This window comes from Streptomyces sp. NPDC002935, from assembly GCF_040611295.1.
GTDB lineage: Bacteria > Actinomycetota > Actinomycetes > Streptomycetales > Streptomycetaceae > Streptomyces.
The window spans coordinates 1-229,512 of record NZ_JBEXNW010000013.1; the positions used below are offsets into that span (position 1 = coordinate 1).

Sequence of the window (229,512 nt, forward strand, 5' to 3'; positions counted from 1 at the left end):
TTTCACACGGGTCACGCTGCTGCGCAACTATCGCAGCGGAGCTCAAGAACCCTGGACTGAGTGCGGTCTCCTACCGTCAAAGAGACAGGCTCTAGTCCCGTACGGCCCGCGTCCCGTGCTGCATGTGCTCCTGGACGTGGTCGTGCGGCCGGCGTGAGGACACCGGTGTCGCCTCCAGGCGGGCGGTGATGACCAGGGTGCCCTCCTCGATCTGGTAGTCGAGCGGGAGGCCCAGGCCTCGCATGGCGGTCACCATGCCGGTGTTGGATGCCTGGGTGACGGCGTACACGCTCTCGCAGCCGGCCTCGACGGCCATCGTCACCAGGCGGCCGATCAGTTCGGCGCCGATACCGCGCCGCTGCCAGTCGTCCTCGACGAGCAGCGCGACCTCCGTCTCGTCGCCGTCCCAGAGGAGATGGCCGAGCCCGACGATCCTGCCGGATGCCGTCTGTACCGCGAGGGTGCGCCCGAAACTGGGGCTGAGCAGGTGGTTGAGGTAGCGGTCCGCGTCCCCGACAGGGCCGTGGTACCGCATGCTGAGCGTGCGCGGCGAGCACCGCTCGTGCATCGCCTTGGCCGCCTCGAGGTCGGAGACGTCGGCGCGCCGTACGGTGATCGCGTTGCCCTCGGGCAGCGTAAGCAGGTCCTGCCCGCGCGGAATACGCGGCCCGAGCCGAGCGTCCAGCTCGACGAGCGCCCGCGCCCGCGCGAACTCGGTCGGCGTGAACGGCAGATACGGCCGCTCCACCGTGATCACTCCGCCCTCCGGCGCCCGCAGTCGCATCACCGTGTCCTCGAGTGCCCCCTCCACGGGAGCGCCCTCCGCCGCCCGCCCGGAGACGGGGGACTTGGCAGGCAGCGAGCGGATCGTGCACCGTCCGAGCAACTGCCGCAGTGCGAGCGGCAGTTCGGAGGCGTCGAGGGCTGTACGGGTGGCCAGGCCGAGCACCCGGGTCGGCGCGTCCACCAGATCGTGAGCGTCGGCACGCTCGATCCAGGTCCCGGTGCCTCCGGCCTGCGCCACGTTGCGGGTGATCTCGGAGGTGGCCAGCCCGGCGGGGGCGCGCAGCAGGAACTCGTCGACCGTCCCGTCCGCCAGTGGGTGGGTCTGGAGGCTCAGGATGTCGACCTGGTGCCGCGCGAGCGCCGTGCACAGCGCGGCCAGCGAACCCGGAGCGTCCTTGACCGTCGTACGCATCCGCCACAGCACGGTCGTCTCCGAGACGGCCACCGGTGTGGCGGTGCCCGCCTCCTCCCCGGGCGGCCCGGCCGCTCGCTCGTCCCCGGGCGGCCGGGCGCCGGTATCGCTCGTCGGGGGAGCGTGACCGTGGCGCCGTGCCCACCATGTGTGGAATCCGGCCGTGGCGACCAGGATCACCGCGGAAATGCCCAGCAGCGCGGGACCGTCCGGCCCGTGCCCGACCAGGTTGGCCACACCGTCCGCGACCGCAACGGCCGTGAACAGTGCGGCGAGTTCGACGACGTCCCGCCGCCAGTGGTGCACGGGGCGTCCGTGCTTCGCACGCGTCACATCAGACATGTCTGGAGTCATACAGTCACTGTGAAGGAATGGTGTTGCGTGATCACGAACGGCTTGTGACTGATCGGTTAAGTGTCGTTCTGCCCCTTTTACCGTTCTTTTTACGGGTCTTTTGCCTCGAACGCACGAGCGGGCTACCCACCTGGTCAGGGCCGTGCGGCCCCGGTCGCCGTGCGTCACGGGCGTGGCGGCCCTACGTCAGGCGGCGGCCTCCTGCGTCAGCGCCAGCCGTAGCCGGCGGGCCTGCACCACCACCTTGGACGAGCCGCGCCGCCCGGCGGTCCCGGCGAGATGCGCGAGATCACCGCGTGCCCCGGACCGCTCGGCGCAGTCGGCGGCGACGGTCAGCAGCTCGCCGAGCCCCCGTACAGGGCCGCCGCTCGCCCCCTCCGCCGCGAGGTCGGCCAACAGGGCCGGCAGCAGGTCGCGCAGCACCGACCAGACGGTGGCGTACGCGCCCGTGGCCGCCGCCGTGCGTATCGACTCGGCCAGCCGGGACGGCTTCACCGCGCCCCGGCGTACCAACTCACCGACGTCCGCGCCGAGTCGCCCCGCGTCGAGCTGTCCCCGGGCGGCAAGGACCAGCAGAGCGTCCACCGCGGCGAGCCGGTCCTCGGGATGCCGGGCTCCGAGCCCGTACGCCACACACAGGTGCAGCGCTTCGCCCGCCGTACCGTCGCCCTCGGCGAGGAGCGGCAGAATTGCGGCCTCCTCGCGACTGTCGTCCACCGCGACCGTGCTGATGTCGCGCAGCAGACGCGCCGCCACCAGCTCCCGCCGTCCCGGTACGACGGCCGGCCAGTGGTGCCGGTCCGTGACGTCCCAGTGCCAGCAGTGAGAGCGGTCCTTGAACACGGTCAAGGGGCGTCCCAGGTACCGGAACTCCGGAGGGAACAGGCCCTGTATCTCTTCGAGTTCACCGAGTTCCAGCAGGATACGGACGCCGGCGGTCCGTCGGCGGCTCACGGGCAGCAGAGGTCCTTCGGCGGCGAGCCACTGGGCCAGCCGGTACCCCTCGGGACTGCCGAGAGCGCGGGCCCGCGCCGCGGCCGCCGTCGCCGCCGTCCGGTCGTCGCGCCGCACCCGCAACAGCGCCTGGGCGAAGTCGGCGGCTCCCGGCCGGGCGTCGAGCCGCCGGTACTCGGTGAGGCGCGCCACCAGCTCGTCCGGCTCCAACAGCCCGGTGTCCCAGCTGGGAGTGGCCAGCAGGAGCGGCATCGGATCGGCGCGGAGCCGGTAGGCCACTTCCCACAAGCGTGCGTCGAAAGCCCGTGACAGAGCGCTGTGCCGACAGTTCCCGTTCGTCGTGCCCTGCTGGACCGCCGCATGGAGTGTGTCCATGCCGACCTGCTCGAACAAGGCGGCGAGGACGCCTTCGAGACCGTGCGGCGACTCGCGGAAGTACGTCCCCGCCGTCGAGTACCGCGGATCGGCGTCCTTCCACCAGCATCGCGCGACGACGGGGCCGAGGGCCTCCAGCAGAGCGTCCCGGTCGCGGTGGGCGTGGCGGACAAGGCCGTCCAGGGTGCGCTCGAACGCGGCGACGCCACCACCGGAGGCCAGCAGCGCGCTGACCTCCTCGGCCAGTTCCGCCACCGAATCGGGCGCCGCCGCCAGCCGTACGCGCTCCGGAACGGGTGGCAGCACCTCTTCATGAACGGCCGGTTCGGAGCCGAGGTCCTCGAAGCCGAGGACTCGCCGCGCCCGGAGCCGCAGCCCCGGGCTCAAGTCGACGGCCAGCTCGCCGAGTCGATCCCGGCCGTCACCCGAGTCGGGCAGTGCGGTGAAATGCCGCTCCACCAGCTTCAGGGCACGCTCCTGCACCTCCGTGTCCTCGTGCCCGAAGGCCTGCGCCACCGCGGGCAGCAGTACATCCGCCGTGGACGGATCGCGCCTGAGAACCTTCCCCAGCAGGATGAGCTGAGCCCGTACCAGCTTCTTCTCCGGACGGAAGAGCACGCCCGAGGACATCTCGGCCAGTTGCCGGGACGTCAACTCGCCGTCCAGCGCGAGAGAGGCGAGCACCGACTGCGCGTGCCAGGCCACGGCGGGCATGGCTTCGCAGGCGAGCGCCGTCCAGTCGGCCGAGCGCTCACGTTCCTCCTCACGTGTCGGGCCGAGGCACGACAGCAGGCGCAGGAACACCCGCTGGTCGGCGGGGGCGCCGCCGCGCAGCAGCCGGGCCACGCAGGCGTCCACCAGGACCTTGCGGTCGAGAGTGCCCTCCTCGGCCAGTTCGGCGAGGGCGTTGTACCAGCTGCCCGGTCCATCGCCGAACAGCCAGGCGATCTGCCCCGTGACGTCCAGCGACTCGAAGAGGGCGGCGATCATCCGGGGCAGGTCCGGCTCCCGGCGCAGTTTCTGCGCCACGGTTCCTCCGCTGTGCCAGGAAGCGCCGATGTGCTCGACCCAGCCCCGCACATAGGTGTCGGTCGTCGGTGTCTCGCAGCCGGACAAGTTCACCAGCCCCGACAGCAGGGCGAACGGGATCCGGGATGTCGCCGGCCGGTCGGCGAGCCGGTGCGTCAGGTCGGCGAGCCAGTCGGTCTCGCGGTCGCCCAGCACATGGAGGAGGACACCGGGGGAGGCCTGGGACCAGCGCATGTCGGCCCCGCCGATCCAGGTCGCAGCCCCGGCGGCACCCGTGTGACAGGCGGCCCCCGCCGCGTGCAGCGCCGGATAGGCCACCCGGGATCCCGCGTCCCAGGGCGCTGTCCGCAACTCCTTGCGGAGTTCCTTCAACGCGGGCAGACAGGACCGGCGTTCGGCATCGGTCATCCCGTCCAGGAGACCGGCGGCCTCGACCGTCTGCCCCGCCCGTACCGCCTTCAGCAGCGCTTCACCACTCATCGCACATCGCCCCCCTCGACCGGAACTTCCAACAACTCTTCGCGTCGCCCATCGGCCTGAGCCGGACCGTCCCCGTGCTCGGCCCGCTCCCCGCGCCGCACCATCCGCACCGCGAGGGCGTGCTTGCAGGGCCCGCGTCCGCCCCGGTACTTCGCCCACCACAGGCAGGAGCAGCTCAGCGTTCCCGCGTCGTCGCGGACCCGGTGCACATGCCCGTCGTCGGCGGTCACCGTGCCGATGGCACCGGCCAGGGCGACCGCCCCCGCGGTGACCAGGGCCCGGGCCGATCGCAGGCGCGGATTGTGCCGCTCCACCCGCCCGGCGTCATAAGGCAGTTCGCGGTGGAAGTACGCCGCCTCCGCGGTGTCGTACCCCACGCGCCCCGAGGTGCCCAGCATGACCAGGGCGGCCCTCACCCGCTCGGCCGGCAGACCGGAGGCGGCGGCCAGGTCACCCACGTCGATACGCGGCTCCCAGGCCAGGAGCACCGCGATCAGCTCCGCGTCCTCGGTGGCCTCGTCGGTGGCGAGGGCGTCCAGGACCCCGCCCTCCCCGGAGAAGCCGCGGGAGGCGTCCGGCGACAGAGTGAGCGTGAGCCGCATGCCGGGCAGGACGACTTCCCAGGCGCCGGCCGCGACGGCGTCGCCGGTGACCGGTGGCCCGTACACCCGCAGGGCCGTCGCATGGCGCAGCACTCGCTGGAGCGCGATCAGCCGCTCGGGGCCGGGCAGACACACCGCCCCCGGAACCGGGCGGGTCGTCGGACGCAGTCCCCGGCCCGACGCCACCACCCACCGGGCACCGCCCGACATCCCGCGCGCGGTGCCACGCGGCAGCGAGCGCAGGAACCGCACCGCCTCCGCCGCGGGCAGCTCGGCCCGCAGATCGAAACCGGCCGCGGTCACCTGGGCCTCGGCGAACCCCCGCAGCCAGCGGTCGGGCAGCGGCACCTTCTTCTCCACCACGGGCCCGCCCAGCGTGGTCACGGCCATCTCGTCGGGGCCGACCCGAAGGTGCAGCGGATCGTCCGTACCGATGCGCGAAAGAGCTTCACGCAGCGGGTTGTTGACGTCGACATTCGTCGTCCCGTGCCCGATCTCGCCGCCGTCGAGACCCACCGTCAGGACGTCCAGACGCGCGTACACCCCGCCGCAGCCGGAGAAGGACTCGAAGCGGAGCCGGTCGCCGTTGCCCGTGACCACCGGATCCAGGGAGGCGCGCAGCTGCGGCTGGTAGTAGCGCGCCGCCGCGACATCGGCCACCGCGAGCAGGCCGGCGGCCGCCACCTGAGGTGACGTCAGAAAGCCCGCGAAGAACCGCGGATGGTCCTCGATCCCCGTGGGTGTCGTACCCCTTGAGGTCTCAAGGCCCAGGCGCCGTCCGCCCGGTGCGGACTCCAGCGCGGAGGGTCGGGTGTAGGCCACGGCCTGCAAAGATCGCGTCATGGAAAAACCGTAGAGGCAGCCACTGACAATCGGCTCTGACCTGCGGTGACTTGCTCGTCGGCCGACTACGGCGACGGACCCGCGAAGCCGCGCACCGGAGGTGACCCGGTGCGCGGCGGGCGGTTCGAGCGTACGGATGCCGGAGGCACCGCACAGCGGACCGGGTACCGCCCCTCCGGTCCTCTGATCTTCCGGTCCTCCGCGCCTCCGGTCTTCCGGTCCCCTGTGCCGTCGCCGTCGCCGCCGGCGCTCCCGCTACTGCCCCACACGCCCCGGCTTGAGCACCTGCGCGAAGAGCACGGAGCCGTCCTGTTCGCGCAGCCGCACCGTCAGCTCGCCGCTGTCACCGTCGATGTCGACCTCGCCGAAGAACTGATAGCCACCGGCGGGCGAGACGTTCGAGGCGACGGGCGCCTTCACGAACACCCGCTCCGGACCGAACGTGTTGTCCAGCGCGCTCGCCGGGAAGGCACCGGCGTTGAGCGGACCGGAGACGAACTCCCAGAACGGCTCGAAGTCGGTGAAGGCGGCCCGCGACGGCTGGTAGTGCTGCGCCGAGGTGTGGTGCACGTCGGCGGTGAGCCACACGGTGCCCGTGATCCGCCGGTGCTTGATGAACCGCAGCAGCTCGGCCATCTGGAGCTCACGTCCGAGCGGCACGCCCGGGTCGCCCTGCGCCACGGCCTCGATGTTCGGTTTTCCCTCGGTCGTGTCCGGCACGACGAGGCCGAGCGGCATGTCCGCGGCGATCACCTTCCACACGGCACGCGAGCGCGACAGCTCGCGCTTCAGCCACTCGAGCTGTTCGGCGCCGAGGATGCCCTGCGGATCAGTGGTCTGGTTGTCCGGCGAATTGGCGTTGCGGTAGGTGCGCATGTCGAGGACGAACACATCCAGCAGCGGACCGTGGCGTACGACCCGGTGCACGCGGCCGTCCCCGTTGCCGGGCCGCAGGGTCGAGATGGGGAAGTACTCGCCGAACGCGCGCCGGGCCCGGGCCGCCAGCACGTCGACGCTCTTCTCGGTGTAGCGCGTGTCCGTGGTCGCGACCACCTCGCCCGGGTACCAGTTGTTCCGCACCTCGTGGTCGTCCCACTGGATGATGGACGGCACCTGGGCGTTGAACCGTTTGAGGTTCTCGTCGAGCAGGTTGTAGCGGAAGTTGCCCCGGAACTCCGCGAGCGACTCGGCGACCTTGGACTTCTCCTCGGTCGTGATGTTCCGCCACGTGCTGCCGTCGGGGAGCGCGGCGGTCGCGGCGATCGGACCGTCCGCGTAGATGTTGTCACCGCTGCACAGGAAGAAATCCGGGTCGAGCCGCGCCATCGCGTCGTAGATGCGGTAGCCGCCGATGTCCGGGTTGATGCCCCAGCCCTGCCCCGCCAGATCGCCCGACCACAGGAAGCGCACGCCGCGGCGCCGCCCGTGCGGAGTCGTACGGAACGTCCCGCCCACGGGCTCGCCGGTGCGCCTCGGGTCGTCGGGATCGGCGAGCAGGACGCGGTAGTGGATCTGCTCGCCGGAGGGCAGTCCACGCAGCCGGGTCGTTCCCGTGAAGTCCGTGTCCGTGCCCAGCAGCGGACCGTGCCATCTGCGCGGGTTGCGGAACGACTCGGTCGCCGAGGTCTCGACGATCATCCGGGCCGGGCGGTCGGACCGGACCCACACCAGACCGGAGTCGGCGGTCACGTCGCCGGCCTGGACGCCCCAGCCCGCCTTCGGCCGGCCGGACAGGGCGAACGCCGGTGCCGAGCCGAGCGCGGTGGGCAGAGCCAGTGCCGCCGACGCGGCCAGGGAGCCGCGCAGCACGCTGCGGCGGCCGGGGAAGGAGCTGGGCGGACGGTGCGACATGGATGCGCCTCCGGGGACGGATTCGGGCCAGTGTGCAGTGCCACAACTACTGGTGCGCCGCAGCGCACACGGAAACCGTAGGTGAACAACTGACCCTGAGGGGTGGGGAATAGCCGCTCGGATGCCCGGCCGGACGGGCAAACTCGGACCCGCCCGGTGCGGGCGCTGACGGCACCTCAGGAGTGCCGCATCCAGGTGCGGGTGCCACACGCCATGCCTGGACGCGGGTGTCTCGGGGGGCCACGCCCGGACGCGGGCGCACAGGCGGTGCCACGCAGGTATGGGCGTTTCAGGGTGCCCAGAACCGGTCATCGCGGCCCTCGGAGCCCTCGGAGCCCTCGGAGCGTACGGCGTCCGCCATCAGCTGTACGCCGTCGCGTATCCGTGCGGGCGGCAGATGCGCGTATCCCAGGACCAGCCGTACGCCGTCCGTGTCCGTCTCTCCGTAGTGGGCCGAGAGACGGACGACCACTCCGGCCGCCGTGGCCCGCGCCAGGAAGCGGTCCTGGGGCCCGTACCGCTCGGGCAGGACGGCGACGACGTGCAGGCCCGCCGCGATCCCGGACACCTCCGCGCCGGGAAAGTGCTCCTCCAGGGCTGTCACCAGGACGTCACGCCGTTCCCGGTAGGCGCGCTGGCAGCGGCGCAGTTGGCGGTCGTAGTCGCCCCGCTCCACGAAACGCGCCAGGAGCGCCTGGTCGAGGACGGGGTTGCCGAGGTCCATGGTGCGTTTGCGCTCGACGACCTCCTCGACGTGGGACGCGGGGACGAGCAGCCAGCCGAGCCGCAACCCCGGGGCGAGCGATTTGCTGACCGAGCCCGTGTACGCGACATGCTCGGGATCGAGCCCCTGGAGGGCGCCCACCGGGGCGCGGTCGTAGCGGAAATCGCCGTCGTAGTCGTCCTCGATCACCAGCCCGTCCACGGATCGGGCCCAACCGAGGAGTTCGGTGCGACGCCGCGCCGAGTACGCGATCCCCGTGGGGAACTGGTGGGCGGGCGTCGTCACCACGGCACGTACGCCGGAGGCCTGGAGCGGAGCCAGGGCGAGGCCTTCGCCGTCCAGGGGCAGCGGTACGGTGCCGATGCCGGCCGAGGCGAACAGCGAGCCGTGTTCCGGACTGCCCGGATTCTCGACACCCACGCCGGACACCCCGCGCGCGTGGAGGACGAATCCGAGCAGCGTCATCGCCTGCGCGACCCCGGAGACCACGATGACGCGTTCCGGGTCCGCGACCACGCCCCGGCGGCGGACGAGCAGTTCGGCGAGGGCGGTGCGCAGCCTCGGCAGACCACGGGGATCCGGGTAGCCCAGTGCCTGGTGGGGCAGTTCGGCCAGTACTCCGCGGTGCGCGGCGGCCCACGCGGCGCGCGGAAAGAGCGACAGGTCGGGGGTTCCCGCGACGAAGTCGGCGCGCACCCCGGCCGGCCGTGGGGCGCGGTCACGCGCGCGTGGACCCACCGCGCGGACCGCGCCGCCGACCCAGGTACCGGCACCGCGGTCACTGCGCAGATAGCCCTCCGCTGTCAACTGCTCGTACGCCTCCGTGACCAGCCCCCGCGAGACGCCGAGATCACCGGCCAGCTCACGGCTGGACGGCAGTCGGGTGCCGGGAGCGAGCCGCCCGGAACGGACCGCCTCGCGCAGCGCCGCCTGCAGGGTGCGGCCACGCGCGCGCGGCGGAGCCGTCGCGGCCGGCAGGAGCAGCTCCCAGGCGGCCGACCAGGGTGTCGGGCCGGGTGGAGCGGGCTGCGGCGGCCCGCCGCGATTGGTCCCCGATGACGTCATGGAAGTGGACCTTAAACCGGGCCACGTCCCTTCATAACGTCACGGTCATGAACGCCACCACCACCCGGGGCGCACTGCTCGCCGCCCTCGCCTGTGTCCTCGTCGGAGGTTCCTTCACCGCCAACAGCGTCCTTGGCCACTACCCCTACGCGGGCGGCCAGTTCCTGCGCTACGGCCTCGCCTGCCTCCTGCTGCTGCCCCTGGTCGGCCGGGGCGGCGCCGCTCCACTGCGACGGCTCCCGGCGCGCCACTGGGGGCGCCTCGCGCTGCTCTCGGCCGTCGGCATGGTCGGCTTCAACCTGGCGGTGCTCGCCGCCGAGCGCACGGCCGAACCCGCGGTCCCGGGCGTCTTCGTGGGCTGCGCCCCGGTCGTCGTGGCGGTGCTCGTCCCACTTCAGGAGGGCCGTCGTCCCCAACGCCTCGTCCTGTACGGTGCGTTGCTCGTCGCCCTGGGCGCGTTCGCCGTTCAGGGATGGGGGCGCACGGACGGGGCGGGGATCGCGTACTCCGTGGGCGCGATGGCCGGGGAAGTGGGCTTCGCCGTGCTGGCCGTACCCGTACTGCGGCCCCTCGGGCCACGGCTGCTGTCGGCCACCGTGTGCGGGATCGCCGCCGTCGAGTCGGCGGTGGCCGGGGTGATCACCGACCGCGGAGCATGGCTGCGCGTACCCGATGCCACCGAGGCGACGGCGCTCCTGTGGCAGGCGGCGGTCGTCACCGTCGTCGGCTTCGTCTGTTGGTACATGGGCGTGCAGCGCATCGGCGCGGAGCGCGCCACGCTCTTCTCCGGCCTCATCCCCGTAGCCGCCGCCTGCACCGCGCCTCTCGTGGGCACGGGCGCCTACGGAGTCGCGCAGGCCGCGGGAAGTGCCCTCGTCGGTGCTGGAGTCGCCCTCGGATCAGGCGCGTTGGGCCACGTCGTCCGACGCGGCTCACGGACAGCCTCCGCGAGCGGCGGGCGCGGAAACTCACCGGCTGTCGGCGACGAAGGCGGCCGGCGCCGCCCCAGCACGGTGGCTGACGACACCGGGCGGCCCTGAGCGGACGCCGTCCCCGACGAAATCGAGCGGCGCGGAGCTAACGCCGTCACTGAGGACACCGGGCGGCCCGGAGCGAGCGCCGTCACCGAGGACGGCGGGCGGCCCCGGGCGAGCGCCGGCTTCGCGGAACGGGCGTGCCGCCGCTCACCTGCTCCCGTCGAGGATGACGCGGGCGACGAGCGCCGGGTCGTCGTTCATCGGGACGTGGCCGCAGCCCGGCAGCCGCACCAGTCGCGCCCGCGGAATGATCTGCTTGGCCCGGACGCCCTGTCGGCGCACCAGCAGCCGGTCACGGGTGCCCCAGGCCACGGTGACGGGAAGCGTCGGGATGTCGTCGGTGAACTGGACGTTCGTGCCCGCCCGGAGGGTCTCGGCGAATCCCTCGGCACGAGCCAGCGCGAGTGTCTCGGCGACGACGGCGTCCGGTGAACGGCGGCCGGGCCGGGCGTAGATGGTGCTGGTCAGCACGGTCCGCCCGGCCGCCGAGCGCGAGAGCCGGTCGATGACGGGGAGCGGCATGCGCCGGGCCGCCGCTCGCATGGCGATCAGCACACCGAAGGCGTAGCGCCGCTCCACCGGTGACCAGAAGCCCGCGGGGGAGAGCGCCGTGACGGACCGTACGAGCTTCTCGCGGCCCAGTTCCAGGGCCAGCAGCCCGCCCAGCGAGTTGCCGGCGACATGCGGCCGCTCGATCTCCAGCGCCTCGCACAGCGCGCCGAGCACGGGCACGACCGTCGACAGGTCGTGGGTGAGCCCCTCGGGCAGCGCCGGGGATTCGCCGAAGCCGGGAAGGTCGACGGCTATGACGTCGCGCTCGGCCGCGAGGATGGGGATGACCGGGTCCCAGGCCTGCCGGTGGTGGCCGATCCCGTGCAGCAGGAGCAGCGGTTCACCGGTGCCCACGCGCGCGTAGGACAGCGTGACCGTCCTCGGGCCGCGCGGGGAGGGGAGGCTGACGGAGACCGTGTCGGACATGGGGCTGCTCCTTGTCTGGGACGCCGTGACGAACCATCTTGTAGACAGCTTGTCAGCAACTGCTACCGACGGGTAGCCCCGGATTGTCACGAACCGTACGCCACGGATCGGTCGGCCGACGGGCGGATGCCCGCACCTCGCGCTCGTCTCCGACCCTCGCCTGCCGAACCCCGCGTCAACGCGCCCTGCGGACCTCCACGTTGAACTCCGGGTGCCCGATGCCCTGGAAGAGGCTCAGCCACAGCGGCAGGTACATCTCGACGGCCCGCGCCGTCCGGATGCCCCCGAGGTCGACCACGCGGTGCACGGGCCAGCCGAACTCGCCCAGCAGCCCGGTCACCTGCTCCTTGGCGCTCTCGTCGTCACCGGAGACGAAGATCTGGTGCTCGCCCGGCACCCTGGCGGGGTCGACCATCAGGTGGCAGTTGACGGTGTTGAGGCTCTTCACCACGCGTGCCTGCGGGAACGCGCGCTGGATCTGCTCTCCCACACTGTCCGACTCGACGGGAGAGAGACGCATTTCGCCCTCCTCGAACGCCATGGGGTTGGAGACGTCGAGCAGCACCTTGCCGTCCAGATGGTCCTCTCCTGCCGACCGCAGCACGTCGAGAGCGACCCGCCCGCCCACCGCGTTCACGACCACCTCGCCGAACGCCGCGGCATCCGCGAACGTGCCGTGGGACGCCCCCGGACCCGCCCCGTCGGCCCACTCGACGGCCGCGGCGTTGTCCTTCGTGCGCGACCCCAGACACACCTCGTGACCCAGTTCGACCAACTTGCCGGCAAGCGCGCGCCCGACGTCGCCCGTGCCCAGAACCGCGTACCGCATCGTCGTACCTCCAGTGTCGAGACCGCAGGCCACCGGCGGCCCGCGGTCATTGTGCTCCGGGGGCGGCGATTTCGCCTGGACACGAAGAGATGTGTCGGGTGGGATGGTGGGGTGGCAACCGACACCGCGACCGATGTCTTCGAAGACCATCGCCCCGTACTGATGGGCGTGGCGTACCGCATGCTCGGACGGGTGGCCGACGCGGAGGACGTCGTCCAGGAAGCGTGGCTGCGCTGGTCCGCCGACGACCGGTCGGACGTGCGTGAACCGCGCGGCTATCTGGTCCGCGTCACCACCCGGCTCGCCATCGACCGGCTGCGCCAGGTCCAGTCGCGCCGTGAGGCGTACGTCGGACCCTGGCTCCCGGAGCCGTACGTCACCGACTTCGGCGACACCGTCCCGGACAGTTCTGAACGGGCCGTCCTCGCCGACTCCGTCTCCCTCGCCGTCCTCGTCGTCCTTGAGTCCCTGTCACCCCTGGAACGCGCGGTGTTCGTCCTGAGAGAGGCGTTCGGCTATCCGTACGCCGACATCGCCACCGTCCTCGACCGGGGCGAACCGGCGGTGCGCCAGCTCGCCGGGCGGGCGCGCAAGCACGTCGAGGAACGGCGACCGCGCTACGAGGTCGACCCCGGCGAACGCCGTGACCTCACCGAGCGGTTCCTGGCCGCGGCGGCCGAGGGCGATCTGGCGGGACTCATGTCCATGCTGGCGCCGGACGCGCGGCTGATCGGCGACAGCGGGGGCCTGGCCCGGGCGCCGCTGCGGGTCCTCGACTCCGCCGACAAGGTCGGACGTTTCGTCATCGGCGCCGCCAGGAAGGGTGCTGCCGGCGTGTCGTTCCGCTTCCTAGAGGTCAACGGCGGTGTCGCGGTGCTCGTGCTGTCCGAGGGCAAGCCGGACAGCGTCATCCAGATGGACGTCGCGGACGGCCGTATCCAGTGCGTCTACATCGTGCGCAACCCGGAGAAGCTGGTGTCCCTTTCCTCCGAGTAGTCCCTCCTGAACGCCTCCGTCGCAGCCACCGCAGGACAGCGAAAGCCCCCGCCCTCTGGACGGGGGCTTTCGGCGTTGTGTCACGAACATCGCCCAGCGAGAACACCCCGTGAACGCTCGGCCGCGGGGCGCCTGTGCAATCCGTAAGGGATCGAGGATTGGTCTTGACCAAGGGTGGGGGCGGCCCTATGGTCGCAGGGATAGTGCAGGAACCTTTAATAAACAAGGGCGCTAAAACGCCGCCGGGCCACGGCGATTGCGGAGGACAGGGTGGGGACCACGCAGTTGGAAACGGTGCCGGAACCTAAGTACTGGCATCTCAAGACCGTGCTCACCGAGGCACTGGACTCCGAGTTCACCGTGGGCGAGATCCTGCCCAACGAACGTGACCTGGCGGCCCGCTTCGGCGTCGCCCGGGCCACCCTGCGCCAGGCGCTCGAACAACTCGAACTGGAAGGCCGCCTGCAGCGCCGTCGCGGGGTGGGCACCACCGTCGCCCCGCCGCGCGTGGGTGTGGCCGTCGGAACCGAGCAGCAGGTGTGGCCGGGGGCGGTCGGCGACGCCTGGCACGCCGCGGACTGCACCGTGACGGCGCCGCCCGCGTCCGTGGCCGGCATCCTGGAGACCGCCGCCGGCGAACAGGTCCACACCGTGCGCCGTTCGCGGGTGACGCACGGTCAGCCCGTCGCCGCGGAGCTCCTCTACGTCCCGGCGTCCTCGGTGCCCGACCTGTCGGCGATCGACGCGCCCTCGGGTGCCGCACGCGCGCGTGCCGTACTGCGGGAGCTTCAGCGCCTGGAGCTGGAGGGCCAGGACCGCGCCGTCGAGCTCGGCTCCGCCCGCGCGGACGACGCCAAGGAGCTCGACCGCCTTCCCGGAGCGCCCGTTCTCGTCGTCACGACCCGCTTCTTCACCGAGGGGCGGACCGCCGCTGTCTCCGTGGCCACCTACCGCGCGGACACCTGCCGGCTCACGTTCGGCGACTCCGGCGGCGTGGAGATCCACCACGACCCGGAGCGCCGCGCGTCCTGAACCGCCGTCCCACCCGGACCGCCGCACTCTGCGCGCCGCGGTCTCGGAGCACACGCGTAGCGCCCCGGAACACTCCGGGGCGCGCTGCGTTTCCGCCGTCGCCGTCGCCGTCGCCGTCGCCGTCGCCGTCGCCGTCGCCGTCGCCGTCGCCGTCGCCGCTTCAGCGGCGTGCCGTCACGGTTCCCTCCACCGCGAACAACTGCTCCTCCACATGGTCGAGGGCCAGGCGCAGCGCACCGGTCGCCACGGCCGCCTCACCCAGCAGGGAGAGGGCCACCTTGGGCGGGCGCAGGCAGTAGCGCGCCAACTCCCGCCGCAGCGGCTCCAGTACACCGTCCAGACCGGCCGCCCAGCCGCCGATGACGACCAGTTCCGGGTCGAGGGCGAGAACCAGGGCCGCCACGTCGTGGACCAGCCGCTGGATGAAGCGGTCGACCGCAGCGCGCGCCCGCTGGTCGCCGCCCTTGGCCAGCGCGAACACCTTGGCGACCGCCTGCTCGTCGAGCGGGTGCAACGGCTCGTCCGTGGTCGACAGCAGTGTCTCGGGAGTGACGTCGCGGCCCAGCAGGTGCAGCGCGCCGATCTCACCGGCCGCCCCGCCGTACCCCCGGTGCAGCCGCCCGCCGATCAGCGAGCCGGCGCCCGGACTCAGCCCCGCCAGCACGAACACGACGTCGTCGGTCTCGGTCGCCGCACCCTTCCAGTGCTCGGCGACCGCCGCCGCGTTGGCGTCGTTCTCCACGAGCACCGGGCACTTGAAGGAACGGCTCAGCCGCTCGCCCAGTGCCAGGCCCGTCCACTCCGGCAGCGCCGTGCCCAGACGGACGGTGCCGTCCGCCTCCACGATGCCGGGGCTGCCCACGCCCACCGCCCGTAGGGAGCTACGGGCGACACCGGCTCTGCGGAGCAGTTCGGCGACCGCCACCCGCAGCCGTTCCAGGCGCTCGTCGGCGGACGCCGTCTCGTCCACGTCCTTGGCCATCGCGCCCATCACGCGCCCGTCGAGGTCCGCGAGGAGCGCCGCGACACGGTGCGGGCCGATCTCCAGGCCCAGCAGATGCCCCGCCTCGGCCCGGAACCGGAACCTGCGCGCCGGACGCCCCTGGCGCCGCGTGGCGCCCTCCTCGGCCGCCTTCTCGACGACGAGCCCGTTCTCGATCAGCCCCTCGACGACACCCTCGACCGTCGGCCGTGACAATCCGGTCACCCGGGTGATCTCGGTGAGGGTCGCGCAGTCCGTGGCACGCAAGGCGTGCAGCACCACCGCGGAATTGATCCGTCGCAGCAGAGAGGGATCCCCGCCGGTCAACCGCCCCAACGTCCGTCCTCCCAGCTTGTACGCGTGTTGGCCGGATCGTACTCGTCGCGGGGGACCCCGGCGAGGGCCGGGGACCCTTTCCCACCCACGGGTCCTGTCAGCCCGGCGCCACGAACCCCGACTCGTAGGCCGCGATGACCGCCTGTGTACGGTCCCGGGCCCCCAGCTTCGCCAGTACGGCGCTGACATGCGACTTGACCGTCTCGGTTCCGACGACCAGCCGCGCGGCGATCTCGGCGTTGGACATCCCCCGGGCCATCAGCCGCAGCACGTCCGCCTCGCGCTCGGTCAGCGCGGCCCGGTCCATGGCCGCCCGCGCCGCCGGATTCCCGCCGCTCTCCCCGTACTCGGCCGCCAACTGCCGCACGGAGGCGGGGAACAGCAGCGACTCGCCCTCGGCGACCAGCCGTACCGCGTGCACGATCTCGGCCGGCCGGGCCCGCTTCAGAAGGAAGCCGTCGGCACCGGCGCGCAGCGCCTCATAGACGTATTCGTCGTTCTCGAACGTCGTCACCACGAGGATCTTCGGCGGATCGGTGACGGTCCGCAGCACCGCGCGGGTCGCCTCGATGCCGTCCATCAACGGCATCCGCACATCCATGGCGACGACGTCGGGCCGCAACTGCCGGACCAGCGGGATCACCGCGGCACCGTCGGCCGCCTCACCGACGACCTCGATGTCGGGCGGCGCCTCCAGAACGGCGCGCAACCCCGCGCGTACGAGAGGTTCGTCGTCGACCAGGAGAACGGTGACCGGCATCGGGCCAGCGTAGATCAACCCAAGGGCAGCTCTGCATGCACCTGCCAGTCACCCTCGTCCGGGCCCGTCCGGGCGCGGCCGCCGAGCAGCGCGGCCCGCTCCCGTATACCGCGCAGACCGCTGCCCCGTCCGGGCCCCGTCACGCCGTCGGGCAGCGGATTGCGGACCTCCAGGGCGAGCGTGCCGTCCCCGACGTCGATCCGGACCCGTACCGGGACGCTCCCGGCGTGCCGCAGCACGTTGGTGAGCGACTCCTGGAGGATGCGGTAGCCCTCCCTCGACACCGGACCGGGCACGGACTCCACCGGGCCCGCCACCTCGGCGTCCACCTTGGCTCCCGACGCGCGCGCCGACTCCAGCAGCCGGTCGGCGTCGGTCAGCGTCGGGCGGCTGCTCAAGGGACGCTCCGCCTCGCGCAGCACACCCAGCACCCGCTCCAGGTCCTCCAGGGCGGCCCGTCCGGTCTCCTCGATCGCGACCAGGGCGCGGCCGGTGAACGCCGGATCGCCGGCCGCCCGCGCGGCGCCGGCCTGCACCACCGCGACCGTGAGCGCGTGGCCTATGGAGTCGTGGAGCTCACGGGCGATGCGGTTGCGCTCCAGGAGCTGATCGGTGCGCTCCTCCAGGGCGGCGAGCCGCTCGGTGGGGGAGGGACCGAGGAGCCGCCGCGCCAGCGCCGTGACCAGCTCGCCGAGGCCGACCACCGCGCCGTAGAGGGCGAGCAGGGGCAGCGGGATGAGCAGCGCGCAGCTCCAGTGCGGGTCCAGGAGCATCACCACGGGATCGTCGGTCGGCCGATAGCCGGTGGCCGCCCTGCCGAGATCGATGGCGAACACGGGCATCCAGACAGTGAGACCGCAGGCCACCCATCCCAACAGGATGCGGGCCTCCAGCCACAGCACGGTCCGCCACCGGTCCCGCCAGGCGACCGACGGAGCAACCGAGAACGCCCGGTCCTCACCACCGCGCTCATCCGGCGCCAGCATGAACCGCGCCTGCACACCCTCGCCCCGCCGCACGGCCGGGATCAGCCCCAGCGGAATCACCAGCGCCGCGGGCACCCAGGGCATCGACATGTCGATGAACAGCCACACGCTGGTGAACAGCATCGGCACCCACAGGTGCAGCAAACGCGTGTACGTCGTCCCCCACAACAGTGGGCGCAGAAAGCGGGCCATTGCGTCATCGTGCCAGCCGCCACTGACAACGGACCTCCCCCGGGCGGGGGAGAGGATCTCCACCGGCAGGGGAGGCGAGGACCGGTCGGCGACAGCCAGGCTGGGCCCATGACCAGCATCGACGTCCAAGACCTGACCAAGGAGTACGGCAGCAAGCGCGCCGTGGACCACCTGACCTTCAGCGTTCTTCCGGGCCGTGTCACCGGATTCCTCGGCCCCAACGGCGCCGGGAAGTCCACCACCATGCGGCTCGTGCTGGGCCTGGACCGGCCCACGTCCGGCACCGCCACCGTCGGGGGCCGCTCCTACGCCGGCCTCGGCGAGCCGCTCCGTCAGGTGGGCGCCCTCCTCGACGCCGGGGCCGTGCACGGGTCACGGACCGCCCGGGATCATCTGCGGGCGCTCGCGGCCACCAACCGCATCCCCGAACGCCGGGTGGACGAGGTGCTGGAGGAGGCGGGGCTCGCCTCGGTGGCCCGGCGCCGGGTGAAGACGTACTCCCTGGGCATGCGTCAGCGTCTGGGCATCGCGGCCGCGCTCCTCGGTGACCCGCCCGTGGTGCTCCTCGACGAACCGTCGAACGGGCTCGACCCGGAAGGGATCATCTGGATCCGGGAACTGCTGCGCCGGCTGGCCCGGGAAGGGCGCACCGTCCTCGTCTCCAGCCACCTCATGAACGAGACCGCGTCCTTCGCCGACCAACTCGTCGTCCTCGGCCGAGGACGGCTCCTCGCCGACATGCCCATGCGGGAGTTCATCCACGCACGCGTGCAGCCCCGCGTCCGGGTGCGCAGCACGGACGGCCGCGCCCTGGGGAGCCTCCTCGCGCAGCACGGCATCGAGGCCGTCGAGGGTGAGGAAGGCCGGTGGACCGCCCTCGACGCACAGGTGGAGGACATCGGGCACCTCGCGGCGGCCGCCGGTCTTCCGATCCTCGAACTCGCGGCGGAGGAAGACACGTTGGAGCAGGCCTACCTGGATCTGACAGCCACCGAGACCGAGTTCACCTCCACACCGACGCAGCCCCAGGAGGCCTGACCATGCCCTTCGCACCCGCACTCCGCGCGGAGTGGATCAAGATCCGGACACTGCGCTCGCTCGTCTGGGGCCTGTTCGCCGTCCTCGCGGCCACGGTGGCGTTCTCGGCACTCGCCGGACTCGACGACTCCGGTGACGGGGACTTCGACCCGCTCTTCTCGACCTTCTTCGGTGTCAGTTTCGGCCAGATCGCGGCCATCACCTTCGGAGCGCAGGCGATATCGGCCGAGTATCAGGGCGGCGCCCTGCGTGTCTCGCTGGCGGCGGTTCCCGACCGGGGCCGCTGGTTCCTGGCGAAGACGGTGGCGATCGGTGGACCGGCCCTGGTCATCGGTCTGGTCACGGGGGTGGCCAGTCTCGTCGTGGGGACGTCCGTGCTCGGTTCCCGAGCGAACGGGCTGACCTGGGAGGAAGAACTCCGAGGAGTGGTCGGCTGCGCGGTCTACCTGACCCTGATGGCCCTGTTCGCGGCGGGTCTGGCAGCCGTCCTGCGCAGCGGGGTCGCCACGCTGAGCATCCTGATCCCCTTCCTGCTGATCGTGTCCTTCGTCGTCGGGGGAGCATCGGGGAGCGTGGCGGACTTCCTGCCGGACAAGGCGGGACAGACGGTTCTGCACGAGACGTGGGACGGCCCCCTGGGCCCCTGGAGCGGGCTCGCGGTGACCGCGCTGTGGACCGCCGCGGCACTGGGCGCGGGCGCGTGGTGCGTCCGGCGCCGGGACGCGTGACCTCACCGGTCTCCTGACCCCTCACCAATTGTCAGTGGTGGCCGCTTTACTGGACGTCATGACCATCGCGCAGCATCTCGCCACGATCGACCGGCTGTGCTCCGAGGACTTTCCTCCGGAGCACGGCGCGTCGTTCGGCGGGTCGTACGGAGGTCCCGGGGGACCTGGTTTCCATGTCGTCGAGTTAGAGCGGAGCTCGGGTTCCTCAGGAGGGCGGCACAGCGAGCGGGAGGAGGCCGAGCAGTTCGAGGCACACCGGGAGGCCCTCGCGCAGCGGCTCACCGACCGGTGGGGGGAACCGGCCTGGATGAGTCTCGACGGCGTGTTCCTGCGCGCCCAGCAGGGCGACGAGCGAATACCGGAGCCCTGGGCCTCTCTCGGTTCGCACATGAGGAACGCGCAGGTGTGGCAGCCGGGCGGCGGCCGCTGGGTCGCTCTCGGTGTCTCCCGACTGGGCGAGGGCCAGGAGTTCAGACTGCTGGCGGTCGTCACGGAGATCGACCCGCCGTGACTCACGGAGCCTGCGCGGCCGTCCGCAGGCGGCCGTACTCCTCGGCCATCGTCGCCGCGGTCCAATGCGCGTTGAGGCCGCTGGGGTTGGGCAGCACCCACACCCGGCTCGACCCGATCGCCCGCTCCTGAGGGCCGATGCGCGCCTTGCGGTCGTCGAAGGCAGCCCGGTAGGCAGTCACCCCCACCACGGCAAGCCACCTCGGGCGCAGCCGCTCCACCTTCTCGCCGAGCAGCCGCCCGCCCTCGCGGTACTCTTCGGCACTCAACTCGTCGGCGCGGGCTGTCGCCCGTGCCACCACGTTCGTGATGCCGAGTCCGTACGAGAGCAACTCGTCCTGCTCGGACGGCTTCATGAGCCACGGAGTGAACCCGGAGAGATGCAGCACCGGCCAGAACCGGTTGCCGGGCCGGGCGAAGTGATGGCCGGTGGCCGCCGTCATCAGGCCCGGGTTGATGCCGCAGAAAAGCACCGAGAGGCCGTCCGCGACGACATCCGGCACGAGCCGGTCGCGGGCGGCCTCCAGGTCCGCTTGGGTGAGCCGGGTCAGAGGATCGCCCCGGGCGTGTAGCCGGCGGCCTCCGGGTGCTGCTTCACGATCTCCTCGACCCGCCCGACGACGATGGCCACCTGGTCGGCCGCGGCGCCCGTGAAGGACAGCTTGTCGGCCATCAGCTCGTCGAGCTGCGCGCGGTCCAGCGGGATGCGCTCGTCGGCGGCGAGCTTGTCGAGCAGCTCGTTGCGCTCGGCGCCCTGCTCGCGCATCGCGAGGGCGGAGGCGACCGCGTTCTCCTTGATCGCCTCGTGGGCGACCTCACGGCCGACACCCGCGCGCACCGCGCCCATCAGGACCTTGGTCGTCGCGAGGAACGGCAGGTAGCGGTCCAGCTCGCGGGCGACGACGGCCGGGAAGGCGCCGAACTCGTCGAGGACGGTCAGGAAGGTCTCCAGCAGACCGTCCAGCGCGAAGAAGGCGTCCGGCAGCGCGACGCGCCGCACGACCGAGCACGACACGTCGCCCTCGTTCCACTGGTCGCCGGCCAGCTCGCCCGTCATCGAGGCGTAGCCGCGCAGGATGACCATCAGGCCGTTGACGCGCTCGCAGGAGCGGGTGTTCATCTTGTGCGGCATCGCGGAGGAGCCGACCTGGCCGGGCTTGAAGCCCTCGGTGACCAGCTCGTGCCCGGCCATCAGCCGGATCGTCTTGGCCGTCGAGGACGGCGCGGCCGCCAGCTGCACCAGCGCGGTCACGACGTCGTAGTCCAGGGAGCGCGGGTAGACCTGGCCGACGGAGGTGAAGGCCTGCGAGAAGCCGAGGTGCCCGGCGATCCGCTGCTCCAGGTCCGCGAGCTTGGCCGCGTCCCCGCCGAGCAGGTCGAGCATGTCCTGTGCCGTGCCGACCGGGCCCTTGATGCCGCGCAGCGGGTAGCGGCCGAGCAGCTCCTCGAGACGGCCGTAGGCGACGAGCAGCTCGTCGGCGGAGGTCGCGAAGCGCTTGCCCAGGGTGGTGGCCTGTGCGGCCACGTTGTGGGAGCGGCCGGCCATGACCAGCTCGGCGTATTCGCCGGCGAGCTTGGCGAGACGGGCGAGGACCGCCACCGTACGGTCGCGCATGAGTTCCAGTGAGAGCCGGATCTGCAGCTGCTCGACGTTCTCGGTGAGGTCGCGGGACGTCATGCCCTTGTGCACGTGCTCGTGCCCGGCGAGGTCGTTGAACTCCTCGATCCGCGCCTTCACGTCGTGCCGGGTGACCTTCTCGCGCTCGGCGATGGAGGCGAGGTCGACCTGATCGAGGACGCGCTCGTAATCGGCGATGGCGGCGTCCGGCACCTCGATCCCGAGGTCCTTCTGGGCCCGCAGTACGGCGAGCCAGAGCTGACGCTCCAGTTTCACCTTCTGCTCGGGGGACCAGAGCGTGGCGAGCTCGGCGGAGGCGTAGCGTCCGGCGAGGACGTTGGGGATACGGGGCTTTGCAGGCGCGGCAGTCACGTGTACGGAGCATACCGGCTGTCCAGCGCGGGTCCGGTTACGTCCGCCGCGTCCAGGATGCGCAGGTCGGGCGGAGCGGCACCCCCCGGCGGACCGGGGTGTGCGTGAGAGGTGCGGGGACGGGACCGAGGTGCCGTGTGGAGCGGGCACCACAGAACACGTCGTCGCTCCTGCCGTCCACCGGTGGTCCCGGCGGAGTGACGCTCAACTTCCTTCGAGGGCGAGGGAGTTGTTCATCGTCTTGGTGAAACGCCGTACATCGTCCTGGTGAATCGATTTCGCAGGGTTGGTGTCGCAGGGTTGGTGTCGGGGGGTGGATGTCGCCGGGGCGGTACTCAGGATCCCGACCGCGGGGGGCGGCTTCCGTAGCCCGCCTGCGCGTGGGGATCGGGATGGGACTGCTCGCTGCCGACCACGGCGCGCAGACCCCCGTACGTCTTTGAGGTGAACCGGTCGTGGGCGAGGGTGAGCTCCGCCGTGATCAGTTGGTTGCGCTCATCGTTGACTTCCTCGATCTCCTGCATGAGCAGGGAGTTCTTGGCGCGCAGTGCCGTGTTCGCGTTCCGCGCCTCGTCGAGGGCTCTGGCATGGCTGCCGAGTCGGATGGCTGTGATGGTGGCCCTGCGGGCCATGGCTTTCTCGCGCTGGGACAGCTCCAGCTCGCGCTTGTGCATGTCCAGCTCGAGACGTCTTCGGTGCTCCGCCAGGACGCTGAGATCATGCCGTGTGCGGGTGTCGACCTGGTTGATCGTGTGCCGGAGCAGGGCTGCGAGCACCCCGGCTACTCCCACGGTCAACAGGCCGACCCCGACTGCCGCAGACTCCCATGTATGGTGCCAGACCCCCTCGCCCACGAATGTCCAGCCGGCTGTGCAGCTGGCGGTGGACGCGAATGCCAGTCTGTACGCCACGTCTCTTTACCCCCTTGCAGTGGCCCCCCGGTTTTCGTCGGCATCGAGGTCCTTCTGGAGCTCGATCGCTTGGACGATGTTCCCGCTGAGCATTGTGCGGATTCTGAGATCAGTGATTCCCCATGCGTCCATGGCCTCCTCCGGGGTGAGTGTTACTGAGGCTACCCTCCGCATCGCAGGCTGAGGCCCGTGTTCCGGGGGAAGCATTCCGCTGTTGACCAACATCTCTCGCTGGTCGAGGCCAAGTACTGACGCCCATGTCGTCAGCTGCGAGGGGAGGGGGAGGGTCTTTCCTTCGAGCGTTCTGCTGATTGTCGTCAGGCTCACTCCGATCGAGATGGCCAGCTGAGCCCGGCCACCGGCTCGTGGGCGGACGTCGTACCCGGCCGCTGTCGCGGCATTCGTGAGGTACTCGCCAACCCTCCTTGCGAGAGCTTGTCGCTCACCGCGGGACTCGTGGGGGGACTCTTCCATGCTCCGCATGCCCGGAGAGTAGCGCGCATGTATGCAACTTGCACGCGAGTTGCATGCGTGCATCTTCGCAGGTCAATGGGCGTTTGGGCGTCGTGGCAGGCCAAGGGGGACGGCTCGCACTCCAGTTCCCAACAAAAACTCTCGTCGTCATACCGGCGAAGCAACTTGCGTACGTGTACGCAAGTTGCATATGTTGCATGACTGTGAGTTAGTCGCACGTATGCAAGTCCCTTTGAGGGGACCTCATTTGCACCGCCTCGGCATCAGCTCGACCACGCTCCGGAGCTGCGAGGCATCTGCGGGGGACGCCTCGAAACCTTCGGACACGACGACCCGGTCATCCGGCGCCCGAGGCCGGCCATGCCGGAGCGGACCGTCGCAGCACCTGCCCACCACAGTTCATCCACTCATGAACGGAGTAGGCCTTGATCGCCGAGGCTAACGCCGCAGCATCGCGGTTCGACACTAGAGAACCGGCCCTTATCGCCCGCGCGCTCGCGGGCGACCGGGACGCGTTCGGGGAGCTCTACGCTCTGCACCACCCCGCGGTGCTGGCCTACGTACAGCGCCGTGTACGCAATCGGCAGGTCGCCGAGGACATCACCGGCGAGACCTTTCTCAACGCCTGGATGAAACGCGACACTTTTACCTATCGCGGCGTCGGCTTCGTCGGGTGGCTGATCACCATCGCCCGGAACAAGGTCATCGACCATTGCAAGAGCGCGCAGCGCCGTGAGTTCGTCGTCGAGGACATGCTCGGCTTCGACGAGGACCTCACCGTCAGTACGGAGGACACCGTACTGATCGGTCTGGACGAGGAGTTGTTGCGTCAGGCGCTGGAACAGCTGCGGCCGCCACAACGCGAAGTCCTCACGCGTCGCTTCCTGATGGAGTTCTCGGTGCTGGAGACGGCACGTCACATGGAGCGGACCGAAGGCGCCGTGAAGACCCTGCAGTTCAGGGCTCTGGCCAAGCTGCGCACCGAGTATCTGGGGGTGGCGGCATGACCACGATGCCCGGGATCCGTACGGCCGTCGAAGCGGACCTCGCCGAGCAACTCGGCACGTTCGCGAGGGAGTTCGTCGCCGAACTGGAGGCGCAGGGGCGGCTGGTGGAGGTGGGCGGTGCCGGCGTCCTCGAACGGCTGCGGACGCAGGTCGAGACCTGGCAGAACTGCCCGGAGGCCTACCACGCCGCCGTCCACACCATCGTCGAGGACTGTGGCTACCCGAGCGAGGTCGCGATGAGGATCGCCACCGCGCTGAACCGCAAGGGGCTGATCCCCGGCGGCGAGGACCCCGAGCCCCAGCAGGACCGCGCCCCGGTGTCCTCGCCGAACCGCAAGGGGCTGAAGCCCGTCGGCGGGGACACGGAGCCGCAACACGACCGTGCCCCCGCGTCCTCGCCGCTCGTGCCGGCCGCACGCGGCGCGATCGTGCTGCACCTCGCGGAGCGCGGCGCCGGACGGTCCATGGCGGAGCACGGGGCGGTACCGGTGCCCAAACGCGTCGACGGCGAGGTTCCGCGGGTGCGGCCGGCCGCGGCGCGGACGCGCACCGTCGGATGGGGCAGCGCCTCCGCCCGCGCGGTCTCCGTCGCCGCGGCCCTGCAGTCCGACCACCTCGCGCGCCTGGAAGCCATGCAGATCTCGGCGGACGGCGAGCGGGTCACGGTGGCCATCAAGGCGACGTGTCTGGCGGACTGGGAGTACTGGCTCGACGCGATCGGGGCTCCTCGCAACGTCCGCACCAGGACGGCCGGGCACGCCCAGGTGGCCGCGGGGACCCTGGACGGAGTCGCCGTCCACCTCACCGCGCACGGTGTTCCCGAACTCCTCCAGGAAGCGAGCGATGCCGCCGCCGATCCCTTCTATCTCTGGGGACGGATCTACGACCTCGGCAAGGGGCAGATCGACCGCACCGACCGCATCTGGCTGTCCCTCGGCCGACGGCAGGACGAGCGCGGGATGCCCCTGCTGATCCTCCGCGGCACGGACGGTCCCCCCTATCCGTTGACGTCGATCATCATGACGCACGGCCCGCTGACGGCCACCCCCCTCCCCAGCGACGGAAGGTCCGGGGAAAGCGCGTGATCAACAGCGGGGACCACTGCTTCGACTGGCTGTATCTCACAGGTGGCGCCCCGCACCTCTGCACGAGGTGAACCAAGGCCATGCGTCCACGGAAGCCCCGGGTCCGTGTACTGCACCTGGCCCAGAACATCCCTGATCGGTAGTAGGCGTGGTTGCTCAACGTGGCTGGTTTGTCACCCTCGCGACAGCTCTCCGCAAGGGCGCCGATGGGGCACATCGGCCCTGATCCGTCCACCGATGGCGTGTCGGTGCGAAAAGGTACGCCCGCGCCTTTGTCCCGGCCACGCCCGCGGACCCGTACCAGGAAGTTCGTGCGCGGTGCTCAGGGGCGTACTTCTCAGGCCCAGGCATGAGTGCTTTGATGTTGATTCCAGTGGGGTTTCCCCGCTGGCCTGTTACTTGCCATCCGGTTCAGGGTGGCGAGACGGCTCCTCTCCATGCTCCGCAAAGCTGGAGGGGCCGTCGGCTGGGCCCGGCGCACGTGCCGGGCCCGGCCGTAGTTCCGGGGCGCGCGGGTGAGCGCATCAGCGGCACTTCCGCGCTGTCGAGCGCCCCCTGTGCGCCCTGTGGCGGCCGAGGGGCGAACCGGTAGCGTCCTTCTTCATGCGGAGCATGGGCCGCCGTGTCACTCGAGAGAGGGGCACGGCGGAAGCCGCCCGATCGGCGCTCCCCTCAGCCCTCGTGGCCGCCGCGCCGCCTCAACGGCTCACGGACATGCCCGGCGCTCATGAAGTCCCTCGGCGGATCACGGACTCAGCCGCCGTGGCCGCCCGTGACAGGACCCTCGTAGGGAAGCAGCTCCGGCCGTTTCGCCGGACGTCCGTCGCCGGACGAGCGCCCCGTCAGTCGTCGTCCGATCCACGGCAGCAGATGCTGCTGGGCGAAGCGTGCGTCGGCGGAGCGGCGGGCGGCCCAGCCGGGCGGCGCCGTGGGTGCCATCGGGGTACGCCACTCCGGGTCCTCGGCCTCGTATCCGAGGGTCTGCCACACGGCCTCCGCGACCCGGCGGTGCCCCTCGGCGGACAGGTGCAGCCGGTCCACGTCCCACACGCGCGGGTCGGCGAGCGAGGGCGCGCCGTAGAGGTCGACCACCAGCGCGTCGTGCCGCTTCGCGAGATCGTCGACGACGGTGAAGAGCTCCTCCATGCGGGGCCGGAAGCGCTCGAGGACCGGACCGTTGCGGCCCGGACTGCGCATCAGGACGAGCCGCTCGCAGGCGGGGGCGAGGCGTTCGACGGCCTCCTCCAGGAGACCGCGGACGCTCCCCATGTCGACCTTGGGCCGCAGGGTGTCGTTGAGGCCGCCCACCAACGTGATCACGTCGGGCCGCATCGCGGCGGCCACGTCCACCTGTTCGGCGACGATCTGCCCGATCAGCTTGCCGCGCACCGCGAGGTTGGCGTAACGGAAACCGGGTGTCCGGGCCGCCATCCGGCTCGCGAGGAGGTCGGCCCATCCGCGGTACGTGCCGTCGGGCAACTGGTCCGACATGCCCTCGGTGAAGGAGTCGCCGACCGCGACAAGGCTGGTGTAAGTGGCATTCATCTGCATGGCGGGAAAGATGGTATCCCGAAGACATACTCATCGGTCGGTCGGGGCGCCGCACCCGTGGTTGCGACGCCCCCGGGCGGACATCCTCGGGGTTACGCCCGGCCAACGGGGCCGCCCTGTGGGGCCCGAGCGGCGGACGTGTTCCTGAGCCGGCGGCCCGAATCCCTACGCCGGCTGCCCGAACAGTTCCCTCAGGACGTCCTCCATCGTCACCAGTCCCGTGAGGCGTCCGTCGCTGCCCATGACCGCGGCGAGGTGGGTACGGCTGCGGCGCATCGCCGTCAGGACGTCGTCCATGGGGGTGCTCTCCCGGACGCGAGCGATGAGCCGCATGTCCTCCACCCGGAACGGCACCTCGCGCGGAGTGGCGTCGAGCGCGTCCTTGACGTGCAGATATCCGACGATGCGGCGGCCCTCGTCGACGACCGGGAAGCGGGAGAAGCCCGACTCGGCCGACAGCCGCTCCAGTTCCTCCGGAGTGACGCCCACGCGCGCGTAGACGACGCGTTCGATCGGGAGTACGACGTCGTGCACCGGGCGGCGGCCCAGCTCCAGGGCGTCGTGCAGCCGTTCCTGGGCGCGGTGGTCGATGAGCCCCGCGGCACTGGAGTCCTGGACGAGACGGGCCAGTTCGTCGTCGGAGAAGGTCGCCGCGACCTCGTCCTTCGTCTCGACCCGCAACAGCCTCAGCAGCCCGTTGGCGAAGGCGTTGACCGTGAAGATCACCGGGCGCAGCGCGCGCGAGAGCGCGACCAGCGGCGGTCCGAGTACCAGAGCCGTACGCACGGGCTCGGCGAGGGAGATGTTCTTCGGCACCATCTCGCCGAGCAGCATGTGGAGGTACGTCGCCAGGGCGAGCGCGATCACGAAGGAGACCGCGTGGCCCGCGCCGGAGGGGACGCCCATGGCATGGAACACCGGCTCCAGCAGGTGCGCGATCGCGGGTTCGGCCACGATGCCGAGCACCAGGGTGCACAGCGTGATGCCCAGCTGCGCGGTCGCGAGCAGCGCCGACACGTGCTCAAGACCCCACAGCACGCTCCGCGCCCGCCGGTCGCCCTGCTCCGCGTGCGGCTCGATCTGGCTGCGGCGCACCGAGATCAGCGCGAACTCGGCGCTGACGAAGAAGGCGTTCACGACGAGCGTCAGCAGCCCGATCAGCAGTTGTACGGCGATCATCGCGCGCCCTCCTCGGCGTCGTGCGGCGCGTGCAGCAGCACCCGTGCGGCCCGCCGGCCCGAGGCGTCCACCACGTCGAGCCGCCAGCCGGCGACCTCGACGGTGTCTCCCTCGGCGGGGATGCGGCCGAGCTCGGTCGCGACGAAACCGGCCAGTGTCTCGTACGGCCCCTCGGGCACCCGCAGTCCGACGCGGGCGAGCTGGTCGGTGCGGGCGGACCCGTCGGCCGAGTACAGCGCCCTGCCCTCGTCGTCCGTGCCGACCGGGGCGAGGTCGGGTGTCTCGTGGGGATCGTGCTCGTCGCGTACCTCGCCGACGACCTCCTCGACGATGTCCTCCAGGGTGGCGACCCCGGCCGTACCGCCGTATTCGTCGATGACCACGGCCATCGTGCGCTTGCCCGCCAGCCGGTCCAGCAGCCGGTCGACGGTCAGCGACTCCGGTACGAGCAGTGGCTCGCGCATGATCTGGGAGACGGGAGTCTGCGTCCGGCTCCCGGCTTGCACGCTCAGCACGTCCTTGATGTGCGCGACGCCGACGACGTCGTCGAGGGTTTCCTGGTAGACGGGGAAGCGGGACAGGCCGGTCGCCCGGGTCGCGTTCGCCACGTCCTCGCAGGTCGCCTGGACGTCCAGCGCGATGACCTGGACGCGGGGTGTCATCACGTTCTCCGAGGTCAGGTCGGCGAGGTTCAGGGTGCGCACGAACAGCTCGGCGGTGTCGGCCTCCAGCGCTCCCTCCTTCGCGGAGTGCCGGGCGAGCGCCACCAGCTCCTGGGGCCCGCGCGCGGAGGCCAGCTCCTCGGCGGGTTCGAGGCCGAAGCGGCGTACGACGTGGTTCGCCGTGTTGTTGAGATGCGCGATGAACGGGCGGAACGCGGCGCTGAACCAGCGCTGGGGTGTCGCCACCCGTTTGGCCACGGCCAGCGGGGAGGAGATCGCCCAGTTCTTGGGGACCAGCTCGCCGACGACCATGAGGAAGAGGGTCGAGAGCGCCGTACCGATGATCAGGGCCACCGAGTTCGACGCGGACGGCGGGACGCCGATCGACTCCAGGGGGCCGGCGATCAGCTTGGCGATCGACGCCTCGGAGAGCATGCCGACCACGAGGTTCGTCACGGTGATGCCCAGCTGGGCGCCGGACAGCTGGAAGGTGAGGTTCCGTACGGCCTTGAGGGCGCCCGAGGCCCCCCGCTCGCCGCGCTCCACGGCACGCTCCAGCTCGCTGCGCTCGACCGTGGTCAGCGAGAACTCGGCCGCCACGAAGCCGCCGCAGGCCACCGACAGCAGCACCGCCACCAGCAGGAGGAACACTTCCGTCATCGGGTCACCTCCGTCCCATGATCGGCCAGGGGCGGGGGGATCGCGCGATGTCCGCGGACGCCGTGAGGTTCACGGCCCCGGGTACTGGGAGGCTCGCCCATGGGCGGACGCTCACACCTTTCGTCGGAGGGTCGATGGTCCAACAAGGGTAAAGGATCGGCAAAGGGGCTCCTCGGTGGCCCCTGTCGGCCCGCGCCGCGGAGGTCCCAGCTCGTGCCCGCGAAGTCCCGTCCGCCTCGCGACGCCCGCCACGTCCTAGTCCGTCAGCGGCTTCACCCAGCGCCGCCAGTGCTCCTCGGGCGTGTACCCCGCGGCCCGCCAGGCATGGTGGGCGGTCTCGTTCCGCGCCAGCACCATGGCGTCCCCGCGCCGGCCTCCGAGCCGCACGAAACGTTCCTCCGCGGCGGCGAGCAGGGCCGAGCCGATGCCGAGGCGCCGTCGCCCGGGATGGACCGCCAGCCGGTACAGATGGCAGCGCCAGCCGTCGAAGCCGGCGATCACCGTGCCGACCAGCTCGCCGTCGCGCTCCGCGAGGAGCAGGGCCTCGGGGTCGCGGGCGACCAGCCTCTCCACGCCGCTCCGGTCGTCACTGATGCTCGTGCCCTCGGCGGCCACCTTCCAGAAGGCGAGCACACCATCGAGGTCCTCGGGCCGCGCGGCCCGTATCCGCAAGTCGGTCATGGTCCGATCCCATCACGAGGGCCGGGCGCCGGAACCGTATTTCCGTCATGCGGACGGTCACCGGCCGCGCAGTGCGCGGACCACGGGAGCGAAGGCCTCCAGGTTCGGCTCCAGCACGGTCAGATACGAGAATCCGTAGCGCTCCCGCTGGGCCCGCACCTGCTCGACGATCTGCTCCACGGTGCCCACCAGGACGATGGGCAGTTCCAGGACCTGCCGCTCGGTCAGACCGGGGATCCGGGGCAGCCACGGGCGGATGGCGGCTCGGCGGTCGTCGGTGACGGCGACGATCTGGATCAGCAGGTTGAGCTCGGCGGGCTCCTCGCGCTCGGCGGCCGCCTCCCGGTAGAGCGCGACGCGGCCGTCGAGTTCGGTGGCCGTGATGGGCTCCAGGGTGCCGTTCGGCCGGGTGCGCGCGCCCGTGAACGCCGCGATGTCGGCGTGCTCCGCGGCGATACGGAGCATCCGGTCGCCGTTGGCCCCGATCAGCAGCGGCACCCGCGGCGTCCGGCCGGTCCGCGGTCCGGGTGTCTGCCCGTCCGGCCGCGGCGAGGCGTGGGGGAATCCGTCCGGGCCGAGCAGCCGCTCCAACTCCTGGACCGTGCGCAGGAGATGGTCGACGCGTTCGCCCGGGGTGCCCCAGGGCAGACCCGCCGTCTCGTGCTCCGCCGGTACGTACCCGGTGCCGAGGCCGAGTTCGAGGCGGCCGTACGTCAACGCGTTCGTGGTGGCCACCTCACGGGCCAGCAGCGCGGGGTTCCAGAAGCCCGCGTTGAGCACGAACGTGCCCAGCCGCGGCCGCTCGGTCGCCTCGGCGGCGGCGACCAGCGAGGGGAACGGGGCGGGCATGCCCAGATGGTCCGCCACGGTGATCACGTCGTAGCCGAGCTCCTCGGCACGGCGGCACTTGGCACCCCACTCCGCGGCGGACGCCGGAGTGAGCAGGCTGACGCCGAAACGGAACGGGCGCGCCATGAACCATCCCTTCCCCTGGGGGACGTGCCCCGGTCCCGGCGGACCGGGGCACGTCGGTGGTCACTCGTGCGCGATGGCCGCGAGCACGTTCATGCGCGACGCGCGCAGTGCCGGAAGCAGCGCCGCGACGATACCGACGACGGCCGAACCGACCACGACCGCGACGATCGTCGTCCAGGGGATCGCGAGCGCCTTCATGCCCTGGAGCGCGAGCACCTGCTGGACGCAGACACCCCAGATGATCCCCAGCGCCAGTCCGAGAACAGCGCCGAACACGGCGATCACCACCGACTCCAGCCGGATCATCCGGCGCAACTGGCGCCGGCCCAGCCCGATGGCGCGCAGCAGTCCGATCTCGCGGGTGCGCTCCACGACCGACAGGGCAAGGGTGTTGACCACACCGAGCACCGCGATGACGATCGCGAGCCCGAGCAGCGCGTAGACGAGGTAGAGCAGCACGGCGATCTGATCGTGGACCAGCTTCTTGTAGTCGGCCTGGTCACGGACCTGTACCTGCGGATACGGGTCGAGGGTCTTCTCCAGGCGGGGGCGCAGCCGGTCCGGGGCGGTGCCCGGGGACGCGTTCACGTACAGCGCCGAGTCCTGTCCGCCGGGCACGTACTTCTCGATCGTGCCGAAGCCGATGACGAGCCCGCCCTGCATCCCGAACCCTCCGCTGCCGTCCTGGTCGGTGAGCGCGCCCACCGTCAGTTCGGACGTCCGCCCGGCGGGGAACTCGACGGGAATCGTGCTGCCGATGCGCACGTCGTGGTCCTTGGCGAACTTCGCGTCCATGGCGATGCGACCGTCGCCGAGCGCCGCCGCGGTGTCGCCCTGTGCGTAGGTGATGTGGGCGACGTCGTCGAGCCGCTGATCGTAGGCGCTCGCGGTCGTCTCGATCCGCTTGCCGTCGGGCAGCCGGACCGCGATCGGTGTGAACCGCTGACGGACGACGAGCCCGACACCCTCGGTGGCGCGCACCTTGTCCGTGACCTCCCGCGAGAACGGCACGAAGTTGTCGTTCTGGAGCACGAAATCGGCGCCGAGCGTTTTGTCGATCTGCTGGTCGAAGGACTTGCTCATGGACGCGCTGGCCACGGACATCCCTCCGACCAGGGCGAGTCCCACCATCAGCGCGGCCGCGGTGGCGCCCGTCCGCCGCGGGTTGCGCAGCGCGTTGCGCTGACTCATCCGGCCCACCGGGCCGAAGATCGCCGGGAACGCGCCCCCGAGGACGCGGATCACCGGCCGGACGAGCAGCGGCCCCGCGATCACCGTCGCGATGAGCGTCAGGACGACACCGAGTCCCAGCAGGGAAGCCGCCGACGATGTCTTCGAGGAGGCCGCGCATCCCGCGAGAGCAGCGGCCCCGGCCGCGCCGACGACCCCGCCGACCACGGCCCGTACCCGCAACGGCCTTCCCACGCCCGCGACTTCGGCGTCCGAGAGAGCCGCCATGGGGGAGACACCCGCCGCGCGCCTGGCCGGGAGATACGCCGCCACGTAGGTGACGCCGACCCCGACGACGTACGAAGCCACGGGTGTCGCCCAACCGATCACCATCTCCGTGGACTTGAGGTTCATGCCGAACGCGGTCATCAGCTTGATCAGCCCGACGGCCAGCCCGATCCCCGCCGCGAGGCCGAGGGTCGAACCGACCAGACCGAGGAGCAGCGCCTCGGTGAGCACCGACCGGCGCACCTGACGACGGTCGGCGCCGAGCGCGCGCAGCAGGCCGAGTTCCCGGGTGCGCTGGGCGATCAGCATGGAGAAGGTGTTGACGATGAGGAATATCCCGACGAGCACCGCGATCCCGGCGAAGCCGAGCATCACGTACTTGATCACGTCGAGGAATCCGCCGAGCTGGGCGGCGGCCGACTTCGCTTGCTCCTCGGCCGTCTTCACGTCGTACGTCCCGCCGCCGAGCTCGGCGGCGACGCGCTGCTTGAGCACGGCGTCGTCGACATCCGGCGCGGCGTCCACCGAGATGCTCGTGGCGACGTCGGAGCCGCCGAGCAGCTTGGTCTGCGCGGTCGGGGTGTCGAGGAAGATCAGCGCGGCACCGGGGTTGGTGGTGGTGAAGGTGGCGATCCCCACGATCCGCACCTGGAACGAGCCGGGCTGCGCCTGCACCGTCAGGGTGTCACCGATGCCGAGGTGCTTCTTGTCGGCGGTGTCGGCGTCGAGCAGTGCCTCGCCGTCGCCCTTCGGCTCGTGCCCGGAGGTCAGCTTCACCGGACTGCGCTCCGTGAGCTCCCAGTTGGTGACGATGGTGGGAGCACCTGTCGTCGGTCCGACCGACTTGTTCGCGCTGTCGACGACCGGGGCGTTCTCCACCGACGCGTCCACGTGGGTGGCGGCGACTCCGTCGACCTTGGCGATCCGCTCCGCGAGCGAGGCCGGCACGGTCTCGGTGGCGCCGGTCGGAAGCTGCGAGTTCAGGTCGTTCTTCGGCTCCACGGTCACATCGGCCGCGGTGGACGCGAAGAGCCGGTCGAACGTGCGGGTCACCGTGTCCGAGAAGATGAGACTGCCCGCGACGAAGGCCACGGACAGCACGATGGCCAGCGCCGAGAGCAGCAGCCGGCCTTTGTGCGCGAGAAAGCTTCGCAGTGTCGCCTTGAGCACGACCGCCTCAGTCCTTGTCGGGGGTTACGTCGCCGGAGCCGCTGTCGGGAGCGGCGTCGCCGGAGCCGGCGGGGGCCGTGCCGCCCGCGCCGGCGCGGGGAGCCGCGTGGTCCGTGCCGTCGGCGGCGGGAGCCGAAGCCGTGCCGCCGGGGCGGGCGATGCCGTCGGAGTCCCCGTCGGGTGCCGCGTCACCGCGCCCGCCGCGTCCGCCGTCGTAGGTCACCCGAACCGTGTCGAAACGCTTCATCCGCTCCAGCACGGCTTCCGCCGTGGGCCGCTCCATCTCGTCCACGATCTGCCCGTCGGCGAGGAAGAGCACCAGGTCGGAGTGGGCGGCCGCGCCGGGATCGTGCGTGACCATGACGACGGTCTGGCCGAGCTCGTCGACGGCCTCGCGCAGGAAGCCGAGGACTTCGAGGCCCGCGCGGGAGTCGAGGTTGCCGGTCGGCTCGTCCGCGAAGATCAGCTCGGGACGGGAGGCGAGCGCCCGCGCACAGGCGACGCGCTGCTGCTGCCCTCCGGACAGCTGGGCGGGCCGGTGCTTCAGCCGGTCGCGCAGCCCGAGCGTGTCGATGACCTGGTCCAGCCACTTCTGGTCGGGCTTCTGGCCCGCGATGTCCATGGGCAGCGTGATGTTCTCCGCCGCGTTCAGGGTGGGGATCAGGTTGAACGACTGGAACATGAAGCCGATCCGGTCCCGCCGCAGCCGGGTCAGCTCGCGGTCCTTCAGCCCGGTGATCTCGGTGTCGCCCAGCCACACCTGTCCGGCCGAGACGCTGTCGAGCCCCGCCAGGCAGTGCATGAGGGTGGACTTCCCGGAGCCCGAAGGGCCCATGACGGCGGTGAACCGGCCGCGGGCGATGTCCACGTCGACCGAGTCGAGGGCGAGCACCGCGGTCTCACCGGAACCGTAGGCCTTGGTCAGGCCGCGGGCGCGGGCGGCGATCGCGTCCCCCTCCGCGCGGCCGGGAACCTGCTCCGCAGCAGCTGTGGACAAGACCGCCTCCTCTGTGATGGGTGTCCGGACTCCTCGTCCGGCCCGAGCGTAGTGTGATCGGAGGCACACTCGGTATCCCCCCTAGGTGCCGGATGGTCTCCGCCCCAGGGTGTGCCCCTGATACCGATGTAAGGGGCACTTTCCACTGGGGCTTCTCCACCGGACTTCTCCACCCTGGGTCGGACGGCCCCCTTGCCGGTGCTAGTGATTTCGCGCTAGCTTCGAAGGATGGCGAAGACTCAGCTGAATGTCAGGGTGGACGAGGGCACAGCCCGCGCCGCCCGGGAGCGAGCCCTGGAACGGGGGATGAGCGTGAACCGCTACATCGAGGAGCTGGTCCAGCAGGACACCGGGGAGGTGGGCCACACCTTCGTGGAGGCCGCCGCCGATTTCATGAAGCAGTACGAGTCAGTCTTCGCCGAGGAGTTCGGCGCGGACCGTGAAGGCACCCGCGAAGGTCGTCGTTGATCCCTTGAGCAGTCTCAGAGTCGATCTTGCCTGGCTCCTCATGATCGCCGAACAGAAAACGCCCGGAGATCCCCAGGTCACCGACTGGGGAGCGCTCGTCGCCGCCGTCAGCCGGCACGAGGCGGAGATCTTCGGCATCCCCGTCTACGACAGCCCGCACGCCCGCGCCGCCGCGCTGCTCCAGCTCCTGCTGCACGTCCCGGCGCTCGAACGCTCCAACGCGATGTTCGCCTCGGCCGTCGCGTACGCCTACCTCGTTTCCAGCGGCCTGAAGGTCGTCACCTCGCCCGAGCAGGTGCGGGAGCTGGCCCGTCTGGTGAAGAGCGGCGAGGCCACGGTGCACGACATCACGCAGGAACTGCGCCGCTGGAGTCTGTGACGCGGTGGCCCGGTGTGCCGGTGACCCGGGCCTGTGTGCCGACCGTCCTGCCGGAGAATCCGTGTCCCGCGCCAGGGCGCGCGGCCATGCGCCCGGACGAGGCGCGTCCCGCGGCGTCCCGCGGCACGACCCACGGGCGGTCACTGGTCGAGCGGTCGGCGGGCGGTGCCCAGAACGCAGTACGAGGTGGGCAGGCGCGGCCCCTTCTCGGGCATCAGCAGCCGTCGGTACGGGCCCAGTTCGAACCCCGCCTCACGCAACGAGGCGATCGGGTCGCGGGCCACATGACAGCCGCCGCACAGCCGCGGCCACAATGTGCGGTCCAAGCCCCGCTGGACGGACTCCATCACCCGTCCGCCACCCCTGCCGTGCTCGAAGAAGCGCACCGTGCCACCGGGCCGCAGCACCCGCCGTACCTCGGCGAGCGCCCTCGGCACGTCCCGCACGCTGCACAGCACCAGCGAGAGCACGGCGGCGTCGTACGCCTCGCTCTTGACCGGCAGAGCCTCCGCGGCACCCGGCGCCACATCGACGGGCACCTCGCAGCGCAGCGCCGCCTCCACCGCCAACTGCCGGAGAAGGCGCTCGGGTTCGATGGCGACGACCTCCGAGACGGTGCCCGGATAGTGCGCGAAGTTCAGGCCGTTGCCCGCGCCGATCTCGATGACCCGCCCGGACAGCCCGGCGAGCAGCCGGTCGCGTACCCCGCCCATGCCCATCCGGGTCTCCGCTCCGACGCTGAGGCGGGCGTAGTAGCGGGCGAACACCGGATGGTGCACGGCCTCCGGAGAGACCTTGCCCGAGCCGGCCGACCGGAGCGGGTTGAACGGCATGACGGACCTCCCGAGGGGACGGTGCTTACCGAGATTGTCCCCCCGGGACGTCCGCCGCACGCGCCGCGCGTCAGGCGATGAAGCCACGCACCTGTGTGTAGACGCCGTAGTCGTTGTTCATGTCGTTGTGCGAGATGCAGCCGACACCGACATTCGTGGCACCGGACAGCAGCGCTGTGCTGTCCGGATTCAGCGCCTCGTCGCAGTTCGACCAGTAGGTGGCGTACGTCACACTGCCCGGCGTCTCGTCACCGGAGTTCAGAGACGTCAGGAACGAGCTGCCGGTGTACATCTCGGTGCAGGACGTATACAACCAAGTGCACCACGAGGCGACGGACGTCCCGTGGTTCACCCCGGCGACGGAGACGAAGTCGTCCACGTACGCCGTACCGCCGAGGTTCTTGAGGTAGTACCGCGAGCTCATCGCACCCATGGAATGGACGACCAGGTCGACCTTCGAGGCGCCCGTCTGCGCGAGCACGCTCTTGACCTCGGTGGCCAGTTGCTGCGCCGTGGTCACGTTCGACTGCGACCAGTCGTAGGACCACGCGAACAACTCGGAGGACGTGTAGCCGTCCGCCTTGAAGTCGGTGATCCAGTCGTCCCAGCTGCTCGACGAACTGCTGAGCCCGTGCACGAAGACCACGGGGTTGTGGGTGGCCGCCTGGGCGGGTGCCGCGGAGAGGGACAGCGACAGAAGAAGCGTCGCGGCCACGGCGGAGACGAACGTGGCGACGCGGCGCAGGACAGGCTGCATGATGCCTCCTGGAAGGGGTGGGGGTGGCAGGAGTGTCAGCCCGGGTCTACGCGCGCCGCATCAGTGAAATCGCCGGTCTTTACTTGCCAGTTAACTCGCCAGTAACGTCATGCGTGTGGTGACTTCGGTGAACCCCCCGCCTCTCCCGCACACTTCGCCACTTCAGCCCCCGCATCTGTCGCGGCGTCCCGACCCCGTCCAGCGCGAACACCGAGCGGCTCCGCCCGAACACGGCTGCCTGCAGGCCGAGTCGGACTCCCCACAGTCCGGACCCGGCCTCGGCACCTCGCTGTCCGAACCCGACTTCGGTCCCTCACTCTCCGAGGGCGTGCGCGTACGTGTTCTGCGGGCCGCGCACGGCGACCGGCACGCGGCCCGGGCACTCGCCTCGGTGCTGACCGAGCGTCAACTGACCGGTCTGGAACCGCTCCCGGCCCAGCCTCCCGTCCTGCTGCGGGCGGACCGGCAGGCGATCCGCGCCCTGCCGGACGACACCCGTCTCCTCCTGCTTCTGGCGGCGGCCGACCAGTACCCCGTCGACACGCACGCCTTCCCGCGTGCCGTGACGGCGGCCCGGCTCGACACCCGGCCCCTCGACGCCGCCGAAGCGGCCGGACTCGCCCACGCCACCGCCGGTGGGGTCGTCTTCCGTGACCCGTGGACGCGGATCGCGGCCTACGAGACCGCGTCCACGACGGAGCGACGCGCGGTCCACCGGCTGCTCGCCCGGGTGCTGCGCGGCGAGGGAGAGTCACCCAGGCGCTCCTGGCATCGGGGCGCCGCGGCGCTCGGCCCCAGCAGACGGCTCGCCGCGGAACTCGCGGCGGCCGCGAGCACGGCACGCCGGGTGGGCGAACACACCCTGGCGTGTGCCCTCGCCGAACGCGCCGCCGCGCTCGCGCCCGACGCGGGCGAGCGCACCCGGCTGCTCGCCCGGGCCGCCGCCGACGCCTGGCGTTCCGGCGACGGAGACCGGGCCAGACGCCTGGTCGTGTCCACCAGCGACGACGGACTGAGCGGCCTGCTCGCGCTGCGCGCGGGCAACGCGACCGACGCCTTCGACGCGCTGCTGACCGCCGCGGCCCTGCACGCGGGCCGCGCGAACGCATCGGCCGGCACGCGGGCGGACGTCCCCGACACCACGGAGCCCGGTGTCGGTGCGCGGCCCGACGGCGCCTTGGGATCCGGCGTCCGTGCACGGTCGGACGGTGCTGTGGGGTCCGGTGTTCGCGTGCGGTCGGACGGTGCTGTGGGGTCCGGCGCCCGCGCCCGGTCCGAGGGCGCCGTGGAGTCCGGTGTCCGTGCACGGTTGGACGGCGCCATGGGGTCCGGCGCCCGCGCCCGGTCTGAGGGCGCCGTGGAGTCCGGTGGGCCCGTGCTTCTGGGGAGTTCCGGTGCGGCGAGCCACCGCGACACCGCTGTGCACCTCCTCGCCCGGGCCACCGAAGCCGCCATCTACACCGGCGATCTGCGCCGCTGCCGTGAGGCGGCCGCCGTGGCCGACCGGCTGGGCATCACGCCGCCGGGCACGCTCGGCGGGCTCGCGGCCGCCGTAGAGGGCCGCTACGACGACGCGCGGGACGCCCTGAAGGCGGCCGCGGGACGCTGCGGCCCCGGCGGCGACCCCACCGCGCTGATCCACTCCACCATCGCGGCGCTGCTGCTCGGCGACCACGCCGGCGCGTCCACCGCGGCCGTCCGCGCCGTCGCCGCGGCCCGCTCAAGGGGCGAGACCGTCGCCGTGCCCCAGGCGATGGAATTCCGTGCCTACGCCGAGTTCTGGACCGGGCGGCCCCGCGCGGCCGAGGCCGCCACTCTCGACGCTCTGCGCCAGGCGTACGCCACCGGTCAGGACAACGCCGCCTGTCATCTCCAGGCCGCCCTCGCGATGTTCGCCGCCCTCACCGGCGACGAGGACATGTGCAGGCAGCGTGCCGGGGCCGCCCGCCGCTACGCCCTGGAGCGCGGACTCGGCCTGCCCGCCGCGCTGGCCCTGTTCGCGCTCGCCCTCCTCGACCTCGGCGCCGGCCGCTTCGCCGCCGCGGCTGCCCGGCTGCGCGCCCTGGCCGGGTTCGGCCCCGGCCACGGACACCGGGCCGTCCGGCACCTGGCGACCCCGCTGTACGTCGAAGCGGCCGCCCGCACCGGCGAAACCCGGGTGGCCCGCGCGGCCCACGCCGACTACGACCACTGGGCGCGGACCATACGCAGCCCCGACGAACTCGCGCTCAGCGCCCGCAGCCGTGCCCTCCTCGTGGGCGGTGCCGAGGCCGTCGAGCACTACCGCACCGCCCTCGACCTGCACGCTTCGGGCACCCGCGACTTCGAACGCGCCCGCACGGAGCTGCTGTTCGGCGGAGCGCTGCGGCGGCTGCGGCAGCGCACGCAGGCGCGGGACCGGCTGCACAGTGCCCTTGAGGCGTTCGAGCACTTCGGGACGCCGCAGTGGGCCGCCCAGGCTCGGGCCGAACTCCGTGTCCTCGGTGAGTCCGCGGTACCCGCGCGGGGCGCCGAGGATCTCGCCGCCCGGCTCACCGCACAGCAGCTGATGGTGGCCCGCATGGCCGCCGAGGGGGCGACGAACCGGGAGATCGCCGCTCGGCTCGCGCTGAGTCCGCGGACCATCGACCACCATCTGCGAGGCGTGTTCACACGATTGGGAATTCGGTCACGGATCGAGCTGGTGCGGTTGTTGGGTGACGGGTGACGGGTGACGGGTGACGGGTGACGAGCGACGGATGGCGGGGGCAGGGGACGGGTGACGGGTGACGCGTGGCGTCAGGCTTTCTGTGCCGAGGCGAAGACCTCGGCGTTCCAGCGTCCGCCCAACCGGTGGTCCAGCCAACTCGGCGCCCCCGCACGGAAGTCGGCGGGGGAGTGGGACCCTGCGCCGGCCGGTACCGCGCCCAGCAGAGGCGCCCCGGACACCGCCGGGAGATCCGCGAGATTGCACCGCATCGCCAGATCGGGCGAGTTCGGCCAGCTGCCGATCACCACACCCGCGAAGTCCAGCTCCCGGCGCCGCAGTTCACGAGCCGTCAGCTCCGTCGTGTTGAGCGTGCCCAGCCCCGCCGAGGCGACGACCAGCACGGGCGCGTCGAGCAGCCGAGCGGCGTCCGCGAGCGTCCCGTCCTCGTCGTCGAACCGGACGAGCAGACCACCCGCGCCCTCGACCAGTACCAGATCGTGCTCGGTGGCCAGCTTGGCCGCGGCCTCCGCGACCGCCACCGGACCCACCGGCGCGAGGCCGGCCCGCCGGGCGGCCGTCGCGGGCGCCAACGGCTCCGGGTAGCGGCCCAGTTCGAGCGTCGTGACGGCACCCGCGAGCCGGGCCACCTCATCGGCGTCGCCGCGCTCGTCCGGACCTACACCCGTCTGCGCCGGCTTCAGGACGGCCACGGACCGCCCCGCCGCGAGAGCCGTGGCGGCGACGGCGGCCGTGACGACCGTCTTGCCGACCTCCGTGCCCGTCCCCGTGATCACCAGTACCGACATCTCAGCCCTCCCGCGCCGCCGCGCACACCGCGCGCGTGATCCGTGCCAGGTCCGCGTCGCCCGTGACGTACGGCGGCATCGTGTAGACGAGGTCGCGGAACGGCCGCAGCCACACGCCCTCGCGCACCGCGGCCGCCGTCGCGGCCTTCATGTCCACCTCGTGGTCGAGCTGGACGACTCCGATCGCGCCGAGCACCCGTACGTCCCGGACGCCCGGCAGGGACGCCGCCTCCGCGAGGCCCTCCCGCAGACCCGTCTCGATCCGCTTCACCTCGGTGCGCCAGTCCTGGCCGAGGAGCAGGTCGATGGACGCGCACGCCACCGCCGCGGCGAGCGGATTGCCCATGAAGGTCGGGCCGTGCGCGAGCACCGGGACGTCGCCGCGCGAGATGCCGTCGGCCACCCGTGCGGTGCACAGTGTCGCCGCCATCGTCAGATACCCGCCGGTCAGCGCCTTGCCGACGCACATCACGTCCGGAGTGACGCCCGCGTGGTCCGCCGCGAACAGCTCACCCGTACGGCCGAAGCCGGTCGCGATCTCGTCGAAGACCAGCAGCACGTCGTGCGCGTCGCACGCCTCGCGCAGCACCCGCAGATACGCGGGGGAGTGGAAACGCATCCCGCCCGCGCCCTGCACCACCGGCTCCACGATGACGGCGGCGAGCTCGTCGGCGTGGAGCGCGATCAGCTCACGCAGCCCCTCGGCGTACGACTCCTCGTACGCGGCCGGCGGCGCCTCGGCGAACACCTGGCGCTGGAGCACGCCCTGCCACAGCTCGTGCATCCCGCCCTCGGGGTCGCACACCGACATGGGCTGCCAGGTGTCCCCGTGATAGCCGCCGCGCCAGGTCATCAGCCGCTGCTTGCCCGGGCGGCCGAGCGAGCGCCAGTGCTGGAGGCACATCTTGACGGCCACCTCGACGGAGACCGAGCCGGAGTCGGCGAGGAAGACGTGCTCCAGCCCCTCCGGCGAGATGTCGACCAGTCGCTTCGCCAGCCGTACGGCGGGCTCGTGGGTGAGCCCGCCGAACATCACGTGGCTCATGCGCTCCAACTGGCCGCGTGCCGCGTCGTTCAGGACCGGGTGGTTGTAGCCGTGGATCGCCGACCACCAGGACGACATGCCGTCGATCAGCTCGCCCGTGGCGCCGGCCAGGCGCAGCCGGACCCCGCTCGCCGACTCCACGACCAGCGGCTCCTGGCGGCCGGGCATGGGCCCGTACGGATGCCAGACGTGCCGCCGGTCGAGGTCGAGCAGCTCCCGCACGGACAGGTCGGGCACGGACAGGTCGGGCACGGACAGGTCAGGCGCGGACAGGTCAGGCACCGACGGGTCAGGCATTGGGCGCGAGATCCGTTCCGGCACCGCGGCGGCGCACGGAGACGAGGTCCGTTCGGGCGTCGGCGGGCGCCTCGGCCGGAACCGCGGCGGCGGAACCGCACACCCCGGCGCCCTCCTGGGACCCACATCCGGCCTCCGCGTGCGATCCGCACCCGGAGCCGCCGTGCGATCCGCACCCGGCCTCCGTGTGCGACCCGCAGCCACCGGCCGCCGACGCGCGGTGCTCCGGCAGCGTCACCTCGCCCGCGTTCTCCACCTCGAAGCCGGCGTCCGCGATCATCTCCAGGTCGGCCTTGCCCGCCTGGCCCTCGCTGGTGAGGTAGTCACCGAGGAAGATCGAGTTGGCGAGGTTCAGGGCGAGCGGCTGGAGGGTGCGCAGATGGACCTCGCGGCCGCCGGCGATGCGGACCTCGACGTCCGGGCAGACGAACCTGACCATGGCGAGGATGCGCAGACAGCGCTGCGGGGTGAGGTTCCACTCCTTGGCGAGCGGGGTTCCCTCGAACGGGATCAGGAAATTCACCGGAACGGAGTCGGGGTCGAGCTCGCGCAGGGCGTACACGACATCGACGAGGTCCTCGTCCGACTCGCCCATGCCCGCGATCAGACCCGAGCAGGCGGACAGCCCCGCCGCGTGCGCCTTCTGGACCGTGTCCACCCGGTCGGCGTACGTGTGGGTGGTCGTGATCTCCCCGTACGTCCCCTCGGACGTGTTCAGGTTGTGGTTGTAGGCGTCCGCGCCCGCCTCGCGCAGACGCTCGGCCTGGCCGTCGGAGAGCAGGCCGAGGCACGCGCAGACCTCGACGTTCTCGTTCTGGTCCTTGATCGCCTTGATGGTGTCGGAGACCCGGTCCACGTCACGGTCCGTCGGGCCGCGCCCACTGGCCACCAGACAGACCCGCTTGGCGCCCCCGGCGAGCCCGGCGGCCGCAGCCCGGGAGGCCTCGTCGGGCTTGAGCCAGCTGTACTTGAGGATGCCGGCCGTGGAGCCGAGGCGCTGCGAGCAGTACGAGCAGTCCTCCGGGCACAGACCCGACTTCAGGTTGACGAGATAGTTCAGTTTCACCCGTCGGCCGAACCAGTGCCGGCGTACCTTGCCGGCCGCGGCCACCACATCGAGCATGTCGTCGTCGGAGGTGGCCAGTACGGCCAGCGCCTCGTCGCGGCTCGGCAGCTCGCGCCGAAGCCCCTTTTCCACCAGCGTGTTCAGCAGGTCCATGAGGTCCGATCCTGGACCATGCGACCGCTCTCGGCCAAGGAGAGTTTGCACAACAGAGATGGTTCGACGTGTGGGTATTGCCACATCCTGGGCCGCCGGAGCGACCGCTAGGGTCTGTGCACTGCCTACAAAACACCCACCACCGCACTTGCCGCGAGCCCCGGAGGACACATGGCGTTCGGCTGGATCGACGAGCAGGCCGAGGCGCGCCGCCGGGCCGGACTCGTGCGTACATTGCGCCCGCGTCCCGCCGACTCGCCGCTCCTCGATCTCGCGAGCAACGACTATCTCGGGCTCTCCCGCCATCCGGAGGTCACCGAGGGCGCGGCCCAGGCCGCGCGCCGGTGGGGCGGCGGCGCGACGGGCTCCCGGCTCGTCACCGGCACCACCGAACTGCACAGCGAACTGGAACGCGAGCTGGCCGACTTCTGCGGCTTCGAATCGGCGCTCGTCCTGTCCTCGGGCTACGCGGCCAACCTCGCCGCCGTCACCGCGCTCGCGCCGCACGGCTCGCTCGTCGTCTCGGACGCGGGCAACCACGCCTCGCTGATCGACGGCTGCCGGCTGGCCCGCGGCACCACACAGGTCGTGGGACACGCGGACCCCGACGGTGTGCGCAAGGCGCTCAGTACCCACGAGGGACCCGCCGTGACCGTCTCCGACACGGTCTTCTCGGTGGACGGCGACGCGGCACCCCTCTCCGAACTCGCCCTCGCCTGCCGGGAGTACGGCGCCGGACTGATCCTCGACGACGCGCACGGACTCGGTGTCCTGGGCGACGGCGGCAGGGGCGCCCCGTACGCGGCGGGGCTCGCGGGAGACCCGGACGTCGTCGTGACCGTCACGCTCTCCAAGTCGCTCGGCAGCCAGGGCGGCGCCGTCCTCGGCCCGGCGGCGGTCATCGACCATCTGATCAACGCGGCGCGCACCTTCATCTTCGACACCGGCCTGGCGCCGGCGGCCACGGGCGCGGCCCTGTCGGCGCTGCGGTTGCTGCGCCGCGAACCGCAGCGGGCGGCGCGGGCCAGGGCGGTGGCCACGGCACTGCACACCCGTCTGACGGCGGAGGGTCTCGCCGCCGTACGGCCGGACGCCGCTGTCGTCTCCGTGCGGGCACCGTCCCCCGAACGAGCGGTGCGATGGGCGGCCGACTGCCGCGAGGCGGGCCTCGTCGTCGGCTGTTTCCGTCCCCCGTCGGTGCCCGACGGCATTTCGCGGCTGCGGCTGACGGCCCGCGCGGACCTCACCGACGAGCAGATCGAGCACGCGGTGGACGTGATCAGCCGGAACCGGTGAACCGGTCAACCGTGGTGCGATGAACCGGTGGAGCGGTGGAGCGGTGGAGCGGTGGAGCTGCGGAGCCGTGATGCGGTGGTGCGATGAACCGGTGGAGCTTTGAACCGTGAACCGTGCGGGGTCAGCGCAGTCCGGTGATGAACCCCTCCCAGACGCCGGGAGCGAACAGCAGGGCGGGGCCCGCCGGGTTCTTGGAATCGCGCACCGCGACCATTCCGGACCAGGGGCCGGAGCTCGGGCGTGCCGTCTCGACGCAGTTGTTCATTCCCGTGCTGCGGCTGCTGCGCAGCCATCGCACGTCGTGCAGTGAAGTGCTGGAGGGTACGTACCGAGGCATTGCAGACATGAAGGTTGCCTCCTTACGCGCCGTCACCTATCCCGGCGATGTAGTCCAACGAGTCCTCGGGCGAAAGGGCGTGGAACTGAAGGGCGTTGAAGGCCTCGGTGTAGGCCTGGAGGTCTTCTTTCCGTTCGAGGTAGAGGCTACTCGTCAAGTGGTCGAGAACAACCACATCCAGATCAGTTGTGTTCGGAAATGAGAAAATAACGAAAGGCCCGGTGACTCCGATGTGAGCCCCGGCGGCGAACGGCAGCACCTGGAGCCGCACTTGAGGCAGGGTGGCGGACTCCCGCAGCCGGCGCAGTTGGCGTGCCATGACCTCCGGGCCGCCGACCTCCCGTCGTAGCACCGCTTCGTCCAGAACCGCGGACAGTCTCAGCGGCGGGTTCGAACGCAGCACGTCCTGCCGGGCCAGGCGCACCTCGACCAGGGCGTCGAGCTTGCTCTCCTCCAGTCCGCCCACGGCGGCCCGCGTCACCGCGCGGGCGTACTCCGGCGTCTGCAGCAGTCCGGGTACGACGGAGGTCTCCAACGTGCGCATGCCGCTGGCCCCCGACTCCAGACTGATGAAGTCGCGGTACGCGGGCGGGAGCACCCCGCGGTACGCGTGCCACCAGTGGTGACGGCCGTTGCCCTCGGACCCCGCCAACACGACGAGGAGTTCCCGCAGTTCCGGATCCTCGACGTCGTACGCGTCCAACAGGCGTTCCACATCGGCCGGTTTCACCCCGCTGGTGCCGGTTTCGATGCGGCTCACCTTCGACTGGTGCCAGCCGAGCAGGCGGGCCGCCTCGCCGCTCGTGAGGCCCGAACCGGCGCGCAGCGCGCGTAGTTCGGCACCCAGCTTGCGGCGGCGCACCGCGGGACCGTGCTGCATGGCCGTTCTCCTTACTCCTTCCAAGTCGCCCTAATACGCTCTGCCGACGCAGAGTTCACCGCATCGAGCGACAGATATATGCATTACTCGGTGGATCGCACCCGTGACGGGCCCGGTAATGGCAGTCTGGCGCAAGCACCAGTCCGGGACCGTACTCGAACCGTCCGCTCGGTGTCGGGATCCGGTCCCGTGGGAAAGGGACGACGTCGCCATGGCAGATCACCAGGAAGCATCCGTCACGCTGCCGAGCGATCCCGTCTCGGTTTCCGTGGCCCGTAAATTCGTCGCCGAAGTGCTGGCCGAATGGGGCCTGCCGTGCGACTCCGAAGTCGCCGAAACCGTACGCCTGATCGTGTCCGAACTGGCCACCAACGCCGTACAGCACACGTTCGGGCAGTCACCCACGTTCACGGTCGGCGTGCGCCTCGACCGGGAAGAGCACCTGCGCATCGGAGTCACCGACAGCCATCCGCGCTTTCCGAAGCGGCTGCCCGCGGCCGTCCAGCAGGACAACGGTCGCGGCATGGTGATCATCCGCTGGCTGACCGCCGAATGCGGTGGCAGGCTCAGCGTCCGGCCGACCCGGGAGGGCGGCAAGACCGTCTCCATCGAACTCCCGTGGACGGTACCGGTCCAGCCGGTCGCGGCCGCGGGACCCCAGGAGCCGTAGGACACGTCCGGGCACGTCCTTCGGACAGCCCGTTCGGACAGGACCTAGCCATCCGCCCGGTTTCCGGTTCGGTGCCCTGCGGCTCGCCCGAACGCTCCGCGCAGCAGGGCACGGAACGCGTCGGCCGCGGGTGCCGTCACGTCCGTCCGGTGGACGACCGAGATCGTACGGCGCAGATCTCCCGGTTCCAGCAACCGTGTTCCCACCGGTGTCGCCGCTGTCGCCGCCACCATCTCCGGCACGACCGCGATCCCGAGCCCGGCGCTGACCAGCGCGCACACCAGGGCGTACCCCGGAGTCTCGACGAGCACCGCCGGTGTGGCCCCCGCACGGGCGAGCGCCGCCTCCACAGCCTGCCGGGGAGGGTGGTCCGGGGCCATGCTGATCAGCGGCTGCCCGGCGAGCTCGGCGAGCGGCAGCCGCGCCGAACCGCCCGCGAGGAGGTGGCCGGGAGCGGTCACCAGCACCAGCTCCTCGACCAGCACCGGCTCGACGGCCACGGAGGACGGCAGCGGGACCGGTGCGGCGGGCTGGTAGGCATGCGTGAGTGCCAGGTCCACATCGCCGGCCGCGACCGCCGCGATCCCGTGCGGAGGTTCGTAGTCGGCGACCGCGAGTTCCACGTCCGGGTGGGCCCGGCGGAAGGCGCTGAGAACGGGCGGCAGCAGATGGATGCCGGCCGTCTGGAAGGTGCCGAGCCGCAGTGTGCCGCCCGAAAGTCCCGTCAGACGGGCCAGTTCGTGCCGGGCCAGCTCCATCTCGTCGAGGACCCGGCGGGCCCGCGCCACCAGCAGCTCACCCGCACCGGTGAGCCGTGTCCCGCGATGGGAGCGCACCAGCAGCGTCGCCCCCGCCTCCCGTTCCAGCTTCGCCACCTGCTGGGACAGCGCCGGCGGGGTGTACCCGAGGCGCTCGGCGGCCCGGGTGATCGACCCCGCCTCGGCGACCGCCACCAGAGCCGCGAGCCGCGTCGGGTCGTACATCGCGCCTCTCCCCGGTCCGCTGGTACACCACGTGGTCTAAACGATTGCTTAAGCCCGGCCCAGGATATTCGACATACCTGCTGAAGGCCTTGGCCGGGCAACCTGGTGGCATGGACGCACAGCTCATCGCCTTCACGGGCGTCGCCGCGGGCATGGTCGCCATGCCGGGCGCCGACTTCACCGTCGTCGTACGCAACGCCCTCGTCTCACGCCGGGCCGGAGTCGCGTGCGCCCTGGGCATCACGGGCGGGCTGCTGCTGCACACCGCGCTGGCCGTCGCCGGGGTCGCCGCGGTCCTCACCGCCGTGCCGGCGCTGTTCCGGACGCTCCAGCTGCTCGGCGGTGCCTATGTGCTGTACCTGGGCCTGCGCACGCTGCACTCGCTGGGGCGTCCGCGCGCGATGGCGGCCGACGGGGTGGGCTCGGGCCCGCGGGAGACGGCGGCGGAGGAAGCGGGCCGGCGCTCGCGTGGGGCGGAGGAGGCGGGCCGTGGTGCGCGTGGGGCGGTGGCGGGGGAGGCGGGCCGTGGTGCGCGTCGGGCGGTGGCGTACGAGGCGGGCGCGGGGGCGCGTCCGCTGCGGCAGGGCTTCGTCACCAACGCGCTCAATGCGAAGGCGCCCATCACGTTTCTCAGCCTGCTGCCGCAGTTCGTGCCGGCGGGCAGCCCCGCGATGCCGCGGACGCTCCTGCTGGCGCTGATCGTGGTCGTTCTGGCCCTGCTGTGGTTCCCGGCGGTCGCGCTCCTGGTGGACCGGCTCGGACGGTGGCTGCGCGGGCCGCGGGCCGCACGCGCCGTGGAGGCGGTCACAGGCGGCGCGCTCACCGTCCTGGGCCTCGTCCTGGTGCTGGAGCCTCTGAGGACCTGAGACGGACGCCTCGTCGCGCCACGGCACAGGCGTGCCCCTGGGGCGGCGGCGTGTGCCGCCGCCCCAGGGACGGGGTCAGCTGACCCTGCCGTACCAGACGCTTCTCGTCCAGATCTTCTGGAGCTTCACCACTTCCCCGGTCTTCGGGGAGTGCCAGATCTTTCCCTTCCCGGCGTAGATGCCGACGTGGTACACGTTCCGGCCCGAGTGGAAGAACACGAGGTCACCGGCCTTGCGGTGCGAGGCCGAGACATGGTGCGTCTTGTTGTACTGTGCCGCGGCCGTACGAGGCAGCTTCTTGCCCGCCTTCTTGTACGAGTAGAGCGTGAGCCCGGAGCAGTCGAAGCGGTGCGGTCCTGTGGCGCCCCACTTGTACGGGGAGCCGTGCTTCGACGCCGCGACCTGAAGTGCCTTCGTCGCGGGCGTGGCCGCCTGGGCGTCGGGTGCGACGCCTGGGACCACGAGGCTGCCGCCCACGGCGGCGATGGTGAGCGCCGAGGCCGTACCGGCCCGGGTCCACAGCGACGGGACACGATTGAGCGCAGTCATGCGCAACCCTTCGTCAGCCGCCTGTGAAGGATGACCTGTCGGATTCGGGCTGGCGAAGTTGCCCGGCCGCAGCTGCGGCTTCACCCCAAGGACCGCCCGGATTGCTCCGGCGACCCGTCGTGCTGGGTCCTCCACTCCTGCCGATGCACATCTGTCGACCGGTCATCCGGGCGGCGGCAGGACTCGGCGTCCGCCCGGACCGCCCCGCCGCTGTGGCGGGGGCTTGTCGTCGGAAGGGATCTTCACTCATGAGTGTCGGAAAATCCGAGCGGAACCGGTGTTTTGTGGGCTTACTCACCACTCACCCGTTCGGGTGGACACCCCTCTGTTCGAGGGGGTGTTGGGGACACCTACGAGGCCCGCACCTGCATCGGAAGGCTTCATCCCGCCTTTCAGCCCGGCGTGTTGCGCAACTTGGAGGGGTCGCAGAAAGGATCGTTCGCTACGCCATCGGGGGGTACACCATCCGGTCCGTTTGAGTCGTGGGCCGGACGTCGCGGAGATGCGGCGCGTACCGGCCCCGGGTGGGGGTGCGTCAACTGCCGGACTCGGGCGGCACGGTGACCCTGGCCGCCCGCCGCTCTCCGTCGAGAACCCGCAGCGCCTGAGCCAGGGTCGGGGCGTGCACCTCGCTCTCGCCCCGCTGGTGCATCAGCGCGAGGGCGTCCCGCAGGGCCGTCGCCTTGCCGACCAGTGCCTGAGCCGCCCTCAGGCCGCGATAGGTGTCCCCTGGGCGGGCCGGATTGATCCGGCCGACCAGGTCGACCACGTCGAGGTAGCGGTCGATCAGCTCGGCCTCGGCTCGGGTCAGCGCGGGCAGCGGGGGAAGATCCGGGATCATCGGCCGGTCACCTCGCGCCGGGCGCTTCGCGCGAGGCCCTGCGGCTCGGGACGATCCGGTCGATCAGCCCGTAGGCCAGCGCCGCCGGCGCGTCGAGGATCTTGTCCCGCTCGATGTCCGCCGCGACCCGCTCCCGGCTCTGCCCCGTGTGCCGAACGAGCATCTCCTCCAGGACCTCGCGGGTACGCACCAACTCCTCGGCCTGGATGACCAGATCGCTCGCCTGCCCCTGGATCGGCTCCGGGACCGACGGCTGGTGGATGAGGACGCGGGCCCCCGGCAGGGCGAGCCGCTTGCCCGGAGCTCCGCCGGCCAGCAGGACGGCCGCCGCCGACGCCGCCTGGCCGAGGCAGATCGTCTCGACGTCGCAGGTGACGAACTGCATCGTGTCGTAGATCGCGGTCATCGCGCCGAAGGAGCCGCCCGGGGAGTTGATGTAGAGCGAGATGTCCTGCTCGGGCGCCTGGTGTTCGAGGTACATGAACTGCGCCGTCACGTCGTTGGCCGAGGTGTCGTCGATCGGCGTCCCGAGGAACACGATCCGCTCGCTCAGCAGCTTCGAATACGGATCCAGCGTGCGGTGCCCGGCGCTGGTGCGCTCGGTGAACTCGGGCAGGACGTGGCGGGCGGACGGGCTGTCCATGGTGCGCGCCTCCTCTGGTCGACGTATGTAAAAAATGTACAGGACGTACGTCTCTGGGGGAGGGGGCCATGCTGAGAGCGAAAACGGCGGCGTCCCTGGACCGGGAGGCGGTCGGAGACTCCGTGCGCCGTCGGCCGGCGGGATCTTGCACCGCCCGGAGTGTCGGAGGCCCGGTCTAAGCTGGACGTCATGGCCTACGAGATTCCGGTGACGCAAGCCAGGGCTGAGCTCGCCGAACTGATCAACCGCGTCGTGTACGGCGGTGAGCGCGTCGTCGTGACGCGCCACGGGAAGCCCCTCGTCGCCCTGGTCTCCGCCGCCGACCTGGAGCGCCTCGAAAAACTTCAGGAGCCCGCCGACGAGCAGGTGATCAGCTCCCTGTCCAGCGTCCGCGACGTGGCGTCCGCGCCCCGCGAACGCCAGCGGTTCGGCATCGCCGCGGAGCACCGGGGGCCGAGCGCCTCGTAGTCGCTGACCCTCCCCTGCCGACCTGCCGACCTGCCGACCTGCCGACCTGCCGACGGACCGGCTGACCGCCGCCGGACGGTGGGACGGCTGCGACCAGGACCATGGCCGCCCACGGCGCGGTATGGCTACCGCAACCGCTCGGTATGCCGTATACGGTCCGGTCCCTGACGGCGTCGCGGCTTCCCGGTGTGTCGGCGTGGCCCGGCGAGATGAAACCGGGGAAGCGGGGCGGCCCCGCGCTCGTGACGGAGCCCGGCCGCCCGGCCCTGGAGGGAGCACAGGCTGGTTAACGTCCTCGAAACTCCGGCCAACTAGCGTGCCCATCCACGCCACCAGGGGTTTTGGTGGCTGCGGCCACCGGGCCCCGCACGGTCCGGAGCGAGGATGTGAGGTGGGACGCCGTGCAACTGACCCCGCACGAGCAGGAGAGGCTGCTGATCCATGTGGCCGCCGATGTCGCCGAGAAGCGCCGGGCCCGCGGACTGAAACTGAACCACCCCGAGGCCGTCGCCCTGATCACGTCGCACATCCTCGAAGGCGCCCGTGACGGCCGTACCGTCGCCGAGCTGATGTCCTCCGGGCGCAAGATCCTCACCCGGGACGACGTCATGACGGGCATCCCCGAGATGATCCACGACGTCCAGGTCGAGGCGACCTTCCCGGACGGCACCAAGCTGGTCACCGTCCACGACCCGATCGTCTGACGGGGGAGCGAGCGCCGTGATTCCCGGAGAGATCCTCTTCGCCGACGAGCCCGTCGTCTTCAACGAGGGCCGTGCGGTCACCCGACTGACCGTCCTCAACGCCGCCGACCGCCCCGTCCAGGTCGGCTCCCACTACCACTTCGCCGAGGCCAACCCCGGTCTGGAGTTCGATCGCGATGCCGCGCGCGGCAAGCGGCTCAACGTCGCCGCCGGCACCGCCGTGCGCTTCGAACCCGGGATCCCCGTCGACGTCGAACTCGTCCCGCTCGCCGGCGCCCGCGTGGTGCCCGGACTCCGCGGTGAGACCGGAGGTGCCCTCGATGCCTGAGATCTCGCGTGCCGCGTACGCCGATCTGTTCGGCCCCACCACCGGCGACCGTATCCGCCTCGCGGACACCGACCTGCTGATCGAGATCGAGGAGGACCGTTCCGGCGGGCCCGGACTCGCCGGTGACGAGGCGGTGTTCGGCGGTGGCAAGGTCATCCGGGAATCCATGGGCCAGGCGCGCGCTACGCGCGCAGACGGCACCCCGGACACGGTCATCACCGGTGTCGTGATCGTCGACCACTGGGGGATCGTCAAGGCAGACGTCGGCATGCGCGACGGCCGGATCTCCGGCATCGGCAAGGCCGGCAACCCGGACACCATGGACGGTGTCCATCCCGACCTGGTGATCGGTCCCGAGACCGAGATCATCGCGGGCAACGGGCGGATCCTGACCGCGGGCGCCATCGACGCCCACGTCCATCTGATCTGCCCGCAGATCGCCGACGAGGCGCTCGCCTCCGGCATCACGACACTCGTCGGCGGCGGCACGGGCCCCGCCGAGGGCTCCAAGGCGACCACTGTCACGCCGGGTCCCTGGCATCTGGCCCGGATGCTGGAGGCGATGGAGGGGTACCCGCTCAACTTCGGTCTGCTCGGCAAGGGCAACACCGTCTCGCACGACGCGATGCTGTCGCAGATCCGGGGCGGCGCGCTCGGCCTGAAGATCCATGAGGACTGGGGTTCGACGCCCGCCGCGATCGACGCCGCGCTCACCGTCGCCGACCGCACCGGCGTCCAGGTCGCCATCCACACCGACACCCTCAACGAGGCCGGGTTCGTCGCCGACACCCTCGCCGCGATCGCCGGACGCGGCATCCACGCGTACCACACGGAGGGTGCGGGCGGCGGGCACGCGCCGGACATCATGACCGTGGTCTCCGAGCCGCACGTGCTGCCCAGCTCCACCAACCCGACCCGGCCCTACACCGTCAACACCGCCGAGGAACACCTCGACATGCTGATGGTCTGCCACCACCTGAACCCGGCGGTGCCCGAGGACCTGGCCTTCGCCGAGTCCCGTATCCGGCCCTCGACCATCGGGGCCGAGGACATACTCCACGACCTCGGCGCCATCTCGATCATCTCCTCGGACTCCCAGGCCATGGGCCGCGTCGGCGAGGTCATCATGCGGACCTGGCAGACGGCCCACGTGATGAAACGGCGCCGGGGCGCGCTGCCGGGTGACGGCCGCGCGGACAACCATCGCGTACGTCGCTATGTCGCCAAATACACGATCAACCCTGCGCTCGCACAGGGCCTCGCCCGCGAGATCGGTTCCGTGGAGAGCGGCAAGCTCGCCGACCTGGTGCTGTGGCAGCCCGCGTTCTTCGGGGTCAAACCGCACCTCGTGATCAAGGGCGGCCAGATCGCCTACGCGCAGATGGGCGACGCCAACGCGTCCATCCCGACCCCGCAACCGGTCCTGCCCCGGCCGATGTTCGGGGCGATCGGGCGGGCCCCGGCCGCGAACTCGTTCAACTTCGTGGCACCGCTCGCCATCGAGGACGGGCTGCCGGAGAGGCTCTCCCTCGGCAAGCGGTTCGTGGCCATCGAGTCGACGCGGGCGGTGACCAAGGCCGACATGCGGGAGAACGACGCTCGGCCGGAGGTACGGATCGACCCCGACAGTTTCGCCGTGCACATCGACGGGGAGCTCGTCGAGGCGACTCCGGCCGCCGAACTGCCCATGGCCCAGCGTTACTTCCTCTTCTGATGTCCCGGGCAGCGCTTCTCGTCCTGGCCGACGGCCGCTTTCCCGCCGGAGGGCACGCGCACTCCGGCGGGGCCGAGGCGGCCGTCAAGGCCGGGCGGATCACCGGAGCGGCGACCCTGGAGGACTTCTGCCGGGGCCGTCTGCACACGACCGGACTCGTCGCGGCCGCACTGGCCGCGGCGGGCGCGCTCGGGTTCGATCCGGTGGCCCTGGACGCGGCCGCCGACGCGCGCACACCCTCGCTCGCGCTGAGGGTCACCGCGCGCCGGCTGGGGCGGCAGCTCATGCGGGCGGCCAGGGCGACCTGGCCCTCCGCCGAACTCGACGCGCTGGCACGGGAGTTCCCCAAGGGAGCTCATCAGCCGGTCGTACTGGGCGTGGCCGCGCGGGCTGCCGGACTGGGGCCCGAGGACGCCGCGTACTGCTCCGCGTACGAGTGTGTCGGCGGGCCGGCGTCGGCGACCGTGCGGTTGCTCAGTCTTGATCCGTTCGACGCGACAGCCGCGCTGGCCCGGCTCGCGCCGGAGCTGGACGTCGTCGCTCACGCGGCGGCGAGTGCGGCGCGGCGGGTCCTCGACGACGGGGTCGAGGCGCTGCCCGCGGCGTCGGCGCCGCTGCTGGAGATCAGCGCGGAGGCGCATGCGGCCTGGCCGGTACGTCTCTTCGCGTCGTAGCCGGCGCGGGCTTTCAGATCACCGTGAGCCTGCGGGCCTTCAGATCGCCGGGAACCTCGGACCTCTCGGACTCTGGGAGACCACGGGACTCCACAGCGCAGGGAATCTGCAGGACTTCACAGCGCAAGAAGTCCACGGGCCTTCGCGGCGCGGAGGTCCCGCAGGACTTCGCGTTCCAGGGGAGTCGACGGGTCTTCGCTTCGCGAGCGTCCACGGGTCTTCGCGTCGCAGGGAGTCCATGGGCCTTCGCGTCGCGGAGATTCCGCGGGGCTCCGCGTCACAGCGAACCCGCGGGGCAGCCGCCGTCGCACTCGGCCACCCCTTTACCCCCACCCTTCCCGGAGGTGTCGGTCCCACTCGATCCGTCAGGGGACTCATAACCTCCGGGGCAGCCGTCCCCGCAACCCCGCCACCGGCCCCGAAAGGCCTGGTCCGCCCACCACGGACAGGCCGTCTCGTGCCGGCGCGGACCGAACGAAGTTGGAGCCGTACCGTGCATCTCGACCACACTCACGAGGGACCGTCCGCGATCAGCGCCGATGCCCACCGGCCCGACGGCTCGCGCCGTGCCCTGCGGATAGGGCTCGGTGGCCCCGTCGGTTCCGGGAAGACAGCCACCGTCGCCGCGCTCTGCCGGGCGCTGCGCGACGAGCTGTCCCTCGCCGTCGTCACCAACGACATCTACACCCGCGAGGACGCCGAGTTCCTGCTGCGGGAAGCGGTGCTGCCGCCCGAGCGGATCACCGCCGTCGAGACGGGCGCCTGTCCGCACACCGCGATCCGCGACGACATCTCCGCGAACCTCGAAGCGGTCGAGGACCTGGAGGACGAGATCGGGCCGCTGGATCTGATCCTCGTCGAATCCGGCGGCGACAACCTCACGGCGACCTTCTCCAAGGGGCTGGTCGACGCGCAGATCTTCGTGATCGACGTCGCGGGCGGGGACGACATCCCGCGCAAGGGCGGGCCCGGTGTCACGACGGCCGACCTGCTCGTCGTGAACAAGACCGACCTGGCGCCGTACGTCGGGTCCGATCTGGGCCGGATGGCGGCCGACGCCAAGACGCAGCGGGCCGAACTTCCCGTGGTCTTCCAGTCGTTGCGCACCGAGGGCGGGGTCACGGCGGTCGCCGGCTGGGTGCGGGAACGACTCGCGGCGTGGACGGCATGACGACGGCGGGACTGCGCGCCACCGCGCGGATCGAGGCCCGGGACGACGGCCGCGGCGGGACCTCGCTGCCGGTACTGGACGGGGAGGGGCCGCTCGCCCTGCGCCGGATCCGGGGCAGCGGGTCCGAGGCGCGCGTGATGCTGGTCGGGGCGATGAGCGGACCGCTCGGCGGCGACCACCTCACCGTCGAGGCGCGTATCGGTGCGGGCGCGCGACTGCGGGTCGGCTCGGCCGCAGCCACCATCGCCCTGCCCGGACAGGCCAAGGGCGAGGCCCGCTACGACGTGATCCTGGATGTCGCCGACGGTGGTGAACTGTCGTGGCTGCCGGAACAGTTGATCTCCGCCGGCGGAAGCGACCTGTCCGTCTCCTCGCGTGTCGACCTCCGGGGCGGCGCCCGGCTCGTGTTCCGGGAGGAGCAGGTTCTCGGGCGCGTGGGTGAGGAACCCGGACGGCTCACCAGTCGTCTCACCGTGCGGCTCGACGGACGGGCCCTGCTCGACCAGGAGTTGGCGTGCGGTCCCGGTGCGCCCGGCGGCTGGGACGGGCCCGCTGTCCTCGCGGGACATCGGGCACTGGGACAACTCGTCGTCGTACGACCGGAGTTCGAGCAGGAGGTGCCGTCGGCGCGACTGCTGGGCGAATACGCGGCGCTCAGCCCGCTCGCCGGGCCCGCCGTGCTCGTGACGGCGCTCGCGCCCGACGCGCTGCTCCTGCGGCGGGTGCTCGACGAGGCGCTGCGCGAGCTCACTTGACCCAGATGATGTGACGTCAACTGCCCTTGATCGAAGGCCGATTCACAACAGATTCACCGCTCAACGGAACAACCCGTACCGTCTATCGGATTAGTAAAGAACACCGGTCACATCTGTTCTCAGGGACCTCACAGCGGCAAGGATCCCCCGTATCAATCGCAACGATGTACGGGGAGGTCCCAACTTGAGGTCCAAGAGACCTACGAGACGGGTGGCAGCGCTCGGTTCGGCCGGAGCGCTCGTCACGGCGACCCTGATAGCCGGAGCCGTCGCGGCCCCGTCGGCCACCGCCGACTCGCGGCACGGTCAGAGCCGCGAGCAGCGCGGAGCGGCCATCGCCGCCGAGCGGGCCGCCAAGGCCGGGATCGACTGGCAGGACTGCCCGGCGGACTGGGGCTTCGAGAAGCCGATCCAGTGCGGCTGGGTCAGCGTGCCGCTGGACTACGCCCACCCGAACGGCAAGCAGATCAAGCTGGCCGTGGACCGCATCGGGAACACCGGCACCAAGGAGGAGCGCCAGGGCGCGCTCGTCTACAACCCGGGCGGCCCCGGTGGTTCGGGCATGCGCTTCCCGCGCCGTGTCACCACCAAGAACCCGCTGTGGGCGAACACCGCCAAGGCGTACGACTTCGTGGGCTTCGACCCGCGCGGTGTCGGCCACTCGGCGCCCATCTCCTGCATCGACCCGCAGGAGTTCGTCAAGGCGCCCAAGGCGGACCCGGTCCCGGACTCCGAGGCCGAAAAGCGTGCCCAGCGCAAGCTGGCCGCCGAGTACGCGGACGGCTGTGCCGAGCGCAGCGGCAAGGCCGTGCTGGCGCAGATGACCACGCCCAACACGGCGCGCGACCTGGACGTCATCCGGGCCGCGCTCGGTGAGAAGAAGCTCAACTACCTGGGCGTCTCGTACGGCACGTACCTCGGCGCCGTCTACGGCACGCTCTTCCCGGGGCACGTCCGCCGCATGGTCGTCGACAGCGTCGTCAACCCGTCGCGCGAGAACATCTGGTACCAGGCGAACCTGGAGCAGGACATCGCCTTCGAGGGCCGCTGGAAGAACTGGGAGGACTGGGTCGCCAAGAACGACGCCACCTTCCACCTCGGCGACACCCGCGCCAAGGTGCAGGACCAGTGGCTGAAGCTGCGCGCCACCGCGAAGAAGAGCCCGCTGGGCGGCGTCGTCGGCCCCGCCGAGCTGATCTCCTTCTTCCAGAGCGCCCCGTACTACGACTCCTCGTGGGTACCGGTCGCCTCGGTGTTCAGCAAGTACGTCGCCGGTGACACCCAGGCGCTCGTCGACGCCGCGGCCCCCGACCTGACCGACACGGCCGGCAACATCTCCTCGGAGAACGGCAACGCCGTGTACACGGCCGTCGAGTGCACCGACGCCCAGTGGCCCACCAGCTGGAGGAAGTGGGACCGGGACAACACGCGGCTCCACGCGCAGTATCCCTTCATGACCTGGGCGAACGCGTGGATGAACCTGCCGTGCGCCACCTGGCCGGTCAAGCAGCAGACCCCGGTGAACGTGAAGACCGGCAAGGGTCTGCCGGCCGTTCTCATCGTGCAGTCCACGAACGACGCCGCCACGCCGTACGCCGGAGCCGTCGAGCTGCACAAGCGGTTCAAGGGCTCCCGCCTGATCACCGAGCAGGGCGCGGGCTCGCACGGTGTGACCGGTCTGGTGAACCCGTGCATCAACGGGCGGGTGGACTCCTACCTGCTCACCGGCAGGACGGACGCCGCCGACGTGACGTGCACCCCGCACGCCACTCCGCAGCCGTAGTCCCTGTCGCATGAGGGGGCGGCCGGTCCGACCGGCCGCCCCCTCACTCGTCCCTGTCGCGGGCCCTGCCCGGTGCTCGGCTCAACTCAGCGGCATCCGGGGGAACTTGCGGCCCGCCTCCGCCTTCTCCGCGGCCTCCTCCGCCTTGACGACGGCCGCGTACCGGTCGACGTACTCCTGCTCGGAGAGGCTCAGGATCGCGTACATGATCTCGTCGGTGATGGCGCGCAGGATGGCCTTCTCGCTCTCCATCCCGGCATAGCGCGAGAAGTCGAGAGGCTTGCCGAAGCGGATCACCACGGGGTGGATCCGGGGGAGCTTCCTGCCCGGCGGCTGGGCCTCGAAGGTGCCGATCATCGCGCAGGGGATGACCGGGGCCTGGGCCCGCAGGGCCATGACCGCGACGCCCACCTTGCCCTTGTAGAGCCGTCCGTCGTGGGAGCGGGTGCCCTCGGGATAGATGCCGAGCAGCTCGTCCTTGCGCAGCACGCCGAGCCCCTCGCGGATCGCGGCCTGCCCCGCCTCCTTGCCGGAACGATCCACCGGGATCTGTCCGACGCTGCGGAAGAAGGCAGCCGTCAGCCGCCCCTTGATGCCGGGCCCCGTGAAGTACTCGGCCTTCGCGAGGAAGGTGATCCGGCGCTTCAGGATCGCCGGCATCAGGAAGTGGTCCGCGAAGGACAGGTGGTTGCCGGCCACGATGGCCGGGCCCGACGACGGTATGTGCTCAAGGCCCTCGATCCGAGGCCGGAAGACCAGTCTCAACAGTGGACCCAGAAGCACATATTTGAGCACGTAATAAAACACTGGGGCGCTCCTCATTTCCCCCGGGGAGCGATCAGTGTAGGCGCGGCCGTCGCCGGGCGTAACCAGTGCGGTGTCACTCTCTGTGGCCTCTTGGCCGGTATCAGACCCCTTGCGTCAGCACTTTCTCAAGAGCACCGAGAGCCGACAGGAGTTCCTCGGCCGTGATGGTGAGCGGCGGCGCCAGACGGATGGTCGAGCCGTGCGTGTCCTTGACCAGAATCCCCTCGTCCATCAGGCCCTGGCTGATCTCGCGGCCCGTGCCGATGGAGGGGTCGATGTCGACGCCCGCCCACAGCCCGCGCGCGCGAAAGCCCTCGACACCCCGGCCCACCAGGGCCGTCAGCCCGTCCCGCAGCAGGACACCCAGCTCGGCCGCCCTGCGCTGGTACTCGCCGGTCTCCAGCAGCCCGACGACCGCCGAGCCGACCGCCGCGGCCAGCGGATTGCCGCCGAAGGTGGAGCCGTGTTCACCCGGGCGCAGCACCTCCATCACGTCCCGGCGTCCGACGACCGCGGAGACCGGCACGATGCCGCCGCCGAGCGCCTTGCCGAGCAGCAGCAGGTCGGGGACGACCGACTCGTGTTCCACCGCCAGAGTGGTGCCGGTACGCCCGAGGCCGGACTGGATCTCGTCCGCGACGAACAGACAGCCGGTGCGGCGGGTGAGCTCGCGGACGCCGGCGAGATAGCCGTCGTCCGGGATGACCACGCCCGCCTCGCCCTGGATGGGTTCGAGCAGCACCGCGGCCGTCGTCTCGTCGATCGCCGCTTCGAGCGCGGCCAGGTCGTTGTACGGCACGACCCGGAAGCCGGGCGTGAAGGGGCCGAAGCCGGTGCGGGCCGTCTCGTCGGTGGAGAAGCTGACGATCGTGGTGGTCCGGCCGTGGAAGTTGTCCGCCGCCACCACGATGGTGGCCCGGTCGGGCTCGACGCCCTTCACCTCGTACGCCCATTTGCGGGCCACCTTGATGGCGCTCTCCACCGCCTCCGCGCCCGTGTTCATCGGCAGGACCATGTCCAGGCCCGTCAGCTCGGCCAGGGACTCGGCGAATCCGGCCAGCCTGTCGTTGTGGAAGGCCCGCGAGGTGAGGGTGAGCCGGTCGAGCTGGCGGTGCGCCGCCTCGATCAGCACCGGGTTGCGGTGGCCGAAGTTGAGGGCAGAGTAGCCCGCCAGCATGTCGAGATAGCGGCGGCCCTCTACGTCCTCGACCCAGCTGCCCTCGGCGTGGGCGACGACCACGGGCAGCGGGTGGTAGTTGTGCGCCAGGACGGGAGCCTCGGCCCGGATCAGTTCTTCGGAGCTGCGCGAACCGGCGACGGCGGACGCAGTCGTACGGGCGGGAGCGGTCATGAACGGATCTCCTGAGTGCAGCACTTGATGCCGCCGCCGGCCTTCTGGAACTCCGAGAGGTCGACGGGGACGGGGACGTAGCCGTGGCGGACGAGCTGGTCGGCGAGGGCCTCGGCGCGCGGCGCGATGAAGACGTGGCGGCCGTCGGAGACGGAGTTGAGGCCGAAGGCGAAGGCGTCATCGCGGGTCGCCAGCACGGCGTCCGGGAACAGGCGGGTCAGCACCTCGCGGCTGCCCGGCGAGAACGCCTCCGGGTAGTACGCGATGTTGTCGTCGTCGAGGACGAAGAGCGCGGTGTCCAGGTGGTAGAAGAGCGGATCGACCAGCTGAAGGCTGATCACCGGGACGCCGAAGAACTCCTGGACCTCGCGATGGGCCTCGGGCGTCGTGCGGAATCCGGTACCCGCGAGGACGTACCGGCCCGTCGGGACGAGATCGCCCTCGCCCTCGCACACCGACTCGGGGCGGTAGACGTCGAAACCGGCCGCCTTGAACCAGGTCTCGTACGCGGTGGACTCGGGGCGGCGTTCGGGCGCGTGGAAGGACGAGCCGAAGACACGGCCCTCCAGGACGAGCGCGCAGTTCGCGGCGAAGACCATGTCGGGAAGGCCGGGGACCGGTTCGACGGAGTCGACGGTGTGGCCGTGCGCGCGATAGGCGCTGATCAGCGCCTGCCACTGATCGCGCGCGAGATCGACGTCCACGGGGGTGTCGGGACGCATCCAGGGGTTGATCGCGTACTGCACGGCGAAGTGTCTGGGTTCGCAGACGAGAAAGCGCCGAGGGCGCGGCACACGGCTGTCGGGCACAGAGAGGTTCCTCCGCTTCCTGCGGTGTCGGCTGATGGGATGCCTCCACGGTAAGAAGCGGGGGATACGGACGACAAGCGACGAGAGCTGCGCGTATACGCAGTACTGCTGCGTGATCGGCAGGTTCAGCGCACGTTTCCTGCGTCGTCCGGAGCTGCGTGCGTCGCCCCGGCCTCCGGAGCCTCGGGCAGCAGATGGGACAGCACCATGTAGCTGATCGTCTTCCGGATGAACGGTTCCACCCGGATGCGCTCCAGCACCTCCTCGAAGTGCTCCACATCGACGGCCCGTACATGCAGCAGCGCGTCCGCGCCCCCGGTCACCGTCATCGCCGCCGTGATCTCCGGATGGTTGCGCATCACCTCCGCGAGCCGCCGGGGCGGCGCCGCGCCCTCGCAGTACACCTCGACGTACGCCTCCGTGCGCCAGCCGAGCGCCGCGGGCTTCACCGTGGCCGTGAACCCGGTGATCACACCCGTCTCGCGCAGCCGGTCGACGCGGCGCTTGACCGCCGTCGCGGACAGCCCGATCGCCGCACCGATCTCCGCGAAGCTCGTCCTGGCATTGGCCATCAGAGCCGTGGTGATCTTCCGGTCGAGCTCGTCGAACATCGCGGGCTTGCTGTTCATGGCGGCACTGTATCCAGCGACGGCCTCCACCCGGCCGGAGACGACGCCGGGGACAACGTCCACCTCCCGCACATGTCCAGCCGTGCGAATCGCTCTTACACTCCACTCTCATGCTGCGCGCGCTCGCCGTCGACGACGAACAACCGTCCCTCGAAGAACTCCTGTATCTGCTGAACGCCGATCCCCGGGTCGGCAGCGCCGAGGGAGCGAGCGACGCGACCGAGGCGCTGCGCCGGATCAACCGGGCCCTGCAGTCCGGACCCGGCGGGCCCGAGGCGATCGACGTCGTCTTCCTCGACATCCACATGCCCGGCCTGGACGGGCTCGACCTGGCCCGGCTGCTCGGCGGGTTCGCCCAGCCGCCGCTCGTCGTGTTCGTGACCGCCCACGAGGGCTTCGCCGTACAGGCCTTCGACCTCAAGGCCGTCGACTACGTCCTGAAACCCGTACGCCGAGAACGGCTCGCCGAGGCGGTCCGGCGGGCCGTCCAACTGCGCGACACCGCACCCCTGATCCCCGTCCACGAGCCCGACCCCGACCACATATCCGTCGAACTCGGCGGAGTGACCCGCTTCGTGGCCGTCGAGGAGATCACCCACGTCGAGGCCCACGGCGACTACGCCCGGCTGCACACCGCGCAGGGCACCCACCTGGTGCGGATCCCGCTCTCCACCCTCGAAGAGCGCTGGCGCTCGCGCGGCTTCGTCCGTATCCACCGGCGCCACCTCGTCGCGTTGCGCCACATCGGCGAACTCCGCCTGGACGCGGGCACGGTGAGCGTCCTCGTCGACTCCGTCGAACTCCAGGTAAGCCGCCGTCACGCCCGCCAACTGCGCGATCTGCTGCTGCGCCGGACCACGAGCTGAGGAGGACGGCGTGCCCCAGGACCCCACCGAACGCCGCGTGGTCGTCACCGGAGTGCCCCGGCGCACCCGCCGGACGTCCGGCTACTACCGGCCGCGCACCGAGATCGACGAACAGACCACCCTCGGCCACACCTACGTCCGCTCCCTGATGCGCAGTCAACTTCGGGTGGCGCTCGTCGTGTTCGCCGTCCTGGTGCTGCTCGTCGGACCGCTGCCGCTGGTCTTCGCCGCGATGCCGGACGGCGCGACCCTGGAATGGGCCGTCCTCGGCTTCTGTGTGTACCCGCCGCTCGTGCTGCTCGCCCGCTGGTACGTACGCCGGGCGGAGCGCAACGAGAAGGACTTCGTGCGCCTGGTCGAGGACCGCTGAACCGTGAACGAGAACTACTCCGTTCCCGCCGTCGCCCTGGTCGTCGTGGCGACCGTCCTGGTCGGCGCGTTCGGGCTGCGTATCTCCCGGACCACCTCCGACTTCTACGTCGCCTCGCGCACCGTCGGCCCCCGGCTCAACGCGGCCGCGATCAGCGGCGAGTACCTCTCCGCCGCCTCCTTTCTCGGCATCGCGGGCCTGGTCCTCGTCCAGGGACCCGACATGCTCTGGTACCCCGTCGGCTACACCGCGGGCTATCTCGTCCTGCTCCTCTTCGTCGCGGCACCGCTGCGCCGCTCCGGCGCCTACACCCTGCCCGACTTCGCGGAGGCGCGACTCGGCTCCCAGGCCGTGCGGCGGCTCGCCGGGGCGTTCGTCGTCGGCGTCGGCTGGCTCTATCTGCTGCCCCAACTTCAGGGTGCGGGACTGACGTTGGCGGTACTGACCGACGCACCCGACTGGTTCGGCGGGGTCCTCGTCGCCGTCGTCGTGGTGGCCACGGTCGCCGCGGGCGGCATGCGCAGCATCACCTTCGTACAGGCCTTCCAGTACTGGCTCAAGCTCACCGCCCTGCTGGTCCCCGCGCTCTTCCTGGTCCTCGCCTGGCAGTCCCACGGCGCCCCCCGCGACGCCTTCGACGAACCCCCGACCTTCCGCGAACAGCGCCTCGTCCAGATCGACGCCACACTCGACCTGAAGCTGTCCCGGCCGCTGACCGTCACCGCGACGGGCACCGTCGACGGCCGCCGGTACGAGGACACGCGCGTCCGACTCCCGCAGGGCGCCCACCACATCGAGAGCGGCACCCGGCTGACCTTCGACCGGGGCGACCCGGTCCCGGCGGCCGACCGCGGCAGCAACAGCCCCATGTCGACCTCGCTGGCCGCCGGACGGGAGGAACGCCCGCTGTACGCGACCTACGGGCTGATCCTCGCCACTTTCCTCGGCACGATGGGGCTGCCCCACGTGGTCGTCCGCTTCTACACCAGCCCGCACGGCGTCGCCGCCCGCCGCACCACCGTCGCCGTCCTCGGCCTGATCGGCGCGTTCTACCTCCTGCCGCCCGTCTACGGAGCGCTGGGCCGGCTGTACGCCCCCGAACTCAGCCTCACCGGCGACGCGGACGCCGCCGTCCTCCTGCTGCCCGACCGGATGATCGGCGGAGTCGGCGCCGACCTCCTCGGGGCGCTCGTCGCGGGCGGCGCCTTCGCCGCGTTCCTGTCGACCGCGTCCGGTCTGACCATGGCGGTCGCGGGTGTGCTCACCCAGGACGTGCTGCCCTCCCGCGGCGTACGGCACTTCCGGCTCGGCACCGTGCTGGCGATGGCGGTGCCGCTCGGCGCCAGCGTGCTGGTGGGCGGGCTGCCCGTCGCCGACGCGGTGGGACTCGCGTTCGCCGTGTCCGCCTCCTCCTTCTGCCCGCTGCTGGTGCTGGGCATCTGGTGGCGGCGGCTCACCCCGCCGGGGGCGGCGGCCGGGATGCTCGTCGGCGGCGGCGCGGCCCTCGTAGCCGTCGCCGCGACCATGGCCGGCTATCCGGGCATGGGGTCGCTGCACGCGCTGCTCGCCTGGCCGGCACTGTGGTCGGTGCCGCTCGGCTTCGTGACGATGGTGCTGGTGTCCCTGGCCACCGCGACCCGCGTACCGGCCGGGACGGCGGCGATCCTCGCCCGCTTCCACCTCCCGGAGGAACTCACGGACGGCCAGGTCCGCGCGGCGGTCAGCGGGACGGCGAGCGCGGCGGCGGGCGCGAAGGAGTCCGGGGTATGAGGGATTCCGCCGACGGAGCGCGAGGCGAGGAGTGTTCGCCGGGGTGGGGCTGGGGCGGCGGCTTCCGAGGGAGCCGCGCGCGTGCGGCTGTACGGGCGGGGTGGTGACAGGGGTGCGTGGTGAGGGGTGTGCGCCGGGCGTGGGCCAGGGTCGAGGGCAGGGGTGGCGGTTGCCGGGGACGGGCAGGGGTGGCGGTCGCCGGGGCGGCTCCGCGGGCGCGCTTTTGCGGTGGGGTGGTGACCGGGGTGCCTGGTGATGGGTTGTTGCCGGAGGCGCGGCAGGGGTGGCGGTTGCCGGGGCGGGTGTTCGGGGGCGGCCTCGTGGGCGGGGCGGTGACCGGGTGAGTGGCTTTCTCGCCGGGCTCTGTGTCGCCGTACTCCCCTTGCTGGCGGCCGGCTTCTGGCTCGGCAGGCGCACCGCACGGCCCGAGAGCCTCGGCGGACTCGGCACCCCGGTCGAGCACGCCACCTTCCAGACCCTGCACACCGCCTCGCTGGCCGCGCCCCCGCTGCGCGCGGGACTCACCGAGGAGACGGCCCGCCGCTCCGCCCGGCGGCTGCGCACCCTGCTCGGCACCGACGCGCTGTGCCTCACCGACCAGGACACGGTCCTCGCCTGGGACGGCGTCGGCGCCCACCACCGTACCGAGATCATGGAACGGCTCGGCGGCCCGCTGGAAACCGGCCGTGGCGAGGCTTTCCAGCTGACCTGCGACGAGCCCGACTGCCCCCTGCGCTGGGCCGTCGTCGCCCCGCTCACCGTCGACGAACGCGTGCACGGAGCGCTCGTCGCCTGCGCACCCCGCGAGTCGGCGGTCCTCGTACGCGCCGCGGGCGAGGTCGCGCGCTGGGTCTCCGTCCAACTGGAGCTCGCCGACCTCGACCAGTCCCGGACACGGCTGATCGAGGCCGAGATCAAGGCACTGCGCGCCCAGATATCCCCGCACTTCATCTTCAACTCGCTCGCCGTGATCGCCTCGTTCGTCCGCACCGACCCGGAGCGGGCCCGCGAACTCCTTCTGGAGTTCGCCGACTTCACCCGCTACTCGTTCCGCAGGCACGGCGACTTCACCACGCTCGCCGACGAACTCCACGCCATCGACCACTACTTGGCGCTCGTCCGGGCCCGCTTCGGGGAGCGGCTGTCCGTCACCCTGCAGATCGCGCCCGAGGTCCTGCCGGTCGCGCTGCCCTTCCTCTGCCTTCAGCCCCTGGTGGAGAACGCCGTCAAACACGGCCTCGAGGGCAAGACCGACAAGAGCCACATCAGCATCACCGCGCAGGACGCGGGCGCCGAGGCGCTGGTCGTCATCGAGGACAACGGCACCGGCATGGACCCCGAGCGGTTGCGCCGCATCCTGTCCGGTGAGGTGAGCCCCTCCGGGGGGATCGGGCTCTCCAATGTCGACGAGCGGCTGCGCCAGGTGTACGGCGACGATCACGGCCTCGTCATCGAGACCGCGATGGGGGCGGGAATGAAGATCACCGCCCGGCTCCCCAAGTACCAGCCGGGCGTGCACTCGGCGGCACGGCGACCCCGGCAATGACCGGCGGAGGCCGGCCGGCCGGGGCCCGGCGAGAAGAGTGAGCGAAACGGCGGGCCGGGATCAGGTGCCGCGTGACACCACCATCCCCAGCGTGATCAGGCCGAGCACGACCCAGCCGAACCACAGCCAGCCGTTACTGCCCAGTGCCACCGTGTAGGCCGTCACCACGACGAGCCCGCCCACGGTGAGGACCCCCATCGCCTTCGTCGTACCCGGCATCCCAGCACCCTCCTCCAGGCGGGTCCGCGACGCGGGCCGTGGCCTTTGGGGCCATTTTCACCCGGAGGGAGGCGGTTCGCCAGGGCCGCGCGGACTACCGCGCTCCCCGCGGCGGGCGTCGCCCCTTCTCGATGAAGCAGACCACCAGGTAGTACGGCTCGGCCCACACACCCGTACTGCGCACCCCATGACTCCAGTGGGTGGCGGAGTCGAAGTCGTACAGGTCCGGTGGCGCGTCGACCGCGCACTGGTCGTTCGCCTGTTCCAACGGGTCCGTCCCGGGCCGGTAGACGGTGAGGTGAGTGATCTCGACGACCTCTCCGACCGGCTTCTTGTCGCAGGCGACCAGCTCGAAGTGCGTACTGACCCGGGCCTCGCCGCTCACATGGCCCAGACAGTCGCCCCGCTGCATCTGGGTCGCGTCCGTGAAGGTCATCCCGTACAGGCGGAGATCCCCGAGCGGCCCGAACACCGGGCCGTGCCGGCCCGCGAGCAGGCACGCGACGGTACCGCCCGTGGTGTCGAAGCCCTCTCGGGTGGGCACGACGGCCATGCTCCTGACGTTCCAGGCGAGCTTGTCGGCGGTGTCCTCGGTCTTCTCCTCGCACCGGCGCGAGCCGTCGCGGCGGGCCGCCTCGAACGAGGGTGCCTTGTACACCGCCATGACCTGCGCGTCGGGGCTCTCGTCGTGACAGCTGGGATCCAGCCGCAGCCGTGGCACGGTGGCGGTCTTCCACAGGGACGGCTCACCGTAGACGCAGTCGCCCCGGTGCAGCGGTTCGACGAGCCCGACCGTGGCGCCGTACGGCAGCCGGGCCGCCCGGTGCGCCCCCGCGTACCAGACCACCCCGGCCATCAGGCCGAGCGCGAGCAGCACCGCGGCCACGGCTTGCAGGGCGCGGGGCCGCTTCCGCCGTCGCCGCCCCGACGGCCCGGGGACCGGGGAGGGCGGTGCTCCGTGCCAGGGCGGTCCGAAGCCCTGCCCGTGTTCCGGCCGCGGTCCACCCGGCGCCGAACGGTCGAACTCCTGTCGCGGCAGCGGGGTGTACGAGCCGTCGGCACGGCCGGTCGGCGCGTACGGACCCGGTCCCCGGCCCGCTGCCCCCACCGCCCCCGCCCCCGCCGTTCCTGCGGTCCCGGCCGGCCCCGCCGCGCGCGGGCCCGCGGCGGGGGAGGCAGGCGAGTGGCCACCGGGTAGCGCCGCGCCCTGGTCCTGGGCCGGGCCGTACCCGGTGGCGGGCTCCGCCTGCGGATGGGCGCCCGGCAGGGCCCGGCTCCGGTCTCCCGCCGGTCCGAACACGCCCGGAGGACCGTCGGACGTGACGAGACCCGCCCAGGGGGGCTGCGAGCCCAGGTCGAGACGGGTCGGCGGATGGGGCTGGGGTGTGAGGATCCGGGCCAGCGCCGCCGCCGTGTCCTCGGCGGAGAGCCGCAGGGCGGGATCCTTGACCAGCAGCGCCTCGACGACCGGCCGCAGCGCCCCGGCCCGTCGTGGCGGCGGGGCCTCCTCCAGGACCACGGCCGTGATCGCCGCGAGATCGGTGTCCCGGTCGAACGGTCCGTGGCCCTCCACCCCGAAGTACAGGGTGCAGCCCAGTGAGAACAGGTCGGCGGCCGCCGTCGGCGGACCGCCCGTCGCCCGCTCCGGGGCCAGATAGCCGGCCGTGCCCACCAGTACGGACGTCTGGGTCCAGCGGGTCTCCAGGGAGTCGGGCTGGACCGAGATCCCGTAGTCGGTGAGCAGAATGCGGGCGCCCGGGCTCCCCGTGCGGTCCGGGGCCAGCAGGATGTTCGCGGGCTTCACGTCCCGGTGCATGATGCCGCGCTCGTGCCCGGCGGTCAGGGCGTCGAGGACCGCGATGCCGATACGGGCGCACGCGTCGGGGGCGAGCGGACCGCGCCGGGTGAGCCAGTCGCGCAGATCCTCCGCACCGGCCACGTACTCCATCACGATCCACGGCAGGCCCTCGTGCTCCAGGACGTCGTGGACCGTCACGACGTGCGGATGCCCTCGCAGCACCGCCGCGTGCCGGGCCTCGGCGCGGGCCCGCGCCGTCCGGGACTCGTACTCCGCACCGCTCTCCGGGATGTCGCGGAACCTGATCTCCTTGAGCGCGACCTCGCAGTCGAGCCGCTGGTCGTGCGCGAGCCACACGTGTCCCATCCCGCCCGACCCGACCTGGTCCACGAGGAGATAACGCCCGGCGATGATCCGGCCCACCCCCGACTGCGGTGCCCCCGGCGCCATCAGGCCGCCCCCTCCGCGGAGGAGGACGGGCCGACGGAGTCACCGACGCTCCCGGAGGCGGCCGAGCCGGATTCACCGGCACTGGTTTCGCCGGTGGGTCCGGTGCTGGTTGTGCCGGTGGTGGTTTCGCCGGTGGGTCCGGTAGTGGTGGCGCCCGTGCTGGTTTCGCCGGTGGGTCCGGTGCTGGTTGTGCCGGTGGTGGTTTCGCCGGTGGGTCCGGTAGTGGTGGCACCCGTGCTGGTTTCGCCGGTGGGTCCCGTGGTGGTTGTGCCGGTGGTGGTCTCACCGGTGGGTCCCGTGGTGGTTGCGCCCGTGCTGGTCTCACCCGTGGGTCCCGTGGGTCCCGTGGGTCCCGTGGTCGTTTCGCCCGTGCTGGTCCCACCGGTGGGTCCGGTAGTGGTTGTGCCCCTCGTCGTCTCGCCGCTGTCGGCGCCCGCGCTGGATTCACCGGGTCCCGCGCTGGATTCACCAGGTCCCGGGCTGGACCGGTCCGGGCTCGGCGTCCGCCCGCCGGTGTCCGGGGGAGCGCTCGATGTCTCGCCGGCGCCCGGATCGGACACGAACAGCGTGACCGGCGCGCCCCACTCCAGGGGACTGCCCTCGACGGGCTGGGAGGAGGTGACCCGGGCGTCGTCCGAGGGCAGCGAGCCGCCGCCGATCGCGAGGGCCAGCCCCACGTCCGTCAGCCGTCCGCTCGCCTCGGCGAACGTCAGGCCCGTGACCTGCGGAACGGTCGTCTCCGCGTGCGGGTCGAAGGGTGTGTCGTCCTCGCCCTCCGTGCCGAGCGGGCGCGTGATCCCCCGGTCGGGGTTCTCGACGTCCACGAGCCGGAGCCGGTCGATCCGCGCCTTCCCCGGTGGCGGTTCGACGACGACGATCCGGTCCTGCCGATATCCGGACCATTTCCTGTTGCCGTTCTGGAACCGCACCGAGGTCTTTTGGGTGGTCACCTTGGACGGACGCAGGGGATTACCGCAGGAGCACTTCACCGCGGGCAGCCCCTGACGGTCGACCAGAACGGCGATTCCGGCCTGGAGCAAGGCGTCGAAGGGGACGGCCTTGCCGTGTTTGTACTCGTGATTCGTCACGAGGGTGTCGTGGCGCAGGACAACGGGTGTGAGTCGATCGATATATCCGGAGATCTGGTCCGGCCGGATATTCAGGATGCGCGCCCATTCCCGCGCCTTGGCGGAGTTCTTGGGGGCCGTGAGGAATTTCTTGAGCTTCGCGACGGCACAGGTGCCGGGCTGCGCCGAGCCTCCGAAGTCGGGGGTGGGTTCACCGGACTCGTGCGGTCCGGGCGTGGCGTGGTTCCCGCCCTGCCCACCGGCACCGTCGTGTCCGCCGGGTGTCCCGCCGGGAGTGCCGCCGTACAGCCCGGGGCTGTTGCTGGCCTGCACTCCGCCGATCGGCCGGGCCTGCGGTGTGTCGGTGGTGTCCCGCCCGAGGGTGCCGTCCTCCTTGAAGAAGGGATTGGCCTGGGAAACCCCCGCGGCCACGGCACGTATGGCGAACAATTGATCGGATTTGCTGCACCCGCTGATTACCAGGACGGAAACCAGCAGTAAAGCCATCCTGCGGGCTGCCGATAATCCGGCCCTTCGCATGGACGCGCGAAATGTCATGACCGCTCCCCCTCGCGGTTTCCCCCTGGACCCCGCGAACCGAAGACCGGGCGCGGAGCTTCGCGTCCATGCTACTGAATGGAAATGCCTTTCACGCAAGCGCGAATGACGCGGTTAATTCAGCGACCGCGTGCGTTGAGTGAGGCCAGATAGGCGTTGTAGGCCTCGAGTTCCTTGTCGCCGTCGCGGTCCGCGGCCCGGTCCTGGCGCTTGGCCTGCCGCTGCTCGGAGCCGTACCACTGGAAGAGCAGCGCGAGCAGGACGAGGACGGAGGGGATCTCACTGAACGCCCAGGCGATGCCGCCCGCGGCGGTCTGGTCGGCGAGCGCGTCGATGCCGAGGGAGGCCGACGGATTCTTGTACGACTCGACCATCGGCTGCGAGGCCATCATCAGCGCGATGCCGAAGAACGCGTGGAACGGCATGCCCGCGAACAGCTCCAGCATCCGCATCAGATAGCCGGGGCGGTGCGGGCCCGGGTCCACGCCCATGATCGGCCAGAAGAAGACCAGTCCGACGGCGAGGAAGTGGCACATCATCACGACATGGCCCGTCGTGGAGCCCATCAGGAAGTCGAAGATGGGGGAGAAGTACAGCGCGTACAGGCTCGCGATGAACATCGGGATGGTGAACGCCGGGTGCGTGACGACGCGCATGTACCGGCTGTGCAGGAACATCAGCAGCAGTTCGCGCGGCCCCTTGTCGCCCCGCTTCGCCGCGACCGGCAGCGCGCGCAGCGCCAGCGTGATCGGTGCCCCGAGCAGGATCAGGATCGGCGACAGCATGCTGATGACCATGTGCTGCACCATGTGGACGCTGAACATGACCATGCCGTAGTCGTTCAGCCGGGTGCAGGTGACGAGCAGTACGGTCAGCACGCCGATGAAGAACGAGGCCGTCCGGCCCCACGACCACGCGTCGCCGCGCCGTGCGAGCCGCACGACACCCCAGCCGTACAGCCCGAGGCCGAGCAGGCAGGCGATGAGGAAGAACGGGTCCGGGGACCACACGAGCCCCCGCCCCAGCGTGAACGGCGGCAGATCCATGGTCATGCCGTGCCCGCTGTGATCCATCCGCCGGCTCCTGTTTCTGGGGATACCTCCCAGGCCCTTTTAAGGCACTGGGGGAGGTTGTGCGCTGTCTGTCCGCACCAGAGTAGAACCGCCCCCGGCCGCCGCTGCGACCGGGGGCGGTTCCAGCTCCGTACGTCTCAGAGCACGCACTCCGCCTCGGCGTACCGCTCGTCCGGAACCGTCTTCAGGGTCTCGACCGCCTCCGCGAGCGACACCATCACGATGTCGGTCCCGCGCAGCGCGGTCATCTTCCCGAACTCGCCCCGGTGCACGGCCTCCACGGCGTGCCACCCGAAGCGGGTCGCGAGCACACGGTCGTACGCCGTCGGTGTACCGCCGCGCTGCACGTGCCCGAGGATGACCGGCCGGGCCTCCTTGCCGAGCCGCTCTTCCAGCTCGATGGAGAGCTGCCGGGCGATGCCCGCGAAGCGCTCGTGGCCGTAGATGTCCTTGCCGCCCTCGTCGTACTCCATCGAGCCCGTGCGGGGCTTCGCGCCCTCGGCGGCGACGACGATGGCGAACCGCTTGCCGGCCTCGAACCGCTCGCCGACCTTCGCGGCCAGCTCCTCGATGTCGAAGGGCCGCTCCGGTACGACGATGGCGTGGGCGCCCGCGGCCATGCCGGAGTGCAGCGCGATCCAGCCGGTGTGGCGGCCCATGACCTCCACGATCAGCACACGCTGGTGGGACTCGGCGGTGGTCTTCAGCCGGTCGAGGGCCTCGGTCGCGACACCGACGGCGGTGTCGAAGCCGAAGGTGACGTCCGTGACCGCGATGTCGTTGTCGATGGTCTTCGGCACGCCGACGATCGGCAGGCCGCCGTCCGACAGCAGACGGGCCGCCTTGAGCGTGCCCTCGCCGCCGATCGGGATGATCGCGTCGAGCCCGAGGTCCGCCACGTGGCCCTTCGCCCGCTCCACGCCGTCACGCAGATGCGCGGGCTGGACCCGGGAGGAGCCGAGCATGGTGCCGCCGCGAGCCAGGATTCCGCTCACCGCGTCGAGGTCGAGCTTGAGGTAGTCGCACTCCAGGAGACCCTTCCAGCCGTCCCGGAAGCCGATGACCTCGTCGCCGTGGTCGACGACGGCACGGTGTACGACCGACCGGATGACGGCGTTCAGGCCGGGGCAGTCGCCGCCGGACGTGAGGACACCAATGCGCATAGCCCGAAATACCTTCTCAACGTGGGCCGGGGACCGGACCACGTTGTCCGGCGAGGATCCCCGCCACCCTACCGGCGGGAGGGGGCCGGGCCGTACCGTGCGTCCGCCTGCTGGACGCACCCGCTCACCTGTGCGGATGCGGTTTCAGACGGGCTCCGGAGAGGGCCGTGCGGAACCCTTCCTCCCGGCGGAAACGGTCCTTCCCGGGAAACGCGAAGAGGAACCGTTCCTCCTTGAGAAACGGTTCCTCTGGCCCGCCGAGCGGGCCGGACCTACGCGGGCTGCTGGGCGGACGCGATGCGCTCGGTGCGCAGCGCCTCGTACCAGCGGTCGTCGATCGGCGGCAGCGCGTTCACGTCGAGGGCCAGCTTCAGCAGCAGGTCCGCGATCTGCGGATTGCGGGCGAGTACGGGCCCGTGCATGTACGTACCGAACACGGTGTCGTTGTACGCGCCCTCGGTGCCGTCGCCCGTGCCGTTGCCCTTGCCGAGCCGCACGTTCGCGAACGGGCGGGCGGTGGGCCCGAGATGGGTGACGCCCTGGTGGTTCTCGAACCCGGTCAGCTGGGGCAGGCCGAGCCGCGGGTCGATGTCCGCGAGGACGTCGCCGACGCACCGCTCGCCCTCGCCACGCGTGGAGACCACGTCGAGCAGGCCGAGGCCCGGCTCGCGCTGGCCGAGGTCGTTGATGAACTCGTGCCCGAGGATCTGGTAGCCGGCGCAGACGGAGAAGACGATCGCGCCGTTGCCGACCGCGCGGTGCAGACCGCCGTCGCGGCGCAGCCGCTCCGCGGCGAGCCGCTGCGGCCGGTCCTCGCCGCCCCCGATGAGGTAGATGTCGCCGGAGGTGGGGATCGGCTGGTCGCTGCGCACGTCCACGCGGGCCACGTCGAGACCGCGCTGACGGGCCCGGCGCTCCACGACGAGGGCGTTGCCCTGGTCGCCGTAGGTGCTCAGCAGGTCCGGATAGATCCACACCAGACGCAGGCTGTTGTCACTCATTCTCTTCGTCCTCCGTGGCTCAGTTGCCGACACGACGCCTCAAGTCCTGGAATGCGGTGTAGTTCGCGATGACCTCGATGCGTCCGGGCGGCGCCAGCTGCACGGCCTGGTCGAGGTTCTCGCAGACCTGGAACTGCTGGTTGGCGACTTCGAGGCGCACGGCGAGGTCCAGCTTGCGGTCGCCGAGAACGAAGATCGGGTGCCCGGTCAGGCGGGTGTAGTCGACGTCCCACAGCCAGGAGGTGTCGGTGCCGTCGGCGCCGCGCGCGTTCACCGACAGGATGACCGGGGTCGGCGGCGGGTCGATCAGGGAGAAGGTCTCCAGCCAGCCCGCGGGGTTCTTGGCGAGCAGCAGACGCAGGTCGCGCTGCATGAACTGCACCACGTCGTAGCGTCCGGCCACCGCCTGCACCTTGTACATGCGCTCCAGGGCGACCTGCGGCGGCACCCCGAAGACGGCGGCCACGGCGGCCGACGAGGCGGCGTTGGCCTTGTTGGCGCGGCCCGGCAGCTGGAGGTGGATCGGCCAGGCGGAACCGTGCGGGTCGAGGACGTGGTCCCCGGAAAGGGCCCAGGTCGGCGTCGGACGGCGGAAGCCGCAGTCGCCGCAGAACCAGTCGTCGCCGGGGCGCTGCATCACACCGCCGCAGGACGGGCAGGACCAGGCGTCGTCCTTCCACATCTGACCGGCCGCCACCCACATGACGTTCGGCGAGGAGGACGCGGCCCAGACCACCAGCGGGTCGTCCGCGTTGGCGACCACGACGGCCTTGGAACCGGCCAGCCCCTCACGCCAGTGCTCGGCCATCATCCGAGTCTCGGCGGCCCGGTCGAGCTGGTCGCGCGAGAGGTTCAGCAGCGCGATGCACTTCGGGTCGGTGTCACGTGCCACACCGGAGAGGTACTTCTCGTCGACCTCGATGACCGCGAACTTGGCGTCCGAACCCCCGGCGAGCGCCGAGGTGATGCCCGCGGGCATGTTGGCGCCGAGCGCGTTGGACACGACCGGGCCCGCGGCGCCGAGCGCTTCCGCGATCAGCCGGGTGGTCGTGGTCTTGCCGTTGGTCGCCGACACCAGGATCACGTCCAGGTGTGTGGCCAGCCTCGCCAGCAGGTCGGGGTCGAGCTTGAGCGCCACCCGGCCGCCGATCACCGATCCGCTGCCGCGTCCGGCGGCTCGCGAGACGGCAGCCGCCGCCTTGCCCGCCGTCACGGCCAGCTTGGCCCGCGGCGACAGCGGGTCCGAGTTGCCTGACATCGATTCTCGATCCTCCTTGCGTACGCGCCGCGCCTCTGCCCCCGGCACCGTGTGAGGCCTCAGCCTATCGAGATCCACTCACGTGCCCGAATCGCGGCACCACCTCGGTGCCCGCGCGACATGCGCGCGCCTCCCAGGACCGTACCCTTGCCGCCATGCGACACGGTTCCATCCCGGGCACCCACGGGCGCGTCCGGCCCCTCACCCTGCTCGGCGACCCCGTCCTGCGCACGGCCTGCGAGGACGTCACCGACTTCGGCCCCCAACTCGCGGAGCTCGTCGAGGACATGTTCGCGACCATGTACGCGGCCGAGGGCGTCGGCCTCGCCGCCAACCAGGTCGGCGTCGGGCTCAGGGTCTTCGTGTACGACTGCCCGGACGACGACGATGTCCGTCATGTCGGACATGTGGTGAATCCGCGTCTCGTCGAGGTGGACGGTGTGGTCCTGCGCGGACCGGAAGGCTGTCTCTCGCTGCCCGGTCTGGAGGCCGGCACCGAGCGGTACGACCACGCGGTCGTCGAAGGGCGCACGGTGACCGGTGAGCCGGTGACCGTGCACGGGACCGGCTGGTTCGCCCGGTGCCTCCAGCACGAGTGCGATCACCTCGAAGGCGGGGTGTACGTGGACCGGCTCGCCGGGTGGCGCAGGCGACGGCTTCTGCGGCAGGTGGCGCGGGCTTCCTGGAGTGGCTGAGCGAGTCGTGCGCCGCGGGCCGTGTCCGGCCGGCGGCGTCGCGACCCGCGCCCCTGACGGGTCGTCCACGTGATCCTTGATCAGAAACTCAGGTGACAAAGCGGGGTAGGAAACCGCGGTCACGCGAAGGGCCGGAAGCCTGATCAGAAGCCCGGTCCGCCGACGCGGTCGCCCGCCGCCGCGAGGCGGCCCCACAGCAGGTCGGCCAGGCTTCGCACCAACTCGGCGCGCGTGCACGGCCGTTCGCCGAGCCACCAGTCCCCGGCGGCGTGCATCATGCCGACGATCCCGTGGCCCCAAACCCGCGCGAGCTGCTGGCTGCCCGGTCCGAGATCCACCCGCTCCTCGATGACCTCGGCCAGTTCCTCGCCCATACGGCGCAGCACCGGCGCGGAGTACTTGCCCACGTCGAAGCCGGCGTCGCCCGGCTGGCCGCCCTCCGCCGGATGCATCAGGAACCGGTAGACCTGCGGTCGCGCCTCGATGGCGGCCAAGTACGTATCGAGCGTCGCCTCGACGCGCTCACGCCGCTCGGCCGGAGCGTCCAGTGCCGCCCGCAGCGCTTCGAGGAGTGCGTCGGTGTGCCGCTTGGCCAGTGCGGCGTAGAGGCCGCCCTTGTCGCCGAAGTGACGGTAGAGAATCGGCTTCGTGATGCCGGCCTCGGCGGCGATGGCGTTCATGGAGGCCCCGGGGCCGTCGCGGAGCACCACTCTGTCGGCGGCCTCCAGCAGTTCGCGCCGGCGGCGGTCGGCGGACCTCTGCTGATCGGTCCGCTGTGTGGTGTCCATGTGCTCTCCCCACCCGTGGTGATTCGGTGACGCCTGCGCAAACTAACACTGATCGCCGTATGGGTATCGAACGGGCTGCCGAGCGGAGCTCGGGAGTTGACTTTCTCTACTAGCCAGTAACAGACTCCAGTTACCGCAAGTAACAGTTTAGTGCAGCCCTGGAGGGGATATGGCCGAGTTCACCATGGAGCTCAACGACGAACAGAAGGAGGTCCGGGACTGGCTGCACGGCTTCGCCGCCGACGTCATCCGCCCCGCGGCCGCCGAATGGGACGAGCGCGAAGAGACTCCCTGGCCGGTCATCCAGGAAGCCGCGAAGGTCGGCATCTACTCCCTGGACTTCTACGCTCAGCAGTACTTCGACCCCACCGGCCTCGGTATACCGATGGCCATGGAGGAGCTGTTCTGGGGCGACGCGGGCATCGCCCTCTCCATCGTCGGCACCGGCCTCGCCGCCGTGGGCGTCCTCGCCAACGGCACCGACGAGCAGATCGGCACCTGGATCCCCCAGATGTACGGCGATGCCAACGATGTCAAGGTCGCTGCCTTCTGCTCCTCCGAGCCCGACGCCGGCTCCGACGTCGCGTCCATGCGCACGCGTGCCGTCTACGACGAGGCCAAGGACGAATGGGTCCTGAACGGCACGAAGACCTGGGCGACCAACGGCGGTATCGCCAATGTCCACGTCGTCGTCGCGGTCGTCGACGCCGACCTCGGCTCCAAGGGCCACGCCTCCTTCATCGTGCCGCCGAACACGCCCGGCCTGTCGCAGGGCCAGAAGTTCAAGAAGCACGGCATCCGCGCCTCGCACACCGCCGAGGTCGTCCTGGAGAACGTCCGCATCCCCGGCTCCTGCCTGCTCGGCGGCAAGGAGAAGCTCGACGAGCGCCTCGCCCGCGCCCGTGAGCGCGTCAGGGCGGGTGGCGGCGAGCGGGTGAAGAACGCCGCGATGGCCACCTTCGAGGCGTCCCGTCCGGCCGTCGGCGCCATGGCGGTGGGCACCGCACGGGCGGCGTACGAGGTCGCCCTCGACTACGCGAAGACGCGTGAGCAGTTCGGCCGCCCGATCATCGACAACCAGGGTGTCGCCTTCCAGCTCGTCGACATGGCCACCTCGATCGACGCGGCGCGGCTGCTGGTGTGGCGGGCGTCATGGATGGCGGTCAACGGCAAGCCGTTCACGTCCGCCGAGGGTTCGATGTCGAAGCTGTTCGCCAGCGAGACGGCGAAGAAGGTCACCGGTCAGGCGATCCAGATCCTGGGTGGCAACGGCTACACGCGGGAGTACCCGGTGGAGCGGATGCACCGGGACGCGGCCATCTACACGATCTTCGAAGGCACCAGCGAGATCCAGCGGCTGGTGATCGCCCGGACCCTGTCAGGAATGCCGATCCGCTGAGGCTTCCGCACGGCCGGGGCCTCGCGGCCCCTCGCGAGGTTCCCCGCGCCCCTGACGGGGGCACTGCGGGCCACCGGTGTCCCGAGCGCCGCGTGGAGTCCGCGCGCGGTTCGAAGGCGAGCACGAGCACGTCCGGCTCGCCTTCGAGTACGACGGTCACCCGAGGGCCTGGAACATCGCGTCGGACGGCTCGCACCGCTCGGACGGCTCGCACCCGCTCGGACAGGGGCGCCGGGGCCGGGCATGGCACCCTGGTCGGAGGGCCTCGGAGTCAGCCGGACCGAAGGAGCGCGCGATGACGCGGACGGCCAGGGAACTGCTGGAGAGCACGACCGGGAAACTCGCCCCGGACCCCCATGCGAATCGGCTGCTGCCCCTGATCGCCCGGGGCGCCGCCCAGCGCACCACCCTCGCGGCCCTGGCCCTCGAACAGCGTCATGTGATCGCCGCGGACCACCGCGCGTTCCTGCATCTGGCCGAACGGTCGGCGGCCGGCACCGGAACGTCCGCCGCGGACCCGGCGAGCGCCGCCTTCTTCGCGATGCTGGCGGAGGGCGAGGCACTGGCCGGGGACCGGCTCGCCGCGTTCGCCGCCGCCGTGGGAGCCGACGAGGCACAGGCGTCCGTGTACGAACCGCTCGCCGACTGCCAGGCCTATCCCGCGTACGTCGCCTGGCTCGCCCTGAACGGAGAGCCCACCGACGTGGTCCTCGCGCTCAGCGCCAACATCGCGGAGTGGGGCGGCTATTGCGCCACCATCGCCGAGGCACTGCGCCGCCAGTACGGCTTCGACGACGAGGCCTGCGGTTTCTTCGACTTCTTCGCCGGGCCGGCGCCCGAACTGGAGAGCAGGGCGCTGGCGGCCGTGCAGGCCGGGCTCGACGCCGGACGGGTCTCGCAGGACGACGTCCACCGCCACGGGCGGCTGCTCCAGGCCTATGAGACGAAGTTCTGGCACGCCCTGTGGGAACTGGACCAGCGGGTCGCCTGAGGCCGGGCCCGGCGGGTCGCCCGGCCCGGGGCCCGTGGGGCACCTGACCCGGGACCCGGAGGCGCCCGCCGCCCGCTCAGCGATCCGCTCGCCGCCCGCTCAGCGATCCGCTCGTCGTCCGGCCCGTCCGTCGTCCGGCCCGTCCGTCGTGCGGTACGGGCCGGCGTCCGGCGCGGTGTCGTCGCTCAGCGACCGGTCGGCCCGCTGCTGTGCGCGATGCAGGCGACGTCGATCCGGTCGGCCAGCTTGGCGAGTTCGATCGTGAGCGCGGCCACCGTGTCCTCGTCGAGACCGTCCTGACCGGCTTCCACCAGATGCAGCCACCGGCCGCCCACCGTACGCAGCAGCTTGCTGACGTCGGCGGCCGCCACCTGCAACGTGCCGCGGTCGTCGACGATCAGAGGGAGGGTCACTTCGCGGTTCACAGGGGGGATCGTAACTGCGGAACGCTCACGCTCCGTGCCATACGGTGGTGATGTTGCAGAACTCGCGGATTCCGTGCCCCGACAGTTCCCGCCCGTAGCCCGACCGCTTCTCCCCTCCGAAGGGGAACGCCGGGTGCGAGGCCGTCATCCCGTTGATGAACACCCCGCCCGCGTCCAGATCACGGACGAACCGCTCCACCTCGGCCTCGTCGCGCGTCCAGACGTTCGAGCTCAGCCCGAACGGGGTGTCGTTGGCCATGGCCACCGCCTCCTCCAGGTCGGCCGCCCGGTACAGCGTGGCGACGGGCCCGAAGGTCTCCTCCAGGTGGATGCGCATCGCGGGGGTGATGTCGGCGAGCACCGTCGGCGCGTAGTACCAGCCGTTCCCGAAGCCGTCGGGGCGTTCGCCGCCGCAGAGCACCGTCGCGCCGTTCTCCACCGCGTCGTCGACGAGTTCCTCCAGGTCGGTGCGGCCCTGTTCGGTGGAGAGCGGGCCGATGTCGGTGTCCTCCTCCAGCGGATCGCCGATCTTCAGCGCCTTCATGCCGGCTGTGAAGCGTTCGGTGAAGGCGTCGAACACGTCCGTGTGCACGATGAACCGCTTCGCCGCGATGCACGACTGGCCGTTGTTCTGCACACGTGCCGTCACGGCGATCCGCGCGGCGCGGTCGACGTCGGCGGACGGCATCACGACGTACGGGTCGCTGCCGCCCAGCTCCAGCACCGTTTTCTTCACCTCGTCCCCGGCGACCGAGGCGACCGCCCGCCCGGCCGGTTCACTGCCGGTGAGGGTGGCCGCCTTGACTCGGGGGTCGCGCAGGACGCCCTCGACCGCTCCCGAGCCGATCAGCAGCGTCTGGAAGCAGCCCTCGGGGAAGCCCGCCCGGCGGAACAGGTCCTCCAGGTACAGGGCGGTCTGCGGCACGTTCGACGCGTGCTTGAGCAAGCCCACGTTGCCCGCCATCAGCGCGGGCGCGGCGAACCGGACCACCTGCCAGAGCGGGAAGTTCCAGGGCATCACGGCGAGCACGGGGCCGATCGGCCGGTAGCGCACGAGCACCCGGGAGGCGCCGGAGTCCTTGACGTCGGAGGCGGCGGGCTCCTCGTCGGCGAGCAGTTCCTCGGCGTGGTCGGCGTACCAGTGCATCGCCTTCGCGCACTTGGCGGCCTCCGCGCGGGCCTGCTTGACGGGCTTGCCCATCTCGGTGGTCATCACCCGGCCGATGTCCTGCTGGTCCGCCTCCAGAAGATCGGCGGCCCGGTGCATCAGCCGCGCGCGTTCGGCGAAGGACGTGGAGCGATGGGTGCGGAACGCGGCCTCGGCGGCCGCGAGCCTGCGCTCGATCTCCTCGGCGCCGAGCGCGTCGTACGTCTTGAGTGTCTCGCCGTTCGCCGGGTTCACCGTCGCGATGGGCATGCCGACCTCCTGAAAGCGGGCTGTTCCTCGACCCTCCCGCGCGGTGCGGCGCTGCGCAACGCGGAGGGCCCGGGGTGAGGCGGCGCACCTGGCCGAACGCCGGCTCTCAGTGCGAGTGCTCCGCCAGCCGGTCGAGAAACTCGGCCTGCGCCTTCACGATCAGAGTCCGGGCCCGGTCCGGGGTCATCCACTCCACCCGGTCCAGCTCGGGGAACTCCTGCCGCTGTCCCGACTTCGGCGGCCACTCCATCGTGAAGGTGCCGGGGTCCACGGTCGCCGGATCGAGGTCCGCCTCGATCGCCCAGACCGTGACGACCTTGCCGTTCTTCTGGGTGACCTCGCCGAGCGCGAGCGCCTCCCCGTCCGGCGGCGGCAGCCCGAGCTCCTCCCGGAACTCGCGGCGGGCCGCGTCCCAGGCCGTCTCGTCGGGCTCGTACTCGCCCTTCGGAACGCTCCAGGCCCCGGCGTCCCGCCGGGCGAAGAAGGGACCGCCCATATGGCCGAGCAATACCTCCATGCCGCTGTCGGTGTGCCGGAACAACAGCAGTCCCGCACTCCTCCTGCCGTGCTTGCCGGGCTGATCTCCGCTCATCGGGTCACCTCCGGGTGTGCGGCGAGCAGGGTGTCGACCGTGTCGGCCTCGGCCGGTGGTTTGTCCTCGCGATAGCGCACGACCCGGGCGAAGCGGAGGGTGACGCCGGCCGGGTAGCGGGTGGACCGCTGCAGACCGTCGTACGCGATCTCGACGACGAGTTCGGGCCGTACGGTCACCACGTGGCCGTCGTCCTCGACGGCCAGCTCCCGGAGCCGCTCGGTCTGCCAGGTGAGCATCGCGTCGGTCATGCCCTTGAACGTCTTGCCGAGCATGGCGAAGGAGCCGTCGCCGGTGCGGGCGCCCAGATGCAGGTTGGAGAGTTTGCCCGTACGCCGCCCGTGACCCCATTCGGCCGCCAGGACCACCAGATCCAGCGTGTGTACGGGTTTGACCTTGAGCCAGGACGCACCGCGCCGGCCCGCGCTGTACGGGGCGTCGAGGGCCTTCACCACGACGCCCTCGTGACCCCGGGCCAGGGTGTCGGCGAGGAACTTCTCGGCCTCGGCGGCATCGTCGGGCCCCGACACCAGCGTCCGGCGGACCCGCATCGGTTCGGGCACCAGCCGCGCCAGCTCCGCGTGCCGCTCGGTGAACGGCAGGTCCAGCAGCTCCCGCCCGTCGACGGAGAGGGCGTCGAAGAAGACGGGGGAGACCGGCACGGTCTCCGCGGCCGTCGCCACGTCCACGCGGGAACCCACCCGCCCGGCCGTCTCCTGGAAGGAACGCGGCCGCCCCTGTGCGTCCATCGCGATCACCTCGCCGTCCAGGATGAACCGCTCGCCCCGCAACTCCAGTGCGGCGGCGGTCAGTTCGGGCAGCCGGTCGGTGATGTCGTCGAGGGTGCGGGTGTAGACGCGGACGTCCTCGCCGTCGCGGTGCAGCTGTACCCGGATGCCGTCGAGCTTCTCCTCGACCGCGCAGGCGCCGAGCTTGCCGACCGCCTCGGACACGGAGGCCGCGGTGTGCGCCAGCATCGGAAGCACCGGACGGCCGACGGTGAGCCGGAAGCCGTCCAGGGCCCCCGGGCCGTCCGCGAGCAGAGCCCGCGCCACCGCCTGCAGCGAACCGGCGAGCATCACCGCTCGCCGTACGTCCCCCGCGGGCGCGCCGGTCGCCTCGGCGAGTCCCTCGACGGCGACCGCGTCCAGAGCGCCCTGGCGCACCTCACCGGTGAGCAGTCCGAACAGGAAACGCTGCTCGTCCTCGGTGGCCGCGTCCATCAACTCGCCCACCAGACGCGCGCGTTCGGCCTGCGAGCCGGTGCCGGAGACCTGGCCGAGCGCGGTGAGTCGGGCGTCCACCTCGCGCACGGTCAGGGTGGGTTCGGCGGCGGGCGCGACTCGCTTGCTCAGCACCTTCCAGCCGATGCCGAGCCGGCCCTGCGGCAGCCGCCCCGCCAGATACGGGATCACGATCGGCACGTCGTCCGCCCCGGCGTCCCGGAACAGCTCCGCGAGCAGAGCGGTCTTCCGGGACCGCGCGGAAGTGGCGGCGACCTCCTGGGACACATGGGCGAGCCGGCTCAGCAGCATGCAGCCATGGTGCAACGCGCACGCCGGGTTCACACCCGAACGGGAGCCACACCCGTACGGGAGCCGGCGCGCGGTCGTAGGCGCCCCGGGGCCACCGGGGACGGGACAGCCCTTAGCCCCGCCCCCGTGCGACTGCCGCGTCCAGGTCGGTGAAGAGGAGTTCGCCGTTGAGGGTGGCCGCCGCGCGGTATCCGCCGCTCGCCGCGTTCACGACCTGCTCCGCGAAACCGACGGCGTTGCCCGCCGCCCAGACGCCGGGCACGCTCGTCAGCCCCGTCGGGTCGACCACCGGGTACGTACCGAACGGCGTCTCCCGCAGCTCCGCGCCCAGCCCGTCGAGCAGACCGGTCCGCGGCACGGGGCGCGGCGCCACGAACAGCACGGAGCGGTCGTGCGTGCTCCCGTCCGTGAGACGCACTCCGGTGAGCCGGTCGCCGTCGACCACCAGCTCGGCGACCTCGCCCGGCACCACGGCGACCCCGGCGGCGGCGAGCCGGCGCAGGTCCTCGTCGGTGAGCTCGTCCTCGCCGACCGTGTGCAGGAACAGCGTGACGTCCTTCGACCACTGGCCCACCATCAGCGCCTGGTGCACGCTCATCGGCGTACCGGCCAGCACGCCGAAGGCCTCGTCGCGGACCTCCCAGCCGTGGCAGTACGGGCAGTGCAGCACATCGCGCCCGAAGCGCTCGGCGACGCCCGGCACCGAGGGCATCTCGTCGACCAGGCCCGTGGTGACGATCAGACGGCGCGCGTGGACGGTCCTCCCGTCCCCGACGATGACGTCGAACTCCCCGGTGCCGTCCCGGACCACGTCCACCACCCGGTCCCGGACGATCTCCACCCCGTATCCCTCGACCTCACGGCGGCCGGCGGCGAGGAACTCGGCGGGCGGCATCCCGTCCCGGGTCAGATAGCCCTGCAGGTGCGCGGCGGGCGCGTTGCGCGGCTCGCCCGCGTCGACGACGAGCGTGCGGCGCCGCGCCCGGCCGAGGACCAGCGCCGCGGAGAGCCCCGCCGTGCCGCCGCCGACGACGACCACTTCGTATGTCTCGGTCATGGTGACCACCTCCACGGAGACGGTCGCCCCGACCCGGCCGGTTTGACAAATGGCTTTGCCGATTCTGCAATGAGGGGATGAGCGACGCGGCCCGTGCGGGCGTGAGTGACGGAGTCGGGCAGAGAGCGACCGGCGACGCGGGGACGGACGAGGTTCTCGCCGAGGTGGGTCCGCGGCTGCGGCGGATCAGGAAGGAGCGCGGCGCGACCCTGGCCGGACTGTCCGAGGCGACCGGCATCTCGGTGAGCACGCTGTCGCGGCTGGAGTCGGGGCTGCGCAAACCCAGCCTGGAGCTGCTGCTGCCCATCGCGCGGGCCCATCAGGTCCCGTTGGACGAACTGGTCGGAGCCCCGCCGGTGGGCGACCCCCGGGTGCGCGCCGAGCCGATCGTGCGGGGCGGCCGGACGCACTGGCCGCTGACCCGTCAGCCCGGCGGACTCCAGGCCTACAAGGTGCTCGAACCCCAGCGGACGATGGCACCCGATCCGCGGACGCACGAGGGCTACGAGTGGCTGTACGTGCTGTCCGGGCGGCTGCGGCTGGTGCTCGGCGAGCACGACGTCGTGCTGGGGGCGGGGGAGGCGGCGGAGTTCGACACCCGGGTCCCGCACTGGTTCGGGTCGACGGGGGAGGGGCCCGTGGAGTTCCTGAGCCTGTTCGGGCCGCAGGGGGAGCGGATGCACGTACGGGCGCGGCCCAAGGTGCGGGGCAAGGAGCTGTGAGCACCGGCCGCGGGGCGGCTCGCACCGGGCGTGGCGAAGACGACGCCGCAGACTGTTCCCAGGTGGGCAAGCGACCGCTTAGTATGCGATCGACCCCGGTCAGACGACGCAGTCCCCTGGAGGCCCCGCATGCAGGCATGGCAAGTGCACCAGAACGGCGAGCCCGCAGAGGCGATGCGCCTCCAGGAGGTGGATCGGCCGACACCCGGTGACGGCCAGGTCCTGCTCAAGGTGCGCGCCGCGAACATCAACTTCCCGGACGCGCTGATGTGCCGCGGCCACTACCAGGTCAGGCCGCCGCTGCCGTTCACGCCCGGGGTGGAGATCTGCGGCGAGACCGAGGACGGACGCCGGGTGATCGCCAATCCCGCGCTGCCGCACGGCGGATTCGCCGAGTACGCCGTCGCGGACGCCGCCGCGCTGCTGCCGGCGCCCGACGCCCTCGACGACGCCGAGGCCGCCGCCCTGCACATCGGCTACCAGACCGGCTGGTTCGGCCTGCACCGCCGGGCCCGTCTGGAGGCCGGCGAGACCCTGCTCGTCCACGCGGCCGCCGGCGGGGTCGGCAGCGCGGCCGTGCAGCTCGGAAAGGCGGCCGGCGCGACCGTCATCGGTGTCGTGGGCGGCGCCGACAAGGTCGCCGTGGCCCGCGAGCTGGGCTGCGACGTCGTCATCGACCGGAAGACCGAGAACGTCATCGGCGCCGTCAAGGAAGCGACCGGCGGACGCGGCGCGGACGTCATCTACGACCCCGTCGGCGGCGAGGCCTACACCCAGTCCACGAAGGTCGTCGCCTTCGAGGGCCGGATCGTGGTCGTCGGCTTCGCGAGCGGCTCGATCCCGAGCCCCGCGCTGAACCACGCCCTCGTCAAGAACTACGCGATCCTCGGCCTGCACTGGGGCCTGTACAACACCAAGAACCCGAAGCTGGTCCTGCACTGCCACGAGCAGCTCACCGAGCTGGCCGCACGGGGCGCGATCAAGCCGCTGGTGAGCGAGCGGGTGCCGCTGAGCGGGGCCGCCGCCGCCGTGCAGCGGGTCGCCGACGGACTCACCACCGGCCGGATCGCCGTGGTGCCCGCACTCGAGAACGGAGCCGCCGCATGACCGACGCAGCCGAACTGCGCCGCCGCACCCAGGAGTTGCTGGCCGCGCACCCTCCCCTGGAAACCGATCGCGTGGACTTCCTGAAGGCACGCTTCGACGCCGGACTGGCCTGGGTGCACTACCCCGAGGGCCTCGGCGGCCTCGGCGCCCCGCGCAGCCTCCAGGCCGTCGTGGACGCCGAGCTGGCGGCCGCGGGCGCGCCCGACAACGACCCGCGGCGGATCGGCATCGGCCTCGGCATGGCCGCCCCGACCATCCTCGGCTTCGGTACGGAGGAGCAGAAACGGCGCTTCCTGCGGCCCCTGTGGGTCGGCGAGGAGGTGTGGTGCCAGCTCTTCAGCGAGCCCGGAGCGGGCTCGGACCTCGCCGCACTCGGCACCCGCGCCGTCCGCGCCGACGGTGACGAGGCCGGGAGCGGGGGAGAGTGGGTGATCAACGGACAGAAGGTGTGGACCTCCAGCGCCCACGTCGCCCGCTGGGCCATCCTCATCGCCCGCACCGACCCCAACGTGCCCAAGCACCGCGGCATCACGTACTTCATCTGCGACATGACCGACCCGGGTGTCGAGGTACGGCCGCTGCGCCAGATCACCGGCGAGGCCGAGTTCAACGAGGTCTTCCTCACCGACGTCCGCATCCCCGACGAGCACCGCCTCGGCGAGGTCGGCGACGGCTGGCGGGTCGCCCAGACCACGCTGATGAACGAGCGCGTGTCCATCGGAGGCATGCGCATCCCGCGTGAGGGCGGCATGATCGGCCCCGTCTCCAAGACCTGGCGCGAACGGCCCGAACTGCGCACCCACGACACCCACCAGCGGCTGCTGAGGCTGTGGGTCGAGGCGGAGGTCGCCCGGCTCTCCGGCGAGCGGCTGCGCCAGCAGCTCGTGGCGGGCCAGCCGGGCCACGAGGGCTCCGGCATGAAGCTCGGCTTCGCCCGGCTGAACCAGGAGATCAGCGGACTGGAGGTCGAACTCCTCGGCGAGGAAGGCCTGTTGTACGACGACTGGACGATGCGCCGACCGGAAATGGTCGACTTCACCGGCCGGGACGCCGGCTACCGCTACCTGCGCTCCAAGGGCAACAGCATCGAGGGCGGGACCAGCGAGGTCCTGCTCAACATCGTCGCCGAACGCGTCCTCGGCCTGCCGTCCGAGCCGCGCACCGACAAGGACGTCGCATGGAAGGACCTCGCCCGATGAGCCAGGTGAGCACCGAGCCCGATCTGCTCTACACGGAGGAGGAAGAGGCGCTGCGCGCCGCCGTCCGCGACCTCCTCGCCGACCGCTGCGCCGCGGCGGACGTCATCACCCGCAGCGAGTCCGGCACTCCGCACGACCCCGAGCTGTGGAAGGCCCTCTCGGACGGCATGGGCCTCGCGGGCCTCCTGGTGCCCGAGGAGGAGGGCGGCCAGGGTGCCACGCACCGCGAAGCCGCCGTGGTCCTGGAGGAGTTGGGCCGCGCGGTCGCGCCCGTGCCCTATCTGACGAGCGCCGTGGTCGCGACCGAGGCGCTGCTGGCCTGCGAGGGACCGGTCGCGGCCGAACTGCTCGCCGCGCTCGCCTCCGGCCGTACGGTGGGTGCCCTCGCCGTCCCGCTGAACGTCGGACCGGGCGCCGCCTACCAGGCCGTACGGCTGGAGAACGGCTCCCTGCACGGCGAGTTGACGGGCATCGCGGACGCGGCGGCCGCCGACGTACTGCTCGTTCCGGCCGAGGACGGCGGGCTCTACGCCGTCGACACGGACGCCGTCACCGTCGTCCCGCAGGTCTGTCTCGACCAGACCCGTCCACTCGCCCGGATCACCTTCGACGGAGCGCCCGCACGGCCGCTCACCCCGGACGCGCCCGCGGCCGTACGGCGTGCCCTGCGGGCCGGTGCCGGACTGCTGGCCTCCGAGCAGCTCGGGCTGGCCGACTGGTCGCTGACGGAGACGGTCCGCTACCTCAAGGAGCGCAAGCAGTTCAACCGGCCGGTCGGCGGATTCCAGGCGCTCAAGCACCGGCTGGCCCAGGTGTGGCTGGAGGTCGTCAACACGCGCGCCGCCGCGCGGAACGCCGCCGACGCGCTGGCCACCGGCAGCCCGGACAGCGACGTGGCGGTCGCCGTCGCCCAGGCGTACGCGGCACCCGTCGCCGTGCACGCCGCCGAGGAGGCGCTCCAACTGCACGGCGGCATCGGCATGACGTGGGAGCACCCGGTGCACCTCTGTCTGAAGCGCGCCAAGGCCGACTCGATCGCGTACGGCACGGCGGGCGCGCATCGCGCGGCCCTGGCCGAACTGGTCGATCTCCAGGCGCCCTGACACGGTCCCGAGAAAAGCCCGCCCCGACCGGGGCGGGCTTTTCCGTGCGCCCGCGACCTGCGGGGCAACGCCGGACCGGGCCCGGACGCGGTGAAGTGAACGCGCAGCGTCGGTCCGGCCAACTCCCTTCAGGGCAGGGTTTCTTGGGCTCTGCCGAACCGCATACTCCCTGAGGTCCCGTACGGCACACCTCAAGGGAGGCAGAGCATGGCCCTTACCACCCGTCGCAGAGCCCTCACCACCCTCGGCGCCGCTCTCGCGGGCTCGATCGCCCTGCCCGCGTCGCGGGCCCTGGCAGGCGACGCGAAGCCCCGGACGCGCCCCCTGTGGCGCGCCCACGCGCACAACGACTACGAGCACCCGCGCCCCCTCTTCGACGCGCTCGACCACCGCTTCGGCAGCGTCGAGGCCGACATCTACCTCGTCGGCGACCAACTCCTCGTCGCCCACGACCCGGTGGACCTCGATCCCACCCGCACCCTCGAATCCCTCTACCTCGAACCGCTGGCCGCCCGGGTCAGGGCCAACCACGGTTCGGTGTACCGGGGTCACCACAGGCCGCTGCAACTCCTCATCGACATCAAGACCGAGGGCTCCTCCACGTACCTCGAACTCGACCGCCATCTGCGCCGCTACCGGCACCTGTTCACGACCTACGCGCACGGCAAGGTGCACCCCGGCCCGGTCACGGCCGTGATCTCCGGGGACCGCGCCGCACGGGCACCCATGGAGGCGCAGACCGTACGGCGCGCCTTCTACGACGGCCGGCTCGCCGACCTCGGCAGCGCCGCCCCCGCCTCCTTCATCCCGCTGATCAGCGACAACTGGACCCTCAACTTCAGCTGGCTGGGAGAGGGCCCGTTCCCGGGCGCCGAGCGCGAGAAACTGCGGGGCATCATGGCGACCGCGCACGCGCGCCGGCAGCAGGTCCGCTTCTGGGCCACACCCGATCTGGCGGGTCCGACACGCGAGGCGCTCTGGCGCGAACTGCTCGCCGCGGACGTCGACTACCTCAACACCGATGACCTGGGCGGTCTCGAAGAGTTCCTGGACGCCCACGACCGGCGGTAGAAGACCACTCGTTCGGAGGACACGTCAGCCGCCCGGACGAAGCCTCCGCTACGCCACACTTACGGCCGAACGCCGCGAAGTGGACGTGGCGGAGGAGGTTGACGATGGCCATTTCCATCTCTGTGGTGCTGCTGCTCCTGGTGCTGGCGGTGATTTTCCTCCGCAACGGAGGGCTGAAGATCTCCCACGCGCTGGTCTGCGCGCTGCTCGGGTTCCTGCTGGCCAGCACGAGCATGGCGCCCACCATCCACAGCGGTCTCACCGCGACGGCGGACATCGTGGGCAGCCTGACGCCATGACGTGCCGCCGCGTCACGGGCGCGCGAACACCCCGATGCCGTTCGCGACGGGACGCTCGGCGCCGCCGCTCGGGTGGTTGAGGACACTCACGGTGTCCGCCCCCGCCTGCCGGGCGACCATCGTGGTGGATCCGCCGCCGTCCAGGCTGAAGGCGTCCTGCGAGCCCAACTGCCGCATCGCCGCCGTCACTTCGGCGATGGTGAGTCCGCTACGGAACTCCGGGGCGCCGTCCAGGGCGAGGAGCTGCATCCGGCGCCCGTGGTCGGAGAAGCCCACCGCGGTCCGTACGGCGGAGGTCCTGTCGTCCAGACCCGGCAGCGGCACGCCGTCGGTCATCATCGGGTAGCCCCCGACGGCGAAGCGGTACGGCACCCGGGAGGACTCCGCCACCAGTCGGTGCCGCACCCCGACCCATTCGCCCACGGACAGCTTCCGCAGCCGCTGGGCGCCCGTCTCGCGGCCGACCAGCACGGTGGTGCCCGGTGCGATGGCTCCGCTGCCCGGAGTGTCGGCGGCGGACACGACCCGCCCGCGGCGGACCGTCACCTCGTAGGTGTCGGTGCTGCACGGCGCGGCCCGGTCGGTGTCCGTGCCGCAGGTCGCGCGCACCCGCGAGACGCTGCCCCAGTCCGCGGTGAACGCGCCGACGGAGCCGACCGGGAGCGCGTACTGGTTGAACCCGCCGAGCGGCCAGGTGCCGTCGGAACTGCGGACCGAGCCGTCGAGGGCCACGCTGTCCAGCCGGGCCCGGCGATCGACGCCCACACCGAACACGTCCTCGGTGGTCGTGCCGGGCGGCAGCGCCGGTCCGAAACGCTGGCCGTCGGGGACCGCCGCCTTGAGCCCGCGGCCGCTCGCGATCGCCGGACCCACGGTCGCGCCGGTCGCCTCGACGCCAGGATGCTGGGTTTCCGTGATGTTGAAGAAGTCGCCGTTCACTCCGGCGACCGCGCCCCGGGAGTCTGCCAGCTGGGAGACGGGCGCCCGGGACGCCACGACTCCGGGGTACAAGAGGTCGACTCGCACATGGGGATTGCGCAGATCGACGCTCAGTACGTGTGCGTGCGCCACCCCCTTGGCGGCCGGGATGTCCACCTGCGTGTACTCGACGCCGGGCGCGATGTCCTCCGCGCCCTCCGCGCCGCTGGCCGGTGCCGCCCCGATCAGGGCGACACCGGCCAGCGCTCCGCATGCCGTGAAGACCGTCAGTGCTGATCTGAAACGTCCGCCGCGACGCGTCACAATGCCCCCTGATGTCTCGTCAACTTTCCCAGGACTCAGGGAAATTGCACCAGAGGTGGGTGCCCGGTCCGGTGGCTAGGCGCCGACGACGCGGGAACGGATCAGAAAACGCACTCCTTCGGGTGCTTCGAGGGAGAAGCCGCTGCCCCGGCCCGGCACGACGTCCACGATCAGGCGCGTGTGGTTCCACAGTTCGTACTGGCTCTTCGAGATCCAGAAGGTGATCGGCTCGTCGACGCCCTCGACCTCCAGTTCGGCCAGCAGGACGTCGGAGCCGCCGGTGCGGAACTCGCCCTCCGGGTAGCACATGGGCGCGCTGCCGTCGCAGCAGCCGCCCGACTGGTGGAACATCAGCGGTCCGTGCTGGGTGCGCAGTCGCCGCAGCAGCTCGGCGGCCGCGGGGGTCAGTTCCACGCGCGGGACGACGTCCATCTCTCTCCTTGTGTGGGGATCCGGGTCTTCAGGCCGGGCGGCGCAGTACGCTTTACATCTGCCTTCGGCAGCGGTCAGGGCTTGGCCGTCATGAGACTCCTTGGAGTCGAGTGAGAAGCCCCCTCGTTTACGAGGGGGAGGAGTCACCGGCTCTTCCCCTCGGGTCTCACCCGTGTCGCGGATTAGCCGACCATCCCGGACGTTGCGAGAGGGTTGCACGCCCCGGACGCACAAGAGACCGGCCCCCGGTGACGCCCGCGTGATGCGGGTCGTCACCGAGGACCGGCCTCGGGAGCGCTCGTGCCGGCCGACGAGGTGTCAGCCGTGGGCGCGGACGCGGTGGGTCAGCAGATGCGCGGCAGTTGCTCTCCGAGCGGCATGTCCACCACGCGGGTGCCGCCCAGACCGGTGGCCGCGACCACCATGCCGGGGTGGTCGGGGACGCACCGGCCGATCGCCACGGACTCCTTGCCCAGCGGGTGGGCGCGCATCGCCGCGAGCACGGCGTCGGCGTGCTCCGCCGCCACGAACGCCACCAGCTTGCCCTCGTTGGCCACGTACAGCGGGTCGAGGCCGAGGAAGGCGCAGGCGTTGGCGACCGTTTCCGGGATGGGCAGGGACCGCTCGTCGAGCGTGATGCCGACTCGCGCGGCCGTGGCGATCTCGTTCAGCGAGGTGGCCAGACCGCCACGGGTCGGATCGCGCAGCACATGCAGGTCCGGGCAGACGGCCAGCATGTCCGCGACCAGTCCGGCGAGCGACGCGGTGTCGCTCTGGATCTCGATGCCGAACTCCAGCCCCTCCCGCACGCTCATGATCGCCACCCCGTGCACGCCGATCGGCCCGCTGACCAGCACCACGTCACCGGGTGCCGCGCGCTGCGGGCGGATGTCGACGCCGTCCGGGATCAGGCCGATCCCGGCGGTGTTGATGAAGATGCCGTCGCCGTGGCCGGCGTCGACGACCTTGGTGTCGCCGGTCGCGACGACCACCCCGGCGGTCCGGGCCGCCTCGCCCAGCGCCTCTGCCACGCGCCCCACGACGGAGAGCTCGACGCCCTCCTCGAGGATGAACCCGCAGGAGAGGTAGGCCGGTACGGCCCCCGCCATGGCCAGGTCGTTGACCGTGCCGTTGACGGCGAGGTCCCCGATGCTGCCGCCGGGAAAGAACAGCGGGCGGACGACGAAGGAGTCGGTGGAGAAGGCGAGCCGGGCGCCGCCCAGCAGCAGATGCGCGGAGTCGCCGAGCTCGGCGAGCACGTCGTTGCCGAAGGCGGGAGCGAACAGATGCTCCACCAGTTCGGCGGAGAGCGTGCCGCCACCGCCGTGCCCCATCACGATCCTGTCGTGGTCGCGCAGCGGCGCGGGGCAGGTCCAGGAGGAGAAGTCGACGGGAGCCGAAGCGGTGTCAGCCAACGGAGCTCGCCTCCTTGTCCGGGGTATCCAGCCGCCGGTAGAGGTAGTAGGCGGCGCACGCTCCCTCGCTGGAGACCATGGTCGCGCCCAACGGATTGCGCGGGGTGCACTCCTTGCCGAACGCGGCGCACTCGTGCGGCTTGATGAGCCCCTGGAGCACCTCGCCGCTGCGGCAGACGGTCGACTCCTGGGTGTCGATGCCGGTCACCGCGAAGCGGTGCTCGGCGTCGTACTCGCGGTACTTGGGCGACAGCCGCCAGCCGCTCTGCGGAATCATGCCGATCCCGCGCCAGGCCCGGTCGGTCACCTCGAAGACATCGGACAGCATGGCCCGGGCCGCCGGACTTCCCTCGGGCTGCACGGCCCGCGGATAGGCGTTCTCCACGGTGTGCTGCCCCGCCTCCAGCTGCCGTACCGCGCGGCGGATGCCCTCCAGGATGTCGAGGGGCTCGAAACCGGTCACCACGATCGGCACCCGGTGCCGCTCGGCGAGTTCGGGATACTCGCCCATGCCCATCACCGTGCAGACGTGCCCGGCGGCGAGGAACGCCTGCACCCGGCAGTCCGGCGAGTTCATGATCGCGTCGATGGCCGGGGGCACCTTGACGTGCGAGACCAGCAGGCTGAAGTTGGGGATGTCCAGCTTCTTGGCCTGATAGACGGTCATCGCGTTGGGCGGCGCCGTGGTCTCGAAGCCGATGCCGAAGAAGACGACCTGCCGGTCGGGGTTCTCCTGCGCGATCTTCAGCGCGTCCAGCGGCGAGTACACGACGCGTACGTCCGCGCCCTCGCTCTTGACCTTGAACAGGTCGCGTCCGCTGCCGGGCACGCGCAGCATGTCGCCGAAGGAGCAGAAGATCACGTCCGGGCGGGAGGCGATCTCCAGTGCCTTGTCGATGATCTCCAGCGGGGTCACACAGACCGGACAGCCCGGCCCGTGGATCAGCTGGATCTCCTCGGGCAGGAGCTGGTCGATGCCGTGGCGGATGATCGAGTGCGTCTGACCGCCGCACACCTCCATGATCGACCAGGGCCGGGTGGTGGTCGCCCTGATGTCGTCGAAGAGCCGCTTGGCAAGGACGGGGTCGCTGAACTCGTCCAGGTACTTCATGACCGGGCCTCCTTCTCGAAGCCGTCCACGGGCGGGCGTCCGGTTCCGGCGGGGCGCTCGGCACCCGCGTCCCGGGCGGCCTTGCCCCAGGCGTCGCCGAACTCCTCCTCCAGCACTCCGAGGTTCTCGAAGAGCTCCAGGGTCTGCTTCGCCGACTCCTCGTCCAGCCGCTGCAACGCGAATCCCACATGGACGATGGCGTAGTCACCGACCTTCATGTCCGGCACGTACTCCAGACACACGTTCTTGACGACACCGCCGAAGTCCACCTTGGCCATCCGCGTCGCGTCGCGTTCCTCGATCTCCAGCACTCGGCCGGGTACGGCCAGACACATGACTCGCTCCTGACTCGTTCCTGCGCTCCCGGCGCGCTAGTCCAGCGCCCGGGCGGCGACGATCAGCTGCCCGAGGGCCAGACCGCCGTCATTGGGGGGAACCCGGTGGTGCCTCAGTACGGTGAAGCCGTCCCGTTCCAGGACGGCGCCGCAGCCCTCGGTGAGCAGGGCGTTGCAGAACACCCCGCCGCTGAGGGCGACCGTGCGGATGCCGGTCCGGGCTCGTGCCACCGTGCACACCTCCTGGACCAGGTCGACCACGGCCCGATGGAACCGACGGGCCACCGCACCGGCTGTGACGCCGGCCCGGACGTCCGCGACGGCGGCGGCCAGGACCGGCGCCGGATCGGCGATCAGCGGCGTCTCGGGGTCCTGACGGACCGCTCTCAGCATGAACCGGTACGCGTCGTTCCGCTCGTCGTCGGCGAGGGGCCCCGTCAGGTCCGCCAGTGCCGCGGTCTCCAGCTCCATCGCCGCCTGCGCCTCGTACTCCACCCGGTGGCAGACCCCCGCGAGGGAGGACACCGCGTCGAAAAGGCGTCCCATGCTGGACGTGGGCACGCAGTTGAGTCCCCGCTCCAACTGCCGTTCGAGTAGCCGCCGTTCCTCCGGTGTGGCGGCCGCGACGCACGGCAGCTCGTCCCGCCAGGGCAGTCCCGCCGCCCGCAGATGGGACATCGCCATCCGGTACGGATTGCGTACGGCCGCGTCGCCGCCCGGCAGCGGCGCATAGCCCAGATGGGCGAACCGCCGGTATCCGTCGTAGTCGGCGAGCAGCACCTCACCGCCCCACACGGCACCGTCGTCGCCGTAACCGGTCCCGTCGAAGGCGACCCCGATCACCGGGGCCGAACCGTCGAGACCGTGCTCGGCCATGGCTGAGGCGACATGGGCGTGGTGGTGCTGCACCTGGCGCAGCGGCAGACCGCGGGCCTCGGCGGCGCGCCGCGCCCACTGGGTGGCGCGATAGCCGGGATGCCGGTCGGCGATCAGCAGGCGCGGCGCGACGGCGGTGAGGTCCGTCAGATGGCCGGTGGCCCGCTCGAAGGCGGTCAGGGTGGCCAGGTCGTCCATGTCCCCGACGTGCGCGGACAACCAGGCGTACCGGCCGTCCCCGGTGCAGAAGGTGTTCTTCAGATCGCCGCCGACGGCCAGCGCCGGCACCACCGGTACCGGCAGCGCGATCGGGAAGGGGGCGTAGCCGCGCGAACGGCGCACCGGAAGCTCGGCCCCCGCGCAGACCCGTACCACCGAGTCGTCGCAGGGCACATGGATGGGCCGGTCGTGGGCGAGCCAGGCATCGGCCAGCCCCGCCAGCCGGGTCAGCGCCTCGGCGTCGTCGGTGACGATGGGCTCGCCCGAGCGGTTTCCGCTGGTCATGACGAGGACGGCCGGGCCCGGCGGATCACCGGGCAGCCCCAGAAGCAGCCTGTGCACCGGGGTGTACGGGAGCATGAAGCCGAGGTCGGGGCTGCCGGGCGCGACCCCCGCCGCGATCTCGTCGCCCGCCCCCGCCCGCCGCCGCAGCAGGACCACCGGTTTGCGCGGCCCGAGCAGCAACTCCCGCTCCACCGGGCCGACGTGGGCCAGTCGCCGTACGGTCTCCAGGGAGCCGGCCAGCACCGCGAAGGGTTTGCCGCCCCGGTTCTTGCGTTTGCGCAGGGTGCGGACGGCCGCGGGATCGCCCGCGTCGCACGCCAGGTGGTAGCCGCCGATCCCCTTGACCGCCACCACGGCACCCTCGGCCAGCAGCCGACGGGCCTCGGCGAGCGCCTGCCCGTCGCGCAGCTCGCCGGGATCATCGGGCCCGGTGCGCAGTGTGAGCCGGGGACCGCAGGCGGGGCAGGCGATGGGCTGGGCGTGGAAGCGCCGGTCGGCGGGGTCGGTGTACTCCCGGGCGCAGTCCGCGCACATGGGGAAGCCCGCCATGGTGGTGCGGTCACGGTCGTACGGCAACGAGGTCACGATGGTGAACCGCGGGCCGCAGTGCGTGCAGGTGATGAACGGGTGCCGGTATCGCCGGTCCGCGGGGTCCGCCAGCTCGCTCAGGCAGGCGTCGCAGGTGGCGGTGTCCGGGGAGACCAGCGTGCGGCCCGGTCCGCCGGAGGAGGGCCGGATGGTGAACACCGAGCCGTCGTTCTCCGGGGGCACGGCACGGTGCTCGACCGACTCGACGACCGCGAGCGGCGGGGGCCGTGTCCCGATCCGGGCGCAGAACGCGGCCACGTCGGCGGCCGGGCCCTCCACCTCGGCCTCGACGCCCCGCGCGTTGTTGGTGACCCAGCCGGTCAGCCCGAGTTCCTCAGCGAGCGTGTACACGAAGGGCCGGAAGCCCACTCCCTGGACGACGCCCGTGACGGTGATGTGTCTGCGCTCGCGCCCCGGGGTCCGTTTCACCGCCCGTGCCCCTGCGCCCGCGCCGGGCTCCGGCCGGCCCCGGTTTCCCGCTCGTGCGGGTGCCCGTCGGCGTGCGGGTGGCCGTCGCCGTTGGGCTGCCCGTCGTCGTGCGGGTGCCGGTCCGCGTGCGGGTGGCCGGTGCCGTTCTCGTGGCTGTGCAGGTACCGCTCGTGCTGCCGCGCCAGCACGGGCACGTGCGTCTCGTCGCCGGCCGCGCAGCGCAGCACGTGGGCCAGCAGCGCGTCGACCCCCTGGCCGGTGCGGGCCGAGGTCTCCAGGACCGGCACACCGGGATTGACCTGCTGAACACCCCGCAGGAAGGCGTCCCGGTCGAAGCCGACGGCGTCCGCGATGTCCGTCTTGGTGATCACGACCAGATGGGCGAGACCGAAGGCCGCCGGATACTTGACCGGCTTGTCCTCGCCCTCGGTCACCGACGCGAGCGCGATGCGCAGGGTCTCTCCGAGGTCGTAGGAGGCGGGGCAGACGAGGTTGCCGACGTTCTCGACGAACAGGAGCCGGGTGCCCTCGGGCAGCCAGCCTTCGAGCCGCCGCTGGAGCATGCCCGCCTCCAGATGGCAGAGACCGTCGGTGAGGATCTGTTGCACCGGTGCGCCGGAGCGGGCCAGCCGTGTCGCGTCGTTCTCGGTCGCCAGGTCGGCGGTGACGGCGGCGGCCGGGGTCCCGCCCGCTACGGCGCGCGCGAGGAGTTGTTCGAGCAGGGCCGTCTTTCCGCTGCCCGGGCTGGACAGCAGATTCACCGCCACCGCGCCGCGGTCACCCAGATAGCCCCGCAGGGCCAGCGCGTTCTCGTCGTTCTTGGCGAGCACGGCCTGATGCAGGTCAACGGTGCGGCACATGGCTCGCCTCCTCGTCGTGTGTCGGCAGCCCGGCCGGCGTGGCCCTCGGCCCGTCGTCCGCGCCCTTCCCGTCCGGGGGCCCGTCGGCCAGCGTCACCCTGACGATCTCCAGCTCCCGGCCGCGGAGCAGGGTCAGCGTGGCCCCGCACACGGCGCACCACAGCACCGGAGGCATCCCGGTCGGGGCCTCGCGGCCGCAGCCGTCGCAGTGCGCCCGTGCTTCGACAGTCTCGATCACCAGATGTGCCCCCGCCAGCGCGGTGCCCTCCGTCGCCAGGCCGAACGAGAAGTCCAGCGCCTCGGGCACCACCCCCGCGAGTTCGCCGATCCGCAGGGTCAGCGAGGCGACCCCGCGGCCCTGTTCCCGCACGGCCTCCTCGACCTGTTCGACGACCGCCACCGCGATGGACAGCTCATGCACGGCCCTCACCTCCCGCGGCCGAGCCATCGTCGGGCCGTACGGCGCTCGGGTGTGTGCCTCGCGCATGGCTGGTTACTCTGAGAAGACGATGACTGGGCACGAGGTCGAGCGACGCGCACTGCTCACCCCGGTGCTGCTCCTGCTGCTCGCCGAACGCCAAGGGCACGGCTATGAGCTGGTGCAGCGCCTGGGCGCCTTCGGCTGCGCCGACGCCGATCAGGCGCATGTGTACCGGCTGCTGCGGGGCATGGAGAGCAGCGGTGAGGTCACCTCGCACTGGCACGCCTCGGAGAGCGGTCCCGCGCGCCGCGTCTACGCGATCACCCAGCAGGGCGCCATGAACCTCGCTCTGTGGTTCGTGCGTCTGGGCGAACTCCACAGCACCCTGCATCTCTTCCTCGAACGGTATGTGCAGCTCGAGGACGTCGGTGGCCGCGCGGGGCGCGGGGGCGAGGGCCCGGGCGCCGGCGCGCGTGCACCGGATCATGCGCGGACGCCTGATCACATCCGCCGCATGCGCAAGTAGCGGCGGATGTCCGACAGGTTCCTGGCGACTCCGTAGGCCACCACCAGGCCCGCGGCCAGGCCCACCCATTGCCATTCCATCCTTGCCTCCATCGTGGTCAGCCCCTCTGGGGTACAGAGGGAGCTCGGCGTACCAGGTCGAGCACCAGGTCGGCGGCCGCCTCCACGGCCTCGGCCACCGTGGGCGTCAGGCCCATGCCCTCGCTCGTGTCACGGGGTTCGCAGCCGATGACGTACACCTCCTCGGGGAGGGTGCCGCCCGCGCCGGCGTGCAGATCGTGCAGCAGGGCCAGCACGGTGGCGGGGTCCATGGCGTGTGTGTCCAGCGGGCCCGGTTCGGGCCGTGCCGTGGGGGGTTCGGGGCCGACGTCGATCGTGTAGAGCGTCCCCGGCGGGCCCTCGCGGCTGACGGTGTCCACCAGCACGAGGGTCTGATAGCCCTCCAGCAGCCGGTAGGCGAGGTGCACTCCGCGGATGCCGGCGTCCATCAGCTCGACGCCGGGCGGCAGTTCGGGCGTGCGGGCGACGAGCCGCCGTACGGTCTCCACCCCGAACCCGTCGTCCTGGAGGAACACGTTGCCGACTCCGGCGACCAGGACACGGCGTGCTTCCTCCCGCTCGGCCGTACCGGACCCATCGGTGCGATCAGCTCCGGTCGTCATGTCGCCTCCTCCCTCAGCGGGGCCACCTCGTCGGGCTTGAAGTAGAGGAAGCGCCCCTGGGCACGGCGTACGTCGGTCCCGGGATCGTCGTCCACGACGACGGCGAGGTGTGTCTCGCCGTCGAGGTCGCCGACCACGGCCTCGACCGTGGCGTGCCGGCCGAAGAGGAAGGCGTCCTGGGCGTCGGAGCGGCGGGCGCCGGGGGTGAGCCGAACCCTGCTGCCGGCCCGTACGGTCTCACCGTCGATGACGACGACGGCCGGCACCTCGGTGGCCCCGGCGTCCTGCGCAGGGTCCCACCAGGGGTGCCCGGGGCCCTCGGGCAGGCTCAGCCCGGTAGCGGGAGCAGGGGGCAGCGCCTCACCCGGAAGGTCCTCGACCCGAAGGTCGTCGCCGGTGATCTCGCGCAGCCCCCGGATCGCCCCGTGCAGCCGTTCGCGGACCGCTTCCGGCATGTCGTCGACCAGTTCGATGACGTCGGCGGCGCGGGCGTCCGTGCCGCGGGCCTCCCGCTTCTCCCGCTCGGTGAGCGCGGCCGTGCGCAGCGAGAGGATCTCGTCGATCTCGGTGGCGTCGTAGAGGGGCCCCGGGCTCTCCTCGGCGACGGCGGGATGGTCCTCCAGGATGATCGGCGAGGACAGGATGACGTCGTCCGTGCCGGGCGGTCCCGCGAGCACGGGCCAGGTGTGGTCGTTCTGACAGCTCGCGGCGGCCGGCCGGGCCCACTCGGGCGGGTCGGTCAGCGACAGGAACCGTCCCCCGGGCACGCCGAGCAGCAGATGGGTGCCGATCAGGCTGTGGGCGAGCGCGGTCTCCCGGTCGGTACCGGCGCTCTCCGGGGCGACGGTGGTGTTGTGCACGCTCACCGTGAGCCGCAGCACCCGGTAGGGACCCGGCAACTCCTCGATACTTGGCCGCAGTTCACCCGTCAGCCGCTGCCTGTGCCGCACGAGGCGACCGAGCGTCCGGCCCTCGGCGTCGGTCACCGGTTCGTACTCGACGGCCGCCGGAAGGTCGAACCGTACGGCGTGGACCGCCGCCTGATCGCCCATCAGTTCGGCGAGCGACTCGTGGATCAGGACGCGTTCCTCGTGGCCCTCGTCCCACGGCACCAACACCCGGTCGGGAAGGTCGAGTTCGGGAACCTCGGTGTAGCCGCCGTCGGCGTCGAGCCGTTCGACCGTGCGACGTCGTACGTGCAGGAAGCGCAGTTCGGCGTGGAGCCGGTCGCCGTTGCGGGGCTCCAGCAGACATTCGGTGCGCTGGACGGCGTGCTCTCCGGTCGTCGCGGTCCAGGCGGGCGGCACCAGGACGCCGAACTGCCAGCGCAGTTGGTTCTTCGCGGCCGACGCGCGGTAGGGGTAGAGGACGTATCCCTCGAACAGGACGGCGTCCGCCACCGTGCGCGCCTGCGCGAAGCCGTTCTCCAGGGGATTGCTCATGTCAGTCGGCCCCCTTCGCGTCTGCGGTGGCGAGGAGTTCCTCGAACACCCGCTCCCAGGACGGCAGGGCGCGGGAGGAGCGGTAGCGGCGCAGCGCGTCCAGCACGTCCAGCCGCACGCGCAGCCAGCCCGAGTTGGGGAAGTACTGCTCGATCATGTTCCGCCACACGTCCACCGGCATCCGGTACGACGTCTCCTTGTGCCAGGGCACCGGCTCGGCCCGGAAACCGTCCCGGCCGGTGAACACCGTGCCGGAGAAGAGCAGGAGCAGCGGCACCTCACCGCGGGACAGCGCCCGGAAGTACGACGCGGACGCGACCTCCGTGTCGTACGTGCAGGGGACCGGGAGATCGACCTCCGTCGAACCGGTGAACCCCGGGACCGTGACGGAGGCGTGGGCGAACTGGAGCGGCTTGAGCGTGCTGCTCCAGCGGCTCGGCTCGCCGAACAGGTCACCCAGCATGCCGACCTCCTCCGGCTCGTACGTTCGACCGGCGGGCTCGATACGGATCTGGCAGCGCAGCGCGACGGCGTGCACCGGCTGGTGATCGGCCTCCTCGATGCGCAGCCCGAACAACAGCGTGGGCCCGGCTCCGTACGGCTCGGGACGCACACCGGTGCAGCTGAACTGGAGATCGGTCACGGGGCGCCCCCGGAGTGCGTGTCCGGGCCCGCGGATTCCGCCGGAGCGGCGGGGAGACGGGATTCCGCCGATGCGGGGGAGGACCCGGGCCGTGCCGCTGCGACGGTGGGCCCGGGTTCCGCCTCCAGCGGCCGGGCGGCCGCCGTGATCCGCTCGAAGAACTCCGCGATGTCCGCGCGTGCCTCGGCACCGCCGTCGAAGCCCTTCCAGTGCAGCCGCATCCGGCCGACCAACTCGTAGCAGACGTCGACCGGGACGAGCGTGCAGGTGACCGAGTCGCCCCGTCCGCGGTGCAGCAGCAGCGCCTCCACATCGGGTTCCAGCAGCTCCGCGAGCCGACTGCGTCCGAGGACCGCGTCCCAGGTCTGCGGATCGAGTTCGCTTTCGGTGGCGCCCGCCGGGCTCGGGTAGAAGGCCGCGAGCCGGTCGAGGTCGGAGTTACGGAAGAAGAACGCGAGAGCGACGGGGATCTGCAGCCGGTTCCAGTCCGCCTCGTCCAGGTCGAACCCCGGATCGGTGAGATACCGGCCCGGGACCGCCCGGAAGCGGCCCTGTCCGGCACCCGGCCGGGTGAAGAGCAGATGGCAGGGCGGGCAGGCGCATTTCAGGGACCGCCGGACGGTGTCGACGAGATGCCGGTGCTCGGCGGGCAGCGGCTCCCCGCACAGGTCGCAACGTTCGCCCGCGGGAGGCGGCCGCCGGGTGAACTGCTTGAGGACGTCGGTGGTCATGGCCCCGCCCCCAGCAGCTCGCCGGGCAGCGCCACCCGCACCGATCCGTCCTCCTCCAGCAGCGGTACGGGCTCCAGGTGGGCCCTCTCGCCCCGGCCCGCCCGGTGCACGTCGAACGCGGCGGCGCAGCCCGCGCACCGCAGCAGTTCGCCGTCCAGGACCGCGGGAGCGAGGCTCGATCCGCAGACCGGGCAGCGGTCGCGGTACGCGTACAGCTGTCCCGGCAGGCGCACGATCAGCAGGGTGCGGCCGGCGACCTCGGTGACGCCGGTGGCCCGGTCGCCCAGGGGCAGCGCGCGGGGGCCGAGCGTGTACCAGCGCGCCGGGTCGCCCGGCCGCTCGGACGCGGGCGGCACGGCCGGCACGGCCGCTTCGCCCGGAGCGTCGTCGGGGCGGTGCGGCAGGATCTGGAGCAGGGCCGGCTGCGGGTTCTCCTCGGCCATTCCCTCGACCTCGATGTGCGCGACCTCGGGGGCGATCCGGGCGACCGCCTCCTCGATCGTCCAGCGCACGGTCTGGGTGGAGGAGGGACAGCCGTCGCAGCTGCCGCGCAGCCTGAGCCGCAGTGTCGGGCCGTCGGCCGCCTCCATGTCGAGCCCGGCCACCTCGACGTCGCCCGCGTGCGAGCCGAGGTAGGGACGGACCTTGTCGAGGGCCCGGCCCACCCGGGTCGCGGTGTCCTCGGGATGCAGATCGTGCAGGATCAGCAGATCGCTGACGAGTTCGTCGGCGGTGAGGACGGCGAGCGGATCCGTGCCGTCCGGCGCGGAGCGCAGCAGGCGTACGGTCCGGGCCAGGCCCTCGCCGTAGAACTCCATGAGGCAGCGCACGAGTTCGTCCGCGGTGTCGCGCGCCTCCGGTCCCGCCTGCTGCGCCAGCTCGTCGAGCAGCGCGCCTATCCGCTCACCCGTCTCCTGTCCGGCCATCGGCAAACCCCTCTTCTGAGGAAGGTCAGATCCTGGGCAAGGTCAGATCGATCCCGGCGAGGTCAGACCGCCAGTCCGCTCAGCCCCGTCGGCATGTGCGTCTGCTGGACGGTCTTCCCGCCGCCGACGTACATGTGCACCCCGCACGGCAGGCACGGGTCGAAGCTGCGGACGGCCCGCATGATGTCGATGCCCTTGAAGTTCTCGGGCGGGTTCTCCTCGAAGATGGGGGTGTTCTGCACCGCGTCCTCGTACGGGCCCGGTGTGCCGTAGCTGTCGCGCACGCTGCCGTTCCAGGGCGTCGGCGGATACGGGTGGTAGTTGGCGATCTTGCCGTCCCTGATCACCATGTGGTGGGACAGCACGCCCCGGACCGCCTCGGTGAAGCCGCAGCCGATCGACTCGTCCGGCACGTCGAACTTCTCCCAGGTCTGGGTGCGTCCGGCGCGCACCTCCTCCATCGCCCGCTCGGCGAAGTGGAGGGCGGCCGCGGCGGCGTAAGCCTGGAAGTAGGTGCGGGCCCGGTTGCGTTCGAGGGCGTTGCTCCACTGCGGGATCTTCCACTCCAGCGCCATCTCCGGCTTGGTCATCGTGCGCGGCAGGTTGATCTGCACACTGTGCCCCGTGGCCTTGATGTAGCCGATGTCGACGAGTCCGGACAGCGCCGTGGACCACAGGCGGGCGATCGGGCCGCCGCCGGTGTCCAGGGCCAGATGGTCGGTGCCGTCGAACCAGCGCGGCGACATGACCCAGCTGTACTTGTCCTCGAAGTCCCGCTTCTGCGGGGCCGGGATGGTGTGCTGGTTCCACGGGTGCCGCTCGTCGACGGGGTTGCCGAGCGGGTCCCGCTCGACGAACTTCTCCATGCCCGACCAGTCCTCGTAGTACGAGCTGCCGAGCAGGATGCGGATGCCCAGGTTGATGTCGACGAGGCTGTTGGTGATCAGCTTGCCGTCCACGATGACACCCGGGGTGACGAACATCCGCCGGCCCCAGTTCTCCATGTTGGCGTACTGGAAGTCGCAGTACTCCGGGTCGTTCAGCGCGCCCCAGCACCCCAGCAGCACCCGGCGCCTGCCCACTTCCTCGTACCCGGGCAGTGCCTCGTAGAAGAAGTCGAAGAGGTCGTCGTGGAGCGGGACGACCCGCTTCATGAACTCCACGTAGCGGGTGAGCCGGGTCAGGTAGTCGGTGAAGAGCTGGATGGTCGCGACCGTGCCGACGCCGCCCGGGTAGAGCGTGGAGGGGTGCACATGGCGGCCCTCCATCAGACAGAACATCTCCCGTGTGTAGCGGCTCACTTGGAGCGCCTCACGGTAGAACTCGCCCTCCAGCGGGTTGAGCGAGCGCATGATGTCGGCGATGGTGCGGTAGCCGTGGTCGGCCGCGTGCGGGGCCTCGGTGCGCTCGGCGAGTTCGAGCACGCCGGGGTTGGTCTCCCGGACCATCCGCTCGCAGTAGTCCACGCCGACCAGGTTCTCCTGGAAGATGTTGTGGTCGAACATGTACTCCGCGGCCTCGCCGAGGTTGATGATCCACTCGCCGAGGTGCGGGGGTGCCACGCCGTACGCCATGTTCTGGGCGTAGACCGAGCAGGTGGCGTGGTTGTCGCCGCAGATGCCGCAGATCCGGCTGGTGATGAAGTGCGCGTCACGCGGGTCCTTGCCGCGCATGAACACGCTGTACCCGCGGAAGACGGACGAGGTGCTGTAGCACTCCGCGACCCGCTTCGCCTTGAAGTCGATCTTGGTGTGGATGCCGAGACTGCCCACGATGCGGGTGATCGGGTCCCACGACATCTCCGTGAGGCCGTCACCGGCCGGCTTGTTCGTCGCCGTCGCCATGGTGCCGCGCCACCTTCCTGTCGAGTGTCCTGCTCAGCGGGTGGGTAACCGTGGTCACCACGGGGCCTTGTAGCCGGTCGTGAGCTCCTCGCCCTTGCCGCGCCACTTCGGTTCCTTGTCGACGGTCTTCGCGGTGATGTTCCGCAGCCGCCGTATGACCGAGCCGTAGATGCCGCTCGCCGTCGCGGACACATGGCCGCCCGGCGGCTCGTCCATGAACGGCATGAACTTGTCGGGGAAGCCCGGCATGGTGCAGGCGATGCAGATGCCGCCGACGTTCGGGCAGCCGCCCACGCCGTTGATCCAGCCGCGCTTGGGCACGTTGCACTTGACCACCGGGCCCCAGCAGCCGAGCTTGACCAGACACTCCGGCGATCCGTACTCGGTCGCGAACTGCCCCTGCTCGTAGTAGCCGGCACGGTCACAGCCCTCGTGCACCGTGGCGCCGAACAGCCAGGTCGGCCGCAGTTCCTCGTCCAGCGGGATCATGGGCGCCGCGCCCGCCGCCTGGTACAGCAGGTAGAGCAGGGTCTCGGAGGCGTTGTCCGGGTGCACGGGACAGCCCGGGATGCAGACGATCGGGATGCCCGCCTTGGACTTCCACTCCCAGCCCAGGTAGTCGGGCACCCCCATCGCGCCCGTCGGGTTGCCGGCCATCGCGTGGATACCGCCGTACGTCGCACAGGTGCCGATCGCGACGACGGCGAGCGCCTTGGGGGTGAGCCGGTCCAGCCACTCACTGGTGGTGATCGGCTGACCCGTCTCCGGATCGTCCCCGAAGCCGCACCAGTAGCCCTCCGGCTTGACCCGCTCGTTCGGAATGGACCCCTCGACGACCAGCACGAAGGGCTCCAGCTCGCCCCGGTCGGCCTTGAAGAACCATTCGACGAAATTGTCCGCGCCCTGCACGGGCCCGCACTCGAAGTCGATCAGGGGCCAGTGGACCGCCACCTTGGGCAGTCCTGGCAGGGCACCGAGTGCCAGCTCCTCGATGCTCGGCTGGGTCGCGGCGGTCAGCGACACCGAGTCCCCGTCGCAGCTCAGCCCCGCGTTGATCCAGAGAATGTGGACGGTCGGGTCCTCCTGCGCGTCGTCCTGCGCGGCGGGGTCGGCCGTCGTCGCGGTCGGGGCGTCCATGAGCCCTCCTGGGAATCAGCTCATTCAGGTCATAACTGTGCAAACAGCCTTTCCCATGGTGACCGCCCAGGAGCACCGGCGGTAAGTGCGAACGGGCCCTATCGCCCGCGCGCACTGTCACCGCGGGCCCGCGACGGGAAAGGATCTTGCCAGGGCGTCGGTCGCACGGTAGACCCTGACCCTGGGCCTCGATCGGATGGCACAAGGGGGTGTGCGCGATACCGCACACAGGGCGTGGACGGGGTTGCCGATGAACCAGTGGGTCGGAATCGTCGCACTGCGCGACGCGCCGAGTGCCGTGGCCATGCCGCTGCACCGCATGGCCGCCGCCATCGCCACGGCGCATCGCATACGGAGCTACGTACTGAGCGGCGGACGCGAGGTGCGGTACGCGGATGTACGCGAGGCATTGCGTGCCATCGGCCGCCGGTACGCCTCCGCGGACGCACTGGGCCGCTCCGCCGCGGCGTTCACGGCGGCCAGGTTCTTCGCCGACCACACCGACGCGTGGCGTGAACTCCCCTGGTGGCTGCAGCACGATCTGGGCGAGGAACTCGACCGCCGTCGCACCGGTCGGCGGTCCACCGCCCCGGCTCGGCCCGCGTCACGCCGGCAGCCCGATTCCTCCCCGATCCCGTCGCCTGCCTCACGGTCGCCGCTGCCGCGCAAGGTCGCGCGCACGCACACGTCCCACCTCGCCACGACCCGCACGGCCGACCGCGAGCTGGATGCCCTCGACATCGTCCGGCCGCCCCTCGCTGATCCGGGGGAGGCCTTCGACGCCATCGAGCTGCCCGCGGCGCTCACGGACTGGTTGGAGACGGCCGGCTGCTCGCCGGCGGACGACCCTGTGCGCGCTCGGTGGATCCGTATCGCCACGCTGCACACCAGCTTCGTGTACGAGCGGACCACCGGTCCCGTGAGCCTGGTGGGGCCCCATCTGCTCCCCATGCTCGGCTCCCTGGGAGCGACCTGGCTCGACCTGCTCGTCCTGGACACCTTCGTCGCCGATCCCACGATCGCCGACGAGGGGGAGCAGTCGGCCCGGCTCGCCCGGACCGGGCCGAGCACCCTCGCGAGCCTCGGCCGGTGGGCGGCCCGCACCGGATTCGTACGGCGTGGACGGGGTGAGCAGCTCACGGACACGGCCGGTGTCTTCGAGATGGTGGCACTTCAGCTCATCGGGGCCCTCGTCCTGACCGGAGCGCAGAAACCGCTGCTCACGCTCGTGGAAGAGCACGTCCGGTCGGCGGGGAGCGGTGACGCCGACGCGTCCGACCCGCCTGGCCACCAGGACTGGTACACCCTCCTGCAACAGCAGCCCCGCGCCCGGGAAACGGAGTGGGAGTTCACGGCCTCAGGACCTCAGCACTCGCTCTCCTTCTCGGGCACCGTACGGACCCCCGACGGTCGGAGCGCGGTGGCGACGGGCGCGTCGAAGAAGGCAGCTCGCCAGGCCGCGTCCCGGGAGTTCCTGCGGATCCATCTGCCGGAGGCGATGAAGCAGACGCCCACGACGGCCGCCGTCCCGCACGGCCGGGTCCCACCTCCCCTCCGGTACTCGGGCGACGAGCCCGGTCACGCCCAGGCCGTCGACGATCTGCGGGCGGCGTTCGAACTGACCCGGGCCGCGGATCCGTGGCTGTCCCAGGCACTCATACACCGCTCCTGGACATACGAGAATCCACGGGCCTCGGCTTCATCCCGGCAGCGCAGCAACACGCTGCTGGCGCACCACGGTTCGCACGTGGCCCGCGCGCTCATGGCGTACGACAGGGCCTTGGAAGCGGCCGGGCGAGGGCTGCGTCCGACAGCCGAGGAGGCGAGGATCAGCTCGGTCGCCAATACCGAGTGCCGGCGGCTCGGAGCGGTCCTGCACCTGGTTCCCGGCATGCTCATCGGCGCGGGCGAGCGCAAGAACCCGCTCAGCGATCCGAGTGACGGAGCGGCGCAGGCGGTCCTGGCGGTCGCGTGGCGGCACCGGGGCACCCGGCTGCTCGTACGGCGTCCACGCGTGCTGCACGAATGGCTCGTCGGCATGGACTACGGGTTTGATCCCTCGACCCAGCTGGAGAGGCTGTGCAGCCGCTTCGGCATCACCATGGAATCCGACTTCTTCGTCCGGGGGCCGGACCATGGACAAGAGCGCCTCTGTGAACTGACCTTCACCGGCTCGGACAGGGCGGTCCGCTGGTCCGGACAGGCTCTTCGAGGCGGGAAGACCCAGGCGAAGCACCAGGCCGCCCACGAGGTTCTGGAGCTGCTGCACGCGCATGCGGAGGGCTCCCGCCCCGCATGGTCACCTCAGGAGCGAGAGCTACTGGGGTTCCTGCTGCGGCAACAACTCATCCAGGCACCGTCCCTGTCCGGGAAGCAACAACAGCGCTGTGTCCAGGGCGGCGAGCTGGGCCTCGACCTGCTGGCAACCGGTGACGACGCCGCGTTCCGCGACTGGGCCGCCCGGACGACCGACCTCACGGGCGCCCTGCCCGCGGGGGCCTCCGACGGACTGCTCCGCTTCTACACCGGGTGTCTCGGGCTGGTCCGGTACGGCGCCGACTCCCCGCTCCGCAACGCGCTGCGTGAAGCCTCGGTCGGATGCGCCACGCCGGCGCTCGCGCACGCTGCCCGGGCGGCCCTCCGCGCCGCGGCCTCGACCACCGACCCGGGGTCCACCCTGCGCGGAGTGCTCGGGTCATGGTGGACCGAGCCCGCCGAAGCGCGCCGGGTCCGGATGCAGGACGAGGCCGGGCCCCAGGGCGCCGCCCTGCTCGACGGCGGCGAAGCCGCCGCGCTGCGAGCGGTGCTGGACTGGACGGCGCGGGCGGCACGGTCCGTGGACCGGGCCGTCGCCGTGGATCTGTCCTTGGACGGAGGGCGGCCGTATCTGCTGATGGGAATCGACGGGGTCGACCTCCCCGCCACCTGTGACGCCCTGGTGTCCTTGCTGACGGAGGTGGTCCCGTCGATGAGGTGTACGGCGGCCGACGGCGGTCTGCTCGTCCACTGGAGACCCGCTGGGGCAACCGGCCAGGACGCGGAGAAGCCCGGGAACCCGCTGGCGGAGGCCGGACTCACGGCACTGACCCAACCTCTGGAAGTCCCCCGTGACCTGATGCCCGTACGCCCTGAGACCGACACCCCCGGCACAGCCGGAGGAGCCGACAGCACCCTGGCCTGACCGGCGGGGGCACCCCTGGCACGAGGACAAGCCTCGTGCCAGGGGTGCGGTCGAACACGTCAGGGTCTGCCGTGCGGGTCAGCGTACGGCGCAGGCACTGATCAGGGTCTGTTCGATCCGGCTGCCGTTGGCGTCCCATGCCTTGACGCGCAGCGATACGTAGCCCGATTCCGGGTTGCGCAGGGTCACCGTGTAGCTGTCTCCGGCCAGAGCAGAGCGAGGTTCTCCTGGTCGCTCGCCGGCCGCGCGGACCTGAAGGTCCAGGCGGTGCTGGTCCGCGTGGACAGCGGGAACCACGCCGGACGTGAAGTGTCGAGGGTGACACGGTAGGTCGCCGGATCGGGGCTGACCGGCAGCGTGGTCAGCGAGAGTCGCGGCGCCTCCCGAGGTGTTCGGCCGCCGGTGTCGTCGTCCCGTACGGCACGCCGAGAAGCACCATGGCGCGGGCTGCCTTGGCCGGGTTGTGCCCGAGGTCGGGCAGCGCTCGTTCCATCTCGATCCGGGACTGCTCGAACGCCTCCATCTGCTGCAGCAGCCGGGCGACATGGAAGCGAATCTCCGCCGCATCACTCGGCGTCGGCTCCCCGGTGTCCAGCACGAGGCGGAGAGCGTCCATCAGTTCGCGGTAGCGTTCGTGCCCGCTGAGCAGAGAGAACGGAACCTTGCCGGTCAGCCGCACCACGTCGGCGGGCGGCAGATCGGCGGTCAGCGCGGTTCCAGATCAGCCTGACGGACTCCTCGACCGCGAGCGGAAGCCCGTCGGTCCGGTCGTGCAGGATGGTCGCGCACGCGTCGGAAACCCGTTCCCCACCCAGCATCGAGGTCATCATCGCGGCAGGACCGGGGACATCCAACGGCTCCAACGACAGCCGCAGCCGCGCCCGCCGGTTGCCGCGACGACAACCGCAGCAGCAGGGAGTTCGGCGCGACCTCCTCCGGGCGATAGCTCACGAGCAGACTGACCTGTTGTCGCGGACGCGATGCCAGGAACAGCAGAAACTCCAGGGTTGCCTCATCCGCCCAGTGCACGTCCTCAACCGCGAGCACCCCGATCCCGAGCCGTTCGAGGACCTCCTCGATGGCCCGGACAGTCGGTGTCGTGCCGCTGCCGCGTCTTCGGCCGGGTCGGGTGTGGGCGGCAACGCCGATGCCCACTCGGGGAACAGCGGCCGGAGGGCCCCCGCCAGCCCGCTCAGGCCGAGCCCGGCGATGTCCTCGGTCGCCGTCGGATCGCGTCCACCACCGGCCCGAGCGTGAAGGGCTGTTGAACAGCCGGACAAGCCGCCGGCAGCACCCGCTGCCGGGTCGGGGCATGCCCCGCGAGCAGCTCCTGGACCAGTCGGCTCTTGCCGATCCCGGCCTCGCCCTCGATCAGCACGACCACGGGCGGGTCGGACAACGCCCCTCGCAAGACGGCGAGTTCACCCTCGCGTCCGACCTAGACGGGTGATGCGATCGCCGGTAGGTCGCGTGTGCCGGAATCGCTGGTAGACATTCGCCCCACCGTGGGAGACAGACGATGGCGTGTCCGAACCGTCGTCTTCCGAGAACAAGATGATCAGAGGCTACAAGGCGGCGTGGCGGAGGGGTAGGCCGCGTTCACAGGCGTGGTGCAGAAGGCGATCACGGTCCAGGGGTTCACCGCGATGCGGTGGTGGGCTCGGGGCGCGCCGATGCCGCGGCGGCCCTGTGGCGCCCTGCGGTCATTGCCGGCGCCCTGCAGGGGGCGTAGATCATGAGTGTCATCGAATCTCGTCGAGCGCCGCAGCGGCCTCCGTCCTGGAGCGACAGCTCTGAAAGGGCTCACTGAACGTCAGGCCCGCCAGCACCACGCAATTCGACACGTATGCCCGAATTATCCATGACGTGTCGGACATCACTGGGTCCGGCTCGACTTGGCCAACTCGGCTGCACGGCAAGAATTTCCCGGGGTCATAGGCATGTTTCGACATTGACCAGGCACTTGCGGATTGAGTTCGCCTCGCGCAGAGTCCAGGACCGTTCAGTCCGCCATTGCTCACCCGTTGATCATGGCTCAACTGTCGCCTGGGGGGCGAAAGGTCACGCGTACATGCCAATGAATCGCACAACTGATATTCAGCGTCACCGCCGTCCTCGCGCTGCGCGAACAAAGCTGGGAGCGCTTGCGCTCGCCACTACCGCACTCGCCGGAGGCGTCCTTACGCAAACGGACCAGGCGGAAGCCGCCACCACTAACGTCGTGGTCGATTCCCTGTCCGTGTCGGCGGCCCCGAACGGACAACTCAAAGCCACTGCCACGGTCCACAGCACCAGAACAGTCAAACTGCAGGCGCTGACTGTCGCCGTGCGATCCGCCAACGGTGGTAACTACGACTATCCCGGAGCCACGGCGGCAACCCTTGGAACCCAGGCCACCAAATACACCTCGGGCTCCCGTGCATTCCCGGCGGGCACCTATACGTACTTCGTCGCATACAAGGTTCACGACAGCTGGCGCAGTCTCGCTCCGGTGAAATCCTTCACCTCCGGAACCAGCACCACACCGACGCCGACGGCGACACCGACGCCGACGTCGCCGGCAACACCGACGCCGACGGCTTCAACGCCCGCGGGCACCCCCACGCAAACCGCATCCCCCACGCCGACACCGACGGCGACCTCCAGCACAACGCCCTCTGCGCCGTCGACCGCCGCCGCGCCTGTCGGCATCGCCGGCACATGGCGCCAGGTGTTCAGCGACGAATTCAACGGCACCGGTCTTGACGGTTCCAAGTGGAACTCGAACTGGTTCGGTTGTTCCGGGTGTGTCACCAAGCCGCCGAACTCCGCTGAAGCGTCCGCCTATTCCCCGTCGCAGGTCTCTGTCAGCGACGGATCCCTCCACCTCAACCTGATCCAGCAGCCGACCACCGTCGGCGGCAAGACGTATCCCAACGTTTCCGGCCTGGTGACCAGCAACGGAAAGGCCCAGTTCACTTACGGCGCTTTCGAGTCCCGCATCTACACACCCTCGTCCGGGACGCAGATGGCCAACTGGCCCTCCTTCTGGTTGGACGGGCAGAACTGGCCGACGGACGGCGAGCTGGACGTCCTCGAAGGCCTGGGCGGCTCCGCCTGCTATCACTTCCATTCCACGGCAGGCGGTCCGGGAGGTTGCGCCTCCGGCACCTACTCCGGCGGCTGGCACACTTTCGGCGCCGAATGGAAGCAGGGATCCGTCACGTACTACTACGACGGCAAGCAGGTCGGTCAGATCACCTCCGGGATCACCTCTGCCCCGATGTATCTGATCCTCAACAACGCCATCAACCCCGATCACAGCGGAACCAACGTGGTCCCCGCCGACATGAAGGTCGACTACGTGCGGGTCTGGCAGCACTGACCCCACCGACGCGCCCGGGCGCCGGCCGCCTCACGCGGTCGGCGCCCCATGGAGATCGGCCCCCCGAAGCGCCGATCTCCATGTGACAGCGCGGTGTTCGAGGCGGGTCGTCATACGTCATGACGGCCCGGCCACGGCGGCCTGCTCCGGCGTTCGCACGAATGTCCGCGCCTCCGCCGCGAACCAGTCGACCGTGTGCCGCAGCCCCTCTTCCAGAGGCACCCGCGGCTGCCAGCCGAGCCCCTCGCGGGCCCGGGTGATGACAGGGCGTCGGCGGACAGGGTCGTCGACAGGCAAAGGAAGACAGCGGAACCCGCTGCTGGATCCGGTGATCCCCGTCACCATCTCCGCCAGTTCCCGCACCGTGCGCTCCTCCGGATTGCCCAGATTGAACGGGCCCGGCTCGGCGGAGTCGAGCATGGCCACCAGGCCACGGACCAGGTCGTCGACGTAGCAGAAACTCCGCGTCTGGGTACCGTCGCCGAAGATCGTCAGCGGCTCCCCCTGGAGCGCCTGCCTGATGAAGCTGGAGATCACGCGGCCGTCATGCGGACGCATGTGAGGACCGTACGTATTGAAGATCCGGACGATCCCGACATCGACCCCCTGGCTGCGCCGGTACGCCATGGAGAGAGCCTCCGCGAAACGCTTGGCCTCGTCATAGACGCTGCGCGGGCCTATGGGATTGACGTGCCCCCAGTAGTCCTCGTCCTGCGGATGCACCGCGGGATCCCCGTAGACCTCGCTGGTGGATGCCAGGACGAAGCGCGCTTCCTGGCTCTCGGCCAGCCGCAGCATGTTCTCCGTTCCCCGGCTGCCGACCGCCAGCGTCTCGAGCGGATGGTGATGGTAGTCGGCAGGGGACGCGGGAGACGCGAGGTGCACGACGGCATCGACCGTCCCGGGGACGCGGAACCGCTCCGTGACGTCGCACGGGACACAGTGGAAACCCGGGTGGCGCAGCAGACGAGCGATGTTGGCCTTTCGGCCCGAGGAGAAGTTGTCCAGGCAGTAGACACTGTCACCCCTGCGGAGCAGTTCGTCGCACAGATGTGACCCCAGAAAGCCGCTGCCACCGGACACCACCACATGCATGAGATCCTCCTGCCGCTCAGCCGAGCCGCGGACGGCCCGGAGCGCTCAGCCGCCAGCCCGCCGAGTGCCAGGCCTGGGCGTCAAGGGTGTTGCGGGCGTCGACCATGGCCGGGCTGCGCACCACAGTGGCGAGGGCGGCGGGGTCGAGCTCCTGGTACTGGGGCCACTCGGTGAGGTGCAGGACGACATCGGCCTGCTCGCATGCCTTGGTCACCTCAAGGGCGTACTGCAGGTCGGGGTACGCGGCGCGGGCGTTGTCGACCGCTTCCGGGTCGTGCACCCGGACCCGGGCTCCGCGTCGGCGCACCGCCTCCGCGACCGCGAGTGCCGGCGAGTCCCGTACGTCGTCGCTGCCCGGCTTGAAGGCGGCCCCCAGAACCGCCACGTCGCGGTCCTCGAAGCTCCCTCCGACGAACTGCTCGGCGAGGTGGACGGTGCGCAGGCGTTGCCGTGTGTTGATCTCGTCGACCTCGCGGAGGAACGCCACCGACTCGCCTCGGCCGATTTCCTCCGCCCGCGCGGCGAAGGCTCGGATGTCCTTGGGCAGGCAGCTGCCGCCGAAGCCGAGGCCCGGGGCCAGGAAACTGGGGCCGATGCGGGGGTCGGTGCCCATCGCCTCGGCGAGCGTGAGCACGTCGGCGCCCATCACGTCACAGATCTCGGCCATGGCGTTGATGAAGGAGATCTTGGTCGCGAGAAAGGAGTTCGAGGCCACCTTGACTAGTTCGGCGGTGACGGTGTCGGTGGTGATGAACGGCGCGCCGGCCGCCACGAGGGGCGCGTAGACCGCGCGCAGCCGCGCCTCGGCCTGCTCCGAGCGAACGCCTGCCACGATGCGTTCCGGCCGCAGGGTGTCCTGGACCGCGGATCCCTCGCGCAGGAACTCCGGGTTCCAGGCGATGTCGGCGCCGGTCCCGCACAGTCGTGCGGCCAGCCGGTCGGCCGTACCGACCGGCACCGTGGACTTTCCGACGACCAGGGCCCCGTCGTGGCCCGCACGGCGCAGACCCGGTGCCAGTCCGTCCATCACGGCCTCGACGTGGCGCAGGTCGGCGGCGCCCGAGTCGGGGCGCTGCGGGGTGCCGACGCAGACGAAGTGCGTGCCGGCGAACAGGGCGGCCTCGTCCAGCGATGTCGTGAAGCGCAGCAGGCCTGCGGCCACCGTCCGCTGGAGCATCCCGGACAGGCCGGGCTCATGGAACGGGGGACGCCCGGCGGCGAGCGCCGTGACGCGCTCCTCGTCGACGTCGACACCGAGGACCTCATGGCCCAGTTCCGCCATACAGGCGGCATGGACTGCTCCGACATACCCGGTGCCGATGACTGTGAGGCGCATGTCACTCTCCGACCAAGTCCGTAAATTTACGACGTATACGTACATAGTCGCCCAATGATGGCCCGAGGTCAACGCGCAGGGTGGAGAGGTCCATGGCCGGCGGCCTCACGGCCCGGCCGGTCGCGGATGGAACACACCGTCGGCCACGACGTCGACGGCGTGCCGGTGGACCCTTCGGTCAACGGCACCCGGCCGGGCGGGAGCGCTCCGGCCGCAGCAGACGCCAGGTCACCATCGCTGTGAACCGGATCGCCTCGGCCGCGGACGGCAGGGGATCGTCCCAGCAGAGCCAGGCCCGCTCGGTGGGCCGCTCACTCAGGAGGCCGGGTGGCAGTCGGTGTTCATGGCGCAGCCACGCCGCAGCGGAGGCGAAGTCCAACTGGCCGGCGACGAAGACCCGCCCCTCGGCCTGAGCGCCGTCCGGCACGGTCCGGCCGGTCAGGTCGAGATGCATGGCGCGGACGACATCGACTCCGTGGACATTCTCGAAGAGGCGGAACTGGGCGCCGGTACGCGGGTTGAAGTCGACGAGCTTGTACTGCCCGTCCCGGCGGTCGTAACGCCAGTCGAGATCAGCCAGTCCGCTGTAACCGATGCGGCGGCACAACCGCTCCGCCAGGCGGGCCAGTTCGGGGTTGCGCAGCGCCACCGCCCGGGCGGTCATACCCGCGTACGGAGGCCAGGAGCGCAGTTTCAAGCCGGTGAACAGGACGCGCGGCACACCGCCCGCACCGCAGTAGATGTGGGTGATCCAGTCCTCCGCCTGCTGTCTCGGGATGTACTCCTGCACGAGGACGGGCGGCGGCGCGGCCTTCGGGAAGCGGTCGAGCAGCTCCCGTTCGCCGGGCACCACCGTGGTGGTGCCGCTGACGGCCGGGGTGCGGAGCCGGCTGAACGGCGCCAGGTTCTTGAGCACCAGCGGGTAGCCGAGCGCGCGGCCCGCGTCGACCAGTTCGTCACGGCTCTCCGGTGCCCGTGAGCGCGGCGAGGGCACGTCGGCCTCGGTGCAGATCCGGTGCAGGCCGGCCTTGCAGGCCAGCAGGCGCGGCAGGTGGGCCGGCACGGGCGGAATCAGGAAACACTCCTTCAGCCGGTCGGCGTACTCCGCGAACAGGATCGCGGCCTCGTCGTCGGTCGGCACCGCCACGCATCGGGCGCCGATCGTCCGGCCGATGGACAGCAGGCCGTCCGCGAGCCGCTCCGGTTCCTCGCAGCCGGTCGTCGGCCACACGATGCTGCTCGTCAGATGGCGTGAGAGGGCGACCGGGGTGAAGCGGTCCTCGACGACGGCGTGGACCGGGACGCCCAGCCGCCCGACGGTGCGCACCACGCCCAGGCTGCCGTGGTGCAGCGGATAGTTGCCGATTCTGGCGAGGAGCACGGGCACCTCGTTGTCCAGCAAGAAGACCACCGGGCCCTCTCCGGGAAGCCTCTCCCGAAAGGTACTAATATGGGCGAAGGTTCTAGGTCTATCCAATAGTCACAGATCGCCCCTGTTCATTGTCCCCGGAAAGCGCGGGTCGCGCCGCGTAAGGCTCGGCAAGGTCTGGTATGAAGACACCCGCCAAGATGTCCTCGCTCTCCGGTTTGCTGCCCCTCTACTTCCCGCGCGTGCTGGGCGGCCTCGACGACCGCCTCCGGGCTCACTGGCTCATGCGCGGCGCCGGTCCCGGGGACATCACCGTGGTCCGGCGGCCCTCCCTGCCCGAGGCGGGCCTGCTGATGTTCGAGCTGCGACGCGGCGCTGGAAGCCTGGTGGTCAAACACCCCAGGAACGAGGCCGGGGCCGCCGTCACGGCGCGGGAGCGGGAAGTCCTGCAGGAGCTCGACGCCGACAGCCGGCTCGCCCCCTGGCGTCCTCTCCTGCCCCGAGTCGTCGGCTCGTCCGAGCCCGCGGGGACCCTTGCCCAGAACATGCTCCCGGGCGTCCCGGCGGAGCGACTGATCCTGGACACCCCCGACGACCCGTACGCCGTCGTGGCTCCCGCCATGCAACTGCTGGCGGATCTGCGGGCCGCCACCGGGCGTCGCCGTAGAGCAGCCGACCGGGCCTCCGCCTGGTGCGAGTCACAACTGACGGCTCTCTCCGCCGGAATGCCCCGTTACCGGTCCGGCCGACGAGCGGCCGAATTCGAGGCCCTGCGCCACCGGCTGGAGGCGGCCCTGGCCGGTGCCGTGCTGACCGAGGGCTGGACCCACGGCGACTACCACCCCGGCAACGTGCTGCTCGACGGCGTCCCCCTCCAGGTCACCGGTGTCTTCGACTGGAGCAGCGGCCGCGCCGACGGGCCGTGCGAGATCGACGCCTACTCCTTCGTACTGGCCCTGCGCAGTACCCTCACCGGCCGCCCGCTGGGTGGCCTGGTCGCCGAGACGTTGCGCGCCGGCCGGGTATCGGACGCCGACCGCGCCCTGCTCGCGCTGGCAGGGCTGGACCCGGACCACGGTGTCTCCGATCCGGTCGCGATTCCCCTGCTGAGCTGGCTGTGGCATGTGGCGAACAACGTCCGCAAGTCTCCGAGGTTCGGCCGCAGTTACGGGTGGCTCACTCACACGGTCGCACCCGTGCTCGGCGAATGCGCCCGCTGGGCCGGTGCGCGGCCGTGACAGCCTCGCCGCCGCGCGAGATCGACGACATCAAAGGGGAGTGACCATGCCCGCGAACACCGGCTTCAGCGCCCGGCACAAAGCGGCCCGGAAGTGGGGCACCCATGACCCCCTGCAGCGGCTGCCCACGGTCGTCATCGGGGCAGGCCCCTACGGGCTCGCCACGGCCGCCTCGCTGAGCGCGGCAGGAACACCACGGCGGGTGTTCGGTGAACCCATGGAGTGCTGGGACACCAACATGCCCGCAGGTATGTATCTGAAGTCTGTCCCCGCCGCCTCCTCCCTCTCCGCGCCGGAGCCCGGGTACCGCCTGGAGGACTTCCGTGCCGCGCGGGGACTCGGACCGGTCGGTGACCGGTACCCCATCCCCGTCGAGGAGATGATCGACTACGGGCGGTGGTTCCAGGAGCGCCGCGTGCCGGAAGTGGAGCGCCAGAAGGTCCGTACCGTCGAGCATGTCGACGGGCTGTTCGCCGTCACCCTGGACTCCGGGGAGGAGTTCCTCGCCGAGAACGTGGTGATGGCCACCGGACAGGTCCCGTTCGCCCACGAGCCTGCCGAACTGGCGGACCACCTCCCCGCGGAACTGGTCTCCCACACCAGTCGGCACCGTGATCTGACCCGGTTCTCGGGGCAGCGGGTCGCCGTCCTCGGCGCCGGACAGTCGGCTCTGGAGAGCGCCGCGCTGCTGCACGAGGCCGGGGCCCTTCCCACCGTGATCGTCCGCGCGGCATCCGTCGCGTTCGGCAGCCCGCCCGACACCGACCGGCCGTCCGGCCGGCCGCGTCGGGTACGGATCGTCAAACCGGGTTCGCCGCTCGGACCGGGCTGGTCGCTGCTGGCGTGCAGCTACGGTGGTGGCGCCTTTCGCCATCTGCCGGAGGGGCTGCGGATGCGGCTGCTGCACAGCGTGCTCGGTCCGTCCGGCGGCTGGTGGTTGCGGCACCGCGTGGACGACCGCATCCCGGTGCTGTGCGGCCGAACGGTCCGCTCCTCGGGGGTCGAGGACGGCGTGGTGCGTCTCGAGGTCACGGACGCCGACCTGCGCACGGAGGTGCTGCGGGCCGACCATCTGCTGCTTGCCACGGGGTACCGGGTGGACGTCGACCGGCTCGGGCTGCTGGCACCCGAACTCCGCCGGGAGGTATGGACGTTCGACGGCGCACCGCGGCTGTCGTCCGGGTTCGAGTCCTCCGTGCCCGGGCTGTTCTTCACCGGACTGGCCGCCGCTCCCACCTTCGGCCCCGTGTTGAGGTTCGTCGCAGGCAACGGATTCGCCGCGCGCCGGGTGGCCGGCGCCGTCGCGGCGGGGCCGCGCAACCGCCCATGACGTCACGGGGCGTGGTGCTCGGTGTGCTCATGCTGCTGCTGGTGGCATGCGGCGCCTGCGATTCCACAACCGGAACCAGGGCGTCCCGGCCCCCGGTGCCCGGCGACCGACGACTGGTCTTCCACGACGACTTCGACGGCTCACGTCTCGACAAGCAGCGCTGGACCACGTGCTACGACTGGAACGACCACGGCTGCACCATCAGCTCCAACAACGAACTGGAGTGGTACCAGCCCGGTCAGGTCGCCGTGAGCGGGGGGAAACTGACCCTCACCGCCCAGCGCCGGGCCACCCGTGGCAGCGACGGAAAGGTCTACCCCTGGGCGTCCGGCATGATTTCCACCGGCCGGGACAACTGGTACGCCCAGCCACGAAGGACCTTCACTTACGGCTACTTCGAGGCGGCGATCCGCATCCCGGCGCAGGGCGGGATGGCACCGGAGTTCTGGATGATGCCCGCGAGCCGCTTCACCCCACCCGAGATCGACGTCATGGAGTTCCTCGGCACCACAGACACGCTGTCGATGTTCGTGCACTGGCGGAACGCCGAGGGCGCCAAGAGGAAGCAAAAGGGGACCTTCACCTCGGCCGGTTTTCCCGACGGCTACCACGTCTTCGCGGTGCTCTGGGAGAAGGACAGACTCGTCTGGTACGTGGACGGGGTCGAGCGGTTCCGGGTGACCGCCCCCGAGCGGATTCCCCACGTGCCCATGGAGGTCATCCTCAACTTGGCCGTCGGCCTCCCTTACGCCCCGCCCCCGGGCACCGTCTCGGCGCGCATGCTCGTGGACTGGGTCCGGGTCTGGCAGCGTTGACGCGCCGTCAGCCGTCAGCCGTCAGCCGTCTGCGGGTCTGTGGCGCCCCGGCCGGCGGTCAGGCGGGTATCGCCCGGTACGGCCGCCCGGTCACCGCTCTCGCCCGGCGGTAGGCCCGCCAGCCCCTGGTCCGCAGTCCCTCGGCGAACGGTGCCACGGGGGCCCCTTCACCACTGGTCCAGAGCGCGAAGCGGTCCCGGCCGGTGTCGGCCCGGACCATGAGCCGGGCGAACCGCAGCGGGTCGTCCCTCTCCGAACTGAAGGCCGAGGCCGCCCGGATGGCGGCGGCCGAGGTCCAGCCGGTCTCCCGCACCAGCGCGCGAACGGTGCGGCTGGAATAACCGTGTGGGTAGGCGAAGGAGTCGACACGGTGCCCGAGCGCGTCCTCGATCCGCCGCTTGCAGCCGGCCACCTCCTCGCGCACCGACGTCCGGGGCAGCGTGTCCAGTTGCGGATGGTTCACGGTGTGTCCACCGATCTCGACCCCGGCCGCGTCCAGCTCCCTGACCTGGGCCCAGCTGAGCGTCGCCACGGACGGGAACGGTCCACCGCGCGACGGCCGTTCAGCAGCGCTCAGGGCGCCCGTGGTCACGTACAGGGTCGAGGGAAGTCCCCGGGCGGCGAGCAGCGGAGCCACCGTGGAGGCGAAGTCCGCGTATCCGTCGTCGAAGGTCAGCACCGCGGACCGCGGTGGCATCGGAGGACCGCCGAGCAGTGCCGCGACCAGCCGCCGCAAGGGGACCACGTGCAGTCCGCTGTCGGCGATCACGTCCAGGTGCTCCGCGAACGTGCGTGGACTCACCGTGAACTGCGCCAGCCACGGCGGTGAGTCGTCCGACACCGAGTGATAGAGGAAGACGGGTATGCCGCTCATGAGCGGGCCATCGTTGTCGGCTCCGGCGCTCCTTGCGGACGCCGGGAGACGTCCTGGGAACCCAACGGCCGGATCGATCCGACGAGGTAACCGGCGACGGTCGCGCCCACACCCCCGGACAGCGCCCCGATCGTGCGCAGCGCGCCGGGGCGCCAGATCCGGGTCACGTGGCGGGCGAGGGCCCGCGAGATGGTCGACCGCAGGTACACGCGCTCGTTGGCCAGCGCCGGTCCGCTGCCGCAGCGCCGTGCCACCAGCGCCTTGGACAGCCCTTCGATGTAGCAGCGGTTGCGGAAGTAGGCCCAGCTGGCACGGGACTCGGGGACCCGGTGTCGTATCTCGGCGGCCGGCTCGTACAGCAGGACGGCGTCCGGGTTGCGGGCGGCGATCCGCAGACACAGGTCCGTCTCGTCGCAGCTCGCCACCGGACGGCTGCCCACGCGTCCAAGGGCGTCGAGAAAGCCGCCGACGGCGATCAGTTCCGTTCTGCGGAAGGACATGTTGGCGCCGATGAAGTTGCGGACGCGGGCGGCTTGTCGGGGCTGGCCCCGGTAGGAGCAGCCCACCACCCAGTCGAATTCCGGCGGGAACCACACCGGTCGTGCGGTCGTCCACCACGCTCGGACCAACCCGCCGACGCCCACCACGCGGGGGTCACCGTAGGGCGCCAGCAGACGGCCAGTCCATCCCGGTTCCGCGGTGGCGTCGTCGTCGAGGAAGGCCACCACGTCCGTATGGGAGACCGCCACTCCGGTGTTGCGGCCCCCGGACAGACCGCGCCGCCTCTGGTTGGGCACCACGCGGACGCCGGACAGCTCCCGCTCGGCCCGTTCCAGGAGGTCCTGGTTGTGGTCGACCACCAGCACGACCTCGTCTGCCGGTGGGTCCTGGCCCAGCACCGATCCGATCGCGGCCCGCAGGTCGTCCCAGCGGTCGAGGGTGTAGGCGCAGATGACGACCGACAGGGTGGTGACGGTGCGTTCGGTGGAGAGTGCGCTGTTCATGATGACCCTTCAGTGACGGGGACGAGCCAGCGGGACCAGGACGCGACCAGGAAGACGGCGATGACGCATTGGGTGACGAGCCAGGCGACGCCCGCGCCCACGACGCCGACCTCCGGCAGCAGCAGACGGGTGAGCCCGAGCACCAGGACGCACATCGCCGCCTGCAGCGCCACCGCCCAGCGCAGGCGTCGCCGCGCCCGGGCCACGTCGATGGCCACGCTCAGCAGCAGGTTCGGCAGTGCGGACAGGGCCAGCAGCCGTAGCAGCGTGGTTCCTTCGGCCGCGTACGCGGCACCGAAGAGCGACAGGATCTGCGGGGCCGCGGCGATCAGGACGACCGTGACGCCGCCCAGCAGCAGACCCGAGTGGCGCAGGACGCGCCGGGAGTGCTCCACGAGTCGTTCCGGTCCGCGCATCGACTCCGCGAGCAGGGAGGTTCCCATGTTGCGGGCGAGCAGGTAGGGCACGTAGGCGACGCCCCAGGCCACTGCGAAGTAGGCGCTCTGCTCAGCACCGAGGATGTTCAGCACGATCAGCGGGACCAGGGTGTAGGCGGCTACCCGGAACAGGGAGCCGAGCCAGTCGGCCGCGGCGTAGCCGACCATGCGGGGCGGTGGTGGCGTGGTCTTCGTGTCCCGCTCGTGTCGGGGGATACCGCTGCGCATCAGGACGAAGTTGGCCACGATCAGCGAGACCACGAGAGCTCCCGCCCACGACAGCAGGATCCCGGAGAAAAGGCCCAGGGCGGCGCCGAGAGCGAGCAGCACTATCTTCGCGAAGGCGAATATCAGGTTTTCGCCCACGACCCAGCCCGGCCGCCGGACCGCGGTGAGCGCGCCGTCCTGCAGAACGAAGACGGCGTAACCGGCGGTCGCCACCACGAAGCAGCTCGCGGTGACCGGTGTCAGCAGGAAGCCGAGCCGCGGTGCGACCTCCGGCACCAGCGCGAGGAAGGCCACGGCCACCACCACGCTGAAGGACGTGCTCGCCGCATAGCAGGTGAGGACCATTCGGCGGGTGCGGCGGCCGGCGGACGGCACGAACCGCACCAGGAAGTCGTTCAGGTTGAGCTGCCCGATACCCGTGAGCAAGAGGGATGCGGCGAGTGCCGAGGAGCTCAGGCCCACGGTCCGCTCGTCGTACCAGTGCGTCGCGAAGATCCAGAAGAAGAAGCCGAGGCCGGCGTTGACGAGGGAACTGACCGCAAGGACGTGTCCCGTGCGGAGTACGGGCTCGCCCGGGAGCGCGGCGGCGATACCGGCACGCAGCATGCCCAGGGGGCGTCGTCGGATACCGGCGCTCCTCGCAGCCGAGTCGGTCACCGAGCTGGTGTCCAAGCTGCTCACCTCACCCTTAGGTTCCGGCGCCGGCGCCGGTGAGACGTCCGCGGAGATAGCCGCAGGGGCCGTAGACCATCCCCCGCACTTCCAGGAGCGCCAGGCGCCGGGACCAGTCGGCCTCGGGATCGGCGCCGCGGTCGCGCGATCTGGTCATGGCGTAGTGGATGCCGCGAGGCAGCCGCCACAGCAGGGCGGGCAGCCGACGGGGGTTGTTCAGCAGGGCGCCGGTGAGATAGGCACCGAGGCCGGCGCCATAGCCGAACGCCTGCGCGGCCACGGCGTCCCGCGTGCGGTGATGGCAGTGCCAGACGATGGCACGCGGCTGGTAGGCGAGTGTGTGACCGGCCGTCAGGATCTCGAAGAAGGCGAGCAGATCGTCACCGCCCCGGCCGGGGGTCCCGGCACCGGTCGCGGTGTCGAAGCCGCCCAGGGCGCGGAGCGCATCGGTACGGAAAGCCATGTTGGCGCCGGAGCCGAAGCGTCCGGCGGTGAACGGGAAGAGCGGGTCCGCCGGCGGATCGGACAGTGACCAGGTGCGCGGCACGTACCCTTTCGCGAAACCGCCCTGCCGTTCGAGGGCGCTCTGGGCCGGGGTCTGTAGTTCGGCGGGCACGATCAGTCCTGTGACACAGCCGATCCGCGTGTCGCGTGCGAAGGTCTCGGCCAGCGCCGTCAGCCATCCGGGGTCGACGAGCGTGTCGTCGTCCGTGAAGGCGACGACGGATCCGCGTGCGCGGGCGAGCCCCACGTTGTGGGCGCGGGCCAGCCCGGCGACGGATTCGCGGACGTAGCGGACCCGTCCGGTGAAGTCTTTGCGGACCAGGGCTTCGGTCGCACCGTCGGCCGGGGCGTTGTCGACCACGATGATCTCGAACTCGGGGTACTTCGCGCGCAGCAGCGATCGCAGGCAGCGTCGCAGCTTCTCCGGCCGGTCACGCGTGGCCACGACCACGCTGATGACGGGGGCCTGGTGGAGTGCGTGGCGCCGGACGTCCCGGATCGGCCACTCGTCCGTGCCACTGTCCGACGGTCCGGTCCGGGCCGCTGCGCGGTGCCGGGCGAGCTGCCCCGCCAGTTCCACGTGGGCGGTACCGGCCAGCGCCTGCCACAGGCCGTCGGGTCCGGAGGCGTCCGCGGCGCTGACCATGCCCAGGGGACGACCGTGCAGTCGTACGAGTGCCCGGGCCTGTCCCTGTGGCTGGACCGGCCCCCGGTCACCGGGCAGCCGGAACTCGCCCGGACGGGCCAGGTCGATGTCGACCACCGGCACCGGGGGCCGGACGCGAGGGGAGCGGACCGAGGCGGCGTTCACGCTGCGCTTCCCTCGGGTCGGGCGGTGGAGGACCGGGCGGTGGAGGACCGGGCGCCCGGCCGCTCCGAGAACAGGGTGCGCAGCACCCGGCGCCCGTCGGATATGGCGTGGAGGTTCGAGCAGCCGCTGCGCCGGGGCAGTTCCAGGCTGGGGACCTCGGCGATGCGCAGACCGGAGCGCAGGGCGTGCACGATCATCTCGGCCTCGATCTCGAAACCGGCGGCGTGCAGGTCGAGCTGGTCGAGGAAGCTGCGCCGGAAGGCACAGAAGCCGTAACACAGATCGGTCAGGCTGGCGTGGTACAGCCGGTTGGCAGCGATCAGGAGCACATGGTTGCCCATCTTGCGGATGGGGGTGATGTCGAGCGAGCCACCGCCCGCGACGAACCTCGAGCCCTTGACGAAGTCGTAGCCGTGCTCGAGGAAGTGCACGAAGTGGGGGATCTCCGCCGGTGACATGCTGCCGTCGGCGTCCATCATGACCACGAAGTCACCCTTCGCCTCGAGGAAGCCGGTGCGCAGCGCGTTGCCCTTGCCGGGGCCGCTCTGCCGCACGTTGCGCACGGTCGGCAGACAGTGCTGCGCCATGGGCACCGTGGCGTCGGTGGAGTCGCCGTCGACGAGGATGACCTCGTCCACGCATGCCGGGATCTGCTCGAAGACCCACGCGATGTTGCGCGCCTCGTTGAGGGCCGGGATGACCAGGCTGACCGTGGCGTGTGCCCCGGCTTCTCGCTCGTCACTGATGATCGGGTCGTTGTACATGATCATGTATCTCCGATTGCGCCCCTACGGCATATGTTTACAACGTATATCTACACTTTCACCCGATTTGTGAGTGGCGTCAAGGGGGCGACTCGAAAACGCCCCCACCGGGCAGACGGGGGCGGAGCTGGTGTTTCGGGCGTGCGGGACTGCCGTGACGCCTCACGTGGACCGGTGCGGCACCTCGGCGAGGCCGCCGCCGCGGGGCCTCACTCCGAGGCCGGCGGCTCGGGCCGACCCGCGGCGGCCGTCCGTGGGCCCGCGTCCGGGACGGCTCGCGGCGCCCGGCGCCGATATCCGCCGGGCCTGGGCAGCAGGGCCAGGGCGGATGTCGCGGCGGCGAGTGCGAGCAGCGCACGGGTGACGGTGAACGTGCCGCTCAGGAACAGCAGCTCCGCGACGAGCACCGCCATCGACACACTGACCGCCACGGCCAGGACGCCCGTCTCCAGAACCACCGTGCGGTCCGTGGCGCGCACCGCGCCCGACCGGGCCCACCGGGAGGCCGCCAGGCCGGGACAGACGAGCAGGAACGCCGTCGTCACCACGACGCGCAGGACCAGGGCGTCCGGCAGGAAGGTGACCACCGCCAAAGCCGCCCAGCCGGACAGCGCGAGTCCCCAGCGCAGGGGGGTCATGACCCCGCTCCTCGATTCGTGCCCTGATACCGGTAGACCACCGCGTCCTTGCTGCGGTAGACGGGGATGTAGTCCCGGGTCTTCGACAGGGCCGAGTCCATGCGTTGCATGGTGTCGGCGGGCAGGATTCCCCTCTGGTAGATGTCGGCGGCCTGAGCCCGGCTCAGGATGATGTAGGCGGGCTGTTGCGGGGTGGCCCGCTGGACGAACCCCGCCAAGCCCTTCACGGGATCTTTCACCAGGCGCCGCCGGTCGCCGATGGCCTGCTCGTCCAACTGCACCTGGGCGTTCTCGTCGTAGCGCAGGTACAGGCCGGGCACGGCCGACGTGAGGGAGACGATCGTGGACCCTGGAGGAGAGGTGGCCGCGACGAAGCGCCCGGCCGTCACCTCGTCCTTCGCGAAGTAGTTCGCCGCTTCCTTGCCGTAGTAGCCGAACATGAGTCCCGCGAGCAGGGCGAGCAGCAATGGATAGACGGCCAGCACCTGAAGGTGCGGCCTACTGCCCCGCTTGAGGAGGAGGGCCGCGATCAGGAGCGAGGCCGCGGGCAGCGCGAAGAGATAGGCGCGAAAGATCATCTCTCCGCCGTAGGCATTCGCCGTCAGGACCGGCAGCGGAGCCACGAGGAGCAGGGGCAGGCCGGTGCGGCGGACCCAGGGGCGGGCCAGGAAAGCGATGGCCGCCAGAAGGAGGACCGCGGCGGACAGGCACCGGTCGACCCAGGCCACCACGACATGACCCGGGGCCGCGGTGCCGAGGGCGGCCAGGCCGGAGACGACGTTGGTGTCGGGTTTCAGCAGCGAGCCCAGGAAGTCGTTCAGATTTCCCGAGATGTAGGGGCGGGCGACGGTGGCGTCCCAGGCCACGGTCAGCAGCACCGTACCGGCCAGGACGGGCAGCACCACCCGTCGGTTGCGCCGCGGAAGCGACAGCACCACCAGTGCACTGATCAGCATGAGCGGTGTCAGCGGGTGTGAGGAGATGATGACGGCTGCGATCACCATGACCAGCACGAACCGGCCGACGGGCCATCGGTCTGTGCGGATGTCGCCCGAACGGTACAGCACCGAGGTGGGCAACTGCCCCATGACCAGGGCGATCACCGTTACGAAGAGCAGGAACGCGAAGGCCTGAGGGGCGAAGTAGTCCTGACCCACCCAGGAGCACGAGTAGTAGACCCACGCCGCCCCCCAGATCAGCCGGCGGTCACGCGTCACCGTCCGGTAGAGCAGCAGCAGGGGGGCGAGCAGCACGGCGTTGAAGACGGGCGGGGTCCAGGTCGCGTAGCCGAGCGCCGAGTCCAGGCCGGTGGCCTGCACGAAGAACGCGTTGAGGTCGAAGAATCCGGGCCACTGGTTGTAAAGGGCGAGCTTGTCCGCGTGGGGTACCTCACCGCGGTGGCGGATCACCGCGTCGACGACCGCGACATGCTTCCACGCCCAGCTGTAGCGCAGTGTCGGGTAGAGCAGTGTGGGGGTCGCGTGGATGACCGCGATCAGCCCGAGGACGTAGCCCGCGAACCATCCACCGGCGGTCCGTCGGTCGGTCAGCGCCAGGCAGAAGCCGAAGGTGAGCAGGCCGAGGGCGACCCAGAAAAGCACCGGCAGCACCTGCAGCAGGCCGTAGTCGCGCATCTCGATGAGGTGCACATTACGCAGGGACAGCAGCCAGAGGGTGAGGGCCGAGGGAAGGATGAAGCGTGCCGTCCACTGGCGTGCCGTGGTCCGGTTGGAGCTACGTCGCTCCCCGGCGGCGGAACCGGGCCGCCGCGCCATGGCGCTGGTGAAGGACGCCATGCGCCCGCTTGTCAACGTCTGGAGCTTGCCCATGAAGAGGTCTCCCGGGGAACCGGTGCTCCGACGACGGTCCTCATGACGGGGGAGGGTGGTGGCTCCTCAAGAGGACCCACCACCCTCCCAGCACGGCCGACAGGGGCGTTGACTCGACGCATGGGGCACCTTCCGGATCCAGCCTGTCGGTCTCCCACCCCGGCGAACGGCCGTCGGCAACACCGGCTGACGGCACTCCCGCTCGTCGGTCCACATCAGCGCTCGATGTCGACCGATATGAGGTATCAATACCGATTGTGACGGTATTTCCGATCGCTGCAAGTGGCAGCTTGCAGCGATCACGCACAGCGCGCGCCGAAACGGTGCCCGGAGGGAGAGCGGTGAAGCCACGAGTGAGGGCCGCACGACCGGGGCCGGGACGTCTGCTGACGCGGGCGCTCGTCGCCTGGGCGGCCGTGATGGCGACGCTTCTGGCGACAGCGGGCTGTGACCGTTCATCGGCTCAGGCCCGGATTCCCCGTCCGGATCACATCGTCGTGGTGATCGAGGAGAACCAGTCGTACGACGCCGTCATCGGAAGCGCGCAAGCCCCGTACCTCAACCAACTGGCCCGACAGGGCGCCTCACTCACCCAGTTCTACGCTCTCACCCATCCGAGTCAGCCCAATTACCTGGCGCTCTTCTCGGGCTCCTTCCTGGGGATCAGCGACGATTCCTGCCCGCACACGCTCACGTCGCGGAATCTCGGCTCTCAACTCCGCCAGGCCGATCTGACCTTCGTTGGCTATGCGCAGAGCATGCCCCGGGGCGGCTTCACCGGCTGTGCTGACGGTGCCTACGTGCGCCGGCACAACCCCTGGGTGAACTTCAACAACCTCCCCGCCTCCGTCAACCGCCCCTGGACCGACTTCCCTCGCGACTTCACGGATCTGCCGACGGTCGCGTTCGTCGTCCCGGACCTCGAGCACGACATGCACGACGGCAGCGTGCGGCAGGCGGACACCTGGCTGCGGAACAGTCTCGGCGATTACGCCGACTGGGCAATGACCCACAACAGCCTGTTGGTCGTCACCTGGGACGAGGACGATTTGGAAGGGCCCAATCGTGTCCCCACCATCCTGGTGGGTGAGCATGTCCAGCCCGGCGACCATGCCCAACCGAACAATCAGTACGGACTGCTGCGCATGCTCCTGGACGCATACGACCTCAAGCCCCTCCACCACAGCGCCGATGTGGAACCCGTCGACGTGTGGGGCGACGACTGAAACGAGCGAACCTCAGGGGTCCTGAAAGCGGATCAGTCGCTTGACGGCCGTCCGCAGCCGCCGCTCGGCCGCCGAGACGGGAAGACGTTCCCGGAGGTAGCGCGGGGAGGAGAAGCTCTCCGCTCCGAACCCCGCCTTGAACGTGGCCAGGGAGGAGTCCGGAGCGGACTCCCCCATGTCGAACGTCCGGCAGGCCGCCGCGCACGCGTCCTCGATCGCCAGCCGGTACAGCAGGGGAACGGCGTGGACCGGATGGGCCAGTTCCCGGTCCATGGCACTGCGCCACAGCTTGGCGTGCTGACCGTGGCGCAGGACGACACATGCCCCAGCGGGCTCTCCGGCGCGCCAGGCCATCCAGATCGCGCACCCCTCACCGAACCGGGCAGCCACCTCTTCCAGCCGCCGCACGGGGAACTCTCGCGTCCTGCGCCAGCGGGCCAACGCCAGCGGCTCATGCTGCTGTTCGGCCCAGCGCACGATCGACTTCTGGTACAGCTGGTAGAAGGCGGGAACGAGCCGGCCGGTACGATCCACCTCGACCTCGACGTCCGAGCGCTCGGCATGGCGGACCTCCCGCCGCACATGACGGCTGAAGCGGCGCTCCCAGACGGTGCCGAAGCCGCCGTCGAGATCCACCATCTGTGTCATGTGGGGCTCGGGACGGAAGCCGGGTGCGGCGTTCGCCCACACGGCCTGGTCCGCCGGCCGCAACCGCACACTGACCCGAAGCGCGCGCAGCCGCGCGAGATCGGCGAAGACCACGCGTGCTTCCGCCGGACTCACGCCTTCCGGGCACACCGGCCCTCCGATGCCCCAGTCGGCCGGCCAGGACTCCTCCGCGCCCAGGATCTGCGGGCGATGCCTTCTGCCGACGAGGGGGAGTACGAGCCGATGGCCTCGCTCGAACTCATAGAGGCGGCTCGCGTCCCGGTACGGCCCGGTGGCGCACAGGCAGTCCAGCCAAAGCGGAGTCTGGGAGGGGTTGGTGTCCGGGTCCTTGCCCGCCAACTCCCACCAGACGTCACGTGGAGCCGGTGTGGTGATGTGCGCGAGACCGGCCGGAGTCTTGATCAGGAGTTCAGCAGGTGCGTTCACGGGCCTCTCCTGCCGGGTGTACGGGGTGACGCTCGCGGACCGAGGACCTACGTGCCCACGTCCGATGCTAGGGGGGACGCCCAAGCCGGGCATCTCGGTGGGATCGGGCGTCACTCGTCCTTGAAACCGATGAGACGCTTCGCCGCACTCCGCAAGAGCTGATCGATCGATGTCAGGGGGAGCAATTCCCTGCGATAGCCGAACGATGTGTGGCCGCGAGCGCCGAGTCGTTCCTTGAAAACGCTGACAGTGGAACCGGGGACCGAGTCGCCCATGTGGTAGAAGCGGCAACCAGCCACACAGGCATCCTCGATGGCGAGCTTGTGCAGCAGTGTGGCGGCACGACTCGGGCCGGCCAGTTCTTTGACCATGCCACTCCGCCAGTACTTCGCGTGAGGCCCGTGGCGGAGCACCATGATGGCCGCCGCGGGCTGACCTTGGTACGAGGCCAACCACACGGCGCAGGACTCGGCGAAAGTCTCGGCGACGGTCTGGAATTTGCACAGCGGGTCGATCCGATTCCTGCGCCAGCGAGCGAGCGCCAGCGGCTCGTTCTGCTGTTGCGCCCAGCGAGCGATCGAGTGTTGGTAGAGCGCGTAGAAGGCCGGTACCAGGCGACCGGTGCGGTCGACCTCCACGTCGACCCCTATCTTCTCGCCCTTGCGTACGGCGGTTCGTACCGCTCCTTTGAACCTCCGCCCCCAGACGTCACCGAAGCCGCCGCTTAGGTCCAGGATGTGCGTCGTGTGACGCAAGGTGGTGAAGTCGGACGGCACTGCTGACAGCCACGCGGGGTCGACGTCCGGCCCGAAGCGCACGGACACGCGATTCGCAGGAAGGCGGGCCAGATCCCCGAAGACGGCGCGCGCCTGCTTCGGGTCGGGCGCCTCGGTGGCGACAGGAGCTCCGATGCCCCACTCGGAAGGCCAGGCGTCCTGGGCGATCAGATGGGCAGGCCAGCCGCGTCGGCGGGCCAGCGGCACGACGATTCCGCCGGAATTATCGAATTCGTAAAGGCGACTGGCATCCTCATAGGGATCGGTCGCGCAAATGCAGTCCAACCAGCCCGGAGTTTGAGTAATCAGCGCCTCGTCGCTCTCGTCGACCAAGCGCTGCCACTTATCCCGAGGCGCCGGACTGATTACATCGATATGATCCCAGGTCGACGAGGTTCGCAGGCCCGAAAAACGCATGACGCTACTTCCTTACGCGTCGCGAACGGTAGGCGGTGTGAACCTTCACTCATTCAAGGGTGCTCCATCACTCATGAGGCCGCATCTTGGTCACGGTCACCGTCCGTGCAGCGCCTGGCGGAGTCGGCAGGTACTGGTGCACTCCCACGAGTCCGGCCGAGAGCCGTCCGCCGCGGTCGCGGAGGGACGACCGGCAACCTTCGATTTCTCCCCTTTTTTCTCTCTTCGATGTCAAATTGCGGAACACCAGACCGAACGGTAGTATTGCTTTAACGTGGCAATACGAGCGACCTGAATATCGCCAGTCGATAGAGGTACCCGTGGACCAATTGGGCGGAACTCAGACCTCCACGCGCATGGTGCGCCTTCATCAGCGATTCCCGTCGCATCAGGTGATGCGCGGCGCGCGTCGCAAGGTCGACGACGCGATCGATCTGGTTCGCCTCAAGCTCGATGCGCTACCCGACGGCATCTACCAGCCGGTCCCGGGCATACGCGTGCGGAAGGCGAAGCGATCCGTCGGTACCGGGTCGCGATGGGCGGCGATGGAGCCGGTTGTCGAGCGGCTCGGAGTCGAGAGCGCGATGGATGTAGGCGCCAATGTCGGCTACTTCCCGATCAAGCTCGCCTTGCGCGGGATACCCTCCGTCGCATTGGAGTCGGATCCGAAATGCGTTCGGACAGCGACGACAGCCGTGCGACGGAACCAGCTGGACAACGTGGCGGTGATGGACCTCGAACTTCGCCCCGACACACTCGGCCTTCTGCCGGCGACCGACTGCACCCTCCTGCTGTCCGTCTGGCATCACCTGGTGCGGGAGCTGGGTCTTGACACCGCCACTGACCTGCTTCGAGGGCTCTGGACCCGGACCGGCAAGGTGATGTTCTTCGACAGCGGCGAGGACGAGATGCCCGAGTCGTTCGGACTGCCGCGCATGGTGCCGACGCCTGACGCCTGGCTCACCGAGTACCTGCAGACGACCTGCACCGGCGGGCGAATCGAACACCTCGGCCGGCACCGCGCCTTCGACGCAGACGGTCTCCCCACGGACCGGGCGCTCTTCGCCGTGATCCGGGAAGCGCCGCCTGCGTAGGAGGAGGCGTTGACCACGTTGTTCAGGTAGGCCCGACGATCCGGCGCCCGAGATTGGGCAGCAACCGGCGGACCACGGTGGAGCCGCCGATTCCTACCCTGCGCTGCCTCCTTCATTCTGTTGGTCGACCGGCCCGATGAGTGCCTCGCTGATCTCGCGCAGCTGCTCCACCTGGGCAGGGGTGAGACGATCGAGGAAGCGAGAGCGCACACAGGCAAGGTGGAGCGGAGCTGCCGCTTGCAAGGCAACTTTTCCTGCGCTGGTCAGCCGAGCGAGGACGATACGACGGTCGACAGGGTCCGGCGCGCGCTCTACCCAGCCGTGCTCCCGGGTGCGGTCCACCAGATGGGAGAGTCTGCTTGTCGATATCCCCATCCGCCGAGCCAACTTGGTCAGGCTCAGTTGCCCCTCAGGAGCTTCCGACAGCCGGGAAAGCAACTCGTAGTGGATCTGCCACATGCCCGTCTCGCGTCGGAATTCCTGCCCGACCTGCTCGGTGAGCCAGCGTGCCGCACTGCTGAAGGAGCGCACAGACCGCTGCACGTCAAGGCTCGCCGATTCGATACTCTCCACAGAGACTCCTTGAATTCGGCGATGCCGCACCGCTGTTCGTCGCCAGCCCGCAGAAGCCGCAGCCCTCATCTGCTACCGCCGCTTACCTGAATGACAACGTCCGGGCACGGGCCGCGTGGTGGAGGACGATCCCCGTGAGTGGACAACAAGCTGCCTCACCAAATGACACGACGCCCTCCTGCTCATTCCTGAAGGCCGGGCCGTGCGAGGAGGGCGCGGGTCATCAGTCCGCTGGTAATGCCGAGGCCGACGGCTGCGGCTGTCCACCACGGGGCCCAGGGAAGCAGCCCGATGGCCTGGTCGACTGACCAGCGGCCGGGTCCGGTGAGCGTCAGTACGGCCGGCAGGATCAGCAGCATGAGCGGGTACTCGTAGCCGTTGTCCTGCGCCCAGAGCCCGTTGCGCCACTTGACCGTGACCGCGACTGTCATTACTCCCGCTGCGATGGTGGCCGCCATGGGAGTGAGTGCTCCTGCGCTGAGCAGCAGGCCCGCGGCGATCTGCCCGAGTCCCGCGGCGGCCGCAGTGAACCGGCCGCCGCGGAACCCGTCTGCTCGGAACTCCGCCGCTCCACCCTCGATCCCGTGGCCGCCGAGGCGGTGGCTGACCTTCTGGATCCCATGACCGACGAACAGCAGACCGACGGCCAGCCTCAAGATGAGTATTCCGGTGTTCATGACACTTTCCTGATGCGTGGGTAGGTGGTGCGGTAGCGGTGAGGTTCCGTGCGTTACAGCACGAAGCAGGTGTCGAAGATCTCCGTCCGAGCCTCCGGGATGAAGCCGCGCTGGGTGCGCCACTGCCGGTGCTGCTCGGACTCGGCGACGGCCTGGCCGAGCAGTTCGGCCTGTCGCGCGCCCGAGATGCTGGGCTTGACGGTGGCCTGGTAGCCGCCGTAGTGGGCGACCGGGCTCCATGCCGGGCTGATCGCCGGAATCTCCTCGTCCAGGCCCTCGTACTCGGCGGTGGCGTAGACGATGCGGCCGCCGGTGACGGTGAGGAGGGACTCGATGTGCGGGATGTCCTGCTCGGGGACGGCGAAGAAGTCGTCGGAGAGGACGGCGAGGTCGCCGTAGAACCCGGGCTTGAGGATGCCCTTGACGTCCTGCTCTCCGGTGAGCTTGGCGCCGGCCTGCGTGTACATGGTCAGTGCGGTCTCGCGGCTGACGCGGTTCTCCGGCGGGTAGAGCGTCAGATCGCCGACGGTCCGGCCGGAGACCAGCCAGTGCAGCGCGACCCAGGGGTTGTAGGAGGACACCCGGGTGGCGTCCGTGCCTGCGCCGACGGTCAGCCCGCGCTCCAGCATGGCGCGTACCGGCGGTGCGTCTGCGGCGGCTCCGGCGCCGTAGCGGCGTACGAACGCCTCGCCCTGGAAGGACATCCGGTTCTGGATCGACATGGCGCCGCCGAGCTTGGCGATGCGGTCCAGGCTGTCGCTCGAGACGGTCTCAGCGTGGTCGAACAGCCAGCGGTTCCCGGCGGGGAACAGGCCCTCGGCGGCGAGCTTCTCGAAGACCGCGAGATTGCGGCGGATCGTCTCGTCGTAGGTGGCGTGCAGGCGGAAGCCCCAGCCGTTCTCCATCAGCAGCCGAACGGCTTTCTCGAAGCTTCCCTCGTAGTCCGCGGCCAGTTCGGGCCGGGGCTCGGTGAAGTTCTCGAAGTCGGCCGCCGACCAGGTCAGGTTCTCTCCGGCGCCGTTGAGCCGGAGCCATTCGTCGCCGTCTCCGGGCCGGATCATGCCGATCCATCGCTGCAGGTCGTCGATCTCCTGTCCCGGGGTCTGCGGGAAGAGGTGGTAGGCGATGCGGAGCGACAACTGGCCGGCCTTGGCAAGGTCGATGACGGTGCCGTAGTTGTCGGGGAAGTTCTGGAAACCGCCGGCCGCGTCGATGGCCGAGGTGAGGCCGAACCGGTTCAGCTCGCGGAAGAAGTGCCGGGTGGAGGTCTTCAGGTCCTCGCCCTGCAGGGTCGGTGCCGCGGCGAGGGTGGAGTACAGGATGAGCGCGCTGGGTGCGGCCAGGAGCATGCCGGTCGGCTCCCCGTCGCGGCCACGCACGAGCTGACCGCCCTTGGGGTCAGGGGTGCTCTTGGTGTAGCCGGCCGCCTTCAGCGCCGCGCGGTTCATCAGGGCGGACTGGTAGAGGTGCAGCACGAACACCGGTGTGTCCGGCGCGGCCGCGTTCAGCTCGGCCAGAGTCGGCAGGCGTTTCTCGGCGAACTGGTCCGCCGACCATCCGCCGACCACCCTGACCCACTGTCCCTTGGGGGTGCGGGCGGCCTGCTCGCGCAGCATCGCCAGTGCCTGACGCAGTGTGGGCACACCGTCCCAGCGCAGTTCCAGGACGTAGTTCAAGCCGCCCCGGATCACGTGCACGTGGGAGTCGTTGAGGCCGGGGATGACCCGCCGGCCCAGCGCGTCGACCACTCGGGTCCGGGCACTGATCAGGGGGGCGACGTCCTTGTCGTCACCGACCACGGTGACCTTGCCGTCCTTGATGGCGACCGCGCCGGCCTGCGGGTGCACCGGGTCGCCGGTGTAGATCTTGGCATTGCGGACCACGATGTCGGCGACATGGTCGTCGTGGACGGGGGGAAGGCCAGCCACAGGCATAGTGGCCATGGAAATCATCTCCAGTGAGCAGGGAGTTCTGAGAAGCTGTGTGAGGGGTCAAGCGGCTGATGAGAGGCGCCGTGAAGGGGGAGGGACCGCGGGCCGCGTCAGCTGGAGGACGAGCTGCGGGGCACGGCCAGGGCGGCAGCAGCGGCACCGAGCGTGCTGGCCAGCAGCGGCCAGCCAAGCCCCGTGTGCCGCACGAGCAGGGCTCCCCCGAATGCGCCGGTCAGCATCGCCAGCACGGAGACCAGACGGCGGCCGGCACGCGGATTCGTACCGCCTGCCAGAGTCGAGTCGGACGCCAGTCCGGTCAGAGTGAGCGTCAGCACCGTCGTGGTCACATCCGGCACGGCGAGTTTGCGGACCGTCCCGTTGCGCAGGCCCATGGCCAGTGCGGTCAGGGCGATGAGCGCATGGACCGCATGGCTCGCGGCGAAGGCGACGGCTGTCGCCGTGGCAAGCAAGACCATTTCAAGCACGAGGGTCAAGCGCAGCCAGCGCGACGAAGTGCGGTGGCGCATCACGGATTCCAGGTGGCCGGCGGCCACCGCTCCGACCAGGAAGGCGGCCAGCGACACCAGCGAGCCGAGCACCGAGAAGCCGGGTACGCCGGCGGCAGCGAAGCCGATGATGACCACATTGCCGGTCATGTTCGCGGTGAAGACATGTCCCAGGCCCAGGTAGCTGATCGCGTCGATGAGGCCGCTCACGGCCGTCCCGGTCATGAGGGCCGGCAGCAGCGGTTCGCGGCCCTCCGGCGCACGCTGGGCCGGCGGATGGTTGATAGTCACTGTCGTTTCCTTGGGTCACGGCCCGTGTTCGGTCTGGGTTGCTGTTACTGGAGACCTCGTCCGCCGTGCCGGCTGGACGCTCGCCGCAGGCATGGGCCGGCTCCTGGGCCGTGTCCAGGAGCGGCCGGGGATCTCGGCCGGCGTCCCCGGCCACCCGGCCGACGGCCGCACGGACGACGCGCCGCCCCAGCACCCACGGACGCCGGCCGGCGGCACGGCTGCCGTGCCCGGTCCTGCGCGCGGCGGCACCTCCCGGGGCCGCCCAACAGGCCGTCGCTCGCGTGCAGTTCGGTGCCTGCCTGCGATGGGTGGCGTCTGCCCGGCGGCCCGGGATGACCGTCCGCGCCGCCGAAACCGCCGAACGTCGTGCACATCGAGGTCCTGGGCCCCGGGCCGGCGCCGGCCCGGGGCGGGGCGTCCTCGGGCCGGCGTCCCAGACGGCGGTCAGCCCGCGGCGTGGGCGCCGATGACGGACTGGGCGTAGACGACGCCGAGACCGTAGGCGCCGCCGTGCTCCTTGACGATCTCCATGACAGCGCCGTAGGTCTCGCCGCGGGCCCAGTCGCGCTGCAGCTCGAGCAGCACCTGGATCCAGGTGACCGGCACCGCACCGGCGTTGATCATGCGCTGGAGGGCGTGCTCGTGAGCCTGCGGGGTGACACCGCCGGAGGCGTCGGCCACCACGTACACCTCGTAGCCCTGTCCGAGCGCGGACAGCGCCGGGAGAACCAGGCACACCTCGGTCCACAGGCCCGACAGGATGATCTTCCTGCGGCCGGTGGCCCTGATGGCCTCGACGAGCGCGCTGTCCTCCCACGCGTTCATGGTGGTGCGGTCGATGATCTCCTGGCCGGGGAAGACCTCGGCGAGCTGCGGCAGCAGCGGGCCGGAGAACGATTCGGCGGCAACCGTGGTCAGCACGGCGGGGACATTGAAGGCCTTGGCGGCCTTGGCCAGGCCCACGGTGGCGTTGATGATCGCGCCGCGGTCGCCACTTCCGGTCCCGAAGAACATCTGCGGCTGATGGTCGACGAACAGCATCACCGCGTTGTCGGGAGTCAGCAGGTCCGGGCTGGGAGCGGCCTGGACATTGGCGATGTCGAACATGACGGGTTCCTTTTCTTCTGTTACAGGAATGGGCGCAGACCTGGTGTGTCTCGCCGCGGGTCGGCCGAAGAGACGGCTGGCTCGTGCCAGCAGCCCTTGCGGCCGGTTCTTGGATGCCGGCATCGCGGCCTCCTTGGGGTGTCACGCCGGGGCGGTGATCCGTCCCCCGAGGGGGACGCTCACAGCAGTCAACTTCTCCGTAAGAAGTTGAATAATTAACTAGTACACGAGAAAGAGAACACCGTGCGGGAGGGCGTTGTCGATGTTCCCGGCCACAGACATCGGCCGCAGCGGCGGTGATGGCGAACAGTGGTTGCCCCGGCCCAGCAGGCGGACACCAAGGCGGGCCCAGCCGCGATCAACCTGGGGCAGGCAAGTCTCATCGGCATCACCGCGGCGTCGGGCCTGCCGGTCGCGCGCCGCTATGGGTACTGGCACCAGCGCCGCCCGCGTGAGTCCGACCAGGTGACGGAGGTGCCTGCCCTCAGCCCCATGGTGGACAAGGCCGCACAAGCAGCCCGCGCGGCCACGGCCGCCGAGTGCGACCCCGTGTCGCTCAGGCGCTGACGGGCTCGGCCCCGCTCGCGTCGGTACGACCGCGCCGCTCCTCGAACGAGGCGAAGAGCGCCGAGACGCCATAGACGATGCTGAAGAGCCCGAAGACGTTGGCAAGCGAGACCGCACCGATGTCCGGACGGACGAACAGCACGAACGCAAGCGCGATCGACACCAGGCCGGTCAGCAGGAACAAGGCCCGCTCGCCCGCCTTCTCGCCGCGCTGGAAGGCCAGGACGATCTCCATGGCACCGGTCGCCAGTGCCCACGCGGCGACCCAGATCGTGAGCGCGAGGGCTGTGATGCCGGGCCACGCCAGCGCGACCACGCCCGCCGCCAACGAAAGCAGGGCAAGCAGCAGCCAGCCGAGGACGGGCCCCACCCTGTCGCTGGCGAAAGCACGGGCACCGTCCGTCACCGCACTCATGAACGCGTAGACGGCGAAGAGGATGACGAATGCGCCGACAGTGATGCCGGGCCATGTGACGGAGACTATGCCGATGACGACGGCCAGCAGGCCGCGCCAGAGGAGTGCGGTGGGCGAACTGAGCATGGTGACCTTCCATATGAGGGTGACGCTTGGTGCCTGACACGAAGCGGGGATGGATGGTGCGGTGCCCGACCTCGTCCGAGGCCGTGGCGTTCGCCATGAACGCTAGAGTCGTGGCTGCCTGCTGCGATCCGTCATACGACTGCATCCGGTGCTTCACCGTTGACCTGCTCACGACCGAGTGCGCTTTGGACCGCGTCGAACTGACCCATGCGCTGATCGACGAGGCCGACCAGCCGGAACTCAGCGAAGCGGACCGGGCACGTCCTGCGGGGCGGCCAGGTGCAGCCGGTCGGCCCGATCGCTGGTCTGCCTGACAGGCGGCGCTGAGCCGGGGGAGCGGTGCCTGTTCCAGGTGGCCTTGTCGGCGCTGTATTGACGGCCCTTCAAGACCTCGACGGCGGGCAGCCTCATGTGCAGGAGATGCCGCCTGTACCCCGGCGAAAATGACAGGCTCGCTACAGCATTGTGCCGATGCAGTGCATCAAGCCGGGGGTCGTTTCCCAACCCAGGAGATGGATCACCTTGCGTGCGCCGGGCGGCGTGGCGTGCAGCCGCAGACGGCGGCCGTCGCGGCTGAGCGTCTTCGCGGCGGTCGTCATCATGCGGATTCCGGCGACGTCGATGAAGGTGACGCCCGTGAGATCAACGTGCAGATCGCCACTGCCGAACTGGACCGACTCGTCGAGGGTTGCGGCGACTAGATCCCGGGAGCAAAGGTCTATTTCTCCTTCGAACCGCAGCCCGGGCGGGCAGATCGTCGAGATGACACGCAGGAGCGGGTTAGCCCGTAGCAGGCGTTCTAGGGTCGGAGATGCCGCAAGGGCGACGGACGACGGACGGGGTGGTCGGCGATCGGTCATGGAAGTCCCGTTCATTCTTGGTGGGAGCGCGCCGCCGCGGCTGCCCCAGGGGAGCCACCAACCGGGAAGGCGCGGAACGATGAGAACACCATGTCGAACAGTTGGCAGCTGAGGCTTCTGTAACCTGACTGACCGCCGTACCGCGCTCGGGACGGTCGGCGACCTCTGCCGAGTGGACTGAACGGCTTCCGGGAGTACGTGCGTTGCCGGCTATCGAGCCTGGCCTTGCTCGTCGGCTGTGAGCCTTTCCAGGGCCGTTCGGGGTGTCAGATGCCGATCGCCGAGGCGAGGAGCGGCGGAACGAAACGCTGTCGGCAGCCGCATTCGGCTCGGACCAACTCCGCTTGCTGTGCCGGGGCGACGTCGTCGACGTCCGCGGACCCCTGCGCGGCGGTCCGTCCTGCTCAGGCCGGCGTTGGGTTCCGGGGCGGTCGGCAACAGCACCTTCCGTATCGGCGCGAGCGGCTTCTCGACAGCGGAGGCGAAGACCGCCCGAGCCGTCAGGACCGCGCGGTCCCGCGCGTTCCCGGTCGTCTCCTGCCGGGGCGGCTTCCGGTCCCTGTCGACCGATGTGTGGGCGCACCGCGCTGTGGCGGTGCGCCCACAAGATCAGCAAGATCAGCGGAGACCGAAGGCCCGGATCACGGTCTGCGTGACCGCGTTGCCGGCACTGTCGTGGGCGTGAGCCCGCAGCGAGACGAACTGGGCCCCCTTCGGGGCGGACAGCCCGAACCGGCCGTCGTCACCGCTGGTGATCTCTCGCCAGGTGTGTCCGTCGTCGTAGGACACCTCCAGGGTCACCGCCGACAGGGTGCCGGCGCCCGTGGCGTGGGCGAGGTGGGCGACGGACGCCGTCAGTGTCGCGTTCCTCGCGGTCTTGCCGGCCGCGTTGGTGTCGACGCCGTAGTTGATCTGCATGAGCGGCAGGACCGCCTTCTCGTCCCCCGCCGGGGCCTGCGAGGTGAAGTCCCACTCGGTGTGCGTGGTGGAGGAGTACGGGCTCACCGTGCTGTCCCGGTTGGCGTCCAGGACGAGACGGTAGGGCAGCTTGCCGGTGCCGGGTGCGTCGGCCTGCACCTCGGTGTTGTCCGAGTTCTGGGCCAGTTGGGTGTCACCCTGGTAGAGCGTGAGGGTGTGATGCATGCGCTGGTAGTCCAAGGACATGCCGACGTGGTCCGAGCCGCCCCAGGCGGGGACGTCGAGGACCAGGTGACTCCCGCTGCGCGTGGGCGGCTTGTAGTTGTTGTTCAGGTACGGGCGCTCGATGGGCTTGAACCACTCCTGCGTCTGTGTGCTGTCCGCCTGGTAGGTGGTGCGCGGCTCGATCTCGTAGATCAGGTTGTCGACGTAGGCCTCCTGGCCCCAGGAGTATCCGGGCCCGGTGGAGACCCAGTCGACCCGCTGCGAGTTCACCGGCTCCCGCATGTATGGCCAACCGATCGCCCAGTCCGCGTTGTAGACCGGATGGTCGTAGCGGAACTCACCACCGCCCAGGGTCGTATCGGGGCTGTCGAACGTGACGTTCACCTGCGCGAGGTTCTCCGGGCCGCCCTGGACGACCATGTGGTCCGGGATCTCGTTGTGCCACGTCCTCATCAGGTCGTACACGTAAGGGCTGACCGGCTGCGAGTCCACCGAAAGCACCGCCCCGTGATCGGAGGCCTGGCCGAAGAGCTTCTCGCCCTCGTCCGTGCTCAACAGCGTGACGTCGATTCCGGCGGGGATGCTGTGCCCCAACGCGCCCTTGCCGTAGCTCCGGAACCGGCGCCCGGGTTCGTTGTTCACGACCAGCAGGAGCTTGGCGCCCGCTGCGACCGCCGCGGCGGCCTGGTCGGCGTCGCGGATCGTGTCGTTGCGGCGGACGACGACCGCCTTGCCCTGCGCGTCCAGACCGGCGTAGTCCGCGCTCGTGCCGTCGCCGGCGGCCACGAACGGGAGCCTGTAGTGACCTTGGGGGAGCGGGGTGACGTTCTGTTGCCGGAGGGCGTCGGTGAACTCGGTGGTCTTGGTGGCGATGGCCAGTGCCGGCTGCTCCTTGCGCCAGCGGGCGCCGAGGTAGAAGTCGCCGTGGGTCACCTTGTGCGTGGTGGGCTGGGCCCACAGGCTGTCATAGCCGGTCTGGGTCAGCAGGAAATCGCGCCAGTTGCTGCCGCCCATCGAGCGGTCGTACTCCAGGCGCTGGAAGGTCGTCTCGGTCCGCTGCGGTGTGGTCATGTCCACCCGCTCGATCTTCGCCGCGTCCAGGGTGACCGTGGCGTCGTGGTGGTCCATCACGACCTCGGGGTCACCGAGCAGCGCCATCCCCATCGAGTGCGGGCCGTGCACGCCCTGCACCTCCTCGAAGGACATCACCGAATAGACGTCGTTCTGGAGGTACGTCTGGAACGTGCCGCTTTCGTCGACGTAGTAGAACACGGGCGCGTCGTCGCCGGACCGCAGCACCTCGACGACCCCTGGCATCGGATTTCCGTGTGCGTCCTTGAGGACCACGGTCAGCTTGTGGGTGATGTCGCCCAGCGACACAGCCGTGTGGGTGACGACCTTCCCCGCCGTGTCGGCCGCGACGACCTGACCGGTCCAGCGGCCGCCCCCTGTCGCCGTGGAGCCGTCGATGGTGACCGTGACCTCGGCGGTGCCGTGCGCCGGCACGACGACCTGGGGGGCGGACAGCTGGAACATTCCCGCAGGGGCGTTCGGGGCCTGCACGGACAGGTCGAGGGTGACCGGCACGTCACCCATGTTGGTGTACGTGACGGGGCGCCTCACCGTGCCGGACCCGCCCGTCGTCACCTCGGTGGCGAACGCGGTCGAGGAGGCGAAGACACCGGCGCTCAGTGCCGACGCGACGTCCACTCGGCCGCTGCCCGCCTGGAAGGCGTTCCATGTGGGCAGCTGCTTCGAGCTGCTCACCAGCAGGTCTTTCAACTGGGAGCCGGTCAGCCCGGGGTGCGCGGCGGCCAGCAGCGCGGCGGCTCCCGCGACATGAGGGGTGGCCATCGAGGTCCCGCTCATTGGCTTGTAGCTGCCCTGGCAGCCCTCCGCGTATTGCGAGCATGCCGCCAGCACGTCGACGCCGGGCGCGCTGATCTCCGGCTTGAGCGCGCCGTCGACGCGCGGGCCCTGGCTGGAGAAGACGGCGACGTCGTCCGAGGAGTCGACGGCCCCCACGGTCAGGGCGGCGTCAGCCGCGCCCGGGCCGCCGATGCCGGTGGGCGTACCGGTGTTGCCTGCCGCGATCACGAACAGGGCCCCGGTCTCGGCGCTGAGGCGGTCGACCGCCGTGCTGAGGGGGTCGGTGCCGTCGGACGGAGTCGAGTTGCCCAGGCTCATGCTGATGATGTCCGCGTGCTGGTCCACCGCGGCCCACTCCATGCCGGCCAGCACCCAGGATTCCTCGCCGGAACCCGCGTCGGAGAGCACCTTGCCGATGTGCAGGTCCGCGCCGGGTGCGACGCCCTTCTCCTTGCCGTCCGACGCGGCCCCCGTGCCGGCGATGGTGGACGCGACGTGGGTGCCGTGCCCGTCGAGGCCGCGGTCCGTCACGTCCTCGTCCGGGACGAAGCTCTGCGAGGCCGCTATTCGGCCGGCCAGGTCAGGGTGTTCGGCGTCGACGCCGGTGTCCAGGACGGCGACGTCCACGCCCTTCCCGGTGTCACCGGCCTCCCACGCCTGCGGCGCGCCGATCTGGGAGGTGGACTCGGCGAGATCCGCCTTCACGACCCCGTCGAGCCAGATGCGGGCGATACCCGCACCGAAGGCCGGCTCGCCGGACGCGGACGCGGCTGTCGCGGTCTTCGAGCCCGACGCCGGCGCGGAGGTGACAGCCCGCCAGAAGTCCGCCGACCGGTCCCGGTCCTCGGCCAGCGCGGCACCTCGGACACTGCCGAGGGCCCTGACCCGGGTAGCGCCCTTGGGGGCTGCTGAACGCAGCCCTGAGGAGGCTTTGCTGTCGTACGAGACGATCAGCGGCAACTGATCGCGATGTGCGTCGTCGTAGCCGTCCGCCACGAGTCGGCTGACGTTGAACAGGCGCTTGTCCAGCGTGCCCGCCGCCACATAGGGGAGAACGGAGCCGGGATACACGTACAGGTCGCCGTTCGACTCCATGATGTGTGCGTCGACCGGTGCCCCGGTGGCGCTGCGCACATCGACGGTGCCTCCGGCCTTGCCGCCGGACCGCCGGGTGGTGACGACGTCCCCCGTGACCAGGGTGACGGTGTGGGCGCCCGGAGGCACGTTGTGCTGCGCGGCGGGAGCGGTGGAGTCGGTGGGTACGGGTGCGGTTGCCGCGGCGTGGGCGGCGGACAATGCGGCGGGTTGTGCCAACGACAGGAGGGCGGCGCCGACGACGGCGAACACGCTCCAGCGTCTCGGTGATGATCTCAAGGGATCCCTTTACTGTTCCGTGGGGCCGGGTCGGCCCACAGGCGGTTCACGACCGCCCCGGGTGAGGGCGCGTCGCATCCCGGTGCGAAAACCCGTGTGCGGTGTGCGGGCGTTCACGGTGATCTCTCAGACGTCCGCACCGTGGCCGGACGGGTTTTGGATCAAGACCGGGAAGTCAGGGTTGTTCGGAGCGTTCGGCTGGGTGGCCTGACGTCGGAACGGAGCCTCTTGGTGCAAAGCCGCCGCGGGGCCGCCGAGATCAGCCGGTCCGGCGTCCCGGCGTCGGCGTTGTCGGAGGCCTCCTGCAGCGCCCGGACATAGCTGAAATCGTCAGGCAATTCCTGCAGGAAAGGCTGCTCGGTCGACCCGGGTTTCACGAAGAAGGTGGTTAGTCCCGGGGATCGCAGCAGCTCGTAGGTCGCGTTTCGGACGGTGATCTTCTCAGTCCCGCTGTCGTCCGGGCTCGATGGCGAGGGTGGACGGTGCGGATACCGCTTTCATCACCTTGATCTGTGCCTCGTCGCGTGTGGCGTCCAGTTCCTCGATGCTCGCGCCGAAACGGGCTTGTTCGGAGAGGAGTTGGACTGTCGGCTCGTCGAACGTAGGGGTGCCGAGGTCGCGCCAGAGGCTCTCGAGGCCGGGACCGAGGTGCTTGAGGAACTGGGGCAGACCGCCGGGACCGCCACCGAGGTGGAAGCTGCGGAAGGGGCCTGCGACGGCCCACCGCAGGCCGATGGAGGAGGTCACGATGTCGTCGAGTTCCGACTCGGTCACCACGCCCTGGACGACGAGGTTGACGGCCTCGCGAAACAGCGCGGCCTGCAGCCGGTTGGCGACGAATCCCGGCACCTCCTTGCGCAGGACTTGCGGCTTCTTGCCGAGCGCCGTGTAGAAGGCGACGGCGCGCTTGACCGCTTCCGGGTCGGTCTTCTCGCCTGCGACGACCTCGACCAGCGGGATGAGGTGCGGCGGATTGAAGGGATGGCCGATGACGAGTCGTGCGGGCTGCCACAGCGCTTGTGCGATGTCGGTGGCGCGAATGCCCGAAGTGGAGCTGATCAGCAGGGCGTCGGGACGTGCGGCCTTCTCGATCCGGGCGAAGAGGCCCTGTTTGACGTCCAGGCGTTCGGGGCCGTTCTCCTGCACGACGTCCGCGTCCGCGACCGCCTTGCCGAGATCGGCTTCGAAGCGCAGGTTGCGGTCGAGGTCGGCGGTCGGGAGTCCGAGCGCGCGCAGGGTGGGGATGAACTGCTGCAGTTGGTCGTGTACCTGCTTATCCACGTCGGGCATGGGGTCGGTGACGGTGACGGTCAGGCCCTTGGCGAGGAACAGGGCGGTCCATGAGGAACCGATGACCCCGGCGCCGACTACGGTGACGCGCCGATGGGCGTCCAGAGTGGCGTGGGTGGCGACGTGCGTGTCGTTCATGGTGACTCTTCCTGGGAATGCGGCCGGAGGCCGCGATGGAATGCCAGGACGATCTCGATGGCACCCGTAGCGCCCACGCGCCGATCCACATGGTCAGGGCAAGGACCGTGATGCCACGCCACGCCGGCGCGACCACTCCGACGGCGGCCGCCGGCAGGCTGCGCCGGAGGAGTGCGTTGGGCGAGCTGAGCACGGTGATCTCCCCAGGGGTGAGGGTGTCGTCTCGTCCTTCCAGGAAGCGAGGGAGAGGCGAGGCATGCGCGCCGGTGCGCCCGACCTTGCTCGAGGTCGTCTTCTCTGCGTCGAACGCTAGGAGCGGCCGCCCGGACGGTGATCCGTCATTCGACTGCAGTCGGTACTTCATTACTTCGTCCCGCAGGCGGATCAGTCCGCGAACGCGTGGCGGCGGACCGTCACATGACGCAATGCAGTCATGTGACGGATGTGCGGACCGTGTTCCGGCGAGAGGATCGGTGACGCCCGAGTGGGGGAGGACGCTGGGAGGGGGACGCGGCTGCATCCTGGCTCTCGGCCCGTGGGCGAGGAGCCGACGTGATAAGAGTGAGCGAAGGCCATGGCATCCGGCGTGCTTCGGACGCCGTCGGCACGTCGGAAGGTTCCTTGGTGCCGGTGATCGATGTTCCGCCTCGACGGGCCGTCCGCCGGGCGGCCGATCTGTGGCGGCTGCTCGTGTCCCTGGCCTCACTTGTGGTCACGGTGCTGCTGGCGGTCGCGACGCGTGGTTTCGCCCGTACGGTGCAGCAGGGACTGCTCAGCACGGCGACCGCGCTGCCTCCGGCTCTACGGGACGGTCTCGTGGGAACGGTGCAGGTGGTGGCCATGCTCGCGCCGATCGCCGCTCTGGCGGTGTGGGCCGTACGGCGGCGGGTCGACCCTGTCCTGCGGGTCGTACCCGCGGCGGCGCTCGGCGCACTTGTCGCATGGTCGCTCACCCACCTGGCGTTGGTGCGCAGTAGGCCGGATGCGTGGCCGGAGGTGTTGGTCGGTCGGCGCGGTCTGGTGCAAGCGGGTTGGCCGTCGGCCGTGTACCTGGCGGCTTGTGCGGCGGCGGTCGTCGCCGCGGGCCCGTGGCTCGGGTCGCGTTGGCGGCGGGCGATGTGGTCGCTGACCGCCGCGTGTGCCGTGCTGAGCGTCGTCGCCGCCGCGATCGTGCCGCTGGACGCCGTCGCCGCACTCGCCGTGGGTGGCGCGGCCGGATCGGCCGTGCTGCTGCTGGCCGGGGCTCAGGCCGACCGCCCGGCGGCGCAGGCGGTCGCCGACGCCCTCGTCGTCTCCGGAATCCCGGTCGCCACCCTGCGTGAGCCGCCCTCGGACGAGCAGGGTCCGGGTGAGGGCACCGTCTACCGAGCCGAGACCACCGCCGGTTCCCGGCTGGCGGTACGGGTGCTCGCAGCCGAGGACCACGACCGCGATCTGTTCCACCGGCTCGCCCGACGGACGCTCCTGCGCCACCCGGCCGATGTGACCACCCAGTCACCGCTCGGGGCAGCCGAGCACGAACTGCTCATGCTCGTCTTCGCGGCCCGCACCGGCGCCCGGGTGGACGAACCTGTGATGGCGTATCCGGTGGCCGGGGGCGGCGCCCTCGTGGCGACCGTCGAGAAGGACGCCCGTGCGCTGTCCGCGTTGACGGACGAGGAGATGACCGACCACGTCCTCAAGGGGGTGTGGACGTCCGTGGCCCGCCTCCAGGAGCACCGGCTGGGACATGGGGCGCTGCGCCCGGAGCACGTCCTCGTCGAACCGGGCGGTGAGAGCCGGCTCTCGGCCTTCGCACGTGCCCAGCTCAATGCTCCGCCTGCGGTGCTCGGCAGCGACATCGCCGAGCTGCTGGCCACGACCGCGGTACGGGTCGGCCCCCAGCGGGCCACCGCGTGCGCACTGGCCGGCCTGGGACCGGAACTGCTGGCGACCGCGCTGCCCTACCTGCAGCCCCTCGCGCTGATCGGGCCCGCGCGGCGTCAGGTCGCCCGGTACGACCAGGACCGCGCACGGGCGGCCAGGAAGAGCGCCCGGCGGCGAACGCTGCGTGCGGGCGGTCGTCCCAGCCTGCTGCGTGATCTCGCCGCCGAGGTCGAGAAGGCCGGCGGAGCGCCGTCGGTTCCCCTCGCACATCTGGCCCGCTTCACGTGGAAGAGCGCCCTGGGCCTGGTGGGCGCGTTTCTGGTCCTCCACCTTGTGCTCCCGCAGTTGGCGAACGCCCCGGCGGCTCTCGACGCGCTGCGCGACGCGAACTGGTGGTGGGTACTCGCGGTGCTGCCCATCACCTTCGTCTCGCAGGCGTTCTCGACCTGCCTGCAACTGGGCACCATCCCGGACAGGCTGCCGTTCGGCCCCACCTACCAAGTGCAGTTCGCCAGTTCGTTCCTGAACCGGATCACCCCGAGCAACGTGGGCGGCATGGCGCTCAATCTGCGCTACCTGCAGAAAACGGGGATCGAGACCGGGGCCGCCACGGCCTCCGTCGGGCTGCAGAGCCTGGCCGGTGCGATCTCCAACGCCGTTGTCGCCGCCATCTTCTTCGCCTTGGCGGGACGGCGCCACGCCGGAGTGCATCTGGACCTGCCCGCGAGCCGGTATCTTCTGTGGGCCGTCGCCCTGGCGCTCGCTGCCGGGGGCCTGCTCGCCCTCACCCCGCCCGGCCGTCGCTTCCTGCACGACAAGGTATGGCCGTTCCTGCGCGCGGCAGGGTCGACCGTCGCCGAGCTCGCGACCGAACCGGCCAAGATCGTCCTGGGCGTCACCGGCGCGCTCGGCCTGCCTCTCATCCAGATCGTCGGCCTGGCCATGAGCCTCCACGCGCTGGGCAGCGACCTTCCCTTCATCCAGGTCGGTGCCGCGTACATGGCGGCCCGACTGATCGCCAACGCGGCTCCCGTGCCGGGCGGTCTGGGCGCGCTGGAGGCCGGGCTCATCGCCGGTCTGACGACGCTCGGCGTGCCGGCCGGGGCGGCCACGTCGGCCGTGCTCGTCTACCGGCTGCTCACGTTCTGGCTGAACGTCCCGTTGGGCGCAGTGGCCCTGAGCGTGGTGCAGCGGCGAGGCTACGTCTGACGTGCGAGTTCATTGATGGGTCCCGGCGCGCCTGCAGCCGGAGGCGGAGCCCGTGAGCGGCGCGCCGCTCCTGCGGAGGGGCGGGCTGTGGGGGCTCGGTGCCTGCCGGATGCCCGCTGCGCCGTCGTACGGTGCGTTGCCCGACGCATTGTGGTTCTGGGCCCAGTCATATGACTCAAGCTCTTGCCGCAGTGGTTCCCTAAGATCTCGCCGAGAAGACATTGAGTGTGCTGGAGGACTGGGGAGACGCGTGTACGAGGCTGGACTCCTTGGCCGCGATGAGCAGTTGAGAGTCCTGCAGGAACTGATGGGAAGGCTGCCCGATGCCGGTGGCGCCATGACACTGCAGGGCGGCCCGGGCGTCGGCAAGTCCGCGTTGTTGCGGGCCGCGGCCGAACACGCCCGCACGGCGGGATGGCAGATGCTGGAGGTGGCCGGGCGCTCCGACGACACGCCCTTCAGCGGTCTACGCGAGTTGCTGAGGCCAGTGCTCGGCACGATGGACGCTCTGCCTGCAGAACAGGGCAGGATCCTGTGGTCGGCGCTCGAGATCGGTTCCGGGCCACCACCGGAGACCTGCAAGGTGGCCCTGGCCGCATTCAACCTGATCACTATGAGGGCGGCTGAGAAGCCGGCGGTGCTGATCGCCGACGATGTGCAGTGCCTCGACTGGCCCACCCGAGACGTATTGGCGTTCATGGCGCGCCGGGCGAGCGACAACCCGACCGTCGTCCTCGTGGCACTCCGCCGCGGACGGATCATGCCGGGCGTGCCCGTACTGGACGTGCCGGTGCTGGACGAGCCCTCGGCGCGGCGGCTGCTGGCCCGCCACGCGGCCACGCTGCCTCCTTCCGTTCGGGAGCGGATACTCGGGCAGGCGCTCGGCAACCCGCTCGCGCTGGTTGAACTCCCCGCAGCGTGGCGCCCGACGGGACCGCCGGGTTCGTGGACCCACCTGCCGGTGAACTCCGCACTGGCGACGGCGTTCGCGGCCGGGCTCGGCGAGCTGCCGGCGCAGGCCCGGGACGCCCTGTTGGTCGCGGCCGTCGACCATGTCGGAGACCTCTCGGAGATCCTGGCAGCCGCCTCCGTCCTGGCCGGGCGCGCCGTCGCGGTGGACGTGCTCGACAGCGCGGTCGCGGCCTCGTTGACACGACTCGACAGGACGACACTGCGCTTCCTCCATCCCGTGGTCCGATCCGCGGTGTTGCAGGCGGAGACCCCAGCCCGCCGACAGGCGGCCAACGCCGCGATGGCGCAGGTGCTGGCCGAGCAGCCGGACCGGCGCACATGGCATCGTGCCCAGTCCGTCAACGGCCCCGACGACGAGATGGCGGACGAACTGGCGGATGCTCACGCTCCCTTGCTTCAGCGTCACGGAGTCGTCGCGGCCATCTGGGCGCTCGAGCGATCGGCTCAGCTCAGCGCGGACTCGGCCACCCGGGGACACCGGTTGCTGCGTGCGGCCGAGCATGCGTACGGTCTCGGCCGTACACGCCTGACCCACTCCCTGATCGACGAGGCAGAACGTCAGGAGCTCAGCGATGCGGACCGGGCGAAGGCCTGGTGGTTGCGAGACATCTCGGACGCGGACCCGCAGCCTGGTCCGGCCCGGACGCACGTGCGGGATATCACCGAGCTGCCGGTCGGCGATCCCAACCTGGCTCTCGACCGGCTGCTGAGCGCTGCGCTCCGTGCCCACAGGACCGGTGCCGACCCCGCTCTGCGGGCCGGCATCGTCGCGGCCGCCGAGCGTCTGACAGGCACGAGCGATCCACGCCACATCGCCGCTCTGGCGCTGGCCGAACCTGTGCTCTACGGCCGGGCGGTGGCCGACCGGCTGCCCTCGAACGAGACGGTGTGGTATTGCCCTGACGCTGACGGCCTCCGGCTGTTCGGCACGGCCGCGCACGCCATCGGCGATCCGGCCCGCGCGGTCGACCTGCTCAGCCGAGCGGAACCAATTCTTCGCGAGCAGGGCCGACTCGGTCTGCTGTCGGAGACACTGCTCACCGAAGCTGCCGACCTGCTGCTGCTCGGGGACTGGCCGCGTGCCGCTCATCTCACCGAAGAAGCACGCCGGATCCTCGCCGAGACTCGACAGCCGGCCTTGGTCGCCGCGCTCACCAGCACGGACGCGGTCGCCGCCGCACTGCGCGGGCAAGTCGAGCGCGCGGAGGAGCTGGCCGACACCGTGGCGGCATGGCAGCGCGCCGATCTCATTCCGACGCTACGGCTGGCCCGTGGCGTGGCGCGGCTCGGTGAGGGACGGTACGCCGAGGCGTACGAAGAGCTGAGGCCGCTTCTCGACCAGCCGCACGAGGACCTGCGGTGGCAGGGCTTCGCCGCGGTGATGCCGTTCGCCATGGCAGCGGATCGTGGCAGCAGCCGTCATGAAGCCGCGCACATACTCGCGGTCCTCGAGGAAGCGGCACACGTGACTCCCGCCCCGCTGCTGCACGTTCAGCTGCCGTACGCGCGAGCCGTGCTCGCCGCCGACGCGGCGGCCGAGGAACTGTACGTGGTCGCGTTGGGCCAAGACCTGGCCCGCTGGCCGCTGGTCAAGGCGCGGACGGAACAGGCTTACGGACACTGGCTGCGGCGCCACCGGCAGGCCGCCCGGTCGCGCGCGATGCTTCTCTCGGCGCGGACCGCTTTCGAGCTCATCGGAGCCTCCGACTGGGCGGGCCGCAACGCTGCTCAAGCATCCGGCAACCCGCTTCCGTCCGTCACGCATCTGCTGTCACCCCAGGAGACACTGATCGCCCGGCTGGCTGCGGAAGGGCTCTCCAACCGGGAGATAGCGGCACGGCTGCATCTGTCACACCGTACGGTCGCCGCACATCTGTACAGGGCCTTCCCCAAGCTCGGGATCAGTTCGCGCAGTGAGCTGGCGCCGCTGTTGAAGGTGCCGGAACCGGCCGCGAGCGACCACTGAAATCAGTGTTCGCCGCACCGCCGGATGTGTGGGCGGGATCAGTCAAACGACGCATGCCGCCGATGGTGCGGGGTGATTAGCGTGGAGGCTCTAGGGAGTCGGGAAGGAATCCATGGGCGCGGCGATGCTGGTCGGAAGGGAGCGGGAGGTCGCCGCGCTGGCGCAGCTCCTCGAACGCACGCCGCCACGGGGTGCGGTGCTGCTGATGCTCGGGGACCCGGGTATCGGCAAGTCGTCGCTGCTGGATGAGGCGGAGTCCAGGGGGCGAGCCCGGGGTTTCCGGATACTTCGGCTGGCCGGTGTCGAGTGCGAGGCGACGTTTCCCTTCGCGGGACTGCATCAGATGGTCGGTCCGGTGCTCGATCATGTCTCGCTGCTTCCGCGGCACGAGAGGGAAGCGTTGTTGGCGGCGTTCGGCCTGGTCGAGAGTCCGCCACCGGATCCGTTCCTGATCAGTCTGGCGGTTGTGGATCTGCTGGCGGCTGTGGCAGCCGACCGGCCGGTGCTGGTGGTGGCCGACGATGTGCAGTGGCTGGATCCGCAGTCGCATGAGGTGCTGACGTTCGTCGCACGGCGCGTGGCGGGACCCGTGGTGATCATCGCCACGATGCGCCGGGGCCATACGGGCTCGTTCCTCCAACCCGGATTTCCGGAGCTGACTGTCGGTGGCGTGGATGACGATGCGGCGGCGCAGATCCTGTCCGCTCATGCTCCTGGCCTGTGTCCGGCCGAGCGGCGGCGCATCCAGCGAGAGGCGCTGGGCAATCCGCTGGCGCTGCGCGAGTTGCCGATCGCGATGGCGGCCGGGCCCTCCGGTGGACTGCGTCCGCTGACCTTGTCCGACCGGCTGGAGCACGCGTTCGCGGGGCGCGGGGCCGAACTGCCCTCGGCGACCCGGGACGCCTTGCTCGTCGCGGCCGTCGACCCGGCGGGCGACCTCGCCGAAATCATCGCCGGGACCTCGGCCCTGCGCGGCGAACCGGTCGCTCCCGCGATGTTCGACCCTGCGCGGGCGGCAGGACTGGTGAGCGTGGAAGAGGGCCGGGTCGCCTTCCTGCACCCCCTGATGCGTTCGGGAATCCTGCAGGCCGAAAGCCTGGCCCGGCACCAGGCGGCCCACGGGGCGCTGGCGGACGCACTGGACGATGTGTACCGGCGGACCTGGCACCTCGCGCAGTCCATCGTGGGTCCCGACGACCGGATCGCCGACGCTCTGGAGGCCAATGCCGCGCAGGCGTTGAGCCGGGGAGCGGTGTTCTCGGCGATCAACGATCTTGAGCGGTCGGCCCAGCTGACGAGTTGGTCGGCGTTGCGTGGGCACCGGCTGCTGATGGCCGCCGGGCACGCCTTCGGAATGGGCCGGGAGGACATCGTCCACGAGTTGCTGCAGTCGGCCGCGAGGACCGACCTGACCGACCTGGACCGGGCCCGTATGGAATGGCTCGGCGAGATGTTCGACCACACTCCCGGGGGCGCCGCTCGCGTGAACGAGTTGTGCGACCTCGCCGTTCGGTCCGCGCCTGCCGATCCCGATCTGGCCCTCGACATTCTCCTGGCGGCTGCCTTGCGATGTTGGTGGGCCGACACGGGGCCGGCCGCCCGGGCGCGTGTCGTTGCCTGCGTCGACCGGCTGCCGGAGACGGTCGGCGACCCGCGCCACCTCACGGCCCTGGCGGGGGTGGAACCGGTGCTGCGCGCCCGGCAGGTCATCGAGGCACTGACCCGGACGCCTCCTGGCGACGATGGGGACGCACTGCTGGTCATGGGTCTGGCCGCGCACGCGGTGGGGCACATGGCCCTGGCGGCCGAGCTGCTGGCCCGCTCCGAGGTGATACTGCGCCGGCAGGGCCGACTGGGACTCCTCTCGCAGGTGCTGACCACGCAGTCGGTGACGTACGTGCTGCTCGGGGAATTGGTGCGGGCGGCCGACGTGGCTGAGGAGGGGAAGCGGCTGGCAGCGGAGACGGGGCAGCCGGCGTGGGGAGCCGGACAGCTGGTGTGCGACGTCCTGCTGAAAGCGTTCGTCGGTGATGCGCAGGAGGCACTGCGGCGGGCCATCGAGGCCGAACTGCGAGAGGCCCGCGGCCGGAACGTGATGCTGTCGATGCTTCAACTCGCCCGTGGACTGGTGTCACTGGCGGCCGGGCGGAACCGGGACGCCTACCGGACGTTGCGGGCGATATTCGATCCGGCCGAACCCAGCTTCCACCAGCGGCACGGTTTCGCGAGCCTGATGTTCCTCGCGGACGCGGCCGTACGCGCCGGACACCGGGAAGACGCCCGCGAGCTGGTGGCGGAGCTGGAGATGATCGCACGGGAGACGCCGTCGCCGCTTCTGCACATCCACCTCTCGTACGCCCGCGGCGTCCTGGCCACCGACGAGGACGCCGAGGACCTCTACTTGGCGGCGCTGCGGCAGGATCTGTCCGACTGGCCCTATGCCCGCGCGAAGCTCGAGCTGGCGTACGGCTCCTGGCTGCGCCGCCAGAAACGGGTCCGTCAGGCGCAGTCGCTGCTGACCTCGGCGCAGTCCACCTTCGACCGGATCGGCGCGCTCCCGTGCGGTGACGAGGCACGACTCGAACTGCGGGCAACGGGCGCCCCGATCGACTGGCCCGAGTCGTCCGCCGAACGGTTGAGGCAGATCACCGAGCTGTCCGCCCAGCGGCTTCCGGACGACGAGATCGCCGAGCGGCTCAGCCTGCCCAGGGCGGTTGTGGCGATGTATCGCGACAGGACTCGGCCCGGCACCCGCCGGTGAGGACATCGTGGCAGTCGGATGACCCAAGCCCGGCAACGGAACCTCCGGCAGCATGACATGAGTCCGCTTCTCTCGAGTGGCCGGATGGGACTGCATGGAGAAAACCGAAAACGGGTCGATTTCCTCGCTCGATTCTGATAATTCGGCACCCCACGGTGTCGAACTGCGCCATCTGCGCTATTTCGTGGCAGTGGCGGAAGCAGGCACCTTCACACATGCCGCGGAGCGCATGTATGTCGCGCAGCCGACACTGAGTCAGCAGATTCGGCGTCTGGAGGAATTCGTGGGCACGCCGTTGTTGCAGCGTCGGCGTGAAGGAGTTCGGCTGACCGAAGCCGGCACAGTACTGCTGGAGGAGTCCCGGGCCGTTCTCTCCCTGGTCAATCATGGCGTCAGCCGAACCCGACACGCGGCGGGTCTTGGCCGGTCGCGCCTGCGTTTCGTCGTTCAGCCCTATCTGCCGCCCACGCTCGCCGCGGCGACCGTCTCGCGGTTGCGATCCGCGGCCCCCGAGGTCGATGTCACCTGGCTGGAGACGTCGCTGGACGCTGATTTCTCCTCGATCCTCCAGCGGCGGGCCGACGCCGCTCTGGGCTGGATGAGCTCGGCGAACCGCGCGCTGCCGGTCCCCCTCGACGTGATGGACATCGGGCCCTTCGAACCCGATGTCTGGATTTCGGCACGGCACCCGGGGGCGGCGAACGGGACCATCGGCCTCGACGAACTCGCCCGCATGCACATCATCCACGGTCCTCGTCACGACGACCCCGGAACGTACGACGCATGGCGCTCGGTGCTGCAGACCAGGAACCCCTCCTTCGAGTTCACCGACCCGCCGTTTCGGCAGTCGCTGCCCATGACGCTGGCCTTCGCCGCGACCGGGAGCCGGCCGAGCGCCGTCCTGACGGGGCCGTGCCACCCCGTGGGGATCGATCCGCAGTCGACGGCGGACGCGGGCCGTCACGAGATGGTGCCCGTTCGCGTCGAGGGGTCCCCGCTGACCGCCATCGCCGCTCTGGTGTGGAACACGGACCTCCCCCGTGAATTGCAGCAGGTACTTTTCGACACCGCCGAAAAGATTGCCCCCTGAACCGCTACCCGATCCATGTCACGGAATCCATAGCGCAGAGCAATACCAGAATCATCCGCATCGCTTTTACCTGCACCGGGGTTTCGCGGTCAACTGATGGCGAAGCGGAAATTCGCCGCTCTCACCGGAACGGAAGGGTCCCTCTGATGAGCAAGACAAAGGACATTCGCCAGTCGGTCGACGCGGAACTCGTCTTCGACCCGCTGGTGGACGCGACGGACATCACCGTTCACAACCTGGGCGGAGAAGTAAGGCTCACCGGCACGGTCCCGAGCTACCTCCAGTACCTGGAAGCCGCAGCCGCTGCGCAGCGTGTGGCGGGCGTCACCAAGGTCCACAACAACCTGGAGGTGGTGCTGCCGGCCGCGCACGAGCGCGACGACGCGACGCTGGCCGCGACGGCGAACAACGTGCTGCTGATGAACGTCGCCGTGCCGGTCGGTGTCGAGGCGACCGCCAGTAACGGCAACCTGAAGCTGACCGGCGTTGTCCGGTACGGCTCGGAGCGCCAGGCCGCGGAGCGGGCGGTCACCGGACTCACGGGAGTCCGCGGTATCAAGAACAAGATCGAGATCTCCGACGGCGCCGACCCGGTCGACGTCACCCTGCTGGTGTCGGACGCGCTGGACCGCAACGCGCTGATCCTCGACGACAGCGAGGTCGCCGTCACCACCAATGGGAACACGGTGGTCCTCACCGGCCATGTCCGCACGTGGGCGGAGCACGACGCCGTGATCGCGGCGGCCTGGATGGCCCCGGGCGTCTACGACGTGCGCGACGACCTCTACATCACCGGCTGACACCAAGTCGCATCAGAGGATTCACAAGGGCCGGTTCCTCGGGAAACCCCGCGGGACCGGCCTGTTCCTCTTCTCAGGACCACCCGAACCCGACCGAGAGGCACAGCACGCCATGCACGACGCGGCTCGATCCATGAAGAAGGGCACCGGCCGTTTCCGCGAGCCGGGCGCCGAGCTCGAAAACCTGCTGCGGGACGCACTCGCAGTGGTCGCCGGCACGAAGGCGGTCTCCCGCACACCTTCCCACCATCACTGGTTCCGTGACGCTCCGCGCCACAGGCTTGCCCGCACCACTGGCCACCTCTTCGGCTACGCGCTGCTCGGCTACATCGTCGTCCACCAGCGGCGGAGCCTGAAGAACCCGGCCATCTGACGAGAGGGCCCGCTGCCCGGCGCGGTCCGAGGGGCATACCCGGAGGCCGCGCCGGGCGCAGCTCACGCGACCCGGCACAGATCAGCGCAGAAAGGCAAGCACATGGCCCGCTCGGACAACGAACCAGGCAGGGACGTACGTTCCTCAGAACAGGACTGCACGGATCTCTCCCTGAGGATGTGGCGGCACGTGTCCCTGCACGAGACACTGCCCGTCCAGGCCCGCTTCAGCTACGCCCGCACCCGGCCACTCGAGGTGCGCGTCGATTTCGTCAACGACCTCGGCGGCGCCGTCACCTGGGTCCTCTCGCGGGACCTGCTCGTGACGGGCCTGAACCGACCGAGCGGTGACGGCGACGTACGGATCTTGCCGCCGTGCCAGCGCCATGGCGGGGACAGCCTCTGCCTGATTCTCCAGGGACAGACCGGCGCGGCACTCCTCGAAGGCCGCATCGAACCCCTGCGCGCCTGGCTCGAAGAGACGCTCAGATTCGTTCCCTTCGGTACGGAAGGCCTCTCGATGGACTGGGACGAGGCCTTCGCGCACGTTCTGGGAGCTTGGGAACGCTAACGGCCTACGGTGTCCAGTAAGGTGTCACGCCGTCGACGGCCTGGGCTCGGTGCCGCAGGCCCAGGCCGTCGACAAGGGCGGAATCGGACAGGCGCATGTGGCCCTCGTGGGTACGCAAGAGGGCGAGGACGATGTGGTCGAGCCCGGTGCGCCGGGGCAGCACGTTGACCAGTCCATGACGTACTGCCCGCAAAAGCTGGGCGCGCCCCGCGTACTGGGCCACCAGCACGATGCGCGGCCGCCCATATTCCCTGCACGCACCGCGCATGAACGCAAGCGCCTCTTCGTCGAGCTCCGTGGCCAGGACGAGCAGCGCCTCCGCGCGTGCTTCCTGCTCCGGTCGCAGGAGGCACACGCGGGGCCGGGCGCGCAGGGCGGTGGAGATGTCACAAGCAAGCCGGAGGTCGCCGGACTTGACGGCCACGGTCACTGGAGAGGTCACTCGTTCCGTTCTTCTCATGACTCCGAAGCTAGGTGGCCGACGACCTGTCGGGCTTCCGTCGGACGACTGCCCGAAGCACGTACGGCGGTCGTCCGGGCCGTTCCCGCCGCAGGGTAGGCGCTTGCGTCATCCGACGGAAGTCGCCGTCTCCCAACCCGGATCACGATGGCGCCCTCGGCCCCCTGGCCCGCTCAGCCGCTCGAAGGAAGCGCCATGACCAGCCCGATCAACCCGACCCGTCCCCGTGTCCTGATCGTCGGCGGCAGCTTCGCCTGCGTCGGCTGGTGGCCGCTTTCAGATCAACACGGAAGGGAAGCACATGGCCCGCTCCCAGAACGATTCAGGCAGGGAGGTGCCTTCCGAGGAACAGGACTGCGCCGATCTCTCCTTGACGATATGGCCGTACGTGTCCCTGCACGAGACACTGCCCGTCCGGGCCCGCTTCAGCTACGACCGGACCCAGCCCCTCAAGGTGCGCGTCGAATTCTCCAACGACATCGGCGGCGCCGTCACCTGGGTCCTCTCCCGGGACCTGCTCATGGCAGGCCTGCACCGACCGACCGGCGACCGCGATGTTTGGATATGGCCGCCGTGTCAGCGCCAGGGAGGGGACAGCCTCTGGCTGCTCCTCCAGGGCGACACCGGCGCGGCGCTCCTCGAATGCCGTATCGCCCCGCTGCGCGCCTGGCTCGCCGAGACGCTCCGATCCGTCCCCTTCCGGCCTTCCGCGCCGTTGCCTCAGGCTCGGTGACGCAAACGTGCATCGGTCCGTGACGCGGCGCAGAAGCCCGGCACGCCCGACGTACCGGGCCACCAGCACGATGCGCGGCCGCCACGTTCCTTGCGCGTACCGCGCATCAGAGCGAGTGCCGCTCGGCCGAGCTCCGTGGCCAGGCCGAGCAGCGCACGCCTGTGCTTCCTGCTCCGGTCACAGCACGGTACATATGACGGTCGTCCGGGCTGTTCCGGTCGCGCGGGCCGCGAGGGCCACCCGTCGGCTACCGCTGGAGCGAGAGCAGGTGCCAGTGCCAGGCGTCGAGTGCGACGAACAGGCCCGCGTCAACCAGTTCGTCGCGTCGTCGCCGACGCCCGCGATGCCGTCCGCACCACCGCTGTGGCCGCGCCGCACCACCTGCGACACCGAGTTCGTGCTCCAGCAGATCTGCCGCCAGGACGATCCCGGGCCTCGCCCCAGCGGTAGGCCCGTGAGCCGGCCTGGTCGTGGGTGAAGTACGACCAGGCATCACCGCCGGGGCTGTAGTCCTCGCGCACCGTGCCCCACTGCCGCTCGCTCAGATACGGCCCCCAGCGCCGCCACGCCGCCCGCCCCGCATCGGCATTCGCCAGCCGCAGCCGCTCGGCGTCCGCCCTGCCACCGCTCTCCGTCATCGCACGCCCTCCCCATCCAGCACCTTCACTCGGACTTCGGCGTCTCGGACTCGGCCGCAACGACCTTGCGGGGCCGCAACTGCCGAAGCCGTCTGCGTTGCCCCTCGGACATGCCTCCCCAGACGCCGTACGGTTCAGGACCGCTCATCGCGGTCCAGGCACAGGCCTCGATCACAGGGCAACGCCTGCAGACGGCCCGGGCCTTCGTCTCCCGCGCCTGCTTCTCGGCACCGTGCTCGCCGGACGGAGAGAAGAAGACGGAGCTGTCCATGCCCCGGCAGAGTGCGTGCTGTTGCCAATTCCAATAGGCGAGAAAAGGGCGATGTCGATGGATCATGACGCTTCCTCCCGGTGACAGGTCGATGCAGGTCATCGTCACCGCCGGGTCGGCGTCGCGGCTTCAGTCGATTGGCTCATTGGCGGACGGTACGCGGGGATGCGGGCGGGGGAGGGAGGAAGAATTCGGCCCACGAGGCGTGCCGCGCGCGTCCATTTCGCTGGATCTATTGAGAGGACTGCTCGGTACTGTTCATCTTTGCTTGGTTCTGCGCGAGGAACGTCTGCACCTCCTGTTCGACCTGCTTGGAGTCGACTCCGAGGGCATGTCCGATGTGAGCCGACCACACCTCCGAGCGGACATTGGTCTCGAAGTCCAGGTCGGCGCGGACCTTCTCGCGAATCGCCTGGCGGTTCTGGCTCACCATCACGAACGTGGACAGAAAGATCGCCTCAAGGCTGACGATCATCGTGAGCAGTCCGAAAGGGTACGGGTCCCAGATCGCTGACTGGCCGAACAGCCCCTCGTTGCAGGCAATCCAGACCGTGAACCACGCCGCGTGGATATAGACGAACAGCATCGTTCCGGCGAAGGTGGTGATCGCGTCCGCGATCCTGTCCTGGGTCCCGCGCATCCGCGCGAGAACGACCTGCTCGCTCCGGAGCCGTCTGCCGAACCCATTCGTCCCAAAGGTCATGGCCACTCCTTGATCCGCTGCTCACGAGAGACGCCCGCCAGGGTACGCGCGGGGCAGGTCTCCCTCTTGGGTCAATCGACTGCCTAGCAGGCCGAATGCGAATCCGTACGCCGTTCATTGAGCCGATTGACCGAAGCGAGCCGGGCCGTCGCCGCGGCAGAGTGACGCCGGCGCCGCTTCCGCTTCGCCCCGCGGGAGCGGCCACTCTCCGGAGGAGAAGGGCATGAGCATGGCCAAGTCGACGGCGATGCCAGTGATCTCGCGGGGGCTGCCGGCCGTCGTCGTAGGAGTCTTCTCGTTGGCGTGGCCCCGAGTCACCGTGAGGGCGATTGTCGTCGCGTCCGCCCGCTACGCCCTCGTCGCTGCCGGTGTCATGCGTGACTTCAGCAGTGAACGCGTCGGTCCGGTGAAGGTGAACGTCGCCGGAACCTGGAGCCAGGTGCACATTTCCTGGCAGGAGCATATGGACCCGGACCGCAAGAAGCGGGAAGAACGTAAGGCGGAGCGCGATGTGAGGCGTCCGCAGAAGGCCGCCGATGATGCCAGGGATACGCCTGCCCAACGTGCCGCGCCGATCGTTGGCGATGCCTGCGCGGGCGTCGCCGCATCCGGCGTCACGGACGCCGGATGGCCCGTTTCCTGTATGAGGGAAAGCGGATCTCGTCCCCGCTCAGCCCGCCCGCCGGTCGGGATGCTTCCGGATGGTGGTCGCCTTGTCCATGGCTGTGATGCGGCCGCAGCCGTGTCGGCCTGCGGGGCTGCGCGCGTGATCGAGACGCTTGGGGTCGCCCGGAGACTGCTCATGACCAGCTCATTGTGGGGCGAGGCCCGCTCTGCGAGGCGCCGTAGGGTCAGGAGGCCCCTGAAGCTGCTGCCGGCGCTGGGCGTCAGGAGAGCCAATGAGGCCTCCGCTGACGCATTTCATCGGCGTCCCGCGGAGAGATAGGGGATCCCCGGCCGGATGCCTCGCGGCGACCATGTGGCCAATCACTGCCGTTGGCGCCGATTGCTGTGGCCAGGAACATCGACCACCGTTCCGCAATCAGTGATGATCTGTTGTCCATGTGAAGTGGACGTTCGCCCACGTGGGGACAGCACGCCACCTCCCGTGCCGCTTCGACATCGTCCGAAATGGACACAGGAACCAGGTCCCGGCACCGCCCGGGCAGGGCTCGGGTAGTCGGGTGCGGCTCCCTTTGCGGCAAGTCGGCGGACTCGTGCTGTCGCAGGGCGGGGGCGCAGCCGTGCGAGCCCGAGGGCGAGAAAAGGCCATGTCGGTACAGGGCGTCGGTCCGGCTGTCCACCCGAAAGCTGCAGGAGGTCAGTGTGAGCGATGGTCGACGTCGTGGTCCCCACGCCGTCGCAGTCGGCGGACTTCGGATAGTCGGAGGCCCCGATTCCCTGCCGTCGTCAGGTTCTTCACGGCGGGCGCCGCCGCCGAGCCCCGAGGCCGGGCCGAGCCCCGTGGCCGGGCATAGGACCAGCTACGAGCCGGTCCTTGATCATCGCAAATTGAGTGAATAGTAAGGATGCTCTTTCTTGTCAACCGATCATAATTCTTCCGGCAAGCAGCTTGATGGCGGGAAGTCGGTGACCTCACGGCCTGGAGTGGACCTGGCCGGGCGCACGGCCGAGCTGGAACTGATGGACTCGCTGTTCGTCCGGCTCGATCGGGGCGGCTCCGGGCTGCTGCTGCGCGGTGCCCCGGGGGTGGGAAAGACGGCACTGCTGGATGCCGCCGCAGCACGGGCCGCAGACGTCGGAATGCGGGTACTGCGCGCCTCCGCCGTGGAGTTCGAGGCCGAGATGAACTTCTCGGCGCTGCACCAGATGCTCTACCCGCTGCGCCATCACGCCGAACGGCTCGCCGACCACCATCGCGACGTCCTCCACCGGATCTTCGGTCTCACGCCGGGAGCCTCCCCGGACCCGCCGGCTGCCGCGGCGGCCGTACTCGCCCTGCTCGCCGAGGTCACCGTCGAGCATCCGCTGCTGATGATCGCCGACGACGTGCCGTGGCTCGACTGCGCCAGCGCGACCGCGCTGGGGTTCGTCGTCCGCAGGATCAGCGACCACCCGATTCTCTTCCTGGCCGCCATACGGACTGGGGCGGGCTGTTTCTTCCACCAACTCCAGCTGTCCGTGCGCGAGATCGGGCCGCTGACCGCACAGGCGGCAGCCGAGCTGCTGGACGCTCGATGGCCCGGGCTGGGGCCGTCGGTACGGCGGCGATTGCTGGCAGAGGCCGCGGGCAACCCGCTCGCGCTGCGGGAGCTGCCGGAGGCGCTGAGCGAGCCGCAGCGCTCAGGCCAGGACCCGCTGCCCGCGCTCCTGCCCCTTTCCGAGCGGCTGGCGGCGGCCTTCGCCTCTGCCGTCGAAAGACTGCCTGCGCCGACCCGAAAAGTGCTGCTTGTGGCCGCGCTGGACGCCGGAGCCGACCTGACCACGGTACGGAAGGCCGCGCAAGTCTCCGCGGGCGATGACCACCTCGCTCCGGCGCAGCAAGCGGACCTGGTACATGTCGATGCGGCCGACGGCCACATGTCGTTTCGGCATCCGCTGATCCGCGCCGCGATCGTGCACCGGGCATCCCCGAGTGAACGCCGGAGCGCGCACCACTCCCTGGCCGCGGCCCTGGCCGCCTTCCCCGAGCGCCGCGCGTGGCATCTGGCCGAGTCCGCGACCGGACCGGACGAGGCGGTGGCCCGGGCGCTTGACGAAGCAGCCCTGTCCGCCTGGCGTCGCGGCGCACCGTCCGGCGCCGCGGCCATGGCGTCGGACGAGGGGGCCGTCTTCGACCGGCGGCGCTCCACTGCGTCCGGCGCGGCGGCCGCCCTCATCCGGGCGGGTGAACTCAGCCCGCATCCGGGCGACCGGTCCCGCAGACTGGTCGAGGCCGCCTACCTCGCGACCATCACCGGTCAACTCGAAGACGTTCCACGGCTGTTGGCCGATGCCGGACAGACACTCCACACGCCGACCGGGCTGGTCTTCGCCGTCACCGCCCACCTCCTCACCAACGATGAGGGCGATGTCGATGCCGCTTACCGGTTCCTGGCCCGGGCGTTCGACGACGACACCGCTCCCGCCAAGAACGACAACTGGCACTGCTACGGCATCCTGTACGCGGTGCTGCTCGTCAGCCTCTACACCCTGCGCCCCGAGCCGTGGCAGCTCCTCAAGACCGCAATGGCCCGGTTCGAACCAACTGCGGTAACCCCGTTCAGACTGTGCTACGACGCGTACGTCGACCCCACCCGCACCTCCGATGCGGTACGGAAGGGCCTCGCCGACGCCTTCGCGGCACTACCTGGCGACGCGGCACCCTGGGAGCTGATCCCCCTGGCCTTCGCGGCGGTCGCGATGGACGCTCTGTCCGACTACAGGTACCTGGTCCGTCGCATGATCGAACGGGAACGCGACGGCGGCGCGATCGCCATGGTCATTCCCGCTTTGATGCTGCTCTGCCACGACTCCTACGTCCACGGACAGTGGGACGAGGCCGAGACTCTGGCACAGGAGGGGCTGGACCTGGCAGCGGCGTACGGCTACTTCTTCTGGGAGCAACAGCTTCGGGCCCTGCTGGCATCAGGCGCGGCTCTTCGCGGCGACGCGGACCTCGCCCGGACCCGCAGCGAGGAGACCACGACCTGGGCGGCGCCCCGCGGCATGGAGGTGACGGAATCATACGCCCGGGCGGCTCGCAGCTTCGCGGCCCTGGGCCAGGGCGACTACGAGGAGGCCCATGCCCAGGTGGCCCGGATCGACCCACCCGGCGCACCGAGCCCCGGCATCCCGGGCCGATGGAAGGTCCTGGACCTGGTCGAGGCGGCGGTCCGCACCGGCCGCATGGACCAGGCCCGCGCCCACATCGCAGCCGCGCAACAGGCAGGCATCCACCGCATTTCCCCCCGCATCGCGATGATCAACGCCGGGGCCGCGGCTCTGACTGCCGAGGAGAAGGAAGCCGGCCCCCTGTTCGAGGAAGCCCTGTCCCTGCCTCAAGCGGCCCGGTGGCCGTGGGAACACGCGCGCATCCAGCTCGCCTACGGGCAGTGGCTGCGCCGCACCCGCGACCCCCGCGCCCGCCTGTACCTGAGCGCCGCCTACGAAACCTTCGACCGGATCGGTGCCAAAGCCATGGCCCAGCGGGCCCGCAACGAGCTACGCGCCACTGGCGTTGCCACCACCACCGGGCCCGACGCACCGACAGCCGCGTTGACCGCGCAGGAACGGCAGATCGCCGAGCTGGCGGCCATCGGCCTGACCAACAAGCAGATCGGCGAACGGCTGTTCTTGTCTCACCGCACGGTCGGCTCGCATCTGCACCGGCTGTATCCCAAACTTGGTGTCACCTCACGCGCCGCGCTCCGCGCCGCCCTGGAGGCGATGGCACCTGGCGAGGACGACCAGGCCTCACCGTCGGCGTTCCTCGCCGAGGTCCAGGACGGCCGGCAATCCCGTTCGGCCGCTCATGACTGAACATTGCCGAATCGCATGACTGGTTGGTCAATGTGCTCATCGTGCTGAAGCGCCGGCGTGCCACCGTTGACCATCACCGCGTGTGACTTCGGCCCGCGCTGGTTCTGGCGTCCGGTGTTCTACCTGGCCCGAGCCGTCGTCGAAGCCCCGGCCGGCTGATCCACCGGCTTCGGGGCGACGTCGGCCCGCGGCAGGACGAGGAGGCAGTGACCACCTGGCGGCGCGAGGAGTGGCCCGGAGAGCAGACAGCGCTGCTACCGACCGGGCCGTCCGATGACGCCGGTCTGCGAGAACCTCGGCGCCGATCGCAGCCTGCGCCGACACACATCCGGTGCCACCCCGCCTCCGCGACCGCATGCTTCACCTGGATGGGCTCACTCGGGAGGCAGGCCTCTCAAGCCAAGGGAAACGGGGCCCGTCGTCCGGGGCCGTACGAGGCGGCGACTCCGCGCAACGGTGCGGGCTGCGCTCCCGCGCTACCGTAGAGGGACGACCCCCTGATCGGTGAGCCGGAGAAGACCTTGGTCGACAAGGAGATCAGCGCCCTGGCGACCGTGTTGCTCGAACGCGTCGGGGAGCTGGCGAAGGAGATGGCGGCGCGGATCCGTGCCGGCTCGCGGGACTACCACTACGACGTGGTGCCCGCGGAGGAGCTGGAGGAGGCTTGCCGGACCCACCTCGGCAACGCACTCCAGGCGCTGACCGGACAGGTGCCTCTGGACACCGAGGCCGCGGAGCGCATCGGCCGCCGACGCGCCCTGGAGAATGTGCCGCTTCCCACGGTGATGACGGCCTACCGCATCGGCGTGAAGTACTTCTGGGAGGCAGCGGTCGCCGAAGCCACCAGAACCTCCCTGGTGGAGAGCGACAAACTGGTCGCAGTGGCCACGACGATGTCCGAACTCCAGGACAGCATTACCGAGGCCATGGTCTCCGGATACCACGACGTGGTGGCCCAGCGGCACCTCGCCAGCGAGCATGAGCGTTCGGCGCTGGTGGAGGCGCTGCTGGAGGGCAGGAGCATGGACATCGACGCCGTGTGGTCCGCGGCTGAGGTCCTGGGCATGCCGCACACCGGTCCGTTCACCCTGGTCGCCGCAGAGGTACCGCAGATGGGTCGACAGGCCCTGCCGGAGGTTGCGGCCCTCCTCAGGCGGCGCGGCATCCGGTCCGCCTGGCGGCTGCGCCCCGATCTCCAGCTGGGCATCGTGTACCTGCGTACCCCGCGGGACCTGGACGATCTCGTCGAGGTGTTGCGGCACCACGCGGAGCAGCGCGTGGGGGTGAGCCCCTCCTACGACGACCTGTGCAGCACTGGGGACGCCCTGCGCTTCGCCAAGGTTGCCATGCGCGGCGGCGATGCGGCGAGCGGTACCGTGACCGTCTTCGACGACTCCCCGGTTGCGGTCTCGGCAGCCGGTGCACCCGACGTCATGGCCCGCGTCGCCATCAACGTCCTCGGTCCGATCGAGGCCCTGCCGACCGGCGAACGCGAATTGCTGCTGGACACGCTGGACGTCTGGCTCGGCTGCGGCGGATCGGCCGATGAGGCAGCCAAGCGTCTTTACGTTCACCCCAACACGGTGCGCATGCGCCTGCGCCGGATCGCCGAGCGTACCGGCCGCTCCCTGGCCGATCCCCGCGGCATCACCGAACTCTTCCTCGCGCTGCGCGCAGTGCGGCAGACGCCGAAGCCCCCGTCCTCGGAGTCGACCGGCACCACGGAGACAGCGGACAGCTGAGCCGATCGGCGCCACGCGCGAGTCGAACCCCCGCTTCCTTGCCGTGTTGGTGAACTCCCTTGGCGAGCATGCCCTTGAGCTGGCGAAGCGCCCCTACGACCTGCGCCACGCAGGCATCTCGTTCTGGTTGGCCTCCGGGGTCGACCCCGCCGAGTGCGCGCGCCGAGCCGGACAAGGCGTCCAGATCCTCTTCCGCCGCTACGCCAAGTTCCCGGCCGAAGCGCGGAGCCATGCCAACCGGCTGATCGAGGAGTCCATGCAGCGGTCGGAGTCGTCGATTGCGACGCGGAGGGTGCCTGACCAGGGAATATTGCCTGGTCAGGCACCCTTCTTCTGTTTCTGTGTCTAGAAGAAGCCGAGCTTCTTCGGCGAGTAGCTCACCAGCAGGTTCTTCGTCTGCTGGTAGTGCTCCAGCATCATCTTGTGGTTCTCGCGGCCGATGCCGGACTGCTTGTAGCCCCCAAATGCGGCATGTGCCGGATATGCGTGGTAGCAGTTCGTCCAGACCCGGCCGGCCTGGATGGAACGGCCCGCCCGGTAGGCGGTGTTGATGTCCCGCGTCCATACGCCCGCGCCGAGCCCGTACAGCGTGTCATTCGCGATCTTGATGGCGTCGTCGAAGTCGTCGAACGACGTCACCGAGACGACCGGGCCGAAGATCTCCTCCTGGAAGATCCGCATCCGGTTGTCGCCCTCGAAGATCGTCGGCTGGACGTAGTAGCCGCCCTTCAACTCCCCGTCGTGCTCGATGCGTTCGCCGCCGGTGAGCACCTTGGCGCCCTCCTGCCGGCCGATGTCCAGATAGGAGAGGATCTTCTCCAGCTGGTCGTTGGAGGCCTGGGCGCCGATCATCGTGTCGGTGTCGAGCGGGTTGCCGGGCTTGATGAGCTCGGTCCGGGCGACCGCCGCCTCCATGAACTCGCGGTAGTGGCCGCGCTGGACGAGCGCGCGTGAGGGACAGGTGCACACCTCTCCCTGGTTGAGCGCGAACATCGTGAAGCCTTCGAGCGCCTTGTCGCGGAAGTCGTCGTTCTGGGCCCACACGTCGTCGAAGAAGATGTTCGGGGACTTGCCGCCGAGCTCCAGCGTGACCGGCTTGATGTTCTCCGAGGCGTACTGCATGATCAGCCGCCCCGTCGTGGTCTCACCCGTGAACGCGACCTTCGCCACCCGTGCGCTGGACGCCAGAGGCTTGCCCGCCTCCACGCCGAAGCCGTTGACGATGTTCACCACACCCGGCGGGATCAGATCCGCGATCAGGCTCATCCAGTAGTGGATGGACGCCGGTGTCTGCTCGGCCGGTTTGATGACGACCGCGTTGCCCGCCGCCAGCGCCGGGGCGAGCTTCCACACCGCCATCAGAATGGGGAAGTTCCACGGAATGATCTGCGCGACCACGCCGAGCGGCTCGTGGAAGTGGTACGCGACGGTGTCGTCGTCCACCTCGCCGAGCGAGCCCTCCTGGGCGCGGATCGCCCCCGCGAAGTAGCGGAAGTGGTCGATCGCGAGCGGGATGTCGGCCGCCAGGGTCTCGCGTACCGGCTTGCCGTTCTCCCAGCTCTCGGCGACCGCCAGCTTCTCCAGGTTCGCCTCCATCCGGTCGGCGATCTTGAGCAGGATGTCGGCGCGCGCGGTCACGGAGGTACGACCCCAGGCGGGGGCCGCCGCGTGTGCCGCGTCCAGCGCGCGTTCCACGTCCTCGGCGGTGCCTCGCGCGACCTCCGTGAACGGCTGCCCGTTCAACGGACTCGGGTTCTCGAAGTACTGCCCACGAGCCGGCGGAACGTACTCCCCGCCGATGAAGTGGTCGTAACGCGCCTGGTAGGAGACGATCGCGCCCTCGCTGCCGGGCGCCGCGTATCGGGTCATGCTGGTCTGCCTCCCGGAGAAGCGCTGCCCGCCGTTGGGCAGCTCTCGCCGCGAGGCTAGGAACCCGTACGTTGCAAGGACGTTGCGTGTCCCCGGAACCGCCCTCCCCGCCCCGCAGGTGGGGCCGCGCCCCCTCGTCAGCGCGGCTCCGGTCGCATACGGCCGTTCCGAGCGGAGTGCGTCCACCCGGCCGGTGCGGCCTGCTCGGACTCCAGCTCCACCAGGCGCGCGTGCACGGCCGCCGCCGGGCGTACGGCGGACAGCGCCCGCCAGACGTCGACATCGTCCTCGCCCCAGGGCGCACGGGCCCAGTCGGCCAGCAGGTCGGGGTCCCGCCGGGCGATGATCGCCGTACGCAGCCCGTCGGCGAGCCTCCGCCGCAGCCGCACCACCGCCGGCGCCGTCGACCCCGGCAGCAGCGGACCGGCGTACACCGCCGTGGCCGCCGTCACCGCGCCGGTGCCGAGCCGTCGCTCCACCACCGCCACATCGGACTCGACCGGCCGGGTGAGCCGGTAGGGGCGCGAACCCAGCAGTCCCGGACCGAGGAGCCTGCGCAGTCGTGCCAGCTCGGCGCGCAGGGTCACCGGCGTCACCGACTCGTCCTCGTACAGCGCGCACAGCAACTCGTCGCCCGTCAGGCCTTCCGGATGCCGGGCCAGCAGCACCAGGATCTCGCTGTGTCTGCGGCTGAGTCTGATCTTCCGCCCGTCCGCGACGAGTTGAGCCTCGTCGCGCCCCAGCGCGGTCAGTTCGAGCGTGTCGGCCATGGCCCGCTGCGGTGCCAGCAGCGCCAGATGGGACTCGGCGGCCCGCGCCACTGCCTGCACGAAGGCGAGGCTGTGCGGATGCGCGAGGCCGTCCCCGCCGGTGATGTCGATCGCGCCGAGCACTCGCCCGGTGCGCGGATCGTGCACGGGGGCCGCCGCGCAGGTCCAGGGCTGCACACGCCGGATGAAGTGCTCTGCCGCGAACACCTGCACCGGGCGGTCGACGGCGACCGCCGTCCCGGGCGCGTTCGTACCGACCGCCGTCTCCGACCACCGCGCGCCCGGCACGAAGTTCATCCGTCCGGCCTGCCGGCGCGTCCCCGGATGGCCCTCGACCCACAAGAGCCTGCCCTGCGCGTCGCACACCGCCAGAAGGTGCTCCCCGTCCGCCGCGAACGTTCCCATCAGCTCCCGGAACAGCGGCATCACCCGGGCGAGCGGATGTTCCGCCCGGTAGGAACCGAGTTCCCCGTCCATGAGTTCCACGCTCGCGGCGCCGTCCGGGGCGACGCCCGCCCGCGCCGAACGCCGCCACGAGTCCGCCACGACGGAACGCACCGGCCGCGGCACCGTCCCGGCCTCGGTGAACGACTCGTACGCGCGGCGCAGCAGCCGAACCCGCTCGGCGGGATCGGTCCCCGGTTCCAGGGCCACCCAAGGATCGGTCAACTCGGCCTCCCGGAAGGCGATGCGGCTGGGTCTATCGTCACTCCCGGTGCGGGCCCCGACAACCCGTGTGACGGTCACCTTCCGTTCGGTGCCTCGCGGCGCGCCCGCTCGGGGCACCGCGAGGCTGCCCCTGGTCAGGCGAAGTTGACGAGCCTGATGTAGCGCGTCCAGTCCCAGTTCGGTCCGGGATCGGTGTGATCGGTGCCCGGAACCTCGTAGTGACCGAGAATGTGGGCGCGGTCCTTGGGAATCCCGTACTGGTCGCAGATCGCGGCGGTGAGCTTGGCCGACTCCTCGTAGAGGGCGTTGGTGAAGTAGGCGGGCTTGTCCACCCAGCCCTCGTGCTCGATGCCGATGCTTCTGGTGTTGTAGTCCCAGTTGCCCGCGTGCCAGGCGACGTCGTGCTCTCTCACGCACTGGGCGACATGGCCGTCGGCCGAGCGCACGACGTAGTGCGCCGACACCTTCTTCTGCGGATTCTGGAAGATGGACAGGGTGTTGGCGTATGTGGCCTGCGTGACATGGATGATCACGTAGTCGAGCTCGTAGCTCTCGGGGCGATCGGACGCCGTGTAGTTGGAGCTGGTCGCCGAAGTCCACTCGGCGCCCGGATAGTCGACGACCGCGGACTGCGCCGTCGCCCTGACGTCGGGGAGTAACGCGTAGGGGAGGGCGGCGAGCGCTGCGCCCTTGAGCAGCCGCCGCCGGCTCGGGAACGACCGTGCTCGCTCCATGGAGTGCTGGCCTTTCGTCAGTGGGGGGTGGTCGGATCGTGAGGGTGAAGGCGGTGGGAGCGGAGTCCGGGAGTCGGGTCCGGGAGACCGCAGTCGAGAGTCCGGAGTCCGGAGCTCTGGTCCCGGATTCGGCACTCTCGGAACCGGGGTGTCGATCCGCGTCCGGTCGCACGGGGCCGCGCGATCAGTGCCGGAGCGCCGCGGCCGTCTCACGCAGTCGGGCGTGCAGTCCGCGATGGGCCTCACGCGCGGGCAGCCATTCCTTGCGCACCTTGGCGACGCACGTGTAGTTGGTGTCGCAGACATTCGCGACGGGAGACTCGACCGTCTGCGTCGCGAACTGGTACGCGTCCAACTCGCTGAACCCGTAGTCGCGCACCAGCCACTGCACGAGGTCGAGCTGGGATATCCGGAAGGCGTCCTCCAGAGGGCGTGCCGAGCCGGTCGAGATGATGTGGGTGTCGGACTCGATGCGCGGCCACGGGGTGGCGACGCCCTTGAGGAGCTCGACGATCACCACGGTGTTCATCGCGCATTCGACGGCGACTCCGCAGGTCTCGCCCTCACCCTGGCGTGCGTGCCCGTCGCCGAGACTGAGCAGCGCCCCCTCGACGTTCACCCCGAGAAAACAGGTCACCCCGGCTCGCATCTCCGGCGTGTCCATGTTCCCGCCGTGCGCGTCGGGCACCAGCGCGGAACGCACCTCCAGATTCGCGGGCGCCACACCGACTGTGCCGTGCATCGGATCCATCGGCAGCTCGATCCGGATGTCGCTGTCCCGCGCGCTGAACAACGCGGTCCGCCGCTCCCGGTCGAGCTGCCAGATCCACACGGTCTCCGGCAGCGGCGGTTGGAGGGATGCGGTGGTGTGCGTGGAGGTCAGGGCGCCGAAGAGGGGGACCGTCGTCGACGCCGCCCAGTCACGGGCCGGCTCGATCGAGACGAAGTGGACCGCGACCGTGTCACCCGGCTGCGCTCCCTCGACATGGAAGGGACCGGTCTGCGGATTCAGGAACGGGAACTCGCACACCTCGGACACCAAGTCCTTCTCGGAGCGCACCCGTCCGGCGAAGCAGTCCTCGGTGTAGAGATCGAGCACCGTGCCCGGCGCGATGCGTGCCACGGGCGGTGCGCCGCCGAACGTCCAGGCGAACTCGCCCGGCGTGGGCCGCACGGTCAGGATCCGGGGGTCGCTCATGGCTGCACAGCTCCGCTCTGCGAAGGGGCGGGGGTGGAGGTCTCGTCGAGGTGGACACGGGCGGTCTCGGCTATGCGCCCGGGGTGGCGGCGCAGCAGGAAGATCAATATCACGACACCGGCCGACATCCAGGCACCCACGACCGGCCCGGCGTACGACACAGGCGCGGTCAGTTCGGTCACGAAGTCGAAGACCGGCAGGCCCGCAGCCGTCAGCAGCGCGGGGACGAAGGCGATGATGCCGAGCAGCGGGAACACGAGATGCCGCACGGGCTTGAGCAACTCGCGTCTGCGGCGCAGGAAGTAGCCCGCACACGCGAGATTCACCACGATGTACACGCCGATCACCACGGTGACGATCACTGTCGCGAGGAGCAGGAACGCGGTCACGGGGTCGTACCAGAGACCGAGTCCCAGCATGGCCGCCACGGCCACGGCGCACTGTACGGCCACCCCGGCCGCGGGGGAGCGGTGTCTCGGATGCACCCGCGCGAAGAGCTCGGGGAAGACCCGAATCCGCGCCAGGGCGAAGGCCGTGCGCGTGGAGACGGTGGCGCACGCGTTGGCGTTGGCGATCGTCGAGTTGACCACCGCGAGGAATACGAGCACCCAGAACAGCCCGAACGAAGCGCGTGCCACGCCTTCCCACGAGGCGGCGCCGGAGGCCCCGAACCCCGCGAACCGGTCGGGACCGAAGTACACCGACATGGCGTAGGTGGTCAGGACGTAGACGAGACCGATCGCGAGCGCCGCACCGAGGACGGCCCGGTGCATCGTGCGGCGTGGGTCCTTGGTCTCCTCCGCGAGCGGGGCCGCCGCCTCGAACCCGGCGAAGGCGAGCACGGTGTACACCGACCCCGCGAACACACCACTGATCCCGTCGTACCCCGTGGCGGTGTGGGACGTCCCGAACACCGACAGTGTGTTGTTCCCGCCGGCCTTGGCGATCAGCCACACCGCGAAGACGAGGAAGACCAGCACTTCGAAGACGCCGAGGACTGTACCGAAGCGGGCCGAGGCGCGTACTCCCAGGTAGCCCGCCACCGCGATGACCGCCGCGCCCGCGAGCGACCAGGGCCACCAGAGATCGTCCGGATACGAGGACCATTCCTGGTGCAGTGTGCCCGCCATGGTGAACCCGAGCTGAAGAAGGAGCAGCGGTGGCACCAGGGCTTCGACGAACACATAACCCCAGCCCACGAGGAAGCCCACGGACGGATGCAGACCCTGCGCGGTGTAGGTGGCCACCGACCCCGCGGCGGGCATTTCCCGCGCCAGCTCGGCCACGCACGACGCGGTGAACAGACAGGCCACCAGGGCGATCAGCACGGACAGCGGCAGACTGCCACCCGCGAACGCCGCGCCCGACGGAATGGACGCGGCGATCGCCGCGGCCGGCGCCATCGCCGTGATGCTCTGGAACAGGACCTCGCGCAGGCCGATCGCCTCGCGCCGCAGCCCCGGAAGCGCACCCTCCGACATGTGAACCCCCCGATTCGACCGGAACACAGCCATCGGCAGAACGGCTGCGCCTCGCGTGAATTACGTTACGGCGCTTGCCGGTTGGGCAGGAAGAGCGAGGCGCGAGTCCGTGGACGGCCCGCGGATTGTGGACATGGCGATCACCCGCAAGGGGGAACGGCCTCCGTGCGATGCGCGATGCGCGAGCCTCGACGCGTGACGTTGGGGCACTCCCCGCGACTGTCCGGCCGCGTGCGGCCCGCGACCGTCCGGCCGCTGCCGCTGCCGCTGCCGCTGCCGCCTACGACCGTCCGGCCACCGCCGCAGGGTCGTCGAGCACCCCCCGCACCACCGAATGCGCCGCACCCAGCAGTGGTCCTTCGGATCCCAGTCGGGAGACGGACACGGCGCAGGCGGGACCGGCCGTGCGTCGGGCCAACTCGCCCTCCAGGGAGGGGAGCAGCCAGGGTGCGAGACCGGCGAGCGCCCCGCCCAGCACGACCGTCTCCGGGTCCAGGAGGTTGACCGCCCCGGTCAGGGCGATTCCGAGCGCGGTTCCGGCGTCGCGCAGGGCACGGCGTACCGCCGGATCGCCCTCGGCGGCGCGCTGGGCCAGCAGCCCGACCCGGTCCTCGCCCGGTTCCAGGCCGGCGGCACGCAGCACGGCCTCCTCGCCCGCGTACTGCTCGAGGCACCCGCGTCCACCGCACGGGCACTCCGGCCCCTCCGGACGTACCGGGACATGCCCCAACTCGCCGGCGAAACCACGGGTCCCGCGCAGCAGCCGCCCGTCCACGAGCACCGCGGCACCGATGCCGATCTCCGCCGACACATGGAGAAAGTCACGCGGGGTCGTGTCGCCGAGCCAGAGCTCCGCGAGACCACCGAAGTTCGCTTCGTTGTCCACGGTCAGCGGCAGCTCCGAGGGCAGCAGCGCGCCGAGGTCCGTGTCGTGCCAGTCGAGGTTCGGGGCGCGGACCACGGTCCGGGCGTCGCGTGCCACGAGTCCGGGGACGGCCACGGCGAGGCCCGCGGGCCACAGCCCCTCCAGCGCGGCCTCGGCGACGACCTGACGCACGAGCGCCGTCAGCTCCCGGATCACCGGCTCGGCCGCCCGGCCGCGATTCGTGCCGTGGCGCACCGCGCGGGCCCGTACGGCGCCGCGGAGATCCACCGCGCACACCGCGAGATGGTCGACGCCCACCTCCGCGCCGATCCCGGCGGGACCGTGCCCGCTGACGGCGAGCGCGGAGCCTGGCCGCCCCACTCTGCCGGGCCGCTCGGGCCCCAGCTCTTCCAGCAGCCCCGAGCGGATCAGCTCGTCGACCAGGGTCGACACGGCCGCCCGGGTCAGACCGATGTGGGAGGCGACGGCGGCGCGCGACAAGGGGCCCTCGGCGCTGACGGTGTGCATGACCCGGGAGAGGTTGCGGCGGCGCATGCCCTGCTGGGTGTCGGGCAGCCGTCGGCCGGAACCGGTCGGGTGGGCCTCGTGCAGCGGTGCGGTCATGCCTCCGTCAATCCTCGTCCGGTCGGTCCCGTCGGCCTCTCGATGCGGGTCCCCACACGACGGTCTCGCATCGTGTGGGGCCCAGCGGGTGGCCCCACAGCCCGTACCGCTCACGCGGGACGCCACTCGTGAGAGCCGGTCCCGCCGGGGCGGCCTGGTCGTTCCTGGTCAGTTCGTGTTCGGCTCCCGTTCGAGCAGCGGGGCCGCGTCGGAGAGTACCCCGGTGATCCTCGCGAGCGTCTCCTCGTCCCGTTCCACGGCGTCGAGCACCGGCCCGCGAGCGGTGCCCCAGCGCCGGGCGACCGCCGCCGGGTCCTCTCCGGTCAGCACGCCCGCCGCCTGGGCGGCGGCGCCGAGCGCGACCAGTTCTCTCGCCTCGGGCACCTGGACGGGCCGCCCCGAGAGCCGGCGTACGGTCTGCTGCCAGGCCTTGCCACGCGCACCGCCGCCGATCAGCAGCAAAGGCGCCGAGCGGTCGGCGTCCGCGTCCATGACCAGGTCGAGGGCGCCCAGCAGGGAGTGCACGGCACCGTCGTACGCGGCCTGGAGCAGCTGCCCGCCCGTCGTGTCGTGCCGGAGCCCGTGGAGCAGGCCCGAGGCGTGCGGCAGGTTCGGGGTGCGCTCGCCGTCCAGATAGGGCAGCAGCGTCACCGAAGCGCCCGCTTCGACGGCCTCGCGGTCGAGGCCGAGGAGCGCGGCGACCCGGTCGACGGCCAGCGTGCAGTTCAGCGTGCAGGCCAGCGGTAGCCAGTCGCCGCGCGCGTCGGCGAAGCCCGCCACCGTGCCGGTCGGGTCGGCGGGGCGGTGCGTCGACACGGCGTACACCGTGCCCGAGGTGCCGAGGCTCACCACCGGGGTCCCGGGGCGCAGCCCGAGGCCGAGCGCGGCGGCCGCGTTGTCCCCGGTGCCGGCAGCCACCAGAGTGCCCCTGGAGAACGGGAGCTCACCCCTGGCGTGCACTGTTCCGACCACCTCGCCCGGCCGTGCGACGCGGGGGAGGAGAGCGGGGTCGAGACCGATGTGCGCGAGGACCTCCTCGTCGTACGCCTCGCTCCCGGAGGCCCACCAGCCGGTGCCGGAGGCGTCGCCGCGGTCGGTGGTGCCCTGCCCGGTGAGCCGTTCGGTGAGGTAGTCGTGGGGCAGGCGGACCGCCGCCGTCGCCCGGACGGCGGCGGGCTCGTGCTCGGCCAGCCAGGCCCACTTCGTGGCTGTGAAGGACGCGGCCGGCACACTGCCGGTCCGCTCGGCCCAGGACTTCGGGCCGCCGAGCTCTTCGACCAGCCGACGCGCCTGCGGCGCCGAGCGCACGTCGTTCCACAGCAGAGCGGGGCGTACGGGTTCTCCCTGGGCGTCGAGTGTCACGAGCCCGTGCTGCTGCCCGCCGATCGACACGGCCGCCGCTTCGTGCGCGGCGTCACCGCACTGGCGCAGCGCTTCACAGAGCGCGTCCCACCACTGGCGGGGGTCGCTTTCGCGGCCCGCCCCGGTGGAGACGGTGTGCGGCGCCTGTCCGCTCGCCACCACCTGTCCGGTCGACGCGTCGACGACCAGGGCCTTTGTGGACTGGGTGGACGTGTCCACCCCGACGACGAGCGGACCCTCGGCTGCTGACATCGGGCTCTCCCTCTTCCGTGGCTCTGCGGGATCTGTCCTGGTTGCGGGGCTGCCCGGACCGTCACGGCCCGGGTCCCGCACTTCGTCCCTGGACCGACACGACCAGGGTTTCGTACTTCGTCTCTTCCCAGAGATGCGTTCGCATACTAATTTGTAAACTGCCATGACGAAATAGTCGGAGCTAGCGAGGAGCCGCGACATGAACTACCAGCCCACCCCCGAGGACAGGTTCACCTTCGGCCTGTGGACCGTCGGCTGGCAGGGAAGGGACCCGTTCGGCGACGCCACCCGGCGCGCCCTGGACCCGGTCGAGTCGGTGCAGCGCCTGGCCGAGCTCGGCGCCTACGGCGTGACCTTCCACGACGACGACCTGATCCCCTTCGGGTCCTCGGACAGCGAGCGCGAGTCGCACATCAAGCGGTTCAGGCAGACCCTGGACGCCACGGGCCTCAAGGTGCCGATGGCCACCACCAACTTGTTCACGCACCCCGTCTTCAAGGACGGCGCGTTCACCGCGAACGACCGCGACGTGCGCCGCTACGCGCTGCGCAAGACCATCCGCAACGTCGACCTGGCGGTCGAGCTCGGCGCCGAGACGTACGTCGCCTGGGGTGGCCGGGAGGGAGCGGAGTCCGGGGCGGCCAAGGACGTACGCGTCGCCCTCGACCGCATGAAGGAGGCCTTCGACCTCCTCGGTGAGTACGTGACCACCCAGGGTTACGACCTGAAGTTCGCGATCGAGCCCAAGCCGAACGAGCCGCGCGGCGACATCCTGCTCCCCACCGTCGGCCATGCCCTCGCGTTCATCGAGCGCCTGGAGCGCCCGGAACTGTTCGGCGTCAACCCGGAGGTCGGTCACGAGCAGATGGCCGGGCTGAACTTCCCGCACGGCATCGCGCAGGCCCTGTGGGCGGGCAAGCTCTTCCACATCGATCTCAACGGTCAGTCCGGCATCAAGTACGACCAGGATCTGCGGTTCGGCGCCGGCGACCTGCGGGCCGCGTTCTGGCTGGTCGACCTCCTGGAGAGCGCCGGTTACGCCGGCCCGAAGCACTTCGACTTCAAGCCGCCGCGGACCGAGGACTTCGACGGCGTGTGGGCGTCGGCCCAGGGGTGCATGCGCAACTACCTGATCCTGCGCGAGCGTTCGGCGGCGTTCCGGGCCGACCCGGAGGTCCAGGCGGCACTGCGCGCCTCACGTCTGGACGAGCTGGCGCAGCCCACGGCGGAGGACGGCCTGGCGGGGCTGCTCGCCGACCGTGCCGCCTTCGAGGACTTCGACGTGGAGGCCGCGGCCGCGCGCGGCATGGCCTTCGAGCAGCTGGATCAGCTGGCGATGGACCATCTCCTGGGCGCGCGGGGCTGATCGGGAAGCCCCTCAGGGCACGGACCCGCCCTCGGGCGGGTCCGGCCCGCCGCCTTCGGTCGCTGATATCCGCGTGGAATTCACCGGAATGATGCGATCCGGGGCATGAGTCCGTATCAACTTCCGCACAGGGGTCGCGCCATGACCGGTTCGAGGCGACTCTTGGCGGTATGGCCATGCCGCCCGTACCGCCTCAGCCTCCACGGTCGCCGGGAGATACGCCGCCTCCTGGAGGTACAGTCCCGGGCCCGCCGTCGGGGGGCTACGGCCCTCCGTCCTCCGGTGGTTATGGTCCACCGCCAGGAGGCTACGGCTTCCCTCCGGGGGGAAACCGCCCTCCTTCGGGGGACTACGGTTCGCCGTCACAGGGCGGCGATCGGCCTCCTGGGCAAGGTGGCGGGGGATGGCCGCCACCGCCGCCTCCCGGACCGCCGGGCGGGCCCGGCGGCCATCGTGGAGGGCGGCGCCGTAACACCCTGGTCCTCGTCATCGCCGTGATCGTCGGTGTCGGCGTCATTGTCGCCGTGGCCGTGGCGGCCACCGGTGGTGGCGGCAAGGACAAGAAGTCACCCACCGAGAGCACAGGGCGGTCGCCGAGTCCCTCGCTGAGCCTCCCGTCCGGACTGCCGTCGCTTCCCTCGGGCCTGCCCAGTGTCGTGCCGTCTCTTCCCTCGGACCTGCCCACCGGGCTCGTGCCCAGTGATCTGCAGTCGTTCTTCCCGTCGCTCGCGGACGACGAAGTGCCGTACTACATGCTCCAGAAGGGCGACTGTTTCGACACGGACGACGGCTTGCCTGGGCAGGCCGTCGAGCGATCGTGCACCGAACCGCATGACGCCGAGGTCGTGAAGGTCGCCGAACTCAACGGCACCTACACGACGAACGCCGCCCTCAAGAAGGCGGCGTCCGCGCTGTGCGAGGCGACTCTGAAGCGAAAGGCGGCCGACCAGGCGGCCGGTACGGTGCGCGACACCGTCGTGCAGTACCCGGACGTGGGCGGCTACAAGATCGGCATCGACAAGGTCGCCTGCAGTCTGGCGGCCGACGTCGGCAAGGGCACCCACAAACTCACCGAGCCGCTGAGGTGAGCGGCACGCGTGCGTGGCCGCTGTCCATCGTCCACGCACGCGTGCCGCGCCCAAGGGGCCCCAAGATCAGATCCCGCGCGGCAGCCGCACATAGGTGACGGTCGTCTCGATACCGCTGTCCACGAGCCGGCCCTGCGGGTCGAAGGCACCCGTCCCGTCGGTCATTCCGAAGTCGTTGTCGTTGATGAGGGCGAGTGTGTCGTGGTCCACGCGCGCGACGCCCTCGATCTTGCTGGGCACCCCCGCGACGGTGCCCAGGTCGACGACCAGACGCTTGCCCAGCACCGGAACGCCGGCCGACGCCGGGTCGTCCAACTGCTCCAGTGAGGGCGACGTCGTGTCGCTGTCGAAGGGGCCTCCGAGGATGTCCGCGGAACGCGTGAGCCGCACCGTCTGCAGATGCGCCGCCTTGTCGGTGCGCTCCTCGACGAGCAGTCGGTCGCGGCCGACGGCCACCACGGAGGAGATCTTCAGCTCGGACGGGTCGTCCTCGCTCGGGTCGACCACGTTCACCGGGTCGAAGCGGTAGGCGTACTCGGCGGTCACAGCCCGCTTCTTGGGTGAGAAGCGCAGCAGTCGCGTCGTGCGCGACGTGTCTCCCGCGGTCGCGTCCGGCAGCGAGAGCGGGCTCTGCAGAGCCATCACCAGGTCACCGTCGGGGAGTTGGGCGAGCCCTTCGAGGCCGCGGTTGGTCTTCCGGTGGAGCAGAACGGAGGGCAGTGCCTCGACGACCGGGTAGTCCGTGCCGGTCAGGCCGAGCCCCTTGGGCACATAGCGCGTGAGGACCTTCCCGCGCGCGGAGACATGGATCAGCGACGGGCCGTACTCGTCCACGAGCCAGAACGAACCGTCCTTCGCCCGCACGATGCCCTCGGTGTCCAGGCCGTTCGGGTTGTACGCGAGCGGGGTCTGCGCGTCGTAGGAGTACGGCGCCTCGTCGCGTCCCGCCTGGTTGGACAGCCCGGTGACCGGCTTCCCGGAGGATGTGGTGATCGGGATCGCGTCGAGCACCGTCACGGTGTCACCGCACACCCGGATCTTCACGATCGCCGGGTCGAAGCCCGCCACCGGGAACGTCCGGCGCTTCTTGCCGTCCACTTTGATCTGGCCGTTGGGCCCCCGGTCGGTGACCGTCCAGAACTCGCCCTTGCGGCCGGCCGGGTAGAGGTCGCTGCCGATGCCGCCGAGGTCGACACCGCGGTCGTTGTCCACCGTGCCGGGCAGCAGCGCGTTGCTGAAGGTGCCGAGGGGGAGGTCGCCGAGCGTCGCGGTGTGCGTCACCCGCGGCTGCGCGGGTGACGCCGCGCTCGCGGTGCCGGCCACCACGAGGGCGGCCAGCAGGGCGAGCGGCACGCCCGCGGCGACGGATCGTTGGACGTGGCGCCGGCCGACGGCATGCGGGGACATCAGGCCTCCTGAGGCACAAGTTCGTTGACAGCGGCCAGAGTTGGCCCCTGCATGGAACGGCTCGCGACCTGAAGGTGAACGGCGGGCGTCAACCAATCATCGGGTCTCCGTCGGCCATGGCCAGGGCGGTTGCCGGGTCCCTCACCGCCGGCCCCGCGGGGCTCCAGCGGCCCCGCTCCTTGCGGTAGGGCCACCACTTGCCGTCGCGCCCGAGCCGTAGCTGAGCGGCGGCACCGGCCGCCGTCCAGCGGTTGTGAGCCATGCGCAGCCTCGGGCGCTCGCCCTCGTCCCAGGCCGTCCGCAGGGTGGCACGCGCACGTGCCAGTGCCTCCTCGGGGACAGCCCACTCGTCCTCAAGGACCGACAGTGCTGCTGCACCCCCGTACTGCCAGGCCCGTACGGCGAGGCGCAGTTCCTCGCGCTCGCGCCCCGAACCCTCGGAGAGCCGCTGGGCGGTCTCCTCGTCAGGGTTGCCCGCGGCCAGCCGAACCGCGTCCTGGGAGAGCGTCGGCATCGCTTCCACCGGATGCTGTTCGTGTCCGGAGGCCAGCGCCTCGGCCAGCAGCCGGTGTGCCTCGCCGACGGCCGAGGCCGCGACGAACTCCAGGGCGGCGGGATCGATTCCGGGACCGGGCGCCGCCTCGGTGTCCAAGGACGGTGGAACTCCGGGCTCGTCGGGCAGATGAGGGAGGGCGGGCAGCGGGGGCAGGATGTCGCCGGCCGTGTACGCCTCCACGGCGTCCACGCCTTCCGAACGGGCGTCCCACGGCTCTTGGACGGGCTGTCTGCCGCGCTCCTGGAGGTCGTCCAGGAGTGCGCGTTCGCCGCGCCCCCGCATCAGCAGCAGTACGAACGGATCCTGGTCGAGCAGCCGGGCCGTCTGGTAGCAGAGCGCGGCCGTGTGGCCGCAGTGGTCCCAGGCTCCGCAGTCGCACTCCGGGTCGAGATCGCCGAGCCCCGGCAGGAGGTCGACACCCGCGGCCGCCGCGTCCTCGACCAGGTGTGGTGGCATGTCGCGGTCGAGGAGTGCCGCGAGGTGTCCTGCGCGCTCCACGGCCGTGTCCAGGAAGCGTTCCCACTGCTCCGAGGACAGCTCCTGGAGCAGGACGTCCGCGCGATGGGTGGTGCCGTCGCGATCCCTGACCACGGCGGTGACCCGCCCGGGTCGCACGGACACCGCGCCCACCGCCCCCGCGCGGGCGAGTCTGCGGCCCGTCCTCACCTGCTCCGAGTCCAGCGCCGCGTCCTCCAGGGCCGTCAACCAGGCCCGGCCCCACCACGTCTGAGCGAAACCCTGTCCGCGCGCGGGCGCCGACGCGCCGAACGTGCGCTCCTTGTCGCGATCCGTCATCGTGCGCTCCCTCGCAGCTCCACCAGGTCGGCCAGTTCCGCGTCGGTCAGCTCGGTGAGTGCCGCCTCGCCCGCGCCGAGGACGGCGTCGGCCAGCCGCTGTTTGCGGCGCAGCATGTCGGCGATCCGGTCCTCGATGGTCCCCTCGGCGATGATCCGGTGCACCTGGACGGGCCGGCTCTGGCCGATGCGGTACGCGCGGTCCGTGGCCTGCGCCTCGACCGCCGGGTTCCACCAGCGGTCGTAGTGCACGACGTGTTCCGCGCGCGTCAGGTTCAGACCCGTGCCGGCGGCCTTCAACGACAGGAGGAAGACCGGGATCTCGCCCTCCTGGAAGCGCTCCACCATCGCCTCGCGCTCAGGGACGGGCGTGCCTCCGTGGAGGAACTGGGTCGACACGGCACGCGCCGCCAGATGCCGCTCGATGAGGCGTGCCATCCGCACGTACTGCGTGAAGACCAGGACGCTCGCCCCCTCGGAGAGGATGGTGTCGAGCAGTTCGTCCAGCAGCTCCAGCTTCCCGGACCTGCCGGGAATCCTCGGCCGTTCCTCCTTGAGGAACTGCGCGGGGTGGTTGCAGATCTGCTTCAGTCCGGTGAGCAGCTTCACGATCAGGCCCCGCCTGGCCATGCTGTCCGCCCCGGAGATCTCCGCGAGGGTCTCGCGCACCACCGCCTCGTACAGCCCGGCCTGCTCCTTGGTGAGCGCCACGGCACGGTCGGTCTCGGTCTTCGGCGGAAGTTCGGGTGCGATGCCGGGGTCCGACTTGCGGCGGCGCAGCAGGAACGGGCGCACGAGCCGGGCGAGTCGTTCGGCGGCCGCCGGGTCGTGACCGCCCTCGACGGCCTGGGCGTAGCGGGTACGGAAGGTGCTGAGCCGGCCCAGCAGGCCCGGCGTCGTCCAGTCGAGAATCGCCCACAGTTCCGAGAGGTTGTTCTCCACCGGGGTGCCGGTGAGTGCCACGCGTGCGCGTGCGCCGACGGTGCGCAGCGCCCGCGCGGTCGCCGAGTACGGGTTCTTCACATGCTGGGCCTCGTCCGCGACCACCATGCCCCAGGGCACCTCGCCGAGCCGTGGCGCGTCGAGTCGCATCGTGCCGTACGTCGTCAGCACGAACTCGCCCTCGGCCAGGTCCTCCAGGCTGCGCCGGGAACTGTGGAAGCGGCGCACCGGGGTGCCGGGGGCGAACCTCTCGATCTCGCGCTGCCAGTTGCCCAGCAGGGAGGCCGGGCAGACGACGAGAGTGGGGCCGGCGGCCGACTCGTCGGTCTGCCGGTGCAGATGCAGCGCGATCAGAGTGATCGTCTTGCCGAGACCCATGTCGTCGGCCAGACAGCCGCCCAGGCCCAGAGCGGTCATCCGGGCCAGCCAGCTGAGGCCCCGAGCCTGATAGTCGCGCAGCGTCGCACGGAGCCCCGCGGGCTGCCCGACCGGCTGCTGCGCCTCGGGGTCGGTCAAGCCCTCCCGCAGCGCTGCGGGCCATCCCCTGGACTCCACGTCGACCCGGCCGCCGTCGACCTCCACGGAGCCTGTCAGGGCGGCGCCCAGCGCCTCGATGGGTGTGATCCTGCGGTCCTGCCGTGCCTGTGCCCGGCGCACCTCCTGAGGATCTACGAGCACCCACTGGTCGCGCAGACGCACGACGGGCCGGTTCGCCTCGGCCAGCCGGTCCAGCTCCTGCCGGGTGAGCTGCTGGTCGCCCAGCGCGAACGACCAGGTGAACGAGAGCAGGGCATCCGCCGACAGGAACGACGGTGCGTCGGAGACCAGCTTGCCGCCGGAGCCGTCCTCGCCGCCCGGCGCCACCCCGCCCGGACGTTCCGTGTCCTCGCGCGGGCCGACGACCGCCCGGGCCGTCACCTTCTGTACGAGTTCCTTCGGCCAGTGCACGTCGACACCGGCGGCGGCCAGTAGCCGGGTGCCTTCGCCGAGGAGTTCGCCGACCTCCTCGTCGGCGAGTTCGACGGCATCGGGTACCGCGGCCGAGAGCAGGGGAGACAGCGGCGGCCAGGCCCGGACAGCGCGGCGCAGGGAGAGCAGGGCGTCCATCCGCGCGCGCGGGCCGAGGGGAGAAGCACCCGCCCACACGGCGGCAGCGTCCGCGACGAGAGCGGGATCGCCGACGCTGTGCAGTTGCAGTACCGCCCGGAACGGCGGCCGCGTCTCGTCCGGCACGGCCGACGCCAGCCCGGGCACCTCCACACGCAGGGAGATGCGTACGTCCGCGTCGTGAACCGCGGCCACCTCCCTGGCCCACGCGCGATGCTGCGGTACGCGTTGCGGCTCCGGCGCCGCGAAGGCCGGACCGCCCGCCGCGAGCGTCGCCGCGGGAGAGCGCGGAAGGGCGTCGGCGACGGCGTCCAGGAAGTCCCGCACCAGCCGTTCCGGATCGGGCAGCCGCGACGGTTCGGTGCCTTCCAGCGGCACCGCGTGCGCCTCCGGCGGCATCGCGGCGGCCAGTTCGCGTATGCGCTCGAGGTCCTCCGCGCGCAGCGGGCCGGCGCGCCACACGTCCCGGTCCCCGGCGGTCAGCCCGGGCAGCAGCAGCCCGCGCGCGGCGAACTGGAGAGCCAGGACGGCGGCGGCACCCCAGAAGGAGGTCGCCCGATGAGCCTGCGCCGCGGCACGCGCGCGCGTGAGAACCGGCAGGGCGGCTCTCACCGGCAGCAGAACGGCCGGCACGGTCACGGCTTCGACGCCGCCGTCCTCCGCGGGCAGAACCACCGTCAGGTCCTCGGCGGAGCCGGACGCCACCGAAGGCGCGTCGTCCGTGGGGTGCCAGAACGCGACGCCGCCCCTGCAACAAGGACCGGCGGGCACGAACACGGCGCGGCAGCGGGCCAGCTCGGAGATCTCGGCGGGGGTGGCCGCGGGAATCCTCTGCTCAGCGATGATGCATTCCTCAAATTTGACTACTGGGGGCCGGATCGCCGAGGGTACAGCACATCAGGGGGTGAACGAGCAGGGCCGGGCCATGATCCGGGCTTCTCGCGCGTGGTGGAGTCGGCCTCCCTCAAGGGCGGGGAAAACCCCCGTACGGACTCGGGTGGTGGCGTCATGGCCCCGGAGGGTCACTGATTCGTACGTTTCATCAGGTCGTCCCGCTTCCTGAGAAACCGGAGACCTGCCATGACCCAGACCGCCGCCGTCCTCACGCAACCCTCCCCGGGCGAGGGCGCCGGGCAGGCCCCCGGCAGTGAGTTCGCGCCTCTCCTGCGCGCGGTCAAGGGCCGGGGACTCCTGGAGCGTCGCCACGGCTGGTACGCGCGGGAGATCGCCTCCAACGCACTGATGCTGGCCGCCGTGGTCACCGGTGTCGTCCTGATCGGCAACTCCTGGTGGTCTCTGCTCCTCGCCCCGGTACTCGCCGTCCTCGCCGCCCGAACGGCGTTCATAGGCCACGACGCGGGCCACTCCCAGATCGCCGGCGGCAAGCCCGCCGGCCGCCTCATCGGCCTGATCCACGGCAATCTGCTCCTCGGGATGAGCTATGCGTGGTGGAACGACAAACACAACCGGCACCACGACAACCCCAACCACGTCGACAAGGACCCCGACGTCGTCGCCGACGTGCTGGTCTTCACCAGTGGGCAGGCCGAGGAGCGGACCGGATTCCGGCGCCGGCTCACCCGAAACCAGGCCTGGCTCTTCTTCCCGCTGACCCTCCTCGAAGGCGTCGCCCTGAAGGTCCACGGCTTCCGGGACCTTCGCCGGCAACCCCCGCGCGAGCGGGTCGTGGAGGCGTTGCTGCTGGTGACCCATGTCGTCGCGTACGCGACGCTGCTGCTCACCAGCATGTCCCTGGGCAGGGCGCTGGTCTTCGCGGCGGTTCACCAGGCACTGTTCGGCCTGCACCTCGGCATGTCCTTCGCGCCCAACCACAAGGGCATGGAGATGCCGGACCGGGACGGCGAGCGCTGGGGGCACCTGCGCCGTCAGGTGCTCACCTCGCGCAATGTCCGCGGGGGCGTGCTGACGGACTGGTTCCTCGGTGGTCTGAACTACCAGATCGAGCACCATCTGTTCCCCAGCATGCCCCGCCCTCATCTGCGTCGCGCTCAACCCCTGGTGCGTGCGCACTGTCTGGAGTTGGGTGTTGCCTACGCGGAGACCGGGCTCGTCGACTCCTACCGGCAGGCCCTGCGCCACATGCACGAGGTCGGGGAGCCTCTCCGGGTCCAGTAGGGGCGCGCATCAGGGACGTATCAGGGTCGCGGTCCGGAACCGTGGGACACGGGGACCCGTTCTCAGGACAGAGAGCGGCAGCAGCCGCGGAGGAGGCGACACATGTCGAAGAACGCGAAGATCGCCGCAGGGGGTGTGGCGGTCGGCCTGATCCTGTTGATCTGGCTGCCCTGGTGGGCCGCCTTCCTGATCGTTCTGGGAGTCCCGGCGGCCGCGTACCTGGCGCTGGACCCCTCGCAGCGGCGCAGGTTGCGCCGTGCCACCCGCAAGGAGCTGGGCCGCTGAGGAGCGACCGCCGCTGTGTCGACCGCACCTGCTTTCACAGCGGCCGGTGACGGTCGGAGAGGCCGACACAGGGGACTGACACGGCCGAAACGCAGGCGACTGACCAGGACCGCGCCACGGATTCCTCGTGACGCGGTCGCTCAGCTGGGGCGGACCGCCATCTTGTCCAGGGCCTCAAGGAGGCCGGGCAACTCCGGTCCGCGACCGACGGGCAGAACCTCGCCGGGTTCCTCGTCGAGCAGGACGAACGCGATGTCGTCGGTCCTGGCGACGAGGGACCAACCGGGGCCGTCCGCGCGCAGGGTACGAGCGTCGCCCGTGGCGAAGGACGAGCGGACACGGCCCAGCGGGGGCGGTGTGTCCACGTACGAGCGCGCCTCGGAGAGAACCCGGCGGACGCCGCTGCGGTCCCCGCCGTCGTCGCTCTTGTCGTCGGCGTCGTCCGAGGCCTTCTCGGCACCGTCCGAGGGCGCGAAGTCACTGTCGTCGATCTGCTCGCGCCAGGTCGCCCACTGAAGCGCGATCTCGTCGGCGCCGAGGCGTCGCTGGGCCGGCCCCCACGTGGTGGTGTCCGGCGGACTGAGCGGAGGCCGATCCGTGAGCTCGCTCGACGGATCGTGCGGAGCCGGTATGCCGGGGGCCGACACGGCCACCTCGAGGGGCCAGCCGGGCAGTGCGGCGACGACCGTCCGCTCGTCCGGCGACAGCTCGTGCTCCATGCCACAGTCCCAGGAGGCGATGGCGACGGCGACCAGTGAGACGTCGTCGATCACGACGGTCCACCGCGCACCCTCGCCGTCCTGGCCGAGCACGAGTCCGTACCCCTCGGCGAGAGGGGTGAGGTCGAGCGTCGCGCAGGCCTCCGGGTAGTCGTCACCGAGCACGCTGGGGAACTTCGCCGGTGTCAGCAACACCGCCGTCAGCACATACAGCGCGTCGTCGTCCCCCGTGGCGACGGCGTCTTCGTCCGTCCCGGCCATTCCAGCCTCCCGATCGCTCCATCTGTCGGCGCACCTTAAGCGACCGGAAGGCGCTTGTCACGGGCCCGAAACACACGCGGACCTGCAGCTATCCGGCTGGACAGGGGCGAAACGCCCCACGTCAGGCCGCGGGCAGTCCGAGCAGCGTGCGGGCGACCGCTTGCGGCGACTCGTCGCGCTCCCGGGCGAGAGCGATGACGGCCCGGCAGGCCAACTCGTTCACACCGAAGGACAGCGCTTCCGGCGACACCCAGGCGGCCGCCTCGTCGATCTGCTCCTGATTGTCCTCCGCGCACGCGGACACGTACACCGCAGCCGCCTCGAAGAGATTGTAGGTGCGTTTTCTCTCCTGCCGTTCCTTTGCCGGCGGCCGCCCCTCGGGCTGTTCGGCCGTCTTCTTGCGCCCCATCGTGCGCAGCCTGCCGAATATGCCGGACATCCGGGTCACCTTCCCCCTGCGTGATCGCTGATCGTCCATCTGCTGCTACTCAACGTAGAGTTGGAGCCGCGGCGACAGAAGAGGGACGGCTCGGTGAAGCGCTGCCGGCGACTCGAACAGATACGGCGGATGGATCCGGAGAGGGAAGCCTCGGTCGTCGAGCTGGGGACCTGCCCCGTCTCATCGGCCGGCCGCGTCGAGTGAGTCGAGCGTGGTCCGCAGCCAGGTCAGTTCGGCCTCGCTCGTGGCCCGCGCGATGGTGAGGATGCCGCGCCGGAAGGGGTCGTCCAACTCCTCGGCGCGCAGTGGCCGGTCACCGTCGTAGAAGAAACTCGCGGGCTCCTCCAGGAAGGCCAGTCTGCGGCGCAGTACGGCGGCCTGCGCCTCGGGGTCGTCCAGGTGTCCGAGGAAGGCGAGCACCGTGAACCAGCGGTTCTCGTCCGTGACGTCGCGCCGTGCCGGTTCCGAGAGCCTGCGGCGCAGTTCGCGCCCGCCCTCCTCGGTGAGCGTGAGGACGTGACGCGGGGCGGCCACCGAGCCGGGCTGTGTGGCCCGCTCCAGCAGACGCGCGTTCTCCAGCCGCTTGATCGCGGGATACAGCGTGCTCTCCGCTACGGGCTTCACGTGCCCGGTCAGCGCGGTGATGCGTTTGCGCAGCTCATAGCCGTGCAGTGGGGCGTCGTACAGAAATCCGAGGATGGCCAGCTCCAGCATGCCCATATTCTGCCGCACGATCGCTGTACATCGCTTCATCTATACCTCGGTTCCGATGTATTCTCCTGGAGCTGAGAGAAACGACGGAACGGCGACAGGGGAGAACACCATGCAGCAGGCCGAGTTCGACGGCAGGGGAAGCTGGATCCGCTGGACCGAGGCGGCGGGCACCGGACCCGCGCGCGTGTACGTGCACGGCCTCGGATCCGCCTCGACGGTCTACAACGCCCATATCGCGGCCCGGCCCGAACTGGCGGGCCGCCGCACCCTCTTCGTCGACCTGCCGGGGCACGGCATCAGCGACCGGCCCGCGGACTTCGGCTACACCCTGGAGGACCACGCCGGAGCGCTGGCGGCTGCCCTGGACGCCGCCCGGGTCGCCGGGGCGGAACTCGTCGCGCACAGCATGGGCGGTGCCGTCGCCATCGTGCTCGCCGACCGGCGGCCCGACCTCGTCTCACGGCTCGTCCTCGCCGAGGCCAACCTCGACCCGTACCCTCCGGCCACCGCGGGCAGCAGCGGCATCGCCTCCTACGAGGAGGACGACTATGTCGAGAACGGCGGTCACGCGCGCGTGCTCGAAAAGGTCGGCCCCTCCTGGGCCGCGACGATGCGTCTCGCGGATCCGCGCGCCCTGTACCGCACGGCGAAGGGGCTCAGGCAGGGCACCAGCCCGACGATGCGTCAGCTGCTGGTCGGGCTGACGACGGAGCGCGTCTACCTCCAGGGCGAGCTCAGTGGTGAACTGCCGGGGGTGGAAGGCCTGGAGGCGGCGGGGGTCCGCGTCGTGACCGTGCCGGGCGCCGGCCACAACATCATGTTCGACAACCCCGACGCCTTCGCGGCGGCCGTCGTCGGCACGGCCTGACGGCCGACGGCCGGGTCCGGCCGCCGATCATCCCCGGCGTACGGCCAGCGCGAGGAAGCGGGCGTCCTCGTCCACGTACGAGGTCATGTCCCAGCCCGAACCGGCGAGCAGAGGACCCAGGTTGGCCTCGGCGCGCAGGTCGTCCGGAGTGATCTGCCGTCCCTGGCGGGCCGCGAGCGCCGCCCGGCCGATCGGATGGAAGAGAGCCAGCGTGCCGCCGGGCCGCACCACCCGGGCCAACTCCCGAAGATTCTCGCCCGGGTTCGGCAGGTGTGCGACGAGTCCGGCCGCGAACACCGCGTCCAGCGACCCCGTGCGCAGGGGCAGCCCGGTGACATCGGCCAGCACCAACTGCCCGTCGCGGTCCCGCCCGGCCCGAACGGCGGCCGCCAGCATGGCAGGCGTCAGATCGGCTCCGATGACCACCCCGGTGCCGCCCACAGCGGCTCGCAGCGGAGGCAGGGCGCGCCCGGTGCCGCAGCCCGCGTCGAGCACGCGGTCACCCGCGCGCAGCCGCATGCCCGCGACCGCGGCCGCGTAGGCGGGCCCGTCGTCGGGGAAGCGGGTGTCCCAGTCCGCGGCGCGCGCGGCGAAGAACTCCTGGACGTGTGTGTGGTCGTCGCTCATGTGCCGCATGATCCCTCACCGACACGAAGGATGACGCGGTGCACACGTTCGAGCCTGACGCGATCGTTCAGGTGCACCTCTTCGTCACTTTGCAACACCTTTCGAAATGCGCCCCAGTTGTGCGCCCCTGTGCGCACTAGCGTCCCTGGGTCATGGGACACATGGACCACGCCGCCTTCGGGTGGCTGACCCCCGTACTGTCGTACGCGATGGCCTGCATAGGCGCCGCCCTGGGGCTGCGCTGCACGGTCCGCGCGCTCGACGCCACCGGACGGTCGCGCCGCAACTGGCTCCTCGCCGCGGCCTCGGCGATCGGCACCGGCATCTGGACCATGCACTTCGTGGCCATGCTGGGCTTCGGGGTCACCGGCACGGAGATCCGCTACGACGTGCCGCTGACCATCTTCAGCCTGATGGTCGCCATGGCCGTCGTCGGCGCGGGCCTCTTCGCCGTCGGCTACGGCCGCGACAGGCGCCGCGCGCTCGTCCTCGGCGGGCTCACCACCGGCCTCGGCGTCGCGAGCATGCACTACCTGGGCATGGCGGCGCTGCGGTTGCACGGCCAGGTGCGCTACGACCCGGCACTCGTCGGACTCTCCGTCGTGATCGGCGTGATCGCCGCGACCGCCGCACTGTGGGCCGCGGTCTCCATCAAGTCGCCCGTCGTGGTGGCCGTCGCCTCGCTCGTCATGGGCGGCGCGGTGAGCAGCATGCACTACACCGGAATGATGGCGGTGAGCGTCCGCGTCAGCCCTTCCGGCGATGTCCTGCCCGGGGCCACGGCGATGCAGTTCATCTTCCCCCTCGCCGTCGGCCTCGGGTCCTACCTCTTCCTGACGGCGGCGTTCGTCGCGCTGTCCCCGATGTCCGACCGACGCGAAGCATCCGCGTCGGCCCAGCGACCGGTCGAGAGCGTCGCCCGCTGACGGCTGGCCCGGAGCCACGCGGCCCGGACGGCACGCCCCGAACCTCTCCGATCGAGGAGGCCATGCGTACACCCCGTAGGACCACCAGAGCCGGCGCCCAGCAGTCACCCCCGTTGCGCGGCCGACGCGCGCACGCGGGCCCGCCGGCCGACGAGGACGCGGACATCGGCGAGCCCGACGCCGGGCCTTCGCCGGAAGCGTTCACGCGCGCGGGGCGGTGGCACATCAGGCCGCGCACCGTCCGGGCCAAGATCGTCAGCCTGCTGATGGTGCCGATCGTCTCCCTGCTGGCACTGTGGGCCTTCGCCACGGTGAGCACGGCGCAGGACGTCGCGCGCCTGCGGCAGGGGCAACGCGTGGACGCGACGGTCCGGGCCCCCGTCGACGCTGCTGTAGCCGCGCTCCAGGTGGAAAGAGCGGCAGCCGTCCGCTACGCGACCGACGCCGCCACGACGCGGCCGAGCGATCTCAAGGACCTCTCACGGCGCACCGACCGCGCCGTGGCGAAGCTGCGCCTGGGGGACCACAACACCGTCGCCGACGGTGCCGGTCTGCCTGCGGGAGTCGCCGGGCGGCTCGACACCTTCGTCACCGAGGCGGAGCGACTGCGGACGCTGCGCACCGCCGTACTGGAGCGCCGCACCGGATGGGACGAGGCGTACGGCCGGTACACCAGGACCATTTCGACGGGATTCGCTGTCGACGGAGCGATCACCGGCATTCCCGGTACGGGCATGCGCTCCGACGCGCGTGTCCTGCTCGAGTTCTCCCGGGCGGGGGAGGCGCTCGCCCAGGAGGACGCGGTGCTCGGCGGAGCCCGGCTCGCCGGGACCCTCGACGGCGTGCGGCTACGGTTGTTCACGGGGGCAGTCGACACCCGTCGCACCCTGACGGACGCCGCGGCGGCGGATCTCAGCGGGCCCGAACGAGCCGCCTGGAACGACCTCGTGGAGGGAAGCGCGTACGGCGACGTACGCGCCGTCGAGGACAAGGTGCTCGTCTCCCGCCCCGGCGCCAAGGCCCTCGAGGCCGCGCCGGAGGCGGACTGGAACATCGCTCACGCGCGCGTGCAGGACGCGATGAGCACGATCGAGGCCGACGCGGGCAGCGGTGCCATGGACCGGACCGACCCGTTCGCGCGCACCCTGCTCACGCCCGCCGGTGCCGCGGTCCTCTTCGGCCTCGCGGCTGTGGTCGCCTCGCTGGTCATCTCCGTACGCATCGGACGCGATCTCGTCGTGGAACTCGTCGGCCTGCGCGACAGCGCCCTGGACATCGCCCGCCGAAAGCTCCCCGAGGCCATGCGCAGGCTCCGCGCGGGGGAGACGGTCGACGTGCACGCCGAGGCCCCGCTGGGTCGGCCCTCGGAGGACGAGACCGGGCAGGTCGCGGAGGCACTGAACACCGTGCACCGAGCCGCACTGCGGGCCGCCGTCGAGCGTGCGGAACTGGCCGGTGGCATCTCCGGGGTCTTCGTCAATCTCGCCCGGCGCAGCCAGGTCCTCGTGCACCGCCAGCTGAATCTCCTGGACACCATGGAGCGCAGGTCCGAGGACCCGGACGAGCTGAGCGACCTGTTCCGGCTCGACCACCTCACCACACGGATGCGACGTCACGCGGAGAGTCTCATCATCCTTTCCGGAGCCGCGCCCGGACGGGCCTGGCGCAGACCCGTCTCGCTGACGAACGTCGTCCGGGCCGCCGTCTCCGAAATCGAGGACTACGCGCGCGTGGAGGTACGGCAACTCCCCGAGGCGGCCGTGATCGGAGGAGCGGTCGCCGACGTCACCCATCTTCTGGCTGAAGTCGTCGAGAACGCCGCCCAGTTCTCGCCCCCGCACACCAGAGTGCGGATCACCGGCGAACCGGTGGGGAACGGCTACGTGATCGAGGTCGAGGACCGGGGGCTGGGCATGGGCAAGGACAGGCTCGCCGAGGCCAACCGGCGCATCGAGCAGTCCGAGGCGCTCGACCTGTTCGACAGCGACCGGCTCGGCCTCTTCGTGGTCAGCAGACTCTCGGCCCGGCACGGCATCAAGGTGCACCTGCGGACCTCGCCCTACGGGGGCACCACCGCGGTCGTTCTACTGCCCACGGCCCTGCTGCACGACGGCCCGGCGGAACGTTCCCTCCGCCAGGCCGGCACGGACGGGCCGGTGGAAAGGCAGTACGCGCGCGTGTCGGCTGCCCCCGAGCAGGAAGCCGTGGAGGCCGTCACCGAGCGGCCCGCGCTGGTCCCCCCGAGACCCAAGACGTCCGAAGCCCCGGCGAACGGTTCGCGCGAGACCCCGCCGCCTCCGAGAATCGCGGCGCTCCGTCTGCACCGCCCCTCGGACGACTCCGACGACTCCGACGAACTTCCCCGGCGCGTCCGCCAGGCGAACCTCGCCCCCCAACTGCGCGGACAGCGTTCCGAGGAGTCGGCGGAGCCTCCGGTGCCCGAGACGACCGACGAGCGCACACCCGAACTCGTACGGGCGCGGATGGCCGCGTACCGAGCCGGCTGGGTACGCGGCGGCGGCCAGGCACCCGGCGTCGGCGCCACCCCCGGCCCCGAAGCGGGCAGCGACAGCAGCGAAGGAGACCCCGCATGATCCAGGACCCGAGTGTGAGAGCCGCCCAGCGGTCGGGTGAACTCGACTGGCTGCTGGACGACCTGGTGCTGCGCGTGGCCGAAGTACGACACGCCGTGGTGTTGTCGAACGACGGACTGGCGGTGGGCGCGTCCACCGGCCTGAGGCGTGAGGACGCCGAACACCTCGCGGCGGTCGCCTCCGGATTCCACAGCCTGGCCAAGGGAGCGGGCCGCCACTTCGGCGCGGGCGGCGTACGCCAGACCATGGTGGAAATGGACGAGGGTTTCCTGTTCGTCGCGGCGGCGGGGGACGGTTCGTGCCTCGCCGTCCTGACCGCGGTCACCGCCGACATCGGTCTCGTGGCGTACGAGATGGCGCTCCTGGTCAAGCGCGTCGGCGAGCATCTCGACGCCCCACCGCGCGTCGCCGCACAGCCGCCTGCGGCACGATGACCGAGGGCGGCCGGTGCAGATGACCGAGGACACGCCCGGCACCCCGCCGGAGCCGGGCAGCCAGTGGTACGACCAGGAGGCGGGACCACTCGTCCGCCCCTACGCGATGACGGGCGGCCGCACCAAAGCCGGTCCGACCGGAGTGCACTTCGATCTGATCGCCCTGGTCACGCTCGACACGGGCGCCCCCGGTGCCGACGACGACACCTCGCTCGGTCCGGAGCACCGGACCCTGATCGAACTGTGCCGAACCGAGACCCAGTCGGTCGCCGAACTGGCCGCGGACGCCGATCTTCCGCTGGGTGTGGTCAGAGTGCTCCTGGGCGACCTCCTGGAACGGAGCTGCGTCACCGTGAGTCGCCCGGTGCCGCCCGCGCAACTGCCGGACGAGCGCATCCTCCGCGAGGTGATCGAGGGACTGAGGGCGCTCTAGATGATCCCCATCGGTCGGCGCTGCGGCGCCGCGCGTTCACTCCAGGGCACTGGATGCGCGCGTTCCGGTCGCAACGGGCCATGTGTGGTCCAACCCCGTTCGGGGGAGCCGCAGTTGTCAGATGCTGACTTCGCGCACCCGTACACACGCACCGATGCCGACGGCTGTCGGCACTCCCGAGAGAAGTGATCGATGGTCTCCGAGAACTCCGATGCCTCGGGCGGCGACCCGACCGCCCTGGCATTGAAGATATTGGTCGCCGGTGGATTCGGCGTGGGAAAGACCACCCTGGTGGGCGCGGTCAGCGAGATCCGGCCGCTGCGCACCGAGGAACTGCTGAGCGAGGCCGGTCAGGCGGTGGACGACACCGGCGGAGTGGACCAGAAGGTCACCACGACCGTGGCCATGGACTTCGGACGCATCACCATCAGGTCCGGCCTCTCGCTCTATCTCTTCGGAACACCCGGGCAGGACCGCTTCTGGTTCCTGTGGGACGAGCTGTCGACGGGCGCCCTGGGCGCTGTCGTCCTCGCGGACACCCGGAGGCTCGAAGACTGCTTCCCCGCGGTGGACTACTTCGAGCACCGGCACATCCCGTTCGTGGTGGCCGTCAACTGCTTCGCGGACGCTCGCTCGTACGGCGCCCAGGACGTGTCCCGCGCCCTCGACCTGGACCGAGGTACACCGGTCGTCCTCTGCGACGCCCGTGACCGCGACTCCGGGAAGGAGGTACTGATCCGGCTCGTCGAATACGCCGGGCGGGTCCACACCGCCCGGCTGCTCGACTCCGTCGGCTGAGGCCGCGGGCGACCCTTCGGAGGACGCTTGCGCCGCCCCTGGCTGCTCACCCGTGCGCAGCCGCCGTGTTCAGTCGGCCACTGACGCGTAGGCCAGAACTTTCGCGATCCTCACGCGTACGAGCAGTTCACCGGGAACCCCGTTGCGCCTGCCGAACTCCTCCGCGCGCGCCTCGCCCATGTAGCGGCCGCCGATCCGGGCGGCCCAGTGCCGCAACTCGTCGACATCCTCCGACAGCACCGCCCGGCCCTGCAGCACCACGAAGCCGAAGGGCGGCCGGTCGTCGTCCACGCACAGGGCGACCCGGCCGTCCCGGGCCAGGTTCCTTCCCTTGACGCTGTCCTTCGCGGTGTTGAACACCACGTCGTCGCCGTCCAGCAGGAACCAGATCGGTGTCACATGCGGACTTCCGTCGGCCCGGACGGTGGACAGCTTCCCCGTGCGGGTCCCCTGCGAGACGAACGCTCGCCACTGCTCGTCGGTCATCTTCTCTGCCATGCCGCCCATCCTCCTTGCCCGGACGTCGGCTGTGGGGAAGGCTTGCTGGTCGAATCCTCCGGCCAGGGGGAATGACGCAGGGGGAGACCGGATCATGGAGCAGAACACGGGACTTGGCTGGTTGCTGGACGATCTCACCGAGCGCGTCGAGCACGTTCGGCACGCGCTGGTGCTGTCGAACGACGGGCTGGTGACGGGCGCGAGCACGGGACTCCGGCGCGAGGACGCCGAACACCTCGCCGCGGTCTCGTCGGGACTGCACAGCCTGGCCAAGGGTTCCGGCCGCCACTTCGGTGCCGGACAAGTACGCCAGACGATGGTCGAGTTCGACGATGCGGTGCTCTTCGTCACCGCCGCCGGCGCGGGCAGCTGTCTTTGTGTCCTCAGCGGGGCGGAGGCGGACATCGGCCAGGTCGCCTATGAGATGACGTTGCTGGTGAACCGGGTCGGCGAGCACCTTCGCGTCGACGCGCGACAGCCGGAGAGCAAACCCGTTATAGATCTCTGACCTGCGGATATGTCGTCGTGGCCGGAGTTTTCCACAGGCTCGCCACGATGTCCGACAAGCCGGATACGGTTTTTCCCGAGGCGAGCGCAGACCGGCGCGAGCGTCCGACACCTCAGGGGAGACCGCCATGTCCGGCAACACCATCACGCAGACCGCCACCTCGTCGCTCAGCCGTGCCGCGCGAGAACTGGAGCTCAGTCGCGGCGAGTTCGACCTGGCCCTGCGCCTCGGCTGCGTGCGCTCGGTTCCCGACGAGGGAGGTGGGGGACGCCGGGTCGCGCGCACCGAGATCGACCGGGTGCGCGCCGAGGCCGGCTTCCCGGAGGCGCTGCGTGAGCGGGTGAAGGCCGTCGGCACTACGGAGGGCGCCGCTCTCATGGGCGTCACGAGCACCCGGTTCACCCGACTCGCACGCCTGGGACTGGTCGTGCCGGTCAAGTTCTACCTGAACCGCTACCGCGTGGTGGTCTGGCTGTATCTCGCCGAGGAACTCCGGCAGTTCGCCGCCGACAAGCAGAACGCGCCGCTGATGAGCGGCCGGACGCCCGAAGGCCTCCGCGGCCGGCTGGAGGAAGGCCTGGACCTCCGTCCCCGAAACTGGCGCGGCCGCCACATGGGGTTCCTGCTGAGGCAGACCGAGGATCCCTGGGCCCGTGCCGCCGTAGTGGCGTCCCTGCTCGATCCCGTCCATGTGGCCGAGATCGTCAAGGATCCCTACGAGCGCGTCCATCTCGACCGCCTCCGCCCCGAGGGTGTCTCGCACGCCGCTCCGGACTCCCCGGGGGCGCGGATCGCCGAGCGCATCACGACGGCGGACGATCCCGACGAGATCAGCTGGCTCAGGGCCGACCTGGGCCAGAGCCTCCGCGAAGCCAGGGAGGACCGCCCCGCGCCCCGCCCGACACCGAATGCCCCGTCCGGCGCGACCTCGGGGCGGACGGCCACACCGTCGCCCGCCACACCGTCGGCGGGCCGACCATCAGGGGCGCCACCGGGAGCAGCCCCACCGCCACCGACCAGTGCTTCGCCCGCCTCGCGGCCACGGCACGCCGCCCCGCACGCCCCGCTCACCACACCGGAGTCCGGGCGGTCACGGAGGCTGCTCGGATGGCTGCGTCGGAGGAACCCGGACGCGTGTCCCTCTACAGCGCCCTGAACAGTCCTTCCTGCACGACCGAGACGAGCAGGCGTCCCTTCTGGTCGTAGATGCGCCCGCGGGCCAGTCCGCGGCCGCCCGTCGCGATAGGGGACTCCTGGTCGTACAGGAACCACTCGTCCGCGCGGAACGGCCGGTGGAACCACATGGCGTGGTCCAGCGACGCCATGTCGAAACCGCGCTGACCCCACAGCGGTTCCACCGGGATGCGGACGGCGTCCAGGAGGGTCATGTCGCTCGCGTAGGTGAGAGCACAGGTGTGGATGAGAGGGTCGTCACCCAGCGGTCCGACGGCGCGCATCCACACCGCGCTGCGCGGCTCCGCGCCCTTGGTCTCCTCGGGCGTCCAGCGCAGTCGGTCCACATAGCGGATGTCGAAAGGCTGGCGCCGCGCCATGCGCTCCAACGCTTCGGGAAGAGCGCCCAGATGCTCCTTGATCTCCTCCGTCACCGTCGGCAGGGACTCGGGGTCCGGCACTTCGCGGGCCGGCGGCAGCTGGTGCTCGAAGCTCCCTTCCTCAGGCTGGTGAAAGGAGGCGGTCAGATTGAAGATCGTGCGGCCCTGCTGCACAGCGGTGACGCGGCGGGTGGTGAACGACCGCCCGTCCCGCACCCGTTCGACCTGGTACACGATCGGGACGCCCGGCCGGCCCGGGCGCAGGAAGTACGCGTGCAGCGAGTGCACCGGTCGGTCGCCCTCGGTGGTACGGCCGGCGGCGACCAGTGCCTGGCCCGCCACCTGGCCGCCGAAGACGCGCTGCAGGGACTCCTGCGGGCTGCGGCCGCGGAAGATGTTGACCTCGATCTGCTCCAGGTCGAGCAGGTCGACAAGCCTCTCGGCTGGGTTCGTCATCGCTGGGATTCTCCTGTGCCTACAGCTGTCCGACGTCGGTGACCTTGACGATGGCACGGCCCTCCTCGTCGGAGGCCGCGAGATCCACCTCCGCGCTGATGCCCCAGTCGTGATCGCCGTTCGGGTCGGCGAAGGTCTGGCGGACACGCCACAGCCCGTGCTGCGGCTCCTCCACGATCGACAGCAGCTTGGGGCCACGGGCGTCGGGACCCGTGCCGAGGTCCTCGTACTCGTCCCAGTACTTGTCCATCGCCTCGCCCCACGCATCGGCGTCCCAGCCGGAGTCGGCGTCCATCTCACCGAGTTCGTGGAGATTGTCCAGTGCGGCGAGTTCGACCCTGCGGAACATCGCGTTACGGACGAGCACACGGAACGCGCGGGAGTTCGAGGTGACGGGCTTGACCTGGTCGGCCCTCTCCTGGGCCTCCTCGGCCGTCATCACCTCGGGGTTGGCGAGCTGTTCCCACTCGTCGAGGAGACTGGAGTCGACCTGCCGCACCATCTCACCCAGCCAGGCGATCAGGTCCTCCAGGTCCTCGGACTTGAGGTCGTCCGGGACCGTGTGCTCAAGCGCCTTGTAGGCACTGGCCAGGTAACGCAGGACGATGCCCTCGGTGCGGGCGAGCTCGTAGAAGGAGACGAACTCCGTGAAGGACATCGCCCGTTCGTACATGTCACGGATGACGGACTTCGGCGACAGCGGGTGGTCGCCGACCCACGGATGGCTCTTGCGGTAGGTGTTGTACGCGTGGGAGAGGAGCTCCTCCAGCGGCTTGGGGTACGTCACGTCCTGGAGCCGCTCCATGCGCTCCTCGTATTCGACGCCGTCCGACTTCATCGCGGCCACGGCCTCGCCACGGGCCTTGTTCTGCTGGGCCGCGAGGATCTGCCGCGGCTCGTCCAGCGTGGACTCCACGACGGACACCATGTCCAGGGCGTACGAAGGGGATTCGGGGTCCAGCAGATCGAAAGCGGCGAGCGCGAACGTCGACAGGGGCTGGTTGAGCGCGAAGTTCTGCTGGAGATCGACGGTGAGCCGCACGATGCGGCCGGTCGGGTCGGGCTCGTCGAGCTTCTCGACGACGCCGCCGTCGAGGAGCGAGCGGTAGATCGCGATGGCCCGCCGGATGTGCCGCAGCTGCTGCTTGCGCGGCTCGTGGTTGTCCTCCAGCAGATGCCGCATCGCCTCGAAGGCGTTGCCGGGCCGGGCGATCACCGAGAGCAGCATGGTGTGCGTCACGCGGAAGCGCGAGGTCAGCGGCTCGGGATCGGAGGTGATGAGCTTGTCGAAGGTGTTCTCCGTCCAGCCGACGAAGCCCTCGGGAGCCTTTTTGCGCACCACCTTGCGGCGCTTCTTCGGGTCGTCGCCCGCCTTGGCGAGCGACTTCTCGTTCTCGATGACGTGCTCGGGCGCCTGAGCGACGACGTAGCCCGCCGTGTCGAACCCCGCGCGCCCGGCCCGCCCGGCGATCTGGTGGAACTCGCGGGCGCGCAGCGTGCGCACCCGTGTCCCGTCGTACTTCGTCAGCGCGGTGAACAGCACCGTGCGGATGGGGACGTTGACGCCGACACCGAGGGTGTCCGTGCCGCAGATGACCTTCAGGAGACCGGCCTGGGCCAGCTTTTCCACCAGCCGCCGGTACTTGGGCAGCATGCCGGCGTGGTGCACCCCGATCCCATGGCGTACGTAGCGGGAGAGGTTGCGGCCGAACTTGGTGGTGAAGCGGAAGTTGCCGATCAGCTCGGCGATCTGGTCCTTCTCCTCGCGCGTGCACATGTTGATGCTCATCAGCGCCTGGGCCCGTTCCACGGCCTGCGCCTGGGTGAAGTGCACGATGTAGACCGGGGCCTGCTTGGTGGCCAGCAGCTCGGTGATCGTCTCCGTCAACGGAGTGAGCACGTACTCGTAGGACAGCGGGACGGGCCGGGTCGCCGAGCGGACCACCGCCGTGGGGCGGCCGGTGCGCCGCGTGAGGTCCTTCTCGAACATCGAGACGTCGCCGAGCGTCGCCGACATCAGGATGAACTGCGCCTGGGGAAGTTCCAGGATCGGGATCTGCCAGGCCCAGCCCCGGTCGCCCTCGGCGTAGAAGTGGAACTCGTCCATGACGACCTGGCCCACGTCGGCGTGCTTGCCGTCCCGCAGGGCGATCGACGCCAGGACCTCGGCGGTGCAGCAGATGACCGGAGCGTCGGCGTTCACGGAGGCGTCGCCGGTGAGCATGCCGACGTTCTCTGTGCCGAACATCTTGCACAGCTCGAAGAACTTCTCCGAGACGAGCGCCTTGATCGGCGCCGTGTAGAAGGTGACCTCGTCGCGGGCGAGCGCCGCGAAGTGCGCACCCGCGGCGATCATGCTCTTGCCCGAGCCGGTGGGCGTAGAGACAATCACGTTGGCACCCGAGACCACCTCGATCAGCGCCTCTTCCTGATGGGGGTAGAGGGTGAGACCGCGTTCCCCGGCCCACGACTCGAAGGCTTCGTAAAGGGCGTCGGGGTCTGCGGTCTGCGGCAGCTGATCGATAAGGGTCACGCCCCCATCTTGCCTGTCGACGCACGCGATGGGGGAATCGGATGCTCGTCGAAAGATCACGACCGCTACGCTGTGGCGCCGGCGACGCGTCAGCGTGCACGGACAACTGGACAGCGGTACAAGAGGAATAGGGCGGGGAACGGCCATGATGGGACCAGCACACTCACTGTCGGGGGCGGCGGCCTGGCTCGGCGTCGGAGCCGCGGCCGCCGCGGCCGGCCACACCATGCCCTGGCCGGTCCTGCTCGTCGGCGCCCTGATCTGCGCCGGCGCCGCTCTCGCCCCGGACCTGGACCACAAGGCCGCCACCATCTCGAACGCCTTCGGACCGGTGTCACGAAGGCTGTGCGAGATCGTCGACAAACTCTCCTACGCCGCCTACAAGGGGACGAGGAAGCCGGGCGACCCTCGGCGCTCCGGCGGTCACCGCACGCTGACCCACACCTGGCTGTGGGCGGTGATGATCGGCGCGGGCACCGCTGTGCTGGCGATCACCTGCGGCCGCTGGGCGGTCCTGGCCATCCTCTTCGTGCACATGGTGCTCGCCATCGAGGGCCTGCTGTGGCGGGCCGCCCGCGGTTCCAGCAGCGACATCCTGGTCTGGCTGCTCGCCGCGACGACCTCGTGGATCCTCGCGCAAACTCTGGACAAGCCGGGCAACGGCGCGGACTGGCTGTTCACGGCGCCGGGCCAGGAGTACCTCTGGCTCGGCCTGCCGGTCGTCCTCGGCGCCCTGGTGCACTGCCTCGGGGACGCGCTGACGGTGTCCGGCTGCCCGATCCTGTGGCCCATCCCGGTCGGCCGCAAGCGCTGGTACCCGATAGGCCCGCCCAAGGTGATGCGCTTTCGCGCCGGCAGCTGGGTCGAGCTCAAGGTGCTGACGCCGGTGTTCATGCTGCTGGGCGGCGTGGGCTGCGCGGCCGCGCTGAACCTCATCTGAGGCCGTCTCCTCACGATGCCGGCCGACGAACCGGACGCTCGGCGGCGCCGGCCGGCGTCGGGAGGCCCCTGCCCGCAGTGGCCGCGTGCCGCGGCGGGAGCGGGGGTACGCCCGGGCATCCGACTTCGGTGGCGGGACGTTTCTCGCTCACGCTCAGGACGTGGCGCCCGTCCCGCTCAGGGCTTCTCCTCCGCGCCGGACCCCTGCTCCCCGCCTCCGTACCGTCGCTCGAACTGGGCGATGCGGCCCTCCGAGTCCACCGTGCGGGCCTTGCCCGTGTAGAAGGGGTGGCTCTCCGAGGAGATCTCGACATCCACGACCGGGTAGGTCTCGCCGTCGTCCCAATCGATGGTCCGGTCGCTCGTCGCCGTGGAGCGCGTGAGGAAGGCGTAGCCGGCCGTGCGGTCGCGGAAGACCACGGGGTGGTAGTCGGGCTGCTTGTCCTGCTGCATGGGTGCTCCTTGGGGGAGGGACGGGCCGGATGCCCGTCAGCCGGACACGGAGTCCTCGTCGACGATGTGCATCGCGGCCTCCTCGGCCGAGGCCGCGGCGCCGTCGATGCCGATGTCCGTGGCGATGAGCCCGCTCTCCTCGTCCTCGTGCGCGCCTTCGTTCGGGGCCACCAGACGGCCGGAGCGCAGGGCGCCCACCTCGTTGTCGAGGGGCTCTCCGTCGGTGCCCTCGCAGTCGCCGATGCCGTCTCCGTCGGGTTCGGCGACGTCGGGCAGTTCATCGGCGAGGCGCTGCTCCAGTGTCTCGCCCGCCCGGCGCTCCGAGGCGGTCACCCCGCGGTGCTCCACCGCCCAGGGCCGCTCCGGCGGGGACCAGCCACGGTCCAGGGGGTCACTGACGCCGTCGGTGACCAGCGTGTCCTCGGCGTCGAGCAGCCCCGCGTCGTCCTGTACCTCGGATCCGTCGGGCTGGTAGACGTCGTCTCCCCATCCGTCGGCGCTGTCCACGGGTACCTCCAGGGGGTGCGGACGGGACCGGTGCCGCCGTACTCGACGACGGACGCGCGGGCCACTGGACACAGGCGTCGCCCCGCGCGAACCGGGTGGTTCCCGGGAGTCCCCCGAGCGGGTGCCCACGTCCAGACTTCCACCCCCCTTCGGCACCGCGCAACGCCACAGCGGACGACCGGCAGCGCCACAAGGGCCGACGTCCGGTCCCGCCGGTCACCGGCGCGGTGCTCCGAGGGCCGGTGGGGCGCCGTTCCCGGCGAGAGGCGGCACCGCACCGGCCAGGCCCTCCGCCGGGGCCGGTCCCCGTCGGCCCACTCCGCCGAGCGGTGGGACGGCACCGGCGCACTACGCCGAGCGGGCGGGTCCGCACCGGTCCGGTCCGCCGCGAGAACGGGAGTGAACCGGGCCGTAGGCCGCAAGGCCTGGAACGGCCCGGTGGGCCACCCCGCTCACCCGTGCCAGGACCTCCACAGGGCCGCGTACGCGCCGTCCGCCGCGACCAGTTGGTCGTGGCTGCCGAGTTCGCTGATGCGGCCGTTCTCGACCACGGCGATGACATCCGCGTCATGGGCGGTGTGGAGGCGGTGGGCGATCGCGACGACCGTGCGGCCGTCGAGGACGCGGGCCAGCGAGCGTTCCAGATGGCGGGCCGCCCGCGGATCCAGGAGCGAGGTCGCTTCGTCCAGGACCAGGGTGTGCGGGTCGGCCAGCACCAGCCGCGCCAGCGCGATCTGCTGGGCCTGGGCCGGAGTGAGCGCGAACCCGCCCGAGCCGACCTCGGTGTCCAGGCCGTCGTCCAGCGCCCGGGCCCAGCCGTCCGCGTCGACCGCGCCGAGAGCCGCCCACAGCCGGGCGTCGACGGAGTCGGCGCCGTCGGTCGCCGTCCCGGCCGGCGTCTCCTCGTCCGCGCGGTGCCGGGAGTGGGGGACGGCGAGCAGCAGGTTGTCGCGCAGGGAGCCCACGAAGACGTGGTGCTCCTGGTTGACCAGGGCCACGTGCGAGCGGACCACCTCGGCGGGCATCCTGGACAGTTCGGCGCCGCCCAGCGTGATCCGGCCGTCCCGGGGTGCGTAGATCCCGGCGAGCAGCCTGCCGAGCGTGGACTTGCCCGCGCCGGACGGGCCGACCAGGGCGACCCGGGTGCCGGGCGCGACGGCCAGCGAGACCTCGCGCAGGACGTCCACGCCCGCGCGGTAACCGAAGTGCACCCGGTCCGCGTGGACGTCGCGGCCGTCCGGCGTCACGGCCGGGTCGCCCGCATCCGGCGCGATGTCCCGGACACCGACCAGCCGCGCCAGCGAGACCTGGGCGACCTGCAGCTCGTCGTACCAGCGCAGGATCAGTCCCACCGGGTCGACGAGCATCTGCGCGATCAGCGCACCCGTCGTCAGCTGGCCCACCCCGATCCAGCCCTGGAGGGCGAAGAACCCGCCGATCATCAGGACCGAGCAGAGCACCGTCACATGCGTGATGTTGACGACCGGGAAGAGGACCGACCGCAGCCAGAGCGTGTACCGCTCCCATGCCGTCCATTCCTGGACCCGGCGGTCCGACAGCTCGATGCGGCGCCTGCCCAGGCGGTGCGACTCGACCGTGCGCCCGGCGTCGACCGTCTCGGCGAGGACGGCGGCGACGGCGGCGTAGCCGGCTGCCTCGGAGCGGTAGGCGGACGGTGCGCGCTTGAAATACCAGCGGCAACCCACCACCAGCACCGGAACGGCGATCAGTACGGCGGGCGCGAGCGCCGGGGCGGTCACGGTGAGGCCGCCGAGGAGCAGCACCGCCCAGACCACACCGATGGCCAGCTGCGGCACGGCCTCGCGCATCGCGTTGGCGAGCCGGTCGATGTCGGTGGTGATGCGGGACAGCAGGTCGCCCGTCCCGGCCCGTTCCAGGACACCGGGCGGCAGTCCGACCGACCGCACGAGGAAGTCCTCGCGCAGATCGGCCAGCATCCGCTCGCCGAGCATGGCACCGCGCAGCCGCACCTGCCGTACGAAGACGGCCTGCACGACGAGCGCGACGAGGAACAGAGCGGCGGTGGTCTCCAGATGGAGTTCGCGCGCGTGGTCCGAGACCCGTTCGACGACCGAGCCCAGCAGATAGGGCCCGGCCATCGAGGCCACGACGGCCACGGTGTTGACGGCCACCAGGAGCAGAAAGGCCCTGCGGTGCCGTTGGAACAGTTCGGTCACATAGGCGCGGACGGTCGCGGGCGCGCCGACGGGCAGTGTGTTCGCCGTCGTCGGGGCGGCCGGGTCGTACGCCGGTGGCGCCACGCCGATCATGCGGTCTCCTCGATTTCTTCCAGTACGCCGTCCAGAACGGCCTCGTCGTCCACCGTCACGCCTCCGAGAGCGGCCCGTGCCGTGGCCTCGTCGGCGGCCTCCTCATCGGTCTCCCGGGTCACCACGGCCCGGTAGCGCGGCTCGCTGTGCACCAGTTCGCGGTGCACGCCGACCGCGACGACCTCGCCTTCATGGACCAGGACGACCCGTTCCGCCTGGTCCAGGAGCAGCGGTGACGAGGTGAAGATCACGGTCGTGCGCCCGGCGCGCAGGGAACGCACGCCGTCGGCGATGCGGGCCTCGGTGTGCGAGTCGACCGCGGACGTCGGCTCGTCCAGGACGAGTACCTCCGGGTCCGTGATCAGGGACCGGGCCAGCGCGAGCCGCTGGCGCTGGCCGCCGGAGAGGGAGCGTCCGCGTTCGGTGATGCGGGCGTCCATCGGGTCCTCGACGTCCAGCGAGCCCTGGGTGAGCGCGTCCAGCACGTCGCCGCACTGCGCGGCGGACAACGCCGCCTCGGCACTCACCAGACCGGACGCGGGCACGTCGAGCAGCTCGCGCAGGGAGCCGGACAGCAGCACCGGGTCCTTGTCCTGGACGAGGACGGCGGTGCGGGCACAGTCCAGGGGCAGCTCGTCCAGCGGTACACCCCCGAGGACCACCGAGTTGCTCCGCACGCCCCCGACGAGCACCTCCGTGCCCGGCTCGGAGGCATGGCCGCCGAGCCGCTCGGCCAGCAGCCCCGCCGCGTCCGGGTCCCCGCAGACCACAGCGGTGAGCCGGCCCGCGGGAGCGAACAGCCCGGTGGCGGGGTCGTACAGATCGCCGCCCGGAACCTCCGCGGCGCGCGTTCCGTCGCTGTCCATGGCCCGTTCCAGGGACAGCACCCGGGCGGCCCGCCTGGCCGACGGGCGTGAGAAGGAATAGGCCATCGCGATCTCCTCGAAATGCCGCAATGGGTACGCGAGGAGCATCACGGCGCTGTACACGGTGACCAGTTCGCCGACCGTGATCCGGCCGTCGCGGGCCAGCAGCACACCGCGCCAGACGACGGCGATCATCAGCAGGCCGGGCAGCAGCACCTGGATCGCCGAGATCAGCGCCCACATACGGGCGCTGCGCACGGCGGCCCGGCGGACCTCCTGGGAGGCACGGCGATAGCGGTCGAGGAAGAGTTCCTCGCCGCCGATGCCGCGCAGCACCCGCAGACCCGCGACGGTGTCGGAGGCCAGCTCGGTGGCGCGCCCCGCCTTCTCCCGCTGGAAGTCGGCACGCCGGGTGGCGCGCGGCAGCAGCGGCAGCACGGCCACGGCCAGCACGGGAACGCCCACGGCGACGATCACGCCGAGTGCCGGCTGGTAGACGACCAGGCCGACGCAGACCAGTACCACCGTCACGGCGGCTGCCGTGAACCGTGACATGCCCTCCACGAACCAGCCGATCTTCTCGACGTCGCCGGTGGAGACCGCGACCACCTCACCCGCCGCGACGCGCTGCGTCAGCGCCGAGCCGAGCTGCGCGGTTCTGCGGGCCAGCAGTTGCTGAACGCGCGCGGCCGCGGTGATCCAGTTGGTGACAGCGGTGCGGTGCAGCATGGTGTCGCCCAGGGCGATGCACGCGCCGCACAGCACCATCAGAGCGCCGGTCAGGGCGAGCCGGGTGCCGGAGTGCTCGACGACGGCCTGGACGGCCAGACCGACGCAGAACGGCAGCGCGGAGACGGCCACGAAGTGCAGCAGACCCCACGCCAGGGCCTTGAACTGCCCACCGAGCTGATTCCGCCCGAGCCACCACAGGAATCGGGGACCTGAGCGCGCGTCGGGCACACCCGGGTCGGGATACGGAAGGTCTTGGATCTGCATGACGTCCCAGTGGCTCGTGTCAAGGGGTGGAGGGAGCCGCGGATTTCGGCAACCTGCCGGCAGCGGGGGCCGGTAGCAAACCGTGAAAGGTTCGCGTCGCAGCGTGGTCGGAAGCAAACGATTTTCCGCTTCGGGGCAAGGAATCGGCCCAACCGGCCGCGACCGGCAGGGACCAGGGGGGAGGACGATTCATCCGATACGTAGTGCGAGGATGGTCGGCATGCGAATGAACGGTGCGACGCGTACGGGGCTCGCCGCCATGGTCTGCGGGGCTGTCGCCGTCAGCCTCTCGGCCTGCGGTGGCTCGGAGGGCGGAAGCGGGGGCGGCGCGAACGGGCGCGCGAGAAGCGGTGGCGAAGCCGCCCGCACGAGCGGGCCCGCGGTCGACCCGAAGCGCATCCCCGACGTGGGTGACCGGCTCCAGAAGCGGATCCCGTCCGACTCCCGCCAGGTTGTGGCGGTCTACGGCGAGGGCAAGGACTCCGCCGACTCCACCGTCGTGCTGTACACGAAGTCCGGTACGACCTGGAAGAAGACCCGCAGCTGGGCCGCGCACAACGGCAAGAAGGGCTGGACGACCGACCACCACGAGGACGACAAACGCAGCCCCGTCGGAGTGTTCACGCTCAGCGACGCCGGTGGGGTGCTCGACGACCCGGGCGCCCGGCTCCCGTACACGCAGTCGGAGGACTTCCAGGCACCGCACTACTGGGCGAAGTCGCACTGGCACGACTTCGACTACGTCATCGCCATCGACTACAACCGCCTCAAGGGCAATCCGCCGGACGACCCGACCCGCCCGTGGGGCGACGCGAAGGGCGGCGGCATCTGGCTGCACATGGACCACGGCAGCGGCACGTCGGCGTGCGTGAGCCTGTCCAAGCCCGCCATGGAGTACCTGTTGCGCACACTCGACCCGGATCAGCACCCTGTCGTGGTGATGGGGGACAAGGCGGACCTGAAGGCCTAGAACCTGTCCGGTCGGACCGCGCACCGTGCCGGAAGCGCCGAAGGCGTGAGGCGGGGTCGCCCGGTGGTCCGGACGCCCCGCCGTCCCGGTGCTGCGGGGCTTTGCCCTTCCCATGCCCCTCGACCCCGAGGCGCCATTGCGGAGTGGTCGACCGCCCCGTAGAACACCGCACATGAGTAGACCGGTCATCATGTCCATGCTCGCCGGAGTGGTCCTCGTGGCGAGCGCCCTCGTCGGGGCGGGCCCGGCTCCGGCGGCCCCCGAGTCCGTCGCGGCTCATGCGTCCGCCGGGTCCGCCGTCGCTCGATCCGCCGACGTGCCCGCCGAGTTCGGCAGCGACTGGCACGATCCCGTCACCGCGTCCCCGCCCGTCGGGAGGCCTGCCGGACCGTCCTGTGAAGTGACCCTCGCCGAGGCGCAGTTCCGCGACTTCACGCCCTACACGGGCACGTACACCCCGCCGACGGGCTGCGGCGACCGCTGGAGCAAGGTCGTGCTCCGGCTCGAAGGCAAGGTCAAGGGGCGGCAGTTCGACCGCCTCGGCTATCTGCACGTCGGCGGGGTGGAGATCCTCCGTACGTCCACCCCGGAGCCGTCGCCCGACGGGATCGCGTGGTCCGTCGAGAAGGACGTGACGCGCTACAGCGACACCTTCCGGCAGAGCCGCGATGTCGAGATGCTCATCGGGAACGTCGTCGACGACACGTACACGGGCGTCCTCGACGTCAAGGCGACGCTGACGTTCTTCGCGGGCAGGCCCGCCGCGACCCCCGACCGTGTCCTGACCCTCCGGGACGGCACCCTGACCACTCCGCGCAACAGCGAGCGCGTGATCGCCGAGGTGTACGCGACCGGGTCCGGCGGCGGGTGCGAGGAGTACTGGTATCTGACGGTCCCGGACCCGGCGCCGTACTCCTGCAAGGCGGACAACGGTCCCTACCGCGAGGTGCGGATCAGCGTCGACGGCCAACTCGCCGGAATCGCCGAGCCGTTCCCGACCGTGTGGACCGGCGGCTGGTCCAACCCCTTTCTCTGGTACGTGATTCCGGGGCCCCGCGCCTTCGACGTGAAACCCGTCGAGTACGACCTGACCCCGTTCGCCGGGCTCCTCAACGACGGGCGTCCGCACCGGATCGACGTCTCCGTCGTGGGCGTCCCCGAGGGGCAGACCGGCTGGAGCGTGCCGGTCAACGTGCTCGTCTGGCAGGACGCGCGGCGCGCCCACGTGAGCGGTGCCCTCACCCGGGCCGAGGCGGGCGATCTCGCCAACTCGTCGACGTACACGCCCGGTTCGGAGAACCGCCTCGACACCACGGGAGGGCACCGTCTGACGGTCGCCGGATACCTCGACACCTCGCACGGACGGGTACGGACCACCGTCAGCCGCACCCTCGCGCACACCTCCGTTCACCGCTGGACCGACGGCGAGAGCACGGACGGCCTCGAGGCGAAGTGGACCGACGACGAGACGGTCGGTGTCGACGGACGTGGACCCGTCGTGACGACGTCCACCCGGCGCACGTACACGATGGACGGCACGACGACCCTCGGCGCGGACGACCGGCTGCGGACCGTGCTGACGCTCGGCGACCGGGCCGCCGTGGCCGAGTCCTCGGGCGGCCGGCCCACCGTGTGGTCACGGCTCGACGACACCTACACGGGCGACGCGACGTACACGGCGAACGTGCCGCGCGACCAGCGTCACGCGGTCGCCACGACGAGTGAGCGCTATCGGCTGTACGGCTCCGCCGGCTGCTACGACCGCTCCCTCGTCACGGTGCAGGGGGTGCTCACGCGGGACCGCGCCGGCTGCTGAGGCGCGGGCCGGCGGGCGGCCCCACCCGATGTCGAAGGCCCGGGGCGAGGACGGGTGGTGGACGGATGGGGGGCGGATGGTTGACTCGGAGGTGCCCGCCACGCATCCGGCGACCGGCCGGGTCATCCGGACCGGTCGCCGTCCCCGGGACGGGTCGCGCGCTCCAGCGCCAGCAGGGCGGAGTAGTAGCCGCGGCCCGTCGCGTGATCCATGCCCACCTCGCACATGCGGTTCGCCGACAGATGAGCGTCGAAGGCGCGGGAGGCCACGAACGCCGCCTCCTTCCGGGTGGCCGACTCGGTGAGTTCCTTGTGGAGCATGCCGCGGTCGCCCGCGAAGGCGCAGCACCCCGCGTCGTCGGGCACCACCACGTCGTCGGCGCACGCCTCCGCCACCGCGCGCAGTTGTGCCTCGTCGCCCAAGTGGCGCATGGAGCAGGTCGGGTGGAGCACCGCGGAGCCGAGGGTGCGGTGCACGGTGAGGTGGGGGAGGAGTTCTTCCGCGGCCCACACCAGCGAGTCGACGACCAGCAGTCCGGCGTGCAACTCCCGGTTGTCGGCGGTCAGATACGGTACGACCTCCCGCGCGATGCCGAGCGTGCAGGACGAGGCGTCCACGACGAGCGGCAGTCTGCCGCCGGCGGTCCAGCCCCAGGCGGCCTCGACGACGCGGTTGGCCATCACGGCGTTGCCCGCGTCGTACCCCTTGGAGTGCCAGATCGTCGCGCAGCACGTCCCCGGCACATCGTCCGGGATCCAGACCGGCTTTCCCGCGCGTGCGGAGACCGCGACGACGGCCCGCGCCAGGGGCATGTCCCCGGGGCTGGCGAAGATGCGGTTGACGCAGGCCGGGTAGTAGACGGCGACCGCCCCCACGCGCGCGGTGGCGGGCAGGGCGGAGGCGGTGGCTCCCGGCATGCCCGGCAGCCACTCGGGGACGAGATCGGGGCGTACGACCTTGCGTACCGCCCGCGTCACGGCATTCGCACGCCGGTTGCCGATCCGGTCCACGGCGGCGACGGCCAGCCGTGCGACGCCTTCGAGCGCGCGGAAGTGCCGCGCGGCCAGAGCGGCCGCCTTCTCCTCGCGGGGCGAGTGCCGGGCGTGCCGGAACTCCTTCATCAGGGCGCCCGTGTCGATACCGACCGGGCAGGCGAGTTTGCAGGTCGAGTCGCCCGCGCAGGTGTCCACGGCGTCGTATCCGTACGCTTCCAGGAGCCCGTCCTCGACCGGGGAGCCGCCGGGCTGGCGCATCATCTCGCGGCGCAGCACGATCCGTTGGCGCGGTGTGGTCGTCATGTCCTGGCTGGGGCAGGTCGGTTCGCAGAAACCGCACTCGATGCACGGGTCGGCGATCGCCTCGACGCGCGGGATCGTCTTCAGGCCCCGCACGTGCGCCCGCGGATCACGGTCGAGCACGACGCGCGGTGCGAGCACTCCGTCGGGATCGATCAGCCGTTTCGTGCGCCACATCAACTCCGTGGCCCTGGGCCCCCATTCGAGTTCCAGGAAGGGTGCGATGTTGCGTCCGGTGGCGTGCTCGGCCTTCAGCGAGCCGTCGAAGCGTTCGACGGTGAGCCGGCAGAATTCGTCCATGAAGGCGGCGTACCGCTCCACGTCGGCCGGCTTGGACGCGTCGAAGGCCAGCAGGAAGTGCAGATTGCCGTGTGCGGCGTGGCCCGCGACGGCGGCGTCGAAGCCGTGCCGTGTCTGGAGTTCCAGCAGCGCCTCGCAGGCCTCGGCGAGCCGCTCGGGCGGCACCGCGAAGTCCTCCGTGATCAGCGTCGTGCCGGACGGACGCGCACTGCCGACGGCTGTGACGAACGCCTTGCGGGCCTTCCAGTAGCCGGCGACGGTCCGCTGATCGCGGGTGAGGGAGTTCGTCACGGAGGGCACGGGCGACACCAGGGGGAGTCCCTCCAGCACCGCGCGGGCGCTCTCCTCGTACGCCTCCTGCGCGGCCTCGTCCGGAGCGCGGAACTCGACGAGCAGCGCGGTCGTCGGGCCGGGCAGCCCGGCCCAGTCCCCGGGCACGCCCTCGACGCTGACCGAGGCGCGCAGCGTGTTGCCGTCCATCAGTTCGACGGCCGAGGCGCCCGCGGCGGTGAACAGGGGTACGGCGGCGGCCGCGGCCGGCAGCGAGGCGAAGAAGAGCAGCGCGGCGGAGACCCGGCGGTCCAGCGGCAGGGTGTCGAAGACGACCTCCGAGATGAAACCGAAGGTGCCCTCCGAGCCGACCATCAGGCCGCGCAGGATCTCGACGGGTGTCGCACCGTCGAGGAAGGCGTCCAGGCGGTAGCCGTTGGTGTTCTTGATCGCGTACTTGGCGCGGATGCGGGCGACCAGCTCGGCGTCGGACTCGATCTCCGCCTTGAGTTCCATGAGCCCGGCGCACAGGGCCGGTTCGGCGTGCGCGAGCCGCTCGTCGGCGTCCGGTTCCGCCGTGTCCACGACCGTGCCGGTCGGCAGCACGAACGTGAGCGAGGCAAGGGTGACGTACGCGTTGCGGGTGATGCCCGCCGTCATGCCGGACGCGTTGTTCGCGACCACGCCGCCGACCGTGCAGGCGATCGCGCTGGCCGGATCGGGACCGAGGACGCGCCCGTGCCTGGAGAGTGCGGCGTTGGCGCGGGCGACGGTCGTGCCCGGAGCGATACGGACCCGAGCCCCGCCGTCGAGGACCTCGACCCCCGTCCAGTGCCGGCGTACGTCGACGAGGATGTCCTCGCCCTGCGCCTGGCCGTTGAGCGAGGTCCCGGCCGCGCGGAACACCACCTCGCGGCCCTTGCCGTGAGCGTACGAGAGCACGGCCGAGACGTCGTCGATGTCCTCGGGGACCACGACGACCCGGGGCACGAAGCGGTAGGGGCTGGCGTCGGAGGCGTACCGCACGAGGTCGGAGATCTTGGTCAGTACCTTCTCGGCGCCGAGCAGCGCGATCAGATCACCGCGCAGGGGCTCGGGAGTGCCCCCGGCCCGGTCCTCGGGGACCCGGTCGGCCGCCGGAGCCTCGGGGTGCGCGTCCGGGCGCAGCGCGTCGGGGTCGGGCTCCAGCAGAGGCATCGCGCACCACTCCTCACGGGCTCGCCGGGCAGCGCTGCCGGTCGGCTGCCCGCGGCGGGCGACCGAGTCGGCGGTCCGGCCGCTGGTCGGCCGCGGTGCGGTGAGCCGTGCTCAACCGGTCCGGCGGCGGTCTTCCGCCCCGGGCCGTTTCAGCAGCGGTGCTCCGCCATCGGCACGCCGTCCACCAAGGTGTCCAGCAGCCCGCCGAGCACCTCGCGCTGCTCGTCCGTCAATGGAGCCAGGATCTCCTCCGCGGCGCCGCGGCGCGCGGCGCGCAGTTCCCGCAGCGCCGTGCGCCCGTCGTCCGTGACCTCGATACGGATCACCCGCCGGTTGGTCGGATCGGGTACCCGGCGCACCTTGCCACTCGCCTCCAGGCCGTCGACCAGCGTGGTCACGGCGCGCGGCACCACTTCGAGGCGCTCCGCGAGATCGGCCATACGGGGCGGTGAGCTGTAGTGCGCGAGGGTGCGCAGCAGCCTTGACTGGGCGGGTGTGATGCCCAGCTCGCGCTGCTCCAGATGGCGCTTCTGGATGCGGTGCACGCGGCGCGTCAGGCGCAGCAACTGCTCGGCGAGCAGCCCGTCGGCATCGGGGGTGGTCATACGGGAACAATATCAGGATGCCGTTCATTGTGAGTATAGGTAACAATGAGCTAGGCTCCGGCAGTCGTCGGATCCTCACCGATGTCCCCGTCGTCCCGATTTCCCGGGCCGTCCCCTCTCCCTAGGAGTCCATTGCGTCCCGAACAGCCGACCTGGAGCCCGCCACCCGCCGACAAGGAACAGCCACGGCAGGTGCGCCGCATCCTGAGTCTCTTCCGGCCCTACCGCGGCCGCCTCGCGATCGTCGGCGTCCTGGTGGGAGCCGCGTCCCTCGTGGGCGTGGCCACGCCCTTCCTGCTCAAGGCGATCCTGGACACCGCGATCCCCGAAGGCCGTACGGGCCTGCTGACCCTGCTCGCGCTCGGCATGATCCTGAGCGCCGTGCTGAGCGGCGTCTTCGGCGTCCTGCAGACGCTGATCTCCACGACCGTCGGCCAGCGTGTGATGCACGATCTGCGCACGGCGGTCTACGGCCGCCTCCAGCGGATGTCGCTGGCCTTCTTCACCAGGACCCGCACGGGCGAGGTCCAGTCGCGCATCGCCAACGACATCGGCGGCATGCAGGCGACCGTCACCTCCACCGCCACCTCGCTGGTCTCCAACCTCACCAGCGTGGTCGCCACCATCGTCGCGATGGTGGCCCTGGACTGGCGCCTGACCGTGGTCTCCCTGCTCCTGCTGCCGGTGTTCGTGTGGATCAGCCGCCGCGTCGGCAATGAGCGCAGAAAGATCACCACCCAGCGCCAGAAGCAGATGGCGGCGATGGCCGCCACGGTCACCGAGTCGCTCTCCGTCAGCGGCATCCTGCTCGGCCGCACCATGGGCCGGGCCGACTCGCTCACCAGGTCCTTCGCGGAGGAGTCCGAGGGTCTCGTCGACCTCGAGGTGAGGTCGAACATGGCGGGGCGCTGGCGCATGTCCGTCATCGGCATCGTCATGGCCGCCATGCCCGCCGTCATCTACTGGACCGCGGGCATCGCCCTCCAGTTCGGCGGCCCCTCCATCTCGATCGGCACGCTCGTCGCCTTCGTCTCGCTCCAGCAGGGCCTGTTCCGGCCGACGGTCAGCCTGCTGTCCACCGGTGTGCAGATCCAGACCTCGCTCGCGCTCTTCCAGCGCATCTTCGAGTACCTCGACCTGCCCATCGACATCACTGAGCCCGAGAGCCCCGTCCACCTCGACCAGGTCAAGGGCGAGATCCGCTTCGAGGACATCGAGTTCCGCTACGACGACAAGGGCGCCCCGATCCTCGACGGCATCGACATCAGCGTCCCGGCCGGCGGCAGCCTCGCCGTCGTCGGACCGACCGGCTCCGGCAAGTCCACGCTGAGCTATCTGGTGCCGCGGCTGTACGACGTCACGCGCGGACGCGTGACCCTGGACGGGGTCGATGTCCGCGACCTCGACTTCGACACCCTCGCGCGCGCGGTCGGCGTCGTCTCCCAGGAGACGTACCTCTTCCACGCCTCGGTCGCCGAGAACCTCCGTTTCGCCAAGCCGGACGCCACCGACGAAGAGCTGCACGCGGCGGCGCGGGCGGCCCAGATCCACGATCACATCGCGTCGCTGCCCGACGGGTACGACACGGTCGTCGGCGAGCGCGGCCACCGGTTCTCCGGCGGCGAGAAGCAGCGCCTCGCCATCGCCCGTACGATCCTGCGCGACCCGCCCGTGCTCATCCTCGACGAGGCGACCAGCGCCCTGGACACCCGCACGGAGCACGCCGTCCAGCAGGCCATCGACGCCCTGTCGGCCAACCGCACCACGCTCACCATCGCGCACCGGCTGTCCACGGTCCGGGGCGCCGACCAGATCGTGGTCCTCGACTCGGGCCGCGCGGTCGAGCGCGGCACGCACGAGGAACTGCTGGCGCAGGAGGGGCGCTACGCCGCCCTCGTCCTCCGGGACGCTCAATTGGAGCCGACAAGATGACGATATGCCAGGTTTGTGGGCATTAGCGGGTTACCGTGCCCGTTATGCAGATGAACACTCCGCCACGGAGCACGATTCGACTGACGCGCCGGGGCCGGGTCGCCCTCATCGCGACCGGAGCCGTCGTGGCGGCCACCGCCGTGGCGGTGCCGCTGCTGAGCATGGGAAACGACGAGGACGCGCCCCCGACGACTCTCCTCATTCCGGAGGGCTGGCGCTCCGGCCAGGTCTACTCGGCCGTCGACAAGGCCCTGCGGGTGCCCGCGGGCACCACCAAGAAGTCCATCGTCAAGGCCAACCTCAAGCTCCCGAACGACGCGGACGGCAACCCCGAGGGCTACCTCTTCCCTGCGACGTATCCGCTCGGTGAGAAGACGACTCCCGAGTCACTGCTGACGTTCATGGTCGACACGGCGAACAAGAAGTTCAACGGGGCGCCGATCGCCGCGGGCGCGCAGCGCAACGCGATGAACGTCTATCAGGCGGTCACCATCGCGAGCATCGTGCAGGCGGAGGCGGCGACCAAGGCGGACATGGGCAAGGTGGCCCGGGTCGTCTTCAACCGCCTGGAGCGCGGTATGCCGTTGCAGATGGACTCCACCATCAACTACGCGCTGAACCGCTCCACCCTGAGCACCAGCCAGGCCGACACGAGGCTCAACAGCCCCTACAACTCGTACCAGCGCATGGGCCTGCCGCCCACGCCGATCGCCAACCCCGGCGAGGAGGCGATGCGGGTCGCGATCAACCCGCCCCCGGGCGACTGGCTGTACTTCGTCACGGTCAAGCCGGGCGACACGCGGTTCACGGCCAGCTACGAGGAGCACCAGCGCAACGTCGCCGAGTTCAACCGGAACCACCGGAGCACGTCCCCCACCGCAGCCGCTCCCACCGCAGCCCCTCCCACGGCGGCCGCTCCCACCGAAGTTGCTCCCACGGCGGCCGCTCCCACCGCAGCCGCTCCCACGAGCTGAGCGCCGTACGGGGCATCACACGGAGACCGGCGCGTCCGCCAGCAGTCGCCTGATGTCCCGTACGGCGGCACGTCCGGCCCGGCTGGCGCCGATGGTGCTCGCCGAGGGCCCGTAGCCGACCAGGTGGATCCGCGGATCGGCGACCGCGCGCGTCCCCTCGACACGGATGCCACCGCCCCGCTCGCGCAGCCGCAGCGGTGCCAGATGGTCGATGGCGGCCCGGAAACCGGTCGCCCACAGGATGACGTCGGCGTCCACGCGCCGCCCGTCCGCCCACTCCACACCGTCCGGGGTGATCCGGTCGAATATCGGCCGCCGGTCCAGGATGCCGTCGGCCAGCGCCTGCCGGATCGCGTCGTTCAGCGGCAGCCCGGTGACCGAGACGACACTGCGCGGCGGAAGTCCCTGCCGGACCCGCTCCTCGACGAGCGCGACGGCGGCCCGGCCGAACTCCTCGGTGAAGGGCCCCTCGCGGAAGACCGGGGGGCGCCGTGTGACCCAGGTGGTCTCGGCCGCGTGGGCGGCTATCTCCATCAGATGCTGGGTGCCGGAAGCGCCGCCGCCCACGACCACCACGCGCCGCCCGGCGAACTCCTCGGGGCCCGGATACTGTGCCGTGTGCAACTGCCGCCCACGGAAGGTCTCCTGGCCCGGATAGCGGGGCCAGAACGGGCGGTCCCAGGTGCCCGTCGCGTTGATCAGCGCCCGGGTCGACCACGTGCCGTCGTCGGTCTCCACGAGCAGTCGCGCACCGGGTCCTTCCCGGACCGCCCTGACATCGACCGGCCTCCGTACCCGCAGGTCGAAGGCGCGCTCATAGGCGTCGAAGTACTCCGAGACGACCTCGGAGGACGGGCGGGCCGGGTCGGCGTCCGTGAGCTCCATTCCGGGCAGGGCGTGCATCCCGTGCACCTTGCCGAACGTCAGTGACGGCCAGCGGAACTGCCAGGCGCCGCCGGGGCGCGGAGCGTGGTCGAGGACGACGAAGTCCCGCCCGGGCTCGAAACCGGTGCGTCGCAGGTGGTGGGCGGCGGCCAGACCGGCCTGGCCGGCGCCGATCACGACCACATCGACCTCACGCGCGTGTACCCCGGTGTTGTTCACGCTTCTACCAACCGGACCGGGTTCCGGGATCTTCCCGTCGGGCGCCTCACTGTGAGCCACCCGACGGCACCGCGTCAGCGGCGGACCGAGAGCGGCCGACCACGCCGACGACGTCGGTCAGGATTCCGCCCCGCATCGCCCGCGCCACCTGCGACGTACACGGGTGCCGCACCGACCGCACGGCTGCCGCCGTCGCTCTGGATCACGCGCGGAATCCGTCGTATGGGAGAGGATTGGGGCATGTCCGATGCCTTCACCACGCAGGTCCTGAACATTTCCTCCGGTTCGTCGGAGGCGGTCGTCGACCTCACCCGCGATTGCGAGGCCTTCCTCCGTGAGGTCGCGGCGGGCCGCGACGGTCTCCTGAACGTCTTCGTACCCCACGCCACCGCCGGAATCGCCATCATCGAAACCGGCGCGGGCAGCGACGACGACCTCCTCACCGCGCTGCACTCCCTGCTCCCCGCGGACGACCGCTGGCAGCACCGTCACGGCAGCCCCGGTCACGGCCGCGACCACGTCCTCCCCGCCATCGTCCCGCCGCACGCGACCCTGCCGGTGGTCGACGGGAGCCTGGAGCTGGGGACGTGGCAGTCGGTGTGCCTGGTGGACACGAACCGGGACAACCCCGACCGCGAGGTTCGCCTGTCGTTTCTCGGCTAGCGTGGCGCGGCCAGGATCGCGGGGCCGGGCCAGGGCCTCAGGTCGCCTTGCGCCACACGGAGATGTGCTTCGGCGAGTCCTGGGTGAAGGGCGCCCCGTCCCAGTCCGCGACGCGCCGTTCCAGTTCGAGTCCCGCGATCCGTGCCATCAGGTCGAGTTCCGCCGGCCACGCGTACCGGTGCCGGGAGGCGTCGCGGCGATAACGGCCGTCGTCGCCGTCGCGGGTGAGGTGGTGCGAGACGAGAATCTGCTCGACCAGATCGAAGGTGTCGAAGCCGAGGTGCCGTTCGGAGACGTCGAACGGCACCGCGACCTGCCCGGGCGGCAGGAACCGCAGCGGCGGAACGCCCAGCTCGACGACGAATCGCCCACCCGGCGTCAGATGGCGTGCGGCGTTGCGGAAGCACGCGACCTGCTCGTCCTGCGTGAGCAGGTTCGTGATCGTGTTGTAGACGAGATAGACCAGGGCGAACTCGCCCGGGACGACGGTCGTGGCCATGTCGCCGACGGCCACCGGGAGCGTGTCCTCGTCGAGCTTCTGCCTCAGGACCTCCGCCATGTGCTCGGACAGTTCGATGCCCACCACCGGCACACCGCGTTCCCGCAGCGGGACACCCACTCGCCCGGTCCCGATGGCGAACTCAAGTGCCCGTCCGTCTCCGGCGAGTTCGGTGAGGAAGGCGAGCGTCGGTCCGAGAACGGCGGCCGAGGACATCACGGTCTCCTCGGTGTCGTAGCGGTCGGCGGTCGCACGGGTCCACAGCTCGCTGCTCGTCATGAGAGGCCACTGTGGCGCGCGCGACGGGCGCTGTCGACGCATTTAGGTTGTGGCGTCATGGTGATCAGCGCGTCGACACTGCTGAAGAGAACGGCCCGCCGCCATGGGCCGGTCGTACCCCGAGCGGGAGGAGCCCCATGAAGGTGTTGGTGACCGGTGGGACGAGCGGGCTGGGACTGGCCATGGCCTCCGCCCTGGCCGAGGCCGGGGCGACGGTCGCGCTGACCGGGCGATCCGGTCGGCGGGCGAGCTCGGTCGCCGCCGGACTGCCGGGTGCGATCGGCATCGAGCTGGACGTGCGGGACGAGTCCTCGGTGGCCGGGGCGGTCGACCGGGCGGAGGCGCGGCTCGGCGGCATCGACATGCTGGTGAACAACGCCGGCATCGGCATGCGTACGGTCGACCCGCACTTCATGACACGCCCTCAGGGCTTCTGGGACGTGCCCGTCGACGCCTTCCGTGCCGTGATCGAGACCAACCTGACCGGCTACTTCCTGGTCGCGCGGGAGGTCGTGCCGCGCATGCTGGCCACCGCCGGTGGCGGTCGTGTCGTCAACATCGCGGTGAGCGAAACGACGATGCACCGGGCCGGGTTCGTCCCCTACGGGCCCTCGCGTGCCGGCAGCGAGTCCCTCTCCCGGATCATGGCCGCCGACCTGCGGGACCGGGGCGTCACGGTCAACCTCCTGCTTCCGGGAGGCCCGACCGTCACGGGGATGCTGCCGCCGGAGGCCGTTACAGAGGGCCGGGCGTTCCTGGAGCCCTCCGTGATGGGCCCGCCCATCGTCTGGCTGGCGTCCGACGACGCGGCCGGTGTGCACGACGAGCGGATCGTCGCCGTCGAGTTCGAGACCTGGCTGCGCGAGAGGAACGCCGGGCGATAGGGCGGACGCGGCACGGCCTCCCGCGCCGGGACGGTCCGCCCGGGTCGGGGAGGGCGCTTCCGAACAGACAGCGCCGCGCGCGCTGTTCGTGCGCCGGGTGTACGCGGCATGCCCCTGCCCGAGGCCTGGCGACCGCGATGACACAGTCTGGCGTACGGTCCGGGGCGGGACTCCTGGGTTCCGCCCCGGACCGGGAGCCGGGGGCTCAGGCTCCGTAGGCCACGAGCGCCATCATCCCGGCCTCGCTGTGGTAGGCGTTGTGGCAGTGCAGCATCCACTGGCCCGGGTTGTCGGCGTCGAAGTCGACGGACACCTTCGTCTTGGGCAGCACGATCGTGGTGTCCTTGCGCGGACCGGTGCTGCCGAGCTGGTACGTGTGGCCGTGCAGGTGCATCGGGTGCCACATGCCCGTGGTGTTGATGAAGTCGAGCCGGACACGCTGGCCCTCCTCGACGAGCAGCGGGTTCGCGGTCGGATGGGCCATGTCGAACGGCGTGCCATCGACGGCCCAGTCGTACCTGTCCATGCTGCCGGTCAGTCTGATGCGGTGAACCCGGTCGGGCTCCTTCGCGTCCAGTCGTACGTCGTCGCGAGCGCGCAGTTGCGCGGCGGTCACCATCAGACCGTCCAGTTCGCCCGGCCGTACGGTCGGATCCGGCGTGCTCCCCGATCCGGTGCGCATCAGAGCCAGGCCGGCGGCGTCCTTGCCCTCGGCGACCGCGACGAGCGGGAAGACGCCGTCGCCGAGGGTGACCAGGACGTCGTACCGCTCGCCCATGCCGATCAGCAGCGCGTCGACCTGCTGGTGCTCGACGGGGAAACCGTCGGTGTGGGTGATGGTCAGTCTGTGGCCGCCGAGGGCCACCCGGTAGGCGGTGTCGCTGCCCGCGTTGATGATCCGCAGGCGCACACGCCCGCCAGGCTTGCCGGTGTGGACGGCCGGGTCGGTCGGCACTCGCCCGTTGACCAGGTGGTACGGGTACTTCACGTCCCCGGCGTCGCCGCCGAGCAGCCGGCTGGTGGCGTCCGCGAGCCTGAACCTCGTCGCCATGGCGTGCCGGGAGGCGGCGGACGAGGACGGTGAGGCCGTCGTCGCCTCCGGGCCTGAGCCGCTCATGTCCATACCGCCCATGTCCGGCCTGAGCGCGGCGAAGGCTTTGTCGGGCGTGCCGGTGACGCCGTCGAGCCAGTCGTCGAGGACGACGACCCATTCGTCGTCGTACGACAGCGTCTCCTTGGGGTCCTCGACGATCAGCGGGGCGTACAGGCCGCGGTCGATCTGGACACCCACGTGCGGGTGGAAGTAGTAGGTGCCGGGTGTGTCGGTGATGAAGCGGTACGTGAAGTTGGATCCGGCCCGTACCGGGGTCTGCGTGACCGGCGGTACGCCGTCCATGTCGGCGCGCAGCGCGATGCCGTGCCAGTGGATGGACGTCGTGGTGCTGCCGGGCAGTTGGTTGGACAGCTCGGCGGCGAGCGTGTCGCCGGCGGCGACACGGATCTCCTTGCCGGGTGCCTGGCCGCTGAAGGCCCAGGACTTGGCCATGATTCCGCCGCCCAGGTCGAGCGTGGCGGGCGCGGCGGTCAGGTTGACCTGGTGAACCGTGCCCGTACCGCTCCGCTTCCTCTCCGCGCGGGCGACCTGGGAACCGGAAGGGCTGAGGAGGGAGGGGCTGGTGGAGGCGTCGTTGCTGCAGGCGGCGAGCAGGCCGGTGCCTGCCGCCGCTCCCAGTCCGGCGAGGACGGAGCGACGGTTGATGCTGTTCACGAAAAGTCCACTTCTCGATGCGCGACAGGCCTTTCGGGAGGGTCCGGACACGGCTTGCCGGCGTCGCTGGACACCGGAAGCCGTCGGACGCGGCCTATGTGCGCGGTGGAGAGAGGGGAGACAGGCCGGGTGGCGCACGCTTCACGGGGTGTGCGATGTCCACGCTCGCGAGCGTCCCGACCGGCGACGGGAACGACGGGGCTGCCGACTCGGGAGGGGCAGTGGGCCGTACGGCGCGGATGCCGGCGGGCGCGCAGAGTCGCATGGCCGCAGGAGGGGGACGCGGCCCTGCCGGGACAGTGCGCCGAAGTGCCGGTTGCCGGTGAGCCCGTGGGGGAGTGGGCGCCGGGAACGGAGAGAGATCCCGGCATTCCGTGCGGTGCGGCCAGCGAAACCATGGTGACGGTCGGCTCGGGGAGCTCGTGGTGGAGCAGCACGGTGACCAGGGAGCACAGCAGGACCAGCAGGCCGCGCACCCGGCGGGCGGCGCCGTCGAACTGGGCCCGGGGCAGCTCTCGTACCGTCATCACGGGCGTCCGCACTTCCTGCGAGCTGGAGACGCCCACTATACCCTGTATGGGTATATATGCCCTCGAAGGCGGCGGCGTCGCCGGGCGACCTCGATTTCCGCCCCGGGGAGCGGCTACCTCGCCGGGATCTTCTGCTCGAACCAGACGACCTTGCCGCTGCTCAGTCTCGTCGCGCCCCAGCGCAGGGCGAGTTGGTTGACCAGGAACAGGCCGCGGCCGCCCTCGTCCCCGGGGTCGGCCTGTCGCATCCTGGGCACCTGGGGCGAGTCGTCGGTCACCTCGCAGCGGAGCACATCGGTGCGCAGCAGCCGCAGCGAGAGGGGCCGCGAGGCGAAGCGCACGGCATTCGTCACGACCTCGCTGACCATGAGTTCGGTCGGGTCGATCAGGGACTCGAGACCCCAGCGGCGCAGGGCCCTGCGGGTCAGCCGGCGCGCCTGTCCCGCGGTCATCGGGTGCGGGGCCAGGTACCAGTAGCCGACGCTGTCCGGCGGGAAGCCCTCGAACCGGGCGGTGAGCAGGGCGATGTCGTCGTCCCGGGCGCCCGGGGTCAGGGTGCCCAGCACGTGATCGCAGAGCACCTCGAGAGAGGTGAGTCCCCGTGCGGTGCTCTGGAGCCGGACCCGCAGCGCCTCGACGCCGCTTCCGATGTCCGTGTCGCGGGACTCGACGAGTCCGTCGGTGTACAGCACCAGGGTCGCTCCCGTGGGCGCGGCCATCTCCACCGACTCGAAGACGACACCGCCGACGCCGATCGGGGCCCCCGGCGGGACCCCCAGGACCTCGGCGCGGCCGTCCTCGTGCAGCAGCACCGCGGGCGGGTGACCGGCGTTCGCCATCAGCAGGCGGTGCGATATCGGGTCGTAGATCGCGTAGAGGCAGGTCGCGATGTGGTCGCTGCCCAGCCGCTGGGCCTGCTCGTCGAGGTGGTGCAGGACCTCGTCGGGCGGCAGATCGAGACCGGCGAGGGTCTGCACGATGGTGCGCAGCTGGCCCATGATCGCGGCCGAGGTCATGGAATGGCCCATCACGTCGCCGACGATCAGCGCCACGCGGTTGCCCGGGAGCGGGATCGCGTCGTACCAGTCACCGCCGACCTGGGCGGTCTTCGAGGCGGGCAGGTAGCGGCTGGCCAGCCGGATGCCGGTGGGTTCGGGCAGCGACGACGGGAGCATGGTGTGCTGGAGCGTGTCCGCCACGGCGGCCTCGTGGCCGTACATCACCGCCTTCTGGACCCCGAGCGCGGTGTGCGTGGCGAGCTGCGAGGCGACGAGCAGGTCGTCGCTGGTGAAGACGGGGCGGTCCGTTCTCCGGAGCAGGACGACCGTGCCCATGACGTGATGGCTGCCGTGCAAGGGGGCGATGATCACTCGGTGGCCCGGCGGCAGCGTCCCCGGCGGGTCCGCCCCCGCTCCGAGGAGTTCGGCGACGGCGGGCGCGTTGCCCGGGGCGTCACCGAACGCGGGACGCCCGTCCCGCAGCAGCTCCGCGAGCCGCCCGCCGCCGGCCGGTTCCACCCGCTCGGCGACCTCGGGGAGCGCGGGCGGTGGCGGGGACCCGTTGGTGTGCGGCGTCCGCGGGGAAGCCCGGTCGACGCTGTGCAGTTGCAGGACGACGGGCGCGGCCGACTGTTCCGTGCCCACCGGCAGCGGATCGTCGAGGTGGATGAAGATCGCGTCCGCGAAGTCCGGCACGGCGGCCTGCCGCAGTTCCCGGAGCGTCTCGTCCAGGTCCATCCCGCGGGCGATCCGTCGGGTCGCCACGTCGAGATACCGAAGGCGGTCGGTCTGCGGCACGCCGCCGTCGGTCATCGCGGCAGGTGAGGCGAGTCCCTGCGGCGGTGCGGTGCCCTCGTGAGGGGTGTGGTGTTCGGTCACGCGTTCTGTCCCGTCCAGTGGGTGGCGCGGTCCGCGGCCAGGACCGGGCCTCCTCAGTCACACCGTCGGCAGCAGAGGAACACCTGTTCCTCGGGCGGGACGTCGGCAACCGCGGGGGCGTACGTGTACGAGGTCTCCTCGACGATCTCGAAGCCCGCCGCCTCGATGACCTTGTGCAGGTCCTCCCGCAGATAGCCGGAGACCCTGATCGTGTTCCCGAGGAACGGGATCGCGAAGTCGTCCACGTCGGCCTCGACCATCGACAGGACGAACAGGCCGCCGGGAACGAGGAGATGACGGACTGTCAGCAGGGCGAGAGGGATCTCCTCGCGCGGCAGCATGAGCAGGGAGAAGAAGGCGGCGACCGCGTCGAAGCGGCCGAGGTCGCTCGGGCCCCCCGGCCGCAGGTCGGCGAGGTCCAGCTGATGGAACGTCGCGTCGGGGACGTAGGCCCTCGCGAGCTCGACCATGCCGCCGGAAAGATCGACGCCCACGACCTCGAAGCCGGCGTCCGTCATCTGGCGCGAGGTCGGCACCCCCGTGCCACAGCCGAGATCCAGGACGCGCGATCCCTCGGGCAGGGATGCGATCAGCCACGCGCCCGCGGCGACCTGGCCCTCCTTGTGCGGAAAGGCCTCGTCGTAGCGGTCGCCGATGGCGTCGAACGCCTCGGCCTGACCGCGCCGGTCGAGCAGGATGCTCTCGTAATCAGTCTTGTGATTGCTGTTGATCACGAAAGAAACCTTTCATGGGGCCCATCGGATTATTTCACAATTCGGACGAAAGTGGCCGTGAAGGGACCTCTGAGCCTTATCGGTCGCTCAGGAGACGTCAATTCGAGACGATAGTCGTTCAGCGTTCGTCGAGATGCCCGAGTGTCCGAAATTGCTCGGCCGGCGGGACGGCCCCCACTCCGGCGTCCGGCCGTCCCTGGCGCCCGAACTCGCCTTCTGGGCAAGGGTGTTGCTCGGACCCGGGCGGCGACGACACGACCGGAATCCGTCCGGCCGCAGGGTGGCCGGAGCGGGCCGTGACGACAATGCGCCCCCGTGATCGAGTACATGGCGAAGTCGGCGTTCGCCTGGCGGAGTTGGCGTCCGGACGGTGACGTGCCCCCGTTCTCGATCCCGGGTCGCGGCCCGCCTCACCCGTACCGGAATGTCGTATTCGTGGAAGGATCGTGTTCAGCCCCGGGCCCGAGTTCGGAGGGACCCCACGGTCCGCCCGCCGCAGGCCCGGGCCTGCGGTACGTCCTCATGTGGACCCGGAGGTTGCTGTGCCCGTACACCGCGTCGGACTGGTGATCCACCAGGGGCGGACGGCGGCCCGCGACGTCGCCCGCGCCGTGCACGCCTGGTGCGACGCGCGAGGCATCCGGTGCACCGAGATCGATGTCTGGGCCAAGGACCAGCAGCGCCGCGGCGGGCGGGCTGAAGCGGAGGCGGCCGGGAACCCGGACCTCGTCGTGACCCTCGGCGGCGACGGCACCTTCCTGCGCGGTGCCCGGATCGCCGTCAAGAGCGACGCGACCGTGCTGGGCGTCGACCTCGGGAAGGTCGGGTTCCTCACCGAGGTTCCGGCGGCCGACGTCACGCGGGCGTTGCAGGCGGTCCACGACGGCCATGCCGCCGTCGAGGAACGCATGACGCTGACCATGCGCGCCTCCCGGGCTCTGGAGATCCCGGAGGGCATGGAGGCACTCCTCCGCTACGGACGGGGTCCCGCGCTGCCGCCCCCGCAGGTGAGGTCCGCGACGACGGAGGGTGACGGCTGGGGAGTGGCCCTGGATGTCACGGCCCTGAACGACGTCGTCCTGGAGAAACTGGCCCGGGACCGCCAGGTCAGCGTGGGCGTCTACATCGCCGGACGGCGGCTGGCCTCCTACGCGGCGGACGCGTTCGCCGTCGCCACCCCCACCGGATCGACCGCCTACAGCTTCGCCGCCGGCGGTCCCGTGCTCTCCCCGCACATGGACGCGGTCGTCTTCACGCCGATCGCGCCGCACATGACCTTCAACCGCAGCGTGGTCGCCGCGCCGGACGAACCCGTCGCCCTGCGGGTGCTGCCCCATTCGGGCCAGGCCGCCGTCAGCATCGACGGCCAGCTGCGCGGTGTACTCGACCCCGGCGACTGGATCGGTGTCTTCCGGGCTCCGCAACGGGTGCGCCTGATCCGTCTGCACCCCACCGACTTCTACGGCCGGCTGCGCGACCGCTTCCGCCTCACCGACGCACCGGCCACGGCGGCCGACGGGGAGGCCGCCCCGTTCTTCCGCCCCGACACCCCCATCCCGCCGGACCTCGCCGAACTCCGCCTGCCGCCCCCTTCGGCGGCTCGCTGACGACGGGGCCGCCGACGGCGCGGGCCGCGCGGGATTTCGGGATGCCCGGGAGAAGCTGTCGAGCTGTCGATCCGGGTGGGTCCCGTTCGACGCACGGGTGAGAGCGGGAAACCACGTATCCGAGGAGCACGGTCATGCCCAAGCTGCGCGTACACAACATCACGGTCTCGGTGGACGGCGCCGCCGGGCCCCGTCAGCGTCTGGAACACCCGCTCGGCGAGGGCTTCGAGGGGATGCACGAATGGATGTTCGCCGCGATGCGCGACCTGGCCGACGGGAAGGGGGGAATCGACGTCGACCACGTGGCGCGCGGCGAGGAGAACATCGGCGCCACCATCATGGGCCGCAATATGTTCGGGCCCCAGCGCGGACCGTGGGAGGACGAGTCGTGGACGGGCTGGTGGGGCCCCAACCCTCCGTACCACAACGACGTGTTCGTGCACACGCACCACCTGCGGCCCTCGGTGGTCATGGAGGGCGGGACGGCCTTCCATTTCACCGACGAGCCCATCGAGACGGTCCGAGCCCGGGCCTTCGAGGCGGCGGCGGGAAAGGACGTCCGGATCGGCGGCGGACCGGCCACCGTTCAGCAGTACCTGCGCGCCGGGCTGATCGACGAACTGCACCTGGCCATCGTCCCGCGACTGCTGGGCCGGGGTGAGCGTCTGTTCGACAACCTCGGGGACGGGATCGACGGCTACCGGGTCGCCGAGCTGGTCGGATCGCCGAGTGCCACGCACGCCCTGCTGGTCCGACGCTGACCGCACCACAAGGCCCGCCGCTCCGTCGCTGACCGCCCCGCAGGCCCGCCGCTCCGACGCCGACCGGCCCGCCGCTCCGTCGCCGACCGGCCCACAAGCCCCGCCGTTCCGTCGCCGACCGGCCGGGGGCGGGCCCGACCGGTGGTCCCGAGCTCGCCCCCCGAGCGAGGGCTCAGCCCTTCCGCGTGGGCGAGCCCGGTCCGGGCGCGCCCACGCGCAGGCCGTCCATCACCAGGTCCAGCAGACGCCGGGCGCGCGACCTCCAGTCCCCGTGCGGGTCGAGCCCCCAGAGCCCGGCGACGGCGAGCATGAAGTCGTCGGGGGTCACCCCCGGCCGTATGGTGCCCGCCTCCTCGTTGGACTTCAGCAGGAGCGCGACGGCCGAACCGATGGGCCCGCGGCCCAGCTTCGTGAGCGTCCCCCGCGCGGTCGTGGTGGCCGTCCGCAGCGCTTCCGCCAGGCCCGCCTTGGCCATGGCGTACTGCGCGAGACGGTCCATCCACTCCCGCAGCGCCTGATCCGGTGCCCGGGCGGCGAGCAGGCGCGGCGCCGCGTCGGCGACCTGCCGCACCTCGTAGCGGTAGACCTCCAGAACGAGGGCCTCGCGATGGGGGAAGTTGCGGTAGAAGGTCCCCTGCCCGACCCCCGCCTTCTTCGCGATCGCGCTCACCGGGGTGTCCGCCGAGCGGGTCAGCTCCGCCAGGGCCACCGCCAGGATGCGCTCGCGATTGCGCTGCGCGTCCGCGCGCAGAGGTCCGTCCTGACCCGCGGGCGCGCCCGAGCCCGCAGGTGCCTCCTTGTCGGGATGCACGCGATCTCCTTCCGGAACGACGGCCGGACTGCTCCCGGGCCACGGCCGGACCGCCCTCGCCGACCGGACGACCGTCCGCCAGGTCCGCAGGTGGTTCACAGCTGTCCGCGCAGAGCCCGCTTCAGTGGCTGACCCGCTCCGCGCGCAGGGGCCGGAAGCTGTCGCCGAGGCATTCTCGCGCACCCGGCGGATTTCCGGCCGTGGACTTCCGGATTCCCCGTAGGTCGCGTACGGGACGGCGATGCGGCGCATGGTCGCGGTCGCGCGGTCAGTTCCGCGCGGCCCGCCCGATCGACTCCACCAGCGGCAGCAACCGGTGCGGGACGCGCTCGCGCAAGGTCACCTCGGTCCTGGTGCGGACCACGCCGGGCAGGCTGATCAGCGACTGGATCACATCCTCCAGGTGGGCGTTGTCACGCGCCGCGACCCGGGTGATCAGATCGCCGCCGCCGGTGATCGAGAACGCCTCGATGATCTCCGGTACGGCGGCGAGCGCGTCGCCGACGTCGTCGAGATGGCCCTGGGTGACCTCGATGTGCACGAACGCGAGCACGGGGTGGCCGAGGGCCGCGGGGGACAGCGAGGGGCCCGTCCCGGTGATCACTCCGTCCCGCTCCAGCCGGTCGAGGCGGGCCTGAAGCGTGCCGCGGGCGACACCGAGAATGCGGGCGTACTCGCGGACGCTGGTGCGCGGCTGCTCCAGAAGCAGCCGCAGGATGCGGGTGTCGAGCTCGTCGACGGCCATGGTCCGTTGGCCTCCCTGTGGCCGAAAATGCTCTTCTCTAACTGTACCAATGGCCCTGCCGAAATCGCGCCGGTTGAGCCAGTTCCAGGCTGCCGCTTACCTTGTGCGTATCGATGGCGCTGCGCAGCGCCGGACGGCAAGGACGCCGTACCGGACCCGCGGCGCCTTTCGCATGTGCGCTGCACATGCCGAATCTGTGCAGAAGCGCGAAGTAGGGGCGGGCCGCCGACGGTGAAGAAGATGTTCATGGCTCCGGATCCGGGACTGTTCCGGTTGCGGGTCTCGCTGCGGGCGGTCCTCGGGATCGGCCTCGCGGTCACCCTGTGCGAACTGGTCGGGCTCTCGCTGCAGGCGTCGATCACCGGCGGTCTGGCGGCGCTCCTCGCGCTGTTCACGGTCGGCGACCCGACCGTTCGCGGTCAGGCGGGCACCACCGCCCTGCTGCCGGTCGTAGGTCTTCCGGTCCTCGCGGTCGCGACCGCCCTGCACGGGGTGCCGACGCTGCGGGACGCGACCTGGCTCGCCGTGGTCTTCTGCGGGGTCTACGCCCGCCGCTTCGGCCCGCGCGGAAACGCGCTCGGCATCTTCGCGTTCATGATGTTCTTCACCACCCAGTTCCTGCACGCCGTGCCCGGCCAGCTCCCGCAGCTGTACGCCGCCGTCGCGCTGTCGCTGGCGGCCTCCTCGGCCGTGCGATTCGGTGCCTGGTGCATCGAGCGGCGTACGCCCCTGCCCGCGGCGCCGCTGCCGCTGGACGGACGCGGCCTGGCGCGCCCCGCCACCCGCCAGGCCTTCCAGGCGACCGCGGCCTGCGCCTTCGCGCTCACGGCGGGCCAGCTGCTCTCGCACGACCGCTGGTACTGGGCCGTCGGCACCGCGTGGTGGATCTTCGTCAACACGGCCTCGCGAGGCGAGACGCTCGTCCGCGGATTCCGGCGCGTGCTCGGCACGGTCACCGGCATCGTGGCCGGGCTCGTGATCGCCGTACCGCTGCACGGCGCACCCGCGCCCACCGCGGCCCTCGTCGCGGTGTGCGTCTTCGGGATCTTCTACACGGCCGCGCCCTCGTACAGCTGGATGATGTTCTTCGTCACCGTCATGGCGGGCCTGCTCTACGGGCTCCTCGGCGTGCTGCACCCGGGACTGCTGGCTCTCCGGTTCGCCGAGACCGGGGTCGGCGCGCTCGGCGCCGTGCTCGCGGTCGCGCTCGTCCTGCCCATCACCACGCACACGGTCACCGACCGGTGGATCGAACGCGCCCTGCACGCCGTGCACGGCTGTACCGCGGCGGCGGCCCGGCGGCTCGCGGGCGACGCCCAGGCGGACCCCGCGCCGCGCGCGGGGGAGCTCGAAGCACTCCTGGGGCGCGTGCGGATGGCTCTCGCGCCCCTGGTGCATCCGCTCAACCCGATGCGGGAGCGCAAGGAGCGGGCCCGCGCGATCCTCGTCCTGCTCGACGACTGCGCGCGCGAGGTACGGGGTCTCGCCGCCGTCGCAGCCGACCCGGACGCCTCGCACGACGCCCGCCTCACAGCGGCCTGCCGACGCGTCGAGACGGCGATGGAATCCCTGGTCGGCGCCGTACCGGGCGGTGCCGTGACGGCCCACCACGGCGCCCCGGGGCACCACCCCGGTGCCGAGCAGGCGCTCGTCCACCTGCACGGCCTGGAACGGGCGCTCGTCGAACTGGCGACCCCGCTGCGCGGCGCGCGGCTCGTCGGCGCCTGACGTCTCCCGGGCCGCTTCCCCCGGCGTCGGGCCTCCGTCCGCCTGCCCCGGCGTCCCGCCTCGGTCTGTGGACACGGGCGCCCGGAATGAGGCAGATTTACCGGCCATCTACAGGGTGGATCACCGCACCCGCCGGGTAACTCCGCGGCTATCGGACGCACGGACGCCGCGGACCGTGCGGGAGCGGCCCGCGGGCGGAACTCTTGGGGGCGGCACCATGCGCGACTTCCCGCGCAGAACCACAGACGAAGAGCGCACCACCGACCCCGCGGGCGTGGTGCGCCCGGGCCCCGAGGGCGAGGGACCCGGCGGCTGGCTGGACCGGATCCGGCAGGGCGACGAACCCGACGGCGACCATCCGGAACGGGGGCGCGGACGCCCGCTGGACGGCCTCGGGACGAACCCCGCCGCCATCGGCCCGACGCACGCCCACGAAACTCGTGGCGGCCGCCGCGGGGACGCCGCGGAGCCTCGCGAGCCGTACCCTCCCGGCGCCCCCGCCGACCGCCACGAGAACCCCGCGCCGTCGCGTGGACCGCACGCGCACCGGCCCCGGGACGGCCGCCGTACGGACGACGTGTCCTCGTCCGCCGTTCCGGCCGACGCCTACCGCGTGGAACTCGCCGCGGAGCTCCGCACCCTCTCCGCGCGGGTCGACGCCATGGCACGGCTCCGCACCGAACGCGGCGCCACCCCGGTACCGGGGCCGCGGGGGCGGCTGATCGCCGGGGGAGCCGCGGCCGAGGCCCTGGCCCGTCCCGCCCTGGACCCCGGCCGGACCGCGCCGGACGCGCGGACCGTCACGCGGCGGATCGATCCTGCCCGGAAGGAATCGGGCTCGACCCCGCACCGGCGCACCCCGGAACCTAGCCCCCGCGACCTTCTCCGGGCAGCGGCCGAGTTCCTCACGCTCCACCACACCGAGGAGCGCCTGGGGGATCCGGCCCGGCGGATCGCCGCCGCCCGTGCGGAGATCGCGGACACCGGCACGTACCGGCACACCACCAGGGAACTCGTCTTCGGCGCGCGGGTCGCCTGGCGCAACGCCAACCGCTGCATCGGCCGGCTGTACTGGCACTCGCTCAGCGTGCGCGACCGCCGGGACGTGCGGGACGCGGGGGAGGTCGCCGAGGCGTCGGCGGACCACCTGCGGGAGGCCACCCGCGACGGCCGCATCCGGGCGCTCATCACGGTCTTCGCCCCGGACACTCCGGAGCGCCCCGGCCCCAGGATCTGGAACGAACAGCTCATCCGGTACGCGGGCTACACACGCCCCGACGGCGGGGTGACCGGCGACCCGCGCAACGCCGGCCTCACCGCGGCCGCCCGCCGGCTCGGCTGGCCCGGCGGCCCCGGCACACCCTTCGACGTCCTGCCGCTGGTGATCGAGGACGCGGGCGCCGCGCCGCTCTGGTTCACCCTGCCCGAGGACGCGGTCCTCGAAGTGGAGCTCACCCACCCGGAGTACCCCTGGTGGCACGCGCTCGGGCTGCGCTGGCACGCGGTGCCCGCGATCGCCAACATGTGCCTGGAGATCGGCGGCGTCTGCTACC

The 229,512-nt window shown here is 70.9% G+C and carries 201 protein-coding genes, 1 pseudogene and 1 riboswitch (1 of these 203 only partly in view); of the genes and pseudogenes, 80 read left to right on the forward strand and 122 right to left on the reverse strand.

The genetic code is table 11. The features are described 5' to 3' along the window. Positions 1-91 precede the first annotated feature (91 nt). From ABZX90_RS19185 to ABZX90_RS19205, 5 genes are all read right to left on the reverse strand, one after another. Positions 92-1,540, reverse strand: coding sequence for a GNAT family N-acetyltransferase (locus ABZX90_RS19185; RefSeq protein WP_351126901.1), 1,449 nt, complete (start codon positions 1,538-1,540; stop codon positions 92-94). A 198-nt stretch (positions 1,541-1,738) separates the two neighbouring features. Next, on the reverse strand, positions 1,739-4,390 hold the full coding sequence (locus tag ABZX90_RS19190; RefSeq protein ID WP_355206281.1) for a DUF6493 family protein: 2,652 nt from the start codon (positions 4,388-4,390) through the stop codon (positions 1,739-1,741). After that, positions 4,387-5,835, reverse strand: coding sequence for an SWIM zinc finger family protein (locus tag ABZX90_RS19195; protein ID WP_355206284.1), 1,449 nt, complete (start codon positions 5,833-5,835; stop codon positions 4,387-4,389). The genes ABZX90_RS19190 and ABZX90_RS19195 overlap by 4 nt, the downstream gene beginning before the upstream one ends. Before the next feature lie 255 nt (positions 5,836-6,090). Next, positions 6,091-7,686, reverse strand: a complete 1,596-nt coding sequence (locus ABZX90_RS19200; protein WP_351126907.1) for an alkaline phosphatase D family protein — start codon at positions 7,684-7,686, stop codon at positions 6,091-6,093. A 289-nt stretch (positions 7,687-7,975) separates the two neighbouring features. Further along, positions 7,976-9,475 carry a PLP-dependent aminotransferase family protein gene (locus tag ABZX90_RS19205; RefSeq protein WP_355206286.1) on the reverse strand — a complete coding sequence of 500 codons (1,500 nt, stop codon included), beginning with the start codon at positions 9,473-9,475 and terminating at the stop codon, positions 7,976-7,978. Positions 9,476-9,522: 47 nt separating this feature from the next. Between ABZX90_RS19205 and ABZX90_RS19210 the strand changes: the two genes are divergently transcribed. Beyond that, complete coding sequence (locus tag ABZX90_RS19210; RefSeq protein WP_355206289.1) at positions 9,523-10,515, forward strand: DMT family transporter; 993 nt, start codon at positions 9,523-9,525, stop codon at positions 10,513-10,515. Positions 10,516-10,659: 144 nt separating this feature from the next. Here the strand turns inward: ABZX90_RS19210 and ABZX90_RS19215 are convergent, their stop codons facing one another. Both ABZX90_RS19215 and ABZX90_RS19220 read right to left on the reverse strand, forming a co-directional pair. Next, on the reverse strand, positions 10,660-11,490 hold the full coding sequence (locus ABZX90_RS19215) for an alpha/beta fold hydrolase (RefSeq protein WP_355206292.1): 831 nt from the start codon (positions 11,488-11,490) through the stop codon (positions 10,660-10,662). A 175-nt stretch (positions 11,491-11,665) separates the two neighbouring features. Then, entirely contained in the window at positions 11,666-12,319 is a 654-nt protein-coding gene (locus ABZX90_RS19220; RefSeq protein ID WP_355206295.1) for an NAD(P)-binding domain-containing protein, read from the reverse strand. 111 nt (positions 12,320-12,430) lie between these two features. Here ABZX90_RS19220 and ABZX90_RS19225 point away from each other — a divergent pair, with 111 nt between their 5' ends. Together ABZX90_RS19225 and ABZX90_RS19230 are read left to right on the forward strand one after the other, a co-directional pair. Continuing rightward, positions 12,431-13,315: an RNA polymerase sigma-70 factor gene (locus tag ABZX90_RS19225; RefSeq protein WP_351126915.1), complete on the forward strand. Its 885-nt coding sequence runs from the start codon at positions 12,431-12,433 to the stop codon at positions 13,313-13,315. Positions 13,316-13,585: 270 nt separating this feature from the next. After that, positions 13,586-14,347, forward strand: a complete 762-nt coding sequence (locus ABZX90_RS19230; protein ID WP_351126917.1) for a GntR family transcriptional regulator — start codon at positions 13,586-13,588, stop codon at positions 14,345-14,347. 160 nt (positions 14,348-14,507) lie between these two features. Here the strand turns inward: ABZX90_RS19230 and ABZX90_RS19235 are convergent, their stop codons facing one another. The 3 genes from ABZX90_RS19235 to ABZX90_RS19245 all read right to left on the reverse strand — a co-directional run bounded on the left by ABZX90_RS19235 (position 14,508) and on the right by ABZX90_RS19245 (position 17,603). Continuing rightward, the gene (locus tag ABZX90_RS19235; RefSeq protein ID WP_351126919.1) at positions 14,508-15,665 is read right to left on the reverse strand and encodes an ROK family transcriptional regulator; all 1,158 of its coding nucleotides are present in this window, start codon (positions 15,663-15,665) and stop codon (positions 14,508-14,510) included. A gap of 97 nt (positions 15,666-15,762) precedes the next feature. Next, a complete protein-coding gene (locus tag ABZX90_RS19240) occupies positions 15,763-16,425 on the reverse strand; it encodes a response regulator transcription factor (RefSeq protein ID WP_351126921.1) in 663 nt (220 codons plus the stop codon). A 14-nt stretch (positions 16,426-16,439) separates the two neighbouring features. Beyond that, a complete protein-coding gene (locus ABZX90_RS19245) occupies positions 16,440-17,603 on the reverse strand; it encodes a histidine kinase (RefSeq protein WP_351126923.1) in 1,164 nt (387 codons plus the stop codon). Positions 17,604-17,711: 108 nt separating this feature from the next. Between ABZX90_RS19245 and ABZX90_RS19250 the strand changes: the two genes are divergently transcribed. Genes ABZX90_RS19250 through ABZX90_RS19260 form a run of 3 tightly spaced genes read left to right on the forward strand, consistent with a single transcriptional unit; the run spans position 17,712 to position 19,880 of the window. Continuing rightward, complete coding sequence (locus tag ABZX90_RS19250; protein WP_355206301.1) at positions 17,712-18,641, forward strand: ABC transporter ATP-binding protein; 930 nt, start codon at positions 17,712-17,714, stop codon at positions 18,639-18,641. A 2-nt stretch (positions 18,642-18,643) separates the two neighbouring features. Then, positions 18,644-19,369: an ABC transporter permease subunit gene (locus ABZX90_RS19255; RefSeq protein ID WP_355206304.1), complete on the forward strand. Its 726-nt coding sequence runs from the start codon at positions 18,644-18,646 to the stop codon at positions 19,367-19,369. Positions 19,370-19,427: 58 nt separating this feature from the next. Then, positions 19,428-19,880 carry a hypothetical protein gene (locus ABZX90_RS19260; protein WP_355206307.1) on the forward strand — a complete coding sequence of 151 codons (453 nt, stop codon included), beginning with the start codon at positions 19,428-19,430 and terminating at the stop codon, positions 19,878-19,880. A 1-nt stretch (position 19,881) separates the two neighbouring features. Here ABZX90_RS19260 and mug read toward each other — a convergent pair whose 3' ends face one another. The 4 genes from mug to ABZX90_RS19280 all read right to left on the reverse strand — a co-directional run bounded on the left by mug (position 19,882) and on the right by ABZX90_RS19280 (position 23,263). Beyond that, complete coding sequence (mug, locus tag ABZX90_RS19265; RefSeq protein WP_351126931.1) at positions 19,882-20,382, reverse strand: G/U mismatch-specific DNA glycosylase; 501 nt, start codon at positions 20,380-20,382, stop codon at positions 19,882-19,884. A 44-nt stretch (positions 20,383-20,426) separates the two neighbouring features. Beyond that, a complete protein-coding gene (gene purB / locus ABZX90_RS19270; protein WP_351126933.1) occupies positions 20,427-21,869 on the reverse strand; it encodes an adenylosuccinate lyase in 1,443 nt (480 codons plus the stop codon). A gap of 335 nt (positions 21,870-22,204) precedes the next feature. Then, positions 22,205-22,666: a hypothetical protein gene (locus ABZX90_RS19275; protein WP_351126935.1), complete on the reverse strand. Its 462-nt coding sequence runs from the start codon at positions 22,664-22,666 to the stop codon at positions 22,205-22,207. 120 nt (positions 22,667-22,786) lie between these two features. Next, positions 22,787-23,263, reverse strand: a complete 477-nt coding sequence (locus ABZX90_RS19280) for a transcriptional regulator (RefSeq protein ID WP_351126936.1) — start codon at positions 23,261-23,263, stop codon at positions 22,787-22,789. A 416-nt stretch (positions 23,264-23,679) separates the two neighbouring features. Here ABZX90_RS19280 and ABZX90_RS19285 point away from each other — a divergent pair, with 416 nt between their 5' ends. Both ABZX90_RS19285 and ABZX90_RS19290 read left to right on the forward strand, forming a co-directional pair. Continuing rightward, positions 23,680-24,261 (forward strand): sigma-70 family RNA polymerase sigma factor, encoded by a 582-nt coding sequence (locus tag ABZX90_RS19285; RefSeq protein WP_355206312.1) that lies wholly within the window; start codon positions 23,680-23,682, stop codon positions 24,259-24,261. After that, on the forward strand, positions 24,258-25,346 hold the full coding sequence (locus ABZX90_RS19290) for a BN159_2729 family protein (protein WP_355206315.1): 1,089 nt from the start codon (positions 24,258-24,260) through the stop codon (positions 25,344-25,346). The genes ABZX90_RS19285 and ABZX90_RS19290 overlap by 4 nt, the downstream gene beginning before the upstream one ends. 753 nt (positions 25,347-26,099) lie before the next feature. On the opposite strand, the gene ABZX90_RS19295 is transcribed toward ABZX90_RS19290, so the two are convergent. From ABZX90_RS19295 to ABZX90_RS19325, 7 genes are all read right to left on the reverse strand, one after another. Further along, positions 26,100-26,897, reverse strand: coding sequence for an SGNH/GDSL hydrolase family protein (locus ABZX90_RS19295; protein ID WP_355206318.1), 798 nt, complete (start codon positions 26,895-26,897; stop codon positions 26,100-26,102). Positions 26,898-27,062: 165 nt separating this feature from the next. Further along, entirely contained in the window at positions 27,063-28,076 is a 1,014-nt protein-coding gene (locus tag ABZX90_RS19300; RefSeq protein WP_351126944.1) for a hemolysin family protein, read from the reverse strand. Further along, positions 28,073-29,398, reverse strand: a complete 1,326-nt coding sequence (locus ABZX90_RS19305) for a hemolysin family protein (protein ID WP_355206321.1) — start codon at positions 29,396-29,398, stop codon at positions 28,073-28,075. Before ABZX90_RS19305 ends, ABZX90_RS19300 begins: the two co-directional genes overlap by 4 nt. A gap of 255 nt (positions 29,399-29,653) precedes the next feature. Beyond that, positions 29,654-30,079 carry a GNAT family N-acetyltransferase gene (locus ABZX90_RS19310; protein ID WP_351126948.1) on the reverse strand — a complete coding sequence of 142 codons (426 nt, stop codon included), beginning with the start codon at positions 30,077-30,079 and terminating at the stop codon, positions 29,654-29,656. A 57-nt stretch (positions 30,080-30,136) separates the two neighbouring features. Beyond that, positions 30,137-31,054: an LLM class F420-dependent oxidoreductase gene (locus ABZX90_RS19315; protein ID WP_355206324.1), complete on the reverse strand. Its 918-nt coding sequence runs from the start codon at positions 31,052-31,054 to the stop codon at positions 30,137-30,139. 60 nt (positions 31,055-31,114) lie between these two features. Next, positions 31,115-33,682, reverse strand: a complete 2,568-nt coding sequence (locus tag ABZX90_RS19320; RefSeq protein ID WP_351126952.1) for an ABC transporter permease — start codon at positions 33,680-33,682, stop codon at positions 31,115-31,117. 7 nt (positions 33,683-33,689) lie between these two features. After that, positions 33,690-34,679 carry an ABC transporter ATP-binding protein gene (locus ABZX90_RS19325; protein WP_351126954.1) on the reverse strand — a complete coding sequence of 330 codons (990 nt, stop codon included), beginning with the start codon at positions 34,677-34,679 and terminating at the stop codon, positions 33,690-33,692. 228 nt (positions 34,680-34,907) lie between these two features. Between ABZX90_RS19325 and ABZX90_RS19330 the strand changes: the two genes are divergently transcribed. After that, on the forward strand, positions 34,908-35,147 hold the full coding sequence (locus ABZX90_RS19330; protein ID WP_351126956.1) for a toxin-antitoxin system HicB family antitoxin: 240 nt from the start codon (positions 34,908-34,910) through the stop codon (positions 35,145-35,147). A gap of 4 nt (positions 35,148-35,151) precedes the next feature. Beyond that, positions 35,152-35,526 (forward strand): fic family toxin-antitoxin system, toxin component, encoded by a 375-nt coding sequence (locus ABZX90_RS19335; protein WP_351126958.1) that lies wholly within the window; start codon positions 35,152-35,154, stop codon positions 35,524-35,526. Between the two features lie 140 nt (positions 35,527-35,666). Here ABZX90_RS19335 and ABZX90_RS19340 read toward each other — a convergent pair whose 3' ends face one another. Both ABZX90_RS19340 and ABZX90_RS19345 read right to left on the reverse strand, forming a co-directional pair. Further along, positions 35,667-36,359: a class I SAM-dependent methyltransferase gene (locus tag ABZX90_RS19340; protein WP_355206329.1), complete on the reverse strand. Its 693-nt coding sequence runs from the start codon at positions 36,357-36,359 to the stop codon at positions 35,667-35,669. Positions 36,360-36,429: 70 nt separating this feature from the next. Continuing rightward, entirely contained in the window at positions 36,430-37,116 is a 687-nt protein-coding gene (locus ABZX90_RS19345) for an alpha/beta fold hydrolase (protein ID WP_351126962.1), read from the reverse strand. Positions 37,117-37,405: 289 nt separating this feature from the next. On the opposite strand from ABZX90_RS19345, the gene ABZX90_RS19350 reads away from it, so the two are divergent. Continuing rightward, positions 37,406-39,823 carry a LuxR C-terminal-related transcriptional regulator gene (locus tag ABZX90_RS19350; RefSeq protein WP_355206596.1) on the forward strand — a complete coding sequence of 806 codons (2,418 nt, stop codon included), beginning with the start codon at positions 37,406-37,408 and terminating at the stop codon, positions 39,821-39,823. 71 nt (positions 39,824-39,894) lie between these two features. Here the strand turns inward: ABZX90_RS19350 and bioD are convergent, their stop codons facing one another. From bioD to bioB, 3 genes are read right to left on the reverse strand one after another with little or no spacing between them, the layout of a single operon-like run. Next, on the reverse strand, positions 39,895-40,611 hold the full coding sequence (gene bioD / locus ABZX90_RS19355) for a dethiobiotin synthase (protein WP_351126966.1): 717 nt from the start codon (positions 40,609-40,611) through the stop codon (positions 39,895-39,897). 1 nt (position 40,612) lies between these two features. Next, positions 40,613-41,893 (reverse strand): adenosylmethionine--8-amino-7-oxononanoate transaminase, encoded by a 1,281-nt coding sequence (locus tag ABZX90_RS19360; RefSeq protein ID WP_355206599.1) that lies wholly within the window; start codon positions 41,891-41,893, stop codon positions 40,613-40,615. 52 nt (positions 41,894-41,945) lie between these two features. Further along, positions 41,946-43,172 carry a biotin synthase BioB gene (gene bioB, locus ABZX90_RS19365; RefSeq protein WP_355206333.1) on the reverse strand — a complete coding sequence of 409 codons (1,227 nt, stop codon included), beginning with the start codon at positions 43,170-43,172 and terminating at the stop codon, positions 41,946-41,948. Between the two features lie 171 nt (positions 43,173-43,343). On the opposite strand from bioB, the gene ABZX90_RS19370 reads away from it, so the two are divergent. After that, positions 43,344-44,468 (forward strand): 8-amino-7-oxononanoate synthase, encoded by a 1,125-nt coding sequence (locus ABZX90_RS19370; RefSeq protein ID WP_351126970.1) that lies wholly within the window; start codon positions 43,344-43,346, stop codon positions 44,466-44,468. A gap of 121 nt (positions 44,469-44,589) precedes the next feature. Here ABZX90_RS19370 and ABZX90_RS19375 read toward each other — a convergent pair whose 3' ends face one another. Together ABZX90_RS19375 and ABZX90_RS19380 are read right to left on the reverse strand one after the other, a co-directional pair. Next, positions 44,590-44,814, reverse strand: a complete 225-nt coding sequence (locus tag ABZX90_RS19375; protein WP_351126972.1) for a DUF397 domain-containing protein — start codon at positions 44,812-44,814, stop codon at positions 44,590-44,592. Positions 44,815-44,827: 13 nt separating this feature from the next. Continuing rightward, positions 44,828-45,685 carry a helix-turn-helix transcriptional regulator gene (locus ABZX90_RS19380; protein WP_351126974.1) on the reverse strand — a complete coding sequence of 286 codons (858 nt, stop codon included), beginning with the start codon at positions 45,683-45,685 and terminating at the stop codon, positions 44,828-44,830. A gap of 211 nt (positions 45,686-45,896) precedes the next feature. Here ABZX90_RS19380 and ABZX90_RS19385 point away from each other — a divergent pair, with 211 nt between their 5' ends. Then, a complete protein-coding gene (locus ABZX90_RS19385; protein WP_351126976.1) occupies positions 45,897-46,355 on the forward strand; it encodes an ATP-binding protein in 459 nt (152 codons plus the stop codon). A gap of 44 nt (positions 46,356-46,399) precedes the next feature. Here the strand turns inward: ABZX90_RS19385 and ABZX90_RS19390 are convergent, their stop codons facing one another. Further along, positions 46,400-47,338, reverse strand: coding sequence for a LysR family transcriptional regulator (locus ABZX90_RS19390; RefSeq protein ID WP_355206338.1), 939 nt, complete (start codon positions 47,336-47,338; stop codon positions 46,400-46,402). A gap of 110 nt (positions 47,339-47,448) precedes the next feature. On the opposite strand from ABZX90_RS19390, the gene ABZX90_RS19395 reads away from it, so the two are divergent. After that, on the forward strand, positions 47,449-48,204 hold the full coding sequence (locus ABZX90_RS19395; protein ID WP_355206341.1) for a LysE family translocator: 756 nt from the start codon (positions 47,449-47,451) through the stop codon (positions 48,202-48,204). Positions 48,205-48,279: 75 nt separating this feature from the next. Here the strand turns inward: ABZX90_RS19395 and ABZX90_RS19400 are convergent, their stop codons facing one another. The 3 genes from ABZX90_RS19400 to ABZX90_RS19410 all read right to left on the reverse strand — a co-directional run bounded on the left by ABZX90_RS19400 (position 48,280) and on the right by ABZX90_RS19410 (position 50,237). Continuing rightward, entirely contained in the window at positions 48,280-48,753 is a 474-nt protein-coding gene (locus ABZX90_RS19400; protein ID WP_266756057.1) for a C40 family peptidase, read from the reverse strand. 2 nt (positions 48,754-48,755) lie between these two features. After that, positions 48,756-48,920: riboswitch (cyclic di-AMP (ydaO/yuaA leader) on the reverse strand. Positions 48,921-49,288: 368 nt separating this feature from the next. After that, complete coding sequence (locus tag ABZX90_RS19405) at positions 49,289-49,594, reverse strand: hypothetical protein (RefSeq protein ID WP_351126982.1); 306 nt, start codon at positions 49,592-49,594, stop codon at positions 49,289-49,291. A gap of 7 nt (positions 49,595-49,601) precedes the next feature. Continuing rightward, positions 49,602-50,237, reverse strand: coding sequence for an ATP-dependent Clp protease proteolytic subunit (locus ABZX90_RS19410; protein ID WP_351126984.1), 636 nt, complete (start codon positions 50,235-50,237; stop codon positions 49,602-49,604). A gap of 189 nt (positions 50,238-50,426) precedes the next feature. Between ABZX90_RS19410 and ABZX90_RS19415 the strand changes: the two genes are divergently transcribed. The 8 genes from ABZX90_RS19415 to ABZX90_RS19450 all read left to right on the forward strand — a co-directional run bounded on the left by ABZX90_RS19415 (position 50,427) and on the right by ABZX90_RS19450 (position 57,834). Further along, positions 50,427-50,705: a type II toxin-antitoxin system Phd/YefM family antitoxin gene (locus tag ABZX90_RS19415; protein ID WP_351126986.1), complete on the forward strand. Its 279-nt coding sequence runs from the start codon at positions 50,427-50,429 to the stop codon at positions 50,703-50,705. Positions 50,706-51,106: 401 nt separating this feature from the next. Next, the gene (locus ABZX90_RS19420) at positions 51,107-51,409 is read left to right on the forward strand and encodes an urease subunit gamma (RefSeq protein ID WP_326789136.1); all 303 of its coding nucleotides are present in this window, start codon (positions 51,107-51,109) and stop codon (positions 51,407-51,409) included. 16 nt (positions 51,410-51,425) lie between these two features. After that, positions 51,426-51,737: an urease subunit beta gene (locus ABZX90_RS19425; RefSeq protein WP_351126989.1), complete on the forward strand. Its 312-nt coding sequence runs from the start codon at positions 51,426-51,428 to the stop codon at positions 51,735-51,737. Further along, a complete protein-coding gene (locus ABZX90_RS19430) occupies positions 51,730-53,451 on the forward strand; it encodes an urease subunit alpha (RefSeq protein WP_355206347.1) in 1,722 nt (573 codons plus the stop codon). The genes ABZX90_RS19425 and ABZX90_RS19430 overlap by 8 nt, the downstream gene beginning before the upstream one ends. Then, a complete protein-coding gene (locus ABZX90_RS19435) occupies positions 53,451-54,125 on the forward strand; it encodes an urease accessory UreF family protein (protein WP_351126993.1) in 675 nt (224 codons plus the stop codon). The genes ABZX90_RS19430 and ABZX90_RS19435 overlap by 1 nt, the downstream gene beginning before the upstream one ends. 493 nt (positions 54,126-54,618) lie before the next feature. Next, complete coding sequence (ureG, locus tag ABZX90_RS19440; protein ID WP_355206350.1) at positions 54,619-55,296, forward strand: urease accessory protein UreG; 678 nt, start codon at positions 54,619-54,621, stop codon at positions 55,294-55,296. Beyond that, positions 55,293-56,051, forward strand: coding sequence for an urease accessory protein UreD (locus ABZX90_RS19445; RefSeq protein WP_355206602.1), 759 nt, complete (start codon positions 55,293-55,295; stop codon positions 56,049-56,051). Before ureG ends, ABZX90_RS19445 begins: the two co-directional genes overlap by 4 nt. Positions 56,052-56,235: 184 nt before the next feature. Then, entirely contained in the window at positions 56,236-57,834 is a 1,599-nt protein-coding gene (locus tag ABZX90_RS19450; RefSeq protein ID WP_355206353.1) for an alpha/beta hydrolase, read from the forward strand. Between the two features lie 81 nt (positions 57,835-57,915). Here the strand turns inward: ABZX90_RS19450 and ABZX90_RS19455 are convergent, their stop codons facing one another. The 4 genes from ABZX90_RS19455 to ABZX90_RS19470 all read right to left on the reverse strand — a co-directional run bounded on the left by ABZX90_RS19455 (position 57,916) and on the right by ABZX90_RS19470 (position 61,430). Further along, positions 57,916-58,641 (reverse strand): lysophospholipid acyltransferase family protein, encoded by a 726-nt coding sequence (locus ABZX90_RS19455; protein ID WP_351126999.1) that lies wholly within the window; start codon positions 58,639-58,641, stop codon positions 57,916-57,918. A gap of 100 nt (positions 58,642-58,741) precedes the next feature. Next, on the reverse strand, positions 58,742-59,992 hold the full coding sequence (gene rocD / locus ABZX90_RS19460; protein WP_351127001.1) for an ornithine--oxo-acid transaminase: 1,251 nt from the start codon (positions 59,990-59,992) through the stop codon (positions 58,742-58,744). After that, entirely contained in the window at positions 59,989-60,801 is an 813-nt protein-coding gene (gene ddaH / locus ABZX90_RS19465; protein ID WP_351127002.1) for a dimethylargininase, read from the reverse strand. The genes rocD and ddaH overlap by 4 nt, the downstream gene beginning before the upstream one ends. A gap of 125 nt (positions 60,802-60,926) precedes the next feature. Further along, positions 60,927-61,430, reverse strand: coding sequence for an Lrp/AsnC family transcriptional regulator (locus tag ABZX90_RS19470; protein WP_355206358.1), 504 nt, complete (start codon positions 61,428-61,430; stop codon positions 60,927-60,929). A 110-nt stretch (positions 61,431-61,540) separates the two neighbouring features. Here ABZX90_RS19470 and ABZX90_RS19475 point away from each other — a divergent pair, with 110 nt between their 5' ends. The 4 genes from ABZX90_RS19475 to ABZX90_RS19490 all read left to right on the forward strand — a co-directional run bounded on the left by ABZX90_RS19475 (position 61,541) and on the right by ABZX90_RS19490 (position 65,982). Beyond that, positions 61,541-62,296, forward strand: coding sequence for a response regulator transcription factor (locus ABZX90_RS19475; protein WP_351127006.1), 756 nt, complete (start codon positions 61,541-61,543; stop codon positions 62,294-62,296). A 10-nt stretch (positions 62,297-62,306) separates the two neighbouring features. Continuing rightward, on the forward strand, positions 62,307-62,666 hold the full coding sequence (locus ABZX90_RS19480) for a hypothetical protein (RefSeq protein ID WP_351127007.1): 360 nt from the start codon (positions 62,307-62,309) through the stop codon (positions 62,664-62,666). 3 nt (positions 62,667-62,669) lie between these two features. Further along, entirely contained in the window at positions 62,670-64,436 is a 1,767-nt protein-coding gene (locus ABZX90_RS19485; RefSeq protein WP_355206362.1) for a cation acetate symporter, read from the forward strand. Between the two features lie 340 nt (positions 64,437-64,776). Continuing rightward, the gene (locus tag ABZX90_RS19490; protein ID WP_351127011.1) at positions 64,777-65,982 is read left to right on the forward strand and encodes a histidine kinase; all 1,206 of its coding nucleotides are present in this window, start codon (positions 64,777-64,779) and stop codon (positions 65,980-65,982) included. A gap of 60 nt (positions 65,983-66,042) precedes the next feature. Here ABZX90_RS19490 and ABZX90_RS19495 read toward each other — a convergent pair whose 3' ends face one another. The 7 genes from ABZX90_RS19495 to ABZX90_RS19525 all read right to left on the reverse strand — a co-directional run bounded on the left by ABZX90_RS19495 (position 66,043) and on the right by ABZX90_RS19525 (position 74,569). After that, entirely contained in the window at positions 66,043-66,201 is a 159-nt protein-coding gene (locus ABZX90_RS19495; RefSeq protein ID WP_351127013.1) for a hypothetical protein, read from the reverse strand. Between the two features lie 94 nt (positions 66,202-66,295). Continuing rightward, complete coding sequence (locus tag ABZX90_RS19500) at positions 66,296-68,449, reverse strand: serine/threonine-protein kinase (protein ID WP_355206366.1); 2,154 nt, start codon at positions 68,447-68,449, stop codon at positions 66,296-66,298. After that, positions 68,449-69,948: a PASTA domain-containing protein gene (locus ABZX90_RS19505; protein WP_355206369.1), complete on the reverse strand. Its 1,500-nt coding sequence runs from the start codon at positions 69,946-69,948 to the stop codon at positions 68,449-68,451. The genes ABZX90_RS19500 and ABZX90_RS19505 overlap by 1 nt, the downstream gene beginning before the upstream one ends. 245 nt (positions 69,949-70,193) lie before the next feature. Beyond that, on the reverse strand, positions 70,194-71,147 hold the full coding sequence (locus ABZX90_RS19510; RefSeq protein ID WP_355206372.1) for a cytochrome c oxidase assembly protein: 954 nt from the start codon (positions 71,145-71,147) through the stop codon (positions 70,194-70,196). Positions 71,148-71,284: 137 nt separating this feature from the next. Continuing rightward, complete coding sequence (locus tag ABZX90_RS19515) at positions 71,285-72,310, reverse strand: 6-phosphofructokinase (protein ID WP_351127021.1); 1,026 nt, start codon at positions 72,308-72,310, stop codon at positions 71,285-71,287. 272 nt (positions 72,311-72,582) lie between these two features. Then, positions 72,583-73,311, reverse strand: a complete 729-nt coding sequence (locus ABZX90_RS19520) for a glutamine amidotransferase (protein ID WP_266756009.1) — start codon at positions 73,309-73,311, stop codon at positions 72,583-72,585. Between the two features lie 19 nt (positions 73,312-73,330). Beyond that, on the reverse strand, positions 73,331-74,569 hold the full coding sequence (locus tag ABZX90_RS19525; protein ID WP_351127023.1) for a MurT ligase domain-containing protein: 1,239 nt from the start codon (positions 74,567-74,569) through the stop codon (positions 73,331-73,333). 155 nt (positions 74,570-74,724) lie between these two features. On the opposite strand from ABZX90_RS19525, the gene def reads away from it, so the two are divergent. Then, on the forward strand, positions 74,725-75,264 hold the full coding sequence (def, locus tag ABZX90_RS19530) for a peptide deformylase (RefSeq protein WP_351127025.1): 540 nt from the start codon (positions 74,725-74,727) through the stop codon (positions 75,262-75,264). Between the two features lie 143 nt (positions 75,265-75,407). On the opposite strand, the gene ABZX90_RS19535 is transcribed toward def, so the two are convergent. Further along, the gene (locus tag ABZX90_RS19535) at positions 75,408-76,052 is read right to left on the reverse strand and encodes a TetR family transcriptional regulator (RefSeq protein WP_326789157.1); all 645 of its coding nucleotides are present in this window, start codon (positions 76,050-76,052) and stop codon (positions 75,408-75,410) included. Positions 76,053-76,221: 169 nt separating this feature from the next. Between ABZX90_RS19535 and ABZX90_RS19540 the strand changes: the two genes are divergently transcribed. Continuing rightward, entirely contained in the window at positions 76,222-77,451 is a 1,230-nt protein-coding gene (locus ABZX90_RS19540; RefSeq protein ID WP_351127027.1) for an acyl-CoA dehydrogenase family protein, read from the forward strand. A gap of 295 nt (positions 77,452-77,746) precedes the next feature. Further along, positions 77,747-78,442, forward strand: a complete 696-nt coding sequence (locus ABZX90_RS19545; RefSeq protein WP_351127029.1) for a transcriptional regulator — start codon at positions 77,747-77,749, stop codon at positions 78,440-78,442. Positions 78,443-78,627: 185 nt separating this feature from the next. Here the strand turns inward: ABZX90_RS19545 and ABZX90_RS19550 are convergent, their stop codons facing one another. From ABZX90_RS19550 to ABZX90_RS19570, 5 genes are all read right to left on the reverse strand, one after another. After that, positions 78,628-78,867, reverse strand: coding sequence for a DUF6213 family protein (locus ABZX90_RS19550; RefSeq protein WP_326789160.1), 240 nt, complete (start codon positions 78,865-78,867; stop codon positions 78,628-78,630). Between the two features lie 25 nt (positions 78,868-78,892). Beyond that, complete coding sequence (locus ABZX90_RS19555; protein WP_355206380.1) at positions 78,893-80,284, reverse strand: NADP-dependent succinic semialdehyde dehydrogenase; 1,392 nt, start codon at positions 80,282-80,284, stop codon at positions 78,893-78,895. 106 nt (positions 80,285-80,390) lie between these two features. After that, positions 80,391-80,876 carry an NUDIX domain-containing protein gene (locus ABZX90_RS19560; RefSeq protein WP_351127034.1) on the reverse strand — a complete coding sequence of 162 codons (486 nt, stop codon included), beginning with the start codon at positions 80,874-80,876 and terminating at the stop codon, positions 80,391-80,393. Then, positions 80,873-82,411 carry an ATP-dependent DNA ligase gene (locus ABZX90_RS19565; RefSeq protein ID WP_355206383.1) on the reverse strand — a complete coding sequence of 513 codons (1,539 nt, stop codon included), beginning with the start codon at positions 82,409-82,411 and terminating at the stop codon, positions 80,873-80,875. The genes ABZX90_RS19560 and ABZX90_RS19565 overlap by 4 nt, the downstream gene beginning before the upstream one ends. A 112-nt stretch (positions 82,412-82,523) precedes the next feature. Beyond that, positions 82,524-83,468, reverse strand: coding sequence for an NAD(P)/FAD-dependent oxidoreductase (locus ABZX90_RS19570; protein WP_351127038.1), 945 nt, complete (start codon positions 83,466-83,468; stop codon positions 82,524-82,526). A 77-nt stretch (positions 83,469-83,545) separates the two neighbouring features. Here ABZX90_RS19570 and ABZX90_RS19575 point away from each other — a divergent pair, with 77 nt between their 5' ends. The 6 genes from ABZX90_RS19575 to ABZX90_RS19600 all read left to right on the forward strand — a co-directional run bounded on the left by ABZX90_RS19575 (position 83,546) and on the right by ABZX90_RS19600 (position 88,969). Further along, on the forward strand, positions 83,546-84,190 hold the full coding sequence (locus ABZX90_RS19575) for an XRE family transcriptional regulator (RefSeq protein WP_351127040.1): 645 nt from the start codon (positions 83,546-83,548) through the stop codon (positions 84,188-84,190). Between the two features lie 129 nt (positions 84,191-84,319). Then, positions 84,320-85,297 (forward strand): NADPH:quinone oxidoreductase family protein, encoded by a 978-nt coding sequence (locus tag ABZX90_RS19580; RefSeq protein ID WP_351127041.1) that lies wholly within the window; start codon positions 84,320-84,322, stop codon positions 85,295-85,297. Next, positions 85,294-86,496, forward strand: a complete 1,203-nt coding sequence (locus tag ABZX90_RS19585; protein ID WP_351127043.1) for an acyl-CoA dehydrogenase family protein — start codon at positions 85,294-85,296, stop codon at positions 86,494-86,496. The genes ABZX90_RS19580 and ABZX90_RS19585 overlap by 4 nt, the downstream gene beginning before the upstream one ends. Continuing rightward, on the forward strand, positions 86,493-87,599 hold the full coding sequence (locus tag ABZX90_RS19590) for an acyl-CoA dehydrogenase family protein (protein ID WP_355206388.1): 1,107 nt from the start codon (positions 86,493-86,495) through the stop codon (positions 87,597-87,599). The genes ABZX90_RS19585 and ABZX90_RS19590 overlap by 4 nt, the downstream gene beginning before the upstream one ends. Positions 87,600-87,806: 207 nt before the next feature. Then, positions 87,807-88,670: a phosphatidylinositol-specific phospholipase C/glycerophosphodiester phosphodiesterase family protein gene (locus ABZX90_RS19595; RefSeq protein WP_351127047.1), complete on the forward strand. Its 864-nt coding sequence runs from the start codon at positions 87,807-87,809 to the stop codon at positions 88,668-88,670. 104 nt (positions 88,671-88,774) lie between these two features. Beyond that, positions 88,775-88,969, forward strand: coding sequence for a hypothetical protein (locus ABZX90_RS19600; RefSeq protein ID WP_261704269.1), 195 nt, complete (start codon positions 88,775-88,777; stop codon positions 88,967-88,969). A 12-nt stretch (positions 88,970-88,981) separates the two neighbouring features. On the opposite strand, the gene ABZX90_RS19605 is transcribed toward ABZX90_RS19600, so the two are convergent. The 8 genes from ABZX90_RS19605 to ABZX90_RS19640 form a co-directional block, all read right to left on the reverse strand. Beyond that, the gene (locus ABZX90_RS19605) at positions 88,982-90,211 is read right to left on the reverse strand and encodes a phosphodiester glycosidase family protein (RefSeq protein WP_355206391.1); all 1,230 of its coding nucleotides are present in this window, start codon (positions 90,209-90,211) and stop codon (positions 88,982-88,984) included. A 75-nt stretch (positions 90,212-90,286) separates the two neighbouring features. Further along, on the reverse strand, positions 90,287-90,643 hold the full coding sequence (locus ABZX90_RS19610) for a DUF779 domain-containing protein (RefSeq protein ID WP_351127050.1): 357 nt from the start codon (positions 90,641-90,643) through the stop codon (positions 90,287-90,289). A gap of 344 nt (positions 90,644-90,987) precedes the next feature. Beyond that, entirely contained in the window at positions 90,988-92,058 is a 1,071-nt protein-coding gene (gene hypE, locus ABZX90_RS19615) for a hydrogenase expression/formation protein HypE (protein ID WP_351127052.1), read from the reverse strand. Next, positions 92,051-93,169 carry a hydrogenase formation protein HypD gene (hypD, locus tag ABZX90_RS19620; protein WP_351127054.1) on the reverse strand — a complete coding sequence of 373 codons (1,119 nt, stop codon included), beginning with the start codon at positions 93,167-93,169 and terminating at the stop codon, positions 92,051-92,053. The genes hypE and hypD overlap by 8 nt, the downstream gene beginning before the upstream one ends. Continuing rightward, a complete protein-coding gene (locus ABZX90_RS19625) occupies positions 93,166-93,504 on the reverse strand; it encodes a HypC/HybG/HupF family hydrogenase formation chaperone (RefSeq protein ID WP_351127056.1) in 339 nt (112 codons plus the stop codon). Before ABZX90_RS19625 ends, hypD begins: the two co-directional genes overlap by 4 nt. 36 nt (positions 93,505-93,540) lie before the next feature. After that, positions 93,541-95,901 carry a carbamoyltransferase HypF gene (gene hypF, locus ABZX90_RS19630; protein WP_355206396.1) on the reverse strand — a complete coding sequence of 787 codons (2,361 nt, stop codon included), beginning with the start codon at positions 95,899-95,901 and terminating at the stop codon, positions 93,541-93,543. Further along, positions 95,898-96,761, reverse strand: coding sequence for a hydrogenase nickel incorporation protein HypB (gene hypB, locus ABZX90_RS19635; RefSeq protein WP_355206399.1), 864 nt, complete (start codon positions 96,759-96,761; stop codon positions 95,898-95,900). The genes hypF and hypB overlap by 4 nt, the downstream gene beginning before the upstream one ends. Continuing rightward, positions 96,745-97,182: a hydrogenase maturation nickel metallochaperone HypA gene (locus tag ABZX90_RS19640; protein ID WP_351127062.1), complete on the reverse strand. Its 438-nt coding sequence runs from the start codon at positions 97,180-97,182 to the stop codon at positions 96,745-96,747. Before ABZX90_RS19640 ends, hypB begins: the two co-directional genes overlap by 17 nt. A gap of 88 nt (positions 97,183-97,270) precedes the next feature. On the opposite strand from ABZX90_RS19640, the gene ABZX90_RS19645 reads away from it, so the two are divergent. After that, positions 97,271-97,708: a helix-turn-helix transcriptional regulator gene (locus ABZX90_RS19645; RefSeq protein WP_351127064.1), complete on the forward strand. Its 438-nt coding sequence runs from the start codon at positions 97,271-97,273 to the stop codon at positions 97,706-97,708. Between the two features lie 97 nt (positions 97,709-97,805). On the opposite strand, the gene ABZX90_RS19650 is transcribed toward ABZX90_RS19645, so the two are convergent. From ABZX90_RS19650 to ABZX90_RS19680, 7 genes are all read right to left on the reverse strand, one after another. After that, positions 97,806-98,369 (reverse strand): hydrogenase maturation protease, encoded by a 564-nt coding sequence (locus tag ABZX90_RS19650; RefSeq protein WP_355206403.1) that lies wholly within the window; start codon positions 98,367-98,369, stop codon positions 97,806-97,808. After that, a complete protein-coding gene (locus ABZX90_RS19655; protein ID WP_355206406.1) occupies positions 98,366-99,811 on the reverse strand; it encodes a hypothetical protein in 1,446 nt (481 codons plus the stop codon). Before ABZX90_RS19655 ends, ABZX90_RS19650 begins: the two co-directional genes overlap by 4 nt. A gap of 1 nt (position 99,812) precedes the next feature. After that, positions 99,813-100,454 carry a DUF6084 family protein gene (locus ABZX90_RS19660; RefSeq protein ID WP_351127070.1) on the reverse strand — a complete coding sequence of 214 codons (642 nt, stop codon included), beginning with the start codon at positions 100,452-100,454 and terminating at the stop codon, positions 99,813-99,815. Next, entirely contained in the window at positions 100,451-101,185 is a 735-nt protein-coding gene (locus ABZX90_RS19665; protein WP_355206409.1) for a DUF5947 family protein, read from the reverse strand. Before ABZX90_RS19665 ends, ABZX90_RS19660 begins: the two co-directional genes overlap by 4 nt. Further along, positions 101,182-102,111: a NifU family protein gene (locus tag ABZX90_RS19670; RefSeq protein ID WP_355206412.1), complete on the reverse strand. Its 930-nt coding sequence runs from the start codon at positions 102,109-102,111 to the stop codon at positions 101,182-101,184. Before ABZX90_RS19670 ends, ABZX90_RS19665 begins: the two co-directional genes overlap by 4 nt. A 62-nt stretch (positions 102,112-102,173) precedes the next feature. Next, complete coding sequence (locus ABZX90_RS19675) at positions 102,174-103,955, reverse strand: nickel-dependent hydrogenase large subunit (RefSeq protein WP_351127075.1); 1,782 nt, start codon at positions 103,953-103,955, stop codon at positions 102,174-102,176. A gap of 54 nt (positions 103,956-104,009) precedes the next feature. Continuing rightward, on the reverse strand, positions 104,010-105,092 hold the full coding sequence (locus tag ABZX90_RS19680; RefSeq protein ID WP_351127077.1) for a hydrogenase expression protein HypE: 1,083 nt from the start codon (positions 105,090-105,092) through the stop codon (positions 104,010-104,012). Between the two features lie 250 nt (positions 105,093-105,342). Between ABZX90_RS19680 and ABZX90_RS19685 the strand changes: the two genes are divergently transcribed. Further along, positions 105,343-108,273, forward strand: a complete 2,931-nt coding sequence (locus ABZX90_RS19685) for a hypothetical protein (RefSeq protein WP_355206416.1) — start codon at positions 105,343-105,345, stop codon at positions 108,271-108,273. A gap of 78 nt (positions 108,274-108,351) precedes the next feature. Here the strand turns inward: ABZX90_RS19685 and ABZX90_RS19690 are convergent, their stop codons facing one another. The 3 genes and pseudogenes from ABZX90_RS19690 to ABZX90_RS19700 form a co-directional block, all read right to left on the reverse strand. After that, positions 108,352-108,570, reverse strand: coding sequence for a hypothetical protein (locus tag ABZX90_RS19690; RefSeq protein ID WP_351127081.1), 219 nt, complete (start codon positions 108,568-108,570; stop codon positions 108,352-108,354). 64 nt (positions 108,571-108,634) lie between these two features. Continuing rightward, complete coding sequence (locus tag ABZX90_RS19695) at positions 108,635-108,889, reverse strand: hypothetical protein (protein ID WP_351127083.1); 255 nt, start codon at positions 108,887-108,889, stop codon at positions 108,635-108,637. A 576-nt stretch (positions 108,890-109,465) separates the two neighbouring features. Next, positions 109,466-109,699 (reverse strand): annotated as a pseudogene (locus tag ABZX90_RS19700) (hypothetical protein); the annotation flags it as partial. A 795-nt stretch (positions 109,700-110,494) separates the two neighbouring features. On the opposite strand from ABZX90_RS19700, the gene ABZX90_RS19705 reads away from it, so the two are divergent. Beyond that, complete coding sequence (locus ABZX90_RS19705; RefSeq protein WP_355206419.1) at positions 110,495-111,637, forward strand: glycoside hydrolase family 16 protein; 1,143 nt, start codon at positions 110,495-110,497, stop codon at positions 111,635-111,637. Between the two features lie 117 nt (positions 111,638-111,754). Here ABZX90_RS19705 and ABZX90_RS19710 read toward each other — a convergent pair whose 3' ends face one another. From ABZX90_RS19710 to ABZX90_RS19720, 3 genes are all read right to left on the reverse strand, one after another. After that, positions 111,755-112,732 carry a UDP-glucuronic acid decarboxylase family protein gene (locus ABZX90_RS19710; RefSeq protein ID WP_355206422.1) on the reverse strand — a complete coding sequence of 326 codons (978 nt, stop codon included), beginning with the start codon at positions 112,730-112,732 and terminating at the stop codon, positions 111,755-111,757. A 16-nt stretch (positions 112,733-112,748) separates the two neighbouring features. After that, a complete protein-coding gene (locus ABZX90_RS19715) occupies positions 112,749-114,068 on the reverse strand; it encodes a UDP-glucose/GDP-mannose dehydrogenase family protein (protein WP_355206425.1) in 1,320 nt (439 codons plus the stop codon). Between the two features lie 178 nt (positions 114,069-114,246). After that, entirely contained in the window at positions 114,247-115,479 is a 1,233-nt protein-coding gene (locus ABZX90_RS19720; RefSeq protein ID WP_355206428.1) for an ATP-grasp domain-containing protein, read from the reverse strand. A 140-nt stretch (positions 115,480-115,619) separates the two neighbouring features. On the opposite strand from ABZX90_RS19720, the gene ABZX90_RS19725 reads away from it, so the two are divergent. Genes ABZX90_RS19725 through ABZX90_RS19735 form a run of 3 tightly spaced genes read left to right on the forward strand, consistent with a single transcriptional unit; the run spans position 115,620 to position 118,820 of the window. After that, positions 115,620-116,675 carry an aminoglycoside phosphotransferase family protein gene (locus ABZX90_RS19725; protein WP_351127095.1) on the forward strand — a complete coding sequence of 352 codons (1,056 nt, stop codon included), beginning with the start codon at positions 115,620-115,622 and terminating at the stop codon, positions 116,673-116,675. Positions 116,676-116,721: 46 nt separating this feature from the next. After that, entirely contained in the window at positions 116,722-118,005 is a 1,284-nt protein-coding gene (locus ABZX90_RS19730; RefSeq protein WP_355206431.1) for an NAD(P)-binding domain-containing protein, read from the forward strand. After that, positions 118,002-118,820: a glycoside hydrolase family 16 protein gene (locus ABZX90_RS19735; protein ID WP_351127099.1), complete on the forward strand. Its 819-nt coding sequence runs from the start codon at positions 118,002-118,004 to the stop codon at positions 118,818-118,820. The genes ABZX90_RS19730 and ABZX90_RS19735 overlap by 4 nt, the downstream gene beginning before the upstream one ends. Positions 118,821-118,878: 58 nt before the next feature. Here the strand turns inward: ABZX90_RS19735 and ABZX90_RS19740 are convergent, their stop codons facing one another. From ABZX90_RS19740 to ABZX90_RS19770, 7 genes are all read right to left on the reverse strand, one after another. Next, positions 118,879-119,694, reverse strand: coding sequence for a polysaccharide deacetylase family protein (locus ABZX90_RS19740; protein WP_351127101.1), 816 nt, complete (start codon positions 119,692-119,694; stop codon positions 118,879-118,881). Then, positions 119,691-120,698: a glycosyltransferase family 2 protein gene (locus tag ABZX90_RS19745; RefSeq protein ID WP_355206435.1), complete on the reverse strand. Its 1,008-nt coding sequence runs from the start codon at positions 120,696-120,698 to the stop codon at positions 119,691-119,693. Before ABZX90_RS19745 ends, ABZX90_RS19740 begins: the two co-directional genes overlap by 4 nt. Further along, a complete protein-coding gene (locus ABZX90_RS19750) occupies positions 120,695-122,044 on the reverse strand; it encodes a hypothetical protein (RefSeq protein WP_351127104.1) in 1,350 nt (449 codons plus the stop codon). The genes ABZX90_RS19745 and ABZX90_RS19750 overlap by 4 nt, the downstream gene beginning before the upstream one ends. A 7-nt stretch (positions 122,045-122,051) precedes the next feature. Next, positions 122,052-123,350: a glycosyltransferase gene (locus tag ABZX90_RS19755; protein ID WP_355206438.1), complete on the reverse strand. Its 1,299-nt coding sequence runs from the start codon at positions 123,348-123,350 to the stop codon at positions 122,052-122,054. Then, positions 123,347-124,120 (reverse strand): glycosyltransferase family 2 protein, encoded by a 774-nt coding sequence (locus ABZX90_RS19760; RefSeq protein ID WP_351127108.1) that lies wholly within the window; start codon positions 124,118-124,120, stop codon positions 123,347-123,349. The genes ABZX90_RS19755 and ABZX90_RS19760 overlap by 4 nt, the downstream gene beginning before the upstream one ends. A 203-nt stretch (positions 124,121-124,323) precedes the next feature. Continuing rightward, complete coding sequence (locus ABZX90_RS19765) at positions 124,324-124,752, reverse strand: hypothetical protein (protein WP_351127110.1); 429 nt, start codon at positions 124,750-124,752, stop codon at positions 124,324-124,326. Next, positions 124,749-126,581 carry a glycosyltransferase gene (locus ABZX90_RS19770; RefSeq protein WP_355206442.1) on the reverse strand — a complete coding sequence of 611 codons (1,833 nt, stop codon included), beginning with the start codon at positions 126,579-126,581 and terminating at the stop codon, positions 124,749-124,751. The genes ABZX90_RS19765 and ABZX90_RS19770 overlap by 4 nt, the downstream gene beginning before the upstream one ends. A gap of 341 nt (positions 126,582-126,922) precedes the next feature. Between ABZX90_RS19770 and ABZX90_RS19775 the strand changes: the two genes are divergently transcribed. Continuing rightward, positions 126,923-127,807, forward strand: a complete 885-nt coding sequence (locus ABZX90_RS19775; RefSeq protein WP_355206445.1) for an alkaline phosphatase family protein — start codon at positions 126,923-126,925, stop codon at positions 127,805-127,807. Positions 127,808-127,819: 12 nt separating this feature from the next. On the opposite strand, the gene ABZX90_RS19780 is transcribed toward ABZX90_RS19775, so the two are convergent. Further along, positions 127,820-128,902, reverse strand: coding sequence for a GNAT family N-acetyltransferase (locus tag ABZX90_RS19780; RefSeq protein ID WP_355206448.1), 1,083 nt, complete (start codon positions 128,900-128,902; stop codon positions 127,820-127,822). Between the two features lie 110 nt (positions 128,903-129,012). Beyond that, on the reverse strand, positions 129,013-130,095 hold the full coding sequence (locus tag ABZX90_RS19785; RefSeq protein WP_355206451.1) for a GNAT family N-acetyltransferase: 1,083 nt from the start codon (positions 130,093-130,095) through the stop codon (positions 129,013-129,015). Positions 130,096-130,415: 320 nt separating this feature from the next. Between ABZX90_RS19785 and ABZX90_RS19790 the strand changes: the two genes are divergently transcribed. After that, on the forward strand, positions 130,416-131,189 hold the full coding sequence (locus ABZX90_RS19790) for a hypothetical protein (protein WP_355206454.1): 774 nt from the start codon (positions 130,416-130,418) through the stop codon (positions 131,187-131,189). A 93-nt stretch (positions 131,190-131,282) separates the two neighbouring features. Here the strand turns inward: ABZX90_RS19790 and ABZX90_RS19795 are convergent, their stop codons facing one another. From ABZX90_RS19795 to ABZX90_RS19815, 5 genes are all read right to left on the reverse strand, one after another. Beyond that, positions 131,283-131,762 (reverse strand): MarR family transcriptional regulator, encoded by a 480-nt coding sequence (locus ABZX90_RS19795; protein WP_355206457.1) that lies wholly within the window; start codon positions 131,760-131,762, stop codon positions 131,283-131,285. Positions 131,763-131,944: 182 nt separating this feature from the next. Continuing rightward, positions 131,945-132,439, reverse strand: a complete 495-nt coding sequence (locus ABZX90_RS19800; protein ID WP_351127122.1) for a DoxX family protein — start codon at positions 132,437-132,439, stop codon at positions 131,945-131,947. Between the two features lie 53 nt (positions 132,440-132,492). Next, the gene (locus ABZX90_RS19805; RefSeq protein ID WP_355206460.1) at positions 132,493-134,382 is read right to left on the reverse strand and encodes an amidohydrolase; all 1,890 of its coding nucleotides are present in this window, start codon (positions 134,380-134,382) and stop codon (positions 132,493-132,495) included. 98 nt (positions 134,383-134,480) lie between these two features. Further along, positions 134,481-135,101 carry a YoaK family protein gene (locus ABZX90_RS19810; protein WP_355206605.1) on the reverse strand — a complete coding sequence of 207 codons (621 nt, stop codon included), beginning with the start codon at positions 135,099-135,101 and terminating at the stop codon, positions 134,481-134,483. 510 nt (positions 135,102-135,611) lie between these two features. Next, complete coding sequence (locus tag ABZX90_RS19815) at positions 135,612-136,274, reverse strand: hydrolase (protein ID WP_355206463.1); 663 nt, start codon at positions 136,272-136,274, stop codon at positions 135,612-135,614. A 309-nt stretch (positions 136,275-136,583) separates the two neighbouring features. On the opposite strand from ABZX90_RS19815, the gene ABZX90_RS19820 reads away from it, so the two are divergent. After that, positions 136,584-136,841 carry a hypothetical protein gene (locus ABZX90_RS19820; protein WP_351127545.1) on the forward strand — a complete coding sequence of 86 codons (258 nt, stop codon included), beginning with the start codon at positions 136,584-136,586 and terminating at the stop codon, positions 136,839-136,841. Here ABZX90_RS19820 and ABZX90_RS19825 read toward each other — a convergent pair. Next, positions 136,831-137,382, reverse strand: coding sequence for a DUF308 domain-containing protein (locus ABZX90_RS19825; protein ID WP_351127544.1), 552 nt, complete (start codon positions 137,380-137,382; stop codon positions 136,831-136,833). The two genes, ABZX90_RS19820 and ABZX90_RS19825, sit on opposite strands and share 11 nt — an antisense overlap. A 29-nt stretch (positions 137,383-137,411) precedes the next feature. Between ABZX90_RS19825 and ABZX90_RS19830 the strand changes: the two genes are divergently transcribed. Further along, positions 137,412-137,696 (forward strand): hypothetical protein, encoded by a 285-nt coding sequence (locus tag ABZX90_RS19830; protein ID WP_355206467.1) that lies wholly within the window; start codon positions 137,412-137,414, stop codon positions 137,694-137,696. Between the two features lie 141 nt (positions 137,697-137,837). Here ABZX90_RS19830 and ABZX90_RS19835 read toward each other — a convergent pair whose 3' ends face one another. The 3 genes from ABZX90_RS19835 to ABZX90_RS19845 all read right to left on the reverse strand — a co-directional run bounded on the left by ABZX90_RS19835 (position 137,838) and on the right by ABZX90_RS19845 (position 144,056). Then, positions 137,838-138,242, reverse strand: a complete 405-nt coding sequence (locus ABZX90_RS19835) for an STAS domain-containing protein (RefSeq protein ID WP_351127542.1) — start codon at positions 138,240-138,242, stop codon at positions 137,838-137,840. A 618-nt stretch (positions 138,243-138,860) separates the two neighbouring features. Then, a complete protein-coding gene (locus ABZX90_RS19840; RefSeq protein WP_355206471.1) occupies positions 138,861-142,628 on the reverse strand; it encodes a S8 family serine peptidase in 3,768 nt (1,255 codons plus the stop codon). A gap of 441 nt (positions 142,629-143,069) precedes the next feature. After that, complete coding sequence (locus ABZX90_RS19845) at positions 143,070-144,056, reverse strand: 3-hydroxyacyl-CoA dehydrogenase NAD-binding domain-containing protein (RefSeq protein WP_355206474.1); 987 nt, start codon at positions 144,054-144,056, stop codon at positions 143,070-143,072. A 630-nt stretch (positions 144,057-144,686) separates the two neighbouring features. On the opposite strand from ABZX90_RS19845, the gene ABZX90_RS19850 reads away from it, so the two are divergent. From ABZX90_RS19850 to ABZX90_RS19880, 7 genes are all read left to right on the forward strand, one after another. Continuing rightward, positions 144,687-147,131 carry a lysylphosphatidylglycerol synthase transmembrane domain-containing protein gene (locus tag ABZX90_RS19850; protein ID WP_351127539.1) on the forward strand — a complete coding sequence of 815 codons (2,445 nt, stop codon included), beginning with the start codon at positions 144,687-144,689 and terminating at the stop codon, positions 147,129-147,131. A 250-nt stretch (positions 147,132-147,381) separates the two neighbouring features. Continuing rightward, on the forward strand, positions 147,382-150,069 hold the full coding sequence (locus ABZX90_RS19855) for an AAA family ATPase (protein ID WP_351127538.1): 2,688 nt from the start codon (positions 147,382-147,384) through the stop codon (positions 150,067-150,069). 112 nt (positions 150,070-150,181) lie between these two features. After that, positions 150,182-152,830, forward strand: coding sequence for an AAA family ATPase (locus tag ABZX90_RS19860; RefSeq protein WP_355206478.1), 2,649 nt, complete (start codon positions 150,182-150,184; stop codon positions 152,828-152,830). Between the two features lie 94 nt (positions 152,831-152,924). Then, positions 152,925-153,920: a LysR family transcriptional regulator gene (locus tag ABZX90_RS19865; protein WP_355206481.1), complete on the forward strand. Its 996-nt coding sequence runs from the start codon at positions 152,925-152,927 to the stop codon at positions 153,918-153,920. Between the two features lie 146 nt (positions 153,921-154,066). Continuing rightward, a complete protein-coding gene (locus ABZX90_RS19870) occupies positions 154,067-154,720 on the forward strand; it encodes a BON domain-containing protein (protein ID WP_355206484.1) in 654 nt (217 codons plus the stop codon). A 133-nt stretch (positions 154,721-154,853) separates the two neighbouring features. After that, entirely contained in the window at positions 154,854-155,093 is a 240-nt protein-coding gene (locus ABZX90_RS19875; RefSeq protein ID WP_351127530.1) for a hypothetical protein, read from the forward strand. A gap of 189 nt (positions 155,094-155,282) precedes the next feature. Next, the gene (locus ABZX90_RS19880) at positions 155,283-155,663 is read left to right on the forward strand and encodes an SsgA family sporulation/cell division regulator (protein ID WP_351127528.1); all 381 of its coding nucleotides are present in this window, start codon (positions 155,283-155,285) and stop codon (positions 155,661-155,663) included. Between the two features lie 4 nt (positions 155,664-155,667). Here ABZX90_RS19880 and ABZX90_RS19885 read toward each other — a convergent pair whose 3' ends face one another. Then, complete coding sequence (locus tag ABZX90_RS19885; protein WP_351127526.1) at positions 155,668-156,105, reverse strand: hypothetical protein; 438 nt, start codon at positions 156,103-156,105, stop codon at positions 155,668-155,670. Positions 156,106-156,457: 352 nt separating this feature from the next. On the opposite strand from ABZX90_RS19885, the gene ABZX90_RS19890 reads away from it, so the two are divergent. Further along, a complete protein-coding gene (locus tag ABZX90_RS19890) occupies positions 156,458-156,856 on the forward strand; it encodes an SsgA family sporulation/cell division regulator (protein ID WP_355206489.1) in 399 nt (132 codons plus the stop codon). Between the two features lie 308 nt (positions 156,857-157,164). On the opposite strand, the gene ABZX90_RS19895 is transcribed toward ABZX90_RS19890, so the two are convergent. The 3 genes from ABZX90_RS19895 to ABZX90_RS19905 all read right to left on the reverse strand — a co-directional run bounded on the left by ABZX90_RS19895 (position 157,165) and on the right by ABZX90_RS19905 (position 158,468). Continuing rightward, a complete protein-coding gene (locus ABZX90_RS19895) occupies positions 157,165-157,494 on the reverse strand; it encodes a hypothetical protein (protein ID WP_355206492.1) in 330 nt (109 codons plus the stop codon). Between the two features lie 25 nt (positions 157,495-157,519). Next, positions 157,520-157,867 (reverse strand): WhiB family transcriptional regulator, encoded by a 348-nt coding sequence (locus tag ABZX90_RS19900; protein WP_355206495.1) that lies wholly within the window; start codon positions 157,865-157,867, stop codon positions 157,520-157,522. A 130-nt stretch (positions 157,868-157,997) separates the two neighbouring features. Beyond that, complete coding sequence (locus ABZX90_RS19905) at positions 157,998-158,468, reverse strand: DUF1003 domain-containing protein (protein ID WP_351127520.1); 471 nt, start codon at positions 158,466-158,468, stop codon at positions 157,998-158,000. A gap of 223 nt (positions 158,469-158,691) precedes the next feature. Between ABZX90_RS19905 and ABZX90_RS19910 the strand changes: the two genes are divergently transcribed. The 4 genes from ABZX90_RS19910 to ABZX90_RS19925 all read left to right on the forward strand — a co-directional run bounded on the left by ABZX90_RS19910 (position 158,692) and on the right by ABZX90_RS19925 (position 165,041). After that, positions 158,692-159,414, forward strand: a complete 723-nt coding sequence (locus ABZX90_RS19910; RefSeq protein ID WP_351127518.1) for a hypothetical protein — start codon at positions 158,692-158,694, stop codon at positions 159,412-159,414. A gap of 644 nt (positions 159,415-160,058) precedes the next feature. Then, positions 160,059-162,950: an AAA family ATPase gene (locus ABZX90_RS19915; RefSeq protein ID WP_355206499.1), complete on the forward strand. Its 2,892-nt coding sequence runs from the start codon at positions 160,059-160,061 to the stop codon at positions 162,948-162,950. Between the two features lie 521 nt (positions 162,951-163,471). After that, a complete protein-coding gene (locus ABZX90_RS19920) occupies positions 163,472-164,692 on the forward strand; it encodes a helix-turn-helix domain-containing protein (RefSeq protein WP_355206502.1) in 1,221 nt (406 codons plus the stop codon). A gap of 46 nt (positions 164,693-164,738) precedes the next feature. Then, positions 164,739-165,041 carry a hypothetical protein gene (locus ABZX90_RS19925; RefSeq protein ID WP_355206505.1) on the forward strand — a complete coding sequence of 101 codons (303 nt, stop codon included), beginning with the start codon at positions 164,739-164,741 and terminating at the stop codon, positions 165,039-165,041. Here the strand turns inward: ABZX90_RS19925 and ABZX90_RS19930 are convergent. The 7 genes from ABZX90_RS19930 to xylB all read right to left on the reverse strand — a co-directional run bounded on the left by ABZX90_RS19930 (position 165,038) and on the right by xylB (position 174,516). Next, the gene (locus ABZX90_RS19930) at positions 165,038-166,561 is read right to left on the reverse strand and encodes an aldehyde dehydrogenase family protein (protein WP_351127512.1); all 1,524 of its coding nucleotides are present in this window, start codon (positions 166,559-166,561) and stop codon (positions 165,038-165,040) included. The genes ABZX90_RS19925 and ABZX90_RS19930 overlap by 4 nt on opposite strands. A gap of 137 nt (positions 166,562-166,698) precedes the next feature. Next, entirely contained in the window at positions 166,699-168,000 is a 1,302-nt protein-coding gene (locus ABZX90_RS19935; RefSeq protein ID WP_355206508.1) for a GAF domain-containing protein, read from the reverse strand. A gap of 134 nt (positions 168,001-168,134) precedes the next feature. Then, the gene (locus ABZX90_RS19940; protein WP_355206511.1) at positions 168,135-168,734 is read right to left on the reverse strand and encodes an N-acetylmuramoyl-L-alanine amidase; all 600 of its coding nucleotides are present in this window, start codon (positions 168,732-168,734) and stop codon (positions 168,135-168,137) included. 184 nt (positions 168,735-168,918) lie between these two features. Continuing rightward, the gene (locus ABZX90_RS19945) at positions 168,919-169,932 is read right to left on the reverse strand and encodes an acetamidase/formamidase family protein (protein ID WP_355206514.1); all 1,014 of its coding nucleotides are present in this window, start codon (positions 169,930-169,932) and stop codon (positions 168,919-168,921) included. After that, positions 169,929-171,413 carry an APC family permease gene (locus tag ABZX90_RS19950; RefSeq protein WP_355206517.1) on the reverse strand — a complete coding sequence of 495 codons (1,485 nt, stop codon included), beginning with the start codon at positions 171,411-171,413 and terminating at the stop codon, positions 169,929-169,931. The genes ABZX90_RS19945 and ABZX90_RS19950 overlap by 4 nt, the downstream gene beginning before the upstream one ends. Positions 171,414-171,693: 280 nt before the next feature. After that, on the reverse strand, positions 171,694-172,902 hold the full coding sequence (locus ABZX90_RS19955) for an ROK family transcriptional regulator (RefSeq protein ID WP_351127504.1): 1,209 nt from the start codon (positions 172,900-172,902) through the stop codon (positions 171,694-171,696). A gap of 168 nt (positions 172,903-173,070) precedes the next feature. Further along, positions 173,071-174,516 (reverse strand): xylulokinase, encoded by a 1,446-nt coding sequence (gene xylB, locus ABZX90_RS19960; RefSeq protein ID WP_351127502.1) that lies wholly within the window; start codon positions 174,514-174,516, stop codon positions 173,071-173,073. A 199-nt stretch (positions 174,517-174,715) separates the two neighbouring features. On the opposite strand from xylB, the gene xylA reads away from it, so the two are divergent. Together xylA and ABZX90_RS19970 are read left to right on the forward strand one after the other, a co-directional pair. Further along, positions 174,716-175,882 (forward strand): xylose isomerase, encoded by a 1,167-nt coding sequence (gene xylA, locus ABZX90_RS19965; protein ID WP_351127500.1) that lies wholly within the window; start codon positions 174,716-174,718, stop codon positions 175,880-175,882. Positions 175,883-176,376: 494 nt separating this feature from the next. Beyond that, on the forward strand, positions 176,377-176,970 hold the full coding sequence (locus tag ABZX90_RS19970) for a hypothetical protein (RefSeq protein WP_351127498.1): 594 nt from the start codon (positions 176,377-176,379) through the stop codon (positions 176,968-176,970). A gap of 66 nt (positions 176,971-177,036) precedes the next feature. On the opposite strand, the gene ABZX90_RS19975 is transcribed toward ABZX90_RS19970, so the two are convergent. The 3 genes from ABZX90_RS19975 to ABZX90_RS19985 form a co-directional block, all read right to left on the reverse strand. Next, complete coding sequence (locus ABZX90_RS19975; protein ID WP_355206522.1) at positions 177,037-178,377, reverse strand: esterase-like activity of phytase family protein; 1,341 nt, start codon at positions 178,375-178,377, stop codon at positions 177,037-177,039. A gap of 88 nt (positions 178,378-178,465) precedes the next feature. After that, positions 178,466-179,728 carry an SWF or SNF family helicase gene (locus ABZX90_RS19980; RefSeq protein WP_355206525.1) on the reverse strand — a complete coding sequence of 421 codons (1,263 nt, stop codon included), beginning with the start codon at positions 179,726-179,728 and terminating at the stop codon, positions 178,466-178,468. Further along, on the reverse strand, positions 179,725-182,619 hold the full coding sequence (locus ABZX90_RS19985) for a DEAD/DEAH box helicase (RefSeq protein ID WP_355206608.1): 2,895 nt from the start codon (positions 182,617-182,619) through the stop codon (positions 179,725-179,727). Before ABZX90_RS19985 ends, ABZX90_RS19980 begins: the two co-directional genes overlap by 4 nt. A 237-nt stretch (positions 182,620-182,856) precedes the next feature. Between ABZX90_RS19985 and ABZX90_RS19990 the strand changes: the two genes are divergently transcribed. Both ABZX90_RS19990 and ABZX90_RS19995 read left to right on the forward strand, forming a co-directional pair. Then, on the forward strand, positions 182,857-183,912 hold the full coding sequence (locus tag ABZX90_RS19990; protein WP_355206528.1) for an acyl-CoA desaturase: 1,056 nt from the start codon (positions 182,857-182,859) through the stop codon (positions 183,910-183,912). A gap of 102 nt (positions 183,913-184,014) precedes the next feature. Then, the gene (locus ABZX90_RS19995) at positions 184,015-184,197 is read left to right on the forward strand and encodes a hypothetical protein (protein WP_261703155.1); all 183 of its coding nucleotides are present in this window, start codon (positions 184,015-184,017) and stop codon (positions 184,195-184,197) included. Positions 184,198-184,337: 140 nt separating this feature from the next. On the opposite strand, the gene ABZX90_RS20000 is transcribed toward ABZX90_RS19995, so the two are convergent. The 3 genes from ABZX90_RS20000 to ABZX90_RS20010 all read right to left on the reverse strand — a co-directional run bounded on the left by ABZX90_RS20000 (position 184,338) and on the right by ABZX90_RS20010 (position 186,330). Beyond that, positions 184,338-185,177 carry a hypothetical protein gene (locus tag ABZX90_RS20000; protein WP_355206531.1) on the reverse strand — a complete coding sequence of 280 codons (840 nt, stop codon included), beginning with the start codon at positions 185,175-185,177 and terminating at the stop codon, positions 184,338-184,340. Positions 185,178-185,298: 121 nt separating this feature from the next. Then, positions 185,299-185,586, reverse strand: coding sequence for a hypothetical protein (locus ABZX90_RS20005; RefSeq protein WP_351127554.1), 288 nt, complete (start codon positions 185,584-185,586; stop codon positions 185,299-185,301). A gap of 210 nt (positions 185,587-185,796) precedes the next feature. Next, entirely contained in the window at positions 185,797-186,330 is a 534-nt protein-coding gene (locus ABZX90_RS20010) for a PadR family transcriptional regulator (protein WP_351127489.1), read from the reverse strand. 109 nt (positions 186,331-186,439) lie between these two features. Here ABZX90_RS20010 and ABZX90_RS20015 point away from each other — a divergent pair, with 109 nt between their 5' ends. Further along, positions 186,440-187,198: an alpha/beta hydrolase gene (locus ABZX90_RS20015; RefSeq protein ID WP_351127487.1), complete on the forward strand. Its 759-nt coding sequence runs from the start codon at positions 186,440-186,442 to the stop codon at positions 187,196-187,198. Positions 187,199-187,225: 27 nt separating this feature from the next. Here ABZX90_RS20015 and ABZX90_RS20020 read toward each other — a convergent pair whose 3' ends face one another. After that, positions 187,226-187,825: a class I SAM-dependent methyltransferase gene (locus ABZX90_RS20020; protein WP_351127485.1), complete on the reverse strand. Its 600-nt coding sequence runs from the start codon at positions 187,823-187,825 to the stop codon at positions 187,226-187,228. A 152-nt stretch (positions 187,826-187,977) separates the two neighbouring features. Here ABZX90_RS20020 and ABZX90_RS20025 point away from each other — a divergent pair, with 152 nt between their 5' ends. The 5 genes from ABZX90_RS20025 to ABZX90_RS20045 all read left to right on the forward strand — a co-directional run bounded on the left by ABZX90_RS20025 (position 187,978) and on the right by ABZX90_RS20045 (position 193,010). After that, positions 187,978-188,751 carry an MHYT domain-containing protein gene (locus tag ABZX90_RS20025; protein WP_351127483.1) on the forward strand — a complete coding sequence of 258 codons (774 nt, stop codon included), beginning with the start codon at positions 187,978-187,980 and terminating at the stop codon, positions 188,749-188,751. Positions 188,752-188,813: 62 nt separating this feature from the next. Beyond that, positions 188,814-191,345, forward strand: coding sequence for a nitrate- and nitrite sensing domain-containing protein (locus ABZX90_RS20030; RefSeq protein WP_355206536.1), 2,532 nt, complete (start codon positions 188,814-188,816; stop codon positions 191,343-191,345). After that, positions 191,342-191,779 carry a roadblock/LC7 domain-containing protein gene (locus tag ABZX90_RS20035; RefSeq protein WP_351127480.1) on the forward strand — a complete coding sequence of 146 codons (438 nt, stop codon included), beginning with the start codon at positions 191,342-191,344 and terminating at the stop codon, positions 191,777-191,779. Before ABZX90_RS20030 ends, ABZX90_RS20035 begins: the two co-directional genes overlap by 4 nt. A gap of 19 nt (positions 191,780-191,798) precedes the next feature. Next, positions 191,799-192,212, forward strand: coding sequence for a DUF742 domain-containing protein (locus ABZX90_RS20040; RefSeq protein ID WP_355206538.1), 414 nt, complete (start codon positions 191,799-191,801; stop codon positions 192,210-192,212). 192 nt (positions 192,213-192,404) lie between these two features. Beyond that, complete coding sequence (locus ABZX90_RS20045) at positions 192,405-193,010, forward strand: ATP/GTP-binding protein (RefSeq protein ID WP_351127476.1); 606 nt, start codon at positions 192,405-192,407, stop codon at positions 193,008-193,010. A gap of 69 nt (positions 193,011-193,079) precedes the next feature. Here ABZX90_RS20045 and ABZX90_RS20050 read toward each other — a convergent pair whose 3' ends face one another. Continuing rightward, on the reverse strand, positions 193,080-193,508 hold the full coding sequence (locus ABZX90_RS20050; RefSeq protein ID WP_351127474.1) for a PPOX class F420-dependent oxidoreductase: 429 nt from the start codon (positions 193,506-193,508) through the stop codon (positions 193,080-193,082). A gap of 94 nt (positions 193,509-193,602) precedes the next feature. Between ABZX90_RS20050 and ABZX90_RS20055 the strand changes: the two genes are divergently transcribed. Further along, on the forward strand, positions 193,603-194,016 hold the full coding sequence (locus ABZX90_RS20055) for a roadblock/LC7 domain-containing protein (RefSeq protein ID WP_351127472.1): 414 nt from the start codon (positions 193,603-193,605) through the stop codon (positions 194,014-194,016). A 127-nt stretch (positions 194,017-194,143) separates the two neighbouring features. Beyond that, positions 194,144-195,172, forward strand: coding sequence for a DUF6397 family protein (locus tag ABZX90_RS20060; protein ID WP_355206542.1), 1,029 nt, complete (start codon positions 194,144-194,146; stop codon positions 195,170-195,172). On the opposite strand, the gene ABZX90_RS20065 is transcribed toward ABZX90_RS20060, so the two are convergent. Both ABZX90_RS20065 and ABZX90_RS20070 read right to left on the reverse strand, forming a co-directional pair. Then, entirely contained in the window at positions 195,159-196,025 is an 867-nt protein-coding gene (locus tag ABZX90_RS20065) for an acyl-CoA thioesterase II (protein ID WP_351127468.1), read from the reverse strand. The genes ABZX90_RS20060 and ABZX90_RS20065 overlap by 14 nt on opposite strands. A 19-nt stretch (positions 196,026-196,044) precedes the next feature. Beyond that, complete coding sequence (locus tag ABZX90_RS20070) at positions 196,045-198,558, reverse strand: DUF3516 domain-containing protein (protein WP_351127466.1); 2,514 nt, start codon at positions 198,556-198,558, stop codon at positions 196,045-196,047. Between the two features lie 145 nt (positions 198,559-198,703). Here ABZX90_RS20070 and ABZX90_RS20075 point away from each other — a divergent pair, with 145 nt between their 5' ends. Then, positions 198,704-199,498 (forward strand): metal-dependent hydrolase, encoded by a 795-nt coding sequence (locus ABZX90_RS20075; RefSeq protein ID WP_351127464.1) that lies wholly within the window; start codon positions 198,704-198,706, stop codon positions 199,496-199,498. A 176-nt stretch (positions 199,499-199,674) separates the two neighbouring features. Here the strand turns inward: ABZX90_RS20075 and ABZX90_RS20080 are convergent, their stop codons facing one another. The 4 genes from ABZX90_RS20080 to ABZX90_RS20095 all read right to left on the reverse strand — a co-directional run bounded on the left by ABZX90_RS20080 (position 199,675) and on the right by ABZX90_RS20095 (position 204,610). Further along, positions 199,675-199,950 (reverse strand): type B 50S ribosomal protein L31, encoded by a 276-nt coding sequence (locus ABZX90_RS20080; protein ID WP_351127462.1) that lies wholly within the window; start codon positions 199,948-199,950, stop codon positions 199,675-199,677. 36 nt (positions 199,951-199,986) lie between these two features. After that, complete coding sequence (locus tag ABZX90_RS20085) at positions 199,987-200,457, reverse strand: DUF5709 domain-containing protein (protein WP_355206547.1); 471 nt, start codon at positions 200,455-200,457, stop codon at positions 199,987-199,989. A gap of 452 nt (positions 200,458-200,909) precedes the next feature. Further along, positions 200,910-202,748: an ABC transporter ATP-binding protein gene (locus ABZX90_RS20090; RefSeq protein ID WP_355206550.1), complete on the reverse strand. Its 1,839-nt coding sequence runs from the start codon at positions 202,746-202,748 to the stop codon at positions 200,910-200,912. Next, positions 202,745-204,610: an ABC transporter ATP-binding protein gene (locus ABZX90_RS20095; RefSeq protein WP_355206553.1), complete on the reverse strand. Its 1,866-nt coding sequence runs from the start codon at positions 204,608-204,610 to the stop codon at positions 202,745-202,747. Before ABZX90_RS20095 ends, ABZX90_RS20090 begins: the two co-directional genes overlap by 4 nt. Positions 204,611-204,836: 226 nt before the next feature. Between ABZX90_RS20095 and ABZX90_RS20100 the strand changes: the two genes are divergently transcribed. Both ABZX90_RS20100 and ABZX90_RS20105 read left to right on the forward strand, forming a co-directional pair. Next, positions 204,837-205,580 carry a L,D-transpeptidase family protein gene (locus ABZX90_RS20100; RefSeq protein ID WP_355206612.1) on the forward strand — a complete coding sequence of 248 codons (744 nt, stop codon included), beginning with the start codon at positions 204,837-204,839 and terminating at the stop codon, positions 205,578-205,580. A gap of 172 nt (positions 205,581-205,752) precedes the next feature. Continuing rightward, on the forward strand, positions 205,753-207,396 hold the full coding sequence (locus tag ABZX90_RS20105) for a peptide-N4-asparagine amidase (RefSeq protein ID WP_355206555.1): 1,644 nt from the start codon (positions 205,753-205,755) through the stop codon (positions 207,394-207,396). Between the two features lie 122 nt (positions 207,397-207,518). Here ABZX90_RS20105 and ABZX90_RS20110 read toward each other — a convergent pair whose 3' ends face one another. Then, the gene (locus tag ABZX90_RS20110; RefSeq protein ID WP_355206558.1) at positions 207,519-210,458 is read right to left on the reverse strand and encodes an FAD-binding and (Fe-S)-binding domain-containing protein; all 2,940 of its coding nucleotides are present in this window, start codon (positions 210,456-210,458) and stop codon (positions 207,519-207,521) included. Positions 210,459-210,607: 149 nt separating this feature from the next. Continuing rightward, a complete protein-coding gene (locus tag ABZX90_RS20115) occupies positions 210,608-211,063 on the reverse strand; it encodes a MarR family transcriptional regulator (RefSeq protein ID WP_351127451.1) in 456 nt (151 codons plus the stop codon). A 132-nt stretch (positions 211,064-211,195) separates the two neighbouring features. Between ABZX90_RS20115 and ABZX90_RS20120 the strand changes: the two genes are divergently transcribed. Then, positions 211,196-212,995 (forward strand): ABC transporter ATP-binding protein, encoded by a 1,800-nt coding sequence (locus ABZX90_RS20120; protein WP_355206561.1) that lies wholly within the window; start codon positions 211,196-211,198, stop codon positions 212,993-212,995. Positions 212,996-213,039: 44 nt separating this feature from the next. Further along, positions 213,040-213,969, forward strand: coding sequence for an endolytic transglycosylase MltG (gene mltG / locus ABZX90_RS20125; RefSeq protein ID WP_355206564.1), 930 nt, complete (start codon positions 213,040-213,042; stop codon positions 213,967-213,969). A 15-nt stretch (positions 213,970-213,984) separates the two neighbouring features. On the opposite strand, the gene ABZX90_RS20130 is transcribed toward mltG, so the two are convergent. Next, entirely contained in the window at positions 213,985-215,073 is a 1,089-nt protein-coding gene (locus tag ABZX90_RS20130) for an NAD(P)-binding domain-containing protein (RefSeq protein ID WP_355206567.1), read from the reverse strand. A 240-nt stretch (positions 215,074-215,313) separates the two neighbouring features. Between ABZX90_RS20130 and ABZX90_RS20135 the strand changes: the two genes are divergently transcribed. Further along, positions 215,314-215,736, forward strand: a complete 423-nt coding sequence (locus ABZX90_RS20135) for a secondary thiamine-phosphate synthase enzyme YjbQ (RefSeq protein WP_351127444.1) — start codon at positions 215,314-215,316, stop codon at positions 215,734-215,736. Between the two features lie 37 nt (positions 215,737-215,773). Here ABZX90_RS20135 and ABZX90_RS20140 read toward each other — a convergent pair whose 3' ends face one another. Continuing rightward, a complete protein-coding gene (locus ABZX90_RS20140) occupies positions 215,774-216,514 on the reverse strand; it encodes a class I SAM-dependent methyltransferase (protein ID WP_351127442.1) in 741 nt (246 codons plus the stop codon). A 137-nt stretch (positions 216,515-216,651) separates the two neighbouring features. Here ABZX90_RS20140 and ABZX90_RS20145 point away from each other — a divergent pair, with 137 nt between their 5' ends. Continuing rightward, a complete protein-coding gene (locus tag ABZX90_RS20145; RefSeq protein WP_355206572.1) occupies positions 216,652-217,398 on the forward strand; it encodes an SDR family oxidoreductase in 747 nt (248 codons plus the stop codon). Positions 217,399-217,603: 205 nt separating this feature from the next. Here the strand turns inward: ABZX90_RS20145 and ABZX90_RS20150 are convergent, their stop codons facing one another. The 3 genes from ABZX90_RS20150 to ABZX90_RS20160 form a co-directional block, all read right to left on the reverse strand. Continuing rightward, entirely contained in the window at positions 217,604-219,166 is a 1,563-nt protein-coding gene (locus tag ABZX90_RS20150) for a multicopper oxidase family protein (RefSeq protein ID WP_351127438.1), read from the reverse strand. 643 nt (positions 219,167-219,809) lie between these two features. After that, positions 219,810-221,507 (reverse strand): SpoIIE family protein phosphatase, encoded by a 1,698-nt coding sequence (locus ABZX90_RS20155; RefSeq protein WP_351127552.1) that lies wholly within the window; start codon positions 221,505-221,507, stop codon positions 219,810-219,812. A 119-nt stretch (positions 221,508-221,626) separates the two neighbouring features. Further along, the gene (locus ABZX90_RS20160; RefSeq protein WP_355206575.1) at positions 221,627-222,307 is read right to left on the reverse strand and encodes a class I SAM-dependent methyltransferase; all 681 of its coding nucleotides are present in this window, start codon (positions 222,305-222,307) and stop codon (positions 221,627-221,629) included. 542 nt (positions 222,308-222,849) lie between these two features. Here ABZX90_RS20160 and ABZX90_RS20165 point away from each other — a divergent pair. Further along, entirely contained in the window at positions 222,850-223,914 is a 1,065-nt protein-coding gene (locus ABZX90_RS20165; RefSeq protein WP_351127434.1) for an NAD(+)/NADH kinase, read from the forward strand. Positions 223,915-224,048: 134 nt separating this feature from the next. Further along, positions 224,049-224,675, forward strand: a complete 627-nt coding sequence (locus tag ABZX90_RS20170; protein ID WP_355206578.1) for a dihydrofolate reductase family protein — start codon at positions 224,049-224,051, stop codon at positions 224,673-224,675. A gap of 172 nt (positions 224,676-224,847) precedes the next feature. Here the strand turns inward: ABZX90_RS20170 and ABZX90_RS20175 are convergent, their stop codons facing one another. After that, positions 224,848-225,426, reverse strand: a complete 579-nt coding sequence (locus ABZX90_RS20175) for a TetR/AcrR family transcriptional regulator (RefSeq protein WP_355206615.1) — start codon at positions 225,424-225,426, stop codon at positions 224,848-224,850. A 328-nt stretch (positions 225,427-225,754) separates the two neighbouring features. Beyond that, entirely contained in the window at positions 225,755-226,231 is a 477-nt protein-coding gene (locus ABZX90_RS20180; RefSeq protein WP_351127430.1) for an Lrp/AsnC family transcriptional regulator, read from the reverse strand. 240 nt (positions 226,232-226,471) lie between these two features. Between ABZX90_RS20180 and ABZX90_RS20185 the strand changes: the two genes are divergently transcribed. Beyond that, complete coding sequence (locus tag ABZX90_RS20185; protein WP_355206581.1) at positions 226,472-227,959, forward strand: FUSC family protein; 1,488 nt, start codon at positions 226,472-226,474, stop codon at positions 227,957-227,959. Between the two features lie 811 nt (positions 227,960-228,770). Further along, positions 228,771-229,512, forward strand: the 5' portion of a protein-coding gene (locus ABZX90_RS20190) for a nitric oxide synthase oxygenase (RefSeq protein WP_355206618.1). Its footprint extends 425 nt past the window's final position; 742 of the gene's 1,167 nt are visible here — the first part of the coding sequence; it begins with the start codon at positions 228,771-228,773; the stop codon falls past the right edge of the window.

Coding starts and splice junctions, on each gene's coding strand:
- ABZX90_RS19185 (WP_351126901.1), bottom strand. CDS start 1,540: ATGTCTGATGTGACGCGTGCGAAGCACGGACGCCCCGTGCACCACTGG.
- ABZX90_RS19190 (WP_355206281.1), bottom strand. CDS start 4,390: ATGAGTGGTGAAGCGCTGCTGAAGGCGGTACGGGCGGGGCAGACGGTC.
- ABZX90_RS19195 (WP_355206284.1), bottom strand. CDS start 5,835: ATGACGCGATCTTTGCAGGCCGTGGCCTACACCCGACCCTCCGCGCTG.
- ABZX90_RS19200 (WP_351126907.1), bottom strand. CDS start 7,686: ATGTCGCACCGTCCGCCCAGCTCCTTCCCCGGCCGCCGCAGCGTGCTG.
- ABZX90_RS19205 (WP_355206286.1), bottom strand. CDS start 9,475: ATGACGTCATCGGGGACCAATCGCGGCGGGCCGCCGCAGCCCGCTCCA.
- ABZX90_RS19210 (WP_355206289.1), top strand. CDS start 9,523: ATGAACGCCACCACCACCCGGGGCGCACTGCTCGCCGCCCTCGCCTGT.
- ABZX90_RS19215 (WP_355206292.1), bottom strand. CDS start 11,490: ATGTCCGACACGGTCTCCGTCAGCCTCCCCTCCCCGCGCGGCCCGAGG.
- ABZX90_RS19220 (WP_355206295.1), bottom strand. CDS start 12,319: ATGCGGTACGCGGTTCTGGGCACGGGCGACGTCGGGCGCGCGCTTGCC.
- ABZX90_RS19240 (WP_351126921.1), bottom strand. CDS start 16,425: ATGCCGGTCACCGTTCTCCTGGTCGACGACGAACCTCTCGTACGCGCG.
- ABZX90_RS19245 (WP_351126923.1), bottom strand. CDS start 17,603: ATGGCCCGCTTTCTGCGCCCACTGTTGTGGGGGACGACGTACACGCGT.
- ABZX90_RS19250 (WP_355206301.1), top strand. CDS start 17,712: ATGACCAGCATCGACGTCCAAGACCTGACCAAGGAGTACGGCAGCAAG.
- ABZX90_RS19255 (WP_355206304.1), top strand. CDS start 18,644: ATGCCCTTCGCACCCGCACTCCGCGCGGAGTGGATCAAGATCCGGACA.
- ABZX90_RS19260 (WP_355206307.1), top strand. CDS start 19,428: ATGACCATCGCGCAGCATCTCGCCACGATCGACCGGCTGTGCTCCGAG.
- ABZX90_RS19280 (WP_351126936.1), bottom strand. CDS start 23,263: ATGCGGAGCATGGAAGAGTCCCCCCACGAGTCCCGCGGTGAGCGACAA.
- ABZX90_RS19290 (WP_355206315.1), top strand. CDS start 24,258: ATGACCACGATGCCCGGGATCCGTACGGCCGTCGAAGCGGACCTCGCC.
- ABZX90_RS19295 (WP_355206318.1), bottom strand. CDS start 26,897: ATGCAGATGAATGCCACTTACACCAGCCTTGTCGCGGTCGGCGACTCC.
- ABZX90_RS19300 (WP_351126944.1), bottom strand. CDS start 28,076: ATGATCGCCGTACAACTGCTGATCGGGCTGCTGACGCTCGTCGTGAAC.
- ABZX90_RS19305 (WP_355206321.1), bottom strand. CDS start 29,398: ATGACGGAAGTGTTCCTCCTGCTGGTGGCGGTGCTGCTGTCGGTGGCC.
- ABZX90_RS19310 (WP_351126948.1), bottom strand. CDS start 30,079: ATGACCGACTTGCGGATACGGGCCGCGCGGCCCGAGGACCTCGATGGT.
- ABZX90_RS19315 (WP_355206324.1), bottom strand. CDS start 31,054: ATGGCGCGCCCGTTCCGTTTCGGCGTCAGCCTGCTCACTCCGGCGTCC.
- ABZX90_RS19330 (WP_351126956.1), top strand. CDS start 34,908: ATGGCGAAGACTCAGCTGAATGTCAGGGTGGACGAGGGCACAGCCCGC.
- ABZX90_RS19340 (WP_355206329.1), bottom strand. CDS start 36,359: ATGCCGTTCAACCCGCTCCGGTCGGCCGGCTCGGGCAAGGTCTCTCCG.
- ABZX90_RS19345 (WP_351126962.1), bottom strand. CDS start 37,116: ATGCAGCCTGTCCTGCGCCGCGTCGCCACGTTCGTCTCCGCCGTGGCC.
- bioD (WP_351126966.1), bottom strand. CDS start 40,611: ATGTCGGTACTGGTGATCACGGGGACGGGCACGGAGGTCGGCAAGACG.
- bioB (WP_355206333.1), bottom strand. CDS start 43,172: ATGGACCTGCTGAACACGCTGGTGGAAAAGGGGCTTCGGCGCGAGCTG.
- ABZX90_RS19370 (WP_351126970.1), top strand. CDS start 43,344: ATGGCGTTCGGCTGGATCGACGAGCAGGCCGAGGCGCGCCGCCGGGCC.
- ABZX90_RS19375 (WP_351126972.1), bottom strand. CDS start 44,814: ATGTCTGCAATGCCTCGGTACGTACCCTCCAGCACTTCACTGCACGAC.
- ABZX90_RS19380 (WP_351126974.1), bottom strand. CDS start 45,685: ATGCAGCACGGTCCCGCGGTGCGCCGCCGCAAGCTGGGTGCCGAACTA.
- ABZX90_RS19385 (WP_351126976.1), top strand. CDS start 45,897: ATGGCAGATCACCAGGAAGCATCCGTCACGCTGCCGAGCGATCCCGTC.
- ABZX90_RS19390 (WP_355206338.1), bottom strand. CDS start 47,338: ATGTACGACCCGACGCGGCTCGCGGCTCTGGTGGCGGTCGCCGAGGCG.
- ABZX90_RS19395 (WP_355206341.1), top strand. CDS start 47,449: ATGGACGCACAGCTCATCGCCTTCACGGGCGTCGCCGCGGGCATGGTC.
- ABZX90_RS19400 (WP_266756057.1), bottom strand. CDS start 48,753: ATGACTGCGCTCAATCGTGTCCCGTCGCTGTGGACCCGGGCCGGTACG.
- ABZX90_RS19405 (WP_351126982.1), bottom strand. CDS start 49,594: ATGATCCCGGATCTTCCCCCGCTGCCCGCGCTGACCCGAGCCGAGGCC.
- ABZX90_RS19410 (WP_351126984.1), bottom strand. CDS start 50,237: ATGGACAGCCCGTCCGCCCGCCACGTCCTGCCCGAGTTCACCGAGCGC.
- ABZX90_RS19415 (WP_351126986.1), top strand. CDS start 50,427: ATGGCCTACGAGATTCCGGTGACGCAAGCCAGGGCTGAGCTCGCCGAA.
- ABZX90_RS19430 (WP_355206347.1), top strand. CDS start 51,730: ATGCCTGAGATCTCGCGTGCCGCGTACGCCGATCTGTTCGGCCCCACC.
- ABZX90_RS19435 (WP_351126993.1), top strand. CDS start 53,451: ATGTCCCGGGCAGCGCTTCTCGTCCTGGCCGACGGCCGCTTTCCCGCC.
- ABZX90_RS19445 (WP_355206602.1), top strand. CDS start 55,293: ATGACGACGGCGGGACTGCGCGCCACCGCGCGGATCGAGGCCCGGGAC.
- rocD (WP_351127001.1), bottom strand. CDS start 59,992: ATGACCGCTCCCGCCCGTACGACTGCGTCCGCCGTCGCCGGTTCGCGC.
- ABZX90_RS19470 (WP_355206358.1), bottom strand. CDS start 61,430: ATGAACAGCAAGCCCGCGATGTTCGACGAGCTCGACCGGAAGATCACC.
- ABZX90_RS19475 (WP_351127006.1), top strand. CDS start 61,541: ATGCTGCGCGCGCTCGCCGTCGACGACGAACAACCGTCCCTCGAAGAA.
- ABZX90_RS19495 (WP_351127013.1), bottom strand. CDS start 66,201: ATGCCGGGTACGACGAAGGCGATGGGGGTCCTCACCGTGGGCGGGCTC.
- ABZX90_RS19500 (WP_355206366.1), bottom strand. CDS start 68,449: ATGGCGCCGGGGGCACCGCAGTCGGGGGTGGGCCGGATCATCGCCGGG.
- ABZX90_RS19510 (WP_355206372.1), bottom strand. CDS start 71,147: ATGGATCACAGCGGGCACGGCATGACCATGGATCTGCCGCCGTTCACG.
- ABZX90_RS19515 (WP_351127021.1), bottom strand. CDS start 72,310: ATGCGCATTGGTGTCCTCACGTCCGGCGGCGACTGCCCCGGCCTGAAC.
- ABZX90_RS19520 (WP_266756009.1), bottom strand. CDS start 73,311: ATGAGTGACAACAGCCTGCGTCTGGTGTGGATCTATCCGGACCTGCTG.
- ABZX90_RS19525 (WP_351127023.1), bottom strand. CDS start 74,569: ATGTCAGGCAACTCGGACCCGCTGTCGCCGCGGGCCAAGCTGGCCGTG.
- def (WP_351127025.1), top strand. CDS start 74,725: ATGCGACACGGTTCCATCCCGGGCACCCACGGGCGCGTCCGGCCCCTC.
- ABZX90_RS19535 (WP_326789157.1), bottom strand. CDS start 76,052: ATGGACACCACACAGCGGACCGATCAGCAGAGGTCCGCCGACCGCCGC.
- ABZX90_RS19540 (WP_351127027.1), top strand. CDS start 76,222: ATGGCCGAGTTCACCATGGAGCTCAACGACGAACAGAAGGAGGTCCGG.
- ABZX90_RS19545 (WP_351127029.1), top strand. CDS start 77,747: ATGACGCGGACGGCCAGGGAACTGCTGGAGAGCACGACCGGGAAACTC.
- ABZX90_RS19555 (WP_355206380.1), bottom strand. CDS start 80,284: ATGCCCATCGCGACGGTGAACCCGGCGAACGGCGAGACACTCAAGACG.
- ABZX90_RS19560 (WP_351127034.1), bottom strand. CDS start 80,876: ATGAGCGGAGATCAGCCCGGCAAGCACGGCAGGAGGAGTGCGGGACTG.
- ABZX90_RS19565 (WP_355206383.1), bottom strand. CDS start 82,411: ATGCTGCTGAGCCGGCTCGCCCATGTGTCCCAGGAGGTCGCCGCCACT.
- ABZX90_RS19570 (WP_351127038.1), bottom strand. CDS start 83,468: ATGACCGAGACATACGAAGTGGTCGTCGTCGGCGGCGGCACGGCGGGG.
- ABZX90_RS19575 (WP_351127040.1), top strand. CDS start 83,546: ATGAGCGACGCGGCCCGTGCGGGCGTGAGTGACGGAGTCGGGCAGAGA.
- ABZX90_RS19580 (WP_351127041.1), top strand. CDS start 84,320: ATGCAGGCATGGCAAGTGCACCAGAACGGCGAGCCCGCAGAGGCGATG.
- ABZX90_RS19585 (WP_351127043.1), top strand. CDS start 85,294: ATGACCGACGCAGCCGAACTGCGCCGCCGCACCCAGGAGTTGCTGGCC.
- ABZX90_RS19590 (WP_355206388.1), top strand. CDS start 86,493: ATGAGCCAGGTGAGCACCGAGCCCGATCTGCTCTACACGGAGGAGGAA.
- ABZX90_RS19595 (WP_351127047.1), top strand. CDS start 87,807: ATGGCCCTTACCACCCGTCGCAGAGCCCTCACCACCCTCGGCGCCGCT.
- ABZX90_RS19600 (WP_261704269.1), top strand. CDS start 88,775: ATGGCCATTTCCATCTCTGTGGTGCTGCTGCTCCTGGTGCTGGCGGTG.
- ABZX90_RS19610 (WP_351127050.1), bottom strand. CDS start 90,643: ATGGACGTCGTCCCGCGCGTGGAACTGACCCCCGCGGCCGCCGAGCTG.
- hypD (WP_351127054.1), bottom strand. CDS start 93,169: ATGAAGTACCTGGACGAGTTCAGCGACCCCGTCCTTGCCAAGCGGCTC.
- ABZX90_RS19625 (WP_351127056.1), bottom strand. CDS start 93,504: ATGTGTCTGGCCGTACCCGGCCGAGTGCTGGAGATCGAGGAACGCGAC.
- hypB (WP_355206399.1), bottom strand. CDS start 96,761: ATGTGCCGCACCGTTGACCTGCATCAGGCCGTGCTCGCCAAGAACGAC.
- ABZX90_RS19645 (WP_351127064.1), top strand. CDS start 97,271: ATGACTGGGCACGAGGTCGAGCGACGCGCACTGCTCACCCCGGTGCTG.
- ABZX90_RS19650 (WP_355206403.1), bottom strand. CDS start 98,369: ATGACGACCGGAGCTGATCGCACCGATGGGTCCGGTACGGCCGAGCGG.
- ABZX90_RS19655 (WP_355206406.1), bottom strand. CDS start 99,811: ATGAGCAATCCCCTGGAGAACGGCTTCGCGCAGGCGCGCACGGTGGCG.
- ABZX90_RS19665 (WP_355206409.1), bottom strand. CDS start 101,185: ATGACCACCGACGTCCTCAAGCAGTTCACCCGGCGGCCGCCTCCCGCG.
- ABZX90_RS19670 (WP_355206412.1), bottom strand. CDS start 102,111: ATGGCCGGACAGGAGACGGGTGAGCGGATAGGCGCGCTGCTCGACGAG.
- ABZX90_RS19675 (WP_351127075.1), bottom strand. CDS start 103,955: ATGGCGACGGCGACGAACAAGCCGGCCGGTGACGGCCTCACGGAGATG.
- ABZX90_RS19680 (WP_351127077.1), bottom strand. CDS start 105,092: ATGGACGCCCCGACCGCGACGACGGCCGACCCCGCCGCGCAGGACGAC.
- ABZX90_RS19685 (WP_355206416.1), top strand. CDS start 105,343: ATGAACCAGTGGGTCGGAATCGTCGCACTGCGCGACGCGCCGAGTGCC.
- ABZX90_RS19695 (WP_351127083.1), bottom strand. CDS start 108,889: ATGGACGCTCTCCGCCTCGTGCTGGACACCGGGGAGCCGACGCCGAGT.
- ABZX90_RS19710 (WP_355206422.1), bottom strand. CDS start 112,732: ATGCATGTGGTGGTGTCCGGTGGCAGCGGCTTTCTGGGGTCACATCTG.
- ABZX90_RS19715 (WP_355206425.1), bottom strand. CDS start 114,068: ATGCGCCTCACAGTCATCGGCACCGGGTATGTCGGAGCAGTCCATGCC.
- ABZX90_RS19725 (WP_351127095.1), top strand. CDS start 115,620: ATGAAGACACCCGCCAAGATGTCCTCGCTCTCCGGTTTGCTGCCCCTC.
- ABZX90_RS19730 (WP_355206431.1), top strand. CDS start 116,722: ATGCCCGCGAACACCGGCTTCAGCGCCCGGCACAAAGCGGCCCGGAAG.
- ABZX90_RS19735 (WP_351127099.1), top strand. CDS start 118,002: ATGACGTCACGGGGCGTGGTGCTCGGTGTGCTCATGCTGCTGCTGGTG.
- ABZX90_RS19740 (WP_351127101.1), bottom strand. CDS start 119,694: ATGAGCGGCATACCCGTCTTCCTCTATCACTCGGTGTCGGACGACTCA.
- ABZX90_RS19745 (WP_355206435.1), bottom strand. CDS start 120,698: ATGAACAGCGCACTCTCCACCGAACGCACCGTCACCACCCTGTCGGTC.
- ABZX90_RS19760 (WP_351127108.1), bottom strand. CDS start 124,120: ATGATCATGTACAACGACCCGATCATCAGTGACGAGCGAGAAGCCGGG.
- ABZX90_RS19765 (WP_351127110.1), bottom strand. CDS start 124,752: ATGACCCCCCTGCGCTGGGGACTCGCGCTGTCCGGCTGGGCGGCTTTG.
- ABZX90_RS19770 (WP_355206442.1), bottom strand. CDS start 126,581: ATGGGCAAGCTCCAGACGTTGACAAGCGGGCGCATGGCGTCCTTCACC.
- ABZX90_RS19785 (WP_355206451.1), bottom strand. CDS start 130,095: ATGCGTTTTTCGGGCCTGCGAACCTCGTCGACCTGGGATCATATCGAT.
- ABZX90_RS19800 (WP_351127122.1), bottom strand. CDS start 132,439: ATGAACACCGGAATACTCATCTTGAGGCTGGCCGTCGGTCTGCTGTTC.
- ABZX90_RS19805 (WP_355206460.1), bottom strand. CDS start 134,382: ATGGCCACTATGCCTGTGGCTGGCCTTCCCCCCGTCCACGACGACCAT.
- ABZX90_RS19810 (WP_355206605.1), bottom strand. CDS start 135,101: ATGACCGGGACGGCCGTGAGCGGCCTCATCGACGCGATCAGCTACCTG.
- ABZX90_RS19815 (WP_355206463.1), bottom strand. CDS start 136,274: ATGTTCGACATCGCCAATGTCCAGGCCGCTCCCAGCCCGGACCTGCTG.
- ABZX90_RS19825 (WP_351127544.1), bottom strand. CDS start 137,382: ATGCTCAGTTCGCCCACCGCACTCCTCTGGCGCGGCCTGCTGGCCGTC.
- ABZX90_RS19835 (WP_351127542.1), bottom strand. CDS start 138,242: ATGACCGATCGCCGACCACCCCGTCCGTCGTCCGTCGCCCTTGCGGCA.
- ABZX90_RS19845 (WP_355206474.1), bottom strand. CDS start 144,056: ATGAACGACACGCACGTCGCCACCCACGCCACTCTGGACGCCCATCGG.
- ABZX90_RS19860 (WP_355206478.1), top strand. CDS start 150,182: ATGGGCGCGGCGATGCTGGTCGGAAGGGAGCGGGAGGTCGCCGCGCTG.
- ABZX90_RS19865 (WP_355206481.1), top strand. CDS start 152,925: ATGGAGAAAACCGAAAACGGGTCGATTTCCTCGCTCGATTCTGATAAT.
- ABZX90_RS19870 (WP_355206484.1), top strand. CDS start 154,067: ATGAGCAAGACAAAGGACATTCGCCAGTCGGTCGACGCGGAACTCGTC.
- ABZX90_RS19875 (WP_351127530.1), top strand. CDS start 154,854: ATGAAGAAGGGCACCGGCCGTTTCCGCGAGCCGGGCGCCGAGCTCGAA.
- ABZX90_RS19895 (WP_355206492.1), bottom strand. CDS start 157,494: ATGACGGAGAGCGGTGGCAGGGCGGACGCCGAGCGGCTGCGGCTGGCG.
- ABZX90_RS19900 (WP_355206495.1), bottom strand. CDS start 157,867: ATGACCTGCATCGACCTGTCACCGGGAGGAAGCGTCATGATCCATCGA.
- ABZX90_RS19905 (WP_351127520.1), bottom strand. CDS start 158,468: ATGACCTTTGGGACGAATGGGTTCGGCAGACGGCTCCGGAGCGAGCAG.
- ABZX90_RS19910 (WP_351127518.1), top strand. CDS start 158,692: ATGAGCATGGCCAAGTCGACGGCGATGCCAGTGATCTCGCGGGGGCTG.
- ABZX90_RS19930 (WP_351127512.1), bottom strand. CDS start 166,561: ATGACCCGATACGCGGCGCCCGGCAGCGAGGGCGCGATCGTCTCCTAC.
- ABZX90_RS19940 (WP_355206511.1), bottom strand. CDS start 168,734: ATGGAGCGAGCACGGTCGTTCCCGAGCCGGCGGCGGCTGCTCAAGGGC.
- ABZX90_RS19945 (WP_355206514.1), bottom strand. CDS start 169,932: ATGAGCGACCCCCGGATCCTGACCGTGCGGCCCACGCCGGGCGAGTTC.
- ABZX90_RS19950 (WP_355206517.1), bottom strand. CDS start 171,413: ATGTCGGAGGGTGCGCTTCCGGGGCTGCGGCGCGAGGCGATCGGCCTG.
- ABZX90_RS19955 (WP_351127504.1), bottom strand. CDS start 172,902: ATGACCGCACCGCTGCACGAGGCCCACCCGACCGGTTCCGGCCGACGG.
- xylB (WP_351127502.1), bottom strand. CDS start 174,516: ATGTCAGCAGCCGAGGGTCCGCTCGTCGTCGGGGTGGACACGTCCACC.
- xylA (WP_351127500.1), top strand. CDS start 174,716: ATGAACTACCAGCCCACCCCCGAGGACAGGTTCACCTTCGGCCTGTGG.
- ABZX90_RS19975 (WP_355206522.1), bottom strand. CDS start 178,377: ATGTCCCCGCATGCCGTCGGCCGGCGCCACGTCCAACGATCCGTCGCC.
- ABZX90_RS19980 (WP_355206525.1), bottom strand. CDS start 179,728: ATGACGGATCGCGACAAGGAGCGCACGTTCGGCGCGTCGGCGCCCGCG.
- ABZX90_RS19990 (WP_355206528.1), top strand. CDS start 182,857: ATGACCCAGACCGCCGCCGTCCTCACGCAACCCTCCCCGGGCGAGGGC.
- ABZX90_RS19995 (WP_261703155.1), top strand. CDS start 184,015: ATGTCGAAGAACGCGAAGATCGCCGCAGGGGGTGTGGCGGTCGGCCTG.
- ABZX90_RS20000 (WP_355206531.1), bottom strand. CDS start 185,177: ATGGCCGGGACGGACGAAGACGCCGTCGCCACGGGGGACGACGACGCG.
- ABZX90_RS20005 (WP_351127554.1), bottom strand. CDS start 185,586: ATGGGGCGCAAGAAGACGGCCGAACAGCCCGAGGGGCGGCCGCCGGCA.
- ABZX90_RS20010 (WP_351127489.1), bottom strand. CDS start 186,330: ATGCTGGAGCTGGCCATCCTCGGATTTCTGTACGACGCCCCACTGCAC.
- ABZX90_RS20015 (WP_351127487.1), top strand. CDS start 186,440: ATGCAGCAGGCCGAGTTCGACGGCAGGGGAAGCTGGATCCGCTGGACC.
- ABZX90_RS20020 (WP_351127485.1), bottom strand. CDS start 187,825: ATGAGCGACGACCACACACACGTCCAGGAGTTCTTCGCCGCGCGCGCC.
- ABZX90_RS20025 (WP_351127483.1), top strand. CDS start 187,978: ATGGGACACATGGACCACGCCGCCTTCGGGTGGCTGACCCCCGTACTG.
- ABZX90_RS20030 (WP_355206536.1), top strand. CDS start 188,814: ATGCGTACACCCCGTAGGACCACCAGAGCCGGCGCCCAGCAGTCACCC.
- ABZX90_RS20035 (WP_351127480.1), top strand. CDS start 191,342: ATGATCCAGGACCCGAGTGTGAGAGCCGCCCAGCGGTCGGGTGAACTC.
- ABZX90_RS20040 (WP_355206538.1), top strand. CDS start 191,799: ATGACCGAGGACACGCCCGGCACCCCGCCGGAGCCGGGCAGCCAGTGG.
- ABZX90_RS20045 (WP_351127476.1), top strand. CDS start 192,405: ATGGTCTCCGAGAACTCCGATGCCTCGGGCGGCGACCCGACCGCCCTG.
- ABZX90_RS20050 (WP_351127474.1), bottom strand. CDS start 193,508: ATGGCAGAGAAGATGACCGACGAGCAGTGGCGAGCGTTCGTCTCGCAG.
- ABZX90_RS20055 (WP_351127472.1), top strand. CDS start 193,603: ATGGAGCAGAACACGGGACTTGGCTGGTTGCTGGACGATCTCACCGAG.
- ABZX90_RS20060 (WP_355206542.1), top strand. CDS start 194,144: ATGTCCGGCAACACCATCACGCAGACCGCCACCTCGTCGCTCAGCCGT.
- ABZX90_RS20065 (WP_351127468.1), bottom strand. CDS start 196,025: ATGACGAACCCAGCCGAGAGGCTTGTCGACCTGCTCGACCTGGAGCAG.
- ABZX90_RS20075 (WP_351127464.1), top strand. CDS start 198,704: ATGATGGGACCAGCACACTCACTGTCGGGGGCGGCGGCCTGGCTCGGC.
- ABZX90_RS20080 (WP_351127462.1), bottom strand. CDS start 199,950: ATGCAGCAGGACAAGCAGCCCGACTACCACCCCGTGGTCTTCCGCGAC.
- ABZX90_RS20090 (WP_355206550.1), bottom strand. CDS start 202,748: ATGATCGGCGTGGCGCCACCGGCGTACGACCCGGCCGCCCCGACGACG.
- ABZX90_RS20095 (WP_355206553.1), bottom strand. CDS start 204,610: ATGCAGATCCAAGACCTTCCGTATCCCGACCCGGGTGTGCCCGACGCG.
- ABZX90_RS20100 (WP_355206612.1), top strand. CDS start 204,837: ATGAACGGTGCGACGCGTACGGGGCTCGCCGCCATGGTCTGCGGGGCT.
- ABZX90_RS20105 (WP_355206555.1), top strand. CDS start 205,753: ATGAGTAGACCGGTCATCATGTCCATGCTCGCCGGAGTGGTCCTCGTG.
- ABZX90_RS20110 (WP_355206558.1), bottom strand. CDS start 210,458: ATGCCTCTGCTGGAGCCCGACCCCGACGCGCTGCGCCCGGACGCGCAC.
- ABZX90_RS20115 (WP_351127451.1), bottom strand. CDS start 211,063: ATGACCACCCCCGATGCCGACGGGCTGCTCGCCGAGCAGTTGCTGCGC.
- mltG (WP_355206564.1), top strand. CDS start 213,040: ATGCAGATGAACACTCCGCCACGGAGCACGATTCGACTGACGCGCCGG.
- ABZX90_RS20135 (WP_351127444.1), top strand. CDS start 215,314: ATGTCCGATGCCTTCACCACGCAGGTCCTGAACATTTCCTCCGGTTCG.
- ABZX90_RS20140 (WP_351127442.1), bottom strand. CDS start 216,514: ATGACGAGCAGCGAGCTGTGGACCCGTGCGACCGCCGACCGCTACGAC.
- ABZX90_RS20145 (WP_355206572.1), top strand. CDS start 216,652: ATGAAGGTGTTGGTGACCGGTGGGACGAGCGGGCTGGGACTGGCCATG.
- ABZX90_RS20155 (WP_351127552.1), bottom strand. CDS start 221,507: ATGACCGACGGCGGCGTGCCGCAGACCGACCGCCTTCGGTATCTCGAC.
- ABZX90_RS20170 (WP_355206578.1), top strand. CDS start 224,049: ATGCCCAAGCTGCGCGTACACAACATCACGGTCTCGGTGGACGGCGCC.
- ABZX90_RS20180 (WP_351127430.1), bottom strand. CDS start 226,231: ATGGCCGTCGACGAGCTCGACACCCGCATCCTGCGGCTGCTTCTGGAG.
- ABZX90_RS20185 (WP_355206581.1), top strand. CDS start 226,472: ATGTTCATGGCTCCGGATCCGGGACTGTTCCGGTTGCGGGTCTCGCTG.